The sequence below is a fragment of the Bradyrhizobium sp. GW821-FHT12B03 genome (assembly GCF_058807535.1).
On the sequence record NZ_JBXAQU010000019.1, the window covers coordinates 1 to 179,164 of the forward strand.

Sequence of the window (179,164 nt, forward strand, 5' to 3'; positions counted from 1 at the left end):
GCCTCCGGCCGCGGCCCCGCAGCACGCCCCGACACCGCCGCCTCCCGCACCGCCTGCGGCACGTCAGGCGCCCACGCCGCCGCCCGCTGCTCGCCCGATTCCGACGCCGCCGCCGCCCCCTGCAGCGGCTCCCTCGGCGCGGCCCGCCCCTGCGCCCACGGCGACGCCTGTGGCTCCTCCGCCCGCCGCGCCGACGGTCCGCCCCGGCACGCCCGCGCCGGCCGCCACACCTGCACCGGCAGCAACACCAGCGCCGACCGCGACGCCGGCTCCTGGCAGCACGCCTGGCGCACCGCCAACTGGCCGCCCCGGTGCACCGGCGCCCGGCGGACGTCCCGGCGCGCCTCCCGCTGCCGGAGCACCAGCGACCGCTCCGGGTGCGACGACCGCTCCGCCCACCACGCCTGCCCCTGGCGCAACGCCGCTGCCAACGGCGACACCGGCGCCCGGCGGCGCTGTGACGCCTCCGCCCGGACGTCAGGGTGGAACGCCTCCTGCGGGCGCGCCCGCGGCCGGAGCCCCGCCGACTCAGCCGCAGGCGGGTGCTCCGCCCCGGCCGCCGGCGCCTCCCGCCGGCGTCGCGGCACCGAGCACCGTCTCGGGCTCGGCCGCCGCAGCGCCGCCGCCCGGCAGGGCGCAATACGCGCCGCCGACGGTTGCCCCCGCCTTCCGCGCCGCACCGACGACGACCACGCCGCTGCCGCCGCCACCGCGGCCGCAGCAGCGTGACCTGACGCCGCTCGCGATCGGCGCGGCCGTCGTCGGCGGCGCCGTGATCGGCGCGACCATCGCCGACCTGCACAACCAGCGACGCGAGAGCGTCGAAGGCGGCCGCACGGTCTACACCGAGCCGGATCGCATCATCATCCGCGATCCGGGTGGGCAGGCTTACGTCCGCGGCAACGATCTCTATCGCTTCCGCTATGGCGCCCGCGACATCCGCACCGACACCGTCGGCGGCGAGACCCGCACCGTCGTGATCCGTCCCGACGGCAGCGAGATCATCACGACGGTCGGTCCGGACGGTCGCTTGCTGCGGCGAATCCGCAGGGATCCCCGCGGCCGCGAGATCATCATCATCGACAACAGCTACCGCGACCCGCAGTCGGTCGGCGGCTTCTATGTCGACGCGCCGCCGCCGGTCGTGAACATTCCCTATGATCGCTACATCGTCGACGCCCAGGAAGCCTCGCCGGACGTGATCTACCAGACCATGGAGGCACCGCCGGTGCAGCGGATCGATCGGCGTTACACGCTCGACGAGATCCGCTACAGCCCGAATGTTCGCATGCAGATGCCGAGCATCGACGTCAACACGATCACCTTCGAGACGGGTTCGTGGACGATCCCGCCGGACCAGGCGGCGAAGCTGCAAGCGATCGCCGACGGCCTCAACCGTGCGATCCAGGCCAACCCGCGCGTGGTGTTCCTGATCGAGGGACACACCGACGCCGTCGGCAACGAGGTCGACAATCTGTCGCTGTCGGACCGCCGTGCGCAGTCTGCAGCCGAACTGCTGACCCAGCAGTTCGGTGTGCCTGCGGAGAATCTGACCTCGCAGGGTTATGGCGAGCAGTACCTGAAGGAGCAGACGCAGGGGCCGAGCGCGATCAACCGGCGCGTCACCGTCCGCAACATCACGCCGCTGCTCAACGGCGGCCAGGCCTCGCTGCCGCCGCCCCCGCCCGGCACCGCGCCGCCGCGCTGAGGCGAAGCACAAAGGCAAAATGGCCGGGAGCAATCCCGGCCATTTTTGTTTCTCTTGTAGGGTGGGGTTAGCCGAAGGCGTAACCCACCTCTTTAATTTCCGCGGCGGCAGAAGCGGTGGGTTACGCTTCGCTAACCCACCCGAATTCAGCCCTTGTCGTTCTCGAGCTTGAAGATCTGCGAGCCTTCGCTGCCCGACAGCAAACCGGTCTTCGAATAGAGACCGAGCTTCGTCCTGGTGTCGGCGATGTCGAGATTGCGCATAGTGAGCTGGCCGATGCGATCGGCCGGCGTGAAGGCGGCGTCCTCGACCTTCTCCATGCTGAGTCTTTCAGGCGCGTAGGTGAGGTTCGGGCTCTCGGTGTTGAGGATCGAGTAATCGTTGCCGCGGCGCAGCTCGAGCGTCACCTCGCCGGTGACGGCGCGCGCGACCCAGCGTTGCGCGGTCTCGCGCAGCATCAAGGCCTGCGAATCGAACCAGCGGCCCTGATAGAGCAGGCGCCCCAAGCGCATGCCGCTGATGCGATACTGCTCGATGGTGTCCTCGTTGTGAATGCCGGTGACGAGGCGTTCATAGGCGATGTGCAGCAACGCCATGCCGGGCGCCTCATAGATGCCGCGGCTCTTGGCCTCGATGATGCGGTTCTCGATCTGGTCACTCATGCCGAGGCCGTGGCGGCCACCAATCACGTTGGCTTCGAGGAACAGCGCGACGGGATCGGTGAAGGTCTGGCCGTTCAGCGCGACCGGCTGGCCCTCCTCGAAACGCACGACGACCTTCTCGGCCTTGACGTTGCAGTCGTCGCGCCAGAACGGCACGCCCATGATCGGGTTGACGATCTTGATGCCGCTGTCGAGGCTTTCGAGATCCTTGGCTTCATGCGTGGCGCCGAGCAGATTGCTGTCGGTCGAATACGCCTTCTCGGCGCTCATCTTGTAGGCAAAACCCTGGGCGGTCATGAACGCCGACATCTCGGCGCGGCCGCCGAGCTCGTCGATGAACTGCTGGTCGAGCCAGGGCTTGTAGATCTTCAGGCCCGGATTGGTGAGCAGGCCGTAGCGGTAGAAGCGCTCGATGTCGTTGCCCTTGAAGGTCGAGCCGTCGCCCCAGATGTTGACGCCGTCTTCCTTCATCGCCGCGACCAGCATCGTGCCGGTGACGGCGCGCCCCAGCGGCGTGGTGTTGAAATAGGTGATGCCGCCGGTCGAGATATGGAAGGCGCCGGACTGGATCGCGGCGATACCTTCGTGGACGAGCTGCATCCGGCAATCGACGAGGCGGGCTTTCTCGGCACCGAACTCCATCGCCTTGCGCGGGATCTCGTTGTAGTCGGCTTCGTCGGGCTGGCCGAGATTGGCGGTATAGGCGTAGCAGCGCGCACCCTTCTGCTTCATCCAGAGCAGCGCCGCTGACGTGTCGAGGCCGCCCGAAAACGCGATGCCGACTTTCTCACCCTTGGGCAGGCTTTTCAGGATCGTGGTCATGGGGCTTCCAATCGGGTCTCAAGGGGCTGACGAAGGTGGCGGGTTGACCGCGCGAATATCAAATTTCGCAGGGCTCGGCACGCATTTAATGGCTCAAATCGACGGCTCGGGACCGGTCTTGCGGCCGAACAGGCGCTGGCGGAGCCGGAAGGCCGGCATGTTCAGCCGGGTCAGGGCGGCATCGACGGCGGCGTCCGAGAACCGCGTCCGCGGCCAGCGGTAAATCATGGCGTAGGCGAACCAGATCACGACGAAAGTGACGAGGCCGGCGATCGAGACGTCGGTGAAGAAGTGCCCGCCGAAGGCCATGCGCAGCCCTGACGTCACGAGGCCGAAGATGACCGCGCCGGCATAGGCGAACGGCCGCCACGCCGGCGGCGCCAGGGCGGCCGGCGCCAGCGTCCAGAAGGCAGTCGCGCCCTCGCCCGAGAAGAACGAGCAGTTGCGCGCGCAGTCGCCGCGCGGATCCCACCACGGCACGAACTGCTGGTCGCCGGCGAACTGCGTCACCACCACCGGACGCGGCCGGCCCCAATAGGTCTTGAAGGTGAGATTGGTGAGAATGCCGGCCGACAGGATGATCGTGACCAGCAGGAACACGATCGCGCGCCCCGACACCATCAGCGGCCGGTCGGGCCGGATCATCTTGACCACGAGCGCGACCAGCGGCGGCAGCACGAAGGCCCAGGCGACCCACATCGCGGCGTCGCGCGCGAAGGCCGCCCAGTCGTTCAGCTTGAGCGGAAACGTCTTGGTCTCAGAATCGAAGAACAGCGCGGCGAGCTTGAGATCAAGCTCGGGGTAGAGGCCGAAAACGACGCCGATCACGAGCCACAGCGCCAGGGCGATGAAGAGTCCAGTCCGGTTCATGGCGCGCGGTTTAGCGGAGTGGGGAGGGGATGAAAACCCCAGGCAAAGTGCCCATCCTCCCCTGGAGGGGGAGGATCGGGTCGTATGCAGCGAAGCGAAATACGAACCGAGGTGGGGTGAAGCCACGCACACCGCCATCGCGGATAGGCTGTCACCCCGCCCCGCTCGGGCTGCGCGCGATCGACCCTCCCCCTCCAGGGGAGGGTAAGAAACTCACCGCGCATCCGGCCTTGACTGCGATGGCAGCGGCGGAGGCGGCTGGCGCGGGGGCGGCGGGTTGCGCCAGGCGCCGGCGTTGCGGCCGGCGATCAGCCAGTAGACGAATCCGGCGACGATGCCTGCGCCGGTCATGATTTCCAGGTGACGCCGCACGATGCCTTCGAACTGGAACGTGTCGGAGTGGAAGGGAACGAGGCCCAGATAGCAGGCGAGCCCGACGAGACCGCCGCCGAGCGCATAAGCCAGTGCGCTACGGATATACAGCGCCTCGGTGATCGCGACGATCACAGCCGCCGGCACCAGCGCAAAGCCCGAGACGAAGATGAAGCCGAATCCGAGCAGGATGTCGATCGTGCCCTGGTCGACGGGGCCGGCGCCGAGATCGGCGAATTCCGGAAACAGCAGGGCGACGACCACGATCATGCCGCCGACGAAGCAGGCGGCGAGGAAGCCGATGAAGATGACGACGAGGCGACCGATCAGGGACATGAGATAAGCAGGTTGCGGATCAACGACGTCGTCGCGCTCTCAGCCGTCATGCCCGGGTCAGACCCGGCCACCACGAGCGTTGAGGGAGTCGCCATTATCAATCCGTCATCGCCATGGCGCGCAGCGTCTGGCGTTCGCGGGCCGAGAGCTTTTCGGTTTCCGACTTGAGCTGGCCGCAGGCGGCGAGGATGTCGCGGCCGCGCGGGGTGCGCACCGGCGAGGAATAGCCGGCGTTGAAGATGTATTCGGAGAACTTCTCGATCTGGTCCCAGTCCGAGCATTCATAGGCGGTGCCGGGCCAGGGATTGAACGGGATCAGGTTGATCTTGGCGTGAATGCCCTTGAGCAGCTTCACCAGGAGTTTCGCATCGTCGAGCGAATCGTTGACGCCCTTGAGCATCACATATTCGAAGGTGATGCGGCGCGCGTTCGAGGCGCCGGGATAGTCGCGGCAAGCCTGCAGCAGCTCCTTGATCGGGTATTTGCGGTTGAGCGGCACCAGCTCGTTGCGCAGCTCGTCGCGCACCGCATGCAGCGAGATCGCGAGCATGACGCCGATCTCCTCGCCGGCGCGCACGATGTTCGGCACCACGCCCGAGGTCGACAGCGTGATGCGGCGGCGGGAGATGCCGATGCCTTCATTGTCGCCGACGATCAGCAGCGCATCGCGGACCGCGTCGAAATTGTAGAGCGGCTCGCCCATGCCCATCATCACGATGTTGGTGACGCGGCGCGTGCCGTCCTCGCGATCGGCCCAGTCGTTGAGGCGGTCACGCGCGACCATGATCTGACCGACGATCTCGCCGGCGGTGAGGTTGCGCACCAGGCGCTGCGTGCCGGTGTGACAGAAGGAGCAATTCAGCGTGCAGCCGACCTGCGAGGAAACGCAGAGCGTGCCGCGGTCGGTCTCGGGGATGTAGACGCACTCGACTTCATGCGCCTTCTGAACATTATCGCCGCTCGGCAGCCGCAGCAGCCATTTGCGGGTGCCGTCGTTGGAGATCTGCTCGGCCACGACTTCGGGCCGGTCGACCGTGAAATGCTGCGCGAGCTCGGCGCGAATGCCCTTCGAGACCGAGGTCATGTCGTCGAAGCTCTGGGCGCCGCGGAAATACATCCAGTGCCACAGCTGCTGCACGCGCATCTTGCGCTGGGCGGGCGCAACGCCGATGTCCCCGAGCCGATCGGCAAGCTCGCTGCGCGACAGACCGATCAGCGACGGCTTGGCCGGCGGCACATAGGTTTCGAGCGGAGTCTTCTCCACCAGGATTGCGTTGTGCGGCTCGGTCGTCGGTTGCATCGGTTGCCTGAGGTTGCTGCTGTCTCGTCATGCCCGGGCTTGTCCCGGGCATCCACGTTCTTTTCCGCCTGCGGTTAGCACGTGGATGGCCGGGATCTGGTGCGAAGACGCGCTTCGCGCTTTAGCCCGGCCATGACGACCAAAATTGTGGAACCGCCCCTATATAGCAATGGAAACTGCCGATTGCGACCGTGGCTATTACTTAGCCTTACCGCCGGCAATCCTGCGAAATCCGGTCCAGCGCCTGGGCGAGCCCCTTCAGCGAGAACGTATCGGTCGTCTCCGTGCCCTTGGCCGAGACGCCCTTGACCACGAGATCGGCGGATTTGCGCATGGCTTCGACCATCCGCTCCTCCTCGGCCGCGTTCTTGATCCAGAGCCCGTCGCCCTGCGTGTACATCGCAAAAGCAGCACCGCCGACCTCGACCGAGGATTCCGATCCCGGCTTCAGCGCATAGCCGATCATGACCGAGACTTCGTTGTTCACCTTCTCGGCGGGCCGGGTCGAGACGAAGGCATAGGCGGGATCGCGCGGCCGGTTCGGCGGATTGGTCTTCGACGACGAGGGCTTTGCCAGCGCAAAGCAGACCTTCTTGCCGTTGGGCGTGGCCGAATAGGCGCCCCAGGTGCCGAACTGGCCGATCAAGGTCGGCTCCGCGCCGCCCGCAACCGCTGCGGGCGGGGCCACCGGCTTGCTCTCGGGTTTCGCGGCCGTCTTTGCAGCCGTATTGGCGGCGGGCGCCGCCGCTTTCGGCGCGGCTTTCGGCGCCGGTTGCGCCGTCTGTGCCCGTGCGGAATCAGTGATTCCCCACGCCGCCCCGCCAATCATCAAAGCCAAAAATAGCACCCGCCACATGCTGGAGTGGTTCCCTCAATATTGTGACTGGAAGATGGCCCGGCCGCGCATTGTCCCCGCGGCAGGGATAGCCGGGAAAGTCCAATTTGGGAAGGCAGTTAGCGGGTTGGCAACAGCTAGCCCCGGGATCGCGCGGCGCGCTGGTCGGCCCATTGCGCATCGGTCCAGCCGAGCAAATCCTCGGCGCCGGAACTGCGCAAATGCGCGCCACCGTCGATCACCACCATCTCGCCGTTGATGTAACCGGCACGATCGGAAACCAGGAAGCTGGCGAGATCGGCAAGCTCGCTGTGCTGGCCGGTGCGGCCAAGCGGATTGCGCGCGGTCCAGCCGTCGTCGCGGCCCTCGGGGCGAAGCTGTCCGGATGCGCCTGATGTCGGGAACGGACCCGGCGCGATCGCGACGGTGCGGATGCCTTTCGGGCCCCACTCCACGGCGAGGCTCTTGGTCATCGCCAGCAACGCCGACTTCGCCATCGCGGACGGCACGGTGAAGGCGCGGCCGGTGATGGTCGAGGTGGAGAGGATCGAGAGCACGACGCCGCCATGCTTGCCATCGATCCAGCGCTTGCCGGCGGCGAGCGTGCAATACATCGCGCCATGCAGCGTCGGCGCCAGGATCGCGTCGGCGGCGCGGAAGGAGAGATGCTCGCTCTGGGCAATGAAGGTCGCGGCGGCGTTGTTGACGAGAATGTCGAGCGGCGCCTCGCGCCAGATCGCGTCCATCATGCTCTCGACGGCGGCACCGTCGCGGATGTCGCAGGCGATGGTGGTGACCTTGCCACCGGTCTGCGCGCGCATCTCGCTCGCTGTTGCCTCGAGCCGGTCGAGCTTGCGGCCGCAGATCACGAGCTCGGCGCCGAGCGCGAGGAAACCTCGCCCCATCGCGGCGCCGAGGCCCGAGCCGCCGCCGGTGACGAGGATGCGCTTGCCCCTGAGCAGACCCGTTTCAAACATCGTTTGAATCCTCCCGTTTTGTCTTGCTCCGTCATTGCGAGCGCAGCGAAGCAATCCGGAGTCCGTCCTGCGGAAATAGTCTGGATGGCTTCGCTACGCTCGCAATGACGCGAGGATAGGCCTTCGCACTGCCCCAGACAAAGAATCCGGATTGTGGGGCCGCGCTAAATCCGGCAGAAACGGCTCAACTATAATTCCACTCGAAACGCTCTAGGTGCCGCCATGAAAGCCATTCTCTGCTCGCAATATTGCCAGCCCGACGATCTCGTGCTCGCCGATGTGCCGGATCCGGTGGCAGGCCCGGGCGAAGCCGTGATCGCGATCAAGGCGGCGGCGCTGAACTTCTTCGACATCCTGATGATTCAGGGCAAGTACCAGATCAAGCCGCCGTTCCCGTTCTCGCCCGCTGCGGAAGTTGCCGGCGTGATCGAGAGCATCGGCCCTGGCGTGACCGATCTCAAGGTCGGTGATCGCGTGGTCGCCTCCTGCGGCCATAACGGCGCGCGCGAGAAGATCGCACTGCCGGCGGCATCGATCGTGAAGATCCCCGACAATCTCGACTACGACCGCGCGGCCGGCATCATCATCATCTACGGCACCGCGCTGCATGCGCTGGAAGATCGCGCCAGCCCCAAGCCCGGCGAGACGCTCGCGGTGCTCGGTGCGGCCGGCGGCACGGGCCTGGCTGCCTGCGAGCTCGGCAAGCTGATGGGCCTCAAGGTGATCGCCTGTGCCTCGTCCGACGAGAAGCTTGAATTTGCGAAAGCGCATGGCGCCGAGCTCACGCTGAACTACGGCAAAGAGGATTTGAAGGAAGGCTTGCGCAAGCTCACGGGTGGAAAGGGCGTCGACATCATCTTCGATCCGGTGGGCGGCGCCTATGCCGAGCAGGCGCTGCGCTCGATCGCCTGGGAAGGCCGCTTCCTGGTAATCGGCTTTGCCGCCGGCGACATTCCGAAGATGCCGCTGAACCTCGCGCTGCTGAAGGGCTGCGACATCCGCGGCGTGTTCTGGGGCGCCTGGACCCGGCTCAACCCGGAAAAGAACCGCGCCAATCTCGAGAAGCTCGTGAAGTGGACCGCGGAAGGCAAGATTTCATCGCATGTCGATCGCACCTTCCCGCTGGCACAGACCGCGGACGCACTGAAGGTGCTCGCGGGACGTCAGGCGATGGGCAAGGTGATCTTGCATCCGTGATCGCGATGGAGTCGCGTAGAGTCGCGATATCGTCACCACACACTCAACTGTCGTCGCCCGGCTTGACCGGGCGATCCAGTACGCCGTGACGCTCGCGATTGAACCGAGAAGCCGCGGCGTACTGGATTCCCCGCCTTCGCGGGGAATGACAGCGGAATGCGTGGCGATAGCGGCTATGCGGCTTCCGCTTCCGAATTGCTTTCACCCACGCCGCGCTTCAGCGCGGCGCGGGCGGCGTCGCGGTGCTCCGTCGTGATGTGGCTGGCGACCATGCGGATCGCGGTGGCGAGCACGGCGGCATCGTCGGTGAAGCCGAGGATCGGCATCACGTCGGGGACGAAATCGAAAGGCAGGATGAAATAGGCGATCGCCCCCAGCAGCGACGCCTGGACATGGCGCGGCGTCTGCCGGTCGAACGCACAGTAATAGGCCGCGAGCAGGTCTTCGGCGAACGGCAGATGCGCGACGACGCGCTTCAGCTTGCGCCAGAAGCGGCGGCGAAGGCCTTCACGATCTTCCGCGAGCCGATCGGCCGGCTCGAAGCCGACGCTGTGTTCGGCAGCCATGCTCCAAAACTCCCCGTTCAGGCAGAAGCGGCGGATCGCCGCATCCCCTGCCGATCACAAGATGGGGATGCGGCCGGTCGCTGCAAGACGTCAGCCAAATGTCAGCTAGGCCGCCAGCTTGGCGATGGCGTTCATCGCCCTGGCGAGCTCGATGTCGAGCGCCGTGACACCGCCGGCGTCATGGGTCGACAGCACCACCTCCACAGTCTTGTAGACGTTGCGCCATTCGGGGTGATGATCCATCTTCTCGGCGACCAGCGCCGCGCGGGTCATGAAGCCGAAAGCCTCGTTGAAATCCTTGAAGACAAAGGTTTTCCCGATCGCGTCGCGGCCCTGAACTTCGGTCCAACCCGGTATTTCGCCCAGCGCCCGCTTGCGCGCTTCCACCGCCAGCCGTTCTGCCATGATCGCCTCCGTGCTTCAGGGGAACTTTACCCTAACACCGTGCTTACGCCCCGGGTTCACACGGGATTTGCCCCATCCGCTAACCATGACGCAGATGTAACCCCGCGGGACAAGAAATTTGCTACAATTGCGGGCGTAAATCGCCGGCCAAGATGAAGCTGAGCCTCAAGCGCCTGTTTGGGAGATCGATGACCGGGGGATTGGACCTGGCCGAAACGCCCTCTCCGCCTTCGCCGCGATCCGCGGCGCGGAAGACCGCGCTCGTGTCTCTGGCGCTGGTGCTCGCGATCATCGGCGCGCTCGCCGGCGGCTATTATTTCGCGATGCGGCCGGTGACGCTGAAGATCGCGGTCGGTCCCGCCAACAGCGATGACATCAAGGTCGTGCAGGCGCTGACGCAGGCCTTCTCGCAGAACAAGAGCTATGTCCGGCTGCGCCCGATCCAGACCGACGGCGCCGCTGCCAGCGCCGAGGCGATCGCTGAAGGCAAGGTCGATCTTGCCATCGTGCGCGGCGACGTCGACGTGCCGAAGAACGCGCAGGCGGTCGCGACCCTGCGCAAGAACGTCGTGGCGCTGTGGTCCGTCCAGGGCAAGGGCAAGAAGAAGGGCGCCAAGATCACCAAGATCGCGCAGCTCGCCGGCCATCGCGTCGGCGTGGTCGGCCGCACCCAGGCCAACGTCAACCTGCTGAAGGTGATCCTCCAGCAATACGGCGTCGATCCCGCCAAGGTCGAGATCATACAATTCCCGGCCAATGAAGCCGCCGAGGCCATCAAGGCCCAGAAGGCCGACGCCTATCTCGCAGCCGGCCCCGTCAACAGCAAGATCACGTCGGATGCGATTGCGGCATCCGCCAGGGACGGCGGCACGCCGATCTTCCTCGCCATCGATTCGGCGGACGCGATCGCGCAGAATCATCCGGTCTATGAAGCGTCGGAGATCCCCGCCGGCACCTATGGCGGCTCGCCCGATCGTCCCGACGACGAGGTCAAGACCATCAGCTTCTCGCACCACATCGTGGCGCGCAAAGGTGTGTCCGAAACCACCATCGCCGCGTTCACGCGCCAGCTCTTCGCCGTGCGCCAGCAGCTGGTGACGGAATTCCCGCTGGCAGCGAAGATCGAGACGCCTGATACCGACAAGGATGCGGTGATCCCCGTGCATCCGGGTGCCGCCGCCTTCGTCGATGGCGAGGAGAAGACCTTCCTCGACAAATACAGTGATTACATCTGGTGGAGCCTGATGGCGCTCTCCGCCATGGGTTCGATCGGCGCGTGGTTTGCCGGCTATCTGAAGAAGGACGAGCGCGACAACAACAGCCATCTGCGCGAACGCCTGTTCGACATGATCGCGGCGGCACGCAAGAGCGAGACGACCGAAGAGCTCGACCAGATGCAGACCGAGGCCGACGAGATCCTGCGCGATACGCTGCGCTGCTACGATCACGGCGCGATCGAAGAGGGCGCGCTCACCGCCTTCAACATCGTGCTCGACCAGTTCCACGCCGCGGTTGCCGACCGCAAGGCCGTGCTGTTCAGCATGCCGCAAAACCTGCAACGCGCGGGCGCGCAGTTCAGGGCCGCCGGCAACGCCTAACCCTTGCGCGTAATCCCTGCGTCACATTGCCTCAATATAGCTTTTGCCGTCATTCCGGGGCGATGCGTCAGCATCCAACCCGGAATGACGACGCAAGATGCGCGCAAGACAGCTAGCCCATGAGCCAGCCATGAACATCAAATTCTCCCGCCGCGGTTTCCTCACCACCGGCGCCGGTGCGCTTGGCGCAGTCGCAATGCCCTATCTCTCGCGCGCGGCCGACCGGCCGGCGGTCACCCACGGCGTGCAGTCGGGCGACGTCAGCGTCGACAGCGGCGTGGTGTGGGCGCGCGCCGACCGTCCGTCGCAGATGCTGGTCGAGGTGGCGACGACGGAGTCCTTCAAGGACGCCCGCGCGCTGCCGCCGATCGCGGCGTTACCCGAGAGCGACTTCACTGCAAAAATGCTAGTCGAGAACCTGCCGGGCGGACAGGATATCTTCTATCGCGTCCGCTTCCGCGATCTCTCGCACGGTGCGATCGAGGGCGAGCCGGTGGTCGGACGCTTCCGCACCGCGCCAGCCGACCGCCGCGACGTCAGCTTCGTCTGGGGCGGCGACGTGGCCGGACAGGGCTGGGGCATCAATCCCGATGACGGCGGCATGTTCACCTTCTCCACGATGCGCAAGCATCGTCCGGATTTCTTCCTGCACTCGGGCGACACGATTTATGCCGACGGCCCCATCCAATCCGAGGTGAAGCTCGCCGACGGCAAGACCTGGAAGAACGTCACGATCCCCGAGAAGGTCAAGGTCGCCGAGACGCTGGACGAGTACCGCGCAGCGCACAAATACAATTTCACCGACGACAACCTCCGCGCCTTCAATGCCGAGGTGCCGATCTTCGTGCAGTGGGACGACCACGAGGTGACCAACAACTGGTCGCTGTCGAAGGATCTTCCGGCGGCCTACAAGGTGCGCGACATCACGCTGCTCGCAGCGCGCGCGGGCCGCGCCTTCCACGAGATGTATCCGATGCGCGAGAGCATCAACGAGCCGGGCCGCGTCTATCGCCAGATCGCCTATGGCCCGCATCTCGACGTGTTCGTGCTGGACGAGCGCAGCTATCGCGGCCCCAACGGCGCCAATCTCGAAACCGCTTACGGCCCCGCCAGCTATTTCCTCGGTCCGGACCAGATCGCCTGGCTCAAGCGCGGCCTCCTCAACTCCCGCGCCACCTGGAAGGTGATCGCCTCCGACATGCCGCTCAGCCTCGTCGTCTCGGACACGCCGAAGGGCGGATCGGAGGCGATTGCGCAGGGCGATGGGCCGGTGCGTGGCCGCGAGTTCGAGATCGCCGACATCCTGCGCTTCATCAAGATGGCGCCTGTCAGCAACACGGTGTGGCTGACCGCGGACGTGCACTACGCCGCCGCGCACTATTACGATCCGAACAAGGCGCAGTTCCAGGATTTCGAGCCGTTCTGGGAATTCGTCTCGGGCCCGCTGCATGCAGGCACATTCGGTCCGAACGCGCTCGACAACACGTTCGGGCCGGAGGTGCGCTTCGTCAAGGCGCCGGGCAAGGACAATCAGAACCTGCCGCCGTCGGCCGGCATGCAGTTCTTCGGTCATGTCAGGATCGACGGTGTCTCCGGCCAGATGACGGTGACCTTGCGCGACCGCGCCGATGTCGCGCTGTGGTCGACCACGCTCGACCCAAAACTCGCGTGAGGCGATTCTGACGTCGGCGGCCTGAACCATCCCGCCGGCCCGGACGACTATTGCAGGCCCGCGCATGTTCGCGGGCCTGATGCCGTCCGAGCCATTGTCGAGTTGACGCCGTGCTGTTCAGCCGCCGAACGATCGTCATCGCACTCCTGCTGGTTCAGATCCCTGCCGCTTGGGCGCAGGCTCAGCAGAAGGATAAGGCCACGCTGGTCCGCGAGGCCATTGCGTCACCCTATGGCAACGCATTGACCACCGAACTTGGCAAATCGCTGCGCGCCAGCGCTGATCCGGCCTGTCTGACGGACAAGGGGCTCACGGCCGACCAGCTCGAGCCGCTCGGTCGCGACATCGTCATCAAATGGGGCACGCGGTTCATGGAAGGCGTATTGGCGCCTATCGACCAGCAAATCGCCGCCAATCCATTCGCCGGCGCGGCGGAACTGGACCGCCTGAAGAGCAATACGGACGTGAAACGCTATCTGGCCATGGAATTGCCGATGCGCCAGGCAAGGCTCCTCGACATGGTCTTTGAGAACTTCGATCGCTACAACGTGGTCAACCGCGTCAAGCTTCGCGCGGTGCATCCCTTGGGCACTGGAAATGAAGACCTGCTTCGTCTCAATCCGATCGACGCCACGGAAGAAGCGCTGGACAAGTTCGTCGATGGCACCCGGTCGAAGACGCTGAAGCGCTTCCTGCAATTGTCCGAACAGGAGGCGGCTGCGCCGATGGAGGCCATCAAGAAATCCCGGACTCCACCAATGGTGCCACACACCTTCTTCAAGGGCGTTGAGAGCGACCTTGCCGAGCTCTGCATCCGCTCCGGCAAATAGACGTCAGGCGCCGCGCGACCGCAGCGCGGCTTCGAGCGCATCGCTCGAGCATGGCTTTTGCAGACGCGGCCGGCCGACGAAATCGGGAGCAATCCGGGTCTCGGCGCCATAGCCGGTGACGAAGACGAAGGGAATTTTCAGGGCCGCCAGCCGCTCGGCAACGGCAAAGCTTTTCTCGCGGCTGAGCTCGACATCGAGCAGCGCGAAGTCCGGCGCGCGCGCCGCGATGGCGACCAGCGCCTGCGCCACCGATCCGACAGTGCGCACGCGCGTCACGCCAAATCCAAGCAGGCGATCCTCGAAATCGATCGCGATGATCGGATCGTCCTCGACGATCAGGACATCGGCGGGGATATCGGCCGAGCCGTCCGGGAAAGCAGGTATCATGATCCTGGCTATTGAGGGCTGCATCATTTTCCAATCAGGACAGCCGCATCACGACGCCTGCGCCCAGCGCATCGGAGGGTTCCCGGAACGAAACTCACCACACAACAGTTTTCCCGTCTGTCCACTTGTGCACACAGCCAACGAGCGGACCTCGCTAGTGTCGAAAGGTGAGCAGGGGATTTACGATGGACGTGCGCATCAGCAAGACAACCGAGGTCGGCAGCCGCCCGGCCAACAATCTGCTACGGCGCCTGAGCCCGGCGGACTACGCGCTGCTTGCGCCGCACGTCAGCGTTGACGACGCCGCGGCCAACGAGCTGCTCTACAGTCCCGGTGACGATGTCCAGGTCGTGCATTTTCCCTGCGGGCCGTCGCTTGCGACCTTTCTCGTCCCCAACGAAGACGGACGCGACGTCGAGACCATCCTGGTCGGCCGCGAGGGTGCGGTCGGCGGCATCGTCAGCGAGGGATACCTGCCGGCCTACACCCGCATCTGCGTGAAATTCGGCGGGCCGTTTGCGCGCATTCACGTCGGCAAGCTGGAGGCCACCAAATTGCGTTCGCCAACGCTGCGCAACATCTTCGCCCGCTATGCCGACTGCATGCTGGCGCAGATCTTCCAGTCCACCGCCTGCAACGCCATCCACTCGATCGAGCAGCGCACCGCGAAATGGATTCTGGCGGCGATGGAGCGGACCGGCGACGAGAGCAGTGTGCCGCTGACGCACGAGCAGCTCGCGACGCTGCTGGGGGTGGGGCGCAGCTATGCGAGTCGCGTGCTCCAGTCGTTCAGGACCGAAGGCATCCTCGACACGCGCCGCGGCTCGATCCTGGTCCGCAATCGCGACGGCCTGCGGCTGCGCGCCTGCCTGTGCAACGAGGCGGTGAAAACGCATTTCGAGGAAGTGCTGCGCGGCGTCTACCCGACGGAAGAGGCCAGCAGCGTCGGCTAGCAGCTCCGGCGCGCCGCCCTGACTTCCCGTTCCACGTAGGGCAATCGCATATGGCATTTTGCACGACCTGAGCGCGCGCCTCGTCCTTCGAGACGACCGCTTCGCGGTCTCCTCAGGATGAGGCTAAGCGGCATCGGTGCTCGTAAAAACAACGGCCGCACACTCGGTCCTCATCCTGAGGGCCCGCCAACGGCGGGCGTCTCGAAGGATGGCCACAGGGGAATAACTCCCATATGCGATTCCCCCGCTGTTCCACGGGGAGGATGCCGGCATGCGACGCCGCACGTCTGCCATGCTATATACTCGCCCGGCATGAGCGGGGCTTTCCTTCACACTGTCTTCGATGTTGCGGCGTGGCTGACGGCGGGGGCGGCGGTTTACTGGCTGTCGCGACGAGGCTTGCGGTTTCCAGCGCAATCCTTCGAGCTGTCCTACATCGCCGCGCTGGTGTTCGGCGCCGGCCTTGGCGCCTATCTGTTCGGGTCCGCCAATCTGTGGCTGTCGGGCCAGGGCGGCATTGCGCGCTCGGTCGAGGGCGCGCTGGCCGGCGGCATCGTGGCGGTCGAGCTCTACAAATGGATCGCCGGCATCGCCTTGCGCACCGGTGCGCGGTTTGCGCTGCCGCTGGCCCTCGGCATCGCGATCGGGCGGCTCGGCTGCTATTTTGCCGGCCTCGACGATTTCACCTACGGCACGCCGACGACATTGCCCTGGGGCCATGATTTCGGCGACGGCGTTCTTCGCCATCCCGTGCAGCTCTACGAGAGCGCCGCGATGGGCCTGTTCGCGCTGCTCTATGTGCTGGCGGTCTTGAACCGGAACGCGTTCGCGATCACCAATGGTTTCTACCTGGTTCTGCTCTATTATGGAGCGCAGCGCTTCCTGTGGGAATTCCTCAAGCCCTATGGCACGCTGATCGGCCCCCTCACGCTGTTTCACCTGCTGTCGCTGTCCATCCTGCTCTACGCCGCAATCATGCTGGCGACGGCGCCCAAAGCGAGACCTGTGCATGAACGCGCCGTTGCGTAAGTCGCGCCCCTACGTCTTCTGGGGCCAGACCCAATCCCTTTGCGAGATCTGCCTGAAGCTGGTGCCGACCAAGATCCAGATCCTGGATAACGAGGTCTGGTACGAAAAGCGTTGCAGGGAGCACGGCGTCCAGTCGACACTGGTTTCCACCGATGCGGCCTATTGGCGCCTGTGCAAGGATTTCATCAAGCCGGGCGACCGCCCGCTGCAATTCCAGCACCGCACCGAATTCGGCTGCCCCTATGATTGCGGCCTCTGCCCCGACCACGAGCAGCATTCCTGCCTCGCGCTGATCGAGATCACCGAGCACTGCAATCTCACTTGCCCGGTCTGCTTCGCCGAATCCGCGCCGGCGCGAACCAAATTCACCCCGCTCGCGACGGTCGAGAAGATGCTCGATGCGCTGGTCGCGAGCGAAGGCGAGCCCGACCTCGTGCAGATTTCCGGCGGCGAGCCGACACTGCATCCGGACTTCTTCGAGATCCTGGACGCCGTGCGCGCCCGCCCGATCCGCCATGTCATGATCAACACCAACGGCCTGCGCATCGCCCGCGAAAAGGATTTCGTGGCGCGGCTCGCCGAGAACAAGCGCGGGCTGGAGGTCTATCTCCAGTTCGATTCGCTGCAGCGCGATGCCCTGATCAATCTGCGCGGCGCGGATCTGCGCAAGATCCGCCAGCAGGCGCTGGAAAATCTCGAGCATTACGGCGTGTCGACCACGCTGGTCGCGACCATCAAGCGCGGCGTCAACGATGCCGAGATCGGCGACATCGTGCGTCACGCGCTCACCTGGACATGCGTTCGCGGCGTCACGCTGCAGCCGGTGCAGGATGCCGGCCGCAACGAGAATTTCGACAAGACCACCGACCGCATCATGCTGTCGGAGATTCGCAAGCGCGTCGTCGAGACCGGCGTGTTCGGCGACAAGGACATGATCCCGCTGCCGTGCAACCCCGAGAGCATCTCGATCGGCTACGGCCTGCGCAATGGCGAGAAGGTGCTGCCGCTGACCTCGCTGATCCCGCAGGAGCAGCTGGTTGCGGTGATGCCCAACACCATCAGCCCGGAGAAGCATCCGGTGCTGCGGGAAAAATTCGTCGATCTGTTCTCGCTGTCATCGGGGCCGCTGAACACCTCCGAGCGCGTCTGCGAACTCTTGTGCTGCCTGCCGAGCTTCGAGGTGCCGCAGGGCCTCACTTACGAGAACGTGTTCCGCGTCACCATCGTGCAGTTTCTCGACCGCTTCAATTTCTGCGTCGGCAACGTCAAGCGCAGCTGCATCCATTTCGTGACGGAAGAGGGCGCGATCATTCCGTTCGACACCTACAATCTGTTCTACCGGAACGGTGCGATCGGCAAGATTCGCGCCGAGCTGGCCGGACAGACTTATCGCGAGGCAAGGCAGAGCGAGGGGGCACCACAATGAGCGATACACCACCGCCGATTCTGCCACCCGTTCCAACACCCGACCGGGCACGCAGCGGCTGCTTGACCGCGCTCATGGCGGTCTTCGGGATCATCATGCTGCTCCCGGGCCTCTGCGCCCTGCTGTTCGGCGGGGCCTCCGTGATCGACGGGGGCAAGATCGATTCGGATATCGCGCCGCTGGTCTTCCTGGGGCTGGTCGTCGGCATCGGAGGGGTCGCCCTGATCTGGGCAGCCATCAAGGGGCGAAAGGCCCCCACCCATCCCGGAACCCAGCCTTAAGCCCCGGGAATTCCCGGACAAAATTCAATCAACCAACGCCCAAAGAACACATTGTTTTTTGGCGGTTTTTGCATATATTGCGCCGCAACGCGTAGGGTGCCCGGTCGATATGGCCGGGCTTCCGTTTTGGGCGGCGAGCGCCCGTTTCCAGTCTTCCAGCGTTGTTTCGAGAAGAGGTCCCGGTCTGACCGGCGAGATCGCGCTTAACCCATTGTCCGACCGCAAAGAAGCTCACTCATGAATCTTCGTAACGTTGCCATCATCGCCCACGTCGACCACGGCAAGACGACCCTGGTCGACAAGCTCCTCCAGCAGTCCGGCACGTTCCGCGAGAACCAGAAGGTGACCGATCGCGCCATGGACTCCAACGACCTGGAGCGTGAGCGCGGCATCACCATCCTGGCCAAGGCGGCCTCGGTGCAGTGGAAGGACACCCGCATCAACATCGTGGACACCCCCGGCCACGCCGATTTCGGCGGTGAGGTCGAGCGCATCCTGAACATGGTGGACGGCGCGCTGGTGCTGGTGGACGCCGCCGAGGGCCCGCTGCCGCAGACCAAGTTCGTGGTCTCCAAGGCGCTCAAGGTCGGCCTCAAGCCGATCGTCGTCATCAACAAGGTCGACCGCCCCGACGCGCGCCCGACTGAAGTCATCAACGAGGTGTTCGACCTGTTCGCGGCGCTCGATGCCAGCGAGGAGCAGCTCGACTTCCCGATCCTCTACGGGTCGGCCAAGCAGGGCTGGATGGCCGACAGCCCGGAGGGTCCGAAGGACAAGGGCATGGAGCCGCTGTTCGACCTGATCCTGCGCCACGTCGCGCCGCCCACGGTCGAAGAGGGCCCGTTCCGGATGATCGGCACGATCCTCGAAGCCAATCCCTATCTCGGCCGCATCATCACCGGCCGCATCTCCTCCGGAGTGCTCAAGCCGAACCAGCAGGTCAAGGTGCTGAACGCCGAGGGCAAGCTGGTCGAGTCCGGGCGCATCACCAAGATCCTGGCGTTCCGCGGTCTCGAGCGCACCCCGCTCGATGAAGCCGAAGCCGGCGACATCGTCGCCATCGCCGGCCTCACCAAGGGCACCGTGGCCGACACCTTCTGCGATCCGACCGTCGAGGTGCCGCTGCCGGCACAGCCGATCGATCCGCCGACCGTGTCGATGTCCTTCATCGTCAACAACTCCCCGCTCGCCGGCACCGAAGGCGACAAGGTGACGAGCCGCATGATCCGCGACCGTCTGCTGCGCGAGGCCGAAGGCAACGTCGCGCTGCGCGTGGTCGAAGCCTCCGACAAGGACGCGATGGAAGTCTCGGGCCGCGGCGAATTGCAGCTCGCGATCCTGATCGAGACCATGCGCCGCGAGGGTTTTGAGCTCTCCGTGTCGCGTCCGCGCGTCGTCTTCCAGAAGGACGAAGCCACCGGCGGCGCCATGGAGCCGATCGAGGAAGTCGTGATCGACGTCGACGAGGAGCATTCCGGCGTCGTCGTGCAGAAGATGAGCGAGCGCAAGTCCGAGTTGGTCGAGATGAAGCCGTCCGGCGGCAACCGCCTCCGCCTGGTGTTCTACGCGCCGACCCGCGGCCTGATCGGCTATCAGGGCGAACTGCTCACCGACACCCGCGGCACCGCGATCATGAACCGCCTGTTCCATGGCTACGCCCCGTACAAGGGCGAGATCCAGGGCCGCCGCAACGGCGTCTTGATCTCCAACGACCAGGGCGAGGCGGTGGCCTACGCCATGTTCAAGCTGGAAGACCGCGGTCCGATGATGATCGAGCCGGGCTGGAAGGTCTACAAGGGCATGATCGTCGGCGAGCACACCCGCGACAACGATCTCGAGATCAACGTGCTCAAGGGCAAGCAGCTCACCAACATCCGCACGACCTCGAAGGACGAAGCCGTGCGCCTGACCCCGCCGATCCGCATGACCCTGGAAAAGGCGCTCGCCTATATCGAGGACGACGAGCTCGTCGAGGTCACGCCGAAGTCGATCCGCCTGCGCAAGAAGCACCTCGACCCGAACGAGCGCAAGCGCGCAGAGAAGTCCAAGGAAGCGGTGGCGTAACTCTCGCGAGCAGGGAATGGCGAGTGGCGAATGGGGAGTTACCGCGGGGCGCGGTCTGCTATAACCCTATTCGCCATTCGCTACTCACCATTCGCCCATGAGTTCCCTGCCCTCCTCCGTCAACGTCGCGATCATCGGCGCCGGTGCCGCCGGCCTCGGCGCGGCGCATGCGCTGGCCGGCTCCGGCCTCTCCGTGATCGTGCTGGAGGCCCGCGACCGGCTCGGCGGCCGCGCCTGGACCGTGCAGGCCTCGCCCGAGGTGACGTTCGATGTCGGCTGCGGCTGGCTGCATTCGGCGGACAAGAACTCCTTCGTGGACATCGCGCACCAGCTCGATTTCGAGCTCAACAAGGACCTGCCGCCGTGGCGCGAGCGGGCCTTCGGCAATGCGTTTCCGCAAAGCGAGCGTGACGCGTTCATGCACGCGATGGACGCGTTCTACGAGCGGCTCTGGCAAGCCGCGCAGAAGGGCAAGGACGAACCCGCGAGCCTGAGCCTGGAGCCGGGCAATCGCTGGAACCCCATGATCGACGCGATCTCGACCTATATCAACGGCTGCGAACTCAAGGACATGTCCACGCTGGACTGGGACGCCTATGAGGACACCGACGCCAATTGGCGCGTCCGTCGCGGCTATGGCGCCCTGATCGCCGCATACGGCGCGCCCTGTCCGGTCGCGCTGGGCTGCAACGTCACCTTGATCGATCATACCGCAAAGCGCATCCGCATCGAGGCATCACTGGGCACGTTGACTGCGGATCGCGTGATCGTCACCGTCCCAACCAATCTCATCGCTGACGAAGCGATCCGCTTCTCGCCGCCGCTCCCTGCGAAGGTCGATGCCGCCCGCGGCCTGCCCCTCGGCGTGGACGACAAGGTGACGTTGGCGCTCGGCGATGCCGAAGCCTTTCCGAAAGAGGGAAACCTGCGCGGCGCCACCATGCGCACCGATATGGGCACCTATCACATCCGCCCGTTCGGCCAGCCCTGCATCGAAGGCTTCTTCGGCGGCAGCTTCGCCCGCGAGCTGGAAAACGCCGGCGAGGGCGCCATCGCAGCGCACAGCATCGACGAGATCGCGGGCTTCCTCGGCAACGACATCCGCCGCAAGCTGAAGCCGCTGTACGAATCGCGCTGGGCGCACGATCCGTTTGCACGAGGTTCGTATTCGCACGCGCTGCCGGGGCATGCAGGTGACCGAGCGGTGCTGGCCACGCCAGTGGACGACCGGCTGTTCTTCGCGGGGGAAGCGACGTCGCCAAGCTTCTTCACGACGGCGCATGGCGCGCGGGACAGTGGGGAGCGGGCGGCAAGGGAAGTGCTGGCGGCAATCGAGAAGCCCTAAGCGGGGCTGATCCTCTCGAAGTCGTCCCGGCGAAGGCCGGAACGACATCGAGTGTGTGGTCACGCAACGCAATGACGGGCTACTCGATCACCCGCGCCCGCAAATCGGCATCGGGCACGAAACATGCGTCATACTTCCCAAAAATGCGATAGCGATTGCGCGCGATGAGGCTGTACACGGGGTCGCGCAATACCTTCGGCACGGCGAACAACGCGCGCGTCCAACCCCAGCCGGGGAGCTGCGACAGCACGGTCAGCGCGGCGTCTGACTTCAGGGACACCTCACCGCCGTGGATCACCGCATTGGTGTCGGGATCATCAGGATCGATGCCGAACGTGTGCGCCAACCGCGTCCCATAATCCGACTGGATCGGCGTGAACCGAAAGCGTTTCGCGATGTCGCGCTTGGCCACGAACCGCACCCAGCGCGAGCAGAAGATGCAGACGCCGTCGAACAGGATCACGTCGTCGTCAGGCCATTTGGGCATCAGACTCTCTTTTTTGACGCGTTTTCTTCACGCGAACCGGTATCCACTTCGCTTGAAAACGCTATCGATTATCCAGCATCAGAAGCGCCACCAGCATCAGCACGATGGCCGGCCCCGTTTTCACCAGCGCGCCGAGCGGCTCGATCCAGAGATCGGGCGTGAGGATCGCCGCTCCGAACATGTAGCCGAGCGAAGCCACGATGCCCGCCATGAGCCCGACCGCAGCCGTACGGCGGAAGGCGATCAGCACCCCGATGCTCATGTCCATCAGGCTGGTGCCGATGGTGATGGGATCGACCAGCGACGGCGGGAAGTTGTGCGCGCTCAGGATGCCGGCGGCCGCGCGGTAGGACACGAACAGAGCGATGAAGCCGGACACGATCCAGAACGTCACAAGGCTCGCGAAGATCAGCGCCTTGATCAGGAACAGCCGCGCAAACCATTTGTCCTGGATGGTCGCGGGGTGACGTCCGATCGCGTCAGCCAGCGCTTTCGGCGCGATGCCGGTGGCGGCGATCCAGGCGGAGGGATCACCTCGCACGCCGCGGCGCAGCTCGGCGATCGCCGTGGAGCGCATCGGCGGCATCCAGCCGAGGGTGTTGGCAAAATCGCCGATCTTCGCGCCGAGACCGAGCATGAAGGGCGGCATCGCGACACGCGGCCAGCCGGCCGTGCCGAACGCCAGACGAAACTGCTTGATCACGCCGGCCATGGTAACCGGCTCGGCCTGCATCAGATCCCAGCTCACCGCTTTCACGGAGGCATCGTCGACGTCGCGTGCGGCGAGCCAGGCGATGGTGGCGGCGACGTCCTCGACTGCGACGGGCTGGAACGGCGTCGCCATTTCCTTGTCCGGCAGGTCGAGCGGAAAGGCGGCGAGCGCGCGGAGCATGGCGCTGCCGCCATAGGCTGATGGTGCGACCACGAAGCCGGGCCGCAGGATGGCGTAAGCGATGCCGGAGGCCGCGATCAATCGCTCGGCCTCGCGCTTGGTCAATGCGAAGGCGGTGCGGTCGGCTTCGGCCGTTCCGGGGATCGAGATGTGCACGAGGCGGATTGCACGGTCGCTGCCTTTGATCGCCTGAAGCAGGCGCGCGACGAAATCGCGGTGCACGGCACCCGTATCGCTGCCGGGGCCATCCTGGAGCACGCCAAGGCAATTCACGACGACGTCGACAGCATGCTCGCGCAACAGGCGCGTGACCGCAGTTGCATCGAGCGAAAGGATCGGCAGCTCGACGTCAAGCGCGCTCATCCTCTGCGCCGGAGACAGGCTGCGCGCCACGCCGACGACGCGAAAGCCCCGCGCGCGCAGATCGTCGGTGACGAAGCGGCCGATCAGGCCGGAGGCACCGAGCACCAAAATGGTTCGCTGGTTCATCACGTCACTCAAAACGGTTTTGCGACCATCAGCCAGAGGATCAGCATCGTCGCACCGAAGCCGGGGAAGCCGAACGCAAACCAGCGGCGGAACAGGATGAAGTACCGCTCCGGCAGCGCGACGCGCTGACCGGCCGCCTTGCGCGCGAGATCGCGCATCTCGATCTGCATGAAGACGACGGGGATCCAGAACAGGCCCGCGACAACGTAGAGCGCAAGCGAGACCAGCAGCCAGCGCTCCGTGAACGACGTGGCCGAGAGCATCATCAGCAGGCCGCCACTGACCGGCTGCAAGATCACCGCCGACAGAGTGAAGATCGCGTCCGCGATCACCACCACCGAAGCGGTGCGCGCGATGAACTCCGCATCGTGACTGCGATGCGCCATCAGCATGAAGAAGGCGATACCGGTTCCGGTGCCGAGGATGACGATGGCGCCGAGCACATGGATATATTTGACCAGGAAATACAGCGTCATGGCTTCTTCGCCAGCGCCGGCTTCAGCGCGCGTTCGATCTCGCCACTGGCGGCTTTGACGCCCGCCTCAGTCTCGATCATCCAGTGCCCCTCGCTGCCCACCGCGGGCAATGCGTGAAAGTCGACCTTGCCGCCACCGCCGCGAAATGCATCTGCCAGCGACTTCGAGAACACGGGCGGAAAATAGCTGTCATTGCTCGCAACGAGCCATGTGACAGGAATGCGCGCCGCCTTGCCGAATTCGGCGGCGGCGGCGAGAAGCGTATGTGGCGCGCAAATCCGGTTCGGTTCGTCATTGGCATGACCGCCGCGCCCCGGCGCAAACACTGTGATCGCGGAGATCGTCTTCGGATCGGCACTTGCAAGCGCCAGCGCGCCCCAGCCGCCGGCGGAATGGCCGATCACGATCGCGCCATCCTTGCGGATGAAATCCTGCTGTCGCAAATGGTCCAGTGCCCGTGAAATTTCTTCGGCCGTCGCGCGACCCGAGCGCGCGTAGTTCGCTTCGTCACAGCCGCCCTGGTCCTCGACATAGCGTCCACCGGTTGCACCATGGCCGAGCCGTTCCGGCACCAGCACCGCAAAGCCGCGCGCGACGAGGAACGCTGTGAGTGCGCGATAGTCGGGCTGCGGCATTTGCGCACGACGCAATACGTTCTGCGTCGAGGCATGCGCGATCACCGCGAGTCGAAAGGGACCGGTTCCGGCGGGACGAAATAGCAGCGCGCGCGCAGCAATGTCGGTATCTGCCGACGGCACACGCCACTCCTGCCGGCGAAACGGCTCGCCTTCGGCGCCCGATGCACCGAACGTGACCTGGGCGCACAGAGGCGGCGCGGTGAGCAAGGCCAGCAGAGGTGGGAGCGCGAGGATGTTGAAGAGCCGCATGAATTGCCGGAGGCGAACACGGACAGCGGAGGCCAGACTAACGGGAACGAATCATCCTGGGCGGACTTTCTGCGGTGCCATCGCCGTTCATTGGTTGCCGCAACGGAGTTTTGCACCGACGCATGGCAGTTCGTTGCCGTTCAAGGCAGCGCCTTGTCCTCTTTCGGTACAACATGGTTAAAATACTGATGCAGAAAGTCCACAGGTTAACCGATAATTAACGATAGGTCTTGCCGCCGGCGCGCCGACTTGGTTTGATCGCGTCCATGAGCACAACCCTGATCGAGGTCCGGCCGGCCAAAGCCGCAGATGCAACTGCGGTGGCGTCAACCCATGACGAAGCCTGGCGTTCGGCCTATCAGGGCATCATTCCCGGCGCCGAGCTGGAGAAGCTGATCAACCGCCGCGGGCCGCAGTGGTGGGACAGCGCGATCCGCAAGGGCAGCCGCGTCAGCGTGCTGGTGTTCGGCGACAAGATCGCAGGCTATGCCAATTACGGCCGCAACCGCGCCCGTAGCCTGCATTTTGACGGCGAGATCTACGAGCTTTACCTGCGCCCGGAATTCCAGGGGCTCGGCTTCGGCCGTCGCCTGTTCGCCGCCGCCCGCCGCGACCTGATGCAGAGCGGCCTGAAGAGCATGGTGGTGTGGGCGCTCTCGGACAACGATCCGGCGACCGAGTTTTACAGGGCCCTGGGCGGCCGCATGGTGGCGCGTTCCTCGGAACGGTTCGGGCCAAAGTCGCTCGACAAGGTTGCCTTCGCCTGGACCAATTGAGCTGCTGAAAGTCTGGCCGGCAGCGTTTCCCATCCGTCGATACCGCTGCCTCTTGAGCCGGTGATCGCTGGATTCATTATTTCGCAAGAACACGATGGATTGGCGGGCCAAGCCCGCGTATGACAGCGCCAAAATCGCTGCCGGGCGCGATTTAACCTCGGCAAGAACGGAGCCTTGAATGCGTATCGATGCGGTCTCGATCGGGAAAAACGTCCCCCACGACGTCAACGTCATCATCGAAGTCCCCGTGGGCGGCGAGCCGATCAAATACGAGATGGACAAGGAGGCCGGCACGCTGGTGGTCGACCGCTTCCTCTACACGCCGATGCGTTACCCCGGTAATTACGGCTTCATCCCGCACACGTTGTCGGACGACGGCGATCCCTGCGACGTCCTGATCATCAACACCCGCGCCATCATCCCCGGCGCCGTCATGAGCGTGCGTCCGGTCGGCGTGCTGTTCATGGAAGACGAAGCCGGCGGCGACGAGAAGATTCTGGCGGTGCCGTCGTCGAAGCTGACGCAGCGCTACGACAAGGTGAAGTCGTACTCCGACCTGCCCGACATCACGCTGCAGCAGATCCAGCACTTCTTCGAGCACTACAAGGATCTCGAACCCGGCAAGTGGGTGAAGATCTTGCGCTGGGGCGGCCCGGAAGAGGCGCACAAGCTGATCCTCGAAGGCATCGAGCGCGAGAAGAAAAAGAAGAAGGCGTAAGATTGCGTGTCCCGGACACGATGCATCACGAGGTGATGCGCCGCAGAGCCGGGACCCATGGCACCACTTGCACTGGGCCCCGGCTCAGCAGCGCATCGTTGCACGCTGCGCTGCGTCCGGGGCACGAGACCGTGAGTTACACCGCAGGCTTCGGCAGGCCCGCGATCGCGCAGGCCGCGCGCAGCGTATTCACCAGCAGGCAGGCTACCGTCATCTGGCCGACACCGCCCGGCACCGGCGTGATCGCGCCGGCCACGCCGAGCGCTTCCTGATAGGCGACGTCCCCGACGAGGCGCGTCTTGCCGTCGTCCTTTGGGATACGATTGATGCCGATGTCGATCACGGTCGCGCCCGGCTTCAGCCAGTCGCCGCGCACCATCTCGGGCTTGCCGACCGCGGCGTAGACGAGGTCGGCGCGCTTCACGAGCCCGGGCAGATCGCGCGAGCGCGAATGCGCGATGGTCACGGTGGCGTTCTCGTTCAGCAGCAACTGCACCAGCGGACGGCCGACCAGATTGGAGCGGCCGATGACGATGGCATTCATGCCTTCGAGCGAGGCATGCACGCTTTTGGTCAGGATGATGCTGCCCAGCGGCGTGCAGGGCGACAGCGCCTCGAAGCCGCCGGCGAGCCGGCCGGCATTGTTCGGATGCAGGCCGTCGACGTCCTTGGCCGGATCGATGGCGTTGATGACGGCCTCCGTATTCAGCCCCTTCGGCAGCGGCAACTGCACGAGAATACCGTGCACGGCGGGGTCGCGATTGAGCTTGGCCACGACGGCCAGCAAGTCTGCCTGCGACACGTCGGCCGGCAGCTTGTGCTCGAACGAGGCCATGCCGGCCGCCTGGGTCTGGGTGTGCTTGGAGCGGACATAGACCTCGCTGGCGGGGTCGTTGCCGACCAGGACGACCGCAAGGCCCGGCACCAGATTGTGCTCGCGCTTGACGCGGGCGACCTCGTCAGCGACGCGGCCACGGAGTTCCGCGGCGATGATTTTTCCGTCGATGATCCTGGCGGTCATGTCAGTTCCCTCAGTCTATCGATTTGGCGTCTGCCGATTTGGCTGACACGAGCTGGCGCAGGGCTTCGCCGAGCCGCACCGGATCGCCGGCGACCGCGATCTGCTTCAGCCGCGAGGTCGCTCCGGATAGCAGCTTTACGGCGGCCTTGGGCACGCCCAGCGATTTCGCCAGCAGCACCAGAACGGCCTTGTTGGCCTCGCCGCCATCGGCAATGGCGCGCACCCGTACCTTGAGCACGCTGCGGCCATCGGCCAGCTGCTCGATCCCGTCGATGTCGTCGCGGCCGCCGCGCGGCGTTACCCGCAGCGCGATGCTGATGCCTGCGGTGGAATAACGCCAAGGTTCCTTGCGAGCTTCGTTGGCAACCAAGGCGCTCCCGCCTGTCTAGATCACGTTCGGGTAGATGTAATACAGGATCACCCGCTCGATGAACATGATGAGCAGGATCAGGATGATCGGCGAGATGTCGAGGCCGCCGAGGCTGGGCAGGAAATTGCGAATCGGCGCAAGGACCGGCTCGGTGATCCGGTACAGGAACTCCGCCACCGCAGACACGAACTGGTTGCGGGTGTTCACCACGTTGAAAGCGATCAGCCAGGACAGGATCGCGGAGGCGATCAGCAGCCAGACGTAGAGGTCGAGCACGATGATGACGATGTCGAGAACGGCACGCATGGCTTTTGAAGACTCTGGCTTTTGAAAACTCTGGCTGCGGTCGGGATTGACGCCTTTTGCTAGATATCGGTTCCGTCCGGCCCAAACAAGGGAAGTTCGGTCATCGGAATGGCTAAAACCGGGTTACGCCCGTCCTTGACTTGACCTTGGCAGGGACTTAAATGGCGCCCGGTTGTCGGCCGCATTCACCAGAGCGGCCAGCAAACGGGGCCATAGCTCAGCTGGGAGAGCGCGTCGTTCGCAATGACGAGGTCGGCGGTTCGATCCCGCCTGGCTCCACCACGCTTCGCCCTTCGGGCTACGCGTGGCGCAGCCACGAGGAGCCCGAAAGGCAAAGCGTGGTGTCCGGCGAAGCCCGCAGGGCGAAGACGGACTGCCCCCGAAAATCCCCCTACCTCCCCGTAAACCGCGGCGGCCGCTTCTCCATGAAGCTCGCCACCCCCTCGCGGAAATCACTCCCGTTCAGCGCCACCATCATCTCTCGATTCGCCTCGATCGTCGCCTCGGCCAGCGTCTGGAACGGCACCTCGTAGAGCTGGCGTTTGATCACGGCCATCGCGCTCGGCGAGACCAAGTCGGCGAGGTCACGCGCATAGGCGTAGGTCTCCTCGCGGAGCTTTTCCGGCGACCACAGACGGTTGACAAGTCCGATCCGCAGCGCCTCCTCGCTTGAAACACGGCGCGCCGAGAGCAGCAGATCCATCGCGTTGGCGTGGCCGACGATGCGCGGCAGCATCCAGCTGATGCCGTGCTCGGCGATGAGCCCGCGCCGCGCGAAGGCGGTGGTGAACACGGTGTTGTCCGCGGCAAAGCGCAGGTCGCAATAGAGCGCGTGGACGAGGCCGATGCCCGCGGTCGCGCCGTTGAGCATGGCGATGACGGGCTTGCCGATCGACGGATAGAAGCCGTAGCGCGTCTGCCAGTCCGGACGGCGGTTCATGTCGAAGGGCGGCAGGTTCGAGGCGCGCCTGACGTCATCAGGGGCGAGCCCCTTCAGCGCATCCATGTCGGCGCCGGCACAGAAGGCACGGCCCGCGCCTGTCAGCACGATGACGCGGACATTGTCGTCGTCGCTTGACGCTTCCATCGCATGGCGCACGTCGCGCTCCATGGTCGGCGTCCACGCATTCATACGGTCCGGGCGATTGAGCGTGATGGTCGCGATCCTGTCGCTCACCTCATAGAGAATGTGTTCATAGGACATGACGCTCTCCCTTCGTTTGCCGGCGCGCGTTCGCGCGCGCTCGTTGGCAGCGAGCCTAGCATATTCAGGAATGAAGCAAGGGCTTGGGCGCTGCCTACGCGATTACTCGGCGGCTTGCGCCAGCAGCGGCCGGCGCGCCAGCCAGCCATTGATGAAGTGATCGAGCCAGGCGCGTTCCGCGACATCGTACACGGCGCGGTCCGCGAAATGATGATGCCGCTCGCGCGCACCGGGCGCACTGAAGCCGTCATAGCCGCGCGTGGTCCAGCGATGCATCATGGCGTAGGTCACGTCGGGATGAAACTGCACGCCGAAGGCATTGCCGGCGCGGAACGCCTGCACCGGGAAATCATCGCCTTCCGCAAGCAGTTCGGTGCCGACCGGCAGCTCGAATCCCTCGCGGTGCCAGTGATAGACCTGCGCCGGCCAGGCCGGGCAGAGCGCATGGCCCGCGGCCGTCGGGCGGATCGGGTAGTAGCCGATCTGGGTCAGCGCCTCCGCATGCGGTGCGACGCGGGCCCCGAGCTGCATCGCGAGCATCTGTGCTCCGAGGCAGATGCCGAGGAACGGCCGCTGTTCGCGGAGCGGAATTTCGATCCAGTCGATCTCACGGCGGATGTAGTCATCGGGATCGTTGACGCTCATGGGCCCGCCGAAGACCACGGCACCGGCATGCTGATCGAGCATCTCAGGAAGGGGATCGCCAAAGCGGGGACGGCGGATGTCGAGGCGATGGCCAAGCGCGCGCAACGCGTTGCCGACGCGGCCGGGTGTCGAGGATTCCTGGTGCAGGACGATCAGGACCGGCAACCGGGCTTCACGACGAGCAGCGGATGCGCCAAGCGCCCTTCTCTTCGGGAAGGGCACCAATTCCGCGCCACCAAACCTGTCCGTCCGGAACGACATTGCCTTTCCAAATGCTATCGGTTCAGACCGCCAGCATAGCTAAGCGATGGTTAACATCGTGTGAGTTCGCACACACATGACACCGATTTAGAAAGCAAGCCCCGGGCCACGACAGGCGCCTCGGGCGTTCTCTAATGTCTCTGTCGCTGAAATCGACTGGTGGCGGACAAAATGAAGCCGCGCGGAAAGAAGCGCAGTGCGAACGGCACAATCTTGATGCCGAGGCCGGGCAGCACTGCCCGTTTGTTGGCCATCAGCCCACGATAGGCCTCCCGTGCGACATCGGAGGCAGGAACATTGAGAAGGGCCGTATTGTGTCCGGACCCGACACCGGCGCGCGCCTGGAATTCGGTGGGCACCGGACCCGGGCAAAGGACGGTGACACGAACGCCGTGCGGCGCGAGCTCCGCCCGCAAGGCCTCGGTGAGTGAAATCACATAGGCCTTGGACGCGTAATAGACCGCCATGCCGGGGCCGGGGAGAAAGCCGGCGACCGAGCCGACATTGAGAAGACCGCCCTTGTTCCTGATCAGCTGATCGGCAAAGCGCAGCGACAGATCGGTCAGCGCCCGGACGTTGACATCGACGATGCCGAGCTGCGCGCCCCGGTCGCACTCGATGGCGTCGCCAAACGCGCCAAAGCCGGCGTTGTTGACGAGATGGTCGAGCTCGACGCCTTCGGCGGCGAGCGCTGCGGCGATCTTCTCGCCGGCATCCGCTTCCTGGAGGTCGCAGGCGATTACGATCGGCCTCTTGCCGCCCTTGGCGGAGAGCTCGTTCGCGAGCGCCTCGAGCCGGTCCGCACGCCGCGCCGTCAGCGCGAGGCGATGTCCGTTCGCGGCGAACACACGCGCCAGCTCCGTGCCGATGCCCGCCGAGGCACCGGTGATCAACGTTACCCGCTCAGTCACGATCGAAGTCTCTTGAATTGAAGTTTTTCGGCTCGGCAATGGCGGAACGAGAGCATAGGCCGTGCGCGACAGGCAAGCGGCGCTGGCAGCATGGCCGCTTGAGCGGGCGACAGAGAGAGCGGGAAACCGCGGATTTACGGAGAAATTCGGCCTCCGGGCAGCCACATTAAAGTTTCGTCATGTGGTCTGCGCAACCGGCAATCCGCCGGACCGGGAGGGATCAGCCGCCGACGGCGCCGTCCTTCACCTGGCTCCCGGCGCGGTTCGCAACCGCATGCTTCAGGTCGATCCGGTCGCGCTGGGAAATCCCGAGCAGGTCGGAGGCGCGCCAGACCACGTTGTCCTCGAACTCGGAGACCTGGCCGTCGGCATAGACCAGCTCCCACATCATCTGGACGATGCGCTTGCGGCCCGCTTCGTCGAGCGAGCGCATGATGACGCTGGTGAAGTGATAGAGGTCGACCGCATCGCCCTCGACCTCCGTCGCATCGGCAATCAAGCGATCGGCAGTGCCGCGATCGAGCCCGAAATGGCTTTCGATCAGGCTGTGCAGCTTGCGCCGCTCGGCCGCCGTCGGCTGGCCGTCCAGCGAAACCACGTGGACCAGCAACGCGGTCGCCGCCAGCCGATAATCGCTGTCGCCGAATGCGCGGTCCTGGGCATGGGGAGCAACAATGTCGGCGATGAATTGGCGCAGGCCGTCGAGCATAAGGTCCTACCGAAATCGATGACGCCGCGAGGGCCGCGGCCGTTACCAGCATTATATGAGTGGGAATCTCAACCGGCGCAACGTGCGTCAGTTCCGCGCGCTGCATTACGTTTCGGCAATCTGGGGGCGCGGGCTGCCGTTCTGGCCGGGCTTGACGGCGAAGGTTTGGCCCGAACCTGCTTCCACATCGTCATTGCGAGCGCAGCGAAGCAATCCAGAATCTTTCCGCGGAAACAGCCTGGATTGCTTCGTCGCAAGGGCTCCTCGAAATGACGGCGGCTGCGGCAACCGCCTCCCGTCCCTCACGGTATCTCGTACACCACCATCTTGTCGGCGATGCCGCGCAGCGCGGCCTGCTTCTGGATCGGCCTGATCTCGCGCTGCTTCAGCACTTCCGCCACGGCCGGCGCATCCAGCACCGGACCGGTGATGTGGATCTCCTGCGCGGTCGACAGGCTCTGCACGCGCGCGGCGATGTTGACGGTCTGGCCGAAATAATCCTGCCGTTCGTTGAGCATCACCGCAAGGCACGGCCCTTCGTGGATGCCGATCTTGACGATGAGATCGGCGGTGCCGCGCTGCCTGTTGAGCTCATCCATCGCCGCGCGCATCCGCAGGCCCGCGACGATCGCGTGTTCGGGACGAACGAAGGTTGCCATCACGGCGTCGCCGATGGTCTTCACCACCGCGCCCTTCTCGGAGGAGATGATCTCGAGCAACGCATGGAAGTGCGCGCGCACGAGATCGAACGCCGCGAGGTCACCGACGCGCTCGTAGAGCGCGGTCGAACCCTTCAGATCGGTGAACAGGAAGGTGAGCGAGGTGATCTGGAGCCGCTGGTCGAGACTGAGATTGTCCGCCTTGAATACGTCACGAAACGTCTGGTTCGACAGCATCCGCTTGGCGGTGAGGAATGGCTTGCGCTTGCCGATCAGATGGTGGAGCGCCTCGGCCGCGATGAACACCGACGGCAGCACGCGCACGCCGGCCTGGTTCTCCAGCGACAATCGCAGCGGCCCCGGCCGCATGGTCGTGGTCCCCGTCGGCGCCTGCACCCTGTTGTACATGATGGCGAGCTGCTGGCGGTCCTTGGCCGGCTCGCCCTGCACGTCGATGAAATGCGCGGCGTGGGTCACCGGCTCGAAGATGATGATGAAGTCGTTCGGCAATTGCAGCGACATGGTCGCCTTCTCGCCGGCCGGCAGCTCCATCGTATCCAGCGTGACCTCGTTGGCCAGCGTCGAAAACGACTCCTTGTTGAAGTCGACGCCGGAGCTCCAGAACACCTGCTTGAAATACTCCCACACCGGAAGCGTATCAGGATCGTGCGCGGCGATGCGCCGGACTCGCGGGTTGACCGTGAAGGACACCTCGACCTGGTCGTCGACCGACGCCTTGTAGCCGCAGGCACACAGCGCACAGTGATAATCGTCCGGCTTGAGCGCCTTCAGCGTCGCGTGAGCGCCCAGCACGCCGCCGCATCCCGGACACAGCACGTTCCAGCCGAGATCGAACAGCCCGAGCCGCGCCGAATGCAGGAAGGCGGAGATCACGCGCTCTTCGTCGAGGCCCTGCTGCCTCGCGAAATCGAGCACATTGACACGGTTGAGCTCGTGATCCTCGCCGTCCTCGATGAGGTGCGTAATCGCATCGACCACCTTCGGATCGGCGGTCTGCTTCAGAACGGAAAACTGGGCCTGGATGTCGCTCATGGCGCAACTCCATCTGGGTGAATCACGCCATTGAGCAGGCGAGCGCCTGTCATCGACGCGTGATTCGGAACATGGGCGAGCGGTCCGGCTGGGTCGTGACGACGCCGTGCGGGATCACGGGAGCCGTATCGACCAGCGCGACCCGGAACGCACCGATCAGGCGGGCCAGCGCCAGCACGGATTCGGCCTGCGCAAACGGCGCACCGATGCACACGCGCGGACCCGCGCCGAACGGCAGGTAGGCGAAACGGTCGGGTGCTTCAGCCGACATGAAGCGCTTTGGAACGAACGCGTCCGGCTGATCCCACAGCTTTTCGTGCCGGTGCAGCAGCCAGGGCGCGATTATGATGATGTCGCCCTTGCCGATCTCAACGCCGGCCGCATTGTCCTTCTCGCGCGCGGCACGCGCGATGAGGAACGCCGGCGGATAGAGCCGCATGGTTTCCTCGATCACCGCGCGGGTGAATTTCTGGCGATCGATGTCGGCCATGCTGCCCAGCTGCTCGCCGCTCGTCTCGGAGGCAACCTCCTCCTGCGCCTCAGGATCGAGCGCGAGCAGATAGAGCGCCCAGAACAGCGCGGTTGCCGTGGTTTCGTGACCGGCGAGAATCATGGTTGCGACTTCGTCGATGAGCTGGTCGTCGGAAAAGCCTTTGCCGGTCTCGGGATCGCGCGCCGCGTCCATGAGATCGAACAGGTCGCGCGGCGGCGCGCCATCCTTCTTGCCCATCGCGCGCCGCTCGGCGATCAGCATCGCAACGAATTCGGTCCAGCGCTTGCGGAAACGGGCGCGGGCAAAATCCATCGGGCTCGGCCAGGACACCGGCAACAGCATGTCGAGGAAATAGGGCCGTCCCAGCCGCTCGCCATATTCCATGACGAAGTTGCGCAAGGTGGGACCATGCCGGTCCATACCGAACGAGAACATCGTGCGCCCGGCAATCTCGAGCGTCATGCGCTGCATGGTCTCGCGCAGATCGACGGTCTCGCCATTGCGCGCATCCAGCTTCGCGATGGTTTCGTCGAGCACCGCCGTCATGTGCGGAACGAGACTTGCGGTGGCGCGCGGCGTGAAGGCCGGCGCGAGCGTGCGACGCTGATGCGTCCAGGCCTGGCCTTCGGCGATCAAGAGGCCTTCGCCGAGCACCGGACGCAGCATGCGAATGCCTGCCGGCGTGCGCGAATAATTCTCGTAATTGCTGAGCAGGACGTGCCGGATCGCATCGGGACGGTTCAGGATGAAGCTCTTGCGGAGGACGAAGCGGCCCTCGAGAACGTCTTCCTCGTAGGCGCGCTGCCCCCAGGTGGCGATCATGTTCTGTCGCATCACCGCGATCCGGCCGAAGAACGACATGTCGTCGGGCGCACGCGGCGGCGTCGGAGGGATGATGGGCCGACGCACGCTGGCGATGTTCATGGCTCCCTCCCGAGAGATGTGACGCAAACAGTTAGCTAGTAAGTCAGCTCGGCAATCGCAATCCTGTTCTCGGAGGCAGGCCAGAGCCGTGCCACGATTCGCTCTTCGTTGAGCTGGGCCACGATGTTACGCCCGACCTGGCTGGCCGGAAGCCGCAATGTTGCTGCCGAATCCGTGGGCACGCCCGGCTTGACGTCGGCGGGCTCCTTGCCGTCGAACAGAACGACGTCCCGCGGCAGGCCGAAATAGCCGCGCGGACGCGACATGATCACGACCGCGCCGGCGTCCTTGTCGGCCGGCCCGGGCGGGCGGGCAGGCCGCAGATGCACGACGTCGGAGGAACGCAGGAAGGGCGAGCGATAGATATGCGTGGTCGGTGCATCCGGCGACGCGAGGACGAATTCGAGCGACCAGGAGGATTCGACCTGCGCCGGCCCCCAGCGGCCGTCGGCACCGGTCTTCGAGCTGTGCACGGCATTTCCCTTGCGCTCACCGGTATCAGGGTCGACGCGGAAGATATCGACGGTTGCGCCCGTCACCGGACGATTGGTCGATACACCACCCGGCGTTCCCGTGACGAGGCCGCTCAGCCTGACGCTCGATTCCGGCACAATCGCGATGCGCGCGGGCTCGCGGCCGGCAATGAACTTGTAGATCTCGCGGAAGGCACGTGGATGGAACGCCACCTCGCGATGGTCGAGCGCGCCGAGCACGAGATTGGTGGCGCCCTTCAACTCGGGCCCTTCGACGGTGACCCCTGTCGGCGTGCCGGGCTTGCCGATGAAGCGGCCATCGGCCTGGGCGTATTTGTCCATGCCGTCGCTGCGCAGCGTGAGGAAGGCAACGCCCGGCGTCACCTCGCTCTCGCCCTCGTTGAGACCGCGCAGGAACGTGCCGCGGCCGTTGAACTCGTTGTTCGGCTGATCGTCGGTTGCGAACACGCCGTGATTCGGCGTGCCGCACAGAACGGCATGACTCACATCGCCGGCGCCGCCATTTTTGATGACGTTGCGGATCGCATAGCCGCCGCGCGAGCTGCCGACCAGCGCCACGCGAGGCGCACCAGTACGGCGTTTCAGCTCGGCGATGGCAGCAGCGAGCTCGCGGCGCTGGTCCTCGGTCGAGGAGCGGTTCGCCTGCTCGACCTTGTCATCGGTGCGGGCGAGCGGATCGGTGAAATTGATCGCCATCATGCGATCGCGCGCAACGCCGTTGGATTCCATCCGCCACATCGCGGTGATCCAGAGCGCGTCGTAGTCGCCATTGCCGTGGACGAACAGGATCGGCGGCGAGTCCGGGAGCAATGCAGCCGCCATCGGCGCAGATTCCGCCAGCGCCCCCGTCCGGAAGCTCGCAACCGCGAAAGGCAAGCTGCCTGCCCCAAGCAAGATCGACCGTCGCGACAGCTTCATCTGTTCCTCTCCCGGCAAAACCATCTTTGCACCGCTTATACCGTCCTAACCACTGGACAGCGAAGGACTTTCGCGGGCATCACTGAATCTGCCGGAATCACCACGACCACTTCTGCCAGCCCATTTGGAAGGGGATATGACCGAGCAGCCGAACCGTCAGAAAATCGCAGCCGACGGCATCACCGCCCCGCTGCGGTTCACCGTGTTTCGGCGCATCTGGCTCGCCAGCCTGCTCTCCAATCTCGGCCTGCTGATCCAGGGCGTCGGCGCCGCCTGGGCGATGACGCAGATGGCGGCCTCGGCCGACAAGGTGGCGCTGGTGCAGACCGCCCTGATGCTGCCGATCATGCTGATCTCGATGCCGGCCGGCGCCATCGCCGACATGTATGACCGCCGCATCGTCACCCTGGTCTCGCTCATGATCGCGCTGACCGGCGCCACCGCGCTGACGATCCTGGCCGGGCTCAAGCTCATCACCCCGGAAGCGCTGCTTGCCTTCTGCTTCGTCGTAGGCAGCGGCAACGCGCTGTTCGGTCCGGCCTGGCAATCCTCGGTCAGCGAGCAGGTGCCGCCCGAGGCGCTGCCGTCGGCGGTGGCGCTGAACGGCATCAGCTACAACATCGCGCGTAGTTTTGGGCCCGCGGTCGGCGGTGTCATCGTCGCCGCGCTCGGCGCGGTGGCGGCGTTTGCCTGCAATGCGATCCTCTATCTGCCCCTGCTGGTGGTGCTGCTGCTGTGGCGGCGCAACACCGAACCCTCGCGCCTGCCGCGCGAAAAGCTCAACCGCGCCATGGTCTCGGGCTTCCGCTACATCACCAATTCGCCGCCGATCAAGATCGTGCTGCTCCGCACGCTGGTGATGGGCCTGATCGGCGGGGCCATCATGGCGCTGATGCCGCTGGTGGCACGCGACCTGCTGCATGGCGGCGCGCAGACCTACGGCATCATGCTCGGCGCCTTCGGCATGGGCGCGGTCGTCGGCGCGCTCAATATCCACGAATTGCGCAAGCGCATGAGCGGCGAGTCCGCGATCCGCGCCTGCACCATCTCGATGGCGTTCGCGATGGCGGCGCTTGCCGTCAGCACAGAACCCGTACTGACGGCGGCCGCACTGGTGCTGGCCGGCGCGGTCTGGATGGCCGCCGTCGCACTGTTCAATATCGGCGTGCAGCTCTCGGCGCCGCGCTGGGTTGCCGGACGATCGCTGGCGGCGTTCCAGGCCTCGATTTCCGGCGGCATCGCGATCGGCGCCTGGGGCTGGGGCCATCTCACCGACTATGCCGGCGTCGAGATTGCACTGCTGACGGCCGCCGGCCTGATGCTGATCTCGCCGCTGCTCGGAATCTGGCTCACGATGCCGCGCGTCGGCGCCCGCAACGAGGACGCCGAGGTGCTGGCCGACCCCGAAGTCAGGCTGTCGCTCACCGGCCGCAGCGGACCGCTGGTGGTCGAGATCGAATACCGGGTCGCCCAAGAGAACGCCCGCGCCTTCCACAACGTGATGCAGGACGTGCAGCTCTCCCGGCAGCGCAACGGCGCCTATGGCTGGTCGATCGCGCGCGACATTGCCGATCCCGAATTGTGGACCGAGCGCTATCACTGCCCGACCTGGTTCGACTATCTGCGCCAGCGCAACCGCTCGACCCAGTCGGAGCGCGCGCTGCATCAGCAGGCGATCGACTTCCACGTCGGCCCCGAGCCGGTGCGGATCCGCCGCATGCTGGAGCGTCCGTTCGGCTCGGTGCGCTGGAAGGAAGAGACGCCGGACCAGGCAGCAAGCGAGGTGCTGCCCGTGGTTGCGAGCGCGGCAGGGAGCAGCACGTAGGTTTCAGCCCGTAGCCCGGATGGAGCGTAGCGTAATCCGGGGCCTCTCGCCGCGGAAAGACTCAACGCGGAGACGGAATCCCGGATTGCGCTTTGCTCCATCCGGGCTACGAGAACAGCTACTGTCCGTGATCCGTCAGCACCTTGTCGCAGCCTTTGCTCAGCCGCGTGCGATTCTGCTTGAGGCAGGCGAGAACGGCGCCGTCGCCGTTGTTCATCACGGCGCGGCAGAAGCGCGTGACGTCGCGCGCACAGGCATCGTGTCCAGCCTGTTGTTGCGCGGAGGCGCCGGACGCGCACAGGAGCAAAGGGACAATGAAGAGAAATCTGGTCATCGCGTAAGGCCTCGTACCGGAAAATGTGAGCGCGAAGCTAGAGCGGGGAGCCCTGCATCGCAATCGCTTTGTGTCCCGGTCGAGAGAGGCGAAGTCTCCCGCTTGTGCAGCGGGACACTTCGCAAGGGAGCTCACTGGCAGCGACGATCACTTGCAATCGCGTTGGGCGGTTACTGCGCGTCCGCCAACTTGCCGGTCTTACCCGTCTCCTTCTCCACCGCAGCCCGGCAGCCCGCGCTCAATTCCGATTTGCGCTTCACCATGCACGCCGTGGTCTTCTGGACGTTGGGAATCTCCGACGAGCAGAGGCGGAAGGCATCGCTATAGCATGCCTGCTTCACACCCTCGGAGAAGGCGAAGCCCGAGCTGGTCGAGATGATCGAGACGACGGCGGCGATGCCCAGAGCGAGGCCGGTGTCGCGGATTTTGGCGGTGAACGACTTCGTCATTTGAAGCTCCCATTGGCACCGCCAAGAGCGGGCCCGTTGTTGATGGGAGCGACGATGCGTCAGGAAAACCGTTTCCACTGTGATGACCGTCACAGGCGCGACCCCAACTGTGACATCGGTCACTTTGGCGCACCCCGCTGAAATTCCTTCCGCATCCGCCGTCGCGTTGGTGTCACGTTAACTGTTCCTTCGCATTAATGGCTCGTCGCGCGGGGGATTCCGCAGGTTTGGTTGCGTAATTGGAAAGAGTAGCGATGCGTAATGCGTTGGGCCTGATGTTGGCCAGTGTAGTTGCCGCGGTCGTGATCGCCGCCGGCGGTTGGTTTTATTATTCCTCGCGCGCCGATCAGGCCGCTCCCAAGACAATGGCCGCCCGTGCCGCCGATCCATTGCCGGCACAGGCGAAGCTCGCCGCCAAGGATGACGTCGCGACCACCGCAACGGTCGCGGCCAAGCCGGCAGCCCCGGCGCCTGCGCCCGTTCCGGCCATGCCGGTTCAGCAGAAATCGACCTGCGCCAATCCGAACGCCCTCGGCGTGTCCCGCGTGGTCGAGATCGACACCACCGGCGGTCCGGGCTTCGGCTTCGAGCACTTCAAGCAATTCGACTTCCTGACCGAGAAGGAGGTCGTGTTGACCTTCGACGACGGTCCGTGGCCGGTCAACACGCCCGCGGTGCTGAAGGCGCTCGCGGATGAATGCACCAAGGGCCTGTTCTTCTCGGTCGGCAAGCACGCGACCTACCATCCGGAGATCCTGCGCCAGGTTCTGGCCCAGGGCCACACGGTCGGCACGCACACCTGGTCGCATGTCAACCTGAACAGCAAGAAGATGACGGAGCAACAGGTCAAGGACGAGGTCGAGAAGGGCTTTAGCGCGGTGAGGTTCGCGCTCGGCACCAACCCGGCACCGTTCTTCCGTTTCCCGCAGCTTCAACACAATCCGGCGATGGTGACCTATTTCGGCACCCGCAACGTCGCGATGTTCTCGACCGACATCGATTCCTTCGACTTCAGGAAGGGCGCCACGCCGGAGAAGATCGTCGAGACCGTGATGACCAGGCTCGACAAGCTCGGCAAGGGCATCATCCTGATGCACGACTTCCAGAAGCACACCGGCGAAGCCATGCCGGCGCTGCTCGCACGGCTCAAGGCCGGCGGTTACAAGATCGTGCAGATGAAGGCCAAGACGACCTTCCAGACGCTGCCGGAATATGACGAGGCGGTGATGAAGGATCTGAAAGTGCCGACTGCAAGCACAAACGCGCGTCCGATCTCCAGCGTGGTGCAGACGGTTTCGCAGTAAGCACCAACCGGATTCAAAACTCTCGCGTCATGGCCGGGCTTGTCCCGGCCATTTGCTTTTGGAAGCGAGAGGCTGCTTACCAGTAGATGCCGTGGCGATGCAGCTCGCTGATGATGCGCGCTTGGGTCCAGTAGTGTTTGCGCTTCGGCTTGTTCGCCTTTGCGGAGCGTCTGGGCGCCGGTGCCGAAGTGGTCGTCTTTGTGACCGGAGCGGTGGTTGCGGCTGGCGCGGCCGCCGTGACGGGCGGGGTGAGCGAGACCACCGGCGGACGATCGACATATTTCGGAGCTTCCGCGGCCGGCGCGGCCTGGCCCAGCTGCGTCGTGGCCGTGGTTGGCGCGGTCGTCACTTGCGGAGCCGCGGCCTGCTCATTGGCCGTCGGCAGAGAGAGGCTGCGCGGGCCATCCGCCTGGGCAGACGCGGAAGCCAGGACCATGGCGGCAACCAAAATGATCTTGCGCATGTGAAATCTCCCCGTGTTTGCGTGAGCGGGACATTATGGGAGGCACAGCCCGGATTATGTGACCAATATCACATGGACTGCCGCCCCATCAGAACCCGCAAGACCGCAGTCAGCGCCCGCGCCGATAGACCCGCAGCGTCACGTCCGGAAAGGTCTGGGTCTCGAGCGGGCAAAAGCCCTTTTCCGCATCCATGCGGGCGATGAGCTCGTCACCGACACGGGGGCCGACCAGCGTGTGGGGGATCGAGCTCGAGAGCACGAGGATCTCCGACTTCAGCAGCGCATCGAAGGTTGCCTGCGCGGTCCGATAAAACAGCTCGTTGCGCATGACGAGATCGATCCGCGCCTGCGCAGCGTAGAGCTGGATGGTCGCTGATGTCACCGGATAGGGGCTCGAGAAGGCGACGTAGAGCGAGCCGGGCTTTTCCGGCTTGACGTCGCGCAGAAGCGACCAGAGCCGCTCGGTCGCAAGGCGGATGCTCTCCTGCTGCTGCGCGCTCAGCGGCGTCGCCGTGCTGATCTGGCCGATGACGACGTGCCTGACAGACAGCTGGACCACGAATGCGAGCGCAAGCAAACGGCCTGCGGTGAGCAGGTCGCGGCGGGCGCCGCTGCCAAGACCAAAGCGAGCGAGCAGTGCTTCGATGAGCGCCAGGCTGGTGCAGCCGTTGAGAACCATCGCGACAATGAACAGTCCATAGAACATCGCGCCGAAATAATAGGTCTTGATCTCCGCCACGGAGGGAATCGCATAGGCGATCAGCACGGCCGCGAGCAGCACGACGGCGTCAAGCAGCGCGGCTTTGCCGTGAATGGCCGCGAGCACGAGCCGCAGCCCCATCAAGGCCAGCCCGATCACCGCCACCAATGTCGAGAACGGCGCATGGTGATGCAGCATGTCCCAGGCGCTGGCGAAGATGCTTCGGTCTCTTGCAGCGTTCATCCACCTGATGGCGTCGAGGAAATAGGAGACGTCGTCATAGAGCGGCGGGACGGACAGCCGGCCGTGCAGCTGCGAGGCTTCGAGCGATCGCGACGCGACGATTGCGGTGATGCATGCGGCCAGGATGACGAGACCGGAGATCCGCAACCATGTGGCCCGATCCGTCGTTCCGGCCCTGCTCTCCGTACCCACCACTTGCCCCGCCACACGCATTGGTCCGCGGCGCATCGTCGTGGCACCGGCGCCGAGCGCAACGCGCAGCATTTCCGCGGGCAAAACGACGGCTTGTGGCGATCGGATGAATTGGGGCGCTGGTGCCGCAAGAGGGATTCGAACCCCCGACCCCGTCATTACGAATGACGTGCTCTACCGACTGAGCTATTGCGGCGAACCCTGCCGGGGGCGAAGCGATGCCGGCCCCGATACGCGCGCTCCTGATATCGGGCATGGCCCGAATTGGCAAGAACAAGCGGGAGGCGAAATGGGCCTCACGCGCCCCAACGGGACCAGAATCCACGCCAGCCGCCGGCCTGGGCCTTTGCAGCGTCCCTGGGCGTGCCGATTTGTTCCGTAAATTCATCACTTGGGCCCTCGTCATCGATGCCGGGATCATCGGGGGCGCGGACGATCGGGATGACGGCGGAAATCGGGGCGGGCATGGGCTTGCCGAGGTCGGCGCGGGTCCGGAACACCGGCGTCGCCGCGGCCGGCGATGATTCGGCCGGCTCAGGGGCCGGTTCGGGCGGCTCGGCGGACGTAACCGCGGGTTCTGCCTTGGGTTCTGCCTTGGGTTCTTCCTTGGGCTCTTCCATGGCCGCCGGAGGTGAATTGTCCTGCTCGGCGGGGGCCAATGCAGCCGGAGCCGGTTCCGTCGGGGCGTCGCCCACAGGCGCCGTCACCCGTTTCGGCGGCGGGGCCGCCAGCATGGCTTCCTCGAAGGCCGAAGATTCGATCACGGCCCCCCTGTCGGAAGGAAGGCTCGCGACCGGCGTCTGCCACTGGAAGGCGTCGAGACGGCCGGTGACCGGAGAGACCGGGCGCCAGCGATCGCTGACATAGCCGTCGGCGGTCCAGGCCGGATCGTGCCGGGCACGCACCGCGCGCAAGGTCCAGGCGCGGGCGCGGCCGCCGTCGCCGTGCTCGGTACGCTCGATCTCGGCCATCAGCAGCGCGACGCGCTGGGTCGGATCGTTGATGTAAGGAGCCAGCACGGCGCGCGCGCGGGCAAACTCGGAGGCATCGATCGCCGCGCGGGCGATTGCGAGCTGGCCTTCGACATAGCCAGCCTTGTCGGCAAGCGTCTTGGCGGCAAGCGTCTCGACCCGCTGCAAGCGCTGCCGCGCGGAATCGCCGAGCTTCACATGCGCGTAGGCCTCGGCCAGATCGGGATGCGGATTGGCGAGCCAGGCGGCCTCGACGAGCTTCATGGCACGGCGCACCTGATGCGCTTCGCTCTCGAATTTTGCAGCGAGCACGGCGGCCGGCACCAAGGTCGGCGCGAGCTTGATCGCTTCCATCACGCTCTCGCGCGCGACGTCGCGGTCCATCGTCTCCAATTCCAGCGCGCGCGCCGTGAGCAGCACACCGCGCTGCCGGCGATAGGCCTGCTTGTCGATCAGGCCGGCGGACAGATTCGAATCGAGAATCGCCAGCGCCCCGCGCCAGTCGCTGCGCGCGCAGCGGAAGCCGAGCACCGCATGCGAGGCCCAGGTCGACGACGGCGACAGCTTGATCGCTTCCTCCGCGATCATCACGGCGCCGACCGCATCGTCGGCCCGTTGCGCCTCGATGAACAGGCCGCGCAGGCCGAGCAGCCGCGTATCCTCGCGCTCGGCCATGGCGCGGAAGGCGCGCTGCGCCTCGTCGCGATTGCCTTCGAGCTGTGCCGACTGGGCGTGCAAGAGAAGCGCGAGCGGATCGTTCGCGGCAAGCCGCCGCGCCGTCTCGGCGTGACGGCGGGCGAGCGCAGTGTCGCCATGACCGATCGCGAGCAGGCCGTGGGTGATGGCGTGGCGGCCGCGCGCGTGGCGCTTTTCGTGGCGGCGGCGGCGCAAACGCCCCGGCGTCCGCCAGACCGTCGTCAGGATGCTCCAGACGAGCACGACTGCCGCGGCAAAGAGGGCAAGCAAGAACACGAACCTCGGCAACGTCGTTGAGGCGCGGAAGCCGCCCGCGGTCAGGACGAGATCGCCGGGCTGATCGGCTACCCAGGCCGCGCCGGCCGCCGCCAGTGCAATCAGGACGAGGAAAAGGACGATGCGAAGCATGGCGATCCCTATACGCGCTGATTATTGCGCGAAGCTTTATTGAGCAGGCTTGACGAGATCCGCCATGGCATCGTCGGCGAATTTGCGGGACGCGGCGAGCGCGGCATCGCGGGCATTGGTCTTGTCCAGCCAGATCTGCGCCGGAGCGCGATCGGCATCGGGCAGCGACTTCAACTCGCGCCGCGCCTCGACGAAATCATTGCGGAGCGCTGCAGCCGTTACCCGCGCCACGATGGCGCCGCGATCATTGCCGACCCCGTCGGTCCGCTCGATGCGGACGAGTTTTGACGCCCCGGCCTGGAGGCGCTCGACGATGCCGCCGCTGGACTGGGCTTCCGCCGGCGGCGACAGCTTTGGCACGATGGTGAGGAGCTCGCGGCTCAGCGCAACCGGGGTCGGGATGCCCGACGATGCAAAGGTATCGAGTGGCTTCAGCATCTCGGGCTTGGCCGCCAGCGACCGCGCCGCAGCGAGCTGCGCCTCGTAGGGATCGCCATGGCGCACGGCGACGTCGAGCAGGGCCGCCGCCACCACGTGGCGCAACGGCTTGTCGTCCATCGTCCTGGCGTCGGCGATCTTCTCGCCCTGCTGGGCGAGCTCGGCCCGCTCCGTCTTGCTGGCGCGCTCGAGCTGCGCGATGCGGTCGTTGAGAGCGGCAAGATCAGGCGAAGCAGCGCTCGGCGCAGACTTCGCATCGTTCAGTGCGCTCGCGGCCTTGTCGGACTGTGCCCGCAGATTGGCGATGTCGCTGCGCAGGCTGCTTGCGGATTTTTCCAGCGCGTCGATCCGCGCCACCATGGCCGGATCGGCGCCGGGCTTGCCGGCCTTGGCTTCGACCGCGGCAACGCGACCGTTCAGCGCGTCGACCGTCGCGCTTGTCACTTGTGGCGCGGCCGGCGGCGCCTGCACGGCGGGCCAGCCCAGCACCCAGCCGACCCCGATCACGACGGCTGCCGCCACCGCGCCGGAGAACGGCGCGATGACCCAGGGTGAAACCGGAGGCGACGCGGGAGCGGCCGCAGCCGCGGCCTGCGCCTCGCCGCGCTCCGGCTCGGCGCCAGCCTGCTCGGATTTTGCCTGCTCAGGGTCGGTGTGCTCGCTCGCCGGCGGAGCCTCGGGCTCGCCGGCCACCTCCTGCGGCTGGGTCGAGACTTCGCTCGCCTCGAGGTCGATGGTGGGCGGGGGCCGCCTGGCACGACCGGACTCGGGGGCCAATCCTGCGTCTTCAGGCTTGTCGTCGGCCATCGTGACGGTTCCTCACACTTCCATACCCGGGTCGGACCCGATCGCGTCGGATTCGGCCCGACCTCTTACGCCAATCGGGTGCGCAAAGCACGCTCCAAGGTGTCAAATAAGGCATTTTCGTCCGGCGTCGCAGCCACCAGAACCTGCGACGCACCGGCATCGCGCAGCACGCTGGCGACCGTCTCGGACAGGCAGCATTGCGGGATCGCCAGCGCCGAGATTTCGACGCCTTCGTCCCGCGCCGCCTCCAGGAAGGCCCGCGCGCTGCGTCGGGAGTAATGCAGCACCGCCTCGATTCCATGCGCGGCGAAGCCCTCGGAGACTTCGCGCGGGAGAATCTTGACCGGCGCCATGCGATAGGTCGTTTGCGTGACCACGTTGAATCCTTCGGCGCCGAGCTCGCCACCGAGATCGCGCGACAGATCCGCGCCGGCGAGATAAAGCAGCGTGCTCTTCTTCTTCAGCACCTTGCCGCGCGCGCTTTGAATGACCTTGTCGCGGAGGGCCGCGGCATCGCCGCCGGCGATGATCACCTCGGCGAAGCCGGCGTCGCGCGCGGCAGTCGCGGTATGCTCGCCGACCGCAAACAGCGGGAGCTTCAACAAGCCGAGGTTCTTTAGGCCAAGATCTTGCAATTGCGGCGCGACGGCACGGATCGCATTGGCCGATGTGACGATGATGGCGCCATAGTTCGCCTCGCTCTCGTCGTGGAAAGCAACCGGCTCGAACTTGAGCACCGGCGCAAGCAGCACCACATGCCCCCGCGCGCGCAAATTGTCAGCCGTCGCCTCGTTGTCGGGATGCGGCCGTGTGACAAGAATGGACATCGCTCGTGTTCCCGAACCGCGTGACGGTGATGCATTCACGGAGGACGGCCGCGCGTGACGATTGCGCAAGCCGACCCGGGAATGCTACCGGACGTACCAGAACTCTGCTTTGCGGATGAGCGCAAGGGGGGTGAGAAGGGCGCAAATTGGATAACAATTCGCCAATGCTGGTACTGGGCATCGAAACCACCTGCGACGAGACCGCCGCGGCCGTGATCGAGCGCGCGCCTGACGGCAGCGGCAAGATCCTGTCCAACATCGTGCGGTCGCAGGTCGAGGAGCATGCCCGTTTCGGCGGCGTCGTCCCGGAGATCGCCGCCCGCGCCCATGTCGACGTGCTCGACGGCATTATCGACCGTGCCATGCACGAGGCCGGCACCGATTATGCCGAGCTCAACGGCGTCGCGGCCGCTGCGGGGCCCGGCCTGATCGGCGGCGTCATCGTCGGGCTCACCACCGCAAAGGCCATCGCGATGGTGCACGACACGCCGCTGGTCGCGGTGAACCATCTGGAGGCGCACGCACTGACGCCGCGCCTCACCGACGGAATCGAATTTCCGTACTGCCTGTTCCTGGCCTCCGGCGGCCATACCCAGATCGTCGCCGTCACCGGCGTCGGCCAATATGTGCGGCTCGGCACCACCGTCGACGACGCCATCGGCGAGGCGTTCGACAAGGTCGCGAAGATGCTGGGCCTGCCCTATCCCGGCGGCCCGCAGGTCGAGCGCGCGGCGGCCAACGGCGATGCCACGCGCTTTGCCTTTCCGCGGCCGATGCAGGGTCGGCCAGATGCCAACTTCTCCCTGTCGGGTTTGAAGACCGCGGTCCGCAACGAGGCCAGCCGGCTCACCGAGATCACGCCGCAGGATATCAGCGACCTCTGTGCGAGCTTCCAGGCCGCGGTGCTGGATTCGACAGCCGACCGCCTGAATGTCGGCTTGAGACTTTTCCGCGAGCGGTTCGGGGCACCGCGTGCGCTCGTCGCGGCCGGCGGCGTCGCCGCCAATCAGGCCATCCGCGGCGCGCTGGATGACGTTGCCAGGCAAGCGCAGACGCAACTGATCATGCCGCCACCCGCGCTCTGCACCGACAACGGTGCGATGATCGCCTGGGCCGGCGCCGAACGGCTCGCGCTCGGCCTGACCGACACGATGGAAGCGCAACCCCGCGCCCGCTGGCTGCTCGATGCCAATGCGACGGCGCCGGCCGGCTACGGCAATACGCGGGCGGGATACTAGAAATGGCTGCGTACCACTCCGTCGCGGTGATCGGCGCCGGCGCCTGGGGCACGGCGCTGGCGATGGTGGCCGCGCGGGCCGGGCGGAGCGTCACGCTGTGGGCGCGCAATGCCGATCATGCGACGCGCATCGCTTCGACCCGCGACAATCCGCGGCTGCCCGGCGTGCGGCTTGCTCCTGAGATTGTCGTGACGAGCGAGCTGACGCTCGCCGCGCGCGCCGACATGCTGCTGATCGCAACGCCGGCGCAGCATCTGCGCGGCGCCGTCAACATGCTGGCCTCGCATCTGACGAAACCGGCGCCGATCGTCGCCTGCGCCAAGGGCATCGAGCACGGCACGCACAAATTCATGACCGACGTGATCGCCGAGGCCGCGCCTCACGCGCAGCCGGCGATCCTGTCGGGCCCGAGCTTTGCCGACGACGTCGCGCGGGGCCTGCCGACGGCGGTAACGCTGGCAGCAAAGGATGAGGCCTTGGCGAGCGCGCTCGTGCAGGTGCTGGGCTCGGCGACCTTCCGGCCCTATCACACGACCGATGTTCGCGGCGTCGAGATCGGCGGCGCCGCCAAGAACGTGCTGGCGATCGCCGCCGGCATCGTGGTCGGCCGCAACCTCGGGGCCTCCGCGCTCGCCGCGCTGACGACGCGCGGCTTCAGCGAGTTGGCACGGCTCGGCCGTGCCTGCGGCGCGCGCACGGAAACACTCTCGGGCCTCTCCGGCCTTGGCGACCTGCTCCTGAGCTGTTCGACCGCGCAATCGCGCAATTTCGCGCTCGGCATTGCGCTCGGTCGCGGCGAGGCCGCGCCGGCGGGCAAGCTTGCGGAAGGTGTATTCACCGCGCCGGTGCTGGTCGAGCTTGCGGCCGCCGGAAACGTCGACATGCCGGTCTCGCAAGCGGTCGCTGCGATCCTCGACGACAAATTGACGATCGATGCCGCGATCGAAGGGCTGCTGACACGGCCGTTCAAGGCCGAAGAATGACGGCGGCCTGAGCGTCGGGTGGTACTTCACGACCTCTGCACGCTGGTCTAGCCTAGCGGTACGCCGCAGGATCCCGGTCCAACAACAACGAAACGGATCCAAGGGAAGAACGCATGCGCAAACCGCATCATGCGATCGTTTCGATCGCCATCCTCACACTTGCCGCCGTCGCACTACCCACCGACGTCCGCGCCCAGGCCGCACTCTCCTATGACGAGCTCGCCAAGAGCGAGGCGTCAGCCAATGCCGAGAACGGCAAACGGGTCGCGCCCGTCAAGTCGATCACCAATCCCGCCAACGACGTCAGCTCCGACATGCAGGCCATGATCGGCGCGCCCTTTCCGCCGCATTTCAATGCGGACCCGAAAACCGCGGCGGAATGGAAGGAACTGATCGATCGCCGCGCAAGACTGTCAATCGCAGGCGTTCCCGCGATGAAGGACAAGCTCGGCGTCAAGGTCGAGGAGACCAAAATCGCGGGCGTGCATTGCTTCATCGTCACGCCGAACAAGATCCCGCCCGAGAACCGGCGACGCCTTCTGGTCCACGTCCATGGCGGCGGCTATGTGTTCGGACCCGGCGAAGCCGCATTGCCGGAAGCCATCATGATGGCGGGTTTTGGCGGCTTCAAGGTGATCTCGGTCGACTACCGCATGCCGCCCGACTTCCCCTATCCCGCCGCGATGGACGATGCGATGGCGGTCTGGAAGGAAGTCACGAAGACGCACGACGCACGGCGGATGGCGATCTTCGGAACGTCGACGGGCGGGGCGATGACGCTTGCGATGGTGCTGCGGGCCAGGGACGAGAAACTGCCGAAGCCGGCGGCGATCGCACCGGGCACGCCGTGGTCCGACATCGACAAGGTCGGCGACACCTATGCCAGCAATGAGTGGGTCGACAATGTGCTGGTGACCTGGGACGGCTGGCTCGGCCGCGCCGCAAAGCTCTACGCCAACGGCACGGACCTGAAGAATCCCTACATCTCGCCGATCTACGGTGACTTCAAGGGCTTCCCGCCGACCATCCTGACGTCGGGCACCCGCGATCTGTTCCTCAGCAACACGGTTCGCACCCATCGCAAATTGCGCCGCGCCGGCGTGATTGCAGATCTCAACGTCTACGAGGGCCAGTCTCACGCGCAGTACCAGTTCAACGTCAATGCGCCGGAGACCCGGGAGGCCTTTACCGACATCGCGAAGTTCTTCGATCGATATCTGAAGGAATGAGTGCTGCGACGGATATCGGATGCCCGCGCTTGTCGCGGGCATCCGTGTGCCCTAAATATCGCGTCTTGCGAGACGGCGTATCCGTGAATGGGGCAGGTTGCGATGAACTACTGGCTGGTGAAATCCGAACCGTCGGTGTGGTCCTGGGACCAGCAGGTGGCGAAGGGCGCCAAGGGTGAAGCCTGGACCGGCGTGCGCAATTACACAGCGCGCCAGAACCTCGTCGCGATGAAGAAGGGCGACAAGGCGTTCTTCTATCATTCCAACGAGGGCAAGGAGATCGTCGGCATCGCGGAGATCATCAAGGAGGCCTATCCCGATCCGACCGACAAGACCGAAAAATTCGTCTGCGTCGATATCAAGGCCGACAAGCCCTTGAAGACACCGGTGACGATGGCGGCGATCAAGGCGGACAAGAAGCTCGCCGACATGGCGCTGGTGAAATATTCGCGCCTGTCGGTGCAGCCGGTGACGGCCGAGGAGTGGAAGCTCGTCTGCAAGATGGGCGGGGTGTAAGTCAGCGCCGCCGTAGCCCGGATGGAGCGGAGCGCAATCCGGGCTACGATATCGGAGCTTGCGTCTCCGGCAAAGTGAACACCTCGCAAGGCGCCGCAATCCCACGCAGCGAATGCGGTCCGAGCGCAACGAGAGGCATGTCCGTCTCGGCGGCAAGCGCGCCCGACACCAGCACGGTTTGGCCGAGCGACTTGCACAATCCTTCGAGCCGGCTGGCGAGATTGACGGCGGGACCGATCGCCGTGAAATCGAGCCGGTTGGCCGCGCCGATATTGCCCCACAACATCTCGCCGAGATGGAGCGCGGCACCGAACGCGAGCGGCGGCAACCCTTGTGCGCGGCGCTCGGCGTTGAGATACGCCATCCCGGCTTCGGCTGCGCTTGCGGCTCGCAAGGCCGCATCGCAGGCGCGACGTGGTGACGCCTCGACCACCGGGAAGATCGCGAGCACGCCGTCACCGATGAATTTCAGCACCTCGCCGCCAAAGGCGTGAACCGCACCGGCGATGCGATCGAACCAGGCGTCGAGCGCCGCGATGACCTGGGCCGGCGGTGTGGTTTCCGACAGGCTCGTGAAGTTGCGCAGATCGGCATAGAGCAGCGCGGCCTGAATGGTCTCGCCGAGATCGCGCCGCAGCGGTGCCGCCAGCACGCGCTCGGCGCTGCGCTTGCCGAGATAGGCATCCAGCGTCGCCCGCAACGTGGCGCGCGCGGCGAGCACCGCAAGAGGCGTCGCGGCAAAGCGCGCGGCCTGGCGCAGCTGCTCGATTTCATCCGCACTGAACGGACGCGGTCCGATCCAGCCGAGCAGCGGTCCATCGGACCGCCCGACGATGTCCTCATGCACCTCGCCGTCCGCAATGCCGCGGAGCCAGCGGCGACCCGCATCGTTGGGCGGATCGGGTGCCAATCCGCCTGGTGCAAAGCCGAGCGCTTCGATCACCGTGCCGTTCTCGGCTCGCCACAGCCACGTCCGCTTCGCGATCAGCGGGTGTGGCACTTCCAGCGTCAGGCTGCCCGCCGCAAGCGGCACGCCGTCGGCGATCAGATGCGCGCCGAGTTCCGCAAGCAGACGGTCGGCCCCGGGACTATCGGAGGCAGCGTCAATGAGCCAGGCGAGGGTAGGAGCGAGGTGCATGGCCCGATGATGACGAAGCAAGGCCGTCTTTGTCACGGGCAATCCTTGACGGGGCACTGCGGCGCCGCCATGTCCCAGGATCAGCCCAGGGATGATCGCCGATGACAGAACCGTTCATAGTGCGACGCGAGACCCAGATCGCAGCCCCACGTGCCACCGTCTTTGCTTATTTGACCGATCCCGAGAAGATCTTGAGCTGGATGGGCTCCGACGCGACCACGGAGCCGCATCCCGGCGGGCTCTATCTGCTCAAGGGAGTCGGACCGCGCGGCGGCGTCGCCCGCGGCGCCTTCCGCGAGGTCGTGCCGGTGCATCGTCTGGCCTACACGTTCGGCTGGGAGGGCGGCCAGGAAGTGCCACCCGGCTCGAGCCTGATCGAGATCGACCTGATCGAGCGCGACGGCGGCACGCTGCTGCGCATGACCCATAGCGGGCTGCCGACCGAGCAACAGGCCGCCGCGCACGCGAAGGGGTGGGCGCACTATCTGGAACGGCTCACCTCTGCGGCCGCGGGCAGCGATCCCGGTCCCGACAACGGTGTTTCAGACAAAACGTAGCGACGAGCGGCTTAAACCGCCGCGGTCGCGACCACCTGCTGCAAGAGCTGCTCGCGCCTCGCCTGCGAGCGCTGGCCCTTCATGGTCGCAGCGAAACGCTCGAGGATGCCGTCCTCGAAGGCGGTGACGATGGTGTCGTGGACATAGCTCTTGCGGCAGATCGCCGGCGTGTTGGAGAGCTTGTCGGCCGCGGCGCGGATCGCGTCCAGCACCTGCTTCTTGCGGCCGCGCTGGCTGGTCGCCGGCGTGATCCGCGACAGCGATTCGACGACGACGGCGGACGCCATCAGCGTACGAAAATCCTTCAGCGAGATCTTGATGCCGGCGATTTCGCGCAGAAACGCATTCACCTGCGTGGTGCTCACCGCGCGCACGATGCCGTAGGCATCGCGATACTGGAACATGCGCTTGCCGGGAACGCCCTGCAAAATGCCGATGGCACGCACCAGCTTGGCCGCGTCGCACTCTTTCCGCACCGCCTTGCCGCCCTTTGCCTTGAAGGTCAGCACGAAGCAATCGTCTTCGAGCGTGACATTGGATTTCAGCAGCGTGGTGGCGCCACGGGTGCCGTTGAGGCGGGCGTAGGATTCGTTGCCGGGACGGATCGCGGTGCGCGCGATCAGCTCGATCACCGCCGAGAGTGCGAATTCGCGCGTCGGCTCGTCGCCCGACAGGAACGCCGACACCTTGCGCCGGATCTTTGGCAACGCGCCGACGAGCTTCTCCAGGCGATGCGCCTTGCGGTGCTCGCGGACCTTCTCCCAGTCGGCGTGATAGCGGTATTGCAGCCGGCCCGCGGCGTCGCGTCCCACCGCCTGGAGATGCGTGCTCGGATCGGCCGAGTAGCGCACCTCGCGATAGGCCGGAGGCACCGCCATGGCGTGCAGCCGGCGGATGGTGCGGGCGTCGCGGATATGCGCGCCGTTGGGGCGAACGAAGGAATAGCCCTTGCCGCGCTTGATGCGGCGGATGGTCAGCTCGTTCTGGTCGCCGAGCCGCAGGCCCAGCTCCCTGGCGAGCGCCTCGACCGTCGCCGCAGGCGCCGTATCGAAGACTTTTTTCGGGCTGGGACGCCCTGATGCGGCCGGTTTCGGCCATTGTCCGAGGGCCTTGGCCAGAGCGATAGCAGCAGGATCGGCCGAAGCGGGCCGCATCGTCCCGAGATTCTGCTGATCCATCATAGTGTTACGCCTTAGCCCTGCCTGTTATTGGTCAATGCCGCTGTTCTGATTTTTGTTCCAAGGGTCTCTTGGACGGACTCTTGGACGGTCTCTTGGGACCCGGGTTGGCCATTTAGGGTGTTCCGAACCGTATTGCGAGTCCCGAATCAGTGAGAGACGGTTCCTAAATACCTCCGAAGGGCGCATGGGGCTCTGCGCAGGCCTGTTCCGGCGATTTGGGTAAAGAGCCAAAGGCCCCGCCCGGCCTGTTTCAGATTTGCGACAGCCGGCCTGTGCACCTTGATCCTCCGCATGGTCGGCCGCTCGCCGAAGGTCCAGCTTGTGGTCCTTGTCGGGTCCGGTTAGCCCGACGCATAATCGGTTCAACGATCAAGTCGGCCTGCCAGTCGCTTGTGTTCGGCTTGCCGTATGTGGAGGGAAACATGTCCGAGAAGATTTACGACGTCCCGGCGGAGTGGGCGAAGCGCGCCTGGGTCGACCATGCCAAGTACAAGGAAATGTACGCCCGCTCGATCTCGGACCCGAACGGTTTCTGGGCCGAACAAGCCAAGCGCATCGACTGGATGCATGCGCCGACGAAGATCGAGAACGTCTCCTTCGCGCCCGGCAACGTCTCGATCAAATGGTTCGAGGACGGAATCCTCAACGTCGCCCATAACTGCATCGACCGTCATCTGCACAAGCGCGGCAACCAGACCGCGATCATCTGGGAAGGCGACGATCCCTCGCAATCCCGGCACATCACCTACAAGGAGCTGCACGACGAGGTCTGCCGGATGGCCAACATCCTGCGCACCCGCAACGTCAAGAAGGGCGACCGCGTCACCATCTATCTGCCGATGATCCCCGAGGCCGCCTATGCGATGCTGGCCTGCGCGCGGATCGGCGCGATCCACTCCGTGGTGTTCGCGGGCTTCTCGCCCGACAGCCTCGCCCAGCGCATCAACGACTGCCAATCCAAGGTGATCATCACCGCGGACGAAGGCCTGCGCGGCGGCAAGAAGGTGCCGCTGAAGGCCAATGTCGACGCCGCGCTCGCCAAGGCCGACGGCGTCGACTGGGTCGTCGTGGTCAAGCGCACCGGCGGCAAGGTCGACATGAACCCGACCCGCGACCTCTGGTATCACGAGGCGGCGGCGATGGTGACGACGGAATGCCCGGTCGAGCACATGCACGCCGAGGATCCGCTGTTCATCCTCTATACGTCAGGCTCGACCGGCCAGCCCAAAGGCGTGCTGCACACCTCCGCCGGCTATCTCGTGTTCGCCTCGATGACGCATCAATACGTCTTCGACTATCACGACGGCGACATCTACTGGTGCACCGCCGACGTCGGCTGGGTCACCGGCCACAGCTACATCCTCTACGGACCGCTCGCCAACGGCGCGACCACGCTGATGTTCGAGGGCGTGCCGAATTATCCGGATAATTCGCGCTTCTGGAACGTCATCGACAAGCACAAGGTCAACATCTTCTACACCGCGCCGACCGCAATCCGCGCCCTCATGCAGAGCGGCGACGAGCCGGTGAAGAAGACCTCGCGCGCGTCGCTGCGCCTGCTCGGCTCGGTCGGCGAGCCGATCAATCCGGAAGCCTGGGAGTGGTATCACCGCGTCGTCGGGGACGACCGCTGCCCGATCGTCGACACCTGGTGGCAGACCGAGACCGGCGGCATCCTGATCACGCCGCTGCCGGGCGCGACCAAGCTGAAGCCGGGCTCGGCGACGCAGCCGTTCTTCGGCGTGGCGCCCGAGATCGTCGACGCCGACGGCAAGGTGCTGGAAGGCGAGACATCAGGCAATCTGTGCCTGACGCGGTCGTGGCCGGGCCAGATGCGCACGGTCTATGGCGACCATGCCCGGTTCGAGCAGACCTATTTCTCGACCTACAAGGGCAAGTACTTCACCGGCGACGGCTGCCGGCGCGACGCCGACGGCTATTACTGGATCACCGGCCGCGTCGACGACGTCATCAACGTCTCCGGCCACCGCATGGGCACCGCGGAGGTCGAGAGCGCGCTGGTTGCGCATGAGAAGGTGTCGGAAGCCGCCGTGGTCGGCTTCCCGCACGACATCAAGGGCCAGGGCATCTACGCCTATGTCACCCTGATGGCCGGCATCCAGCCGTCCGACGATCTGCGGAAAGAGCTCGTCACCTGGGTGCGCAAGGAGATCGGCCCGATCGCCTCGCCCGACCAGATCCAGTTCGCACCGGGCCTGCCAAAAACCCGCTCCGGCAAGATCATGCGCCGCATCCTGCGCAAGATCGCCGAGGACGAGCCGGGCAGCCTGGGCGACACCTCGACCCTGGCCGATCCCGGCGTGGTCGACGACCTCGTCAAGAACCGGCAGAACAAGAAGTCGGCGTAGGGCCATCGTCCGTCATCCCAGGGTGATGCGCGAGCATCGAACCCAGGAGCTCGTAGTATTGGACCTCCCAACGGGGCCGCGCTTGCGTGGCCCCGTCGTTTGCGCGGATCGTCACCGGTCCTGCAATGTTGCTCGCGGAAGATTCCGGGACTAACCTGAGGTTGTTCTTTCAAGGCGATTATTCGAGGGCTGATGCTTGGCCGATATCTTTTTCAGCTATGCCAAGGTTGATCGCGCGCAAATCGAACCCATTATTCACGCGCTCGAAACCGAGTGGGCGGTGTGGTGGGACGAGGATCTTCAGATCGCGAGATCTTTTAGCGAGGAGATCGAGGAAGAGCTGAATAAGGCTCCTTGCACGATTGTCGCGTGGTCGAAAGCGTCTACGAAATCCAAATACGTTCTTGATGAAGTCGGGCTCGCCCATGAGGCGAACAAGCTCATCCCGATCTCGCTGGACGGCACCAAGCCGCCGTTAGGCTTCCGAGGAATCCAGACCGGTGATTTTTCGAAATGGCAAGGAGACCGTAACGCTCCGGAGTTCGTGAAGCTTCGTCAAGCAATTCAGTTGAAAGTGGGAGTTCGCCCCGCTCCGACCAAGTCAACTTCATCACCTGCCGACGAACTTCCTGGTTCGACCGGCGCGACACCTGCGCAGGAGCGACAGCTCGAAAATGCGCATAAGTCCTCAGACCTTAAATCCTTTCGGGGGTGGCTGACGGCAATAGCTATGGCCATGGCTGCGAGTGTCACTATCGGCATCTTCGTCATTCCGAATTGGCCCGCCCAGCGCACAGCGAGCGCGCCCCCGACGCCGACCCCAACGCTCACATCGACACCAGCTGCTTCCAACGGATATACGATCTACCTGCACACGAAGCGCCCGCAGCAGCAGATCGACGAACTGGCGAAGAAGCTGCGGCAAGCCGGATATGAGCTGGCTACTCCGGATACCGCCGTCGATAACGACGACAAGCCAGACAAGGTATCGCCGCGTTCAGGCATCGACTACGCTGCCGGGGATCGGAAGAATTATGTGGCCGCGGCCAATGCCGCTGTGATCGCTAACGAGCTATTGGGCACTAACATCAATCCGCGCGGACAAACCATGGCGGCCAACAAGCTCGGCCTTTGGCTGCCTTATCGCGGCGACTACACCGCCTCTCTCTTCTTTGCCGGCAACTTCGACCGCGATCGCGACATCAAGCCGTTCGCGCGCGGGATGGAGTCGCTGGGCTGGAAATGGCAGGAACCGACCGGCGGCGGCACCCGGACCGAGGCGGCGGCGCGCCTTTGCGAAGTGCGGTACGGGCAGGAGGACGACCGCTCGTTCGCCAAGCTGCTGGCCAAGGACGTTGCAGGCATGGCCCCTGCCGGCGCGGGGATACGCATCGCTCCAGGCGAGGTCAGCGTTAAACAGGATCCCAGCGTCGGTGCAAGCGCGCTTCAGATCTGGATCGGCTCGGGGATCTGCAAATAGCCGCCGGCCCGCGCGACCCGGATCGGCCCTCCCCGGCACCTCCTCGCGCAATTGTCACAACCCGCGGCTCCTCCCCGCATCTTTCCCGCCGAGTGTTGTTTTCATGTCATTTACTTTATTTCGAACATTTCCTTTGTTCCCCCTGCTGGTTGACCCTTGGCGGCCGCGCGTGGAAACCATCCGGTTAACGGGCGCGGTTAACATTGTGGGCGAGCGGGCAATTGCCGGGTTTGCGTAGATTTGGACGACCCGTTCGGGGCAACGGAAGGGGAGCATCGATGTCGATGAGGATTGTGGTGGCGGCGGCGGCCACCATCGGGGCAGGGATCTTGATGTCGACGGCGGCGCAGGCGCGGCCGGAAATGGTGGGGACGCGCCTGGCCGACTATTCGCCAGGCACCATCGTGGTCAAAACCAACGAGCGGCGGCTCTATCTCATTCTCGATAACGGCCACGCCGTGCGCTATCCGGTCGGCGTCGGCAAGTCCGGCAAGCAGTGGGCCGGCACGACCCGCATCGACGGCAAGTACCGCAATCCGGCCTGGTCGCCGCCCTCCGAGGTGAAGCGCGACAAGCCGCAGCTTCCGGACGTCATTCCCGGCGGCTCGCCGCGCAACCCGATGGGCGTTGCCGCGATGACCCTCGCCGGCGGCGAATATGCGATCCACGGCACCAACGTGCCGGGCTCGATCGGCGGTTTCGTCTCCTACGGCTGCATCCGCATGCTCAACGACGACATCACCGACCTCTACGGCCGCGTCTCCGTCGGCACGACCGTGATCGTGACGCGCTGATCGGCCGGGATCGGAAGAATTGAAAGAGCCGCGTCCTCGACGCGGCTCTTTTGTTACCAGAAGCGCCAGCTGCGCGCGCACCAGCCGTTGCGATGGCCGCCATTGTAACTGCGTGCGTAACCGCCCGCGAGCAGCACGGCCGAGACGTTGGCGGTGCGTTTGGTCGCGACGTCGGCGAGGACGCGGCCATACTTGTCGGGACCGATATTGGTGATCGTGACACCGCCCTGACCGAGCAGATTGCGCAGCGCATCGGTGGCGGCCTCAGCCTTGTCCAGCTCCTCCTGGCACGACGCCTTCATCTCGGGTGCGTCGATGCCGCGCAAGCGGACCCGCGCGACGAGATCGCGGCCGCCCTGCTGATGCACGCGCGCGAGAAAGGTGTCGCCGTCGATCGTGCGGATGACGTCGACGGGCTGGCGGGCATCGGCATGGCCGGACTGCCGAAGGATGATCTCGATATCCTGCGAGCGGCCGTCGGCGTCATGAGGAACGGGCCAGTTCGTTCCATGCCGGAAGGTGAGCACGATTGCCACGACGACGCCGACCACGAACATCCACGGCAACAGCCCCGAGAAACGGCGGCCGAATGGCGAGCCGCCGAACCGCGGCCGATAAGCATTGGGGCGATCCTGGAAACGCATCAACCGATGCTAGGGCTGAGTCGGGGATGACGGCAAGGCACGGTCGGACGCGCGGCCTGCTGCCAACGCGCGCCTCGTCCGGATCGTGACCGATCGTAAATTCCACCTATGCAGAGAACGCTATTCCAAGCGCGACGGATAAGGCAGCCGCAACGCTCCCGTTGTCGATTAACTCACCCGCTCTACGCGCGCTGCATCTTCGATCGAGTTGGTTTTACGCCAAGCTGCATCGAGCTTTACCACGAGCCGATCGCTAGCTTCGAGGGTGACGGCCGTGGCTAGAGTGCTCATATGCTCTGCCGTCCATAGCAGATGGCTGTCGGACCAGAGTTCTTGTGTCCAAAGGATGGCATTGCATAAGCCCGGCGCGACAAGGTCCAGGCTCAACTCGCCGGGATAAGGTGCCGTTTGCGTCTCAGCACCGTAGTTGATGTCGACAACCTGGCTTTCTCTGCTCAGTTTGCGGAATGCGCCGCGCAGATAACGATAACCTCCACTTCCCCACGATGGAGACCATTCGTAGTCAGCGCTGATGCGCGGGCGCGCCATCGTGTGTTGTAACTCCATGCGTGCCGTCTCGAACAGCGTCGTCAAGCTAAGCTGATACCGCTTTTCCATATCGGAAATAGTGCGGCGCAGATCATCTAGTTCGGTACCGGCGTCGACACCGGGCCATTCACAAGCAACACCGGAATAGCGAACCCGGTCCGGTATGATGATGCAATTCGGCCTACCGAATTGCTCGCGCAAAGCGTAAACAAGCGTTGAGCGAGCCTCGTCGACAACGAGATGATTCGTATAGACGAAGGCGATAATGGCATCGAAGCCACCATTGAGCGTGTCGCGCGACTGGGTTGTGAGATCGCCTTCGACGAAGCGGATCTTGTTTGAAAGACCATTCTCCTCGGCTAGGGCGCGCGCGAGTTCCACGTTCTCGCGATCGATCGCAACGACCTCAGAAGCGCCCGCCTTCGCAGCGAGGAACGACATGAGCCCGGTACCACAGCCGGCGTCGAGCACGCGCATTCCGGGTCGGATGAGCCGTTCGATGGCGCGTGCAACGGCCATGGTGCGATCGACTCGTGCGAGCAGCCTGACATGCGTAATACTAGAGAACAGTGGGTTGTGAAAGGAATGGGCAGGTTTCGTGGCTGTCGACATCGGCGGAAGTCCGGGTGCTATGGTTGATTTCACTTTCAATTCGGGTGTTAGCATCGCTCTCGGAGACCGACGCGAAGCGAAATTCTCATAACGTTGCCGGCGGGAAGATCAGTACCGGCGATTCAGATCATAAGCTTCAATCGTGTGAGCAGTTCCGACAGCTCGGGAGCGCGGTGTCTGGAACTGGTCGTCCGGCTCCGCTCAAGATTCTTTCACCTGTTCATAGGCTATTGCTATCTTGAGATGTGTCAACGACATTCGATACCTATACCCGCTTAAGTAGATTCATCCCGCCGCCGGAATGGCCCCTGGCGCGGAGCGCACCTTAGCAAGTTACGGATTCGGATCAGGGAATTGCGACAGACGGCTCGCGTTTGGGCGCCCGATCCGCTCCACTAGCGTGGCGGATCAGACGTTCGCCAAACTGGTGCTGCGAAAATGGGAGCGACCACGATCTCGGACGCCATCTCCGATGGCTTGCCGCGCAGCCGGATGTCGCGGCTGCGACCACCCTTGCCGGAGGCGAATGCGCGATTCACGTCACCAACCGGCCCGGATCGGTCGGCGGCTTCGTATCCTATGACTGCATTCGCACACTGAACGAAGACGTTTCCGATCTCTACAGCCACGTTTCGCTCGCCACCACAAATGGTCGTGGGCCGCTGACGGAATTGATGCCGCGCGGCTTGCTGTTTGCGGCGCATCCACGCGCTGAACGACGCTATCATCGCCGTCACCAGCCTCGTTTCGGGTGATCACGATCGGCTGAAGCAGCGCGACCCGTAATTCTACCACCAGATGTGACAATGTTCCGTGCCTACTTTGCATGAAGTTGCATTTCGTTTACGCGAATTTCAATTTTTGGTTGCCAACTGGCAAGGGTATTTGCTGGGACGGGGGTTCACGATGGCATCTTTCAAATTTCGTATCGGCACAAAGCTCGGCATCGTCTCAGCGATCAGCATCCTGCTGGTCGGTGGCATGCTGGTCAATCAGGCGCTGGGCAATCGGTCGATTGTCGCATCCAACGGCTTGTTAATTCTCAACTACCTCAACAAGGGCAATGCGCAGTCGGCGCAGACAGCGATAGCGCGGGCGCAGACAACCGCTCTTGAGATCGCGTCCGCGCAGTCAGTCGCAAGAATCGATGAGCTCCTTCCGGTTCTCCGCGCCAACGTGACCAAAGCCGACACGGAGATTGATGCCGCGCGAGATCGGGCCAAGCAACAGTTTACAAAGGATGCCTATCAGGCGGCCCGGCAAGCGGTGGATGCCTATCTGACCAGCGCCATCGAGCTTGCGGAGGCGCAAAAGCGCGTCATTGGCGCCAATGGAGGGGCCGCGGCGGAAGCGGCGAAGGCCCGCGTTCTTAACGAGCGTACGTTCCCGGCGGCTGCCCAAGTCAACGCTGCCATTGATAAAGGGGTGGACATCGCCAACGAATACGCGGCCAAGCGTAAGAGCCAAGTGCTGGAGGAATTGGATTCTACCGCCAATTTGGCGCTCATAATCGGCGTGGCCGTCATGTTGACGCTGATCGGTTCCGCAGTCTTCGCGGTATTGAACATCGCCCGACCGATCCGGCATATCGGCGGTGTGCTGCTGCAGCTCGCCGACGGCAACAAGGCCATCGAGATTCCCTTCACGACCCGTGGCGACGAAATCGGTGACAACGCCCGTGCGGCCCGTACCTTCAAGGACAATCTGATCCGCATCGAGCAGATGGAAGCCGAGCAGAAGGATCTGGAGGCCGCAGCCGCCGCCCGGCGCAAGGATGAGATGATGAAGCTCGCCGGTGCGTTCGAAGCCGCGGTCGGTAGCATCATCAACTCGGTATCATCAGCCTCCAAGCAACTCGAATCCGCCGCCGGCACGCTGTCGGGGACGGCAGAGGAGACGCAGCAACTCTCCGGGATGGTGGCCGCAGCTTCCGAAGAGGCCTCCACCAATGTCGGCGCTGTGGCTTCCGCCGCAGAAGAGATGAGCACGTCGGTGGTCGAGATCGGACGGCAGGTGCACGATTCCAGCCGCATCGCCGGCGAAGCGGTGAGGCAGGCCGAGCGCACCGACGCGCAGATCAACGAATTGCTCAAGGCTGCGGGCCGGATAGGCGACGTCGTCAAGTTGATCACCGCGATTGCGGAGCAGACCAACCTGCTGGCGCTGAACGCCACGATCGAGGCGGCTCGCGCCGGCGAGTCCGGCCGCGGCTTCGCCGTGGTCGCGAGCGAGGTCAAGGCCCTCGCGGCACAAACCGCGAAGGCCACGGAGGAAATCGGCGCGCAGATCGCCGGCATGCAGAGTGCGACGGAAGACTCCGTTGGCGCGATCAAGGAGATCAGCGCCACCATCGCCAGGATCTCGGACATCTCGACGACCATCGCTGCAACCATTGAAGAGCAGGGTGCTGCGACGGCCGAGATTGCGCGCAATGTCAACGAGGCGGCGAAGGGAACCGTCGAAGTTGCGGACAAGATCGCTCAGGTCAGCCAGGGCGCCAGCGCCACCGGCGCTGCGTCCGGACAGGTGCTGTCATCGGCGCGCTCGCTCTCCAGCGAGAGCGGACTCCTGAAAGCCGAGGTCGAGAAGTTCCTCGAGACGGTGCGCGCGGCCTGATTTGATTTGCGGCGAAGCGGCGAGCATCGCGTCGATGCTCGCCGCTTCGCAACCCCGGTAAGTCCCGGGTTTGACGGTAATCAGAAAACAACTATAGGTAGGTGAGCCCCGAAACGCGCGATCATCGTCGCCAGCGGTATCTGTTCCAGGGAGGCCCCAACATGAACAACAAGCAGGTCTTCGCCGATTCCTTGCAACGAATGGCCGATCTGATACGCCAGCAGCACAGCTCGCTCGACGTCATGCCGCTCTCGCCAGTTGGCGAATTCCAAACCAGAACAGTCAGTCTCGAGACTTTGATGCGGGAAGTCACTGAGTGCCTTTCCGCAAGCTTTCGGCAGCGGCCGGCGCACGATTTTCCGATGCTGCATTTCGCATGGGGAAAATGCCGCGTCGGGTCGACGGCGCTGACCAACCTGTTTGGCACGATGGGAATGCCCTCATACTACCAGCCGGTGAAAGCCATCCTGCGCGATGCAATGGTGGGCAACTCATTGAGACCTTGGATCGTGCCATCGGCAAGCGATAGCCCGAATATCTTCAGCAAGGAGACGATGGGCCCCTATGTGCTCGCGGAAAGTCTGTTCAATCCCCTACGGATATTGATTGATGCGGGCTATCCGCGACAGCGGCTCCATTGCATCATGCTCGATCGCGAACCGGCAAGTTCACTGGCGTCGTGGATCGAAAAATGGTCGGACCGCGCTTCTGAAAAAACGCTGGTCCACAACTACGTTGCCGCCGCGCTCAACGCATCCCGGGTGGCAAGCTACGCCGAACAACAGGGCATTCCGGTCACTCACTACGTCTACGAGGTGAGCAAGGAGGCTGTATCGTCGGTTCGTATCCTGTTCGACCGCCTCGGTCTTTCGAGCAGCTTCACCGAAAACGCCGTGACGTCCTGGCGAGAGCCGGGACAAGTGGAGGCGAACAACGCGCGCGTCATCTTCCCGAGCGAAGCGACGATCTACAAGGTGCCAAATCTGCACACCTCCGATAGTGCCTATCGCTACCAGCGCCGCGCAACCGCGTCCCTGAGCGAAACCCAGCTCGACATTCTGGAGCGCTGCGGCGTCAACGATGCCTATCGCGCGTCGGTGGCGGCCTGCGTTCGCGACCTCCACCTGAACGCAACGACGTCGACGCGCTTGTTCGGCGACTGGTTTGCAGCAGCCGCGTGATCCCCATGCTTGATGTTCCCACAGTCGCCGAATCGTCCCTTCCAGGAAGGGCCGAAGTTGAACCCCTTCGCACCAGCCATCTTCAACGCCTGGAAGCAGAGAGCATCCATATCCTGCGGGAGACGGCGGCCGAGTTTCGCAAGCCGGTCATGCTCTATTCGATCGGCAAGGACTCCTCGGTGCTGCTGCATCTGGCGATGAAGGCATTTTATCCCGGCAAGCCACCGTTCCCGCTGCTGCATGTCGATACGACATGGAAGTTCCGCGAGATGATCGAATTTCGCGACCGCCGTGCACGCGAGCTCGACCTCGACCTGATCGTCCATACCAACAATGACGGCCTGAGCCAGGGCATCGACCCGTTCCGCCACGGCTCGGCCCGCTACACCGACGTCATGAAGACGCAAGCGTTGCGGCAGGCGCTGGACCTCCACGGCTTCGACGCGGCGATCGGCGGCGCGCGGCGTGACGAGGAGAAATCGCGCGCCAAGGAACGCATCTTCTCGCACCGGAGCGCGGCGCATCGCTGGGATCCGAAGAACCAGCGGCCGGAGCTGTGGAGCCTGTACAACACGATGCTCGCCCCCGGCGAGAGCATGCGGGTTTTTCCGCTGTCGAACTGGACCGAGCTCGACATCTGGGACTACATCCTGGTCGAGAACATCCCGATCGTTCCGCTCTATCTGTCCGCACCGCGCCCGGTGGTCGAGCGCGACGGCGCGCTGATCATGGTGGACGACGAGCGGATGCCGTTGCGCCCGGATGAAGAGCCCCGCATGCGCTCCGTCAGATTCCGCACCCTCGGCTGCTATCCTCTCACCGGCGCAACGACGTCGGACGCGGCAACCCTGCCGGAGATCGTGCGCGAGATGATGGCCTCGCGCACTTCCGAACGACAGGGACGCATGATCGATCGGGACAGCCCCGCATCGATGGAGCGCAAGAAGGCGGAAGGCTATTTCTGATGTCCTATCACGAGGCCCCCACGATCGCTCCCGCCGACGCACCGCGGCTGGACCAGGCTGATCGTCCGACACTGCGTTTCGTCACCTGCGGCAGCGTCGATGACGGCAAGAGCACGCTGGTCGGCCGCCTGCTCTACGATTCGAAGACGCTGCTCGACGACCAGCTCGACGCGCTCGCCTCCGAAAGCAAGACCGCCGGCACTACCGGCGGCGATCTCGATTTCGCGCTTCTGGTCGACGGCCTGCAGGCCGAGCGCGAGCAGGGCATCACGATCGACGTCGCCTACCGGTTCTTCGCCACGAAGCTGCGACGCTTCATCGTCGCCGACACGCCGGGACATGCGCAGTATACGCGCAACATGGCGACCGGCGCCTCCAACGCCGATCTCGCCGTGGTGCTGGTCGACGCGCGCAAGGGCGTGATCACGCAGACCCGGCGCCACAGCCACATCCTGTCGCTGCTGGGCATCCGCCACGTCGTGCTCGCCGTGAACAAGATGGATCTGATCGGATTCGACGGCGACCGCTTCGCGGCGATCACCGCCGAATATCTGACCATGGCCGGCCAGCTCGGAATCTCCCAGGTCCAATGCATCCCGGTCGTGGCACCCAGCGGCGACAATATCGTCGCTGCGAGCACACGCATGCCCTGGTACACGGGGCCGACCGTGACGGCCTATCTGGAATCCGTGGATGTGGCCGGCGACGTCTCGCAGCGGCCGTTCCGGCTGCCCGTGCAATGGGTCAACCGCCCGCATGCGGATTTTCGCGGCTTTTGCGGACGGATCGCGAGCGGAGCGATTGCGACCGGCGACGCCGTCAGCGTACAGCCTTCAGGCCGCTGCACGCGCGTCGCGCGTATTCTCACCCCCGGCGGCGAGCGCGACCGGGCTGCGGCCGGCGAATCGGTCACGCTCACGCTCACCGACGAGATCGACGTCAGCCGCGGCGACGTGCTCACGGCCGGACCCGCGCCGCGGGTCTCGGATCAACTCGCGGCCCATCTCGTCTGGTTCGATGACGAGGCCATGGTCGCGGGCCGGCGCTACGTACTGAAATGCGGCACGGCCTCGACCGGCGCGGTGATCACGACGCTCAAGCATCGCATCGCCATCGATACCATGGCGCAGGAAAGCGCCGCCACGCTCGACGTCAACCAGATCGGCTACGTCCATCTCAGCCTCGACCGCCCGCTGGTCTTCGAGGCCTATCGCGACGACCGCGACATGGGCAGCTTCATCCTCGTCGATCCGATCAGCCATCGCACGGCCGCGGCCGGAATGATCGACCTGTCGCTGCGAGCTGCCACCAACATTCATTGGCAGCACCTTGCGGTGGACAAATCCGTGAGGTCGCGGCTCAAGCAGCAGAAGCCTTGCGTGCTCTGGTTCACCGGCCTCAGCGGCGCCGGCAAATCGACGATCGCCGATCTCGTCGACCGGCGGCTTGCCGAGCTCGGACGCCATGCAGCCCTGCTCGACGGCGACAATCTCCGCCACGGCATCAACCGCGACCTCGGCTTTTCCAGCGCGGAGAGGATGGAGAACGTCCGGCGTGTTGCGGAGATCGCCGCCCTGTTCGTCGACGCCGGCATGATCGCGCTGGTCGCGCTGATCTCACCGTTCCGCAGCGAGCGCGAGATGGCGCGCCACCGGGTCGAGGCGGGCGAGTTCATCGAGATCCACGTCGCGACCCCGCTCGCCGAATGCGAGCGGCGCGATCCCAAGGGACTCTATCGCAAGGCCCGGGCGGGCGAGTTGCCGGCGTTCACCGGCATCGACCAGCCCTACGAGGCGCCGCAGGCGCCGGAGATCACCATCGATACGTCGGAACTGTCGAGCGAGGCCGCCTGCGAGCGCATCATCCGCTACTTGCGGGAGCACAATTATCTGTAGCAGCCGGGAGGGGCCTTGCCCGCGTCCCCGGCCAATCCGGGCTCAGAAGTCGGAGGCGATGCCTTTGGTTTCCCAGTCGCCGTAGCGGGTGGGCTCGGGTCCCTTCGGTCCCTGGAGCTCCTTCGGCCTCGCTTTGGCATCTGCAGCGGCAGCCTGCCGGCGCGCCTCGGCCTCGGCCAGCGCGCGCTGGGCTGCCGGCGACAACGGCTTGCGATCGGGAACGGGAGATTGGTCACTCATCGCCATGCTTTCTAGCGCAGGACGAACCATAACGCGACGTCCAATAACGCATTCCTGAAATCGGGCCCGGAGGGCTGAAAAAGCCGGAAGCGATTCTTACATTTGGCATATTCGCGTGCCAGAGATCGCGTTCTCAAGGCATGCGCCCATATCGGCGGAACTGCCGCTCGCTCAGAACCTTGCTTCCGCATGCCATCTCAACGTTTCGCCCCACCATCCGAAGTGCCCGGTCTTGCGGCGCGGCGGATTGCCGCCGACATCGTCGACGGCGTGCTGCACAAGCACCGCACGCTTGACGATCAGCTCGATGGCGGCGGCGCCCATCCCGGACTGAAGGCGCTGGCCGACCGCGACCGCGCGCTGATGCGCCGCCTGGTCGCAACCGTGCTGCGCCGGCTCGGCACGCTCGGCCATGTGCTGTCCCGCCTGCTCGACAAGGGCATTCCCTCCGACGCGCCGCGCGCGCAGAGCGCGCTCCTGATCGGCGCCGCCCAGATCCTCTGGATGGACGTGCCCGATCACGCCGCCGTCGATCTCTCCGTTCGCCTGGTGCAATCCGACCGGCGCGCGGCACGCTATGCCGGCCTCGTCAACGCCGTGCTGCGCCGCTGCGCGCGCGAGGGCCAGGCGCTGGTCGAGGAAGTCGCCGCACAATCGCTGGATCTGCCGCCATGGCTGCTGGCGCGCTGGAGCGCGCATTATGGCGAGGCGACCGCAAGGGACATGGTGCTTGCACTCGGCCATGAGCCGTCGCTGGATCTGACCGTGAAGTCGGACGCCGAACAATGGGCGAGCCGCCTGCATGGCGAGACGTTGCCGACGGGAACGGTGCGGATGCTGCTGCACGGCTCGGTGACCATGCTGCCCGGCTTCGCCGAGGGACAGTGGTGGGTGCAGGATGCCGCCGCCGCGCTGCCGGTCCGGCTGTTCGGCGACGTCAGGGGCAAGTCCATTGCCGATCTCTGCGCCGCCCCCGGCGGCAAGACCGCGCAACTGGCGCTATCAGGCGCGCATGTCACGGCGATCGACCGCTCGCCCGCCCGGGTGGCGCGGCTGCGCGAGAATCTGGCGCGGCTGTCGCTCCAGGCCGAGACCGTCGTCGCTGACGCCGTGGAGTGGGTCGGCCCTGCCGAAAGTTTCGACGGTATCCTGATCGACGCGCCCTGCACCTCGACCGGCACGATCCGCCGTCATCCCGACGTGGCCTGGCTGCGACAGGAGACCGACATCGCCGCCCTGACCGCACTCCAGCAGCGGCTGCTGCGAAAATCGGTCTCGCTGCTCAAGCCGGGCGGGACGCTGGTCTACTGCACCTGTTCGCTGGAACCCGAAGAGGGCGAGCAGGCCATCGCCGCGCTGCTGGCCGCGGAGCCTGCGCTGCGCCGCGTCCCGATCGAGGCATCGGAGGTCTCAGGGCTCTCCGAGATCATCACTGCCGAGGGCGACCTGCGCACCCTGCCCAGCCATCTGCCGAACGCTGATCCCAGGCTCGGCGGGCTCGACGGATTCTTCGCAGCCCGGCTCGTTAAATCCTGATTTTGCACTGGTTTTTGCAACCCCAACGTTGATTCCCGCCGTTCAAGGTGGTGTCAGACGATCGATTTTGGGATTAATAAGGATTCGTCGGAATCCTCTCCCCCTTCAAGGCAAGGCGTGTCGGTCGCTCAACGCAGACGTATCTCGACGCTGGTGATGAACCGCTTCGCGCGGAACATGCTCGCGCGCGCGAGCGGCGGTTCCGTTGCGCTGTCGCGGGTCTGGCCCGGCCGCACCGACCGGCTGATCATCGCGCCGCACGATCTGCGCACGGCGGACGCCACCCGCGCCGCCGAGATCTATGCCGGCCGTTTCGTCTTCGCCGGCAAGATCGTCAATTGCCACGGCCGCTCGATCTTCGATCTCGAGCCGCCGTCGGAGGATTGGGAGGTCGCGCTGCTCGGCTTCGGCTGGCTGCGCCATCTGCGTGCCGCCGACACTGCGCTGACGCGGGCCAATGCGCGTGCGCTGGTCGAGGACTGGATCGCCAACCCCGCCAACAAGCGCCGTGCCGTCGCGCGGCGTGCCGACGTGCTGGCGCGTCGCGTGATCTCGCTGCTGTCGCAGGCGCCGCTGGTGCTCAACGACACCGACAACAAATTCTACCGCCGTTACTTGCGCGCGCTCGCCCGCGAGATCCGCTTGCTGCGCTACACCATGGTCAACATCCCGGACGGGGTGCCCAAGCTCCAGGTGCTGATCGCGCTCTGCTACGCGGCGCTGTGCCTCGCCAACCAGGCGCGCCACATCCGCACCGCTTCGAAAAAGCTCTCGGACGAATTGCAGCGGCAGATCCTGCCCGACGGCGGACACATCTCCCGCAACCCGGGCGCGCTGATCGAGCTGCTGATCGACCTGTTGCCGCTGCGGCAGACCTTTGCCGCGCGCAACATCGCGCCACCGCCGGCGCTGCTGAACGCGATCGACCGCATGATGCCGATGCTGCGCTTCTTCCGGCACGGCGACGGCAATTTCGCGCTGTTCAACGGCATGAGCGCGACGTCTTCAGACCTGCTCGCGACGCTGCTCGCCTATGACGACACCCACGGCGCGCCGATGTCGAACATGCCGCATACCGGCTTCCAGCGCCTCGATGCCGGCCAGACCACTGTGATCATCGACACCGGCCCGCCGCCGCCGGCCGGCGTCAGCCACGACGCCCATGCCGGCTGCCTATCGTTCGAATTGTCCTCCGGCATCAGCCGCATCGTCACCAATTGCGGCATGCCGACCACGGGGCGCGACAATTGGCGGCCGTTCGCGCGCAGCACGGCGGCGCATTCGACGCTGACCTATCACGACACCTCCTCGTGCCAGTTCGTGGAGATGTCGGCGATGAAGCGGCTGTTGCATGGCGCGCCCGTCACCAGCGGCCCCGTCGAGGTCGAGAGCTATCGCGAAATCGTGCAGAACGGCACGCTGCTCACGACCTCGCATGACGGCTACCTCGCCAAGTTCGGCGCGGTCCATCGCCGTGTCCTGATGATCGCCAATGACGGGGCGCGCATCGACGGCGAGGACACGCTGTCGCCGCCGCAAGGCGGACGTTTCAAGGGCGCCGATGCCGATTTCGCGCTGCGCTTCCATCTGCATCCGGCGGTGAAGGCGAGCCGTTTGTCGGATGCCCGCGGCGTCATGCTGGTGCTGCCGAACCGCGACGTCTGGACCTTCGAGGCGCTCGACGACAAGGTCGATCTCGAGGACAGCGTGTTCCTGGCCGGCAATGATGGTCCCCGCCGCACCGCCCAGATCGTGATCCGGCAGGATGCCCGCCAGGCGCCCTCGATCCGCTGGAGCTTCGTCCGTTCCACCGCTTCGCCCGCGGTCACCAATGCCCGCCGCAACGCCCGGCGAGAGCCGGAACTTCCGCTGTAAACGCGCACGATTCGGCCCCATCTCGTCGTTGTGAAGACGGCCAAAAGCTGCTATCCAGCCCTCGCTCGCGCGACTGGCGACCTTGGATGGAGCACCATCGGGAAGCGCGGGACATATCCGCCGCGCGCCTGGGCATAGACACTCCTAAGACAGAGGATCTTGCTCATGACTGACCATCCCCGCCGCGTCACCCGCGCCCTGCTTTCCGTTTCCGACAAGACTGGCTTGATCGAGTTCGCAAAAGCGCTTGCCGCCCATGACGTCGAGCTGGTCTCGACCGGCGGCACCGCCAAGGCCATCGCCGCGGCCGGTCTCAAGGTGAAGGACGTGTCCGACCTCACCGGCTTCCCCGAGATGATGGACGGCCGCGTCAAGACGCTGCATCCGAAGGTGCATGGCGGCCTGCTCGCGATCCGCGACAACAAGGACCATGCGGAAGCGATGAAGGCACACGGCATCGCGCCGATCGATCTCCTCGTCGTCAACCTCTATCCGTTCGAAGCGACGGTCGACAAAGGCGCGGGCTTCGAGGATTGCATCGAGAACATCGACATCGGCGGCCCCGCGATGATCCGCGCCGCCGCCAAGAACCATGACGACGTCGCCGTGGTGGTCGAGGCGGAAGACTACAAGGCCGTGCTCGACGAGCTCGCCACCAACAACGGCGCGACCACGCTGAAGCTGCGCCGGCGGCTTGCCGCAAAGGCCTATGCGCGCACGGGCGCGTACGACGCCGCGATCTCCAACTGGTTCAGCCGTCAGCTCGAGATCGACGCGCCCGACTTCCGCGCCTTCGGCGGCAGGCTGATCCAGTCGCTGCGCTACGGGGAGAATCCGCACCAGACCGCGGCCTTCTATGCGACCCCCGACAAGCGTCCCGGCGTCTCGACGGCGCGGCAGCTCCAGGGCAAGGAGCTCTCCTACAACAACATCAACGACACCGACGCGGCCTATGAATGCATCGGCGAGTTCGACGCCAAGCGCACCGCGGCCTGCGTCATCGTCAAGCACGCCAATCCCTGCGGCGTCGCTGAAGGCGCGAACCTGGTCGACGCCTATCGCAAGGCGCTGGCCTGCGATTCCACCTCGGCCTTCGGCGGCATCATCGCGATGAACCGCGCGCTCGACGCCGACACCGCGCGCGAGATCACCAAGATCTTCACCGAAGTGATCATCGCGCCCGATGCGAGCGAAGAGGCGATCGCGATCATCGGTGGGAAGAAGAAGCTGCGCCTGCTGCTCGCCGGCAGCCTGCCCGATCCGCGCGCGCCCGGCCTCACTGCCAAGACGGTGGCCGGCGGCCTGCTCGTGCAGAGCCGCGACAACGCCGTGGTCGACGACATGACCTTCAAGGTCGTGACCAAGCGGGCGCCGACGGACGCGGAGATGCGCGACCTCAAATTCGCGTTCCGCGTGGCCAAGCATGTCAAGTCCAACACCATCATCTATGCCAAGGGTCTCGCCACCGTCGGCATCGGCGCGGGCCAGATGAGCCGGGTGGATTCAGCCCGCATCGCGGCGCGCAAGGCGCAGGATGCGGCGGCTGAGCTGAAGCTCGCCGAGCCGCTCACCAAGGGCTCGGTGGTGGCATCTGATGCGTTCTTCCCGTTCGCCGACGGCATGCTCGCCTGCATCGAGGCCGGTGCCACCGCCGTGGTGCAGCCCGGCGGCTCGATGCGCGACGACGAGGTGATCAAGGCCGCCGACGAGCACGGCATCGCCATGGTGTTCACGGGCACGCGGCATTTCAGGCACTGAGCCATCGACGAGAGCGTAGCCCGGATGGAGCGCAGCGAAATCCGGGTTTCGCCAGACAATCAGCACTGCCCCGGATTGCGCTTCGCTCCATCCGGGCTACAGCCTGCGGCTAATCCCTTACCCGCATCAACAACGCCAATCCCGCGACGAAGAACACCACCAGCACGGCCATGCCGGCCTTCTGGCTGGCTGTCGCCGCGGTGATCACGCCGATCAGCAGCGGGCCGATGAAGGACGTCACCTTTCCGGTCAACGCGAACAGGCCGAAATACTGCGCGATGCGATCCTTCGGTGCGAGGCGGATCAGCAGCGTGCGTGAGGCCGCCTGAAGCGGTCCGCCGGCCGCGCCGATGAGACAGCCCAGCACGAGATAAGCGCGTTCCGCCGCACTCGAGAACATCGGAGCGCCCGGCAATGGCGGCGTGACCTTGACGAACAGGACGCTGTCCTTGTCGACAAGCAGGATCGCCGCCACCGCAAGCAACAGAAGCAGCAAGCTGCCGGCGATGACGCGCTTCGGCCCGAGATGATCGTCGAGCTTGCCGCCGAGCCATGCGCCGAACGTGCCGGCAATCGCCAGCAGGATGCCGAAGGTGCCGATCTGGATCGTGTGCCAGCCAAACGTGCCCGCGGCGTAGATGCCGCCGAACGCGAACAGCGACACCAGGCCGTCGGTGTAGATCATGTTGGCAAGCAGAAACGCCCCGAGCGATTTCTGCCTTGGCAAACTCCCGATCGATTGCTTCAGCTCCGACAGGCCTTCGCGCAGCGCCTCGCGCACCGGACGCTTCGCCGGATAGTCCGGCGTGAACAGGAACATCGGCGTCACGAAGATGATGAACCACAGCCCGGTCAGCGGTCCGGCGGCGCGATCGCCCTGATGACTGACGGGATCGAGCCCGAACAACGGTGTGAGGCCGAGCAGCGTGCGGCCGGTCTCGGGGTTGGCAGCGAGGAAGCCGAGCACGATGATGAGGCTGACGATGCCGCCGATGTAGCCGGTGGCCCAGCCGGTGCCCGAGAGCCGCCCGATCCGCTCCGGCGGCACCAGGGTCGGCATCATCGCGTTGTTGAAGACGGTGGCGAATTCCGCGCCGACGCTGGCGAGCGCGACCGCGATGAGCAGCGGCGGAATGATGGAGGGATCACCGGGCTTGCCGATCCACAGCGTGCAGGCCGCCAGCACCAGCAGCGTCCCGAACCCTGCGATCCAGGGCTTCCTGCGACCCGACGCATCGGCGATGGCGCCGAGCACGGGCGACATCAGCGCGATGGCAAGACCCGCAGCCGCCATCGCAAAGCCCCACATCGACTGGCCGGCGGCGGGATTCGGCGCGATGCTGGTGGCGAAATAGGGCGCAAAGACAAAGGTCGTGATCAGAGTGAAATAGGGCTGCGCAGCCCAGTCGAAAAAGATCCAGCTGATGACGGCGGCGCGCGGCGGATAGATCCGCTGCGCGCCGGCCATGCGCGCATCCGGGGCGATCGTCGTCATCACGCAGTCCTCATCACGAACAGTTTTGCCTGTCTCGGAGCAACCGTATAGCATTGCGGCGACGCGTGTGAACTGTCCCGAGGACCCGGCGGAAATTTGATGATGTCGTCATTTTCGACACGGCGGACATTTTTCGCCGTCCTTGCCGCTCTGGCGGTTGGTCTGGCGCCTGCGACCGCGCAGGATGCGCGGCGCGCCTATGTCCCGCCCGCGCTCGACACGGTGCATGCCGTTCCCGCCGAGCATGGCATGGTGGTGGCGCAGGAGAAAATCTCCGCGCAGGTCGGTGCCGACATCCTGCGCCGCGGCGGCAACGCGGTCGATGCCGCGGTCGCGACCGGCTTTGCGATGGCCGTGACCTATCCGCGCGCCGGCAATATCGGCGGCGGCGGCTTCATGGTGATCCATTCCGCTGAACGCAACGAGGACATCGCGATCGACTATCGCGAGACCGCACCGGCAGCGACCACGCCGCAGATCTTCCTCGGTCCCGACGGCAAGCCCGACACCGCGAAGTCGCGCGATTCCGCGCTCGGCATCGGCGTGCCCGGCACTGTCGCGGGACTCGCACTGGCGCTGGAGAAATACGGTTCGGGCCAGTTCACGCTGGCGCAATTGCTCGAGCCGGCGATCTTGCTCGCCCGCGACGGATTCATCGTCAGCGACGACATCGCCGACAGCCTGCCGGGTTGGCACAGGCGCCTCGCGCGCTGGCCTTCTTCGGCCAGGATCTTTTCACGGCCTGACGGCACCTCACTCGGCGAAGGGGATCGGCTAGTGCAGAGCGATCTCGCCGAAACACTCTCGACCGTCGCCGCGCAAGGTCCGCGCGGCTTCTATGAGGGCGCGGTTGCGGACAAGCTCGCCAAGGCCGTGTCCGATGCCGGCGGCATCATGACGGCTGCCGATCTGAAAGCCTATCTGCCAGTCATCCGCGCACCCGTGCGCGGCACCTATCGCGGCTATGACATCGTCTCGATGCCGCTACCGTCCTCCGGCGGCGTGGTGCTGGTGGAGACGCTCAACATCCTCGAAGGCTTTCAGCTCGCGGAGCTGAAGCAGGGTTCGCCGGCGTCGCTGCATCTGCTCATCGAAGCCATGAAACGTGCCTACGCCGATCGCGCGCGCTATCTCGGCGACCCCGCCTTCGTCAACGCGCCGATCGAAACTCTCGTCGCAAAGGACTACGCAGCCAGGCTGCGGGCAACCATATCCACCGATCGCGCCACGCCGTCGAGCAAGCTCGTTTCCGCCACGACCGCGCCGCGCGAGGGCAGCAACACCACGCATTTCTCCGTCGTCGACAGCCGCGGCAATGCCGTCAGCAACACCTATACGCTGAACTTCAGCTATGGCGTCGGCCTCGTCGCTGACGGCACCGGCGTGCTGCTCAACAACGAGCTCGACGATTTCACTGCGGCGGTCGGCGCTTCCAACGCCTATGGCCTCGTCGGCTACGAGGCCAATCTGCCGGGGCCCGGCAAGCGGCCGCTGTCGTCGATGTCACCGACCATCGTGCTGAAGGACGGCAAGCCGGTTCTGGTGACGGGCTCGCCCGGCGGCAGCCGCATCATCTCGACCGTGCTCCAGGTGATCGTCAACGTCCTCGACTACAAGATGGACGTTGCCGCCGCCGTTGCCGCACCGCGGCTGCACCACCAATGGCTGCCTGACGAGGTGCGCATCGAGCGCGGCTTCCCCGACGATGTGCTGTCCGGGCTGAAGGCGATGGACCACGTCATCGTCGAGCCGATGGGGCAGACGTCGGCCAATTCGATTCTGGTGACGCCGAACGGCCCCCTCGGCGCACCCGATCCGCGCACGCGCGGCGCGGAAGCAGCGGGCCAGTAATTCGTCCGCCGCATGGCACGGAAGCGGGCGCCGGCTTGCGCCCGCTGCCACGCATGCTACCACCGCGCAACTCATAAGAAACTGCCGGGAAACGCACATGACCACAGCCGATCCGAACCAGCGCATTGAGCGCGCCGAGATCGAGGACACCGGCCTTCTCGCCTTCTATCGCGACATGAACACGCCGGAGCGGCGGACGTTCTGGGCCTGCGCGGCAGGCTGGGCGCTCGACGGCATGGACTTCATGATCTACCCCCTGGTGATCGGTACCATCATCGCGCTGTGGAAGGTCGATGCGGCCTCGGCGGGTCTCGCCGGCACCGTGACGCTGCTGGCCTCCGCGATCGGCGGCTGGCTTGGCGGCTACCTGTCCGACCATATCGGACGGGTCAGGACGCTCCAGATCACCATCATCTGGTTCTCGTTCTTTTCGCTGGTCTGTGCCGTCGTGCAGAATTTCGACCAGCTCCTGATTGCGCGTGCGGTGCTCGGCCTCGGCTTCGGCGGCGAATGGGCGGCCGGCGCCGTGCTGATGGGCGAGGCGATCCGGCCGCAATATCGCGGGCGCGCGGTCGGCTCGGTGCAGTCCGGCTGGGCGATCGGCTGGGGTCTGGCCGTGCTGTCGCAAGCGATCCTGTTCTCAGCTTTGCCCGCCGAGACGGCGTGGCGCTGGATGTTCGTGATCGGCGCGCTGCCGGCACTGCTGGTGTTCTACATCCGCCGCTCCGTCACCGAGCCGGAGGTCGCGGCTGAAGCCCGCGCCAAGCAGGCGGCGAGCGGCGATCGCCCGGCGCTCTGGGAAATCTTCTCCGGCCCGATCCTGAAAACGACGATCCTGGCGTCGCTGATGGCAACGGGCTGCCAGGGCGGCTACTACGCCGTCACCTTCTGGGTCCCGCAATTCCTGACCAAGGAGCGGCATCTGTCGATCGTCGGCTCGACCGGATATCTCTCGACGCTGATCATCGGCTCCTTCATCGGCTATCTCACCGGCGCCTGGCTTGCCGACCGGATCGGACGGCGCAATCTGTTTCTGATCTTCTCGCTCGGGGCGATGGCAGTCGTGCTGCTCTATACGCAGCTGCCGCTGACCAACGAGATCCTGTGGGTGCTGGGCTTCCCGCTCGGCTTCTTCGCCTCGGGCTATTTTTCGGGGATCGGCGCGTTTCTCACCGAGCTCTATCCGACGCGGCTGCGCGGCTCTGGCCAGGGATTTTGCTACAATTTCGGCCGCGGCATCGGCGCGCTGTTTCCGTTTCTCGTCGGTGCGCTGTCGGCGACGACGTCGCTCGCGAACGCAATCGCGATGTTCGCGGTGGCAGCTTACGCGCTCTTCTTCATCGCAGCCTTCGCGCTGCCGGAGACGCGCGGGCGCGTGTTGCACGCGGATTGAGGACTCCGCATCATCCCGGGGCGGTGCGTGGCACCGAACCCGGGAGTTCGGTGAAAAAACTACCGCCCGACCTGATACGGCCCGCCCTTCTCCAGCGCGCGGGCATAGGCCGGCCGTGCATGGATACGCTCCAGAAACGCCATCGCCCTGGGGTGGCCCTGCTCCAGTCCGCCGCGCGCTTGCGCGGCTTCGAGCGGGAAGCTCATCTGGATGTCGGCCGCGGTGAACTCGTTGCCGGCGAACCACTCGCTCTTGGCAAGCTCGCCTTCCCAGTAATCCATGTGCTGCTTGAGCTGCGGATTGACCAGCGCGGTCAGCGCCTGGTTCGAGACCTTGCGCACCAGCGGACGCAGCAGCGCCGGCGCGCGCTTCGGCATCAGCGTGAACAGCAGCTTGAGCAGCAGCGGCTGCATCGCCGAGCCTTCCGCATAGTGCAGCCAGTAGGTGAAGCGCAGCCGCTCCGGCGTGTTCGGCGACGGGATCAGCCGGCCGTTGCCGTAGGTGGCGATGAGATATTCGATGATCGCCCCCGACTCGGCGATGGTGTTGCCATTGTCGGTGATGACGGGCGACTTGCCGAGCGGATGGATGGCGCGCAGCTCCTTCGGCGCGCGCATGTCCGGCTGGCGCTGATAGCGCACGATCTCGTAGGGCACGCCCAACTCCTCGAGCAGCCACAGCACGCGCTGCGAGCGGGAATTGTTGAGGTGATGGACGGTCAGCATTGATGGAGTCCCCAGGCTAGGCGTGGTCGGCTGGCCGCGTACGTGCCAGCCCGGGCACGCAATGTCGAGCCATCCGGACGGATATTTTCACCCGGGTATATTGACGTCCATAATTTACCCGGGTATTAAATGGCCAGCGTCATCACCATGGCAACGATTGCGATGCACAGGACTTTCACAGCTTTCCAGGGCCAACGGCGCCTGGCGTCGGGGCCGGCCGGCGAGGTCGCGCTGGTCGTCAAGCGGATCACGTCACCGCCGGACCTGCCCATCATCATCTTCGAGGATTCTACGGGCCGATCGATCGACTTCGATCTGCGCGGAGGGGATCGCGAGGTGCTGGCGCGGGTGGCGAAGCTCGTCCCGCCCCCGGTTGAGGAGACCGCGCCACCGAGCGAGCCGCGCGGACGCGGCCGGCCGAAGCTGGGCGTGGTCGCACGCGAGGTGACGCTGCTGCCGCGCCACTGGGAGTGGCTCAATGCGCAGCCGGGCGGCGCCTCGGTCGCGCTGCGGAAACTCGTCGACGAGGCGCGGCGTGCCAGCGGCGACAAGGACCGCGAGCGGCAGGCGCGCGATGCGGCCTATCACTTCATGACGACCATGGCCGGCAACCTGCCGCAGTTCGAGGAAGCCTCACGCGCGCTGTTCGCGGATGACCGGCGCCGCTTCACCGGGCTGATCGCGGACTGGCCGACCGACATCCGCGACCACATTGTCAAGCTCGCCTACAGCGACCGCGCGTAAACCGCGCGGCGCTTCTCTCAACCCTAGCGACGGCCCAAGCCGCGCCTTGCGCGGCAACGGCTTCGCACGCCCTGATGAAAGGTCAATCCATGCCCGCGACAAAACCGCTCTGGACAACATTCCTGCGCTTCCTCGCGCCCCTGATGCTGAGCAACGCGCTGCAATCCTTGTTCGGCACCGTCAGCAACGTCTATCTCGGCCAGATGATCGGCGTCGACGCACTGGCGGCAGTCTCGGCGTTCTTCCCGGTGATGTTCTTTCTGTTCGCCTTCGTCATGGGCCTGAGCACCGGCGCCACCGTGCTGATCGGCCAGGCCTTTGGCGCCGGTGAGCACGGCAGGATCAAGGTTGTCGTGGGCTCGACACTCGCCGTCGGACTCGTGCTCGCCATTTCGGTTGCGCTGGTCGGCGGGCTGTTCAGCCGGCAATTGATGCTGGCGCTCGCGACGCCCCCGGACATTCTCGATCAGGCCAGCGCTTACGCGCGCATCATGCTGTTGACGATGCCGCTCGGCTTCGTCTTCCTGCTGATGACGGCGATGATCCGCGGTGTCGGCGATGGACTGACGCCGCTGCTGGCGCTGGCGTTGTCGACCGCGATCGGCCTGATCCTGACGCCGATGCTGATCCGCGGCGCGTTCGGATTGCCCGCGGCCGGCATCACCAGCCCGGCATGGGCGGCCGCGATCGCCAACGCGCTGACGCTGATCGTGCTGGCCCTCTACCTGCTGCGGAAGAAGCATGCGCTCGCACCGGATGCGGCGCTGCTGCGTCATCTGCGGCTCAATGGCGCCATGCTCGGAAAAATCCTCGGCATCGGGTTGCCGAGCGCCATCGGCATGGTGGTGATGGCGATCGCGGAGCTGGTGTTGCTCGGCCTCGTCAACTTCTATGGATCCGATGCCACCGCCGCCTATGGCGCGGTCAACCAGGTGATGGGCTACACGCAGTTCACGGCAATATCGATTTCGATCGCGGTCTCGATCCTCGGCGCCCAGGCCATCGGCGGCGGCGACAGGGCGCGGCTCGACGACATCGTCCGCACCGGACTTGCGTTCAACCTCGTGTTGACCGGTGGCCTCGTGGCGCTGATCTATCTCGCGCCGCGCGCCGTGCTCGGCATCTTCATCACCGACGGCGCCGTGCTCGATCTCGCCAAGGGACTGCTCACCATCGCCTTGTGGAGCTCGGTGCCGTTCGGCCTGGCCACGGTGTTCTCGGGAGCGATGCGCGCCGCAGGCGTGGCGTTGGCACCGATGCTGCTCTCGATCTTCGCCATCGTCGCGATCGAGTTGCCGGCTGCGATCATCCTGAGCCGCACCGTTGGACTGAAGGGCGTGTGGGCCGCCTATCCCATCGTGTTCTGCGCCATGTTCATTTTGCAGATGGGCTATTTCCTTCTGGTGTGGCGCAAGCGGGCGATCCGACGCCTGATCTGACCATCAAGGTATTATGACCGTCATTAAACGATGGACCTGTGGCGCACGCTGCGCCACAATGGATGAAAATCCAGCTCAGAAAGCAAGGTCAGGGAGAACGATTTTGACCCGCACAGCCCCGCAATTCCTGTTCGATTTCGGCAGCCCGAACGCCTATCTCAGCCATCTGGCGATCCCGGCGATCGAGCAGCGCATCGGCGTCAAATTCGAATATGTGCCGATCCTGCTCGGCGGTATCTTCAAGTCGACCAACAACAAGTCGCCGGCCGAGACGCTCGCCGGCGTCAAGAACAAGCGCGAATTCCAGGCGGTCGAGACCGAGCGCTTCATCAAGCGCTTCCAGGTCCCGCCCTACGTCTGGAATCCGCACTTCCCGGTCAACACGCTGAACCTGATGCGCGCGGCGATTGCGGCGCAGCTCGAAGGTGTGTTCGAGAAATATGTCGAGGCCGCTTTCCACCACATGTGGCGCGAGCCGAAGAAGATGGACGACCCTGAGGTCGCGGCAAAGGCACTGGCGTCCTCCGGCCTCGATGCGCAAAAGCTGTTCGCGCGCGCCGGGGAGCCCGAGGTCAAGGGCAAGCTGATCAAGAACACCGAGGAGGCGGTCGCGCGCGGAGCGTTCGGATCGCCGACCTTCTTCGTCGGCAACGAGATGTTCTTCGGCAAGGAACAGCTGCGCGAGGTCGAGGAGATGGTGTCGGGAAAGTGAAGCGCGCGAATAGGGAGTAGCGAATAGCGAGTGGAAATCCCGCCAACTATTCGCTACTCCCTATTCGCCATTCGCCAATAATAAAGCGGAGTTCTGCAATGCGCATCCTCGTGGTCGGCGCCGGCGCCATCGGCGGCTATTTTGGTGGCAGGCTGTTGCAGGCCGGCCGCGACGTCACCTTCCTGGTCCGGCCGCGCCGCGCCGGCGAGCTCGCGAGCGACGGTCTCGTCATCAAGAGCCCGAACGGCGATGTGACGCTGAAGAACGCGCCGACCGTGCAGGCCGACGCGCTCAAGGACAAGTTCGACGTCGTGCTGCTGAGCTGCAAGGCGTTCGACCTCGACGACGCCATCAAGTCGTTCGCGGCCGCGGTCGGCCCGAACACCGCGATCATTCCCATGCTCAACGGCATGAAGCATCTCGACACGCTCGATGCCAGATTCGGCCAGGAGCGCGTGCTCGGCGGGCTCTGCGCCATCGCCGCGACCTTGAACGAGAAGCGCGAGGTGGTGCAGCTCCAGCCGATGCAGGCGATCACCTATGGCGAACGCAACGGACAATCGTCAGATCGCGTCAAGGCGATCGACGAAGCCTTCAAGAGCGGCATCAATGGGGCCACCGCCAGCCAGAACATCATGCAGGACATGTGGGAGAAGTGGGTGTTCCTGTCCTCGCTCGCGGCGAGCACCAGCCTGATGCGCACCTCCGTCGGCAACATCCTCGCCGCGCCCGGCGGAAGGGATTTCCTGCTCGGCATGCTGGATGAAACGAGCGCGATCGCCACCGCGTCGGGCTACCCGCCGGGCGGGCCGTTCTTCGAGCGGGTGAAGGGCAACCTCACCGCCGAGGGCTCGCCGATGACGGCATCGATGTTCCGCGACATCAAGGCGGGCCTGCCGGTCGAAGCCGATCACGTCATCGGCGACCTCATCGCGCGCGCCGATGCCGCCAAGGTGCCGGTGCCGAAGCTGCGCATCGCCTACACGCATCTGAAGGCGTATGAGAAGCAGCGGGCGGGGTAGCTCGCGTCCCACACACTGCCTTCGCCGGGACGACGGTAGTGTTTGCAGCTACACCTTCCGTTACTGCAAATGCGCCAGATAATGCGCGACTGCCGTGATTTCCTCATCGCTCATCGCGTAGGCGACATCGGCCATCGCGGCGACGCCGCCGCCGACGCGCTGGCCGGCCTTGTAGTCGTGCAGCGCCTTGACGAGATATTCTTCGCGCTGGCCGGCGAGGCGCGCCACCGCTTTGGTGCCGGCGAAGCTATCGGTATGGCATGATGCACAGCGGCGGCCGGTCGCCACTTGTGCGCCTTTCTTCGACAGGTCCGGGTCCTTGTCCTCGGATCCCTTCGGCGGAGCGAGCTGCGAAAAGTAAGCCCCCAGATTGCGGATGTCCTCGTTGCCGATCTCCTCGACGATCGGCTGCATCTGGTCGTTCTTGCGCGAGCCGGCGCGGAAGAACACGAGCTGCCATTGCAGAAACTGATCCGGCTGACCGGCCAGCGAGGGGATGTTCTCGGTTTGCGAGATGCCGTTCTCGCCGTGACAGCCGGAGCAGACCTCCGCCTTGGCCTTGCCGGCGGCAACATCGGCAGCGTTTGCATCGAGAGCGCCGAGCGTGAGGAGCGCAAACGCGCTGATTGCGTGCGAGACGAAGTTCCGGCGCATGATGGGAATTCCGATCTGACAGACTCGTCATTGCGGGGCGCGACGAAGTCGCGGACCCGAAACCCATAACCCGAATCGTGGTGATGTGTTCCGGGCTTGCGTGCAAGCGCGCGCAATCCGGAGCGACGGTGATTCCACGAAAAAGGCTGCGGCCGTCACCGGTCGCAGCCTCTGTTTTCTTCCGTGCGCTACTTCTTGCTGTAGCTGATGCGGTAGATCGCGCCGGCCCAGTCGTCGGCGACGAGGATCGAGCCGTCCTTGGCGAGGATGATGTCGTTGGGACGGCCGAGATAGCCCTGGTCACCCTCGATCCAGCCGGAGGCGAACACCTCTTTCTTGGCGTTCTTGCCGTCGGGCCCGACGATCACGCGCGTGATGTTGCCACCCTGGTACTTGTGACGATTCCAGGAGCCGTGCTCGGCGATCAGGATGTTGTTCTTGTACTCGGCGGGGAATTGATCGCCGGTATAGAACTTCATGCCGAGCGGAGCGACATGCGCGCCGAGATTCAGCACGGGCGGCGTGAACTCGGAGCACTTGTGGCCCATCGCGAACTTCGTATCCAGCAGGTCGCCCTGGTGGCAGTAGGGATAGCCGAAATGCTCGCCGATCTTCGAGATCATGTTCAGCTTGTCTGAGGGCAGATCGTCGCTGATCCAGTCGCGCGCATTCTCGGTGAACCAGTATTTGCCGCTGCGCGGATCGACGTCGCCGCCGACCGAGTTGCGAACGCCGAGCGCATAGATTTCCGCGTTACCGGTCTTGGGATCGACGCGGCGGATCTGCGACACGCTGGTCGGGGGAACACCGATGTTGAAGGGCGGTCCGAACGGCAGATAGAACCAGCCTTCCTTGTCGACCGCGATGTACTTCCAGCCATGCGCGGCATAGGAGGGCATGTCGTCATAAACGACCTTGCCGTCGCCGAGCTTGTCCAGATTGGCCTCGGCGTTGTCGTAGCGGATCAGCTTGTCGACCGCGATGACGTAGAGCGCGCCGTCCTTGAAGGCCAGACCCGTGGGCATGTTCAGGCCCTTGAGGATGGTCTTGACCTCTTTCTTCCCGCCATTGTCCTTGATGGCATAGACGTTGCCGAGGCCGAACGAGCCGACGAACAGCGTGCCCTTGTCACCCCAGGCCATCTGCCGCGCGGCGAGCACGCCGGATGCATAGACCTCGATCTTGAAGCCGGCCGGCAGCTTGATCTTCTTCATCATCGCCGCGAGCTCGGCGTCCGAGGCGCCGGTCGGCGGACCCGACGGCGGCGCGAGGCCCTTCTGCGCCTCGGTCTCGTCACCGAGGAACCAGTCATCCGGCGGATGCGTCCAGAATTCCTTGGTGCCAGACTCGTATTTCTTCAGCGGTTTGCTTTTGTCCTGCGCATTGACAACGCTGGTCCCGGCAAGAAGGGCAACCGCTGCAAGCGCCAACACGGATCGATGGAACATCGATGTCATCGCGTCACTCCCCTATGGCAGCCGTCAGGGCTGCACGTTATTTTGTTTTGGCTAGTCGAGAGGCGAAGTTTGGAGTCTGCCGAGAGGCAGACGCAAAAATGTTAGCACATCCGCGGGCGCTGAGAAGCGCGTCGCGTGCACTGCGGTTGCGCTCAATAAAAATTGAGACGGATTTTCTCTCGGCATGAGCACGGCCGCGACAACGATCTCGCTGCAACGCGGAATCAACATGGCGCGTGGCTGATTTTCAGGCAGCCGAAGGGGCGGTCGCACAAAAATCGCGAAAACAACCCCATGCACAGTAGAACGGCAAGGACCGTGTTGCGCCCGGTGACAGCGCGCAGACATTTGATGCATCGAGCAAAAACAACAAAAGCGGCGCTTACGAGGCGACGGGGTACGGCCCGTCGTCGAACACCGCACCATGATAGCCCTTCGACCCGACCTCGCGCGCCAGCGTGCTGCGAAAATCGCGGCCATCGCGGAGGCTGTGCAGCACGTGCGCGAAGTCGAATTCGGGCCGCCAGCCCAATTCGCGCCGCGCACGGTCGTTGACATAGACGCGGTCGATCTGCGGAAACAGGCGCCAGCCGCGCGTGACGTAGAGCTCCTCGCAATCCGGATAGAGCGCGCGCACCACGCTTGCCGCGTCGCGCGCCAGCGCCGCGAGATGGCGCGGCTCGAACGGGCTCGTGGCCGAGACGATGTAGCGGGCGAAGCCGATATCGGGCGCGCGCTCGACGGCGAGCAGATGGGCGCTCACCGCATCCGCGATATCCAGCCGGCGATAGAGCAGCTCGTTGGCCTGCGCGTTGTCCAGCGGGTAGGCCGCGCGCATCGCGGGGTCGTCATCGTCCTCCGGAAAGAAGCGCGAGGTCCGCAAGACCACGGCCGGCAGACCGCGCTCGCGAAAGAACAGCTCGCAGAGCGTCTCCGCCATCAGCTTGGTCGTGCCGTAGATGTTCTTCGGCACCGGCGGCAGGTCCTCGGTGACCCACACCGCGGCCCGTCCCGCCTCCGGCCGAAGCTGCGAGCCGAACGCGCTGGTGGTGCTGGTGAAGACAAAGCTGCGCACGCCGGCGGCCACCGCCGCCTCGAGCAGATTGAGCGTGCCGGTGACGTTGGTGTCGATAAAATCCTGCTTGGTGTGAGTCGCCACATGCGGCTTGTGCAGCGTCGCGGTGTGGATCACGGCAGTGACGCCGTCCATCTGGCGCCGCACGAAATCCGGATCGGCGATCGAGCCGACGGCATCGGTGAAGGGCGAGGGCTTCCGATCGACACCGCGCACAGCTGAACCGCGCCCGCCGAGCGTGCGGAGAATGGCCTCCCCAAGGTGGCCGGCGCTGCCAGTGACCAGAATTGTCATTGCAAACCCGATACAGCCGCCAGCGGCGTGGACAACCACGGCCTGACCCGGTTTGGCTGGATGCTTGGGAGAAAATTGGAGCGGGCGAAGGGGCTCGAACCCTCGACCCCGACCTTGGCAAGGTCGTGCTCTACCACTGAGCTACACCCGCATCCTGTGTCGGTCGCATGACTGCGCCGGCAACGGCTGTCGTATGCCAAAAGCGGGAGGGGAATGCAACAGCTACCGGCGGCATAGATTGGTATCTTGGAGCCTATATGGACCCCGAAAGCGGCCGAATCGACCAAAAATACCCCGGAACCGCCGAATCGGCTCCGACGGATTGAAATTCGGCCGTCCCGGCCCAATTTAGGACCCGACAGCGAAGCATATGCATTGGCGACGTGCTAAAGACCCGCCATTCCAGACATCAGACGAGGGGATTCCGTGACGATCATCGACCAGGGTAACGGCGCGGCGGGCCCGGCTGCGGCCGATCTGATCAAGGACACCACCACCCAGACCTTCGTGAAGGACGTCATCGAGGAATCGAAGCGCCAGCCGGTGCTGATCGACTTCTGGGCGGAGTGGTGCGGGCCCTGCAAGCAGCTCACGCCCGTGCTGGAAAAGGCGGTCAGGGCGGCGAAAGGCAAGGTCAAGCTGGTCAAGATGAACATCGACCAGCATCCGGCGATCCCGGGCCAGATGGGCATCCAGTCGATCCCGGCCGTGATCGCCTTCGTTAACGGCCAGCCAGCCGACGGCTTCATGGGCGCGGTGCCGGAGAGCCAGCTCAACGCCTTCATCGAAAAGCTGACCAAGGGCGTGACGGCGCCGGGCGAGCCGAATATCGCCGAGATCCTGCAAGAGGCCGAGGCGGTGCTCGCCGAGGGCGATGCCGCCGCCGCGGCGCAGATCTATGCCGAGGTGCTCTCGCACGATTCGACCAACATCGCGGCGCTCGCGGGCCTCGCCAAGTGCTACGCCGTCTCCGGCGCGATGGAGCAGGCCAAGCAGACGCTGGCCATGGTGCCGGAATCCAAGCGCAACGACCCCGCGGTGAAGGCGGTGCAGACCGCGATCGACCTCGCCGAGCAGGCGGAGCAGCTCGGACCGGTGGCGGAGCTGGAACAGAAAGTCGCCGCAAACCCGCTCGATCATCAGGCACGATTCGATCTCGCGACGGCGCTGAACGCGCAAGGCAACCGGGCTGCGGCCACCGAGCAACTGCTCGCGATCATCAAGCGCGACCGCAAATGGAACGATGACGGCGCCCGCAAGCAGCTGGTGCAGTTCTTCGAGGCCTGGGGCGGCACGGATGATGCAACCGTCGAGGGACGCAAGCGCTTGTCGACGATCCTGTTTTCGTGAGGATGAGGCACTAACACCGGCAGCGGGGACCAGATGCCGATCAACATCGAATATCGCGGGCCCGCCGACCTCCCGGAAATCATTCCGGTGTTTCCGCTGCCGGGCGCGCTCCTGCTGCCGCGCGGCCAGATGCCGCTCAACATCTTCGAGCCGCGCTACCTCGCGATGGTCGATGACTCGTTCCGCGACGGCCATCGCCTGATCGGCATGATCCAGCCTGACATCGCCCATTCGCCGAAAAATTCCGACAGGCCGGCGTTGTTCCGCGTCGGCTGCGTCGGCCGCATCACCCAGCTCGCCGAATCCGGCGACGGCCGTTACATCCTCGAGCTCACCGGCGTCTCGCGCTTCAGGATCGTCGAGGAGCTGGAGGTGCTCACCGCCTACCGGCAATGCAAGGTCGATTTCTTCGCTTACGTCGACGACTTCACCGCGCGGATGGGCGAGGACGAGGTCGATCGCGAGGCGCTGCTCGCTGTGCTCGCGGACTTCCTGAAGGCCAACAATCTCAAGGTCGACTGGGAGGGCGTCGAGAGCGCGCCCAACGAGGCGCTCGTCAACGCGCTGGCAATGATGTCGCCCTATGGCCCCGCGGAAAAGCAGGCCATGCTGGAGGCCCTGGATCTCAAGACCCGCGCCGAGATCCTGATCGCGGTGACCGAGATGGACCTCGCCAAGAAACGCACCAGCGGCGATCCGCCGTTGCAGTGATACCAAGCTCCGTCATGCCCGGGCTTGTCCCGGGCATCCACGTCTTCGGCGCACAAGAACGTGGATGGCCGGGACAAGCTCGGCCATGACGAGGAGAGAGTGTTGCGTCGAAAACTCTACTGATGATGCCGGATGCGTTTGCGTCCGGTGATCATCGCGCGGATCAGGTTCTCGCGCTGGAGCAGCCCCATCAGCACCACGCCCAACACGTGCAGCACGACCAGCACGATGACGGCGTCCGATGCGACGGCGTGGGTGTCCTCGATCCACCAGACGCCGAAGAAGGTCACCGTCACCGACAGCGCACCCGTGATCGCCGAGACGGCGAGCGACAACAGCAGCGCCACCAGCATCAACGTGCCGGCCGGATTGAGCCCGATATAGCGGCCGGTCATGCCGCGGCGCAGGTTCAGGAGATAGCGTGGCGCGGCGCGAAGCCTGACGCCGACCATGCGGAAGCGCGAATAGCGGCTTCCCCAAAAACCCCAGACGAGGCGGAATGCAAGGAGCCCGAGCACCGCATAGCCGACGATGCGGTGAAGTCTGTCATAGACGGTGGGCGTGAACCACGCGGCCAGAACGCTGGCCGCGAGAGCCCAGTGCCAGAGCCGTAGCGGGAGGTCCCAAACTGCGATCGTCCGCGATGCGGTTCGATCCGCGGGGGCCCTGTCGGACGCCCCCCGCGCTTCTGGCACCGCTTCTTCGATCAAGCCGGGACCGCCCTCAAACTTGGCTCTGCGCCGGCTACTTGGCGATCGTGTGCTTCAGGCTGAGATCTTCCGGGCTGTAGAACAGCTCGTAGAGCTTGCCCTCCTTGACGCCGTAGACCTCATAGCACGAGCCTTCGATCTTGGAGCGCCGCACTTCGTAGCCCAGCGCCTTGGCCTTGGCTTCGGCTTCGCTCGCCGGCTTCCACGACGCCTTGTCGAGCTTGGTGCAGTCCTTGAAGCCATCGGCCATGGCGGCCGATCCCGCGCCAATCCCGATCGTCAGTGCAATGGCAACAACACGAATAACCTTCACGAACGTCTCCTCCTCTGTCGTGAGCGCTGCGCGGGAAGCCGCGAAGCGGGACCGAAGGAAGCAAAGCACATGATGAAGTCAATCCGCTTCGATGCCGGTTCGCTTTAGAGTTATTCTAACGATCCGAAAAAGATCAGCGCTCTCCGCATGCAGCACGCATTTGAACGGCCGCTGCGGCCTTACGCCTCACGGGCCGGAAGCGCGACGCCGGCCGGGCCGGTCATCCAGGGCCGCACGTCGCGCAGCGGGACAGTTGCGTTGCAGCCAATCCGCCCAGGAGAGTCGTCCGCGAACACCTTGGCTGAGGACGAAGCCCATGCCACGCGCCTTCGCGTCCGAAAGATTCATCGGCAGGATTTTTCGATGCAGCCCCCGGGCGTCCTGATACCGGCGAGCCAGCGCGACAAGCGCGAGATCTTCGGGACCGCCTATCTCTGCGCGCTCGCCACGCATCCCGTCGAAGGCGCAGGCCACGACGTGGTCGGCGACGTCAGACGTATCGACGGGATTGAGCAGCGTCGTCGGCGCCGGCCACACCGGAAGCCAGGCGAAGCCCGCGAGCAGCCTGTCGAGCAGATAGTAGAACGGCGTTGCGCGAACCACCGACCAGGACAGAGCCGACGCACGCACCAGCCGTTCGCCGGCAAGCTTGACCCGCGCGTAGGGCAGGGTGGCCTCATCGAGCCCGACGATCGAGACGTGGAGGAAGTGCCGCACCCTGGCCTGCCCGCAGCATGACAGCAGCCGCGCGGTGCCCTCGACGTCCACGGCGGAGGGCGACGTGAAGAAATCCGTCGGGCGAATGCCGCCGCGCCGCGCGATCGGCGAACAGGTCGCCGCGTTGATGACGGTATCGACGTCATCGAGCGCGTCCGGCAACCCTGCACCCGTCGTGAGATCGCCGGTCGCCCATTCGACGTCCGATCGCGTGCCCGGCGATCGCGCGAACACCCGGACGTGACGTCCGTCGTGAACGAGACGATCGACGATATCCCGGCCAAGATGGCCTGTGCCCCCGGTGACGAGTGTGAGAGCCATGCCTGAAGCTCCATCGGTAACGGCCCGCCGTTCGTCCTGGCGAGCAGGTGATCGTGGCGAGGCTCAATAGCCCGCAACCGCCAGCGCGACGACCGCGCTGAGCGCCATCCAGCCGAAATGCCGGCCGCGCGTGGCCCAGGCATTGGCGAAGGCCGCGAAGCCGAACACGCACGCCATGGTGACGACGATCCAGTGGCGCGCCGGCTCCGATGCCATCCAGGGCGTTGCGAGCAGGAGAACGCCGCCGCCGATCCAGGCGACGGTCGAGGTTTGCCAGACCAGGCGGATCAGGGTGCGCAGCCGCTCCGGCTCGATATGGGCGCGGGCGAAGACTTTGGTCTCGCCGAGAATGCCGTGGATGGCGGCAACGGCGATGGTGGCGAGGCCGGCGCATTGGAGCAGAAGATCGCGCATCACCGAGTCTCCATACAGTTGTGTATGGAGGAGATAGGCGCTGGCCTGCCGCTTGTCAATACAGTACTGTATGGCCTGATTCCGGAACCCGACATGACCGAGCAGCTCTCCGCAGACGACTGGACCAGACAGGGCCTGAAGGCGCTCGCGAAAAACGGCTTTACCGCGCTGAAGGCCGACCCGCTGGCGAAGGCCATGGGCGTCTCGCGCGGCAGCTTCTATTGGCATTTCGCCGATCTCGGCGCGTTCCACGCCGCGGTTCTGAAGCGCTGGCGCGAGATCGCGGCGGAGCAGATCATCGCCGATGTCGAAGCCACCAGCGACGAGCCGCTCAAGGCCCTGCTGCGCAGGTCCTTCGGCGCGCGACTCGACCTGGAGCGCGCGGTGCGCAACTGGGCGGCATTCGATGCCGCCGCGCAAGGCGCGGTCCGCGCGATCGACCGCCGCAGGATCGACTATATCGAGCAGCTCCTGGACAAGCGCGCGCTCGCGCCGGCGACAGCGCAGGCCCGCGCGCAGATCCTCTATTGGACGTTTCTCGGCTTCGCCCTGTCGGGCACGCCGGTGCCGGCGGCACGGCTCCAGGGCCTGCTCGACGAGATCCTGCAAATGGTCTCAGCTTAGATTTTATTTTGACACGGTTTCTTGACGCGAACCGGTGCCACCTCGCTCGAAAACGCTTCTGCCAACCCGATGGGCGGCCGCGAGTTTCTGTGCTAGAGGCAGCCGATCGCCGGAGACCACGATGAACGCGCCCACCGAACGCCCCGAGACCAGTGTCGATCCCAAATTGCTGGAGATTCTGGTCTGCCCGCTGACCAAGGGTCCGCTGGAGTTCGATTCCGCCAAGCAGGAACTGATCTCGCGCAGCGCCAAGCTGGCTTATCCGATCCGCGACGGCATTCCGATCATGCTGCCGGAAGAGGCGCGGAAGATCGATTGAGGCGGTCGCCGTTGCTGCGCGATAACCGCGCAACAACTTCGACGTCGTCCCGGCCTAGTGCGCAATTGCGCACGGGGGCCGGGACCCATAACCACAGGGAGTGGTTATGGCGCGAAGCTGGTAACCCGGAGTCTTCGCAAAACTCTTGCTGCGGCGTATGGGTCCCGGATCTGCGCGCGCTTGGGGCGCGCTTGTCCGGGACGACGAGCGGAGTTTAGAGCGGCGACATTTTCCTACAACGCCTCGCCCTTCAACAACCGCGGCACCTCGCCGGTGAGTCCGGCGGCCTGGCGGATGAACAGATTCTTCAGCGGCGGGGCGCGGTCGACGAGGCCGAGGCCGATGTCGCGCACCGTGCGCAGCAACGTCGACTGGTTGGAGAACAGGAAGTTGAGCGAGTTGGTGGCAACGCCCATCGCCATGGTGTCGAAGCGGCGCCAGCGCTGATAGCGTTCGAGCACGTCAGCGCCGCCGAGATCCATGCCGAGCCGCGCGGCATCGACGACGACCTCGGCCAATGCTGCGACGTCCTTCAGCCCCATGTTGAGGCCCTGGCCCGCAATGGGGTGAATGACATGGGCGGCATCGCCGACCAGCGCGAGGCGCTCGGCGATGAAGGAGCGCGCCACGAAATAGGACAGCGGAAACGCGCGCGGCTTGTCGAGCGCCTTGACCTCACCGAGATGCAGGCCAAATCGCTGCTCGAGCTCGCTGTGAAACTCGTCGTCACTGAGCGCGATGATGCGCGCGGCCTCGGCGCGGCGCTCCGTCCACACCAGCGAGGAGCGCTTGCCCGAGAGCGGCAGGATCGCGAAGGGGCCTGCGGGCAGGAAGTGCTCTTCGGCGCGGCCTTCGTGATCACGCTCGTGGCCGACGGTGACGACGATGCCGGACTGGTCGTACTCCCAGCCATGGGTGGCGATGCCGGCGCGCTCGCGCAGTTTTGACCGCGCGCCGTCGGCGGCGACCAAGAGGCTCGCCGCGATCACGCTGCCGTCGCCGAGCGTCACGTCGATGCCTTCTGCGCGCGCGTCGTAGGACGCAACCGTGGTGGCGCGCAGATCAATGCCCTCGGCCTCGGCGCGCACGACCAGCGCATCGATCAGGCGGCGGTTCTCGACCATGTGGGCAAAGGGCTCGCCCGGCGCGACATCGCCGGCGAAGTTCAGGAACACCGGACGCGTGGCGTCTTCCAGCTTGGAATCGGTGACGACCATGTCGAGGATCGGCTGGGCCTCGGCCCTGACGTCGTCCCAGGCGCCGATCGCCTCGAACAGGCGGCGACAGGCGGCCACGATCGCGGTGGCGCGCGGGTCCCGGCTCGGCCTCGTGCCGAGCGCGGGGTCGGCGACGATGACGGGAATCTCCGGCCCGAGCCCCTGGCGAAGCGCCAACGCCAGTGCCAGGCCCGCAAACGCGCCGCCGCCAATGACAATGCTACCCTGTACCGACATACCAACTTTCCCGGCCAACTCTTGGTCTTGCTAGCAGACTTGAGGTGGGCGAAACAGTGCGGTGAAACAAGGGCGGAGGCCCCCATTGTGTCATTCCGGAGCATTCCCCGGAAGGACGGCAAGAAAGTTCACCGATGTCCAAGAGCCTGTTCGACCTCATATCGATCCTCGACCTCGAACAGCTCGAGGTGAACCTGTTCCGCGGCAACAGCCCGAAGACGGACTGGCAGCGGGTGTTCGGCGGCCAAGTGATCGGGCAGGCGATGGTCGCGGCCTGCCGCACCGTCGAGGGGCGCCTGCCGCATTCGCTGCATTGCTATTTCATCCTGCCGGGTGACCCCAAGGTTCCGATCATCTACCAGGTCGAACGGCTGCGCGACGGCAAGAGCTATTCGACCCGCCGCGTCACCGCGATCCAGCATGGCAACGCGATCTTCTCGATCATGGTCTCGTTCCATGCCGAGGAAGCGAGCGCCTTCGATCACCAGGACAAGATGCCTGACGTGCCGCCGCCGGAAAAGCTGACCGCGGAGGAGGTTGCAAAGCAGCCGCTGTTCAAGGAGATGCCGGAGTTCATCCGCCGCTACTATGAAATGGATCGTCCGATCGAACTGCGTCCGGTCGAGATCGGCCGCTATTTCGGTCAGAAGGTCGACGACGGGCGCATCAACATCTGGATCCGCACCGCCGCAAAGCTTCCCGACGATCCCGCGCTGCATCTGTGCGCGCTCGCTTATGCGTCGGACTTCTCGCTGCTCGACGCCATCATGGCGCGCTACGGCCGCACACTGTTCGACAAGCGCATGATGCCGGCGAGCCTCGATCACGCGATGTGGTTCCACCGCCCGTTCCGCGCCGACGAATGGCTGCTCTACGCGCAGGATTCGCCGAGCGCGCAAGGCGGCCGCGGCTTGAGCCGCGGGCTGATCTTCAAACCCGACGGCACGCTGGTGGCGTCTGTCGCGCAGGAAGGCTCGGTGCGCGAGCGCAAAGCCTAGCCGCGACAGGCCGTCAGCCGCCCTGCAGACCCGTCGCCTTGATCACCGGTCCCCATTTGAGGCGCTCCTGCGTCTCGAAGCGGGCGAGGTCCGTCGGCGTGCCGCCGGCCGGATCAAATCCCAGCTCCTGCAGCCGCTTCCGCGTCTCGGGCAGGGCCAGCGCCTTGGCGAACTCGCCGTTCAGGAGCTCGATGACGGCCGGCGGCGTGTCGCGCGGCGCGTAAAAGGCATTCCATCCCGCCATCTCGAAATCAGGCACGCCCTGCTCGGCGATGGGCTTGACGCCCGGCAAAAGTTCGCTCGGCTTCAGCACGGTGATGCCGAGCGCCTTCAGCTTGCCGTCGGCGATCTGGCTGCGCACCGCCGTGACCGTGTCGATGAGCAGCGGCACCTGCCCGCCAAGCACGTCGGTCATCGCCGTTGCCGATCCCTTGTAGGGAACGCCGAACACCGGCGCGCCGGTCGTCTCCTTGAGAAACTCGAAGATGACACGCGCCGTCGTGCTCGGCAGGGCAATGTCGATCCGGTCGGGCTTCGCCTTGGCGGCGGCGATCAGATCGGCGACATTATTGCCGGCGAACGACGGGCTGGCCGAGATCACCAGCGGCAGCTTGCCCACCAGGATGATCGGGGCAAAATCCTTCTCCGGCGCAAAGCCCAGCGAGGGGTACATGAACTCGTTCATGGTCTGGGTGGCGTTGGTGCCCATCAGCAGCGTATAGCCGTCGGGGTCCGAATGCGCCGCCTGCTCGGTCCCGATATTGCCGCCGGCACCGGGCTTGTTCTCGACATAGAAGCGCTGGCCCAGCGTCCGCGACAGATGGTCGGCGAGGTATCGCGCCACGACGTCGGTGCCCTGGCCCGCCTGATAGGGAACGATGATCCTCACGGGCCTCGTCGGATAGGTTTGCGCAAGGCTCGCGCAACTCCATAGCAGGGCCAGCAATCCCACGGCCCATCTCGCGGATCTCAGCATGATCGTTTCCTCTCGTTATATTTTGTCTTGATTGTCTTCTTGTTGGGTAGCCTTCTTATCGTTGTGCGGTGTCCTTCCCTGGTGGCGCGACCACTCCGGCTTCGATCAGGCCATCGATCATCGCCTCGTCAAAACCGGCATCCACCAGAATTTCGCGGGCATGTTCACCAAAGCGGGGCGGCCGACGCGCAGCGCTGCCGGGCGTCTGTGCGAGCTTGACGGGAATGCCGGGCGCGCGATGGCCCTCGCTTTCGACCAGCATCTCGCGGTGAGCGACATGGGGTTGCGCGAACGCCTGCTGCACGGTGTTGACCGCACCTGCGGGAACGCCGACCTGCATCAGCTCGCGGCAAAGCGCCTCCGACTTGAAGCCGGCCAGCGTGCGCTCCAGCTCGCTGCGAAGCGCTGCGACGTGACGGAGCCGATCGGCGTTGGTCCGAAAACGCGGATCGTCCAGCAAATCGCCGCGTTTCACCTTCTGGCAGAAGCGGCGGAACTGGCCGTCATTGAGGATGCCGAGAAAGATCTCGCCGTCGGCCGCCGCGAACTTGTCATAGGGCGCGATGTTGGGATGGGCGCTGCCGAGCCGGCCGGGCACAGTCCCTGAGCAGATCCAGTTCGCCGCATGCGGCACCAGCAGGCCGAGTGCGGTGTCGAACAGCGTCACCTCGACGCGCTGCCCCTGTCCGGTCCGTTCGCGCGCCGCGAGCGCGAGCAAGACGCCCGTGAGCGCATTGTAGCCGGTGACGTAGTCGACGATGGGCACACCGACGCGCGTGGGACCTGCGTCCTGGGTGCCGTTGATGCTCATCAGGCCGCACATGGCCTGGAGCACCGCATCGTAGCCGGGCAGGCCGCCGAGCGGCCCGTCGGCGCCGAAGCCCGAGATGGCGCAGTAGATCAAGCGCGGAAAACGCGCGGACAAATCGGCCTCGTAGCCGAGCCCCCAGCGCTCCATCGTGCCAGGCAGGAAATTCTCCACCAGCACGTCGGCATCCTTCAACAGCGCCTCGAGCACCGCGCGCCCCTCGGCACGCGACAGGTCGAGCGCCATACCGCGCTTGCCGCGATTGACGGCGCCGAAATACGCCGCCTGTCCCGCCGCATCGAAGGGCGGTCCGAGACCACGGGTCTCGTCGCCCGACGGCGGCTCGATCTTGACGATCTCGGCGCCATGATCGGCCAGCATCTGCGTGCACAGCGGCCCCGCCAGCACGCGCGACAGATCAACGACCTTGAGGCCGGTCACCGCGCCGCGCGTGAGATCAGGTGTGGGCATGCTCATCGGCCCGGTTGGTCGTTGTCAGGTCCGGCTTGGCAATTCGACGATGCCGGTTCCGAGCACGGAGAGCTCGTCGTCCTGGTTGCGCGCTTCCTGTTCGATCTCGACGAGATGCCGGCCGTTCTCGATGAACTTGCGCTTCACCTTGCCCTTGATGAACAGGATGTCGCCCTCGGGATTGTGGCGGCGGATCTTGCAGGTGGCGCGGCGCAGGAAACCGTCATCGCCCATCCAGTTGGTGAGGTGGTGGGTGAGCCAGGAGCAGCGCTCCGGACCGTAATCATAGGCGCCAGGCGCGCCGACCTCGAGCGCGAATTCCTCTTCCCAGTGCACGCGCTCCGGACAGTCGGGGATGCCGAAGCGGTTCGGAATGCCGAGGCCGCGATGGGCGTCCTGCAGCTTCCAGGCAAGCTTGTTGGCGCGGATGTAGAGACCGCCCCAGCCCTGGGCATAGGCGATGAAACCGGTCACCGTCATCGGGCCCTTCAGCATCACCGGCAGCGGCTCGCCCTCGGTGACGTCCTGCCAGTAGCGCTTGCGCGAACCCTGAATCCGCTCGTCGGCGTAGTGCTTGTAGGCCGCGGCGAGTTCCTCCTCGCTGTAGCGGCGCGGCGCGCGGGCCTTGACCTCCTTGTACTTGGTGCCCTGGTCACGCGCGTGGTCGCGCTCGGTGCGGAAGCACCAGCTGTCCGCCTCTGCGACGAGGTCGCCCTGCTGGTTGAAGAAGTCGACGTGATAGGTCTGCTGGATCGCGCGACCGGCAAAGCGGGTCTGATGCTCGACGAGATCCTTCAGCTTCGCTTCGGTCGAAATCACGTCGTTGCGCCTGACCGCCTTGTGCCAGGTCCAGTCCGCGCCCGACCACATGGCGTGGACGCCGGGCATCCCGCCGACATAGCCCGACACGATGCGGCTGGTGCTGAACAGAAAGCTCGGCAGCGCGATGATGCCGCCGTAAGCGGACTTGGCGGCGTAGTCGGGATCGCACCAGAGCGGATTGTCGTCGCCGATACCGTGCGCGTAGTGACGGATGTTGTCGCGCGTCGCCTCGTAGCACCAGGGTTCGGCGGTGACGCCGATCGCGACGCCGATGCGCTTGCGCAGATCGTCGAGGCCTTCTTCGGTGATCTTCGGAAATCTGGTTTCGGTCTTGTCCAGCATGTGACGTTCCTTCCTTTTGCTCTAATTCGTGGCTTCTGATTGTTTGACGGCCTGCTCGCGGTCGCGCAGCACCTTGCGGTTGACCTTGCCGGCCGGCGTCTTGGGCAACTCCGTGACGAAGCTGACGAGACGCGGATATTCGTGGTGGCTGAGACGCTGGCGCACGACGTCCTGGATCTCGTGCTCGAAGGACGCATCGCCCGGCCGGTCGGTGACAACGAAGGCCTTGACCACCTGCCCACGCAAGGGGTCGGGGACGCCGATGGCTGCGGCCTCGCGCACCTGCGGATGCTTCAGGATCGCATCCTCGATCTCGACCGCGCTCATGGTCCAGCCGGCGGAGATGATGACGTCATCGGCCCGGCCACCGTGATGGAAATAGCCGTCCTCGTCGATGCGCCCGAGGTCCTTGGTCGCGATCCACTCGCCGCGGCGCCAGACCTTCAGCTCGCCGGTCACGCCGGGCGCGCAGGGCTTGCCTTCGGCGTCCTGCACCTCGACGCGGCCACCGGGGATCGGCTTGCCGAGCGAGCCCGGCTTGACGGTGAAATCGCGCGCGCCGGGATAGCTCACCAGGATCACGCCGATCTCGGTGGTGCCGTACATGCTGCACACCTGATGGCCGAAGGTTTCGCTGATGAAGGTCGCCGTCTCGCTGTCGATCGGCTCGCCGGTGAACGACATTTTTTCGAGTGAATAGCGGTAGCGCTGTGCGGCGCCGGAGTTGCGCATCATGCGATAATGCGTGGCGGCCGCGGAGATGTTGGTGAAGCGATGCTGTTCGAGCGCGGCCAGCAGCCGCTCCGGATTGAACTTGCCGGCATAGGCCCCGATGGTGATGCCGAGCGCCAGCGGCGCCAGCGTGCCGTGCCAGAGCCCGTGTCCCCAGGCCGGCGATGACGGGCAGATGAACCGATCGCCCGGGCGCAGACCGGTGCCGTACAATGCTGCGACCATCAACGTGACGATCGAGCGATGCGTGTGCTTGACCGCTTCGGGCAATTCGCGCGTCGTGCCCGACGTATATTGAAACAGGGCCATCGCATCGGCCGCCGTATCCGGGGTGAAGTGCGGCGCGAAGCGTTGCAGCCCGTCCAGGAACGCATCATCGGCGACCACGACCTCGGTGCCGATCCCGGCGAGAAGCGGCGCCTTCTCGGCGTTGGTCACGATCAGCCGCGGCTTGCAGTCGTCGACGCGCAGCTTGACGCCGTCGGGTCCGAACAGCGTGAACAGCGGCACGGCGATGGCGCCGGCCTTCATGGTGCCGAACACTGTCACGTAGAAGGCGCGCGAAGGCTCGAGCATGATCGCAACACGATCGCCGGCCCCGATGCCTCTGCTCACCAGATCATGCGCGAAGCGGGAAGAAGCTTCGGCGAGCTCGGTAAAGCTGAGTACCTCGTCCGGCCCGTCCGCGCGGATGACGATCACGGCAGGGTTGGAGCGGCCGGCGTGCCGGTCGATGCATTCATGCGCGATGTTCAGCTGCGCGCGGGTCCCGTCGAACAATTCCCAGAGCTTCTCGGGGGAGAAGATCGTCTGTGCGGCCGCGTAGCTTGTGTAGTCGGTCAGCTTGGTCATGGCCAGCAAGATACCGACGGCGCGCTAATTGTCAAATAGCACTATCAATTGTATATAGACAATTAAACACGAGCCGCAGCGGAGCCGGCCTTGCGGGCGTGGCGGGCGCGCAGATCAAGGCAATGCTGGCGCCGCCGCGACGCGACGGTGTTGTTGCGCTCCGGCCGCTGTTGTACCGATACGATCATGCCGAATGCCAAATCACCCCGCGTCCGTGCCGTCCCCGCGGTCACGCGCGCCGTCGCCATCCTCCGCCTGCTCAGTCGCAGTGCCACGCCGCAGAGTCTCAAGGCGATTGCGGAGAGTCTCGACCTGGTGCCGAGCACGGCGCTGCACATCGTGCGGGCGCTGCTGGCGGAAGATCTGCTGGAGGTCGATCCGCAGACCAAGCGCTATAGCCTCGGCGTCGGCATGCTGCCGCTGGCGCGCGCCGTGCTCGAGAACGCCGATTTTCCAAGCCTGATGCGGCCGAAGCTCGAGGAGATCTCGAACCGCTATGGCGTCATGGCGATCGGCGTCGAGGTGCCGGATCTGGACAACATGATCGTCGTCGCCCTGGCCCGCAGCCAGGCGCCGGTGCGGCTTCACGTCGACATCGGCAGCCGTTTTCCGGCGTTGATCAGCGCCACGGGCCGCTGCGTCGCCGCCTTCAGCGGCCAGCCGGAGAAGGAGATCGAGAAGCGTTTTCGTCTGCTGCGCTGGCACAACGCGCCGACTTACGAGACCTGGCGCAAGGAAGTCGACCAGGTGCGCAAGCAGGGGTTCAGCATCGATCGCGGCAATTACATCGCCGGCGTAACGATCGTCGCCGTGCCCGTCCTGAACGCGAAGGGAACGATCTCGCACACGATCGCGGCCGTCGGCCTCGGCAGCCAGCTCGACCGCCCAAACTCGCTGGCGCTGGCGCGCGACATGCGCGCGGTTGCGGAAGCGATCGCCCCACAGCTGGCGATTCACGCCTGAGAGATCGCGCTGCGCTCAACGAGCCTGATCGCCATAAGCGCGATAAGTCGCGCTTATGGCTTACCGGACCATGCTTAGAGCGCGCCGCGCGGAGCGAGCTCGGTCTGCGACGCGAACCAGTTCATGATCCAGCGATACACCCACGGGATCGGGATGATGAGGCTGGCCAGGATCGCGGCCACGATTCCGCGCCAGAGAATCTCGAGACCGCTGCCCTTGAAGACGATCTCGCGACGCGTGCCTTCGATGCTGCGGCAGAACCAGCGCATCTGGGCCGCGGCGACCCAGGCCCAGCCGATGATGGTGATGATCGAGATCGCGAACAGCAGATTCCAGCCGATATAGGCCCAGACCGAACCGGAGAAGCCGAGGCCGAGAGCCTGCCCATTGGAGGCGAGGTTCGCGACCATCCATTTGATCAGCAGCCAGTAGAGCACGATCTGGACGATGAAGAGCAGATTGCTCAGCAACTGGCTGCCGACGAAGCCGAGCGCGATCGCCAGAACGATGAAGCCGAAAAACCAGGGCACCAGCGTCATCGCATTGCCGGTGAAGCTGAGGTTGGGTCGCCCGGGGACCTTGACGCAGGGTACGATCCATTTCGTGTACCAGACGAACAGCCACGGCACCGGAATGACAAAGCACGAGCCGATCACGAGCGCGAGCGTGCGCCAGGTGAACTCGAGGATGCCGAAATCGACGGCGAGTGATCCGCCGCTGGCCGCGCCAGCGTAACCACCGGCGCCCATCGCCGGGGGCCCGCCGCCTGGAATCATCGGCGACGCGCCGCCGCCGACCAGGCCGGGGATCTCGGCAGCCTTCTGCCAGCCGGCCATGCCTTCGGTCCACACCAGCGTATCGGGGCGCACGACGCCTTGGGCGATCAGATCGCGGAATTGCCCTTCCGGAAAGGGCCCCTGTTGCTTGCCCTCGGATGCGTAGAACCAACTCGCCATGAAGCGTCCCCCTCGAACATACTTTTGTACCGGCCGGGACGCTTCGGTTCACCGCATCCATGCCAAAAATGCATTGTGAAGGATGAACGGCTGCCCTGTACAGAGGCGGCCGTTCACACGCCCAAACGTTTTTCCGCTTCAACCTGCAACTTTTTTATGCCATTTGCCCGGAAAGATGCCAGATTGGCGCTGCGCCGGAAACATACGGCGTGGCGCATCCCGGGGAATAGGCCTGACCATGAAACTCGTCGTCGCGATCATCAAACCCTTCAAGCTCGATGAGGTCCGCCAGGCCCTGACGGCGATCGGCGTCCACGGCATGACCGTGACCGAGGTGAAGGGCTATGGCCGCCAGAAGGGCCACACCGAGATCTATCGCGGCGCGGAATATGTCGTGAACTTCCTGCCGAAGCTGCGCATCGAGATCGCGGTCGCCTCCGACGTCGCCGAGAAGGCGGTCGCCGTGATCACCGCGACCGCGCGCACCGGGCAGATCGGCGACGGCAAGATCTTCGTCACGCCGATTGACCACGCGCTACGCATCCGCACCGGCGAAACCGACAGCGACGCGCTCTAATAAATCTTCTTCGATCGCACCGGGCAACGACGCCACAGCGTGCGACGTAATTTTCTATGCTGGGGGAAACGACATGGCGGGATTGTTGCGCCGCGCGGCTGCTATGGCTGCGCCGATCGGATTTGCGTCGGTTGTGGCATGGCCGGCGCATGCGGCGGCAAACGAGATCAACACCGCCGATACCGCCTGGATGATCGTCGCCACCGCGCTGGTGCTGATGATGACGATCCCCGGCCTCGCACTGTTCTATTCCGGCATGGTGCGCAAGAAGAACGTGCTCGCGACCATGGCGCAGAGCCTTGCCGCAGTGACGATGATCTCGATTCTCTGGGTCGCGTTCGGCTATTCGCTCTGCTTCGTCGGTGACGGCCCGTGGATCGGCACGCTCGATCGCTGGTTCCTCGCGGGCATGACGATGGACAGCGTCAACCCGGCGGCGAAGACGATCCCGGAAGCGCTGTTCATGCTGTACCAGATGACGTTTGCGATCATCACGGTGGCGCTGGTCGCGGGCTCGGTCGCCGACCGCATGCGGTTCTCCGCCTATCTCGTGTTCTCGGTCGCCTGGTTCATTTTCGTCTATATTCCGTTGGCGCATTGGGTGTGGGGCGGCGGCTTCCTCGCCAGCATGGGCGTGCTCGATTTCGCCGGCGGCCTCGTGGTTCATCTGTCGGCCGGCACCGGCGGCCTCGTCGCGGCCAAGGTGATGGGGCGCCGCCACGGCTACGGCACCGAAAATCTGTCGCCGTTCGATCTCTCGCTCGCGGTGATGGGGACCGGGCTGTTGTGGGTCGGCTGGTTCGGCTTCAACGGCGGCTCGGCCGGCGCGGCCAACTCGCGCGCGGTGCTGGCGATCATCGCAACGCATCTTGCGGCCTGCTCCGGCGCGCTGACCTGGGGCGCGATCGAGTGGTCGACCCGGCGCAAGCCCTCGGTGCTCGGCATGATCTCTGGCGCCGTGGCGGGCCTCGGCACCATCACGCCGGCCTCCGGCTTCGTCGCACCGTGGCATGGCATCGTCATCGGCATCATCGCAGGCGCAGTCTGCTACTGGGCCTGCACCTGGCTGAAGCACCGCTTCGACTATGACGATTCGCTCGACGTGTTCGGCGTTCACGGCATTGGCGGGCTGACCGGCACTCTGCTCGCCGGCGTGTTCGCCACCAGCGCGATCGGCGGCACCGCCGGCCTGATCGAGGGCCATCCGCAGCAGCTGCTGATCCAGCTCTACGGGGTCGCCGTCACCTTCGTCTGGTCGGCCGGGGTGAGTTTTGTCCTTCTCAAGCTGGTCGCCCTGTTCGTGCCCCTGCGCGTGTCCCGCGAGCATGAGCTCGAGGGGCTCGATATCTCGCAGCACGGCGAGGCGTTGCAGTAAGGGCTTGCGCAACACATAAGCGCGTGCTTATGTGTTGTCATGATCGAAGCCGACATCTTCAAGGCGCTGGCCGACCCGACGCGCCGCAAGGTCTTTGAGAAGCTCGCTGGCGGAAGCCTGAACGCCAGCGCCTTGCGCGACGGATTGGAGATCAGCCAGCCGGCGATGTCGCAGCATCTCGCGGTGCTGCGCGCGGCAGGCCTGGTGCGTGAACAGCGGCAGGGCCGCTTTGTGAACTACGAAGTCGACCCGGACGGAATCCTCGCCATCGGGGCGTGGCTTGCGCGCTACCGCGCCTATTGGCCAAAGCGCATGGAAGCACTCGCCGATCTCTTGAAGGACATGGATCAATAAGGATCTGGATCAATGAGCGATGCCGCGAAACTTGACCCCTCCGACGCAAAGCTGGTGCTCGAATTCGATTTCGATGCACCGCCGGCAAAAGTCTGGCGCGCCGTGACCATTCCAGCTCTGCGCGAGCGCTGGCTGCCGGATTGCGACCTCGCGGGCGCCGAGCCGGAAACATCGATCCCTGGCGAAGAGGTGCGCTACCGGCTTCGCGATTCCGAACCGCCGTTTCGCGAGAGCCACGTCATCTTCCGGATCGAGCCGAACGTGTCAGGCGGCACCCGCTTCCGTATCATCCAGCAAGCCTGCGATATCAGCGTAACGCTGCCGAAGCCCGCCAACAGCAATCGCTGCCTGATGCGTGCGGCGGCCTAGGGCATGATCCGGAAAAGTGTGAAGCGGTTTTCCGAAAAGATCATGCTCAACTAAGAGCAAACAGACTTCATCACCTGCAGACATGGAGGTCGCCGATGCGCGACATGCTTCAGCTCGTCCCTATGGTCGTCGAACAATCCGCCCGCGGCGAACGATCCTTCGACATCTACTCGCGGCTGCTGCGCGAGCGCATCATCTTCCTCAACGGCGAGGTCAATGATGCGATGTCGGGCCTCGTCTGCGCGCAACTCCTGTTCCTGGAGGCGGAGAATCCGAACAGGCCGATCAATCTCTACATCAATTCCTATGGCGGCGTGGTTACCTCTGGCCTCGCCATGTACGACACCATGCAATTCATCAAGGCGCCGGTTCATACGCTGTGCATGGGCACCGCGCGCTCCATGGGCTCGTTCCTGCTGATGGCCGGCGAGCCCGGTCACCGCGCCGCCCTGCCCAATGCCAGCCTCCATGTGCATCAGCCGCTCGGCGGCTTCCAGGGCCAGGCGTCCGACATCCTGATCCATGCCACCGAAATGCAGGACACCAAGCGGCGCATCATCCGGCTCTATGCGCAGCATTGCGGGCGTCCCGTGGAGGAGGTGGAACGGACCCTGGACCGCGACCACTTCATGACCGCGCAGCAGGGGGTCGAGTGGGGATTGATCGACAGGGTCTTTGCGGAGCGCGACGCCACCTGATGGTCCGACGCGGCCCTCAGCGGATGCCCCATCCGGCAAGCTCCGCCTGCTCCTGCCGGGCGGTCTGCGGCGCGCATCCCGTGGGCACGAATGCGAAGCGCTCGATATTTCGCAGCACGGAGACGCCCCTCAGCGAGCTCTCGCTGTAATAAAATACCTTTTGGCTGCCCGACGCGTGAGCAACATTGTGTCGGCAGCCTGTCCTGCCCTCATTTTGAGCAGACCTGACCACGTTTTGAGCGCGACGTAATAGCGCACTGCACTGCGATACCCGTCAAACGCGAAAAGCCCCGCTTTCATAATCCGTTAGGCAACACGCCCGTTCTGGCACGGCATTTGATTCTAGGGTCGTGGCTGTGCCCGCGTAGTGAAACTTCTCCCTCGTGGCGAACCAGTCGAGAAACGCCCGGCCACGTCCGGACCGGGCCCAAGCGGGGATAGGACCCATGAAAATTGTTATGGCGATTATCAAGCCATTCAAGCTGGAAGAAGTCCGTGACGCCCTGACCGCCATCGGCGTTCACGGTCTCACGGTGACGGAAGTCAAGGGATATGGCCGCCAGAAGGGCCATACGGAAATCTATCGCGGCGCCGAATATGCCGTGAGTTTCCTGCCCAAGATCAAGATCGAGGTCGCTGTCGCCTCCGACCAGGTCGACAAGACCATCGACGCCATCACGTCCGCCGCGAAAACGGGACAGATCGGCGACGGCAAGATCTTCGTCATCAACCTCGACCATGCGGTTCGTATCCGCACCGGCGAGGCCGATGCCGCGGCCCTTTGATTTCGCGCTCAACCTTATCCAATCAGGAGTAAATAATATGACGTTTAAGCGTCCCTATGGCGCGGGATTGGCGGCTCTCGCAGTCGGCCTGTTCGCTGCGACCGCAGCCTATGCCGAGCCAACGGTCAACAAGGGAGACAACGCCTGGATGCTGACATCGACAGTGCTCGTGCTGTTGATGACGATCCCGGGTCTTGCGTTGTTCTACGGCGGTCTCGTCCGTTCCAAAAACATGCTCTCGGTCCTGATGCAGGTGTTCTACACCGTCTGCGTCGTCACCGTGATCTGGGCCGTCTACGGCTACAGCCTCGCCTTCACCGGCGGTTCCGACTTCATCGGCGGCTTCTCCAAGGCGTTCATGATGGGCGTCACCACCGACTCGAAGGCTGCGACCTTCTCGGTCGACGCCAACATCTCGGAGCTCATTTACATGTGCTTCCAGATGACCTTCGCGGCGATCACGCCCGCCCTCATCGTCGGCGCCTTCGCCGAGCGCATGAAGTTCTCGGCGATCGCTCTCTTCATCCCGCTCTGGGTCACGCTGATCTACTTCCCGATCGCGCACATGGTCTGGTACTGGCCCGGTCCGGACCTGATCCAGGACGCTGCCAAGGCTCTGGCTGCGGCGACTGATGCGGCGGCGAAGACCGCGGCGCAGGCCAAGCTCGACGAGATCAACGCCGACGCCGGCTGGATCTTCAAGAAGGGCGCGATCGACTTCGCGGGCGGCACCGTGGTGCACATCAACGCCGGCATCGCAGGTCTCGTCGGCGCTCTGCTGATCGGCAAGCGCACCGGCTACGGCAAGGAGCTGATGGCTCCGCACTCGCTGACCATGTCGATGATCGGCGCTTCGCTGCTCTGGGTCGGCTGGTTCGGCTTCAACGCCGGCTCCAACCTCGAAGCCAACGGCGGCGCTGCGCTCGCCATGACCAACTCCTTCGTCGCCACCGCGGCCGCCGCGCTGTCGTGGATGTTCGCGGAGTGGATCGTGAAGGGTCATCCGTCGGTGCTCGGCGTCATCTCCGGCGCTGTCGCGGGCCTCGTGGCCGTCACGCCTGCCGCCGGTTTCGCCGGCGTCATGGGTGCGATCGTCCTCGGTCTCGTGGTCGGCGTGGTCTGCCTGTTCTTCTGCACCGTCGTGAAGAACGCGCTCGGCTACGATGACTCCCTCGACGTGTTCGGCGTGCACTGCGTCGGCGGCATCGTCGGTGCTCTCGGGACCGGCATCCTGGTGAACCCCGCACTCGGCGGCGCCGGCATCATCGACTACACCGCGATCCCGCCGAAGGTTGCCGATTACGACTTCGCGGCGCAGATGGTCTCCCAGCTCTGGGGCGTCTGCACCACGCTGGTGTGGTCGGGCATCGGTTCGGCGATCCTCTACAAGGTCGTCGATGTGATCGTTGGCCTCCGCGCCAATGTCGAGAGCGAGCGTGAAGGCCTCGACATCACCGAGCACACCGAGCGCGCCTACAACATGTAACCTCTCCTCCCGGGCACGGTCTCTCCGGAGACCGCGTCCACAACTACGGTTTGGGCACATACCCGGCAATGCCCCGACCGTTGAGGGGCTCCAGCGCAAGTTGGAGCCCCTTTCTTTTTGCCTCCGCCGGGCGAAGAAAAGGATTGCCATTCCGCACCGCCGGCGCAGAGATATCGACCACAACGAACAACAAACCGGGAGGTCGTCATGCGTTTGGAAGGCGGATGCTATTGCGGCGAAGTGCGCTATGTCGCCGAGGGCGACCCGATGATGCAGGCGCAGTGTCATTGCCGCGAGTGCCAGTACATCTCGGGCGGCGCGCCCAACACCTTCATGGCGATGCCGGCGGCCGGCTTCAGCTACATCATCGGCCAGCCCAAGCAGTTCACCCGCAAGGACCTCGAGCGTGCCGTGACGCGCGAATTCTGTGCCGAGTGCGGCACCCATCTGGTGACCAGGGTTCCGGGACTGCCGGCCGTGATCGTGAAGGTCGGCACGCTGGACGAGCCCGATCAGTTCCATCCGCAGATGGCGATCTACACCTGCGACAAGCAGGAATTCCACACGATCCCCGCCGGCATGGCGACGTTCGAAAAGCTGCCGGGGCGCTAGGCACGTCAGTATCGCAAAGTTCGTCATGCCCGGGCTCGTCCCGCCTGCGCGGCCGAAGCCGCTCCGGCGAGGCGAAGGCCCGGGCATCCACGTTCTCGGGCGCGCCCCGCATCCCGTTGTTATCCGGTCTAATTATTCCGCTCTGGACGGACCCGCCCGCCGATGGTTAATCGCGTCTTAACCTCGCCCTATCTATGGTGAACTGAACCGCTTCCCGCCGGCGCTTTCGTGCGACCGGCTGTTCCAAGAGTGCTGGCGTCCAGAATGGCTATGACCGCTTCATCCCGTGCGCCGCTGGAAGGTGGAAGCTCCGATTCCGAACGCTCGCCCTTCGTCCGGCTGAACGAGCTGCTGGCCCCCCATCAACCCGGCAAGCCCTTGATTACGCTTGCCGTCGGCGAGCCGCAGCATCCCGTGCCTGACTTCGTCGGCCCGGTGCTGGCCAAGCACATCGCCGATTTCGGCCGCTACCCGATGAACCAGGGCACCGAGCCGTTCCGCCAGGCAGCGAGCGCCTGGCTGTCGTCGCGCTTCAAGCTGCCGCGGCCGCTGGACCCCAGAGGCGAGATTCTCGTCCTCAATGGCAGCCGCGAGGGCCTGTTCCTCGCCGCGATCACGGCTGCGCGCTATGTCGGCCCGCGCCCCGGCAAGCCCGCCATCCTGATGCCGAACCCGTTCTATCCGGTCTATGGCGCCGGCGCCCGCGCAGCGGCCTGCGAACCGGTCTATCTGCCGACCACCGTCGAAAACGGCTTCCTGCCCGATCTCGACGCCATCGACGAAGCGACGCTGGCGCGCACGGTGGCGTTCTATCTGGCCTCGCCCGCCAATCCGCAGGGCTCGGTCGCCAAGCCGGACTATTTCAGGCGGTTGAAGCAGCTCGCCGACCGCTACGGCTTCGTGATCCTCAGCGACGAGTGCTATTCCGAGATCTACACCCGCGAGGCGCCGGGCAGTGCGCTGGAATGCGCCGGCCCCGACTACACCCGCGTGGTCGCGTTCCAGTCGCTGTCGAAACGCTCCAACCTGCCGGGCCTGCGCGTCGGCTTCGCCGCCGGCGACAAGACATTCATCGGCATGTTCCTCGAGCAGCGCAACATCGCCGCGCCCCAGGTGCCGGTGCCGCTCCAGCATGTCGCGACCGTCGCGTATGGCGACGAAGCGCATGTCGAGGAGAATCGCAGGCTGTACCGGATCAAGTTCGATCTCGCCGACCAGATCATCGGCAATCGTTACGGCTATCGCCGGCCCGACGGCGGCTTCTGCGTCTGGCTCAACACGTCGGAGCTCGGCGACGACGTGTCCATCACGCTCAAACTCTTCAAGGAAGCAGGCGTGCGCGTGGTGCCCGGCAGCTTTTTGGCACGGCGTCAGCCTGACGGCTTCAATCCCGGCGCGGGCTACATTCGCCTTGCGCTGGTGCAGGATGGCGAGACCACGGCGCAGGCGCTGCACCGGCTGGTCGAGACTCTGGGTTAGGCGGGGCCCGTGAGCATGTCGGCAATCGAACGTGTCATTCCACTGGTCGGCCATCTGCCGCCCTCGATTCGCGAGGGGCTGGCGCGGCGTATGCGCGAGCTCAGCGGGCTCGGCCTGATCACGCTGTCCGGTGTCGCCTCGGCGGCGCTGATGACCTGGTCGGTGCAGGACCCCAGCCTCAGCCACGCGACCTCGCGGCCGATCCGCAACATCCTCGGCTATGCCGGCGCGATCGGTGCCGATCTCGCGATGCAGATCCTCGGGCTCGGCGCGATCATGCTGGTCCTGACGGTCGCGGTCTGGGGTTGGCGGATGATGACCCATCGCCCGTTCGACCGCGAGGCGCTGCGGCTCGGCTGCTGGATCCTCTGCACGGTGATCGCGGCCGGCTTCGTCAGCTGCTGGCCGCATGGCGGCGCATGGCCGCTGCCGACCGGGCTCGGCGGCGTGGTCGGCGATGCCCTGGTGCGCGCGCCCGCGGTGATTTTCGGGCCGGCCGGTACGATCTATCGCACGGTACTCGGTGTGATCCTGTTCGCGGCGATGGCCGCGACGTTCCTGTTCGCCTGCGGTCTCGGCGCGCGCGAGCAAGACGACGAGCATGCGGAGATCGAGGACGATGACAAGCCGCTCGATGAAAACGAGGACAGCGATCGCGGCTCGGTGTCGCTGGGCTGGCTGTTCCATGCGCTGATGAGCACCAAGGCACGGCTGATCTGGCTGTGTGGTGCCGCTTACCGCTCGCTGGTCTCGAGCGGACCGAAGACCAAGGCGGTTGCGTTCAGCCGCCAGGAGCCGAATCTCGGCGGTGGCCGCGCCGCGCCCCCGATCTCGCCGCAGTCCGAAGACGAGGACTACGAGGAGGAGCACGAGGACGAGGAAGACGAGGAGGAGGAAGAGCCCGCCGCCCGCGCGCCGCGCAAGAAGGCCGCGCCCAAGGCTGCGGCCAAGAAGTCCTCCGACAAGTTCGAGCTTCCGTCCGTGTCCGTGCTTGCCGCGCCCAAGGCCGGCGATCGCCAGCCGCTCAGCAAGGCCGAGCTGGAAACCAACTCACGTTCGCTCGAAGGCGTGCTGCAAGATTTCGGCGTGCGCGGCGAGATCGTGAAGGCCAATCCGGGCCCCGTGGTCACGCTGTACGAGCTGGAGCCGGCGCCCGGTATCAAGTCGTCGCGCGTGATCGGCCTCGCCGACGACATCGCCCGTTCGATGAGTGCGCTGTCGGCCCGCGTCGCCGTCGTGCCCGGCCGCAACGCCATCGGCATTGAGCTGCCGAACGCCCACCGCGAAAAGGTCTATCTGCGCGAGCTGCTGGTCGCCAAGGAGACGGTCGACACGGTCGCGAAACTCCCGCTCTGCCTCGGCAAGACCATCGGCGGCGACCCCGTCATCATCGATCTCGCGCGCACCCCGCACATGCTGATCGCCGGTACCACCGGCTCGGGCAAGTCGGTCGCCATCAACACCATGATCCTCAGCCTGGTCTACCGGTTGCGCCCGGACCAGTGCCGGCTGATCATGGTCGATCCGAAGATGCTCGAACTCTCCGTCTATGACGGCATTCCCCATCTGCTCACGCCCGTCGTGACCGACCCGAAGAAGGCGGTGGTCGCGCTGAAATGGGCCGTGCGCGAGATGGAAGAGCGCTACAAGAACATGGCCAAGCTCGGTGTGCGCAATATCGACGGCTACAACACGCGTCTGCTCGAGTTGAAAGCCAAGGGCGAGGAGCCGACGCGCACGGTGCACACCGGCTTCGACAAGGAGACTGGCAAGGCGATCTACGAGGAAGAGAAGCTCTCGCTCGACCCGCTGCCCTACATCGTCATCATCGTCGACGAAATGGCCGACCTGATGATGGTCGCCGGCAAGGATATCGAAGGCGCGGTGCAGCGCCTCGCGCAGATGGCGCGCGCCGCCGGCCTGCACGTGATCCTGGCCACGCAGCGTCCGTCGGTCGACGTCATCACCGGCACCATCAAGGCGAACTTCCCGACCCGCATCGCCTTCCAGGTCACCTCCAAGATCGACAGCCGCACCATCCTGGGCGAGATGGGCGCCGAGCAGCTGCTCGGTCAGGGCGACATGCTCTACATGGCCGGCGGCGGCCGCATCAGCCGCGTGCACGGACCTTTTGCCTCGGACGAGGAAGTCGAGAAGGTGGTGCGTCACCTCAAGACGCAGGGTCAGCCGGAATATCTCGAAGCCGTGACCGCGGAAGAGCCGACCGAGGACGAGGACGGCGGCGCCGTGTTCGACGCCAGCGGCATGGGCGCGGATGGCGGCGGCGACCTGTTCGCGCAGGCCGTTGCCATCGTCAAGCGCGACCGAAAGGCCTCGACCAGCTACATCCAGCGCCGCCTGCAGATCGGCTATAACCGTGCCGCATCCTTGATGGAGCGCATGGAACTGGAAGGCATCGTCGGACCCGCCAACCACGCCGGAAAGCGTGAGATTCTGGTCGAGGAAGAAGACAGCCATATGTGAGGCGCGGGGCCTCAGAACACTATTTCACGCAAAAACGTTATCTGCTTTTGCCCGAAATCACGCTAAAAAGACGCCCAGCCACACAGGACGACGCGTTGATCAGACATCCGGACATTCGATTCGCTGCCACCATCGCCGCGCGAAGCGCGCGCATGGCCGGCGTGCTTCTCGTCACCGCCGCGATGGTGACTGCGGCGTCGTTCGCGCAGACCGTGCCCGTGCCGAAACCCGCGCCGAAGGGCCGCGATAACGGTCCGGCCGGCGGCGGGCCTGCGATCACCGGCGCAACCCAGACGCCGCCGAATCCGATCATTCCGGATCCGCGCCGCAACGTGCCGAGCAGCATCTTTCAGACCTTCGACGCCAACCAGAAGGCGCAGGCGGCCAAGGTCAGCGCCTATCTGTCCTCGCTATCGACACTGGTCGGGAATTTCGTCCAGGTCGGCCCCGACGGCAGCAAGACGCAAGGCGATTTCTACATCCAGAAGCCGGGCAAGGTGCGCTTCGAATATGATGCGCCGAGCCCGATCGACATCGTCGCCGACGGATCCTCGCTGGTGGTGCGCGACCGCAAGCTCGCGACCCAGGACGTCTATCCGCTGTCGCAGACGCCGCTGCGCTTCCTGCTGTCCGACCGCATCGACCTGATGAAGGACACCAATGTCGTCAACGTCTCGGCCGACGACGTCTTCGTCAGCGTCACCATCGAGGAAAAGCAGGCATTGGTCGGCACCAGCCGCCTCTTGCTGATGTTCGGCGCCAAGGACGGCCAGCTGAAGCAGTGGACCGTCACCGACCCGCAGGGCTACGACACCACGATCGCGGTCTACAATCTCGACGCGACCAAGAAGCTCGATCCCAACATGTTCAAGATCGACTTCACAAATTACGGCCCCTCGCCGGGTTGAACTGGTCTCGTGTCCCAGAGGCGACGCAGCGCGTAGCGGTGCGTCGCAGAGCCGGGACCCGGAATGCCGCGCAATGGGCCCCGGCTCAGCAGCGCGTCACTTCGTGCCGCGCAGCGTCCAGGGCACGAGAGTTCGCCGACCATCTCAGACCCTAAAAGACGGTGGGCACGGCGCTTTGCGCCTTTGCCCACCCTACGAGAGCTTGCTAAGACGCATCCCTCATGCGTCTTTCCCTGACAACCTGGAACATCAACTCGGTGCGGCTGCGCATCGATCTGGTCGCGAAATTCCTCAAGAGCGCGCGGCCGGACGTGCTGTGCCTCCAGGAGACCAAATGCATCGACGACGCCTTTCCGCTGAAGCGCTTCAAGCGGCTCGGCTACGAGCATGTCGCGCTGAACGGGCAGAAGGGCTATCACGGCGTCGCCATCGTCTCGAAGATCCCGTTCGAGTCCAAGGACATCCGAACCTTCTGCGACAAGGTGGATTCGCGCCATATCTCGGTTTCGTTCGGCGAGAAGGCTGCAATCGCAAAGCCGCTGGTGCTGCATAATTTCTACGTGCCGGCCGGCGGCGACATTCCCGATCCCGCGCTGAACGAGAAGTTCGATCACAAGCTGCGCTTCCTCGACGAGATGAAGGCGTGCGAGCCGCTGCATCCGCGCGGGGAGGATCGCCACATCCTGGTGGGCGATCTCAACGTCGCCCCGCACGAGAACGACGTGTGGTCGCACAAGCAGCTTCTGAAAGTGGTCTCGCACACACCTGTCGAAACCGAGAAGCTCAAGGCGGCGCTCGAAGCCGGCGAATGGATCGACGTCGCGCGCGACCGCATTCCGATGTCTGAGAAGGTCTATACGTGGTGGAGCTACCGTTCCGCCGACTGGACCGTCGGCGACCGCGGCCGCCGTCTCGATCACATCTGGGTCTCGCGCGCGCTGAAAGACGCCGTTCAGGATTTCAGGATTCTTCGCGACGCGCGGAGCTGGGAGCGGCCATCGGACCACGTGCCTGTCACGGTGACGCTGGAGGTTTAACCTCCGATCGCTCCATCCGGGCTACGAAGCTACGACCTCTCACGTCGTCAGCTTCGCACCGGCCATCAGGATATCGCTGGCGATCTGGCTGGAGCGCACCGCGAATTCGTCGCGCAGGCGAACGGCGGCGGCGGGGTCGCTTTCGAGCACGCGCTGAAACAGGCTGCGCGCGACGCGGATGACGGAGGAATGCTCCAGCGCGATCGCGCTCGACGGCCGCTTCATCGGCACCACCAGCGCGAGCTCGCCGATCAGCGCGCCGGGACCTGCGATCATCTCGGCGCCGGCGCCATCCTCGACCCGGAAGGCGCCGCGCTGGACCACGAAGCCGGCATCGGCGTCGTCGCCGAGATTGAACAGGATGTCGCCGCGGACGAAGTCACGCTGCTCGGAGCCGATCGCCAGCATGCGCAACGAGGCGTCTCCCAACAGGCGCAATGTCGGGACCCGCTCGAGAAGCGCTACGTCGTCGTCGATTGACATTCAGATCCGAGGCTCAAGGGCACGCGATCTAAAACGATTCGCACGCCCCTGAAGCGTATCACGGCACCAGCTTGTAGCCACCGGCTTCCGTGACCAGGATCTCCGGGTTGGCGGCGTCCTTCTCGATCTTCTGGCGGAGGCGGTAGATGTGGGTTTCCAGCGTGTGGGTGGTGACGCCGGAATTATAGCCCCAGACCTCCTGGAGCAGGGTCTCGCGCGACACCGGCATCTGGCCGGCGCGGTAGAGGAAGCGGAGGATGGCGGTTTCCTTCTCGGTGAGCCGGACCTTGCGCGCATTGGCGGCTGTCAGCATCTTGGAGCCGGGACGGAAGCTGTAGGGGCCGACCGAGAACACCGCGTCCTCGCTGGCCTCGTGCTGGCGCAGCTGGGCGCGGATGCGGGCCAGCAGCACGGCAAAGCGGAAGGGTTTTGCGACATAGTCGTTGGCGCCGGATTCCAGGCCCAAAATCGTGTCGGAATCGGTGTCATGCCCGGTCAGCATGATGATGGGAGCCTTGAAGCCGCCCTTGCGCAGGGAGCGGACCACTTCGCGGCCATCGGTATCGGGCAGGCCGACATCCATCAGGACGAGATCGGGGGAATTGGCCTTTGCGGCGCTCGCGCCCTTGGCGCCGGTATCGACGGCGGAGGCTTCGAATTCTTCGTGCAGCGATAATTGCTCCACCAACGTATCGCGCAGATCGGTATCGTCATCCACGATCAGGATCTTGCGGGCATTGGCCATAGGGTATCATCCTTTTGGGGTCCGGCTCGGCGCGCATACATGCTGCACCCAACCGTGAGGGGAAGTTTAGGGGTCGCCGTTATTATTGTTGTTCGTGTTGAAGTAGTGGGCTGTTACCGATTCACAAGCCAGAACCACTCTAACCCAGAATAGCAGGGCGTTTTGATGAATGTCCTGTAATGAATTCGACATCGCATTTTCACATGAAAAACAACGCTGCTTCAGCTAGTTACATCAAGAGCCGAGGCCCCGGGCCGCTGGCCGCGATCCGCGTTAAGCCTGCCGCCGGTAATCCGCGCCGCGGCTGGCTGACGGCCGGACAGCTGACGATTCCGGTGGCGCTGGGGCGGGGTGGCATCCTCGCCAACAAGCGCGAGGGCGACGGCGGCACTCCGCGAGGCAGCTTCCGTCCGAGGCGCCTGTGGTGGCGGGGCGACCGGCATAGCCGGCCGCAGACCTTCCTGCCGGCGCGGATCATCACCGGCGCGGACGCCTGGTGCGAGGATCCCCGGGATCGTCATTACAACCAGGGGATCCGGCTCGGCGAGGGGCAGGGCGGCGATCGGCTCAAGCGGGCCGATCATCTCTATGACTTCATCATCGAAATCGACCACAACACGCGCCCGCGCATCGCCGGCCGCGGCAGCGCGGTGTTTCTGCATCTGGCCCGCGACAATTTCGGCCCGACCGCAGGCTGCGTCTCCATGACCAGATCTGCGATGCTGCAATTGCTGCGGCGGCTGGGGCCAAGAACAAGAATCATCATCGGGTGAAGGCACATGCTCGAGCAGGATCAGATCGCTGCCGCATCGCGCGTCCTTGTTCAACATTGGCGCGACGGCACCAAGCTCGACGCGCTGGAAGGACAGTTGCGGCCACGGAGCCGCGCTGACGGCTACGCCATCCAGGCCGCGCTCGAAACGCGCTCGCCCGGAAAACTGTTCGGCTGGAAGATCGCGGCGACGAGCGAGTCCGGGCAGAAGCACATCAATGTCATGGGGCCGCTGGCCGGTCGCATCATGAGCGACACCGTGATCGCCGATGGCGGCTCCGCGTCGATGAAGGGCAACGCGATGCGCGTCGGCGAGCCGGAATTTTGCTTCCGCATGGGGCGCGACCTGCCGCCGCGCGTAGCGCCGTTTGCCGTCGACGAGGTGCTGGCCGCCGTGGACAGCTTGCACCCCGCGATCGAGATTCCGGATTCGCGTTTCGTCGATTTCGCCGGCGCCGGCGAGGCGCAACTCATCGCCGACAATGCCTGCGCGCATCCGTTCGTGCTGGGCGCGGCGACATCAGCGAATTGGCGCGCGATGGATCTCGTCGCGGAACGGCCGCAGATCACGCTGCGCGGCGAGCGCTATATCGGACACGGCAAGAACGTGCTCGGCGATCCCCGTGTTGCACTCGCCTGGCTCGCCAATGAGCTGCGCGGGCTCGGCATCACCTTGCGGGCAGGGGAGGTGGTGACCACAGGCACGTGCCATCCACCGCTGCCGATCCAGGCGGGCGATCATCTTGCGGTGGATTTTGGCGTGCTGGGGAAGGCGTCGGTGGGGTTTGAATAGACGGCCTCTCTACCGTCGTCCTGGCTTTCGCCAGGACGACCCAAGATTAGCTATCTATCTGTGCCCGAAGATCGCACTGCCCACGCGCACATGCGTGGCACCCAACATGATCGCGGTGGCGAAATCTGCGCTCATGCCCATCGAGAGATTCTTCAAGCCATTGCGCGCGGCGATCTTCGCGGTCAGCGCGAAATGCGCGGCCGGCGGCTCGTCGACTGGCGGGATGCACATCAAGCCGGAGATCGTCAGCCCATAGGTGTCGCGGCAGCTTGCGAGGAAGGCATCGGCCTCGCCGGGCGCGATGCCGGCCTTCTGCGGCTCCTCGCCGGTGTTGATCTGGACGAAGAGCTGCGGGTGCCTTTTCTGGGATTCGATTTCCTTGGCTAACGCTTGGCAAATGCTCGGGCGGTCAACCGAATGGATGGCGTCGAACAGTGCGACCGCCTCTTTCGCCTTGTTGGATTGCAGCGGCCCGATCAGATGCAGCGCGATGTCGGGGTAAACAGACGTTAACGCCGGCCACTTGCCTTTGGCCTCCTGCACCCGATTTTCGCCGAATACGCGCTGTCCGGCGACGATGACCGGGGTAATTGCATCCGCGTCGAAGGTCTTCGACACCGCGATCAGCGTGACGGAGTCGCGATCACGACGCGCGTCCTTGCAGGCGCGTGCAATTTCGGCTTCGACCGCGGCGAGCGCGTTTGGTGAATGGCCGGTTACCGGCACGGCGTTGGCTTCTGTCATGATCTCGATTGGCGGTAGTCGTAACTGAGGTAAGTCCAATTTTACCGAGTTCAAGAAAGAGTTTTTGAACCCTTCGCTTTACCTTGGCCATGGGGTGGGTAGCGAAGATGGCAAACGTCAGTTTCAACCGCAAACGAGCGAAACTCAAGCAGGTTCTCGGAATCCGGGCGCGGCTTGCGTTGCTCGCGGTGATTCTGGTGGCCCCCTTGATGCTCGAGCGCATCCGGTCGCTCGAGAACACGCGCACGAGCCAGATCGCGCAGGCCGCGGCCGAGTTCAACACCGTCGCAAGGCACAGCGCCGATGCGCAGCGCGAGGTGATCTCGTCGGTCGAGACCATCCTGAAATCGGAAGCCTTCATCCGCGCCTCCATCGGCGGCATCAGCAAGAGCTGCGACGTGCTGCGCGCGAGCCTGCCGTCGAACCTGCCCTGGATCCGCACGCTCTTGATCGCCGGCCAGGATGGACGCATCCAGTGCGCTACCAACAACATGTATGTCGGCCTCGACCTCAGTGACCGGCCTTATTTCCAGCAGGCGCAGGAAACCGGCCGCTTCGTGCTGAGCGATTTCATCCTGTCGCGGCCGGTCTCGACGCCGACCGTGATGGCGGTTTATCCGGTGTCTGCGTTCAGCGGCGTAGCCGATGCCGTCGTGCTCGCCACCGTGAACCTCGACTGGATGTCGAAGGTCATGAGCAATCTCGGCGGCCGCGCCGGCATCACCGCCGTATTGGTCGACAGCGCCGGCACCGTGCTCGCCGCACCAGCCGACCAGCACAGCGCGGTCGGTCGCCCCCTCGACAACATGCCGCTGATGTCCGCAATCGCCGACAAGGCGCTGCGGTCGGACCAGGACGAGGGCTCGCTCTCATTCCTCGCCGCCGACGGCTCCCGCCGCGCGGTCAGCTATATCCGCATCGCGGGCACCAACGCCCGCCTGATCGCCAGCATCGACGAGGACAAGGTGTCCGCGGCGGTGAACCGCGATATCCGCACCGCTTATCTCCAGCTTGCTTTCGTCGTCGTGTTCGTCCTGCTCGGGGCACTGATCGCCGCCGAAAAGCTCGTGATCAAGCCGATCGAGATGCTCGCCGACATGGCCAAGCGTCTCGGCGAGGGCGACCTGTCGGCGCGTGCGGCGCGCAACCGCCTGCCGGCCGAGTTCGTGCCGCTGGCGCGCGCGTTGAATGCGATGGCCGCGCAATTGAGCCAGCGCGAGCGCGAGCTGATGGCAAGCAACGACCGGCTGACGGTGATGGCCTCGATCGACATGCTGTCGGGCCTCGCCAACCGCCGCGGCTTCCAGAGCCGGCTCGACTTCGAATGGATGCGGGCGCAGCAATATGGCAGCGATCTCGCACTGCTGATGATCGACGTCGACCACTTCAAGCTCTTCAACGACACCTACGGCCATCTCGAAGGCGATTCCTGCCTGACCAGGCTCGGGGAGTCGCTGTCCGGCATCGCTGCAGACACGATGGGCTTTGCGGCGCGCTATGGTGGCGAGGAATTCTGCCTGTTGCTGCCGAACACCGACGTGAATCGCGCCGTCGAGATCGGCGAAATGGTGCGTGCGGCCGTGCTGAAGCTCTGCCTGCCACACATCACGTCCGCCCACATGATCGTCACGGTCTCGATCGGCGTTGCCGCAACGAAGCCCAACGAGGCCTTGCGCCCCGGCGACCTGATCGAAGCCGCCGACGCCGCGCTCTACGCCGCCAAACACCGCGGCCGCAACAATGTCGTCGAGCACGGCGTGCAGGCGATCGATACCGGCGCGGCGGACATGATGCTGGCGGGCTAACCTGCCGCCAGCTCCCGATCGAGCTCGCTCTCGGCGATGACGCGATTGCGACCACTGCCCTTGGCAAGGTAGAGCGCGCGGTCGCATCGCTCGACCAGGTCCATCATGGCTTCTCCCGGCCGAAACTGGGCCACGCCGATGGAGACGGTAATGGTTGGGAGGCTTTCGCCCGTCGATCTGCGCGTGATTTGGCATTCGGCGATGGCGCGACGAATGCGCTCCGCGATCGCCGTCGCCGCGGCAAGATCGGCGGTGGGGAGCACGACGATCAATTCCTCGCCGCCGTAGCGGGCCGGCAGATCGACGTCGCGAACCTTGTCGCGCAGCACTTGCGCCATGAGCCGCAGGACCTGATCGCCAACGCCGTGGCCGAAATTGTCGTTGAACTTCTTGAAATGGTCGATGTCCAGCAAGAGCACGCTGAGCGGCTCGCCCTTTTCCATGGCGGCAATCTGGGCCTTGCGGAAGAACTCGTCCAGCGCGCGGCGATTTGGCAGACTGGTCAGCGTATCGGTCTTGGCGCGCTCCTCGGACTTGGTCAGCGATTCCTGGATGGCCTCGAGTTCGCGCGTTTTCTCCGCGAAGCTGGCCTCGAGCCGTGTCGCACGGCCGGCAGCCCTGGCGAGCTCGGTCACGAGCTGCTGGACGAGCATCTTCGGATCCGCACCGGCCTCCGTCTGACCGGCAACGTCGCTGATGGCCCGCATCTGCGAATGATTGTCGGCAATGGCGGTCGCGAGGAAGGCCTGGGCTGCGTCCATCACCGAGTGGAGCTGCTGCGAGGCCATGCTCGCAGCCGAACTGCCCGGCGTCGCGACGTAGGTCGAGAAGAGATCCCGGTTGATGACCGCGTCGAACCTGCGCTTGTTGCCGATCAGGATATCGATCGCGCGCTGCAAATCGCTCGGCACGCCCATGGAATAGATGAACCAGACATTGAAATTGTCCGGCGTCGCGGGCACTCGCTGCTCAGCCATGCACTGCACGGCCTTCTGTGCGACCGATGCCGCATAATCATAGTCGAGCTCGTCGAAGGCATTGGTGGTCATGATGAGGACTCCCGGCATTGGGCGTCCGGAACTTTGACGCTCAGCTCGTTAATTGCACCTCAAACCGCACCTCAATCTGGACCTGCCACCGTAGTGAACCGGAGGTTTGAGGCGGAAAAAGCGAAATCCATCGGTATTCCGCAACCCATTGACCGGATACGGGCTTTTATGGCCTAGTCCGCCGTCTTCAGGACGGCCCGAACCTACGAAAAACCAACGATTCCATGACCTCCGAACGCTACAACGCCCGCGATTCCGAACCGCGCTGGCAAGCCGCCTGGGACGAAAAGGCGATCTTCGTCTCCAGGAACGATGATTCACGGCCGAAATACTATGTGCTCGAGATGTTCCCCTACCCGTCCGGGCGCATCCATATCGGCCATGTCCGCAACTACACGCTCGGCGACGTGCTGGCCCGCTTCATGCGCGCCAAGGGGTTCAACGTGCTGCACCCGATGGGCTGGGACGCTTTCGGCCTGCCGGCCGAGAATGCCGCCATCGAGCGCAAGGTCGCGCCCAAGGCCTGGACCTACGACAACATCGCGGCGATGAAGAAGCAGCTCCGCTCGATCGGGCTGTCGCTGGACTGGTCCCGCGAATTCGCGACCTGCGACCCCAGCTACTACAAGCACCAGCAGAAGATGTTCCTGGACATGCTCGCCGCGGGCCTCGCCGAGCGCGAGAAGCGCAAGCTGAACTGGGATCCGGTCGACATGACCGTGCTCGCCAACGAGCAGGTGATCGACGGCCGCGGCTGGCGCTCGGGCGCCGTTGTCGAACAGCGGGAAATGAGCCAGTGGGTCTTCAAGATCACGAAGTACTCGCAGGAACTGCTGTCGGCGCTGGATGGGCTGGACCGCTGGCCCGACAAGGTGCGGCTGATGCAGCGCAACTGGATCGGCCGCTCCGAGGGTCTCCTGGTCCGCTTCGCGCTGGATCAGGCGACCACGCCCGCCGGCGAGAGCGAGCTGAAGATTTTCACCACGCGCCCCGACACGCTGTTCGGCGCGAAGTTCATGGCGATCTCGTCGGATCACCCGCTGGCGCAGGCAGCTGCCGCCAAGAACCCGAAGCTTGCCCAGTTCATCGCCGACATCAAGAAGATCGGCACTGCGCAGGAGATCATCGACACCGCAGAGAAGCAGGGCTTTGACACCGGCATCCGCGCGGTTCACCCGTTCGACCCGAGCTGGAAGCTGCCGGTCTATGTCGCGAACTTCGTGCTGATGGAATACGGCACCGGCGCGATCTTCGGCTGCCCCGCGCACGACCAGCGCGACCTCGACTTCGTCAACAAGTACAGCCTGGGTGTCACGCCGGTGGTGTGCCCCGAAGGCCAGGACCCGAAGACGTTCGTCATCACCGACACCGCCTATGATGGTGACGGCCGCATGATCAATTCGCGCTTCCTCGACGGCATGACCATCGATCAAGCCAAGGATGAGGTCGCAAGACGGCTCGAAAGCGAGCTGCGCGGCAACGCGCCGGTCGGCGAGCGGCAGGTGAATTTCCGCCTGCGCGACTGGGGCATTTCGCGGCAGCGCTATTGGGGCTGCCCGATCCCCGTCATCCATTGTCCGAAGTGCGACGTGGTGCCGGTGCCGGATGCCGACCTGCCGGTGACGCTGCCGGAGGATGCGACGTTCGACAAGCCGGGCAACGCGCTCGACCATCATCCGACCTGGAAGCACGTCACCTGCCCCAAATGCGGGGCTAAGGCCCAGCGCGAAACCGACACCATGGACACCTTCGTGGATTCGTCCTGGTATTTCGCGCGCTTCACCGATCCCTGGAACGAGAACGCCCCGACGACGCCCGCCGTCGCCAACCGGATGCTGCCGATCGATCAGTATATCGGCGGCGTCGAGCACGCGATCCTGCATCTGCTCTACAGCCGCTTCTTCACCCGCGCGATGAAGGCGACCGGGCACATTGCGCTGGACGAGCCGTTCGCCGGCATGTTCACGCAAGGCATGGTGGTGCACGAGACCTACCAGAAGGCCGACGGTACCTATGTGCAGCCGGCCGAGGTCAAGATCGAAGTCGGCGGCAACGGGCGCCATGCCACCCTGCTGACGACGGGCGAAGACATCCAGATCGGCGCGATCGAGAAGATGTCGAAGTCGAAGAAGAACACCGTCGACCCCGACGACATCATCGAAACCTACGGCGCCGACGTCGCGCGCTGGTTCATGCTGTCGGACTCCCCGCCCGACCGCGACGTGATCTGGAGCGACGAGCGCGTCCAGGGCGCCTCGCGTTTCGTGCAGCGGCTGTGGCGGCTGGTCAACGATTCCGTGGAACTCGGCAAGGCCGCGCCCGCGGCTCGGCCGGCCGCGTTCGGGGCGGATGCGACCGCCTTGCGCAAGGCCGCCTATGGCGCGCTGGACAAGGTCACCACCGGCATCGAGCGGCTGCACTTCAACGTCTGCCTCGCCCATATCCGCGAATTCGCCAACGCACTGTCCGAGGTACTCCAGCGCCCCGGCCAGCCGGCCGCGGACCTGGCCTGGGCGGTTCGGGAGGCCAGCCAGATCCTGGTCCAGCTGTTCTCCCCGATGATGCCGCACCTCGCCGAGGAATGCTGGCAGGTACTGGGCCAGAGCGGGCTGGTTTCGGAGGCCAATTGGCCCCAAATCGAACGCGATTTGCTGGTTGAAGACAGCGTGACCCTGGTCGTCCAGGTCAACGGCAAGAAGCGGGGTGAGGTCACAGTTGCAACAGCGGCCCAGAATCCGGAAATCGAGGCTGCCGTTTTGGCCCTTGATGCGGTAAAACTGGCCCTGGACGGCAAGCCCGTCCGCAAGGTGATTATCGTCCCCAAGAGGATCGTGAATGTTGTCGGCTAGGATCCGCATCGCAGCCCGCTTGCTGGCGGTCGTCGCTCTGGCGGCGCTGACGGCCGGCTGCTTCCGGCCGATGTATGCCGAGCATACCGACGGCACCCCTGGCTTGCGTGAGAAGCTGATGGGGGTCGAACTCCCGCAGATCAGCAAGCCAAACGCCTCGCGCGAAGCCCGCGTCGGCGTCGAAGTCCGCAATGCGCTGGCGTTCAAGCTTTACGGCACGGCCACGGGCATGCCGCCGACCCACCGCCTGGAGATCCGCTTCAGCTCCAGCAAATCGTCGCTGATCGTCGATGCCAGCACCGGGCTGCCGAGCACTGAAACCTACGGCATCGACGCCCAGTACAATTTGATCAACGTGGCGACCGGCCAGTCGGTCATGACCGGCACCACGTTCTCGCGCGTGTCCTATGACATGCCCGGCTCCTATCAGCGCTTCTCCCGCAACCGCGCGGTGCGCGATGCGGAGGATCGTGCCGCCAACGAGATCGCCGAGAACATCAATACCCGGCTCGCCGCCTTCTTCACCGCGGGCACTTGAGTTCATCCCGTCATTCCGGAGCGCGCACTGCGCGAACCCGGAATCTCGATCCCAACCTCTGGATTCTCTGGTGCGCAATTGCGCACCGTAGTTCGCGCTCCGCGCGCCCCGGAATGACGATCTAGGCCATGGTCGCACTGCGTGGAAAAGAGATCGACGCCTTCCTCGCCCGCCCCGATGCGGGCCGTCCGATCATCCTGCTCTACGGTCCCGATGCCGGCCTGGTTCGCGAGCGCGCCGATGCGCTGATTGCATCGGCCGTCGATGATCCCAACGATCCCTTCTCCCTGGTCAAGCTCGACGGCGACGAGCTCTCCGCCGAGCCGTCGCGTCTCGTCGATGAAGCCATGACGGTGCCGCTGTTCGGCGGCCGCCGCGCCATTCGCATTCGCGCCGGCTCGCGCAGCTTTGCCAGCGGCATCGACACGCTGGCCGAGATGAGCGTGAAGGATTGCCGCATCGTGATCGAGGCCGGCGAGTTGCGCCCGGAATCGCCGCTGCGCAAGGCCTGCGAGCGCGCCAAGACGGCCGTGGCGATCGGCTGCTATCCCGACACCGAGCGCGACTTGGCCAAGCTGATGGACGACGAGCTGCGCATCGCCAATCTGCGGATCGCGCAGGATGCCCGCGCGGCGCTGATGTCGTTCCTCGGCGGCGACCGCCAGGCCTCGCGTAACGAGCTGCGCAAGCTGACGCTCTATGCCCATGGCAAAGGCGAGATCACGCTGGAAGACGTGATGGCGGTGGTTGCCGATGCTTCCGAACTGAAGCTCGATCCGATCGTCGATGGCGCCTTCGCCGGCCGGCCCGACATCGTCGAGACCGAGTTCGCCAAAGCCATGATCGCCGGCACCTATCCCGGCGTGATCATCTCGGCCGCGCAGCGCCAGGCCGCGTGGCTGCACAAATCGGCGCTTGCGATTGCCGACGGCACGCCGGCCTCCACCGTCCTCGACGGCGGCTTTCCGCGGCTGCACTTTTCACGAAAGCCGGCGGTGGAGACGGCGCTGCGCAATTTCAGCGTGGCGCGGCTCGCCGCCATCATCGAGCAGCTCGCAGCCGCCGCACTCGACACCCGCAAGCAATCCACCCTCGCCGCCGCCATCGCCCAGCGCACGCTGATGGCGATCGCCGCGAACGCGAAGCGAAGGGGATAGGGCCTGCTCTCCACGTCATTGCGAGCGCAGCAATCCAGGATAACCAAATCCGTCATCCTGAGGTGCGAGTGATGGGGCGCGATGCGCCCCATCGGGAGCCTCGAAGGATGAACGGCCCCGATGCAGCCGAGCCGTCGCCCTTCGAGGGCCGCTGAAGAAGCGGCCACCTCCAGCGACAATGGCTTCGCCATTGCGCGGGGGTGACGGAGAGAGAGCCGGTGCGCCTACAGCGCGCCCTTGGCCAGCCGCTTCATCACCTCGTCGAGTTGATCGAGGTTGCGGTAGTTGATCTGCACGGAGCCGCCGGGATCGCGGTGATTGACGGTGACCTTGAGACCCAGCGCGTCGCTGACGCGCTTTTCGAGATCGACCGTGTCCGGGTCCTTTTCCTTCGCCCCGGTGCGCGCCTTCTGCGGCTTGCGCTCCGGCACGCCCTCTTCATGCGCGAGTGCCTCGGCCTGGCGGACGTTGAGGCCTTCCTCGACGATGCGCTTGGCGGCCGCGAGCGGATCGGGCACGCCGATCAGCGCGCGGGCGTGACCCGCGGTCAGCTCGCCGGTCGCGATGAAGGCCTGCACCTCGGCCGGCAGCTTGGTCAGCCGCATCATGTTGGCGACATGGCTGCGGCTCTTGCCGACGACTTTTGCAATGTCGTCCTGGCTGCGTTTGAACTCGTTGGCGAGCGCGTGATAGCCCTGCGCCTCCTCCATCGGATTGAGGTCTTCGCGCTGCACGTTCTCGACGATCGCGAATTCCAGCGCATCGCTGTCGCTGATGTCGACCGGCACGATCGGCACTTCATGCAGGCCGGCCATCTGCGAAGCGCGCCAGCGCCGCTCGCCGGCAATGATCTCAAAGCGATCCTGCGCGCCCTTCACCGGACGCACCACGATCGGCTGGATCACGCCGTGCTGCCTGATCGAATCGCTGAGCTCCTTGAGCTCGGTGTCCGAAAACGTGCGGCGCGGGTTGCGCGGATTGGCCTTGATGAATTCGATCGGCACCTTGCGCTGCGCGCGCGGCCGATCGACGTGCTGGGCCTCGCCGCCGACGTCACCGATCAGACTTGCAAGACCCCGGCCCAGTCGCGAACGCGCTTCGTCGGCCATCGCCAGCTCCCTTGGATTCACGGTGCAGCACTCCAGAACTGAATTGTCGAATTGTAGATCGTAGGGTGGGTTAGCCCTGCAGATGCGCCTCGCATCTGCAGGGCGTAACCCACCTCTTCTGTTTCCGCGGAGATCAACAGTGGTGGGTTACGCCTTCGGCTAACCCACCCTACGGACCGCCATCGTCAATGCGTCGTGCGCAGCTCGCGCTCGCGCTGGATCACTTCGGTGGCAAGCCGCAAATAGGCTTCGCTGCCGACGCATTTGAGATCATAGACCAGCACCGGCTTGCCGTAGGACGGCGCTTCCGAGATGCGCACGTTGCGCGGGATCATGGTCTTGTAGACCTTCTCGCCCATGAACTGCCGGACGTCGGCCACGACCTGGTTCGAGAGGTTGTTGCGCGAGTCGAACATGGTCAGCACGATGCCGTGGATCGACAGGTTCGGATTGAGCGTCGAGCGCACCTGCTCCACCGTCTGGAGCAATTGCGACAGACCTTCCAGCGCGAAGAACTCGCACTGGAGCGGCACGAGGATCGCATCGGATGCGGCCATCGCGTTCACCGTGAGCAGGTTGAGCGAAGGCGGGCAGTCGATCAGCACATAGGTGTAGTCGGCGTCCGGCGAGACGTTGTTGTTGAGTGCGCCGATGGCGTCGCGCAGCTTGAAGGCGCGGCCGGGCGTGGTGCCGAGCTCGAGCTCGAGGCCGGACAGATCCATGGTCGAGGGCGCGATGTGCAGCCGCGGCACCGCGGTCGAGACCACCGCTTCGCGCAAGCTCGATTCGCCGATCAGCACGTCGTAGGTCGAACAGGAGCGGTTGCGGCGATCGATGCCGAGACCGGTCGAGGCGTTGCCCTGCGGATCGAGATCGACGATCAGGACGCGCTCGCCGATCGCGGCGAGCGCGGTGCCGAGGTTGATCGCTGTGGTTGTTTTTCCCACACCGCCCTTTTGATTCGCCAGCGCGAGGATGCGCGGGTGGCCCTGCGGGACCACCTCGGTCTGCTCTTGCTGCGGCTCGTCAATCACGCTCATCGCAAATTCCCCACTCGCCCCTGACCGCCTCAGCTGCGCCGTTCGACGGAAATCAGCTCGACGATCCAGCCGTCGCCTGTGCGGCTTTGGTGGAGCTGCGGCCGAATATTCCAATATTTAGCGGCTTCGGTCAATTCAGCCTCTACATCTTGACCCTTCGGAAACAACGCCTTTGCGCCCTGGCGCATCAGCGGCTCCGCAAAGCCGATGAGTTGATGTAGCGGAGCCAGTGCACGCGCGGTGACGCAATCGACGGGACCGGTGATTCTATCCACATTATCCCCGATCTCAGCGAGATGTACGACTCCCGGAGATGTGGTGACGCGGATCGCTTCGCGCAAAAACGCGGCCTTCTTGGCGATTCGCTCGACGAGATGGACCCGAGCATCCGGCGTCCCGGCCATGGCACAAGCCAGCACGACACCCGGAAATCCGCCGCCGCTGCCGAGATCGGCCCAGCGCTTGGCCGACGGGGCGAGATCGACGAGCTGGAGCGAGTCGGCGATGTGCCGGGTCCAGAGCTGCGGCAGGGTCGAAGGCGCGACCAGATTGGTCTTGGCCTGCCACGCCCGCAGCAGCGCGATGTAGCGATCGAGCCGCGCTTCGGTTTCACGTGAAACGGGGGCGAGCTTGAGCGCCGCGATCTTGTCGGCGGCGATGATGGAGTCGAGCGCCCGATCGTTGGCGCTGGCCTTGTCGATCTTCGGCCGAGCCGGGGCCGTCTCGGATCGACGATCCGCGCCCTCACCTGCTGCAGGTCGTCGCGTTAGCGGCCTGTCTCCGCCCGGTCCGCGCTGTTTCACGTGAAACGCCTATGCAATTGCCTTGGAAGTCTTCCGTGCTTCCCGGCGGAGATAAGCCGCGAGAATGCCGAGCGCGGCCGGCGTCATGCCGTCGATCCGGCCGGCCTGGCCGACCGTGAACGGTCGCGCCTTCTCCAGCTTGGCGCGGACTTCATTGGAGAGACCGGGGACCAGCTGGTAATCGACCTCCGACAGCACCATCCCCTCGTCGCGCCGGAAAGCTTCGACATCGGCGCTCTGGCGCTCTAGATAGACGTCGTACTTCGCGTCGATCTCGAGATGGCTGGCGATGACGGGATCGATCGCCGATAGCTCCGGCCAGATGGCACGCACCTGGCTCCAGCCGATATCAGGATAAGCCATCAGCTCGAAGGCCGAGCGGCGCTGACCATCGCGGTTGAGGGACAGCCCGTGCTTGATCGCCTCGTTCGGGGTGATGGTCAGCGACCTCGAGAGCGTCCGCGCCGCGTTCAGAGCGTCCATCTTGGACCGGTGGTGCAGGGTCCGGGCGCTTCCGACGCATCCGAGCGCGATCCCCTTCTCGGTCAGCCGCTGGTCCGCATTGTCGGCCCGCAGTGTCAGCCGGTATTCGGCCCTGGAGGTGAACATCCGATAGGGCTCGCTGATCCCGCGGGTGACGAGATCGTCGATCATCACGCCGAGATAGCCATCGGCGCGGTCGAACACCGTCAACGCGGCCCCGCTCGCGGCCAAAGCCGCGTTCAGGCCGGCTACAATGCCTTGGCCGGCAGCTTCCTCGTATCCGGTGGTGCCGTTGATCTGTCCGGCCAGAAACAGACCACGCAGACGCTTGGTCTGGAGGGTCGGATCGAGCTCGCGGGGATCGATGTGGTCGTATTCGATGGCGTAGCCCGGGCGGACCATCTTCACCTGCTCCAGGCCGGGAATGGTGGCGAGGATCACGAGCTGGACCTCCTCTGGGAGCGAGGTCGAGATGCCGTTGGGATAGACGGTGCTGTCGTCGAGCCCTTCCGGCTCCAGGAAGATCTGATGGCCGTCGCGGTCGCCAAACCGGACGATCTTGTCCTCGATCGAGGGGCAATAGCGCGGCCCGGAGCTCTTGATCTGGCCGGAGTACATCGGGGAGCGATGGACGTTGGCCCGGATCACCTCATGGGTCGCAGATGTCGTCCGGGTGATCCCGCACTGGATCTGCGGGGTCGTGATCCGCTCCGTCATCACCGAGAACGGCTCCGGCGGCTCGTCTCCGGGCTGCATTTCGACCGCGGACCAGTCGATCGTGGTCCCGTCCAGACGCGGCGGCGTCCCGGTCTTCAGCCGTCCAAGGGTGAAGCCGGCGCGCTCAAAGGAGGCCGAAAGACCCATTGCCGGGGCCTCGCCGACCCGGCCGGCTGGCCAGTTCTTCTCACCGAGATGGATCAGACCACGCAGGAAGGTACCGGTGGTGACGACAATGGCCCCGGCTCCAAACTCCCGGCCATCGGCCAGGCGCAGGCCAGTCACCCGGCCCTCGACCACGATCAGCTCGTCGGCCTCGCCCTCGATGATGGAAAGACCCTGGGTCCCCCGGATCGCGGACTGCATAGCGGCGGCATAAAGCTTCCGGTCGGCCTGGGCCCGGGGGCCGCGAACCGCGGGACCCTTACGGCGATTGAGGACACGAAACTGGATGCCTCCGGCATCGGCTACCCTGCCCATCAGACCATCGAGAGCATCGACTTCACGGACCAGATGACCCTTGCCGAGACCGCCAATGGCGGGATTGCAGGACATGGCGCCGACGGTGGAGAAACGATGCGTCACCAAGGCGGTTCTTGCGCCCATCCGGGCAGAGGCGGCCGCGGCTTCACAGCCGGCGTGGCCGCCGCCAATCACGATGACGTCGAAGCTCTCTCGCTCTGGTCGCATGGGCGGACTTCTAGCTCAGAGGAAGGATAGCCGGAAGTAGAAACTGGGTGAGGCGTGTGTTTCACGTGAAACGGAGACCGAGGCGGCCCAAGACGGTTCCGTGAAAACAACCCCATGCACAGTAGGAAGGGCGTTGGAGGAGCTATTGTTTCACGTGAAACAAGATCAGTCGCGCAGCCACGATACACGCAAGTGATCGACCAGGATGGGCCCCGCTCTCCGTCATTGCGAGCGCGGCGAAGCAATCTAGACTGCCGCCACGGAGACGCCCTGGATTGCTTCGTCGCAAGGGCTCCTCGCAATGACGGGGCTGGGGTTCCGAACGTTTCACGTGAAACAGCATGGAACCTCCAAACCTTGTTTCACGTGAAAACACCAAGCAATGGAACAAACGCTAGTTCTACAATGAAGAACTAGCACTACTTTCCGATGCAGAATTTCTGGAAGATCGCGCCAAGAACGTCCTCGACGTCCACCCGGCCCAACAGCCGTCCCAGGGCATAGGCGGCGGACCGCAGCTCTTCGGCCGCCAGCTCTTCGCCGTCTTCTACAAGCTCCAGACTCCGACGCAAGCTGTCTGAAGCCTGGCGCAGCAGATCGCGTTGGCGGGCCCGGGTCACCAATGCACCCTCGCTCGTTCCGAAGAACTCCGCAGCGAACCTCACGAGGGCGTCGACCAGCTGGCGAATCCCGTCACCCCGGCTCGCCGAGATCCCGAACTCGCCCCGCGGTGCGGCCTCCCCGACTCCGCCGAGATCGATCTTGTTGCGCACGATCCAGACCGAGCCGCCGGACGTCCCCAGCGAACGCATCACCGCCGGAGCGGCTGCCTGCTCCCCCTCCACCAGCCACAGCACGAGATCTGCATCCTCGGCCCGCGCCCGCGCCCGGCGCACGCCTTCCTGCTCGACCGGATCATCGGTCTCGCGAATGCCGGCGGTGTCGATCACAGTGACGGGATAGCCATCGAGATCGAGCTGCACCTCGATCACGTCGCGCGTGGTGCCGGCATGCGGCGAGACGATCGCGACGTCGCGGCGCGCCAGCTGGTTGATCAGCGTCGACTTGCCGACGTTCGGCGTGCCGGCGATCGCCACCACAAGGCCATCGCGCAGCCGTTCAGAATGTCCCTGTGCCGCAAGGACTTTTGCGATTTCGCCGTGCAGCGCCTCGATCGCTTGCACCGCCGGCGCCCTCAGCTCCGCCGGCACATCGCCCTCATCGGAAAAATCGATGCCGGCCTCGATCAGCGCCGACGCCTCGATGATGCGCGCGCGCCAATCGCGCGCGCGATTGCCGAGCAGACCTTGCAGTTGACGCAGCGCCTGGCGTCGCTGCCGGTCGGTGTCGGCATGGATGAGATCGTCGAGGCCTTCAGCCTCAGTCAGGTCGAGCTTGCCGTTCTCGAAGGCGCGCCGCGTAAACTCGCCAGGCTCGGCCGCCCGTGTATTCGGAATTTTAGAAATAGCGGCCAGGAGCGCCGCTAGCACCGCACGGCTGCCATGGACGTGAAATTCGGCGATATCCTCGCCGGTCGCGCTCGCCGGCCCCGGAAACCAGAGCACGACGGCGTCGTCGATCGGCTCGCCCTGGCCGTCGTGGAGCAACCGCCGGCTCGCTTGTCTTGGCGCCGGTTGCTTGCCCGCGAGTGCCGTCAGCACCAGGCCCGCCTGTGCGCCTGAGATGCGCACCACGGCGATCGCGCTCGGCGGACGGCCGGACGACAGCGCAAAGATGGTCTGGTCTCGCGGGTGCATGGCCTATTTGTCCGGCCGCCGGGGAAAAGGCAAATACCTGTTGCGGTCGATATGTCAGGAGCGATTTGCTGCACCATTTCCCGCAGCAAAAGGCCCTTATTGCGCTGCAATATATCCGCAGCATTTTGCTGCAAAAGTCTCTCTGTCGCAGACAACGGACCTAGCTCAAGTCAATCATTATCTAGATATATCAACAGATTACCTAAAACCCGGGTCAGACATCAGACCGCTCGCCATGCTGCACCCTCGCTGCAGCAAAGCCGCACAAAAGAAAAGGGCGCCCGAAGGCGCCCTCCAATCCTTTGCTGCACTGCACTCAGGTGTTCATGGAGTCGAAGAACTCCGAGTTGCTCTTGGTCGAGCGCAGCTTGTCGAGCAGGAAGTCGATCGCGTCCATGGTGCCCATCGGGTTCAGGATGCGGCGAAGCACGTACATCTTCTTGAGCACCTGAGGATCGGTGATGAGCTCCTCCTTGCGGGTGCCGGAGCGCGAGATGTCGATCGCCGGGAAGGTCCGCTTGTCCGAGACCTTGCGGTCGAGGATCAGTTCGGAGTTACCGGTGCCCTTGAACTCTTCGAAGATGACTTCGTCCATGCGGCTGCCGGTATCGACCAGCGCGGTCGCGATGATGGTGAGCGAGCCGCCCTCCTCGATGTTGCGGGCGGCACCGAAGAAGCGCTTCGGACGCTGCAGCGCGTTGGCGTCGACACCGCCGGTCAGCACCTTGCCGGATGACGGCACCACGGTGTTGTAGGCACGGCCGAGGCGCGTGATCGAATCGAGCAGGATGACGACGTCGCGGCCGTGCTCGACCAGGCGTTTTGCCTTCTCGATCACCATCTCGGCGACCTGGACGTGGCGCACCGCGGGCTCGTCGAAGGTCGAGGACACGACCTCGCCCTTCACCGAACGCTGCATGTCCGTGACTTCTTCCGGACGTTCGTCGATCAGCAGCACGATCAGATAGCATTCGGGATGATTGTGCGTGATCGAGTGCGCGATGTTCTGCATCAGCACCGTTTTGCCGGTGCGTGGCGGCGCGACAATCAGTGCGCGCTGGCCCTTGCCGATCGGCGCGACGATGTCGATCACCCTTGCAGACAAGTCTTTTCGCGTCGGATCGTCGATTTCCATGCGGAAACGCTGATTCGGAAACAGCGGCGTAAGGTTGTCGAAATTGACCTTGTGCTTGGCCTTTTCCGGGTCCTCGAAATTGAGCGTGTTGACCTTCAGCAGCGCGAAATAGCGCTCGCCCTCTTTCGGGCTGCGGATGTGGCCTTCGATGGTGTCGCCGGTGCGCAGACCGAAACGGCGTATCTGCGAAGGCGAAACATAGATGTCATCCGGGCCCGGCAGATAGTTGGCATCGGGCGAGCGGAGGAAGCCGAATCCGTCGGAGAGCACTTCGACGACGCCTTCGCCGACGATGTCGGTCTCGGCGAGCGAAAGCTGCTTGAGGATGGCGAACAGCAGCTCCTGCTTGCGCATGGTGCTGGCATTCTCGACCCCGTTCTCTTCCGCGAACGAGACAAGCTCGGCCGGCGTCTTCGACTTGAGGTCCTGGAGTTTAATTTCCCGCATTGGGGTGGTCCTGTGGGGTAACCTTGGGAGGGGGTGCGAGGAGGCTCGGAAATGCGGACGTGAGAAGATAAGGTCCGCAGGTCTGGCAAGGTGAGTGCCGATGAGGCTTCAAACCTGATGCGGTGTCCGGCCTCTGGAAAGCTCAGACACAACCACATCCGCCTGCGTTGGGTGGGATGTCGCCAATATAGAAAATCGCCCCACACTCCGCAAGCCGAAGCGCTGAGCGATCATTCACGATCGATGCCTAGAACGGTTTCACGATCACCATGATGACGATCAAAATCATCAGGACGGTCGGCACCTCGTTGATAATACGATAGAATTTCTGACTTCGCGGACGCCGGTCGGCAGCAAAATCCTTCAGCCAGCGCGAAAAAAAGCCGTGGACCGCAGATAGCGCCAGGACCAGTGCCAGTTTTACGTGCAGCCAAGGCGATGCAAACCAGTGGCCGGACCAGGCAAGATAGAGCCCAGCGAGCCAGGTGACGATCATGGCCGGATTGATGATCGCCTTCAGCAGCCGGCGTTCCATGATCTTGAACGTTTCCGACTGCCTGGAGCCGACGTCCGCCTCGCAATGATAGACGAACAGCCGCGGCAGATAGAGCATGCCGGCCATCCACGAGATGACGGCGATCACATGCAGCGCCTTGATCCACTCGTACATGCCGGCGGCCTCTCTTGCTCGTTTCGACGCGTTTTCTTGGGGCGAAGCAGTATCCGCTTCGCTCGAGAGCGCTTCTGCTCACCAAACGGTGGATGGAACGTGTTCAGTAAGACTTCATTCATAGATGGGAGCACACACTTATCCGAGCGCTCGGCTTATCTAAACCTAAACTTTTAGAATCTTAAGGTTTGAGTCTTAGTGACCGTGGATTGGACTCACACAATTCCATCCGCCGTTTCACGCGTGCTTGTTCACATCCATCGACATATCCCGCGCAAGCCTTGGCTGTTCCGATAAGTCATCCGGGCTCAAGGGCTTGCGTGCGCCTGTCGACAGCTTATCAAGGGGATTATCCGCGCAATCCCGTTTCCCTCTCGACGGGGTGTCAGACTTGTCCTGACGGGCAGTGGTGTGAAGAAAATTGGCACTTGTCCCGCCCCCGGTGTCGCGCAACCCTTTCCGAGGGGTTAAGCTCCACAGAAATCCACACACCACACCGTCCTCATACAAAGAGTTTTTGTGCCGACCTCGAACAATTATTTCCATCTGCACCTCGTGTCCGACTCCACCGGCGAGACGCTGATCACCGTCGCGCGGGCCGTCGCCGCGCAGTACGCCAACGTCACGCCGGTCGAGCATGTCTATCCGCTGGTGCGCAGCCAGAAGCAGCTCGACCGGGTGCTCGACGAGATCGAGGAGGCGCCGGGCATCGTGCTGTTCACGCTGCTCGAGAAGGACCTGGTCTCCCGGCTCGAGGACAAGTGCAAGGGGATCAATGTTCCGAGCCTGTCGATCATCGGCCCGGTGATGCAGTTGTTCGAGGCGTATCTCGGCGCGGCGACCACGGGGCGCGTCGGCGCGCAGCACGTGCTCAACGCGGAATATTTCAAGCGTATCGATGCGCTGAACTACACGATGATCCACGACGACGGTCAGCATGTCGAAGGCCTCGACGATGCCGACGTGGTGCTGGTCGGTGTCTCCCGTACCTCGAAGACGCCGACGTCGATCTATCTCGCCAATCGCGGCATCCGCACTGCCAACGTGCCGCTAGTGCCGGGCATTCCGGTGCCGGCACAATTGGAGACGCTGACGCGGCCGCTGGTGGTGAGCCTGCACGCGACGCCGGAACGTCTGATCCAGGTCCGTCAGAACCGGCTGCTCTCGATGGGCGCCGATTCCAGCAGCGACACTTATACCGACAAGCAGTCGGTCGCCGAGGAGGTCGCGTTCGCCCGCAAGCTCAGCGCCAAGCACGATTGGCCGCTGCTCGACGTCACGCGGCGATCGATCGAAGAAACCGCCGCGGCGATCATGAAGCTCTACAGCGATCGCCAGCGCAACCGGCCTTCTGAATAGACTTGGGGCTAGTTTTCGAGATGGGCCTGTGGCGCGGCAAATCCCCGTTGATCCTGGCGTCGCAGAGCAGCGCGCGAAAGATGCTGCTGGCCAATGCCGGGCTCGAATTCGAGGCCGTCACCGCCGATATCGACGAGCGCGGCATTCAGGCTGCGTCAAGACTTTCGAGCCCTCGCGAGATCGCCCTGCTGCTGGCGCGTGAGAAGGCCAAGGCGGTCTCGACGCACCATCCTGAGAGCCATGTGATCGGCGCCGATCAGACCTTGGCGCTTGGCGATCGTCTCTTCAACAAGCCCGCAGGCCTCGCGCAGGCAATGGCGCAATTGCGCGATCTCGCCGGCAACAGCCACGAGCTGAATTCGGCGGTGGCGGTGGCACACGGCGGCATGATCATCTTCGAGGACGTCTCGGTGGCCCGCATGACCATGCGACAGATGAGTGAGGCAGAGCTTTCGGCCTATCTCGACGCGGCCGGCGATGCCGTGACGACCAGCGTCGGCGCCTATCAGCTCGAAGGTCTCGGCATTCATCTGTTCGAGCGAATCGAGGGCGACCATTTCACCATTCTCGGCCTGCCGCTGCTGCCGCTGCTTGCGTTCCTGCGGCGCGAACGGCTAGTTGCGGTGTGAACGACAGAGATGGCTGGGCGCTGATGCGGATCCTGGGACTGACCGGCTCGATCGGGATGGGCAAATCCACCACCGCGAAATTGTTCGCGGAGGCCGGCGTCCCCGTCTACGACGCCGATGCCGCCGTTCATCAGCTCTACGAGGGCGAGGCAGCCCCCGCGATCGAAGCCGCCTTCCCCGGCACCACCGCGAACGGCAAGGTCGATCGGCCCAAACTGTCGGCGCGCGTCGTACATGATCCCGCCGCGATCAAGCAGCTCGAGCAGATCGTTCATCCGATGCTCGGTGCCTCCCGGAAAAAATTCTTTGCCGACGCCGAAGCCGCCAACGCGCCGGTCGTGGTGCTGGATATTCCGCTGCTGTTCGAGACCGGCGGCGAGAAGCGGGTCGACGCCGTGGTCGTGGTGACGACTTCGCCGGAACTCCAGCGCGAGCGGGTGCTGGCGCGGGGCACGATGGACGAAGCCAAGCTCGATGCCATCATCGCCAAGCAGACGCCCGACGCGGAAAAGCGCAAGCGGGCCGATTTCGTGGTGGATACGTCACACGGACTTGAGCCGGTGCGGGCGCAAATTGCGCACATCCTGGCCGAGGTCGTTAAGATGCCGCAGCGGCGAGCCTGATTCGCTGCCTTACACGGCGTCTTAAAATCATGCGCGAAATCGTTCTCGATACCGAAACCACCGGCCTCGATCCGCTTCGCGGCGATCGCCTGGTCGAAATCGGCTGTGTCGAGATGTTGAACCGGATGCCGACGGGGCAGACGTATCACGTCTACATCAACCCTGAGAGGGACATGCCGGCGGAAGCCTTTGCGGTGCACGGGCTGTCAGCCGAATTTTTGTCGACCAAGCCGCTGTTCCACGAGGTCGTCGATGCGTTTCTGGAGTTCATCGGCGATGCGCCGTTGGTGATCCACAACGCCTCGTTCGACATCAGCTTCATCAATGCCGAGCTCGACAGGATCAAGCGTGCGGCGATTCCGCGCGAGCGGCTGGTCGATACGCTGCTGCTGGCGCGGCGCAAGCATCCCGGCGTGTCCAACCGGCTCGACGATCTCTGCTCGCGCTATGCGATCGACAATTCGCATCGCACCAAGCACGGCGCGCTGCTCGACGCCGAGCTACTGGCCGAAGTCTATGTCGATCTGGTGGGGGCGCGGCAGTCGCAGTTGCTGCTGGCTTCGGAAGCCGAGGACAACAGAGTCAATGCGGCCGGCGATGCGCCGCGGCGGCAGCGGACAGTGCCGCTCGCGCCGCGGATTTCAGACGCCGAGCGCGAGGCCCACAGGGCCTTCATCGCGACGCTCGGCGACAAGGCGATCTGGAACGAGTTTCTGCCCGCTCCAGCTGCCCCTGCGGCCGGTTAGGCCTGTCAGTTAGGCCTGTCAGTTAGGCCTGGCCGCTCGTCGGCTGAGCGGCCATTTGCCGCTCCATGTTCTGGCGATACAGACCGACGAAATCGACCGGGTCCAGCATCAGCGGCGGGAACCCGCCGTCGCGCACGGCAGTGGCGATGATCTCACGGGCGAACGGGAACAGCAGGCGCGGGCACTCGATCATGACCAGCGGGTGCAGGTTCTCCTTCGGCACGTTGGCGATGCGGAACACGCCGGCATAGGCGAGCTCGAACGAGAACATCACCTTGCCCGCGGTCTCGGCCTTGCCCTCGACCGACAGCGTCACCTCGAACTCGGTTTCGCTGAGATTGTTGGCGCTGACATTGATCTGGATGTTGATCTGGGGCGGCTGGCTCTGTTGCTGGAGCGAGCTCGGCGCGTTCGGATTTTCGAACGAGAGGTCCTTGGTATATTGCGCCAGCACGTTGAGCTGGGGAGCCTGGGCCGCCTCGGGAGGGGTGCCGTTACCGTTGGTCATGAAAGTCTCTCCTTACCCGATTTGGGCTGAATTTCGCGGCGGTTGGCTAACATAGGGCTGCCTCATTCCACAAGGACGAACGGCCCCGGATCGGCTGCCCGGGCCGCGGTCACAACTGTGACATTCTCCCCGGCCTCTCGACGAAATCGCGCCTTAAACGATTGAAGATGCGCGATTTCCGGGCAGGATCGGGTTTCCCCTTAAGCATAAAACGCGCTACACTCCGCGCTGTGCCAAAAGGCGCCATTGGCCGGGCTAGATTTCGTGCCTACATCCCACGGACCTGACGTGCGGACCTAAAATGGTGCTGTAGACTTGCCGTTCCGGTATGGAACGGTCTACTGGCCGGATTGATTTTCCCGGCGACGACCCTTTTAGGCCGCTCCTTCTAGAGAAGACCAGAAAGCGAATACCACGTGGACATCTACACCATCATCTTCCTGGCGCTGGCGGTCTTTATCTTTCTGCGGCTGCGCAGCGTGCTGGGGCAGCGCACCGGTAACGAGCGGCCGCCGTTCGACCGCAACGCACTGCAGGGTGCCCAGGACAAGAACGTCGTGACCATGCCGGGCAAGGTGATCGACCAGGCCCCGCTGGCGCCGACGGTCGAGCCGACCCCGCCCTCCGACCGCTGGAAGGGTCTGGCCGAGCCGGGCACCGCGCTCGCGCAGGGTCTGGACGCCATCGTCGACAAGGATTCCACCTTCGATCCGCGTCACTTCATCTCGGGCGCCCGCGGCGCCTACGAGATGATCGTGCTGGCCTTCGCCAATGGCGACCGCCGTTCGCTGAAAGACCTGCTGTCGTCGGAGGTCTATGACAGCTTCGACAGCGCGATCAAGGAACGTGAAAAGAACGAGCAGAAGACCGAGACGCGCTTCGTCTCGATCGACAAGGCCGAGCTCGTCGGCGCCGAGTTGCGCGACCGCACCGCCCAGCTCACCATCCGCTTCGTCTCGCAGATGATCTCGGCCACCCGCGACAAGGCCGGCAACATCGTCGACGGCAGCGCCGACACGGTCGCCGACATCACCGACATCTGGACTTTCGCCCGCGACACCACCTCTCGCGATCCGAACTGGAAGCTGGTTGGCACCGGAAGCGCGAATTAAGGTCTTCCTGAAGACCAGCGCGACGGCGCTTTGCGCGGGCGTCGTCGTGCTGTCGTCGTTTTCGCTCGGCGCCGAGGCGGCGCGGCGCCACTACCGCAGCCATCATCACCATCTTCCGGAACTGCCTGCGATCCCGCCGCGGGCCTTGCCCTATCCGCAGCTCCCCCTGCCGTTCGAGATATCAGGCGCGCAATATCTGCCGTTGGCCTGGGCCGATGTGAAGGGCTGGAGCGACGACGATCATCTCGCCGCCTACAAGACGTTCCGCGCGAGCTGCCGGTCGATCAACGCGCAGACCGGTGCTTCCGAACCGAAGGCTCTGGGGGCATCGCTGAGCGAGCCGTGCCGTGCCGCCAAATCGCTCGAGCTCGCCGACGACGCCAAGGCGAAGACTTTCTTCGAGGAGAATTTTGCGCCACTGCGCATTTCGCGCCTCGGCGAGCCCGACGGTTTCGTCACCGGCTATTACGAGCCGGTGCTGGAGGGCTCACGGACGCAGACCGATGTCTACAATGTCCCGGTCTATCGCCGGCCCTCGAACCTGTTCGTGCGCGGCTACAAGCAGGATTCGGTCAGCCTGCCCAACAAGGGCCCGGTCTATCGCAAGATCGGCCGCCGCAAGCTGGTGCCCTATTACGACCGCGGCGAGATCGAGGACGGCAAGATCGCCGGCCGCGGGCTGGAGATCGCCTGGCTGAAGGACCCGACCGATCTGTTGTTCGCGCAAATCCAGGGCTCGGCGCGGATCAAGTTCGACGACGGCACGACGCTCCGCCTCAACTATGACGCCTATAACGGCTATCCCTACACGGCGGTCGGGCGCATCCTGATCGAGCGCGGCATCATCCCGAAGGAGGAGATGTCGATGCAGAAGATCAGGGAGTGGATGGCGCAGAATCCTGACGGCGCCAAAGAGCTGCGCCGCCAGAACCGCGCCTACATCTTCTTCCGCGAGGTCAATCTCTCGGACAAGGACGAGGCGGTGGGCGCGCAGGGCATCCCGCTGACGGCCGGCCGCTCGATCGCGGTCGACAAGTCGCTGCATGTCTACGGCACCCCGTTCTTCATCGAGGGCGAGTTGCCGATCGACTCGGAGCGCGCCAAGACGCCGTTCCATCGGCTGATGATCGCGCAGGACACCGGCTCGGCCATCATTGGGCCCGCGCGCGCCGATCTGTATTTCGGCGCGGGCGCGGATGCCGGCCGCGTCTCGGGCCGGCTCCGCCACCCCATGCATTTCGTGATGCTGGTGCCGAAAAGCCTCGATCCCACGGTGCGCGCAGCGAAGTTGCCGGTGCCGGATCCGCGGCCGTCGCAGAAAATCGCAAAACTGTTTCCGCAAACCGAACCTGCCAAGGATCAGGCCAAGCCGGCAGCTCCGGCCGTAGCCGTGGCGCCAGGCAAAGGTGAGACGGTCGCTGTCGCCAGCCCTGTCCCGTTGCCGGTGCCGCGACCCGTGATCGAGCCCGTCCAGGAGCCGCGGCGGCCCGTGAAGAATCGTCCCCATCGGCAGCAATGAAGCGATCGTCCCGTCCGCCCGTGCTGGAGCCTCGCCCCTCGCCGCGCCGCCGCGCGTTGAGCGAGGACGAGCGCGCGCTGTGGGATACGGTCGCAAAACAAGTCAAGCCGCTGCGGAAGCATCGCGCGGCGAAGGCGCATCCGGCGCCGCGTCCGGAGCCTTCCCCGGCAGCGCCGGCCACGCGACCAGCGCCATCGCCGCGTCCGATTGCCGCTGCACCGGCGCCGCGCGCCATCAAGCCGTCCGTTCCACCTTTGGCGCCGCTCGGCAAGCGCGAGCGCACAAAGCTGTCGCGCGGCCGCAGCGAGATCGAGGCGCGGCTCGACCTGCACGGCATGACCCAGACGCGCGCCCATCGCGCCCTGACCGGCTTCCTGCACCGCGCCCATCACGACGGCCTGACCTTCGTGCTCGTCATCACCGGCAAGGGTCGCAGCGGCGGCGAAAGCGGCGTGCTGCGCCGCCAGGTGCCGGAATGGCTGAGCCTGCCGGAATTCCGCGCCTTCGTCGTCGGTTTCGAGACGGCGCATATCGGCCATGGCGGCGAGGGCGCGCTGTATGTGCGAATTCGCCGGGCGAGGTTTTAGTTGTTTTACACCTCTCCCGCTTGCGGGAGAGGTCGGCGCGAAGCGCCGGGTGAAGGTTCTCTCCTCTTGGGGGTTCTTGCTCGCGGAGAAAACCCTCTCCCGCAAGCGGGAGAGGGAGCGCACCGTCTAAAACGGCCGCACGATTCCGACGCGCGGGATCAGCGTGAGGATGAGGCCGAACATATTTGTCTTCTGGTCCTCCGCTGGAATCGGCGGAGCTTCGCCTGCGGCCGGCAGCGTCTTCACCGCATGCAGGATCAGGAACATGCAGACCGCCCAGTTCGAGATCCAGCGCGAATAGTCGAACACCATCGCGAACATCACGAGATAGGCAAGGCTGATGCCGATCAGCGCGGCGATGACGAGGCGCCGGTGCGTCTCGCTTGCGAGCGCGCCGATCAGGTTCGCAAAATAGCGCCATAGCGGCGTGTGCAGCCAGATCAAGAGAACAAACACCGGCACGCCGAGGATGTTGTGCGGCAGCCGGCCCCAGGTGTCCGAAAGCTCCTTCGCCAGCGGCTGGTACCAGATGTAGCTGAATTGCAAGAGGTCGGTCCGCACTGGATCGGCCATCCGGGTCTTCAGATATGCGACGAAATCCGCTTCCGGAATCGGCATCGTTCCCAGGAATTGTGCCGCGAAGAACAGCGCGGCGACGAGAAGGAGGGCGATGGTACCGAAAGTGACGTTGCTGCGATTGCAGCCGCAGGCGAGATAGTGCCTGACCACGACGATGGCGACGATGGTCGGCACATACATCAGCAGATGGATGTGATGGATCAGCACGAGAATGATCGAGAACAGCGCAGCCGTTGCCACGAACAGCAATGAGCCCGCCGGCATCAGCAGCAGGACGATCGCCAGCGCACAGCCATAGATGTCGAAATGGCCGAGCGTGTGCATGAAATTCTTCAGGAAGAACGGCGATCCCGCGATGAAGACGAACAGCGGCAGCGTCTTCGCGGTGAAGCCGAAGGTTTTTTGAAACAACCTGACGAAGAGCGCCAGCGTCAGCAGCCACGTCACCCCGCCGATCGCGAACACCAGCCAGACCGGCACCTTGTCCGCGAACAGCGCGACGATGGCCCCGATCAGCGCGCGCTTGATGAAGCCGAAATGGTAGTCGACGAGGAGGTGGATGTAGGGGACATAAGGCGGCAGCTGGATCTTGTGGACGAACACGCCGACGATCACCGCTGCGTTGATTGCGAGCAGCAGGCGCCAGGGGTTTTGCCGGATGCTAGCGGGCAAGCGACACCCGCCGCGCACAAAACTCCGCCGTCGTCCCGGCGCAGGCCGGGACCCATAGCCACGAATGTTCGTTTTGATCCAATGCTGGAGCCGCTATCTTTTCCAACAATAACCGCTGGTGGTTATAGGTCCCGGCCCCCGTGCGCAATTGCGCACTAGGCCGGGACGACGGCGGATAGATAGCGGACTGGCAGGAAATTACAAAATAAACCGGCTCAAATCCGCGTTCTTGGCCAAGTCGCCGACGTGCTTCTGCACGAAATCGGCATCGACCTTGACGGTCTCGCCGCTGCGGTCGGGGGCGGTGAAGGAGATCTCGTCCAGCACCCGCTCCATCACGGTCTGGAGCCGCCGCGCGCCGATGTTCTCGACGGTGGAGTTGACGGCGACAGCGACGTCGGCCAGCGCGTCGATGGCGGTGTCGGTGATGTCGAGCGTGACGCCCTCGGTCTGCATCAGCGCGACATATTGCTTGATCAGCGAGGCCTCGGGCTCGGTGAGGATGCGCCGCATGTCGTCGCGGGTCAGCGCCTGCAGCTCGACGCGGATCGGCAGGCGACCCTGCAATTCCGGCAACAGGTCCGACGGCTTGGCGACATGGAAGGCGCCGGAGGCAATGAACAGGATGTGGTCGGTCTTCACCGCGCCGTGCTTGGTCGAGACCGTGGTGCCCTCGATCAGCGGCAGCAAATCGCGCTGCACGCCCTCGCGCGAGACGTCGCCGCCGACCCGGCCGTCACGGGCGCAGATCTTGTCGATCTCGTCCAGGAACACGATGCCGTTGTTCTCGACCGCGCTGATCGCTTCCAGCGTGAGCTGATCGGTGTCCAGCAGCTTGTCGGATTCCTCGTTGACCAGGAGCTCGTGCGAGCCTTCCACGGTCAGCCGCCGCGTCTTGCTGCGGCCCCCCAGCTTGCCGAAGATGTCGCCGATCGAGATCGCGCCCATCTGCGCGCCGGGCATGCCCGGGATCTCGAACATCGGCATGCCGCTGCCGCCGCCTTGCGTCTCGATCTCGATTTCCTTGTCGTTGAGCTCGCCGGCGCGCAGCTTCTTGCGGAAGGATTCCCGCGTCGCCGAGCTCGCATTGGCGCCGACCAGGGCGTCGAGCACGCGCTCCTCGGCGGCGAGCTGCGCCCGCGCCTGAACGTCCTTGCGCTTCTTCTCGCGCACCTGGGCGATCGCGACCTCGACGAGATCGCGCACGATCTGCTCGACGTCGCGGCCGACATAGCCGACCTCGGTGAATTTAGTCGCTTCCACCTTGAGGAAAGGCGCATTCGCAAGCTTGGCGAGCCGCCGTGCGATCTCGGTCTTGCCGACGCCGGTCGGTCCGATCATCAGGATGTTCTTCGGCAGCACCTCCTCGCGCAAGGAGCCGCTGAGCTGCTGCCGCCGCCAGCGGTTGCGCAGCGCGATCGAGACGGCGCGCTTGGCGTCAGCCTGGCCGACGATGAAACGGTCGAGTTCGGATACGATTTCGCGGGGAGAGAAGTCTGTCATGGGACCTTAGCTAGGATCAGATGCGGGCCGGGACAAGTCGCTTTTTCAGCCGTCAGATGATCGGCGGCCCGGATTGCCATTGCTTCACGGCCTCGATCGGATGGATCAGCATCAGGACGTTGAGCGTCAGATTGTCGCGAATGTGGAGCGCCAGCATGGTCTCGAAGGCGAGCCCGAGCAGCACGGTCACGGTAACAGGCAGCACGCGTGCGGCGAGGAACCCCAGCATCATGGCCAGATTGTCCGACACCGAATTGACGATGCTGTCGCCGAAATAGTCGAGCGAGATCGTGCCGGCGCGGTAGCGCTCGATGATGAACGGCGAGTTCTCGACGATCTCCCAGGCGCCCTCGATCAGCATGGCGATGATCAGCCGGGCCGGCCAGGACAGGCTTGGAAGAGGCAGCCGCAGCAATGGCAGCCGCGCGAACAGCAGAAAGGTCAATCCGTAGAACAGGAAGCCGTGAAGGACATGCGAGAAGCTGTACCAGTCGGCGATGTGCTGGGAGTTCTCCGAGCTGTTCACCACGCCATGCCAGAGCTTGACGTAGCCGCAGGCGCAGATCGGCACCCGTCCCATCGCGAACAGGATCGAGGCCTGGAGCGCCAGCAGCAACAACGCGATGCCGACCCAGTAGGCTGGGGGAATCGACTTGCTCATGCTTCGCTTGGCGCCGTCGGCAATGGTCATGGGGCGCGCATCATTGCAGTGAGAGGCCGTCATGCGCAACCGGAGCGATGCTGCGCTCCCTCTCCCGCTTGCGGGAGAGGGGTGGGGAGAGGGCTGTCTCCGCTAAGGGATTCCCCCAGAGGAGAAAACCCTCACCCGGCGCTTCGCGCCGACCTCTCCCGCAAGCGGGAGAGGTTACAGCCAGTGTGCAGATCCAGGGTTCAGACAAATGACTCAGTCGGTCGCCAGGCTTTCGATGGTCACATTGCGGTTGGTGTAGACGCAGATGTCGGCGGCGATGTCGAGGGAGCGGCGGACGATGGTCTCGGCGTCCTTGTCGGTGTCCAGCAGGGCCCGCGCCGCGGATAGTGCATAGTTACCGCCGGAGCCGATCGCCATCACCCCGGCCTCGGGCTCCAGCACGTCGCCGGTACCTGTCAGCACCAGGGAGACATCCTTGTCGGCCACGATCATCATGGCCTCCAGCCGCCGCAGGTAACGGTCGGTACGCCAGTCCTTGGCGAGCTCGACCGCGGCCCGGGTCAATTGCCCCGGATATTGCTCGAGCTTGGCTTCCAACCGCTCAAACAGCGTGAAGGCGTCGGCGGTCGCGCCGGCAAAGCCGCCGATCACGTCGCCCTTGCCGAGCTTGCGGACCTTCTTGGCGTTGGACTTGATCACGGTCTGGCCGATCGAGACCTGGCCGTCGCCGCCGACCACCACCTTGCCGCCCTTGCGGACCGTCAAAATCGTGGTGCCGTGCCAGACCGGCGAGCTGTTCTGGGAATTCTGCATGAAGTACCTCGTTGTCCGGCCTGATTTAGGCGGTCGAGGCCAAAGGGACAACCTGCGCACAACGGGCCGCTCCGGGCCCATTTCGCTCACCATAGGCAGAAGTAGAGGCCCGGCCGGCCGTTCCCGCAGTAGCGAAGGTGTCATGGGGCTGTTAAAAGACCCCCGTTTTCGGCTCCCCGAACTAGGATGAAAGCTAGTTTTGATGCGCACCGCGACGATCAAGCGCAAGACCAAGGAAACCGACATCGAGGTCACCGTGAACCTCGATGGATCAGGCGTGTCCAATATCGCGACCGGCATCGGCTTTTTCGACCATATGCTCGATCTTCTCGCCCGCCATTCCCGCATCGACCTCACGGTCAAGGCGGTCGGCGACCTGCACATTGATCATCACCATACCACCGAAGACACCGGCATCGCGCTCGGCCAGGCAGTCAAGCAGGCGCTCGGCAACATGGCGGGCATCACCCGCTATGCCGGCGTGCACATGCCCATGGACGAGACGCTGTCGCGCGTGGTCATCGACATCTCGGGCCGCCCGTTTCTGGTGTTCAAGGCCGATTTCCCCCGCGACAAGATCGGTGAGTTCGACACCGAGCTGGTCCGCGAGTGGTTCCAGGCCTTCGCCATGAATGCCGGCGTGACTCTCCACGTCGAGACCCTATATGGCGATAACAGCCACCATATCGCCGAGTCCTGCTTCAAGGGTCTGGCGCGGGCGCTACGGGCGGCGGTCGCGATCGATCCCAAGGCCGTGGGCGAAATTCCGTCCACCAAGGGCTCGCTCGGCGGCTGACATCTGCGTCTCGGTGGCAAAACGCTGCCGGCGGCATCATTGAATTCCTAGGAACGGGGCATCACCATGCCTGTCTACACAGTTCATGCTCCCTCCCCTGGCGGAGCCGATCTGCGCGCGACCGACAAGTTCGTGTTCGTGCGCGACGGCTTCCATTTCTGGGCGATGATTTTCGGCCCGTTCTGGCTGCTGTGGAACAGGCTGTGGCTGGTGCTGATCGGCTGGGTGATCTTTGTCGCCGCGTTCAACGCGGGGCTGTCCAGTCTCGGTGTCGGACGCTCGTCGATCTTCTTCGCCGATCTCATCGTAGCGTTCTTGATGGGTCTGGAAGCTTCGAGCCTGCGCCGCTGGACCTTGTCGCGTGGCAAGTGGCGTCAGCTCGATATCGTCATCGCCGATGACGAGGACACCGCCGAGCGTCGCTTCTTCGAGCGCTGGAGCCAGAAGCAGCACGGCATCGTCAACGATCAATGGGCCGTCGATCGCGGCGGCCCGCCGCCGACCCGCAACACGCCGGGCCAGCAATTCTCGAACCCGCCGCCGCTTCCGGCCGGCGGCATCATTGGATTGTTTCCAGAACCGGGAGGGTCAAGATGAGCATCGCCATCATCGATTACGGTTCCGGCAATCTGCATTCCGCCGCGAAAGCCTTCGAGCGCGCCGCGCGCAGCCTGGAGAATCCGCAGAAGGTGTTCGTCACCAGCGATCCGGACCGGGCCTACAGTGCCGATCGCCTGGTGCTGCCGGGCGTCGGCGCCTTCGCCGATTGCCGGCGCGGGCTGGACGCCGTCAACGGCATGGTCGAGGCGATCACCGAAGCGGTACGCGTCAAGGCGCGGCCGATGTTCGGCATCTGCGTCGGCATGCAGCTGTTCGCCACCCGCGGCAAGGAGCATGTCATCACGCAAGGGCTGAACTGGATCGGCGGTGACGTCGAGAAGATCACGCCGCGCGACGAAAGCCTGAAGATTCCGCACATGGGCTGGAACACGCTCGACATGCTCAGGGAGCACCCGGTGCTGGAGAGGCTGCCGCTCGGTCCCAAGGGCCAGCACGCCTATTTCGTGCACTCCTACCACCTCAACGCCGCCAACGAGGCGGATGTGCTCGCGCGCGCCGACTACGGCGGGCCTGTCACCGCGATCGTCGCGAAGGACACCGCCATCGGCACGCAATTCCACCCCGAGAAGAGCCAGCGCTTCGGGCTGGCCCTGATCTCGAACTTTTTGCGATGGAAGCCGTGATTCTCTTTCCCGCGATCGATCTCAAGAACGGCCAGTGCGTGCGCCTCGAGCAGGGCGACATGGCGCGCGCGACCGTGTTCAACCTCAATCCCGCAGCGCAGGCGCAGAGCTTCGTCGAGCAGGGTTTTGAATATCTCCACGTCGTCGACCTCGACGGCGCCTTTGCCGGCAAGCCGGTGAACGCGCAGGCGGTCGAGGCGATGTTGAAGACGATTCCGATCCCGGTGCAGCTCGGCGGCGGCATTCGTGATCTCGCCACCGTCGAAGCCTGGCTCGCCAAGGGCATCACGCGCGTCATCATCGGCACCGCCGCGGTGCGCGATCCCGAGCTGGTGAAGGCGGCGGCAAAGAAATTCCCCGGCCGCGTCGCTGTTGGCCTCGATGCCCGTGACGGCAAGGTCGCGGTCGAGGGCTGGGCCGAGACCTCGCAGGTCACGGTGCTGGAGATCGCACAGCGGTTCGAGGATGCCGGCGTTGCCGCCATCATCTTCACCGACATCGCGCGCGACGGCCTGCTCAAGGGCCTGAACCTGGACGCGACCATCGCGCTGGCCGATGCTATCTCGATTCCGGTGATTGCTTCCGGCGGCCTCGCCTCGATCGATGACGTCAAGGCGATGCTGACCCCGCGCGCCAAAAAGCTTGCGGGCGCGATCGCCGGCCGCGCGCTTTATGACGGCCGGCTTGATCCGGCTTCTGCTCTCACCCTGATCCGTAACGCGCGCGGCTAGGAGACCTCCGATGTTCAAGGTGCGCGTGATCCCATGCCTCGACGTCAAGGACGGACGGGTCGTCAAGGGCGTCAATTTCGTCGACCTGCGCGATGCCGGCGATCCCGTCGAGGCGGCGATCGCCTATGACGCCGCCGGTGCCGACGAGCTCACCTTCCTCGACATCACGGCGACCCATGAGAACCGCGGCATCATGCTCGACGTGGTCCGCCGCACGGCGGAGGCCTGCTTCATGCCCGTGACCGTCGGCGGTGGCGTGCGCGAGGTCGACGACATCAAGACGCTGCTGCGCGCCGGTGCCGACAAGGTCTCGATCAACAGCGCCGCGGTGTCGCGACGCGAGTTCGTCAAGGAAGCGGCCGAAAAATTCGGCGAGCAGTGCGTGGTGGTCGCGATCGACGCCAAGCGGGTCAAGCGCGCGGGCGGCGGCGACCGCTGGGAGATATTTACCCATGGCGGCCGCAATTCGACCGGCATCGACGCGATCGAATATGCCCAGGAAGTGGTCTCGCTCGGCGCCGGTGAAATCCTGCTGACGTCGATGGACCGCGACGGCACCAGGCAGGGTTTCGACATCCCGCTGACCCGGGCGATCGCCGACAGCATTCCCGTTCCTGTGATCGCCTCGGGTGGCGTCGGCAATCTCGACCATCTCGTCGACGGTATTCGCGAGGGGCATGCCACGGCCGTGCTGGCCGCCTCGATCTTCCATTTCGGGGAATTTACCATCCGCGAGGCCAAGGAGCACATGGCGCGGCGCGGCCTGCCGATGCGCCTCGATGCCTGACGACTCCCGCCCCCAAAAATGCTACACAGGCCGACGGGGAATGGCCTCCGCGGCCAAGTGTGCCGACAAGCGTGTTTCCGAGTAAGTCCGATGCCGCGTTTCACGATCCACGATCTGGCCGAGACCATCGACGCCCGCGCCGCGGCCGGAGGCGAGGTCTCCTATACCCGCAAGCTCCTGGACAAGGGCGCCGAGCATTGCGCCAAGAAGTTCGGTGAGGAAGCAGTCGAAACCGTAATCGCAGCAGTCGAAAACGATCGCGATCATCTGATCGCCGAAGGTGCCGATCTGCTCTATCACTTCCTTGTGCTGCTCAAGGCGCGCGGGATAAAATTGGAAGAGGTCGAGGCCGCGCTGGAAAAGCGGACCACGATGTCAGGGTTGGAAGAGAAAGCGTCGCGCAAGGGCAGCTAACGGAGAGGTGGCGTCATGGATATCCGCGCACCCGAGCAACAGTATAATCCGTACCGCGTCTATACCCGCGAGGAGTGGGCGCGGCTGCGCGACGACACGCCGATGACGCTGGAGCCGGGCGAGTTCGACCGGCTGCGCTCGCTGCACGATCGCCTCGACTTGCAGGAGGTCGAGGACATCTATTTGCCGCTGTCGCGCCTGTTGTCGATCTATGTCGACGCGATGCAGCGGCTGTATTACGCGGAGCGCCAGTTCCTCAACATCCGCGACCGCAAGATGCCCTACATCATCGGCGTCGCCGGCTCGGTTGCGGTCGGGAAATCCACCACGGCCCGCGTGCTCCAGGCGCTGCTGGCGCGCTGGTCGCCGCGCCCGAAGGTGGACCTGATCACGACCGACGGTTTTCTGTACCCGAATGCCGTGCTCGACCGGCAGGGGATCATGCAGAAGAAGGGTTTTCCGGAGAGCTACGACCTGCCGCTGCTGCTCGGCTTCCTCTCCGACATCAAGGCCGGACGCCGCCACGTCCGCGCGCCGGTCTATTCACATCTGACCTACGACATCGTGCCGAACCAGTGGGTGGAGATCGACCAGCCCGACATTTTGATCGTCGAGGGCGTCAACGTGCTGCAAACCGGCAAATTGCCGCGTGACGGCAAGGCGGTGCCCGTGGTCTCCGACTTCTTCGATTTCTCGGTCTATATCGACGCCGACGAAGCGGCGCTGCGGCGCTGGTACATCAAGCGCTTCCTGGCGCTGCGCGACACCGCGTTCACCAATCCCAAATCCTACTTCAACCGCTATGCGCTGCTGTCCGACGAGGAGGCCACTGCGACCGCGATCGCGATCTGGGAGCGCACCAACCTCGCCAATCTCGAGGACAACATCCTGCCGACCCGCCCCCGCGCGACGCTCATCCTGAAGAAGGGCGCCGACCACGTGGTGGAGAGCGTGGCGCTGCGGCGGCTGTAAGCGCGAGGGCTCCGTGGTCGCCCGTCACGCCGCGTAACGGGTCAATTCCGGACCTCCTGTCGTCGCTCTTTCGAGTCGACGAAGATGTGCCAGGCCGTCAGAAACATGGCGGCGACGAGCGGGCCGATGACGAAGCCGTTCGCTCCGAAGGCCGCAAGGCCACCCAGGGTGGCGAGCAGCACGACATAGCTTGGCATCCGGATCGACTGGCCGACCAGGACAGGGCGGAGAAAGTTGTCGGCAAGACCGATCACGAAGGTGCCGAAAGCGAGCAGGATCACTCCCTTCGTGACGGCGCCGGCCACGAGCAAATAGAGGCCGACCGGAACCCAGACCAGCGCGGAGCCGAGCACCGGCAGGAGCGAAAGCATCGCCATGAGGGCGCCCGCCAGCAGCGGCGCAGTGAGGCCGAGCAGCCAGAAGATCAGCCCGCCAAGCGCGCCCTGGATCAGGGCAACCAGGATGATCCCCTTGATCGTCCCGCGAACCGCCTGGGTGAACGCATCCAGAATCTCGGCGGTGTGGCTCGCCCGCAGCGGCAGCGCATCGCGGATGCGTGCGTTCAGCTCGTCACCGTCGCGCAGGAAAAAGAACAGCAGGTACAGCATCACCAGCAGGCTTGCGACGAACTCCAGCGTCAACTGACCGATGTTGATCGCATGCCCGGCCAATTGTTGGCCGGCCGGGACGACCAGACTCGACAGGCGCTCTTTCAAGGCCGACAGATCGATGCCGGCCAGGCGATCCGACATGGAGGCAGCCCAGTCGGGCAGCGCGGATTTCAGTTGCTGCAGGGGATGAGCGAGACTGATCTCTCCGGTCTGGACGCGCTGATACAGCTCCCCTCCCTGGTTGACGAGCGAAGCGATCACGATCCCCACGGGGATCAAGACCATGACGACCACGACGACGACGGTGGTAAATGCGGCGAGGTTGCGCCATTCCGGGAACGTTTCCAGGCAGCGTCGATAGAGTGGCGCGAAGATGATCGCCAGCAGCGTGGCCCACAACAATGCGCCGGTGAACGGCCAAAGCACCCAGCCGAACGCCACGGAGATCGCGCCGAGCAAAACCAGGAATGAGCGGTCTTCCGATGTTCTCACGTGTCGCCGGCCTTCCCATCGCTACTCACGGACGTTGGTATCACAGGACTGTGGCCGGGCGGCAAGTCATGCCCGCCGCGCCGGCGGCCGGGTTGAATGCGATCTGTCACCTGCCGGTCTTCGCACTCCAGTCCGCAGGCTTGATGCGCCCCGCAAAGGCGGCGGGGCCGGAGCCGCTGGCCTTGTAGACGAAGGCTTCGCCTTCCTGGACGTCGCCGGCGTCCTTGCCAAAGGCATCGGCAATGTTCGTCTTGTGGGTGACCAGGAACGTGTTGGTGCCGGCCTTCGGAGGCGTATCGACGAGCTGACGCACGGCCTGTCCCGCCTTTGCATTTGCACCGGTCGGGTTTGCCATTCCCGACGCGCTGGCATTGCTGCTGTCCGTCAACGCATCGACCGGCTTGACCTCGCGGCCGGAGATCAGCTTGCCGGCCTCGATCGCGCGGTTCAGCCGGCTGGTGTAGACATCGCCGATCGGGATCGCGAGCTCCTTGATCGCCGTTGCGATCTGGCGCGCTGCATCCCTGCCCTTGTCACTGAGCTGACGCTGGGCGCTCATGTCGTCGAACTTGAAGGGATAGACGTCCTTCTGGCTGTCGTCGGTGGCGGTGTGCCGAAAGACCAGGACGTAGCCGCCTTGCTTGAGCGATGAGATCAGCTCCGGCGTATCGGCTGCGGCGTATCCGGAGAGGCCAGCAAAAAGGGCGGCGACTGCGAGGCGGCAAAGCAAGTTCATGCGCGAAATCCTCTATCGCAAATGCCCCCCGAGGATGGTGACGCGCAACACGGTCGATTTCAATTATCGAATGCCTGACAGGATGAGGTTCCCGTGAAATTCTGGATCAGACCGTCAGATGTCGTGACGCCGCAAGCCCGGCCAGCGCCTCATCCAGCTTTTCGCGGTCGAGCGGCTTGATCAGGAATCCGTTCATGCCCGCCTCGAAGCAGGCATAGCGATCCTCCACCAGTGTGTTGGCGGTGAGCGCGAGGATCGGGGTGTGATGGCCGCCGGCGGCGGCTTCATGCGCGCGGATGCGCTTGGTCGCCTCGATGCCGTCGAGCTGCGGCATCTGGATGTCCATCAACACGAGATCATAGGGCGTGCCGGCCGATGAGGCGCCGAGCCAGGATTCCAGCGCGGCCTCGCCATGGACGGCGATGACGACGCGGTGGCCGAGCTTGGTCAGCAGCGAGCGCATCAGCAGCGCGTTGATCTCGTTGTCCTCTGCGACGAGGACCGAGAGGCCTTTTGCCGGCGTTCCGATCGCGGCGGGTTCGACAGGCTCCGGCGCGAGGTGAGGCGAGGCGACCTCCGGCGTCTGCGCAAGGCGTGCGGCGAGCGAGGCCGCGCGCAGCGGCTTCACCAGAAAGCCGGTGAAGGCCGGCGACAGCTTTTCATGACGCGAGCCCGACGTCAGCAGCACAAGCCGTTGCAGCGCATGGGCGCGGGCCACTTCGCCGAGCCGGTCGGCAGCGGCGGGATCGATCGCGCGATCAATCAGCACCGCATGCCAGGAGCGTTCCGGCAGCAGCGCTTCCGCCACGGCGGCATCGGTCACCAGGCAGGTCTGGCTGCCCCAGCGCTCCAGGCGCCGCGCGATCAGCGAGGCCTCGATGCCCTCGGCGATCAGGAGGATCGACTTGCCCGTGAGGTCGGGACTCGGGAACGCGGTCTGCCCCGCGCCGGCCAGCGATGGCGCGAGCGGCACCGCGACCTCGAAGGTCGAGCCCTTGCCCGGCTCGCTCGTGAGCGTGATCCGGCCGCCCATGCGCTTGACGATGCGCTCGCTGATGGCAAGGCCGAGCCCGGTGCCGCCATAGGTGCGCGCGACGCGCTCGTCGGCCTGCTCGAATTCGCGGAAGATGCGTTGCTGCGCGTCGGCTGCGATGCCGATGCCGGTGTCGCGGACCAGGAAGCTGATCTCGTTCGGCCAGATGCCGGGCTCGACGATCAGCGCCACGCCGCCGCTTGCGGTGAACTTGATGGCGTTGCCTGCGAGGTTGAGCAGCACCTGGCGCAGCCGCGCGGCGTCGCCGACGACTTCCAGCGGCAGGCGCTCGTCGACATAGGCGGCGATCTCGAGCGTCTTGGCCTGCGCGCGGGGCGCCAGCAGCTCGGTGATCTCCTCGATCAGGGTCGAGAGCGCGAAGGGGCGCTGCTCGAGGTCGAGCTTGCCGGCTTCGATCTTGGAATAATCGAGCAGCTCCTCGATCAGCGCCATCAAGGCTTCGCCGGAGGTTTTCACGGCCTTCGCGTAGGTCGCCTGCTCCGGCGTCAGCGTGGTGTCGAGCAAGAGGCCGCCCATGCCGATGATGCCGTTCAGCGGCGTACGGATCTCGTGCGAGGCCATCGCGAGGAAGCGCGATTTGGCGCGGTTGGCGGCGTCGGCCTGGTCGCGGGCATCGGACAGCGCGCGTTCCGTCTCGGTGCGGTCGGTGACGTCGCGCCCTACACTCTGCAATTCGGCGGGCTGGCCGGCATCGAGCCGGACATAGCCTTCGCGCCAGGCAATCCAGCGCGCGCCGAGCGGCGTGGCGATCCTCTGGTCGTGGATGCGCGTGCCGTTGCTCTCGCGGGCGCTGTCGCCCTGCTCCAAAACGTCGAAATCGAAGCGCGTGCCGACCAGCGCGCCGCGCGCCTGTCCCGCGAGCGTGCAATAGGCGTCGTTGGCAAAGGTGATGCGGCCGCTTGTGTCGCGCAGCACGATCAAATCGCCCTGCTGTTCGAACAGGCTGCGGGCGCGTTCCTCGGCTTCTTTCAGCTCCCAATTGCGGTCGATCAGCGCCTCGTTGTGGGCAGCGAGCGTGCGCAGCCGCTTGTTGACGAAGCGCAGCCGCATGCTGAGCGTGGCAAGGCCAAGGCAGGCGAGCGCGAACAGGAAGCTCGCGCCGACCGCAAAGGTGTTGGGATCGTAGCCGGAATTTTCCGAGCGGCTGCCGGTGACGAAGCCATAGGCGCCGCCGAACGTCGCCGAGAAGATCATGAAGGAGCGGATCGCGAAGGCAATTCTGGGATGCCGTCGCCTGAAGCGGCGCATGCGCACCTTGATCCGGAACGTCCGACCCATCGCCACCCCGACTCTCTTCCGAAACCCCGTCATCGCCGTGTGCGACGATGTCCCGCCGACCTTGCGAACAGCTTGAGGCTCTGGGTCCGCCTCCAAACAGGGTTGACGAGGTGTTAACGCCTCAGAGCATGATCCGGAAAAGTGTGCAGCGGTTTTCCGGAAAGAACATGCTCAAACAACGACCTGAAGCGCGATGCATCGCGCTTCAGAGCGAGGCGGCTTGAAGCGGGAACGGGCGGTGACCGTCGTGGGCGCCGACGATCAGTGCCGCCGCCTCGCGCTGCGAGAACGTCTTCGAGCGCACATAGATGCGATAGTCGGCCGGCCCGTCGGTGGAGAGGTAGATCACCGGTCCGCCATCGACCGGCTGCGCGGCAATCGTGATGAGCCGGGTCTGCGGGCTGGCCTGGCAGGAGTCTGGCTCGGAGCCGAGACCGTCGTCCACCACCGTGAAATCCGCACCGTTGGCATCGTCGGTGATCTGGACCCTGACCGTGGCCCGCGACGGATCGTCGGTGAAGGCGACATGGACGCCGGCAGTCCAGAACAGCGATGTCAGCTCGACGGAGGTATCGCCCAGGGCGATGCAGGGATGCGAGACCGATCCGATCTCTGCGCGGGCAAACACCGCAGCCGCCAACAGGGGAACCACCGAGGCCAGGATCTTGAAACGCAACATGACACTCTACTCGCCGGGCCCGGGGAACTCGGATCGAGAACCCCAATTGGAACTCTTGGGCCTTATGGTTTGCAGAGCGTAAAGGAAACTCGTTACCGCCGGGTTGATGCGCGGCTCAGAGCTGAGGCCGAACCTGGCTAGGCGTGTTTGTGCGCCGGCCGCCCGAGCTCCGTGAGCTTCAAATAGCTGTTCTTGCCAAAGCTGATCGCCCACAGGGACGCCCAGGCGCCCCACCTATTCCTCACCTCGATCTCGACCGTTTCGCCAGGGGCGGTGCGAACGATGAGCGGTTGGCTCCTGCCCCAATCAATGCTTGCCTGGATCGTGCAGGTGCCAGCCGGAACCGTGATCTCCAACGCATCGTTCCGCGCGATCTTCCCGACATTCGTACCGTTGACCCAGAGCTCGTAGGATCTCAGCCAATCGGCGTATTGGGAAGGACGAACAAATCGGATGTTGCAGGCATTCGCATCGGTCATGGTTCTATCTCGGACAAAGTGATGTCTTGAGCAAGATGCCGCGGCGTATCGGTCACGCCATCTGGCGCACATCCTCCGCGAGTGCGCGGTAGGACAGCGCTTCGGCGAGATGCAGGCGGCCGATCTTGTCCGCGTTGTCGAGGTCGGCGAGCGTGCGTGCCACCCGCAGCACGCGGTGATAGCCGCGCGCCGACAGCCGCATGGACTCGGCGGCGTCGCGCAGCAGCTTCTGGCCTTGCGCGTCGGGCTTTGCGATCTCTTCCAGCACCGAAGCCGGCGCCTCGGCATTGGTGCGCACCTGCGGCAGGCCGATCTCCGCGTAGCGCGCCAGCTGGATGTCGCGCGCCGCGGCCACGCGCGCGGCGACCTCGGCTGAACCCTCCGCCGGCGGCGGCAGGATCAGATCGGCCGCGGTCACCGCGGGGACCTCGATGCGCAGATCGATGCGATCCATCAGCGGCCCCGAGATGCGCGCCTGGTAGTCGCCGGTGCAGCGATCGATGCGGCCGCGCTTGCAGGCATAGCCGGGCTCGAAGGCGTTGCCGCAGCGGCAGGGATTCATCGCCGCGACCAGCATGAAGCGGGCAGGGTAGGTGACGCGATGATTGGCGCGGGACACCGAGACCTCGCCGTTCTCCAGCGGCTGGCGCAGCGAATCCAGCACGCGCGGATCGAACTCCGGCAGCTCGTCGAGGAACAGCACGCCCTGATGCGCCAGCGAGATCTCGCCGGGTTTTGCGCGCATGCCGCCGCCGGTGAGCGCGGCCATGCTGGCGGAATGATGCGGCGAGCGGAATGGCCGCCGCGCCGTCAGCGCACCACCTTGGATCTCGCCGGCGACCGAGGCGATCATCGAGACCTCCAGCAGCTCGCCCGGCGACAGCGGCGGCAGAATCGAGGGCAGGCGCGCCGCCAGCATCGATTTGCCGGCGCCGGGTGCGCCGATCATCAAGAGGTGATGGCCGCCGGCGGCCGCGATCTCCAGCGCCCGCTTGGCGCTCTCCTGGCCCTTGATGTCGCGCAGGTCGAGCGTGGAGGCGGCGACCTCGTGCACTTTCGGCGAGGGCCGCGACAGCACCTGGGTGCCCTTGAAATGGTTGGCGATCTGGATCAGCGAACTTGCCGCGATGATCTGAATGTCCGGGCTCGCCCACGCCGCTTCGGAGCCGCAGGACGCCGGACAGATCAAGCCTTCCTCGCGTACATTGGCGCCGATCGCGGCGGGAAGAACGCCGGCCACCGGCGCGATCGAGCCGTCGAGCCCGAGCTCGCCGAGCACCGTGAAACCGGTCAGCGCATCCGGCGGGATCGCGCCGATTGCCGCCATCAGCCCGAGTGCGATCGGCAGGTCGTAATGGCTGCCCTCCTTGGGCAGATCGGCCGGCGCCAGATTGACGATGATCCGCCGCGCCGGCAGCGCCAGGCCCGAAGCGATCAGCGCCGCGCGCACCCGCTCGCGCGCCTCCGACACGGCCTTGTCAGGCAGGCCGACGATGGCAAAGGCCGGCAGGCCCGGCGCAACCTGCACCTGCACGTCGACCGCGCGGGCCTCGATCCCCTCAAAGGCGACGGTAGAAACCCGCTGAACCATGCCCGAACCAGCCTGCCTTTCCTGCACAATCGAGGGTAGCAGAGCCGGCTAATCTCCGCAAGAACAATACGGGAACATATTTGGCGCCGTGCAAGTCCTAACCAGCCGTAAACGCGGTGCGGACACTACGCCTCGAATGCGAGCGGCTGTCCTCAGCACATTCCAACGAATGTTCGCTACTTCTAGAGCTGCGGGATGGGCCGTGATCTAACGGGTGAACAATTCAAATGCTTGCAAATCGCCGCAGAAGCGAACGTCGGGTGTGCACGCGGCTCGCCAAGATTCATTTTGGCGCGGGGTCGCTGCCGCGGGACTGCACGATCACCGATATCTCGGACGGGGGCGTGAAAGTGGTGGCGGAATTTCTCGAAGTGCCGCCGCAATTCACCATCATCTTCGCGCCGGACTATTCCCGCCAGTGTCGCCTGCGCTGGCGCATCGGCTGCGAATTCGGTGCCGAATTCACCGATTGAACGAACATGATCCGGAAAAGTGTGAAGCGGTTTTCCGATAAGATCATGTTCAAACAATAGATCCTGAGCATCCGCGTCCTTAACGGGACTTTAGCGTTAATCGGCAAGCATCTCTGATCAGTCGCCGAGTGATCAGAGTATGTCCAAGCGTTCGTCCGTTGCCTCTTCCCCGGCGAGATATCTGTTTTCCGCGTTTCTGGTCCTTGCCCTCGGCGGCTGTCAGACCATTGGCGTCGAGGACGTCACCGGTGCGCTCGGCGGCAAGTCGGACACGGCTGCAAAGGCCGATCCCAAGACGGACATGGACGCCCTGCGCGAGCGCTACCGCGCCAAGCCCAGCGATCCCAGCATTGCGCTCGACTACGGCAAGGCGCTGCGCGAGACCGGCCAGCGCGCCCAGGCGGTCGCGGTGCTCGAGCAGGCCGTGCTCGCCCATCCCAGCAACAGGGCGCTGCTCGCCGGTTACGGCCGCGCGCTCGCTGACAACGGCAATTTCCAGCAGGCGTTCGACGTTCTGGGCCGCGCGCATTCGCCTCAGGATCCCGACTGGCGGATCCTGTCGGCGCAGGGGGCGGCGCTCGATCAGCTCGGCCGCAACGAGGAAGCGCAGCAATATTACGCGAGCGCGCTAAAGATCGTGCCAGACGAGCCGCAGGTTCTGTCCAATCTCGGCCTGTCCTACATGCTCCAGAACAATCTGCCGCGGGCCGAACAGGTGCTCGGCCGCGCCCATCAGCGCAATCAGAACGATGTGCGGATCCGTGCCAATCTCGCGCTCGTGCTGGGATTGCAAGGCCGCGAGGCCGAGGCTGAAATCCTCGTGAAGGCCGATTTGCCGCCGGACCAGGCCGCGGCCAAGGTCGCGGCGCTGCGGCAATTGCTGGCGAAGAAGCAGCAGCGGGCCGAGAAGTAACCCGCCGCGTCTCGTCCCGAGGCGTCTTGTCCCAGGACTTGTCTTAGGACGTCTTGTCTTAGGACGTCCTCTTCTAGGACGTCTTGCCTCCGAACGCGTTGCCTCAGGACGCCTTGCGATGCGGGGCGGAGGCGCGACCGGACCGGCCCTTCAGCTTCTTCAGGAGCGGTCCGAGCAGCGATCGCTTCGGCTTCTTCACCTCGCCGCGCCCGGCAAGGCGGTTCGCCATGTTCTGGAACAGCTCGGTGGTGCGGTGGCTCTTGGAGACCTCCGCGATCATCTGGCCGTTGTTGGCCGCGGTCGAGAACAGCTTCGAATCGAACGGGATCACCGCGATCGGCTGGCTCTCCATGGTCTTGGCGAACGATTTGACGTCGATCTCCGCGCGCTTGTGCATGCCGACCTGGTTGATGCAGTACAGCGGCGGCCGGTCGTTCGGCCGCGCCGCCTTCAGCACGGTCAGCATGTTCTTGGTGTTGCGGAGGTTGGCGAGATCGGGCTCGGCCACGATCACGATGTCGTCGGCATTGACCAGCGCGCGCCGCGCCCAGCCCGACCATTGGTGGGGAACGTCGAGCACGATGCAGGGTGTGGTCATGCGCAGCGTGTCGAAGATCGCATCGAACGCTTCGGCGCCGAAATCGTAGACCCGGTCAAGCGTGGCAGGCGCGGCCAAGAGGCTGAGGCGCTCGGTGCATTTGGCGAGCAGCCGCTCCATCAGCGCCGTGTCGGGCCGGTCCTGCGACAGCACCGCGTTGGCGATGCCCTGCACCGGGTCCTGATTGTAGTCGAGGCTCGCGGTGCCGAAGGCAAGGTCGAGATCGATCACGACGGAATCGAGCGCGAGGTCGCGGGCGATGGTCCAGGCGACATTGTGCGCGACGGTGGAGGCTCCGACGCCGCCCTTGGCGCCGACCACCGCGATGACGCGGCCGGTGATGATGGCCTCGGACGCCGAGAACAGGCTGCAGATCGAGCGGACCACGTCGAGCGTTTCGACCGGTCCCACCACATAGTCGTTGACGCCGCGGCGCACCAGCTCGCGATAGGGCGCCGTGTCGTTGGGATTGCCGATCACGACGACGCGGGTGCCGGGATCGCAGACGCCGGCGAGGTCGTCGAGGCCTTCGAGGATGTCGCGCGTGCCGTCGGATTCGATCACGATCACGTTCGGCGTCGGCATCGATTCATAGACTTCGATCGCCGCGGCGAGGCCGCCTTCCTTGGCGGTGAGATGCGCCTTGGCGAGCCGGCGATCCTGCCCCGCCGCGGTCACCGCGGCGAGCGTCTGGTCGGTCTCGCAAAACGCCTGCACGGAGATGCGCGGAACCGGCGCAATGTGCTCATCGGGGTGCCGCGGGTCGTCTACGTCTTCGTCGTTGAGGCTTGTCATTTGCCGGTGTCGCTGAGTTTGGCCTTCTCGGCGTCGGGATTGGGGCTCGCGATTGGCTGGCCCTTGCGATAGCGCTCGAACGCGATGTCGCGCCGTGCGGTATAGACCGGCGTTTCGGACCGCGGCTGCTCGAGGTCGGCCGGGTTGTCGATCATTGCCGCCAGATTGCGCTGGCTGGCGCAGCCCAGATTGAAATACGGCTGGTTCTCGTTGTAGCCTGGGTCGAGGATGGACGGACCGACGTCTTCCGGCCACTGCCCGCAGGGACCGGCAACCGCCGCGATCCGGGAATAGCTCAGGCGGATGGTGGGCAGCAGCCCGGGATCCTCGGGGCGATAGGGATGCTGCACGATAGCGCGCGACGGCACGCCGCCGGATGCGAGCACGGAACGGATTTCGTGATAGGCCGCCGACGCGGCGCGCGCATTCGCAGTGTTGATCGGTACGTCGACGATGACGGAGCCGGTGCCTTCGCGCACCCAGTCCCGGGCGATGCCCGCGACGTCCGAATGCTGCGCGGCCGAGAGCCCGCCTCTGGCCTTGCCGACGAAGATCACGATCGACTTCCTGGCTTCCTGCACCGCGATCGGATGGCGCTGGCGGTAGTCGGTCGGCACCGTCTGGGTGACGATCTCGCCGGTGGTGTTGCATGCGCCCAGCATGACGGAGAGCCCCGTCAGCGCCAGCGCGGCGCTCAATTTGCGACGTCGATCGGCTGTCGTCTTCGTCATCGCTCGATCCCCTATTGCCCCGTTCCCCAAGCCGTCCGTTCGTCTCAGTCGATGATGAAGCCGAAGTCGCCGGGCATGCCGCTGATCGGATCGGCGCGGCGCGCGATGCCGTAGAGGCGGTTCATGCGGCCGAGCAGCGCGGTCTGCGCGTCGGAGGCCGGCGCGAAGCCGTCGTCGGGCCGCGACAATTCCTTCTGAGCGACCGCGCGCACCACATAGGGCGTCACGATCACCATCAGCTCGGTCTCGTTGTTGACGTAGTCCTGGCTGCGGAACAGCGCGCCGAGGATCGGCACCTGGTCGACGCCCGGCAGGCCGTTGATCGCCTGCTTGGTGTGCTGCTGGATCAGGCCGGCCATCGCCATCGAGCCGCCCGAGGGAATTTCCAGCGTCGTCTCGGCGCGGCGGGTCTGGATCGAGGGGATGGTGATCGAGTTGGTCGTGGTCGACGACACCGCCTGCGTCACGGTGATCGCCTGCTGGTTCGACAGCTCCGAGACCTCGGTCATCACCCGCAGGCTGATCCGGCCCTCGCTCAGCACGACCGGCGTGAAGTTCAGGGAGATGCCGAACTTCTTGTAGGTGATCTGGGTGGTGCAGACATGGGTGACGGGATCGCAGGCGTAACCCGACGGAATCGGAAATTCGCCGCCCGCGATGAAGGTCGCGGATTCGCCCGAGATCGCGGTCAGGCTCGGCTCGGCCAGGGTGCGCATCACGCCGGCGGTTTCCATCGCGCGCATGGTGGCGCTGACCGTGGCAACGCCCTTGGCGAGGCCGGCGACACCGAGCCCGTTGCTCCCGACCAGCGGGCCGCCGGACACCGAGAACGGATTGGAGTTGTTGAAGTTCACGACCGCGGTGCCGGCGTTCAGGCTGGCGCTGAGATCGACGCCGAGCTGCTTGACGATGTCACGGCGCATTTCGCCGACCACGACCTTGAGCATCACCTGGTCGCGGCCGCGCACCACGATGTTGTTGACGACCTTGTCGGCGCCGCCGACCAGCTTGGCGGCAACGTCGCCGGCCTGCTGCGCCTCGACCGGGCTAGACACCGAGCCGGTCAGCATCACGCTGTCGCCGACGCCTTCGATCTGCACGCCCGGCAGCGACTGCCGCAGCGCCGAACGCATGCCGTTGAGGTCGCGCTTCACCGCGATGTCGTAGGCGGCGACCTGCTGGCCGTCGGCGGTGAAGAACACGACGTTGGTCTGGCCGACCTGGCCGCCGATGATATAGGCGCGCTGGGCCGAGCGGATCACCGCGTTGGCGATCTTGGGATCGGCCACCAGCACGTCCTTGACCTCGCGCGGCAGGTCGATGACCACCGATTTGCCCACACCAAGTGAGAGAAAACGCGTCTTCGCCGGTGCGATCGTCCCGACCGACGTCACGCCGAGATCGGGCACCTGCATCGGCGCCTGGTCGCCGACCGGCGCATCTGCGGCGCTGACCAGATCAGGAGCTGCGAGCAGCCCCAGCATCAGCATCGCCCCCGTCCAGAACGTGCGCGCGCGATTCCCCCGAATGCGCAGGCCCGTCCGATCATCCCCGTAGTTCATGCTATCCCCATCACTTCTGTGACGTCAGTTGCCGTGCCTGCACCCCGTAGCGGATCACATTCACCCCGCCGGAATGCTTGATCGCCTGGTCCTCGGCCGTGAGCTCGGTTGCGTTGGCATCGACGATGCTCCGCAGCGCAAGCTGGAGCGTGCCGCCCTGGCGCGCTGCGGCGAGCGCTGCGACCTGGTCCGGCTTGAGCTCGAGCGTCACGGTCTTGCCGAGCACGGCGTTCTGGCCGTCCTTTTCCTTCGGGGCCTGGTCGATCGCGAGCACGCGGATGTTGCTCAGGAGGACCTCGGACAGGATGAGGTCGTTGCCGCCGGTCGCGCCGCTGGCGTCGGGATTCTTCAGGCGGCGCGTCAGGATGATGTCGACGCGGTCGTTCGGCAGGATGAAGCCGCCGGCGCCGGTCTCGGCTGAAATCTCGGTGGAAACGGCCCGCATGCCCGATGGCAGGATCGCGGCCATGAAGCCGGAGCCCTCGGCTCTGACCAGCTTCTGCTCGCGGATCGGCTCGCCCTGCATCAACGGCACGCGTGCGATCGAGCCGGCGATCTGGGTCTGCGCCTCGGGCCGGCTGTCGCGGCGGATGAAGGCGCTGCTGGCGGTGGCTGCCGGCCATGACTGCCATTGCAGGTCGTCGGGCTTCACGGCCTGGCCGAGCTGAATGTCGTTCTTCGCGACGAGAACCTCGACCGTCGGCAGCTTCTCGGCGACGGGAAGGACGGGCGCGGGTTTGTTGTCGTAGCCGCTCGCCAGATACGCAGCGACGCCGCCGGCGCCGAGCGCGATGACGAGAACGACAATCCGTGCGGTATTCATACGCCTCTACTCTTACGCGGGGCACGCGAACCGCACGTGGCGGGTTCCCCCGTGTCGATGAGTAGGGAGTAAAAGTATAAGGGGTGTTGCGAGGCCGAGTGTGATGGCCGGTGACGATGCTCGTTCTGGGCAGATGGTGAACGTGGCGTTATCTAGTCGGCCAGCGGCCCCGTAGATTCACGCAAGGCAGCAGACACGTTCGGACACGAAGCGCCGCGTCATGGTGAATGGGTGGTTAGTGATGCGTGGGGCGCAGCGTCGCCAAGGCGATGAGACGGAAGCAACGCGCCCCACCATCAGTGTCGTCCCGGCGAAGGCCGGGACCCATACCGCGTGATCTCTCGATTGTAGAAGGTAGAAATACCAACGACGAGTCTTCGCCAAACTTCTCCCTGTGGTTATGGGTCCCGGCCTTCGCCGGGACGACGTTGGGGAGAGATCGCGGACGATACGAACGCGGCCACCGTGGACGCTTACTTCGCCCGCTTCTGCTCGATCACATCCCAGACCTTCGCCGCAACATCTGGGCCGCCGAGCCGCGCGATGGCGCGGATGCCCGTGGGTGATGTCACGTTGATCTCGGTGAGGTTGCCGTTGATGACGTCGATGCCGACGAACAGCAGGCCGCGCTCGCGCAGCGCCGGGCCGACGGTGGCGCAGATCTCGCGCTCGCGGGGCGTCAGCTCGGTCTCCTGCGCGGCGCCGCCGCGCACCATGTTGGAGCGAAGGTCGTCGGCGGCGGGCACGCGGTTCACCGCGCCGGCGAACTCGCCATTGACCAGGATGATGCGCTTGTCGCCGTGCCTCACCTCGGGGATGAACTGCTGGATCACCCAGGCTTCCTTGAAGGTGACCGAGAACATGTCGAACAGCGAGCCGAAATTCATGTCCTGCGGCATCACGCGGAACACCGCCGCGCCGCCATGGCCGTGCAGCGGCTTCATCACGACGGCGCCGTGCTTGTCCCGGAACGCGTTGATCTCGTCGGGGTCGCGCGAGATCAGCGTCGGCGGCATCAGCTGCGGAAAGTTCATCACGAACAGCTTTTCCGGCGCGTTGCGCACCGAGGCCGGATCGTTGACGACCAGCGTCTTCGGATGGATCCGCTCCAGGAAGTGCGTCGAGGTGATGTAGGCGAGATCGAACGGCGGGTCCTGGCGCAGCAGCACCACGTCGAAGCCGTTCAGCGCCTCGCGCTTGGGCTCGCCGAGGGTGAAATGGTTGCCGGGCTCGTCCCGCACGGTGAGGAGCTGGACGGGCGCGACGATCTCCTCGCCGACCATCGAGAGCTTGTCGGGTGTGTAATAGGACAGGCCATGGCCGCGCTTCTGCGCTTCCAGCAGCAGCGCGAAGGTGGAATCGCCCTTGATGTTGATGCGGGCGATGGGGTCCATCTGGACGGCGACGTTCAGTTTCATGGTCTGCCTTTCAGGTCGAGGCGTCGAATGCCGCCAACACATGGCGTGGAAGTGAGCGCGGCGCAATCAGCATGGCGTCGAATCGCAATTCGAATTCGGCATGCTCGGGATGCGCTACGAGCCAGCCTTGCGCGGCATTGATGATGCGCTGCTGCTGGCGCGGCGTCACGGCATAGGCAGCCTCATCAAGGCTGGGGCGGGCCTTGACCTCGACAAAGGCGATCAAATTGCGCCGGCGCGCCACGAGGTCGATCTCGCCATGCGGGGTGCGATAGCGTTTGGCGAGGATGCGATAGCCCTTGGCCATGAGATAGGCGGCGGCGCGGCTTTCGGCGGAGATGCCGGTGCGGAACGCGGCGACGCGCTCGGGCGAGGCGACTTTCGGTTCCGCGCCCTCAGTCTTCGCCATCGCCGCCCCGCAAATCTTTTGCGAGCTCGAGCGCGCGGGCATAGACCTCGCGCCGCGGCCGGCCCGACAGCGCGACGGCATGGGCGACGGCGTCCTTGACGCTGTGCGTGGCCAGCTGCGCGCGCAGCAGATCGTCGAGCGCATCCGATGTCAGCATTTCAGCATCCGCCGCAGGCGGTGCGATCACCAGCACGAATTCGCCGCGCGTCTCCAGCCCCTCAGCGTCGCGCGCCAGGTCGCTCAGCGTCGCGCGCGAAATCTCTTCATGCAGCTTGGTCAGCTCGCGGCAGATCGCGGCCTCGCGCGTCCCCATGATCTCGGCGAGCTCGGCGAGCGTGTCCCGCACGCGGTTGCCGGACTCGAACATCACCAGCGTCGCATCGATGCGCGCAAGCTCGGCAAGGCGCGATTTTCGCGCGGCTGATTTCGACGGCAAAAAGCCTTCGAAGAAGAAGCGGTCGGTCGGCAGCGCCGCGACCGATAGCGCCGCCAGCACCGAGGAGGGGCCGGGCAGCGCGTAGACGGCATATCCGGCCGCGCAGACCTCGCGCACCAGCTTGTAGCCGGGGTCCGAGATCAGCGGCGTGCCGGCATCCGATACCAGCGCGATCGAGCCGCCCTGCGAAAGCCGCTCCAGGATCTTTGGACGCGCGGCTTCCGCGTTGTGCTCGTGATATTGCTTGAGCTGCGCGGAGATGTCGTAGCGCTCGGTCAGGCGCCGCGTGATGCGGGTGTCCTCGCAGGCGATGACATCGACCCCGGCGAGCGTCTGAAGCGCGCGCAGCGTGATGTCGCCGAGATTGCCGATGGGGGTCGCGACCAGATGGAGGCCCGCGGCCGCTTTCGGCGCTGCAAGACGCTGGGCATCGATGGAGAAGCCGCGCGGGGCGGCGTCTGTGCCTTCAGGCGTATTTATCGGGGCCGGCTTTGCGCGCATAATGAACCGAACTTAGGCATGATATCAGGGGCTGGGAACCGGTCCTCCGAAAAAGATCGCGGCTCGGCCAAGGGACAGGCAAGGACTGAAGAGGACTGGAATGTGATCCATCCGGCATCACATTCCCGAGGGAATGCAGCGTCAGCGCCATATTCGCGGCGGAAACGCCGCCTTGATGCTGGGTTGCGGACGGTGGACAGCTGGCCGGGACTCGAGGTGCGGTCGTGTTAGGCGGTCATTATCCTTTTGTTTTGGTTAACTATTTGCCGACAATATGCCTGAATCCGCGGCTTGTGTCGCGGCAAAGAATGTTGTGACCGGCTGGCGATCGTCGGTCAAAAGAGAAGCTGCCATGGGCCCGCGTGATCCGAAGTTTCCCGTTCAGGGGCCCCGATTGTCAGGGGCGACCCGGCGGAGCGCGCTTGGCCTGTTGCTCGGCGCGCCCTTGCTGTCGGCCTGCGCCGGCGTGCAGCAGAGTCTCAGCCAGTTCTCCAACCCGTTCTTCAGCTCCCCGCCCCCGGCCCAGCCGGCCGGCCCGCCGCAGCAGGCCACCACCGCCGGCACCGGCGGGGTGAAGGTCGCCGTGATCCTGCCGCTCTCGGCCGCCGGCAATGCCGGCCTTGCCGCGCAATCCATGCGCAACGCCGCCGAAATGGCGCTGGCCGAATTCCAGAACCCGAACATCCAGCTCCTGATCAAGGACGACAATGGCAGCCCGCAAGGCGCGCAGGCCGGCGCGCAGCAGGCGGTCGACGAAGGCGCCGAGATCATTTTGGGGCCGCTGTTCGCGCAGTCGGTGCCGGCCGTGGCGCAGGTCGCGCGCACGCGCGGCATCTCGGTGATCGCGTTCTCGACCGATTCCAGCATCGCCGGTCGCGGCGTCTATCTGCTTTCTTTCCTGCCGGAGTCCGACGTCAACCGCATCGTCGAATATTCCGCCAGCATCGGAAAGCGCTCCGTCGCCGTGCTCGTGCCCGACAACGCTTATGGCAACGTGGTCGAAGCCGCGGTGAAGGCGGCGGTACCGCGGCGCGGCGGGCGCATCGTCGCGTTCGAGAAATATGGCGCCGATCGCGCCACGCCGGCGCGCACCGTGGCGCAGCAGCTCGGCGGCGCGGATGCGCTGTTCATCGCCGATGACGGTGATGCCGTGGTCACGGTGGCAGATGCGATGACCGCCGCGGGCGCGAACCTGCGCAACATCCAATTGCTCGGCACCGGTCTGTGGGACAATCCGCGCGTCTACGCGAACTCAAGCTTGCAAGGCGGTCTCTACGCCGCGCCGGATCCGGCCGGTTTTCGCGCGTTTTCCGGCCGCTACCGCACCAAATACGGCGCCGAGCCGATCCGCACCGCGACGCTCGCCTATGACGCGGTCGCCCTCGTCGCCGCGCTCGCGCGTACGCAAGGCACCACGCGCTTCTCGTCCGACGTGCTCACCAACCCCTCTGGCTTCGCCGGCATCGACGGCCTGTTCCGCTTCCGCGCCGACGGCACCAATGAACGCGGGCTCGCGGTGATGAAGGTGACGACCGGCGGCGGTGTTGCGGTGGCGGGCTCGCCGAAGAGTTTCGGGGCTTGATGGTTCACCTCTCCCGCTTGCGGGAGAGGTCGGCGCGTAGCGCCGGGTGAGGGTTCTGTCCTCTGGGGGTTGTCCCGTTGCGGAGACACCCTCTCCCCAACCCTCTCCCGCAAGCGGGCGAGGGAGCGCATCGCCGATTTGGCTCAAATTTACGCCGCGAGGTCTGCAACCACCGCATCCAGCACCGGGAATCCGCTGCTGGTCACGCGCAGGCGTCCCGTCGCATCGACTGTGATAGCACCCTCCTCGCGCAGCAGCGCGATGCGTTTGGGATCGAGCGGGCGGCCGGAGAGCGCTTTGTAGCGCTCGGGGTCGATGCCTTCGGCCAGACGCAGTCCCATTAGCAAGAATTCGTCGGCGCGTTCTTCACTGTTGAGGAGGTCGTCGGTGACGACACCGTGGCCGTTGCTCTCGACCCGCATCAGCCAGGCTTCGGGACGCTTCTCTGTGGCGGTGGCGTGCCTGATGCCGTCGATGTCGAGCCGGCCGTGTGCGCCGGGTCCGATGCCGGCATATTCCTCGCCGCGCCAGTAGACCAGATTGTGCCGGCACTCGGCACCGCGCCGCGCGTGATTTGAAATCTCGTAGGCGGGCAGGCCGAGCTTGTCGCAGGTTTCCTGCGTGACGTCGTAGAGCGCGCGCGCGACCGCCTCGTCCGGCGTCTTCAATTTGCCGGCCTGGTGCAGGCCGAAGAACGGCGTGCCTTCCTCGATGGTCAATTGATAGAGCGACAGATGCTCGGCGGCTTCGTCGATCGCGAGACGCAACTCGTCGGCCCACATCGCCGGCGTCTGGTCGGGGCGGGCGTAGATCAGGTCGAACGAATAACGATCGAACGAGCGGCGTGCGATGGCGACGGCATCGAGCGCCTCGCGCGCACTGTGCATGCGGCCGAGCGCCTTCAGCGAGGCGTCGTCGAGCGCCTGCACGCCGAGCGAGACACGGTTGACGCCGGCTGAGCGATAGCCGGCAAAGCGCGTGGCCTCGACGCTGGTGGGGTTTGCTTCCAGCGTGACCTCGACGTCGCCAGCGACTTTCCAGTGCTTGCCGATGGCATCGAGCACCGCGCCGACGGTCGCCGGCTGCATCAGGGACGGCGTGCCGCCGCCGAGGAAGATCGAGGTGACCTCGCGGCCGGGCGCGCGCTGCGCGGTCGTTTCGATCTCGCGCGCGAAGGCGGAGGCGAAGCGTGCTTCGTCGATCGCGGCGTGGCGGACGTGGCTGTTGAAGTCGCAATAGGGGCACTTCGACAGGCAGAACGGCCAATGCACGTAGACGCCGAAGGCTTCGGATTGTTGTTTTGACGCGTTTTCCTGGCGCGAACCGGTATCCACTTCGCTCGAAAACGCTCTAGCGCGGCTCAAGGCAGATCTCCGCCAGTTTCACGAAGGCACGGGCGCGGTGCGACAGGCCAAGGCCGAGCGGCGGCAGGCCGTGCTTCTCGATGCTGGTCATCTCACCGAAGGTGCGGCTGTGACCGTCGGGCAGGAACATCGGGTCGTAGCCGAAACCGGCGGTGCCGCGCGGCGGCCAGAGCAGCGTGCCGTCGGCGCGTGCCTCGACCTCTTCGAGATGATCGTCGGGCCAGGCGACGCAGAGCGCGGAGACGAAGTGAGCCTTGCGCTTGTCGGGCGTGGTCGCGCCGCGTTCCTGCAACAGCCGTTCGATCCGCGTCATCGCGGCATTGAAATCCTTGCTCGGTCCGGCCCAGCGCGCGGAGAAAATGCCGGGCGCGCCGTCGAGCGCGTCGACCACGATGCCGGAATCATCGGCAAAGGACGGCAGCCCGGTCGCCTGCGCCGCCGCGATCGCCTTGATCGCGGCGTTGCTGCGGAAATCGTTGCCGGTTTCATCAGGCTCGGGAAGGCCGAGTTCGCCGGCCGACACCGCCTCGATGCCGTAAGGCGCCAAAAGCTCCTTCATCTCGGCGAGCTTGCCGGGATTGTGGGTGGCGATGACGAGCTTTCCGGTGATTCGGCGGTGCATGGGCCTATTGACTACGCGACAGCCAGTTTCTGCAAGTCCACGAGACGTGCAATGCCCTTCTGGGCCAGCGCCATCAGCGCAAGGAACTCGTCCTGCGTGAACGGCTCGCGTTCCGCGGTGCCCTGCACCTCGATGATGCGGCCGTCGCCCGTCATGACGAAATTGGCATCGGTCTGGGCTTCCGAATCCTCGGCATAGTCGAGATCGAGCACGGGCGTGCCGTTGTAGATGCCGCAGGAGATCGCGGCGACGTTGTCGCGCAGCACCTTGGCCTTGATCATGTTGCGCGCCTTCATCCAGTTGATGCAGTCGGCGAGCGCGACCCAGGCGCCGGTGATCGAGGCCGTGCGCGTGCCGCCATCGGCCTGGAGCACGTCGCAATCGACCGTGATCTGGCGCTCACCGAGCGCTTCGAGATCGACGATGGTGCGCAAGCTGCGGCCGATCAGGCGCTGGATCTCGACGGTGCGGCCGCTCTGCTTGCCGGCAGAGGCCTCGCGGCGGGTGCGTTCCGAGGTCGCGCGCGGTAGCATGCCGTATTCGGCAGTGACCCAGCCGCGGCCCTGGCCCTTGAGCCACGGCGGCAGGCGGTCTTCCAGCGTGGCGGTGACCAGCACGTGGGTGTCGCCGAATTTCACCAGGCACGAGCCTTCCGCATATTTGACCACGCCGCGCTCCAGCGTCACGGGGCGCAATTCGTCGGGCGCACGGCGGCTTGGCCGCATGGGAAATCCTCCAAAACTCTCGGGAAAAGCCTATTCGCGGTGCTTGTAGGTGGGGTGAGGGTGGGCGGCAAGGCCTTTTCGGTCCCCAGCCAAGTGCAAAACCCCGCTTGTCAGTCGCCTCCCGGATGGACAGATTATGAGCACCTGAGAGGAGTTGCCGTCTGTGGCCCATCACGATCCGATCCATCTGATCGCGCCGCGCGCAGGCCTCGCCCAGCTCAACGAGCGTTCCCGCGACATCTTTCGTCAAATTGTCGAAAGCTATCTCGCGACCGGCGAGCCCGTGGGCTCGCGCAATATCTCGCGCCTGATCGCGATGCCGCTGTCGCCGGCCTCGGTCCGCAACGTCATGGCCGACCTGGAACAGCTCGGCCTGATCTATGCCCCGCATACCTCCGCCGGCCGGCTGCCGACGGAACTCGGCCTGCGCTTCTTCGTCGATGCCCTGATGCAGGTTGGCGACCTCAATGAAGCCGAGCGGCAGTCGATTCAGAGCCAGCTCACCTCCGTCGGCCAGGCGCAATCGGTCGAGGCGGCGCTGGACCAGGCGCTGACGCGGCTGTCGGGCCTGACCCGCGCCGCCGCCGTGGTGTTGACGCCGAAATCCAATGCGCGGCTCAAACACATCGAATTCGTCCGCCTGGAACCGGAAAAGGCGCTGGTGATCCTGGTCGGCGAGGATGGCCAGGTCGAGAATCGCGTGCTGACGCTGCCCCCCGGGGTTCCCTCTTCCGCGATCACCGAGGCCGGCAATTTCCTCAATTCGCGGATTCGCGGCCGGACCCTGGCCGAGGCGCGGCTCGAGCTCGAGACCGCGCTCGGGGAGGCCCGCGCCGAGCTCGATCAGCTGACGCAGAAGGTGATTTCGGCCGGGATCGCCAGCTGGTCCGGCGGCGAGAACGAGGACCGCCAGCTCATCGTCCGGGGCCACGCCAATTTGCTGGAAGATCTGCACGCGCTGGAGGATCTGGAGCGGGTGCGCCTGCTGTTCGACGATCTCGAGACCAAGCGCGGCGTGATCGACCTGCTCGGCCGGGCCGAGACCGCGGAAGGCGTGCGGATCTTCATCGGCTCCGAGAACAAGTTGTTCTCGCTGTCGGGGTCCTCCACCATCATCTCGCCCTATCGGGATGCCGCCGGCCACATCGTCGGCGTCCTGGGCGTGATCGGGCCGACGCGGCTGAATTATGCCCGTGTGATCCCGACCGTGGACTATGCCGCCCGCATCGTCAGCCGCCTTCTGGGGGGCTGACCGGCATTTGGGCCGATCACGGGCGCTTGATTTTCGGCGCCCGAAGCACGATATCCGGGCCAGAAAAATCCCTCCGACGAATTCGAAAAGAGAGCCGATGACCGATCGAGACCGGCAACCCGAAGACACGAGCGCGCCGACCGGCGAGCCCGTGGTGTCGAAGCCCTACATCATGCCCGACGATCCCGAGCCGGGCTCGGTCGAGACGTTGCAGAAGGAAGCCGCCGAGGCGCGCGACCGCATGCTGCGGACGCTGGCCGAGATGGAGAATCTGCGCAAGCGCACCACCAAGGAGGTCGCTGACGCCCGTCTCTATGGCATCACCGGCTTTGCCCGCGACGTGCTCGACATCGCCGACAATCTGCAGCGCGCGCTCGATGCGGTTCCCGCCGAGGCCCGTGCCGCAGCCGATCCCGGCCTGACCTCGCTGATCGAAGGCGTCGAGCTCACCGAGCGCTCGCTGCTCAACGCACTGGAAAAGCACGGCGTGAAGAAGTTCGATCCGCAGGGCCAGAAGTTCGATCCGAACTTCCAGCAGGCGATGTATGAGGTGCCGGATCCGTCAGTGCCTGCCGGCACCGTCGTGCAGGTCATGCAGGCCGGCTACACCATCGGCGAGCGCGTGCTGCGCCCGGCTCTGGTTGGCGTCGCCAAGGGCGGTGCAAAGGCCGCGCCTGCGGCCAACACCAACGAGCCGAACAGCGCGGCGAACTAGGCTCTCAGACCTCATGGTGAGGAGCCGCGCCCTTGCGCGGCGTCTCGAACCATGAGGGCCATGATGTAACAGCTCGGCCTTCATCCTTCGAGACGCGCGCGAAGAAGCGCGCTCCTCAGGATGAGGGTCTGACAGTTTTCCGCGTCGACTACGCGCTCACCGCGATATCCGCAGACTGGATCCGCTTCACGCCAGCCTTGGCCATATCGGCCCAGGCCTTTGCCAGCGAGCCCTGATTGTCGATGCCGCGGCAAGCGTCTTCCACGACATAGACTTCAAAGCCCGCCTTGCGCGCGTCGAGCGCAGTCCAGGCGACGCAGAAGTCCGTCGCGAGGCCAGCGACGAAGACGCGCTTGATCTTGCGGCCCTTCAGATAGCCGGCAAGGCCCGTCGAGGTCTTGCCGTCGGCTTCGAGGAAGGCCGAATAGCTGTCGACGTCCTTGTGAAAACCCTTGCGGATGATGAGCTCGGCGTGCGGGATCGCAAGATCCTTGGACAGCGCCGCGCCGTCGGTGCCCTGCACGCAATGGTCGGGCCACAGCACCTGCTTGCCGTAGGGCAGGTCGACGGTCTCGAACGGCTTCTTGCCCGAGTGGACCGACGCAAACGAAACGTGGCCGGGCGTGTGCCAGTCCTGCGTCATCACCACGTTCGCAAACGCTTTCGCCATCTTGTTGATGACCGGAACGACCTGCTCGCCTTCCTTCACCGCGAGGCTGCCGCCCGGCAGGAAGCAGTTCTGCACGTCGATCACCAGAAGCGCGGACGCATCGTCCGGCTTGATCGATGCGGCTGCAAACAGCGCGGTTGGCGCGAGGGTCGCCAGCGCCGTCGTCCCCAGCGCCGCCAAAATTTGTCGCCGATCCAGCATGTCCGCCTCCCTCCAGGATGATCCAACTGGCGAAGCCTAGTTCCGTTCGTATACGAACAGAAGCCCGAAAATGCAGCCGGCTCTGGTGAGTGCATGGGCTGCTAGCTCAGGTCGTCGTCCCGGCGAAGGCCCGGACCCATACGCCGCAGCAATAGTTTAACGAGGACTCGGAGTTACCAGATCGTACTGCAACCACTCCCTGTGATTATGGGTCCCGGCCTCCGCCGGGACGACACCGAGTGTGCTGGACTGCCGTCGCCTAGCCCTTCGGCTGAATCCCGTCGCGCACGGCGCGGAAGCGGGTGAAGGCGGTGGACCACTGGTCGCGCGGGGCGCTGGCGATGATGCGCAGCGAGGCGCCGCCGCCCGAGAAGCGGATCCACTGCACCACGGTCACCGGCGTCTTGTCCTTGCCGCTGACGCCGTCGATCCGGGTCTCGAAGCCCTGCTGGCCGTTGATGCGGATCGGCTCGGACATGGTGACGCGCGACTCGCGCACGCCGGGGATCTGGAGCGCCGCCTCCTGGGCGAAGCGGGCGCGGTCGTCGGCGGATTGCGGGGTGGCGCCGATCAGGCCGAGGATCATGAACGGCTTCGACTCATAGCCTGCGCTCTCGTTGCCGTCGGCCAGGATGATGCTGGAGCCCGGCGCCAGCGTGCGGATGTCCTTGAAGTCGGCGAGATCGGTGATCTTGAACGGCATCAGCGCGATCTGCTCTTCGGCCGAGACCTGCTTGCGGGTGGTGGCGCTCGCGAACATCTGCCGCACCGCCTCGTCGGTGTAGATCTTGGTCGCATTCTCCGGGATCTGCACCGCGACATAGCCGGAGAAGCCGGCGCCGGGCACGATCATCGAATAGCGCTTCACCGGGGTATCGCCGGCCTTGCCGCTCTCGGTGGTGAAGTAGGCAAGGCCCGCGGGGGTCTCGACCTTGTCCTGCTTGACGCCATTGGCGCCGCCGGGGGTGGCATTGAAGGCGCTCACGACCTCGCCATAGGCCGCCGGCGGCAGCTCGGTGATCAGCACCTTGACGTTGCCGTCCTCGCTCTCGAAGCCAGGGAAGGTCTTGGCCGTGCTGAGGCCGACCAACGGCACCATGCCGAGGCGAAGTCCGGGCGGGAAAACGGCGTCGGCGGCGAGGGCCGGAAGCCCGGAGGCAATGAGCAGGGCGAGCGCGGCGAGGGGGCGGATCAGCTTCATGGGCACTCTGATTGGTTCACATTGAGGCCGTTCGATGGTCGGCCACCGGGCCGCATTGTCGCGCGAAGCAGCCTGGTGCGGCGCTCCGGCCGGTCCGCCTTTTAGCGGGTTTGGCCTTGCCGCAACAGGGAGGGGCGGATTGCGGTAACGGGAGCTTGCCGAAGCCCGAACCTGTTAATAATTCCTCACCCGCAAGGGCGGTTGAGCCCGGATATGATCTTCCAAAACCCAATGTTTTCACGGCCGAAACGTAGTTTCGGTCCTTGCGGGCCCCTCCCACCCTCCTATATGAGCGTCAACCATCGCAATATCGCGAATGTTTGATCTTAGGGGGTTTCGGTTCGGGTGCCTTCTGGGCCCAACCAACCTGCCGCAAAAAGAAGGATATCAGGACCATGGGAAAGGTCATTGGGATCGACCTCGGCACCACGAATTCGTGCGTCGCCGTAATGGATGGCAAAAACGCCAAAGTCATCGAGAATTCCGAGGGCATGCGCACGACGCCTTCGATCGTCGCCGTCACTGACGACGGTGAGCGCCTCGTCGGCCAGCCGGCCAAGCGCCAGGCCGTCACCAATCCCGAGCGTACCTTCTTCGCAGTGAAGCGCCTGATCGGCCGCCGCTACGACGACCCGATGGTCGAGAAGGACAAGAAGCTCGTTCCCTACAAGATCGTGAAGGCTTCCAACGGCGACGCCTGGGTCGAGGCCGACGGCCAGACCTATTCGCCCTCGCAGGTCTCGGCGTTCATCTTGCAGAAGATGAAGGAGACCGCGGAAGCCCATCTCGGCCAGAAGGTCGACCAGGCCGTCATCACCGTTCCCGCCTACTTCAACGACGCCCAGCGCCAGGCGACCAAGGACGCCGGCAAGATCGCGGGCCTTGAAGTTCTCCGCATCATCAACGAGCCGACCGCGGCTGCGCTCGCCTATGGCCTGGACAAGACCAAGACCGGCACGATCGCCGTGTACGATCTCGGCGGCGGCACGTTCGATATCTCCATTCTCGAAATCGGCGACGGCGTGTTCGAGGTGAAGTCGACCAACGGCGACACCTTCCTCGGCGGCGAAGACTTCGACATGCGCCTCGTGGGCTATCTGGCCGACGAGTTCCAGAAGGAGCAGGGCATCAACCTGCGCAACGACAAGCTCGCGTTGCAGCGCCTGAAGGAAGCCGCTGAAAAGGCCAAGATCGAGCTGTCGTCGACGACGCAGACCGAAATCAACCTGCCCTTCATCACCGCGGACCAGACCGGCCCGAAGCATCTGACGATGAAGCTCACCCGCGCCAAGTTCGAAGCGCTGGTCGACGACCTCGTCCAGAAGACCGTCGAGCCCTGCCGCAAGGCGCTGAAGGACGCCGGCGTCACCGCCGGTGAGATCGGCGAAGTGGTGCTGGTCGGCGGCATGTCGCGCATGCCGAAGGTCCAGGAAGTCGTGAAGCAGCTGTTCGGCAAGGAGCCGCACAAGGGCGTCAACCCGGACGAAGTCGTGGCGATCGGCGCCGCGATCCAGGCCGGTGTGCTCCAGGGCGACGTCAAGGACGTGCTGCTGCTCGACGTGACCCCGCTGTCGCTGGGCATCGAGACGCTGGGCGGCGTGTTCACCCGTATCATCGACCGCAACACCACGATCCCGACCAAGAAGAGCCAGGTGTTCTCGACCGCCGAGGACAACCAGAACGCGGTCACCATCCGCGTCTTCCAGGGCGAGCGTGAAATGGCGGCCGACAACAAGATGCTCGGCCAGTTCGACCTGATGGGCATTCCGCCGGCCCCGCGCGGCATGCCGCAGATCGAGGTGACCTTCGACATCGACGCCAACGGCATCGTCAACGTCTCGGCCAAGGACAAGGCCACCGGCAAGGAGCAGCAGATCCGCATCCAGGCCTCCGGCGGCCTGTCGGAAGCCGACATCGAGAAGATGGTGAAGGACGCCGAGGCCAACGCCGAGGCTGACAAGAAGCGCCGCGAGGCCGTCACCGCCAAGAACGAGGCGGATGGTCTGGTGCATTCGACCGAGAAGGCCCTGGCCGAACACGGTTCGAAGGTTGCCGAGACCGAGCGCCGCGCCATCGAGGATGCCGTCAGCGACCTCAAGGAAGCGCTGAAGGGCGACGATGCCGAGGCGATCAAGGCCAAGACCCAGACGCTGGCGCAGGCTTCGATGAAGCTCGGCGAGGCCATGTACAAGCAGCAGGCCGAGGCCGACGCCAAGAAGGATGCGGCCAAGGACGACGTTGTCGACGCGGAGTTCACCGAGGTCGACGACGACAAGAACAACAAGAAGTCCGCCTGATCCCCAAGAGGGTGATGATGCGGACGGCTTGGACCCCACACGCTTCTTCGGCCTCCCCCTTCGCGGGGGAGGCCTTCGTGCCGGGCCGGGCGGGGCAAGGTTCTGTTACGATCGCCCCCGTTACGATCGATCAATTTCCAGCCGTTATCCTGAACCACGCCGCGCTGCCCTCTGCCGCAAGGCGGAGGGGTGCCTATATCGTCGCGTGGCGGCGTTGTTTCGCTCCGACTTGAATCGCGATTGGATAGACCGAGTTGAACATGTCCACGTCCACCAAGCGCTGCTATTACGAAACCCTCGAAGTCGAACGCACCGCTGACGATTCCGCATTGAAATCGTCCTTTCGCAAGCTTGCGATGAAATTTCACCCCGACCGCAATCCCGGGGACGACACCAGCGAAGTCAAGTTCAAGGAAATCAACGAGGCCTACGAGGTCCTCAAGGACAAGGACAAGCGCGCCGCCTATGACCGCTTCGGTCATGCGGCCTTCGAGCAGGGCGGTCCTGGCGGCGGCGCCGGTTTCGGCGCGGGCTTCGCCTCCTCCTTCTCCGACATTTTCGAAGACCTGTTCGGCATGGCCGGACAGCGCGGCCGCGGCGGCCGCGAGCGCGGCGCCGACCTGCGCTACAACATGGAAATCACGCTCGAGGAAGCCTTTGGCGGCAAGACCGCGCAGATCGAGATTCCGGTCTCGGTCACCTGCGAGGCCTGCTCGGGTATCGGCGCCAAGGCCGGCACAAAGCCGAAGACCTGCTCGAGCTGCGGCGGCGCCGGCCGCGTGCGGCAGTCGCAGGGCTTCTTCACGCTGGAACGGACCTGCCCGGGCTGCCAGGGCCGCGGCCAGATGATCGAGGACGCCTGTCCGTCCTGCTCGGGCCAGGGCCGGGTGACCCGTGAGCGGAATCTGTCGGTCAACATTCCCCCGGGAGTCGAGGACGGCACACGGATCAGGCTCGCCGGTGAAGGCGAGGCCGGTGTTCGCGGCGGTCCGCCCGGCGACCTCTACATCTTCCTGTCGCTGGCCCAGCACCAGTTCTTCCAGCGCGACGGCGCCGATCTGCATTGCCGGGTGCCGATCTCGATGGTGACGGCCGCCCTTGGCGGCGAATTCGAGGTGCCGACCATCGAGAAGGGCAAGGCCAAGGTGAAGGTGCCAGCCGGGACCCAGTCCAACCGTCGATTCCGCATTGCATCAAAAGGCATGCCGGTGCTGCGCTCGCGCCAGACGGGTGACATGTACGTTCAGGTCGTGGTCGAAACCCCGCAGAATCTCACCAAAAAGCAGCAGGAATTGCTGGCCGAGTTCGAAAAGCTCTCCTCCGGCAATACCCAGCCGGAGTCCGAGGGTTTCTTCGCCAAGGTCAAGGATTTCTTCGGTAATCGGGCGAATTGACCCGTCTTGACCGTATCGGTTTCGGCCTATACGTCTTTATGACCATTTTCTGACACGCCGCGGTCCCGCGGTCCCGTCCGGTCCCGACATGCCATTGCCATCGTCCGCGCGTGCGTTGAAGAAGCCTCGTCTCGACGATGAGGTGCGCTTTCTCAGATCGTGGATCGAAAAGCCCCTCCACATGGGCGCGGTGATGCCGTCGGGCAAGCTCCTGGCCCGGACCATGGCTCATTACGTCGACGTCAATTCAGACGCTCCGGTGGTCGAGCTCGGACCCGGCACCGGTGCGATCACGTCGGCCCTGGTCGAGCGCGGCGTCGATCAGAAGCGTCTCGTTCTCGTCGAATACAATCCCGGCTTCTGCGCTCTGCTGCGCGACCGTTATCCGCAGGCCAAGGTCGTGCAGGGCGATGCCTATCGCCTGCGCGACACGCTCTGGAACGTGCTGAGTGCGCCGGCCTCTGCGGTCGTCTCGGGCCTGCCGCTCGTCACAAAACCGATGCTGACGCGGCTGCGGCTCATTCGCGATGCTTTCACGGCGCTTGCGCCCGGCGCACCTTTCGTCCAGTTCACCTATGCGGTGATCCCGCCGATCCCGAAATCGCTGCCCGGCGTGTCCACAGAGGCCTCGGAACGGATCTGGATGAACCTTCCGCCGGCCCGCGTCTGGGTGTATCGCAAGGACTAATTCCGCTGCCGTCCTTTCTTTGCGCGGCGGGCTCGTTTCGCCGAACGCATTGGATCGGATGTCCGCACCCAGAATCCTGATCATTCCCGGCTCGCTGCGCACCGGCTCGCACAATGCGAAGCTGGCGGCGGTCGCCGCCCATGAATTCGCCAAGGCGGGCGTCGACATCACCCGCATCTCGCTCGCCGATTTTCCGTTGCCGATCTACGACGGCGATCTCCAGGCCAAATCAGGCGTGCCCAAGCACGCAATCAACCTCAAGCGCATGATCGGCGCGCATCACGGCGTGCTGATCGTCTCGCCCGAATACAATGCCTCGGTGCCGCCGCTGCTGAAGAACGCGATCGACTGGGTCAGCCGCGTGCACGAGCTGCACGAGGCGCGCGGCGAGGTGTTTCGCAACCGCCCCTTCGCGCTCGCCGGCGCCTCGCAGAGCCGGCTCGGCACGGCCCGCGCGCTCCAGGCGTTGCGGCTGATCCTGACCTCCTGCCACGCCAATGTGATTGCCAGTCAGCTCACGCTCGCCTTTGCCGATCAGGCCTATGACGATATGGACAGGCTGAAGAACGAGGGCGATGTCGCCGCGTTGAAGGAGTTGGTAGCGCAGTTGATCGACATTTCCCAACGCATGATGTGAGGTGACATGACGCCAGCCGAGATCGCCCCGAAAGACCGCCTGATCGTTCCGCTCGATCTGTCCAGCGTTGATGCCGCGGAGGCGATGGTCGCAAGGCTCGGCGACAGCGTCACGTTCTACAAGATCGGCTATCAGCTGGCCTATGCCGGCGGCCTGCCGCTGATCGGCAAGCTCGCCGACAAGGGCAAGAAGGTGTTCGCCGATCTCAAGATGCACGACATCGGCAACACCGTGACGCGCGGTGTGGAGAGCGTGGCCAGGCTGGGCGCGACCTTCCTCACCGTGCACGCCTATCCGCAGACCATGAAGGCAGCCGTCGAAGGGCGCGGCGGATCGGGCCTGAAGATTCTCGCGGTCACCGTGCTGACCTCCTACAATGACGATGACCTGCACGCGGCCGGCTACCGGCTCGGCGTCTCCGAGCTGGTCGAAGCACGCGCGCAGCAGGCGCAGGTGCTCGGTGTCGACGGGCTCGTCTCCTCGCCCGAGGAGGTGGGCGCCTTGCGCAAGATCGTCGGCCATCAGATGAGTCTCGTCACGCCCGGCATCCGGCCGGCGGGTACGCCGAGTGGCGACCAGAAGCGCATCATGACGCCGGGCCGCGCGATCGCCGCGGGTGCCGATTATCTCGTCGTCGGGCGGCCGGTGCTCGAAGCCGCCGACCCCAGGGCCGCGGCTGACGCCATCCAGGCCGAGATCGCGCAAGCACTCGGCTGATCGACTTAGTCAACAAGGGAGAAGAACAATGGCAAAAGCCTACTGGATTGGACGCGTCGACGTGAACAATGACGAGGGCTACAAGCCCTATGTCGTCGCCAATGGTGCGATCTTCAAGAAATGGGGCGGCCGCTTCGTCGTCCGCGGCGGCAAGTTCACCACCGTCGAAGGCGCCAGCCGCACCCGCAACGTCGTGATCGAATTCCCGGACTACGAGACCGCGATCGCCTGCTACAACTCGCCGGAATACCAGGCCAACATCAAGGTGCGCCAGCCGCACTCGGTCGCCGACCTCATCATCATCGAGGGCTATGACGGCCCGCAGCCCTCGGACGGCTGAGGCGATCTCCCTCCCCTGGAGGGGGAGGGTCGCTGGGCATGCAGCGAAGCGGAATGCGCAGCGGGGTGGGGTGATCTCTCCACTCGGGCACTGTTGGTTGCGGAGAGACCGTCACCCCACCCCGCTCGCGCTGCGCGCGATCGACCCTCCCCCTCCAGGGGAGGGTAAGAGTACGCCTGCGCGACTTACGCCCCCTCGGTTGCCGGAACTGCCTCCCCCCGCTACAACGCACCTGAGAGGATCACACCATGTCCGACATGCGCTTGATTGTTGCTGGAGCCGGCGGCCGGATGGGCCGGGCGCTGACGCGGGCGATTGCCGAGAGCAAAGGCGCGGTGCTGGCCGGCGCGCTGGAGGCGCCGGGCTCGGAGCTGCTCGGCAAGGACGCCGGCGTGCTCGCAGGGCTGCCGGCCAACGGCATCAAGCTCTCGGCCGATCTCTGGGCGATGTCGAAGGAGGCCGACGGCATCCTCGATTTCACCGTGCCGGCCGCGACCATCGCCAACGTCGCAATCGCCGCCGAGCGCGGCATCGTGCATGTCGTCGGCACCACCGGGTTGTCGGGCTCCGACAACGCCGTGATCAAGAGCGTCACCAACCGCGCGGTCGTGGTGCAATCGGGCAATATGAGCCTGGGCGTCAATCTGCTTGCCGCGGTGGTCAAGCGCGTCGCCAAGGCGCTCGATGCGAGCTTCGACATCGAGATCGTCGAAACCCATCACCGCATGAAGATCGATGCGCCCTCGGGCACGGCGCTGATGCTGGGCCAGGCCGCGGCCAGCGGCCGCGGCATCTCGCTCGAGGAGCATGCGGATCGTGGCCGTGACGGCATCACCGGGGCGCGCAAGCCCGGCGACATCGGTTTTGCCTCCTTGCGCGGCGGCACCGCGGCCGGCGACCACAGCGTCAGCTTCCTCGGCCCGTTCGAGCGCCTGACGCTGTCGCATCAGGCCGAGGACCGCATGCTGTTCGCGCACGGCGCGCTGAAGGCCGCGCTGTGGGCGCACGGCAAGAAGCCGGGGCACTACTCCATGGCCGACGTGCTCGGCCTCGCCGATATCTGAACGAATGAAAGCAACGGAAAGCAGTCAATGAGCGAACGTCTTCTCGTGCTCGTCCGCCACGGCCAGAGCGAATGGAATCTGAAGAACCTGTTCACGGGGTGGAAGGATCCCGATCTTACCGAGCTTGGCGTCAAGGAAGCCACGGAGGCCGGCCGCAAGCTGAAGGCGCAGGGCCTCGTGTTCGACGTCGCCTACACCTCGGTGCTGACCCGCGCGCAGCACACGCTCGACCTCATCCTCGGCGAACTCGGCCAGAAGGGTCTGCCCACGGAGAAGAACCTCGCGCTGAACGAGCGCGACTATGGCGATCTCTCCGGCCTCAACAAGGACGACGCCCGCAAGAAATGGGGTGAGGACCAGGTGCTGATCTGGCGCCGTTCCTACGACGTGCCGCCGCCCGGCGGCGAAAGCCTGAAGGACACGCTGGCGCGCGCTTTGCCCTATTACGTGCAGGAGATTCTGCCCGGCGTTCTCAACGGCAAGCGCACGCTGGTCGCCGCCCACGGCAATTCGCTGCGCGCGCTGATCATGGTGCTGGAAAAGCTCTCGCCCGAAGGCATCCTGAAGCGCGAGCTTGCCACCGGCGTGCCGATCATCTACCGGCTGAATGCGGATTCGACGGTGGCCTCGAAGCTGGATCTGGCCTCGTAAGCCGAATCCAAATCTCGGTGTCGTCCCGGCGAAGGCCGGGACCCATACCGCGTGATCTATCGGTGGCATGCGGTATTAATCCCGAGCGAAGGCAGGATAACTGCAAGTCTTCGCCAAACCTCTCCCTGTGGTTATGGGTCCCGGCCTTCGCCCTAGGGCATGCACATATCTGGTGCGACGGATTGACTCGGGTCGAGGGTAAGGGGTTCCAGAA

Annotated in this window: 171 protein-coding genes, 3 tRNA genes, 1 pseudogene and 1 riboswitch; of the genes and pseudogenes, 89 read left to right on the forward strand and 86 right to left on the reverse strand. The window is 65.0% G+C overall.

Annotated elements, in window-relative coordinates; genetic code table 11:
- A partial coding sequence (locus AC1RUR_RS29120; protein ID WP_492850442.1) for an OmpA family protein occupies positions 1-1,708 on the forward strand: 1,708 nt, incomplete at its 5' end.
- Positions 1,709-1,854: 146 nt separating this feature from the next.
- On the opposite strand, the gene argG is transcribed toward AC1RUR_RS29120, so the two are convergent.
- The 6 genes from argG to AC1RUR_RS29150 all read right to left on the reverse strand — a co-directional run bounded on the left by argG (position 1,855) and on the right by AC1RUR_RS29150 (position 7,882).
- Entirely contained in the window at positions 1,855-3,192 is a 1,338-nt protein-coding gene (gene argG, locus AC1RUR_RS29125) for an argininosuccinate synthase (RefSeq protein ID WP_492850444.1), read from the reverse strand.
- A gap of 93 nt (positions 3,193-3,285) precedes the next feature.
- Positions 3,286-4,062: a phosphatase PAP2 family protein gene (locus AC1RUR_RS29130; RefSeq protein ID WP_492850446.1), complete on the reverse strand. Its 777-nt coding sequence runs from the start codon at positions 4,060-4,062 to the stop codon at positions 3,286-3,288.
- 213 nt (positions 4,063-4,275) lie between these two features.
- Complete coding sequence (locus tag AC1RUR_RS29135) at positions 4,276-4,770, reverse strand: hypothetical protein (RefSeq protein ID WP_492850448.1); 495 nt, start codon at positions 4,768-4,770, stop codon at positions 4,276-4,278.
- A gap of 97 nt (positions 4,771-4,867) precedes the next feature.
- The gene (gene rlmN, locus AC1RUR_RS29140; RefSeq protein ID WP_492850450.1) at positions 4,868-6,070 is read right to left on the reverse strand and encodes a dual-specificity RNA methyltransferase RlmN; all 1,203 of its coding nucleotides are present in this window, start codon (positions 6,068-6,070) and stop codon (positions 4,868-4,870) included.
- A 208-nt stretch (positions 6,071-6,278) separates the two neighbouring features.
- Positions 6,279-6,926, reverse strand: coding sequence for an invasion associated locus B family protein (locus AC1RUR_RS29145; RefSeq protein ID WP_492850452.1), 648 nt, complete (start codon positions 6,924-6,926; stop codon positions 6,279-6,281).
- Between the two features lie 116 nt (positions 6,927-7,042).
- Positions 7,043-7,882, reverse strand: coding sequence for an SDR family oxidoreductase (locus AC1RUR_RS29150; RefSeq protein ID WP_492850454.1), 840 nt, complete (start codon positions 7,880-7,882; stop codon positions 7,043-7,045).
- Positions 7,883-8,104: 222 nt separating this feature from the next.
- On the opposite strand from AC1RUR_RS29150, the gene AC1RUR_RS29155 reads away from it, so the two are divergent.
- Positions 8,105-9,079 carry an NADPH:quinone oxidoreductase family protein gene (locus AC1RUR_RS29155; RefSeq protein ID WP_492850456.1) on the forward strand — a complete coding sequence of 325 codons (975 nt, stop codon included), beginning with the start codon at positions 8,105-8,107 and terminating at the stop codon, positions 9,077-9,079.
- Between the two features lie 173 nt (positions 9,080-9,252).
- Here the strand turns inward: AC1RUR_RS29155 and AC1RUR_RS29160 are convergent, their stop codons facing one another.
- Positions 9,253-9,645: a YkvA family protein gene (locus tag AC1RUR_RS29160; protein ID WP_492850458.1), complete on the reverse strand. Its 393-nt coding sequence runs from the start codon at positions 9,643-9,645 to the stop codon at positions 9,253-9,255.
- Between the two features lie 105 nt (positions 9,646-9,750).
- On the reverse strand, positions 9,751-10,050 hold the full coding sequence (locus AC1RUR_RS29165) for a 4a-hydroxytetrahydrobiopterin dehydratase (protein ID WP_492850460.1): 300 nt from the start codon (positions 10,048-10,050) through the stop codon (positions 9,751-9,753).
- Between the two features lie 152 nt (positions 10,051-10,202).
- On the opposite strand from AC1RUR_RS29165, the gene AC1RUR_RS29170 reads away from it, so the two are divergent.
- The 3 genes from AC1RUR_RS29170 (at position 10,203) to AC1RUR_RS29180 (ending at position 14,150) form a co-directional block, all read left to right on the forward strand.
- Positions 10,203-11,648, forward strand: coding sequence for a TAXI family TRAP transporter solute-binding subunit (locus AC1RUR_RS29170; protein WP_492850462.1), 1,446 nt, complete (start codon positions 10,203-10,205; stop codon positions 11,646-11,648).
- A gap of 130 nt (positions 11,649-11,778) precedes the next feature.
- Positions 11,779-13,320, forward strand: coding sequence for an alkaline phosphatase D family protein (locus AC1RUR_RS29175; RefSeq protein WP_492850464.1), 1,542 nt, complete (start codon positions 11,779-11,781; stop codon positions 13,318-13,320).
- Between the two features lie 110 nt (positions 13,321-13,430).
- Positions 13,431-14,150 (forward strand): hypothetical protein, encoded by a 720-nt coding sequence (locus tag AC1RUR_RS29180; protein WP_492850466.1) that lies wholly within the window; start codon positions 13,431-13,433, stop codon positions 14,148-14,150.
- A 3-nt stretch (positions 14,151-14,153) separates the two neighbouring features.
- Here AC1RUR_RS29180 and AC1RUR_RS29185 read toward each other — a convergent pair whose 3' ends face one another.
- Positions 14,154-14,537 (reverse strand): response regulator, encoded by a 384-nt coding sequence (locus AC1RUR_RS29185; protein WP_492850468.1) that lies wholly within the window; start codon positions 14,535-14,537, stop codon positions 14,154-14,156.
- 185 nt (positions 14,538-14,722) lie between these two features.
- Here AC1RUR_RS29185 and AC1RUR_RS29190 point away from each other — a divergent pair, with 185 nt between their 5' ends.
- The 6 genes from AC1RUR_RS29190 to AC1RUR_RS29215 all read left to right on the forward strand — a co-directional run bounded on the left by AC1RUR_RS29190 (position 14,723) and on the right by AC1RUR_RS29215 (position 21,635).
- The gene (locus AC1RUR_RS29190) at positions 14,723-15,490 is read left to right on the forward strand and encodes a Crp/Fnr family transcriptional regulator (RefSeq protein ID WP_492850470.1); all 768 of its coding nucleotides are present in this window, start codon (positions 14,723-14,725) and stop codon (positions 15,488-15,490) included.
- 312 nt (positions 15,491-15,802) lie between these two features.
- Positions 15,803-16,519: a prolipoprotein diacylglyceryl transferase gene (locus AC1RUR_RS29195; protein ID WP_492850472.1), complete on the forward strand. Its 717-nt coding sequence runs from the start codon at positions 15,803-15,805 to the stop codon at positions 16,517-16,519.
- The gene (locus AC1RUR_RS29200) at positions 16,500-17,945 is read left to right on the forward strand and encodes a radical SAM protein (protein WP_492850474.1); all 1,446 of its coding nucleotides are present in this window, start codon (positions 16,500-16,502) and stop codon (positions 17,943-17,945) included. The genes AC1RUR_RS29195 and AC1RUR_RS29200 overlap by 20 nt, the downstream gene beginning before the upstream one ends.
- A complete protein-coding gene (locus AC1RUR_RS29205; RefSeq protein WP_492850476.1) occupies positions 17,942-18,226 on the forward strand; it encodes a hypothetical protein in 285 nt (94 codons plus the stop codon). The genes AC1RUR_RS29200 and AC1RUR_RS29205 overlap by 4 nt, the downstream gene beginning before the upstream one ends.
- 237 nt (positions 18,227-18,463) lie before the next feature.
- Positions 18,464-20,290, forward strand: coding sequence for a translational GTPase TypA (gene typA / locus AC1RUR_RS29210; RefSeq protein WP_492850478.1), 1,827 nt, complete (start codon positions 18,464-18,466; stop codon positions 20,288-20,290).
- Between the two features lie 97 nt (positions 20,291-20,387).
- Positions 20,388-21,635, forward strand: a complete 1,248-nt coding sequence (locus AC1RUR_RS29215; RefSeq protein WP_492850480.1) for a flavin monoamine oxidase family protein — start codon at positions 20,388-20,390, stop codon at positions 21,633-21,635.
- Between the two features lie 79 nt (positions 21,636-21,714).
- Here the strand turns inward: AC1RUR_RS29215 and AC1RUR_RS29220 are convergent, their stop codons facing one another.
- The 4 genes from AC1RUR_RS29220 to AC1RUR_RS29235 form a co-directional block, all read right to left on the reverse strand.
- Positions 21,715-22,122: a thiol-disulfide oxidoreductase DCC family protein gene (locus AC1RUR_RS29220; protein WP_492850482.1), complete on the reverse strand. Its 408-nt coding sequence runs from the start codon at positions 22,120-22,122 to the stop codon at positions 21,715-21,717.
- A gap of 61 nt (positions 22,123-22,183) precedes the next feature.
- Positions 22,184-23,503, reverse strand: coding sequence for an SDR family oxidoreductase (locus AC1RUR_RS29225; protein ID WP_492850484.1), 1,320 nt, complete (start codon positions 23,501-23,503; stop codon positions 22,184-22,186).
- Between the two features lie 8 nt (positions 23,504-23,511).
- Positions 23,512-23,979, reverse strand: a complete 468-nt coding sequence (locus tag AC1RUR_RS29230) for a DUF2269 family protein (protein ID WP_492850486.1) — start codon at positions 23,977-23,979, stop codon at positions 23,512-23,514.
- On the reverse strand, positions 23,976-24,866 hold the full coding sequence (locus tag AC1RUR_RS29235) for a dienelactone hydrolase family protein (RefSeq protein ID WP_492850488.1): 891 nt from the start codon (positions 24,864-24,866) through the stop codon (positions 23,976-23,978). The genes AC1RUR_RS29230 and AC1RUR_RS29235 overlap by 4 nt, the downstream gene beginning before the upstream one ends.
- A 266-nt stretch (positions 24,867-25,132) precedes the next feature.
- Between AC1RUR_RS29235 and AC1RUR_RS29240 the strand changes: the two genes are divergently transcribed.
- Together AC1RUR_RS29240 and ppa are read left to right on the forward strand one after the other, a co-directional pair.
- Positions 25,133-25,642, forward strand: coding sequence for a GNAT family N-acetyltransferase (locus AC1RUR_RS29240; RefSeq protein WP_008136728.1), 510 nt, complete (start codon positions 25,133-25,135; stop codon positions 25,640-25,642).
- 178 nt (positions 25,643-25,820) lie between these two features.
- Positions 25,821-26,360, forward strand: a complete 540-nt coding sequence (gene ppa, locus AC1RUR_RS29245) for an inorganic diphosphatase (protein WP_492850490.1) — start codon at positions 25,821-25,823, stop codon at positions 26,358-26,360.
- A 136-nt stretch (positions 26,361-26,496) separates the two neighbouring features.
- On the opposite strand, the gene folD is transcribed toward ppa, so the two are convergent.
- From folD to AC1RUR_RS29260, 3 genes are read right to left on the reverse strand one after another with little or no spacing between them, the layout of a single operon-like run.
- A complete protein-coding gene (gene folD, locus AC1RUR_RS29250; RefSeq protein WP_492850492.1) occupies positions 26,497-27,381 on the reverse strand; it encodes a bifunctional methylenetetrahydrofolate dehydrogenase/methenyltetrahydrofolate cyclohydrolase FolD in 885 nt (294 codons plus the stop codon).
- Positions 27,382-27,391: 10 nt separating this feature from the next.
- Positions 27,392-27,751, reverse strand: a complete 360-nt coding sequence (locus AC1RUR_RS29255; RefSeq protein WP_492850494.1) for a DUF167 domain-containing protein — start codon at positions 27,749-27,751, stop codon at positions 27,392-27,394.
- 15 nt (positions 27,752-27,766) lie between these two features.
- Complete coding sequence (locus AC1RUR_RS29260; RefSeq protein ID WP_007598721.1) at positions 27,767-28,057, reverse strand: YggT family protein; 291 nt, start codon at positions 28,055-28,057, stop codon at positions 27,767-27,769.
- A 206-nt stretch (positions 28,058-28,263) separates the two neighbouring features.
- Here AC1RUR_RS29260 and AC1RUR_RS29265 point away from each other — a divergent pair.
- Positions 28,264-28,339, forward strand: a tRNA-Ala gene (locus AC1RUR_RS29265).
- Positions 28,340-28,448: 109 nt separating this feature from the next.
- Here AC1RUR_RS29265 and AC1RUR_RS29270 read toward each other — a convergent pair.
- From AC1RUR_RS29270 to AC1RUR_RS29300, 7 genes are all read right to left on the reverse strand, one after another.
- Positions 28,449-29,261, reverse strand: coding sequence for an enoyl-CoA hydratase (locus AC1RUR_RS29270; RefSeq protein ID WP_492850496.1), 813 nt, complete (start codon positions 29,259-29,261; stop codon positions 28,449-28,451).
- 102 nt (positions 29,262-29,363) lie between these two features.
- Positions 29,364-30,167 (reverse strand): glutamine amidotransferase, encoded by an 804-nt coding sequence (locus AC1RUR_RS29275; protein ID WP_492850498.1) that lies wholly within the window; start codon positions 30,165-30,167, stop codon positions 29,364-29,366.
- Between the two features lie 131 nt (positions 30,168-30,298).
- Positions 30,299-31,078 carry an SDR family NAD(P)-dependent oxidoreductase gene (locus AC1RUR_RS29280; protein WP_492850500.1) on the reverse strand — a complete coding sequence of 260 codons (780 nt, stop codon included), beginning with the start codon at positions 31,076-31,078 and terminating at the stop codon, positions 30,299-30,301.
- Between the two features lie 220 nt (positions 31,079-31,298).
- Positions 31,299-31,787 carry a tellurite resistance TerB family protein gene (locus AC1RUR_RS29285; protein ID WP_492850502.1) on the reverse strand — a complete coding sequence of 163 codons (489 nt, stop codon included), beginning with the start codon at positions 31,785-31,787 and terminating at the stop codon, positions 31,299-31,301.
- A gap of 302 nt (positions 31,788-32,089) precedes the next feature.
- Entirely contained in the window at positions 32,090-33,499 is a 1,410-nt protein-coding gene (locus tag AC1RUR_RS29290; RefSeq protein ID WP_492850504.1) for an adenylate/guanylate cyclase domain-containing protein, read from the reverse strand.
- Positions 33,500-33,548: 49 nt separating this feature from the next.
- Entirely contained in the window at positions 33,549-34,916 is a 1,368-nt protein-coding gene (locus tag AC1RUR_RS29295) for a cytochrome P450 (protein WP_492850506.1), read from the reverse strand.
- 35 nt (positions 34,917-34,951) lie between these two features.
- Positions 34,952-36,328, reverse strand: a complete 1,377-nt coding sequence (locus AC1RUR_RS29300) for a hydrolase (RefSeq protein ID WP_492850508.1) — start codon at positions 36,326-36,328, stop codon at positions 34,952-34,954.
- Between the two features lie 136 nt (positions 36,329-36,464).
- Between AC1RUR_RS29300 and AC1RUR_RS29305 the strand changes: the two genes are divergently transcribed.
- A complete protein-coding gene (locus AC1RUR_RS29305) occupies positions 36,465-38,153 on the forward strand; it encodes an MFS transporter (protein WP_492850510.1) in 1,689 nt (562 codons plus the stop codon).
- A gap of 118 nt (positions 38,154-38,271) precedes the next feature.
- Here AC1RUR_RS29305 and AC1RUR_RS29310 read toward each other — a convergent pair whose 3' ends face one another.
- Both AC1RUR_RS29310 and AC1RUR_RS29315 read right to left on the reverse strand, forming a co-directional pair.
- Complete coding sequence (locus AC1RUR_RS29310) at positions 38,272-38,487, reverse strand: hypothetical protein (RefSeq protein ID WP_492850512.1); 216 nt, start codon at positions 38,485-38,487, stop codon at positions 38,272-38,274.
- Positions 38,488-38,657: 170 nt separating this feature from the next.
- Positions 38,658-38,936, reverse strand: coding sequence for a hypothetical protein (locus tag AC1RUR_RS29315; RefSeq protein WP_492850514.1), 279 nt, complete (start codon positions 38,934-38,936; stop codon positions 38,658-38,660).
- A 254-nt stretch (positions 38,937-39,190) separates the two neighbouring features.
- On the opposite strand from AC1RUR_RS29315, the gene AC1RUR_RS29320 reads away from it, so the two are divergent.
- The gene (locus tag AC1RUR_RS29320) at positions 39,191-40,240 is read left to right on the forward strand and encodes a polysaccharide deacetylase family protein (protein ID WP_492850516.1); all 1,050 of its coding nucleotides are present in this window, start codon (positions 39,191-39,193) and stop codon (positions 40,238-40,240) included.
- A gap of 76 nt (positions 40,241-40,316) precedes the next feature.
- Here AC1RUR_RS29320 and AC1RUR_RS29325 read toward each other — a convergent pair whose 3' ends face one another.
- The 6 genes from AC1RUR_RS29325 to AC1RUR_RS29350 all read right to left on the reverse strand — a co-directional run bounded on the left by AC1RUR_RS29325 (position 40,317) and on the right by AC1RUR_RS29350 (position 45,985).
- Positions 40,317-40,703, reverse strand: coding sequence for a hypothetical protein (locus AC1RUR_RS29325; protein ID WP_492850518.1), 387 nt, complete (start codon positions 40,701-40,703; stop codon positions 40,317-40,319).
- Positions 40,704-40,812: 109 nt separating this feature from the next.
- Positions 40,813-41,793 (reverse strand): hypothetical protein, encoded by a 981-nt coding sequence (locus AC1RUR_RS29330; protein ID WP_492850520.1) that lies wholly within the window; start codon positions 41,791-41,793, stop codon positions 40,813-40,815.
- A gap of 165 nt (positions 41,794-41,958) precedes the next feature.
- Positions 41,959-42,034 (reverse strand) — tRNA-Thr (locus AC1RUR_RS29335).
- 100 nt (positions 42,035-42,134) lie between these two features.
- Positions 42,135-43,913: a heme biosynthesis protein HemY gene (locus AC1RUR_RS29340; RefSeq protein WP_492850522.1), complete on the reverse strand. Its 1,779-nt coding sequence runs from the start codon at positions 43,911-43,913 to the stop codon at positions 42,135-42,137.
- Between the two features lie 36 nt (positions 43,914-43,949).
- Positions 43,950-45,158, reverse strand: a complete 1,209-nt coding sequence (locus tag AC1RUR_RS29345) for a COG4223 family protein (protein WP_492850524.1) — start codon at positions 45,156-45,158, stop codon at positions 43,950-43,952.
- Positions 45,159-45,223: 65 nt separating this feature from the next.
- Positions 45,224-45,985, reverse strand: a complete 762-nt coding sequence (locus AC1RUR_RS29350; protein ID WP_492850526.1) for a uroporphyrinogen-III synthase — start codon at positions 45,983-45,985, stop codon at positions 45,224-45,226.
- Positions 45,986-46,149: 164 nt separating this feature from the next.
- Here AC1RUR_RS29350 and tsaD point away from each other — a divergent pair, with 164 nt between their 5' ends.
- The 4 genes from tsaD to AC1RUR_RS29370 all read left to right on the forward strand — a co-directional run bounded on the left by tsaD (position 46,150) and on the right by AC1RUR_RS29370 (position 49,951).
- Positions 46,150-47,223 carry a tRNA (adenosine(37)-N6)-threonylcarbamoyltransferase complex transferase subunit TsaD gene (gene tsaD, locus AC1RUR_RS29355; protein WP_492850528.1) on the forward strand — a complete coding sequence of 358 codons (1,074 nt, stop codon included), beginning with the start codon at positions 46,150-46,152 and terminating at the stop codon, positions 47,221-47,223.
- Between the two features lie 2 nt (positions 47,224-47,225).
- Positions 47,226-48,206 (forward strand): NAD(P)H-dependent glycerol-3-phosphate dehydrogenase, encoded by a 981-nt coding sequence (locus AC1RUR_RS29360; protein WP_492850530.1) that lies wholly within the window; start codon positions 47,226-47,228, stop codon positions 48,204-48,206.
- Between the two features lie 113 nt (positions 48,207-48,319).
- Complete coding sequence (locus AC1RUR_RS29365; protein WP_492850532.1) at positions 48,320-49,435, forward strand: alpha/beta hydrolase; 1,116 nt, start codon at positions 48,320-48,322, stop codon at positions 49,433-49,435.
- Between the two features lie 102 nt (positions 49,436-49,537).
- Positions 49,538-49,951, forward strand: coding sequence for an EVE domain-containing protein (locus AC1RUR_RS29370; protein WP_492850739.1), 414 nt, complete (start codon positions 49,538-49,540; stop codon positions 49,949-49,951).
- Between the two features lie 43 nt (positions 49,952-49,994).
- Here the strand turns inward: AC1RUR_RS29370 and AC1RUR_RS29375 are convergent, their stop codons facing one another.
- Positions 49,995-51,089: an adenylate/guanylate cyclase domain-containing protein gene (locus tag AC1RUR_RS29375; protein WP_492850741.1), complete on the reverse strand. Its 1,095-nt coding sequence runs from the start codon at positions 51,087-51,089 to the stop codon at positions 49,995-49,997.
- A 101-nt stretch (positions 51,090-51,190) separates the two neighbouring features.
- Between AC1RUR_RS29375 and AC1RUR_RS29380 the strand changes: the two genes are divergently transcribed.
- Positions 51,191-51,646 (forward strand): SRPBCC family protein, encoded by a 456-nt coding sequence (locus tag AC1RUR_RS29380; protein ID WP_492850535.1) that lies wholly within the window; start codon positions 51,191-51,193, stop codon positions 51,644-51,646.
- Between the two features lie 11 nt (positions 51,647-51,657).
- Here AC1RUR_RS29380 and AC1RUR_RS29385 read toward each other — a convergent pair whose 3' ends face one another.
- Positions 51,658-52,827: a DNA topoisomerase IB gene (locus AC1RUR_RS29385; RefSeq protein ID WP_492850537.1), complete on the reverse strand. Its 1,170-nt coding sequence runs from the start codon at positions 52,825-52,827 to the stop codon at positions 51,658-51,660.
- A 422-nt stretch (positions 52,828-53,249) separates the two neighbouring features.
- Here AC1RUR_RS29385 and acs point away from each other — a divergent pair, with 422 nt between their 5' ends.
- From acs to AC1RUR_RS29400, 3 genes are all read left to right on the forward strand, one after another.
- Positions 53,250-55,196, forward strand: coding sequence for an acetate--CoA ligase (gene acs, locus AC1RUR_RS29390; protein WP_492850539.1), 1,947 nt, complete (start codon positions 53,250-53,252; stop codon positions 55,194-55,196).
- 196 nt (positions 55,197-55,392) lie between these two features.
- A complete protein-coding gene (locus tag AC1RUR_RS29395; protein ID WP_492850541.1) occupies positions 55,393-56,676 on the forward strand; it encodes a toll/interleukin-1 receptor domain-containing protein in 1,284 nt (427 codons plus the stop codon).
- A 278-nt stretch (positions 56,677-56,954) separates the two neighbouring features.
- Entirely contained in the window at positions 56,955-57,470 is a 516-nt protein-coding gene (locus AC1RUR_RS29400; RefSeq protein WP_492850543.1) for a L,D-transpeptidase, read from the forward strand.
- 53 nt (positions 57,471-57,523) lie between these two features.
- Here AC1RUR_RS29400 and AC1RUR_RS29405 read toward each other — a convergent pair whose 3' ends face one another.
- Positions 57,524-58,114, reverse strand: coding sequence for a thermonuclease family protein (locus tag AC1RUR_RS29405; protein ID WP_492850545.1), 591 nt, complete (start codon positions 58,112-58,114; stop codon positions 57,524-57,526).
- 168 nt (positions 58,115-58,282) lie between these two features.
- Positions 58,283-59,182: a methyltransferase domain-containing protein gene (locus AC1RUR_RS29410; RefSeq protein ID WP_492850547.1), complete on the reverse strand. Its 900-nt coding sequence runs from the start codon at positions 59,180-59,182 to the stop codon at positions 58,283-58,285.
- Positions 59,183-59,728: 546 nt separating this feature from the next.
- Here AC1RUR_RS29410 and AC1RUR_RS29415 point away from each other — a divergent pair.
- From AC1RUR_RS29415 to cysN, 5 genes and pseudogenes are all read left to right on the forward strand, one after another.
- Positions 59,729-59,922: pseudogene (locus AC1RUR_RS29415) on the forward strand (L,D-transpeptidase); the annotation flags it as partial.
- 259 nt (positions 59,923-60,181) lie between these two features.
- The gene (locus AC1RUR_RS29420; RefSeq protein ID WP_492850549.1) at positions 60,182-61,891 is read left to right on the forward strand and encodes a methyl-accepting chemotaxis protein; all 1,710 of its coding nucleotides are present in this window, start codon (positions 60,182-60,184) and stop codon (positions 61,889-61,891) included.
- A gap of 161 nt (positions 61,892-62,052) precedes the next feature.
- Positions 62,053-63,072 carry a sulfotransferase family protein gene (locus AC1RUR_RS29425; protein WP_492850551.1) on the forward strand — a complete coding sequence of 340 codons (1,020 nt, stop codon included), beginning with the start codon at positions 62,053-62,055 and terminating at the stop codon, positions 63,070-63,072.
- Between the two features lie 5 nt (positions 63,073-63,077).
- Positions 63,078-64,037, forward strand: coding sequence for a sulfate adenylyltransferase subunit CysD (cysD, locus tag AC1RUR_RS29430; protein ID WP_492850553.1), 960 nt, complete (start codon positions 63,078-63,080; stop codon positions 64,035-64,037).
- Entirely contained in the window at positions 64,037-65,932 is a 1,896-nt protein-coding gene (cysN, locus tag AC1RUR_RS29435) for a sulfate adenylyltransferase subunit CysN (RefSeq protein ID WP_492850555.1), read from the forward strand. The genes cysD and cysN overlap by 1 nt, the downstream gene beginning before the upstream one ends.
- Positions 65,933-65,974: 42 nt before the next feature.
- On the opposite strand, the gene AC1RUR_RS29440 is transcribed toward cysN, so the two are convergent.
- Positions 65,975-66,172, reverse strand: a complete 198-nt coding sequence (locus tag AC1RUR_RS29440) for a DUF1674 domain-containing protein (RefSeq protein WP_492850557.1) — start codon at positions 66,170-66,172, stop codon at positions 65,975-65,977.
- Between the two features lie 189 nt (positions 66,173-66,361).
- Here AC1RUR_RS29440 and AC1RUR_RS29445 point away from each other — a divergent pair, with 189 nt between their 5' ends.
- The 3 genes from AC1RUR_RS29445 (at position 66,362) to purH (ending at position 71,341) form a co-directional block, all read left to right on the forward strand.
- On the forward strand, positions 66,362-67,708 hold the full coding sequence (locus tag AC1RUR_RS29445; protein WP_492850559.1) for an RsmB/NOP family class I SAM-dependent RNA methyltransferase: 1,347 nt from the start codon (positions 66,362-66,364) through the stop codon (positions 67,706-67,708).
- Positions 67,709-67,864: 156 nt separating this feature from the next.
- Entirely contained in the window at positions 67,865-69,583 is a 1,719-nt protein-coding gene (locus tag AC1RUR_RS29450) for a heparinase II/III family protein (RefSeq protein ID WP_492850743.1), read from the forward strand.
- 59 nt (positions 69,584-69,642) lie between these two features.
- Positions 69,643-69,724: riboswitch (ZMP/ZTP riboswitch) on the forward strand.
- Positions 69,725-69,748: 24 nt separating this feature from the next.
- Entirely contained in the window at positions 69,749-71,341 is a 1,593-nt protein-coding gene (gene purH / locus AC1RUR_RS29455) for a bifunctional phosphoribosylaminoimidazolecarboxamide formyltransferase/IMP cyclohydrolase (RefSeq protein WP_492850561.1), read from the forward strand.
- A 109-nt stretch (positions 71,342-71,450) separates the two neighbouring features.
- Here the strand turns inward: purH and AC1RUR_RS29460 are convergent, their stop codons facing one another.
- Positions 71,451-72,836 (reverse strand): MFS transporter, encoded by a 1,386-nt coding sequence (locus tag AC1RUR_RS29460; RefSeq protein WP_492850563.1) that lies wholly within the window; start codon positions 72,834-72,836, stop codon positions 71,451-71,453.
- Between the two features lie 99 nt (positions 72,837-72,935).
- On the opposite strand from AC1RUR_RS29460, the gene ggt reads away from it, so the two are divergent.
- A complete protein-coding gene (gene ggt / locus AC1RUR_RS29465; protein WP_492850565.1) occupies positions 72,936-74,687 on the forward strand; it encodes a gamma-glutamyltransferase in 1,752 nt (583 codons plus the stop codon).
- A 97-nt stretch (positions 74,688-74,784) separates the two neighbouring features.
- Positions 74,785-76,080 (forward strand): MFS transporter, encoded by a 1,296-nt coding sequence (locus tag AC1RUR_RS29470; protein ID WP_492850567.1) that lies wholly within the window; start codon positions 74,785-74,787, stop codon positions 76,078-76,080.
- A gap of 59 nt (positions 76,081-76,139) precedes the next feature.
- On the opposite strand, the gene AC1RUR_RS29475 is transcribed toward AC1RUR_RS29470, so the two are convergent.
- Positions 76,140-76,805: a glutathione S-transferase family protein gene (locus tag AC1RUR_RS29475; RefSeq protein WP_492850569.1), complete on the reverse strand. Its 666-nt coding sequence runs from the start codon at positions 76,803-76,805 to the stop codon at positions 76,140-76,142.
- A 147-nt stretch (positions 76,806-76,952) separates the two neighbouring features.
- On the opposite strand from AC1RUR_RS29475, the gene AC1RUR_RS29480 reads away from it, so the two are divergent.
- The 4 genes from AC1RUR_RS29480 to panE all read left to right on the forward strand — a co-directional run bounded on the left by AC1RUR_RS29480 (position 76,953) and on the right by panE (position 80,722).
- Positions 76,953-77,549, forward strand: a complete 597-nt coding sequence (locus tag AC1RUR_RS29480; RefSeq protein WP_492850745.1) for a DUF2239 family protein — start codon at positions 76,953-76,955, stop codon at positions 77,547-77,549.
- Between the two features lie 89 nt (positions 77,550-77,638).
- Positions 77,639-78,988, forward strand: a complete 1,350-nt coding sequence (locus tag AC1RUR_RS29485; RefSeq protein WP_492850571.1) for an MATE family efflux transporter — start codon at positions 77,639-77,641, stop codon at positions 78,986-78,988.
- 103 nt (positions 78,989-79,091) lie between these two features.
- Complete coding sequence (locus AC1RUR_RS29490) at positions 79,092-79,700, forward strand: 2-hydroxychromene-2-carboxylate isomerase (protein ID WP_492850573.1); 609 nt, start codon at positions 79,092-79,094, stop codon at positions 79,698-79,700.
- Positions 79,701-79,798: 98 nt separating this feature from the next.
- Positions 79,799-80,722, forward strand: a complete 924-nt coding sequence (gene panE, locus AC1RUR_RS29495; protein WP_492850575.1) for a 2-dehydropantoate 2-reductase — start codon at positions 79,799-79,801, stop codon at positions 80,720-80,722.
- Positions 80,723-80,782: 60 nt separating this feature from the next.
- Here panE and AC1RUR_RS29500 read toward each other — a convergent pair whose 3' ends face one another.
- The 4 genes from AC1RUR_RS29500 to AC1RUR_RS29515 all read right to left on the reverse strand — a co-directional run bounded on the left by AC1RUR_RS29500 (position 80,783) and on the right by AC1RUR_RS29515 (position 84,353).
- Positions 80,783-81,376 (reverse strand): c-type cytochrome, encoded by a 594-nt coding sequence (locus AC1RUR_RS29500; protein ID WP_492850577.1) that lies wholly within the window; start codon positions 81,374-81,376, stop codon positions 80,783-80,785.
- Between the two features lie 188 nt (positions 81,377-81,564).
- Positions 81,565-82,833: a PQQ-dependent sugar dehydrogenase gene (locus tag AC1RUR_RS29505; RefSeq protein ID WP_492850582.1), complete on the reverse strand. Its 1,269-nt coding sequence runs from the start codon at positions 82,831-82,833 to the stop codon at positions 81,565-81,567.
- Positions 82,834-83,215: 382 nt separating this feature from the next.
- Positions 83,216-84,202 (reverse strand): NAD-dependent epimerase/dehydratase family protein, encoded by a 987-nt coding sequence (locus tag AC1RUR_RS29510; protein WP_492850584.1) that lies wholly within the window; start codon positions 84,200-84,202, stop codon positions 83,216-83,218.
- Positions 84,203-84,278: 76 nt separating this feature from the next.
- Positions 84,279-84,353: transfer RNA gene (locus AC1RUR_RS29515), tRNA-Gly, on the reverse strand.
- Positions 84,354-84,628: 275 nt separating this feature from the next.
- On the opposite strand from AC1RUR_RS29515, the gene trxA reads away from it, so the two are divergent.
- Entirely contained in the window at positions 84,629-85,552 is a 924-nt protein-coding gene (trxA, locus tag AC1RUR_RS29520; protein WP_492850586.1) for a thioredoxin, read from the forward strand.
- Between the two features lie 33 nt (positions 85,553-85,585).
- The gene (locus AC1RUR_RS29525) at positions 85,586-86,263 is read left to right on the forward strand and encodes an LON peptidase substrate-binding domain-containing protein (protein WP_492850588.1); all 678 of its coding nucleotides are present in this window, start codon (positions 85,586-85,588) and stop codon (positions 86,261-86,263) included.
- 116 nt (positions 86,264-86,379) lie between these two features.
- Here AC1RUR_RS29525 and AC1RUR_RS29530 read toward each other — a convergent pair whose 3' ends face one another.
- The 4 genes from AC1RUR_RS29530 to AC1RUR_RS29545 all read right to left on the reverse strand — a co-directional run bounded on the left by AC1RUR_RS29530 (position 86,380) and on the right by AC1RUR_RS29545 (position 88,738).
- Positions 86,380-86,973, reverse strand: a complete 594-nt coding sequence (locus tag AC1RUR_RS29530) for a cytochrome b/b6 domain-containing protein (RefSeq protein WP_492850590.1) — start codon at positions 86,971-86,973, stop codon at positions 86,380-86,382.
- Between the two features lie 34 nt (positions 86,974-87,007).
- Positions 87,008-87,286 (reverse strand): PepSY domain-containing protein, encoded by a 279-nt coding sequence (locus AC1RUR_RS29535; protein ID WP_247352511.1) that lies wholly within the window; start codon positions 87,284-87,286, stop codon positions 87,008-87,010.
- A gap of 186 nt (positions 87,287-87,472) precedes the next feature.
- Entirely contained in the window at positions 87,473-88,324 is an 852-nt protein-coding gene (locus tag AC1RUR_RS29540) for an SDR family oxidoreductase (protein ID WP_492850593.1), read from the reverse strand.
- A gap of 63 nt (positions 88,325-88,387) precedes the next feature.
- Positions 88,388-88,738 (reverse strand): hypothetical protein, encoded by a 351-nt coding sequence (locus AC1RUR_RS29545; RefSeq protein ID WP_492850595.1) that lies wholly within the window; start codon positions 88,736-88,738, stop codon positions 88,388-88,390.
- Between the two features lie 93 nt (positions 88,739-88,831).
- On the opposite strand from AC1RUR_RS29545, the gene AC1RUR_RS29550 reads away from it, so the two are divergent.
- Together AC1RUR_RS29550 and AC1RUR_RS29555 are read left to right on the forward strand one after the other, a co-directional pair.
- Complete coding sequence (locus AC1RUR_RS29550; protein WP_492850597.1) at positions 88,832-89,362, forward strand: TetR/AcrR family transcriptional regulator; 531 nt, start codon at positions 88,832-88,834, stop codon at positions 89,360-89,362.
- A 121-nt stretch (positions 89,363-89,483) separates the two neighbouring features.
- Positions 89,484-89,681, forward strand: a complete 198-nt coding sequence (locus tag AC1RUR_RS29555) for a Trm112 family protein (RefSeq protein ID WP_011083431.1) — start codon at positions 89,484-89,486, stop codon at positions 89,679-89,681.
- Positions 89,682-89,914: 233 nt separating this feature from the next.
- On the opposite strand, the gene AC1RUR_RS29560 is transcribed toward AC1RUR_RS29555, so the two are convergent.
- Positions 89,915-91,135: a ubiquinone biosynthesis hydroxylase gene (locus tag AC1RUR_RS29560; RefSeq protein WP_492850599.1), complete on the reverse strand. Its 1,221-nt coding sequence runs from the start codon at positions 91,133-91,135 to the stop codon at positions 89,915-89,917.
- Positions 91,136-91,269: 134 nt separating this feature from the next.
- Between AC1RUR_RS29560 and tesB the strand changes: the two genes are divergently transcribed.
- Complete coding sequence (tesB, locus tag AC1RUR_RS29565) at positions 91,270-92,133, forward strand: acyl-CoA thioesterase II (protein WP_492850601.1); 864 nt, start codon at positions 91,270-91,272, stop codon at positions 92,131-92,133.
- A 13-nt stretch (positions 92,134-92,146) separates the two neighbouring features.
- On the opposite strand, the gene AC1RUR_RS29570 is transcribed toward tesB, so the two are convergent.
- From AC1RUR_RS29570 to AC1RUR_RS29585, 4 genes are read right to left on the reverse strand one after another with little or no spacing between them, the layout of a single operon-like run.
- Positions 92,147-93,109 (reverse strand): Bug family tripartite tricarboxylate transporter substrate binding protein, encoded by a 963-nt coding sequence (locus AC1RUR_RS29570; RefSeq protein WP_492850603.1) that lies wholly within the window; start codon positions 93,107-93,109, stop codon positions 92,147-92,149.
- Between the two features lie 55 nt (positions 93,110-93,164).
- A complete protein-coding gene (locus tag AC1RUR_RS29575; RefSeq protein ID WP_492850605.1) occupies positions 93,165-94,388 on the reverse strand; it encodes a CaiB/BaiF CoA transferase family protein in 1,224 nt (407 codons plus the stop codon).
- A gap of 24 nt (positions 94,389-94,412) precedes the next feature.
- Complete coding sequence (locus tag AC1RUR_RS29580; protein ID WP_492850607.1) at positions 94,413-95,552, reverse strand: FAS1-like dehydratase domain-containing protein; 1,140 nt, start codon at positions 95,550-95,552, stop codon at positions 94,413-94,415.
- A gap of 21 nt (positions 95,553-95,573) precedes the next feature.
- Positions 95,574-97,136, reverse strand: coding sequence for an acetate--CoA ligase (locus AC1RUR_RS29585; RefSeq protein WP_492850609.1), 1,563 nt, complete (start codon positions 97,134-97,136; stop codon positions 95,574-95,576).
- 186 nt (positions 97,137-97,322) lie between these two features.
- Between AC1RUR_RS29585 and AC1RUR_RS29590 the strand changes: the two genes are divergently transcribed.
- Positions 97,323-98,099, forward strand: coding sequence for an IclR family transcriptional regulator (locus tag AC1RUR_RS29590; protein WP_492850611.1), 777 nt, complete (start codon positions 97,323-97,325; stop codon positions 98,097-98,099).
- 74 nt (positions 98,100-98,173) lie between these two features.
- Here AC1RUR_RS29590 and AC1RUR_RS29595 read toward each other — a convergent pair whose 3' ends face one another.
- On the reverse strand, positions 98,174-99,055 hold the full coding sequence (locus AC1RUR_RS29595; protein WP_492850613.1) for a DUF4339 domain-containing protein: 882 nt from the start codon (positions 99,053-99,055) through the stop codon (positions 98,174-98,176).
- Between the two features lie 238 nt (positions 99,056-99,293).
- Between AC1RUR_RS29595 and AC1RUR_RS29600 the strand changes: the two genes are divergently transcribed.
- From AC1RUR_RS29600 to xth, 12 genes are all read left to right on the forward strand, one after another.
- A complete protein-coding gene (locus AC1RUR_RS29600) occupies positions 99,294-99,632 on the forward strand; it encodes a P-II family nitrogen regulator (RefSeq protein WP_057752475.1) in 339 nt (112 codons plus the stop codon).
- Positions 99,633-99,705: 73 nt separating this feature from the next.
- Positions 99,706-101,007 (forward strand): ammonium transporter, encoded by a 1,302-nt coding sequence (locus AC1RUR_RS29605; RefSeq protein WP_492850615.1) that lies wholly within the window; start codon positions 99,706-99,708, stop codon positions 101,005-101,007.
- Between the two features lie 39 nt (positions 101,008-101,046).
- The gene (locus AC1RUR_RS29610; RefSeq protein ID WP_492850617.1) at positions 101,047-101,361 is read left to right on the forward strand and encodes an ArsR/SmtB family transcription factor; all 315 of its coding nucleotides are present in this window, start codon (positions 101,047-101,049) and stop codon (positions 101,359-101,361) included.
- Between the two features lie 12 nt (positions 101,362-101,373).
- The gene (locus tag AC1RUR_RS29615; protein WP_492850619.1) at positions 101,374-101,730 is read left to right on the forward strand and encodes an SRPBCC family protein; all 357 of its coding nucleotides are present in this window, start codon (positions 101,374-101,376) and stop codon (positions 101,728-101,730) included.
- 95 nt (positions 101,731-101,825) lie between these two features.
- Positions 101,826-102,428 carry an ATP-dependent Clp protease proteolytic subunit gene (locus tag AC1RUR_RS29620; protein ID WP_492850621.1) on the forward strand — a complete coding sequence of 201 codons (603 nt, stop codon included), beginning with the start codon at positions 101,826-101,828 and terminating at the stop codon, positions 102,426-102,428.
- A gap of 446 nt (positions 102,429-102,874) precedes the next feature.
- Positions 102,875-103,213, forward strand: coding sequence for a P-II family nitrogen regulator (locus tag AC1RUR_RS29625; protein WP_008142813.1), 339 nt, complete (start codon positions 102,875-102,877; stop codon positions 103,211-103,213).
- A gap of 37 nt (positions 103,214-103,250) precedes the next feature.
- The gene (locus AC1RUR_RS29630) at positions 103,251-104,699 is read left to right on the forward strand and encodes an ammonium transporter (protein ID WP_492850623.1); all 1,449 of its coding nucleotides are present in this window, start codon (positions 103,251-103,253) and stop codon (positions 104,697-104,699) included.
- 207 nt (positions 104,700-104,906) lie between these two features.
- Entirely contained in the window at positions 104,907-105,311 is a 405-nt protein-coding gene (locus AC1RUR_RS29635; RefSeq protein WP_492850625.1) for a GFA family protein, read from the forward strand.
- A 264-nt stretch (positions 105,312-105,575) separates the two neighbouring features.
- Positions 105,576-106,790: an aminotransferase class I/II-fold pyridoxal phosphate-dependent enzyme gene (locus tag AC1RUR_RS29640; RefSeq protein ID WP_492850627.1), complete on the forward strand. Its 1,215-nt coding sequence runs from the start codon at positions 105,576-105,578 to the stop codon at positions 106,788-106,790.
- A gap of 9 nt (positions 106,791-106,799) precedes the next feature.
- Positions 106,800-109,274 (forward strand): DNA translocase FtsK, encoded by a 2,475-nt coding sequence (locus tag AC1RUR_RS29645; protein WP_492850629.1) that lies wholly within the window; start codon positions 106,800-106,802, stop codon positions 109,272-109,274.
- Positions 109,275-109,426: 152 nt separating this feature from the next.
- Positions 109,427-110,182, forward strand: a complete 756-nt coding sequence (locus AC1RUR_RS29650) for an outer membrane lipoprotein carrier protein LolA (protein ID WP_492850747.1) — start codon at positions 109,427-109,429, stop codon at positions 110,180-110,182.
- 221 nt (positions 110,183-110,403) lie between these two features.
- Positions 110,404-111,219: an exodeoxyribonuclease III gene (gene xth, locus AC1RUR_RS29655; protein WP_492850631.1), complete on the forward strand. Its 816-nt coding sequence runs from the start codon at positions 110,404-110,406 to the stop codon at positions 111,217-111,219.
- A 39-nt stretch (positions 111,220-111,258) separates the two neighbouring features.
- Here the strand turns inward: xth and AC1RUR_RS29660 are convergent, their stop codons facing one another.
- Positions 111,259-111,702, reverse strand: coding sequence for a cyclic nucleotide-binding domain-containing protein (locus tag AC1RUR_RS29660; RefSeq protein WP_135178627.1), 444 nt, complete (start codon positions 111,700-111,702; stop codon positions 111,259-111,261).
- A gap of 58 nt (positions 111,703-111,760) precedes the next feature.
- Complete coding sequence (locus AC1RUR_RS29665) at positions 111,761-112,447, reverse strand: response regulator transcription factor (RefSeq protein WP_008142830.1); 687 nt, start codon at positions 112,445-112,447, stop codon at positions 111,761-111,763.
- A 203-nt stretch (positions 112,448-112,650) separates the two neighbouring features.
- Between AC1RUR_RS29665 and AC1RUR_RS29670 the strand changes: the two genes are divergently transcribed.
- The gene (locus AC1RUR_RS29670) at positions 112,651-113,220 is read left to right on the forward strand and encodes a L,D-transpeptidase family protein (protein WP_492850634.1); all 570 of its coding nucleotides are present in this window, start codon (positions 112,651-112,653) and stop codon (positions 113,218-113,220) included.
- A gap of 6 nt (positions 113,221-113,226) precedes the next feature.
- Positions 113,227-114,012 carry a 2-keto-4-pentenoate hydratase gene (locus AC1RUR_RS29675; RefSeq protein WP_492850636.1) on the forward strand — a complete coding sequence of 262 codons (786 nt, stop codon included), beginning with the start codon at positions 113,227-113,229 and terminating at the stop codon, positions 114,010-114,012.
- A 54-nt stretch (positions 114,013-114,066) separates the two neighbouring features.
- Here AC1RUR_RS29675 and AC1RUR_RS29680 read toward each other — a convergent pair whose 3' ends face one another.
- The gene (locus AC1RUR_RS29680; protein ID WP_492850638.1) at positions 114,067-114,756 is read right to left on the reverse strand and encodes a YggS family pyridoxal phosphate-dependent enzyme; all 690 of its coding nucleotides are present in this window, start codon (positions 114,754-114,756) and stop codon (positions 114,067-114,069) included.
- Positions 114,757-114,863: 107 nt separating this feature from the next.
- On the opposite strand from AC1RUR_RS29680, the gene AC1RUR_RS29685 reads away from it, so the two are divergent.
- Positions 114,864-116,561, forward strand: coding sequence for a diguanylate cyclase domain-containing protein (locus tag AC1RUR_RS29685; RefSeq protein ID WP_492850640.1), 1,698 nt, complete (start codon positions 114,864-114,866; stop codon positions 116,559-116,561).
- Here the strand turns inward: AC1RUR_RS29685 and AC1RUR_RS29690 are convergent.
- Complete coding sequence (locus tag AC1RUR_RS29690) at positions 116,558-117,538, reverse strand: GGDEF domain-containing protein (protein ID WP_492850749.1); 981 nt, start codon at positions 117,536-117,538, stop codon at positions 116,558-116,560. The genes AC1RUR_RS29685 and AC1RUR_RS29690 overlap by 4 nt on opposite strands.
- 296 nt (positions 117,539-117,834) lie before the next feature.
- Here AC1RUR_RS29690 and leuS point away from each other — a divergent pair, with 296 nt between their 5' ends.
- The 3 genes from leuS to holA all read left to right on the forward strand — a co-directional run bounded on the left by leuS (position 117,835) and on the right by holA (position 122,154).
- Positions 117,835-120,459, forward strand: a complete 2,625-nt coding sequence (gene leuS / locus AC1RUR_RS29695; protein WP_492850642.1) for a leucine--tRNA ligase — start codon at positions 117,835-117,837, stop codon at positions 120,457-120,459.
- Positions 120,446-120,997 (forward strand): LPS assembly lipoprotein LptE, encoded by a 552-nt coding sequence (gene lptE, locus AC1RUR_RS29700; RefSeq protein WP_492850644.1) that lies wholly within the window; start codon positions 120,446-120,448, stop codon positions 120,995-120,997. The genes leuS and lptE overlap by 14 nt, the downstream gene beginning before the upstream one ends.
- A 128-nt stretch (positions 120,998-121,125) precedes the next feature.
- A complete protein-coding gene (holA, locus tag AC1RUR_RS29705; protein ID WP_492850646.1) occupies positions 121,126-122,154 on the forward strand; it encodes a DNA polymerase III subunit delta in 1,029 nt (342 codons plus the stop codon).
- 224 nt (positions 122,155-122,378) lie between these two features.
- Here holA and AC1RUR_RS29710 read toward each other — a convergent pair whose 3' ends face one another.
- The 7 genes from AC1RUR_RS29710 to hemJ all read right to left on the reverse strand — a co-directional run bounded on the left by AC1RUR_RS29710 (position 122,379) and on the right by hemJ (position 131,005).
- Complete coding sequence (locus tag AC1RUR_RS29710) at positions 122,379-123,263, reverse strand: ParB/RepB/Spo0J family partition protein (RefSeq protein ID WP_492850648.1); 885 nt, start codon at positions 123,261-123,263, stop codon at positions 122,379-122,381.
- A 185-nt stretch (positions 123,264-123,448) separates the two neighbouring features.
- Positions 123,449-124,303, reverse strand: coding sequence for a ParA family protein (locus AC1RUR_RS29715; RefSeq protein ID WP_492850650.1), 855 nt, complete (start codon positions 124,301-124,303; stop codon positions 123,449-123,451).
- Positions 124,304-124,332: 29 nt separating this feature from the next.
- Positions 124,333-124,965 (reverse strand): 16S rRNA (guanine(527)-N(7))-methyltransferase RsmG, encoded by a 633-nt coding sequence (rsmG, locus tag AC1RUR_RS29720; protein ID WP_492850751.1) that lies wholly within the window; start codon positions 124,963-124,965, stop codon positions 124,333-124,335.
- 150 nt (positions 124,966-125,115) lie between these two features.
- On the reverse strand, positions 125,116-126,996 hold the full coding sequence (mnmG, locus tag AC1RUR_RS29725) for a tRNA uridine-5-carboxymethylaminomethyl(34) synthesis enzyme MnmG (RefSeq protein ID WP_492850652.1): 1,881 nt from the start codon (positions 126,994-126,996) through the stop codon (positions 125,116-125,118).
- A gap of 419 nt (positions 126,997-127,415) precedes the next feature.
- Positions 127,416-128,753, reverse strand: a complete 1,338-nt coding sequence (gene mnmE, locus AC1RUR_RS29730) for a tRNA uridine-5-carboxymethylaminomethyl(34) synthesis GTPase MnmE (RefSeq protein WP_492850654.1) — start codon at positions 128,751-128,753, stop codon at positions 127,416-127,418.
- A 316-nt stretch (positions 128,754-129,069) separates the two neighbouring features.
- Entirely contained in the window at positions 129,070-130,335 is a 1,266-nt protein-coding gene (gene rho / locus AC1RUR_RS29735; protein ID WP_011083462.1) for a transcription termination factor Rho, read from the reverse strand.
- 247 nt (positions 130,336-130,582) lie between these two features.
- Positions 130,583-131,005 (reverse strand): protoporphyrinogen oxidase HemJ, encoded by a 423-nt coding sequence (hemJ, locus tag AC1RUR_RS29740; RefSeq protein ID WP_492850656.1) that lies wholly within the window; start codon positions 131,003-131,005, stop codon positions 130,583-130,585.
- Between the two features lie 519 nt (positions 131,006-131,524).
- Here hemJ and AC1RUR_RS29745 point away from each other — a divergent pair.
- From AC1RUR_RS29745 to dnaQ, 4 genes are read left to right on the forward strand one after another with little or no spacing between them, the layout of a single operon-like run.
- Positions 131,525-132,364 carry a pyruvate, water dikinase regulatory protein gene (locus AC1RUR_RS29745; protein WP_492850658.1) on the forward strand — a complete coding sequence of 280 codons (840 nt, stop codon included), beginning with the start codon at positions 131,525-131,527 and terminating at the stop codon, positions 132,362-132,364.
- A gap of 20 nt (positions 132,365-132,384) precedes the next feature.
- A complete protein-coding gene (locus tag AC1RUR_RS29750) occupies positions 132,385-132,993 on the forward strand; it encodes a Maf family nucleotide pyrophosphatase (RefSeq protein WP_492850753.1) in 609 nt (202 codons plus the stop codon).
- A 23-nt stretch (positions 132,994-133,016) separates the two neighbouring features.
- Entirely contained in the window at positions 133,017-133,616 is a 600-nt protein-coding gene (coaE, locus tag AC1RUR_RS29755) for a dephospho-CoA kinase (protein ID WP_492850755.1), read from the forward strand.
- A gap of 29 nt (positions 133,617-133,645) precedes the next feature.
- The gene (dnaQ, locus tag AC1RUR_RS29760; protein WP_492850660.1) at positions 133,646-134,362 is read left to right on the forward strand and encodes a DNA polymerase III subunit epsilon; all 717 of its coding nucleotides are present in this window, start codon (positions 133,646-133,648) and stop codon (positions 134,360-134,362) included.
- A gap of 22 nt (positions 134,363-134,384) precedes the next feature.
- On the opposite strand, the gene secB is transcribed toward dnaQ, so the two are convergent.
- Positions 134,385-134,870, reverse strand: a complete 486-nt coding sequence (gene secB / locus AC1RUR_RS29765; RefSeq protein ID WP_492850662.1) for a protein-export chaperone SecB — start codon at positions 134,868-134,870, stop codon at positions 134,385-134,387.
- A 416-nt stretch (positions 134,871-135,286) separates the two neighbouring features.
- On the opposite strand from secB, the gene AC1RUR_RS29770 reads away from it, so the two are divergent.
- From AC1RUR_RS29770 to AC1RUR_RS29780, 3 genes are read left to right on the forward strand one after another with little or no spacing between them, the layout of a single operon-like run.
- Positions 135,287-135,982 carry a Tim44/TimA family putative adaptor protein gene (locus AC1RUR_RS29770; RefSeq protein ID WP_492850664.1) on the forward strand — a complete coding sequence of 232 codons (696 nt, stop codon included), beginning with the start codon at positions 135,287-135,289 and terminating at the stop codon, positions 135,980-135,982.
- Entirely contained in the window at positions 135,960-137,501 is a 1,542-nt protein-coding gene (gene mltA / locus AC1RUR_RS29775) for a murein transglycosylase A (RefSeq protein ID WP_492850666.1), read from the forward strand. Before AC1RUR_RS29770 ends, mltA begins: the two co-directional genes overlap by 23 nt.
- Complete coding sequence (locus AC1RUR_RS29780) at positions 137,498-138,088, forward strand: Smr/MutS family protein (protein ID WP_492850667.1); 591 nt, start codon at positions 137,498-137,500, stop codon at positions 138,086-138,088. The genes mltA and AC1RUR_RS29780 overlap by 4 nt, the downstream gene beginning before the upstream one ends.
- 126 nt (positions 138,089-138,214) lie before the next feature.
- On the opposite strand, the gene AC1RUR_RS29785 is transcribed toward AC1RUR_RS29780, so the two are convergent.
- The 4 genes from AC1RUR_RS29785 to hslV all read right to left on the reverse strand — a co-directional run bounded on the left by AC1RUR_RS29785 (position 138,215) and on the right by hslV (position 142,307).
- Positions 138,215-139,339 (reverse strand): hypothetical protein, encoded by a 1,125-nt coding sequence (locus tag AC1RUR_RS29785; protein ID WP_492850669.1) that lies wholly within the window; start codon positions 139,337-139,339, stop codon positions 138,215-138,217.
- A gap of 198 nt (positions 139,340-139,537) precedes the next feature.
- Positions 139,538-140,842, reverse strand: a complete 1,305-nt coding sequence (gene hslU, locus AC1RUR_RS29790) for an ATP-dependent protease ATPase subunit HslU (RefSeq protein ID WP_492850671.1) — start codon at positions 140,840-140,842, stop codon at positions 139,538-139,540.
- A 52-nt stretch (positions 140,843-140,894) separates the two neighbouring features.
- Positions 140,895-141,503 (reverse strand): DUF2585 domain-containing protein, encoded by a 609-nt coding sequence (locus AC1RUR_RS29795; RefSeq protein WP_492850757.1) that lies wholly within the window; start codon positions 141,501-141,503, stop codon positions 140,895-140,897.
- Between the two features lie 243 nt (positions 141,504-141,746).
- Entirely contained in the window at positions 141,747-142,307 is a 561-nt protein-coding gene (gene hslV / locus AC1RUR_RS29800) for an ATP-dependent protease subunit HslV (protein WP_492850673.1), read from the reverse strand.
- 202 nt (positions 142,308-142,509) lie between these two features.
- On the opposite strand from hslV, the gene hisB reads away from it, so the two are divergent.
- The 7 genes from hisB (at position 142,510) to coaA (ending at position 147,251) form a co-directional block, all read left to right on the forward strand.
- Complete coding sequence (gene hisB / locus AC1RUR_RS29805) at positions 142,510-143,103, forward strand: imidazoleglycerol-phosphate dehydratase HisB (protein ID WP_492850675.1); 594 nt, start codon at positions 142,510-142,512, stop codon at positions 143,101-143,103.
- Between the two features lie 66 nt (positions 143,104-143,169).
- Positions 143,170-143,700 (forward strand): DUF2628 domain-containing protein, encoded by a 531-nt coding sequence (locus tag AC1RUR_RS29810; protein ID WP_492850677.1) that lies wholly within the window; start codon positions 143,170-143,172, stop codon positions 143,698-143,700.
- Positions 143,697-144,347, forward strand: coding sequence for an imidazole glycerol phosphate synthase subunit HisH (gene hisH, locus AC1RUR_RS29815; RefSeq protein ID WP_492850678.1), 651 nt, complete (start codon positions 143,697-143,699; stop codon positions 144,345-144,347). Before AC1RUR_RS29810 ends, hisH begins: the two co-directional genes overlap by 4 nt.
- Positions 144,335-145,078: a 1-(5-phosphoribosyl)-5-[(5-phosphoribosylamino)methylideneamino]imidazole-4-carboxamide isomerase gene (gene hisA, locus AC1RUR_RS29820; protein WP_492850680.1), complete on the forward strand. Its 744-nt coding sequence runs from the start codon at positions 144,335-144,337 to the stop codon at positions 145,076-145,078. Before hisH ends, hisA begins: the two co-directional genes overlap by 13 nt.
- A 10-nt stretch (positions 145,079-145,088) precedes the next feature.
- Positions 145,089-145,865: an imidazole glycerol phosphate synthase subunit HisF gene (gene hisF / locus AC1RUR_RS29825; RefSeq protein ID WP_492850682.1), complete on the forward strand. Its 777-nt coding sequence runs from the start codon at positions 145,089-145,091 to the stop codon at positions 145,863-145,865.
- A gap of 90 nt (positions 145,866-145,955) precedes the next feature.
- Positions 145,956-146,279: a phosphoribosyl-ATP diphosphatase gene (locus tag AC1RUR_RS29830; RefSeq protein WP_492850684.1), complete on the forward strand. Its 324-nt coding sequence runs from the start codon at positions 145,956-145,958 to the stop codon at positions 146,277-146,279.
- A gap of 15 nt (positions 146,280-146,294) precedes the next feature.
- Positions 146,295-147,251, forward strand: coding sequence for a type I pantothenate kinase (coaA, locus tag AC1RUR_RS29835; protein ID WP_492850685.1), 957 nt, complete (start codon positions 146,295-146,297; stop codon positions 147,249-147,251).
- A 41-nt stretch (positions 147,252-147,292) separates the two neighbouring features.
- Here the strand turns inward: coaA and AC1RUR_RS29840 are convergent, their stop codons facing one another.
- From AC1RUR_RS29840 to AC1RUR_RS29865, 6 genes are all read right to left on the reverse strand, one after another.
- Positions 147,293-148,303 carry an AI-2E family transporter gene (locus tag AC1RUR_RS29840; protein WP_492850686.1) on the reverse strand — a complete coding sequence of 337 codons (1,011 nt, stop codon included), beginning with the start codon at positions 148,301-148,303 and terminating at the stop codon, positions 147,293-147,295.
- Positions 148,304-148,460: 157 nt separating this feature from the next.
- Complete coding sequence (locus tag AC1RUR_RS29845; RefSeq protein ID WP_492850687.1) at positions 148,461-149,090, reverse strand: histidine phosphatase family protein; 630 nt, start codon at positions 149,088-149,090, stop codon at positions 148,461-148,463.
- A gap of 106 nt (positions 149,091-149,196) precedes the next feature.
- Positions 149,197-151,422 carry a PAS domain-containing hybrid sensor histidine kinase/response regulator gene (locus tag AC1RUR_RS29850; protein WP_492850688.1) on the reverse strand — a complete coding sequence of 742 codons (2,226 nt, stop codon included), beginning with the start codon at positions 151,420-151,422 and terminating at the stop codon, positions 149,197-149,199.
- A 205-nt stretch (positions 151,423-151,627) separates the two neighbouring features.
- Entirely contained in the window at positions 151,628-152,101 is a 474-nt protein-coding gene (locus tag AC1RUR_RS29855; protein WP_492850690.1) for a hypothetical protein, read from the reverse strand.
- A 137-nt stretch (positions 152,102-152,238) separates the two neighbouring features.
- A complete protein-coding gene (locus AC1RUR_RS29860; RefSeq protein ID WP_492850692.1) occupies positions 152,239-152,580 on the reverse strand; it encodes a hypothetical protein in 342 nt (113 codons plus the stop codon).
- Positions 152,581-152,632: 52 nt separating this feature from the next.
- Complete coding sequence (locus tag AC1RUR_RS29865) at positions 152,633-154,171, reverse strand: YifB family Mg chelatase-like AAA ATPase (RefSeq protein ID WP_492850694.1); 1,539 nt, start codon at positions 154,169-154,171, stop codon at positions 152,633-152,635.
- A gap of 227 nt (positions 154,172-154,398) precedes the next feature.
- Here AC1RUR_RS29865 and AC1RUR_RS29870 point away from each other — a divergent pair, with 227 nt between their 5' ends.
- Together AC1RUR_RS29870 and AC1RUR_RS29875 are read left to right on the forward strand one after the other, a co-directional pair.
- On the forward strand, positions 154,399-154,644 hold the full coding sequence (locus AC1RUR_RS29870) for a PilZ domain-containing protein (protein ID WP_027534981.1): 246 nt from the start codon (positions 154,399-154,401) through the stop codon (positions 154,642-154,644).
- Positions 154,645-154,783: 139 nt separating this feature from the next.
- A complete protein-coding gene (locus AC1RUR_RS29875) occupies positions 154,784-155,557 on the forward strand; it encodes a tetratricopeptide repeat protein (RefSeq protein WP_492850696.1) in 774 nt (257 codons plus the stop codon).
- Between the two features lie 103 nt (positions 155,558-155,660).
- Here the strand turns inward: AC1RUR_RS29875 and AC1RUR_RS29880 are convergent, their stop codons facing one another.
- From AC1RUR_RS29880 to rsmI, 7 genes are all read right to left on the reverse strand, one after another.
- Complete coding sequence (locus AC1RUR_RS29880; protein ID WP_492850698.1) at positions 155,661-156,950, reverse strand: CpaE/TadZ family protein; 1,290 nt, start codon at positions 156,948-156,950, stop codon at positions 155,661-155,663.
- A complete protein-coding gene (locus tag AC1RUR_RS29885) occupies positions 156,947-157,681 on the reverse strand; it encodes a CpaD family pilus assembly protein (RefSeq protein WP_492850700.1) in 735 nt (244 codons plus the stop codon). The genes AC1RUR_RS29880 and AC1RUR_RS29885 overlap by 4 nt, the downstream gene beginning before the upstream one ends.
- A gap of 44 nt (positions 157,682-157,725) precedes the next feature.
- Positions 157,726-159,243, reverse strand: a complete 1,518-nt coding sequence (locus AC1RUR_RS29890) for a type II and III secretion system protein family protein (RefSeq protein ID WP_492850702.1) — start codon at positions 159,241-159,243, stop codon at positions 157,726-157,728.
- A gap of 10 nt (positions 159,244-159,253) precedes the next feature.
- Positions 159,254-160,066 (reverse strand): Flp pilus assembly protein CpaB, encoded by an 813-nt coding sequence (gene cpaB / locus AC1RUR_RS29895; protein WP_492850704.1) that lies wholly within the window; start codon positions 160,064-160,066, stop codon positions 159,254-159,256.
- Between the two features lie 473 nt (positions 160,067-160,539).
- Positions 160,540-161,484 carry a glutathione synthase gene (gene gshB / locus AC1RUR_RS29900; RefSeq protein WP_492850706.1) on the reverse strand — a complete coding sequence of 315 codons (945 nt, stop codon included), beginning with the start codon at positions 161,482-161,484 and terminating at the stop codon, positions 160,540-160,542.
- Between the two features lie 10 nt (positions 161,485-161,494).
- Positions 161,495-161,893, reverse strand: a complete 399-nt coding sequence (locus AC1RUR_RS29905; protein WP_492850708.1) for a YraN family protein — start codon at positions 161,891-161,893, stop codon at positions 161,495-161,497.
- Positions 161,880-162,830, reverse strand: coding sequence for a 16S rRNA (cytidine(1402)-2'-O)-methyltransferase (gene rsmI, locus AC1RUR_RS29910; RefSeq protein WP_492850710.1), 951 nt, complete (start codon positions 162,828-162,830; stop codon positions 161,880-161,882). The genes AC1RUR_RS29905 and rsmI overlap by 14 nt, the downstream gene beginning before the upstream one ends.
- Positions 162,831-163,182: 352 nt before the next feature.
- Between rsmI and AC1RUR_RS29915 the strand changes: the two genes are divergently transcribed.
- Complete coding sequence (locus AC1RUR_RS29915; RefSeq protein WP_492850712.1) at positions 163,183-164,412, forward strand: penicillin-binding protein activator; 1,230 nt, start codon at positions 163,183-163,185, stop codon at positions 164,410-164,412.
- Between the two features lie 149 nt (positions 164,413-164,561).
- On the opposite strand, the gene hemW is transcribed toward AC1RUR_RS29915, so the two are convergent.
- From hemW to rph, 3 genes are read right to left on the reverse strand one after another with little or no spacing between them, the layout of a single operon-like run.
- Positions 164,562-165,746: a radical SAM family heme chaperone HemW gene (gene hemW / locus AC1RUR_RS29920; RefSeq protein WP_492850759.1), complete on the reverse strand. Its 1,185-nt coding sequence runs from the start codon at positions 165,744-165,746 to the stop codon at positions 164,562-164,564.
- A gap of 16 nt (positions 165,747-165,762) precedes the next feature.
- Positions 165,763-166,398 (reverse strand): RdgB/HAM1 family non-canonical purine NTP pyrophosphatase, encoded by a 636-nt coding sequence (gene rdgB / locus AC1RUR_RS29925; RefSeq protein WP_492850714.1) that lies wholly within the window; start codon positions 166,396-166,398, stop codon positions 165,763-165,765.
- Between the two features lie 11 nt (positions 166,399-166,409).
- Complete coding sequence (gene rph / locus AC1RUR_RS29930) at positions 166,410-167,123, reverse strand: ribonuclease PH (protein ID WP_028148792.1); 714 nt, start codon at positions 167,121-167,123, stop codon at positions 166,410-166,412.
- A 163-nt stretch (positions 167,124-167,286) separates the two neighbouring features.
- On the opposite strand from rph, the gene hrcA reads away from it, so the two are divergent.
- Both hrcA and grpE read left to right on the forward strand, forming a co-directional pair.
- Positions 167,287-168,375 carry a heat-inducible transcriptional repressor HrcA gene (gene hrcA / locus AC1RUR_RS29935; RefSeq protein ID WP_492850717.1) on the forward strand — a complete coding sequence of 363 codons (1,089 nt, stop codon included), beginning with the start codon at positions 167,287-167,289 and terminating at the stop codon, positions 168,373-168,375.
- Positions 168,376-168,472: 97 nt separating this feature from the next.
- On the forward strand, positions 168,473-169,090 hold the full coding sequence (grpE, locus tag AC1RUR_RS29940) for a nucleotide exchange factor GrpE (protein WP_492850719.1): 618 nt from the start codon (positions 168,473-168,475) through the stop codon (positions 169,088-169,090).
- Between the two features lie 148 nt (positions 169,091-169,238).
- On the opposite strand, the gene pncA is transcribed toward grpE, so the two are convergent.
- Complete coding sequence (gene pncA, locus AC1RUR_RS29945; protein ID WP_492850721.1) at positions 169,239-169,961, reverse strand: bifunctional nicotinamidase/pyrazinamidase; 723 nt, start codon at positions 169,959-169,961, stop codon at positions 169,239-169,241.
- Between the two features lie 259 nt (positions 169,962-170,220).
- A complete protein-coding gene (locus AC1RUR_RS29950) occupies positions 170,221-171,162 on the reverse strand; it encodes a hypothetical protein (RefSeq protein WP_492850723.1) in 942 nt (313 codons plus the stop codon).
- Positions 171,163-171,557: 395 nt separating this feature from the next.
- Between AC1RUR_RS29950 and dnaK the strand changes: the two genes are divergently transcribed.
- From dnaK to AC1RUR_RS29990, 8 genes are all read left to right on the forward strand, one after another.
- Positions 171,558-173,459 (forward strand): molecular chaperone DnaK, encoded by a 1,902-nt coding sequence (dnaK, locus tag AC1RUR_RS29955; protein ID WP_298242327.1) that lies wholly within the window; start codon positions 171,558-171,560, stop codon positions 173,457-173,459.
- 260 nt (positions 173,460-173,719) lie between these two features.
- Entirely contained in the window at positions 173,720-174,853 is a 1,134-nt protein-coding gene (gene dnaJ / locus AC1RUR_RS29960; protein ID WP_492850725.1) for a molecular chaperone DnaJ, read from the forward strand.
- 88 nt (positions 174,854-174,941) lie between these two features.
- Complete coding sequence (locus tag AC1RUR_RS29965) at positions 174,942-175,541, forward strand: class I SAM-dependent methyltransferase (protein WP_492850727.1); 600 nt, start codon at positions 174,942-174,944, stop codon at positions 175,539-175,541.
- A 58-nt stretch (positions 175,542-175,599) separates the two neighbouring features.
- Positions 175,600-176,178, forward strand: a complete 579-nt coding sequence (locus tag AC1RUR_RS29970) for an NADPH-dependent FMN reductase (protein WP_492850729.1) — start codon at positions 175,600-175,602, stop codon at positions 176,176-176,178.
- Positions 176,179-176,184: 6 nt separating this feature from the next.
- Positions 176,185-176,895 carry an orotidine-5'-phosphate decarboxylase gene (pyrF, locus tag AC1RUR_RS29975; protein ID WP_492850731.1) on the forward strand — a complete coding sequence of 237 codons (711 nt, stop codon included), beginning with the start codon at positions 176,185-176,187 and terminating at the stop codon, positions 176,893-176,895.
- A 28-nt stretch (positions 176,896-176,923) separates the two neighbouring features.
- Positions 176,924-177,235, forward strand: a complete 312-nt coding sequence (locus tag AC1RUR_RS29980) for a DUF1330 domain-containing protein (RefSeq protein WP_492850733.1) — start codon at positions 176,924-176,926, stop codon at positions 177,233-177,235.
- 248 nt (positions 177,236-177,483) lie between these two features.
- Entirely contained in the window at positions 177,484-178,299 is an 816-nt protein-coding gene (gene dapB, locus AC1RUR_RS29985; RefSeq protein ID WP_492850735.1) for a 4-hydroxy-tetrahydrodipicolinate reductase, read from the forward strand.
- A 27-nt stretch (positions 178,300-178,326) separates the two neighbouring features.
- Positions 178,327-178,950, forward strand: coding sequence for a 2,3-bisphosphoglycerate-dependent phosphoglycerate mutase (locus AC1RUR_RS29990; RefSeq protein ID WP_492850737.1), 624 nt, complete (start codon positions 178,327-178,329; stop codon positions 178,948-178,950).
- Positions 178,951-179,164: the final 214 nt, after the last annotated feature.

Excerpts from the sequence above, each read along its gene's own strand:
- argG (WP_492850444.1), bottom strand. The coding sequence starts at position 3,192 with ATGACCACGATCCTGAAAAGCCTGCCCAAGGGTGAGAAAGTCGGCATC.
- AC1RUR_RS29130 (WP_492850446.1), bottom strand. The coding sequence starts at position 4,062 with ATGAACCGGACTGGACTCTTCATCGCCCTGGCGCTGTGGCTCGTGATC.
- AC1RUR_RS29135 (WP_492850448.1), bottom strand. The coding sequence starts at position 4,770 with ATGTCCCTGATCGGTCGCCTCGTCGTCATCTTCATCGGCTTCCTCGCC.
- rlmN (WP_492850450.1), bottom strand. The coding sequence starts at position 6,070 with ATGCAACCGACGACCGAGCCGCACAACGCAATCCTGGTGGAGAAGACT.
- AC1RUR_RS29145 (WP_492850452.1), bottom strand. The coding sequence starts at position 6,926 with ATGTGGCGGGTGCTATTTTTGGCTTTGATGATTGGCGGGGCGGCGTGG.
- AC1RUR_RS29150 (WP_492850454.1), bottom strand. The coding sequence starts at position 7,882 with ATGTTTGAAACGGGTCTGCTCAGGGGCAAGCGCATCCTCGTCACCGGC.
- AC1RUR_RS29155 (WP_492850456.1), top strand. The coding sequence starts at position 8,105 with ATGAAAGCCATTCTCTGCTCGCAATATTGCCAGCCCGACGATCTCGTG.
- AC1RUR_RS29160 (WP_492850458.1), bottom strand. The coding sequence starts at position 9,645 with ATGGCTGCCGAACACAGCGTCGGCTTCGAGCCGGCCGATCGGCTCGCG.
- AC1RUR_RS29165 (WP_492850460.1), bottom strand. The coding sequence starts at position 10,050 with ATGGCAGAACGGCTGGCGGTGGAAGCGCGCAAGCGGGCGCTGGGCGAA.
- AC1RUR_RS29170 (WP_492850462.1), top strand. The coding sequence starts at position 10,203 with ATGAAGCTGAGCCTCAAGCGCCTGTTTGGGAGATCGATGACCGGGGGA.
- AC1RUR_RS29175 (WP_492850464.1), top strand. The coding sequence starts at position 11,779 with ATGAACATCAAATTCTCCCGCCGCGGTTTCCTCACCACCGGCGCCGGT.
- AC1RUR_RS29185 (WP_492850468.1), bottom strand. The coding sequence starts at position 14,537 with ATGATACCTGCTTTCCCGGACGGCTCGGCCGATATCCCCGCCGATGTC.
- AC1RUR_RS29190 (WP_492850470.1), top strand. The coding sequence starts at position 14,723 with ATGGACGTGCGCATCAGCAAGACAACCGAGGTCGGCAGCCGCCCGGCC.
- AC1RUR_RS29195 (WP_492850472.1), top strand. The coding sequence starts at position 15,803 with ATGAGCGGGGCTTTCCTTCACACTGTCTTCGATGTTGCGGCGTGGCTG.
- AC1RUR_RS29200 (WP_492850474.1), top strand. The coding sequence starts at position 16,500 with ATGAACGCGCCGTTGCGTAAGTCGCGCCCCTACGTCTTCTGGGGCCAG.
- AC1RUR_RS29205 (WP_492850476.1), top strand. The coding sequence starts at position 17,942 with ATGAGCGATACACCACCGCCGATTCTGCCACCCGTTCCAACACCCGAC.
- typA (WP_492850478.1), top strand. The coding sequence starts at position 18,464 with ATGAATCTTCGTAACGTTGCCATCATCGCCCACGTCGACCACGGCAAG.
- AC1RUR_RS29215 (WP_492850480.1), top strand. The coding sequence starts at position 20,388 with ATGAGTTCCCTGCCCTCCTCCGTCAACGTCGCGATCATCGGCGCCGGT.
- AC1RUR_RS29220 (WP_492850482.1), bottom strand. The coding sequence starts at position 22,122 with ATGCCCAAATGGCCTGACGACGACGTGATCCTGTTCGACGGCGTCTGC.
- AC1RUR_RS29225 (WP_492850484.1), bottom strand. The coding sequence starts at position 23,503 with ATGAACCAGCGAACCATTTTGGTGCTCGGTGCCTCCGGCCTGATCGGC.
- AC1RUR_RS29230 (WP_492850486.1), bottom strand. The coding sequence starts at position 23,979 with ATGACGCTGTATTTCCTGGTCAAATATATCCATGTGCTCGGCGCCATC.
- AC1RUR_RS29235 (WP_492850488.1), bottom strand. The coding sequence starts at position 24,866 with ATGCGGCTCTTCAACATCCTCGCGCTCCCACCTCTGCTGGCCTTGCTC.
- AC1RUR_RS29240 (WP_008136728.1), top strand. The coding sequence starts at position 25,133 with ATGAGCACAACCCTGATCGAGGTCCGGCCGGCCAAAGCCGCAGATGCA.
- ppa (WP_492850490.1), top strand. The coding sequence starts at position 25,821 with ATGCGTATCGATGCGGTCTCGATCGGGAAAAACGTCCCCCACGACGTC.
- folD (WP_492850492.1), bottom strand. The coding sequence starts at position 27,381 with ATGACCGCCAGGATCATCGACGGAAAAATCATCGCCGCGGAACTCCGT.
- AC1RUR_RS29260 (WP_007598721.1), bottom strand. The coding sequence starts at position 28,057 with ATGCGTGCCGTTCTCGACATCGTCATCATCGTGCTCGACCTCTACGTC.
- AC1RUR_RS29270 (WP_492850496.1), bottom strand. The coding sequence starts at position 29,261 with ATGTCCTATGAACACATTCTCTATGAGGTGAGCGACAGGATCGCGACC.
- AC1RUR_RS29275 (WP_492850498.1), bottom strand. The coding sequence starts at position 30,167 with ATGTCGTTCCGGACGGACAGGTTTGGTGGCGCGGAATTGGTGCCCTTC.
- AC1RUR_RS29285 (WP_492850502.1), bottom strand. The coding sequence starts at position 31,787 with ATGCTCGACGGCCTGCGCCAATTCATCGCCGACATTGTTGCTCCCCAT.
- AC1RUR_RS29290 (WP_492850504.1), bottom strand. The coding sequence starts at position 33,499 with ATGAGCGACATCCAGGCCCAGTTTTCCGTTCTGAAGCAGACCGCCGAT.
- AC1RUR_RS29295 (WP_492850506.1), bottom strand. The coding sequence starts at position 34,916 with ATGAACATCGCCAGCGTGCGTCGGCCCATCATCCCTCCGACGCCGCCG.
- AC1RUR_RS29300 (WP_492850508.1), bottom strand. The coding sequence starts at position 36,328 with ATGAAGCTGTCGCGACGGTCGATCTTGCTTGGGGCAGGCAGCTTGCCT.
- AC1RUR_RS29305 (WP_492850510.1), top strand. The coding sequence starts at position 36,465 with ATGACCGAGCAGCCGAACCGTCAGAAAATCGCAGCCGACGGCATCACC.
- AC1RUR_RS29310 (WP_492850512.1), bottom strand. The coding sequence starts at position 38,487 with ATGACCAGATTTCTCTTCATTGTCCCTTTGCTCCTGTGCGCGTCCGGC.
- AC1RUR_RS29315 (WP_492850514.1), bottom strand. The coding sequence starts at position 38,936 with ATGACGAAGTCGTTCACCGCCAAAATCCGCGACACCGGCCTCGCTCTG.
- AC1RUR_RS29320 (WP_492850516.1), top strand. The coding sequence starts at position 39,191 with ATGCGTAATGCGTTGGGCCTGATGTTGGCCAGTGTAGTTGCCGCGGTC.
- AC1RUR_RS29325 (WP_492850518.1), bottom strand. The coding sequence starts at position 40,703 with ATGCGCAAGATCATTTTGGTTGCCGCCATGGTCCTGGCTTCCGCGTCT.
- AC1RUR_RS29340 (WP_492850522.1), bottom strand. The coding sequence starts at position 43,913 with ATGCTTCGCATCGTCCTTTTCCTCGTCCTGATTGCACTGGCGGCGGCC.
- AC1RUR_RS29345 (WP_492850524.1), bottom strand. The coding sequence starts at position 45,158 with ATGGCCGACGACAAGCCTGAAGACGCAGGATTGGCCCCCGAGTCCGGT.
- AC1RUR_RS29350 (WP_492850526.1), bottom strand. The coding sequence starts at position 45,985 with ATGTCCATTCTTGTCACACGGCCGCATCCCGACAACGAGGCGACGGCT.
- tsaD (WP_492850528.1), top strand. The coding sequence starts at position 46,150 with ATGCTGGTACTGGGCATCGAAACCACCTGCGACGAGACCGCCGCGGCC.
- AC1RUR_RS29360 (WP_492850530.1), top strand. The coding sequence starts at position 47,226 with ATGGCTGCGTACCACTCCGTCGCGGTGATCGGCGCCGGCGCCTGGGGC.
- AC1RUR_RS29365 (WP_492850532.1), top strand. The coding sequence starts at position 48,320 with ATGCGCAAACCGCATCATGCGATCGTTTCGATCGCCATCCTCACACTT.
- AC1RUR_RS29370 (WP_492850739.1), top strand. The coding sequence starts at position 49,538 with ATGAACTACTGGCTGGTGAAATCCGAACCGTCGGTGTGGTCCTGGGAC.
- AC1RUR_RS29375 (WP_492850741.1), bottom strand. The coding sequence starts at position 51,089 with ATGCACCTCGCTCCTACCCTCGCCTGGCTCATTGACGCTGCCTCCGAT.
- AC1RUR_RS29380 (WP_492850535.1), top strand. The coding sequence starts at position 51,191 with ATGACAGAACCGTTCATAGTGCGACGCGAGACCCAGATCGCAGCCCCA.
- AC1RUR_RS29385 (WP_492850537.1), bottom strand. The coding sequence starts at position 52,827 with ATGATGGATCAGCAGAATCTCGGGACGATGCGGCCCGCTTCGGCCGAT.
- acs (WP_492850539.1), top strand. The coding sequence starts at position 53,250 with ATGTCCGAGAAGATTTACGACGTCCCGGCGGAGTGGGCGAAGCGCGCC.
- AC1RUR_RS29400 (WP_492850543.1), top strand. The coding sequence starts at position 56,955 with ATGTCGATGAGGATTGTGGTGGCGGCGGCGGCCACCATCGGGGCAGGG.
- AC1RUR_RS29405 (WP_492850545.1), bottom strand. The coding sequence starts at position 58,114 with ATGCGTTTCCAGGATCGCCCCAATGCTTATCGGCCGCGGTTCGGCGGC.
- AC1RUR_RS29410 (WP_492850547.1), bottom strand. The coding sequence starts at position 59,182 with ATGGCCGTTGCACGCGCCATCGAACGGCTCATCCGACCCGGAATGCGC.
- AC1RUR_RS29420 (WP_492850549.1), top strand. The coding sequence starts at position 60,182 with ATGGCATCTTTCAAATTTCGTATCGGCACAAAGCTCGGCATCGTCTCA.
- AC1RUR_RS29425 (WP_492850551.1), top strand. The coding sequence starts at position 62,053 with ATGAACAACAAGCAGGTCTTCGCCGATTCCTTGCAACGAATGGCCGAT.
- cysD (WP_492850553.1), top strand. The coding sequence starts at position 63,078 with ATGCTTGATGTTCCCACAGTCGCCGAATCGTCCCTTCCAGGAAGGGCC.
- cysN (WP_492850555.1), top strand. The coding sequence starts at position 64,037 with ATGTCCTATCACGAGGCCCCCACGATCGCTCCCGCCGACGCACCGCGG.
- AC1RUR_RS29440 (WP_492850557.1), bottom strand. The coding sequence starts at position 66,172 with ATGAGTGACCAATCTCCCGTTCCCGATCGCAAGCCGTTGTCGCCGGCA.
- AC1RUR_RS29445 (WP_492850559.1), top strand. The coding sequence starts at position 66,362 with ATGCCATCTCAACGTTTCGCCCCACCATCCGAAGTGCCCGGTCTTGCG.
- AC1RUR_RS29450 (WP_492850743.1), top strand. The coding sequence starts at position 67,865 with ATGAACCGCTTCGCGCGGAACATGCTCGCGCGCGCGAGCGGCGGTTCC.
- purH (WP_492850561.1), top strand. The coding sequence starts at position 69,749 with ATGACTGACCATCCCCGCCGCGTCACCCGCGCCCTGCTTTCCGTTTCC.
- AC1RUR_RS29460 (WP_492850563.1), bottom strand. The coding sequence starts at position 72,836 with ATGACGACGATCGCCCCGGATGCGCGCATGGCCGGCGCGCAGCGGATC.
- ggt (WP_492850565.1), top strand. The coding sequence starts at position 72,936 with ATGATGTCGTCATTTTCGACACGGCGGACATTTTTCGCCGTCCTTGCC.
- AC1RUR_RS29470 (WP_492850567.1), top strand. The coding sequence starts at position 74,785 with ATGACCACAGCCGATCCGAACCAGCGCATTGAGCGCGCCGAGATCGAG.
- AC1RUR_RS29475 (WP_492850569.1), bottom strand. The coding sequence starts at position 76,805 with ATGCTGACCGTCCATCACCTCAACAATTCCCGCTCGCAGCGCGTGCTG.
- AC1RUR_RS29480 (WP_492850745.1), top strand. The coding sequence starts at position 76,953 with ATGGCAACGATTGCGATGCACAGGACTTTCACAGCTTTCCAGGGCCAA.
- AC1RUR_RS29485 (WP_492850571.1), top strand. The coding sequence starts at position 77,639 with ATGCCCGCGACAAAACCGCTCTGGACAACATTCCTGCGCTTCCTCGCG.
- panE (WP_492850575.1), top strand. The coding sequence starts at position 79,799 with ATGCGCATCCTCGTGGTCGGCGCCGGCGCCATCGGCGGCTATTTTGGT.
- AC1RUR_RS29500 (WP_492850577.1), bottom strand. The coding sequence starts at position 81,376 with ATGCGCCGGAACTTCGTCTCGCACGCAATCAGCGCGTTTGCGCTCCTC.
- AC1RUR_RS29505 (WP_492850582.1), bottom strand. The coding sequence starts at position 82,833 with ATGACATCGATGTTCCATCGATCCGTGTTGGCGCTTGCAGCGGTTGCC.
- AC1RUR_RS29510 (WP_492850584.1), bottom strand. The coding sequence starts at position 84,202 with ATGACAATTCTGGTCACTGGCAGCGCCGGCCACCTTGGGGAGGCCATT.
- AC1RUR_RS29525 (WP_492850588.1), top strand. The coding sequence starts at position 85,586 with ATGCCGATCAACATCGAATATCGCGGGCCCGCCGACCTCCCGGAAATC.
- AC1RUR_RS29540 (WP_492850593.1), bottom strand. The coding sequence starts at position 88,324 with ATGGCTCTCACACTCGTCACCGGGGGCACAGGCCATCTTGGCCGGGAT.
- AC1RUR_RS29545 (WP_492850595.1), bottom strand. The coding sequence starts at position 88,738 with ATGCGCGATCTTCTGCTCCAATGCGCCGGCCTCGCCACCATCGCCGTT.
- AC1RUR_RS29550 (WP_492850597.1), top strand. The coding sequence starts at position 88,832 with ATGACCGAGCAGCTCTCCGCAGACGACTGGACCAGACAGGGCCTGAAG.
- AC1RUR_RS29555 (WP_011083431.1), top strand. The coding sequence starts at position 89,484 with ATGAACGCGCCCACCGAACGCCCCGAGACCAGTGTCGATCCCAAATTG.
- AC1RUR_RS29560 (WP_492850599.1), bottom strand. The coding sequence starts at position 91,135 with ATGTCGGTACAGGGTAGCATTGTCATTGGCGGCGGCGCGTTTGCGGGC.
- tesB (WP_492850601.1), top strand. The coding sequence starts at position 91,270 with ATGTCCAAGAGCCTGTTCGACCTCATATCGATCCTCGACCTCGAACAG.
- AC1RUR_RS29570 (WP_492850603.1), bottom strand. The coding sequence starts at position 93,109 with ATGCTGAGATCCGCGAGATGGGCCGTGGGATTGCTGGCCCTGCTATGG.
- AC1RUR_RS29575 (WP_492850605.1), bottom strand. The coding sequence starts at position 94,388 with ATGCCCACACCTGATCTCACGCGCGGCGCGGTGACCGGCCTCAAGGTC.
- AC1RUR_RS29580 (WP_492850607.1), bottom strand. The coding sequence starts at position 95,552 with ATGCTGGACAAGACCGAAACCAGATTTCCGAAGATCACCGAAGAAGGC.
- AC1RUR_RS29585 (WP_492850609.1), bottom strand. The coding sequence starts at position 97,136 with ATGACCAAGCTGACCGACTACACAAGCTACGCGGCCGCACAGACGATC.
- AC1RUR_RS29590 (WP_492850611.1), top strand. The coding sequence starts at position 97,323 with ATGCCGAATGCCAAATCACCCCGCGTCCGTGCCGTCCCCGCGGTCACG.
- AC1RUR_RS29595 (WP_492850613.1), bottom strand. The coding sequence starts at position 99,055 with ATGGCGAGTTGGTTCTACGCATCCGAGGGCAAGCAACAGGGGCCCTTT.
- AC1RUR_RS29600 (WP_057752475.1), top strand. The coding sequence starts at position 99,294 with ATGAAACTCGTCGTCGCGATCATCAAACCCTTCAAGCTCGATGAGGTC.
- AC1RUR_RS29605 (WP_492850615.1), top strand. The coding sequence starts at position 99,706 with ATGGCGGGATTGTTGCGCCGCGCGGCTGCTATGGCTGCGCCGATCGGA.
- AC1RUR_RS29610 (WP_492850617.1), top strand. The coding sequence starts at position 101,047 with ATGATCGAAGCCGACATCTTCAAGGCGCTGGCCGACCCGACGCGCCGC.
- AC1RUR_RS29615 (WP_492850619.1), top strand. The coding sequence starts at position 101,374 with ATGAGCGATGCCGCGAAACTTGACCCCTCCGACGCAAAGCTGGTGCTC.
- AC1RUR_RS29620 (WP_492850621.1), top strand. The coding sequence starts at position 101,826 with ATGCGCGACATGCTTCAGCTCGTCCCTATGGTCGTCGAACAATCCGCC.
- AC1RUR_RS29625 (WP_008142813.1), top strand. The coding sequence starts at position 102,875 with ATGAAAATTGTTATGGCGATTATCAAGCCATTCAAGCTGGAAGAAGTC.
- AC1RUR_RS29630 (WP_492850623.1), top strand. The coding sequence starts at position 103,251 with ATGACGTTTAAGCGTCCCTATGGCGCGGGATTGGCGGCTCTCGCAGTC.
- AC1RUR_RS29635 (WP_492850625.1), top strand. The coding sequence starts at position 104,907 with ATGCGTTTGGAAGGCGGATGCTATTGCGGCGAAGTGCGCTATGTCGCC.
- AC1RUR_RS29640 (WP_492850627.1), top strand. The coding sequence starts at position 105,576 with ATGGCTATGACCGCTTCATCCCGTGCGCCGCTGGAAGGTGGAAGCTCC.
- AC1RUR_RS29650 (WP_492850747.1), top strand. The coding sequence starts at position 109,427 with ATGGCCGGCGTGCTTCTCGTCACCGCCGCGATGGTGACTGCGGCGTCG.
- xth (WP_492850631.1), top strand. The coding sequence starts at position 110,404 with ATGCGTCTTTCCCTGACAACCTGGAACATCAACTCGGTGCGGCTGCGC.
- AC1RUR_RS29660 (WP_135178627.1), bottom strand. The coding sequence starts at position 111,702 with ATGTCAATCGACGACGACGTAGCGCTTCTCGAGCGGGTCCCGACATTG.
- AC1RUR_RS29665 (WP_008142830.1), bottom strand. The coding sequence starts at position 112,447 with ATGGCCAATGCCCGCAAGATCCTGATCGTGGATGACGATACCGATCTG.
- AC1RUR_RS29670 (WP_492850634.1), top strand. The coding sequence starts at position 112,651 with ATGAAAAACAACGCTGCTTCAGCTAGTTACATCAAGAGCCGAGGCCCC.
- AC1RUR_RS29675 (WP_492850636.1), top strand. The coding sequence starts at position 113,227 with ATGCTCGAGCAGGATCAGATCGCTGCCGCATCGCGCGTCCTTGTTCAA.
- AC1RUR_RS29680 (WP_492850638.1), bottom strand. The coding sequence starts at position 114,756 with ATGACAGAAGCCAACGCCGTGCCGGTAACCGGCCATTCACCAAACGCG.
- AC1RUR_RS29685 (WP_492850640.1), top strand. The coding sequence starts at position 114,864 with ATGGCAAACGTCAGTTTCAACCGCAAACGAGCGAAACTCAAGCAGGTT.
- AC1RUR_RS29690 (WP_492850749.1), bottom strand. The coding sequence starts at position 117,538 with ATGGCTGAGCAGCGAGTGCCCGCGACGCCGGACAATTTCAATGTCTGG.
- leuS (WP_492850642.1), top strand. The coding sequence starts at position 117,835 with ATGACCTCCGAACGCTACAACGCCCGCGATTCCGAACCGCGCTGGCAA.
- lptE (WP_492850644.1), top strand. The coding sequence starts at position 120,446 with ATGTTGTCGGCTAGGATCCGCATCGCAGCCCGCTTGCTGGCGGTCGTC.
- holA (WP_492850646.1), top strand. The coding sequence starts at position 121,126 with ATGGTCGCACTGCGTGGAAAAGAGATCGACGCCTTCCTCGCCCGCCCC.
- AC1RUR_RS29710 (WP_492850648.1), bottom strand. The coding sequence starts at position 123,263 with ATGGCCGACGAAGCGCGTTCGCGACTGGGCCGGGGTCTTGCAAGTCTG.
- AC1RUR_RS29715 (WP_492850650.1), bottom strand. The coding sequence starts at position 124,303 with ATGAGCGTGATTGACGAGCCGCAGCAAGAGCAGACCGAGGTGGTCCCG.
- mnmG (WP_492850652.1), bottom strand. The coding sequence starts at position 126,996 with ATGCGACCAGAGCGAGAGAGCTTCGACGTCATCGTGATTGGCGGCGGC.
- mnmE (WP_492850654.1), bottom strand. The coding sequence starts at position 128,753 with ATGCACCCGCGAGACCAGACCATCTTTGCGCTGTCGTCCGGCCGTCCG.
- rho (WP_011083462.1), bottom strand. The coding sequence starts at position 130,335 with ATGCGGGAAATTAAACTCCAGGACCTCAAGTCGAAGACGCCGGCCGAG.
- hemJ (WP_492850656.1), bottom strand. The coding sequence starts at position 131,005 with ATGTACGAGTGGATCAAGGCGCTGCATGTGATCGCCGTCATCTCGTGG.
- AC1RUR_RS29750 (WP_492850753.1), top strand. The coding sequence starts at position 132,385 with ATGGGCCTGTGGCGCGGCAAATCCCCGTTGATCCTGGCGTCGCAGAGC.
- coaE (WP_492850755.1), top strand. The coding sequence starts at position 133,017 with ATGCGGATCCTGGGACTGACCGGCTCGATCGGGATGGGCAAATCCACC.
- dnaQ (WP_492850660.1), top strand. The coding sequence starts at position 133,646 with ATGCGCGAAATCGTTCTCGATACCGAAACCACCGGCCTCGATCCGCTT.
- secB (WP_492850662.1), bottom strand. The coding sequence starts at position 134,870 with ATGACCAACGGTAACGGCACCCCTCCCGAGGCGGCCCAGGCTCCCCAG.
- AC1RUR_RS29780 (WP_492850667.1), top strand. The coding sequence starts at position 137,498 with ATGAAGCGATCGTCCCGTCCGCCCGTGCTGGAGCCTCGCCCCTCGCCG.
- hslU (WP_492850671.1), bottom strand. The coding sequence starts at position 140,842 with ATGACAGACTTCTCTCCCCGCGAAATCGTATCCGAACTCGACCGTTTC.
- AC1RUR_RS29795 (WP_492850757.1), bottom strand. The coding sequence starts at position 141,503 with ATGAGCAAGTCGATTCCCCCAGCCTACTGGGTCGGCATCGCGTTGTTG.
- hslV (WP_492850673.1), bottom strand. The coding sequence starts at position 142,307 with ATGCAGAATTCCCAGAACAGCTCGCCGGTCTGGCACGGCACCACGATT.
- hisB (WP_492850675.1), top strand. The coding sequence starts at position 142,510 with ATGCGCACCGCGACGATCAAGCGCAAGACCAAGGAAACCGACATCGAG.
- AC1RUR_RS29810 (WP_492850677.1), top strand. The coding sequence starts at position 143,170 with ATGCCTGTCTACACAGTTCATGCTCCCTCCCCTGGCGGAGCCGATCTG.
- hisH (WP_492850678.1), top strand. The coding sequence starts at position 143,697 with ATGAGCATCGCCATCATCGATTACGGTTCCGGCAATCTGCATTCCGCC.
- hisA (WP_492850680.1), top strand. The coding sequence starts at position 144,335 with ATGGAAGCCGTGATTCTCTTTCCCGCGATCGATCTCAAGAACGGCCAG.
- hisF (WP_492850682.1), top strand. The coding sequence starts at position 145,089 with ATGTTCAAGGTGCGCGTGATCCCATGCCTCGACGTCAAGGACGGACGG.
- AC1RUR_RS29830 (WP_492850684.1), top strand. The coding sequence starts at position 145,956 with ATGCCGCGTTTCACGATCCACGATCTGGCCGAGACCATCGACGCCCGC.
- coaA (WP_492850685.1), top strand. The coding sequence starts at position 146,295 with ATGGATATCCGCGCACCCGAGCAACAGTATAATCCGTACCGCGTCTAT.
- AC1RUR_RS29845 (WP_492850687.1), bottom strand. The coding sequence starts at position 149,090 with ATGAACTTGCTTTGCCGCCTCGCAGTCGCCGCCCTTTTTGCTGGCCTC.
- AC1RUR_RS29850 (WP_492850688.1), bottom strand. The coding sequence starts at position 151,422 with ATGGGTCGGACGTTCCGGATCAAGGTGCGCATGCGCCGCTTCAGGCGA.
- AC1RUR_RS29855 (WP_492850690.1), bottom strand. The coding sequence starts at position 152,101 with ATGTTGCGTTTCAAGATCCTGGCCTCGGTGGTTCCCCTGTTGGCGGCT.
- AC1RUR_RS29860 (WP_492850692.1), bottom strand. The coding sequence starts at position 152,580 with ATGACCGATGCGAATGCCTGCAACATCCGATTTGTTCGTCCTTCCCAA.
- AC1RUR_RS29865 (WP_492850694.1), bottom strand. The coding sequence starts at position 154,171 with ATGGTTCAGCGGGTTTCTACCGTCGCCTTTGAGGGGATCGAGGCCCGC.
- AC1RUR_RS29870 (WP_027534981.1), top strand. The coding sequence starts at position 154,399 with ATGCTTGCAAATCGCCGCAGAAGCGAACGTCGGGTGTGCACGCGGCTC.
- AC1RUR_RS29875 (WP_492850696.1), top strand. The coding sequence starts at position 154,784 with ATGTCCAAGCGTTCGTCCGTTGCCTCTTCCCCGGCGAGATATCTGTTT.
- AC1RUR_RS29880 (WP_492850698.1), bottom strand. The coding sequence starts at position 156,950 with ATGACAAGCCTCAACGACGAAGACGTAGACGACCCGCGGCACCCCGAT.
- AC1RUR_RS29885 (WP_492850700.1), bottom strand. The coding sequence starts at position 157,681 with ATGACGAAGACGACAGCCGATCGACGTCGCAAATTGAGCGCCGCGCTG.
- AC1RUR_RS29890 (WP_492850702.1), bottom strand. The coding sequence starts at position 159,243 with ATGAACTACGGGGATGATCGGACGGGCCTGCGCATTCGGGGGAATCGC.
- cpaB (WP_492850704.1), bottom strand. The coding sequence starts at position 160,066 with ATGAATACCGCACGGATTGTCGTTCTCGTCATCGCGCTCGGCGCCGGC.
- gshB (WP_492850706.1), bottom strand. The coding sequence starts at position 161,484 with ATGAAACTGAACGTCGCCGTCCAGATGGACCCCATCGCCCGCATCAAC.
- AC1RUR_RS29905 (WP_492850708.1), bottom strand. The coding sequence starts at position 161,893 with ATGGCGAAGACTGAGGGCGCGGAACCGAAAGTCGCCTCGCCCGAGCGC.
- rsmI (WP_492850710.1), bottom strand. The coding sequence starts at position 162,830 with ATGCGCGCAAAGCCGGCCCCGATAAATACGCCTGAAGGCACAGACGCC.
- AC1RUR_RS29915 (WP_492850712.1), top strand. The coding sequence starts at position 163,183 with ATGGGCCCGCGTGATCCGAAGTTTCCCGTTCAGGGGCCCCGATTGTCA.
- rdgB (WP_492850714.1), bottom strand. The coding sequence starts at position 166,398 with ATGCACCGCCGAATCACCGGAAAGCTCGTCATCGCCACCCACAATCCC.
- rph (WP_028148792.1), bottom strand. The coding sequence starts at position 167,123 with ATGCGGCCAAGCCGCCGTGCGCCCGACGAATTGCGCCCCGTGACGCTG.
- grpE (WP_492850719.1), top strand. The coding sequence starts at position 168,473 with ATGACCGATCGAGACCGGCAACCCGAAGACACGAGCGCGCCGACCGGC.
- pncA (WP_492850721.1), bottom strand. The coding sequence starts at position 169,961 with ATGCTGGATCGGCGACAAATTTTGGCGGCGCTGGGGACGACGGCGCTG.
- AC1RUR_RS29950 (WP_492850723.1), bottom strand. The coding sequence starts at position 171,162 with ATGAAGCTGATCCGCCCCCTCGCCGCGCTCGCCCTGCTCATTGCCTCC.
- dnaK (WP_298242327.1), top strand. The coding sequence starts at position 171,558 with ATGGGAAAGGTCATTGGGATCGACCTCGGCACCACGAATTCGTGCGTC.
- dnaJ (WP_492850725.1), top strand. The coding sequence starts at position 173,720 with ATGTCCACGTCCACCAAGCGCTGCTATTACGAAACCCTCGAAGTCGAA.
- AC1RUR_RS29965 (WP_492850727.1), top strand. The coding sequence starts at position 174,942 with ATGCCATTGCCATCGTCCGCGCGTGCGTTGAAGAAGCCTCGTCTCGAC.
- AC1RUR_RS29970 (WP_492850729.1), top strand. The coding sequence starts at position 175,600 with ATGTCCGCACCCAGAATCCTGATCATTCCCGGCTCGCTGCGCACCGGC.
- pyrF (WP_492850731.1), top strand. The coding sequence starts at position 176,185 with ATGACGCCAGCCGAGATCGCCCCGAAAGACCGCCTGATCGTTCCGCTC.
- AC1RUR_RS29980 (WP_492850733.1), top strand. The coding sequence starts at position 176,924 with ATGGCAAAAGCCTACTGGATTGGACGCGTCGACGTGAACAATGACGAG.
- dapB (WP_492850735.1), top strand. The coding sequence starts at position 177,484 with ATGTCCGACATGCGCTTGATTGTTGCTGGAGCCGGCGGCCGGATGGGC.
- AC1RUR_RS29990 (WP_492850737.1), top strand. The coding sequence starts at position 178,327 with ATGAGCGAACGTCTTCTCGTGCTCGTCCGCCACGGCCAGAGCGAATGG.